The organism is Methanolobus zinderi (assembly GCF_013388255.1).
In the GTDB taxonomy this organism is placed as follows: domain Archaea; phylum Halobacteriota; class Methanosarcinia; order Methanosarcinales; family Methanosarcinaceae; genus Methanolobus; species Methanolobus zinderi.
This window is the reverse complement of record NZ_CP058215.1, coordinates 115,344-346,029: the sequence shown is the minus strand read 5'-3', so window position 1 is coordinate 346,029 and position 230,686 is coordinate 115,344. Positions and strand designations below refer to the sequence as shown.

The following is a 230,686-nucleotide window of genomic DNA, read 5'->3' as shown; positions in this document are numbered from 1 at the left end:
ACCTGATGCCAGCAAAACGCCAACTGAACCAAGTTCAAGAGCTGCTGCAAGGTCCTCACCTTTTGAGATACCCGCACCGCATAGAACCTGAACTGCGGGGTCGATCCTCTTGACCGCTTCTACTGAACCTGTGACGACCTCAGGGTCTGCTTTTGATACCGGGATGCCAGAGCCGATAAGCTCTGGTGGTTCGACTGCAACGTAATCCGGGCCGAGTGCTGCTGCTGCGGCTGAAGTTGCAACGTTGTTGGTGCAGACTATTGTTTTGAGTCCTGCATCCTTTGCTGTTGTGATGGATGCATCAATGTTTGCAAGTGTAAGACGGCATTCGGAGTGGTTAATGAGGGTTCCGACTGCGCCTGCATCTTTAATTGACTGGACGAATGCATGTCCTGTAAAGCTGCCTGCTCCTACGGGGTCAAGACTCTGCGAGTAAACCGGCAGGTCGACCTGTGATGCTACCCTGTAGATGTCGCAGAACTGGGGTGCAACACCGATCTCTATTCCGCAGTCATCTGCAACTTCCTTACATGCCTGTGCAACTTTTACGGCGCCTTCGCCTGTTCCTTCAAGATAAGTCTTAAGGTTCAGGACAATTAGTGTAGAACTCAATTAAATCTCTCCAGTACGAATTTAACAGTATTAAGGTGAGAAGAAGTATAAAGGTAACTGTGGAAACGAAAGATCAGGCTTCTCAATATTGTGCAAGTAATTCTGATTTCCGCACTTCTCTTTTTTTGTGTAGTGCCACCTGTAGAGTGATTATTCTGGACACCTTAACAGTTTAATATATTTAGAGCTATTTTTTATTTATTGTTGATGTACAAGCCTATAAATATTACTATTGTGTATGGATAATAACGACATTATCTTATCCATCCGAGGATGTTTCATGGGAAAATCGGACCTAAAACATATACAAGATATGATCATACAGGACAAGTTCATTGTTTCAGATCATGCAAGGACAAGGATGTTCCAGAGAAATGTCACAACAGATGAACTGATCAAAGCTGTGAACAATTCAAGCATCATTGAAGAATATCCCGATGATAGGCCATGTCCTTCTGTTCTTCTTCTGGGTTTTGTTAATAATGAGGCATTTCATGTGGTAGTAGCAGATTGTACTGATCATGCGAGAATAATAACCGTTTATTACCCGGCAAAAGATAAATGGATTGAAAACAAAATAAGGGTTGATGACAAATGATTCCTGATAAATGCAGTTTCTGTAAAGGCAGGTTAATTAAAGGTAAGCATGAATTTGTTGTAAAAATAGGTGGAACCGTGCTTTCAATCAGGGATGTTGATGCTTTTATCTGCGAAGAATGCGGAGAAGCATATTATACGCCTGAAACCTCAAGGCGAATAGACAAAGTTATGACTCGTTTTCATGATTCTACTCTGCGTGTTCATCCGCTTGCTGCAGGAGAAATTAGCCTTAGCGAGATCGAAGCTGAAAACTGCTAAAATCTAGCTACTTTTTTAATTTTGGTGATGGAAATTACATCTGCATCTTTAGATGAAATCGAAAATAATAATTAAAAAGAAGAAAAGAGTGTGGAAATTCCACACGCTTAGAAGTCGGTCATAACTCTGAACTGGTCGATCTCAGGGTTGTTAAGACCTTCAATGAATTTTTCTGCGACCTGCCTTACATCCTTTGCGTTGGTGATCGCTCTTCCGACTACAAGGACATCTGCACCTGCTTTAAGTGCCTGTGGCATTGTGTTGATACGGACACCGCCGGCCACTGCCACCAGGAGTTTTGGTGAGAGAGCCTTGATCTCGTCGATGTTGCCCCATGCGTGTTCTGTTTCCTCGATGTCGATTCCACGGTGGAGTTCTACAACATCCGGAAGTACGTCGAGCTGCTTGAGTACGGCCACAGGATCATCACAGTTGAGGGTGTCCATTATAGCATAGATTCCTGTCTTGTGTGCTTCCTCGATCGCCTTGTTAAGGGTTGCTACTGGTGCAAGTGCAGAAACCACAATTGCATCAGCGGTTGCATCTGCTACCATACGTGCCTCAAGGTTTCCTGTATCCAGGGTCTTAAGGTCAGCAACTATGAATGCGTCAGGACGAATCTCTCTGAGCTTTGTGACAACGTCAACACCATAGCGCTTGATAAGAGGTGTACCTGCTTCAAGGATAACGTGGTCGCTCTTTGGGATCTGGCTGACGATTTCCTGAATGACAGGAAGATTCGGATTGTCAAGTGCAACCTGCAGGTATGGCGGGTTCCAGAGTCTGGATACCTTGAATCCCATGATTGCGTGACCCATTCTGTCCTTCTCCTTGAGTACTGTGTCTACATCCGGGAAGCCGTCCACTGCGCGCTTTACTGCCAGTTTCGTAGCTCCGTAGTTGTACCTGTATATCCTGTTGTAGTCTTTTGCTTCAGGGTGGATGAAAACACTTGCAACAACCACAAGGTCCTCAACATCCATGTCACCGAATGCTCCCTCTTCAAGGGCATCTGCAACTGCCTTTGCCACAGCTGCCTGTGCAGGACCGAAAATCTGACCTGCCTGATCCATGTTCTTTACTGTGACCTTTGGCACGATAAGTGTTGCAGGTTTTGCAGGAAGGTTCGGACGGATAACTGAAAGCAGAGGTGTGTGGCCTGCTGAAAGTTGTGTCAGTCCGTTTGCGAATGCCTGACCCACAGGACCGTCTTTGTTTCCGATCATAAGGTCAACGTGTGCGAGTTCTGGGTTCTCGCCGATTAATGCTTCTCCGACTAATAACATGATTTTCACTCGTATATACTGATGAATATTAACTCGTCAATTCGATTTATAAGTTTATCAGGTAGTGATTTATCAGGATCTGCCTCTTAGTGATTCTGATCTGCAAATACGATCTACCTTTTCTCGTGCAAAACCAGTCCTTTTTATATTATAGTTACGGCATGGACACGAGATTTTGTGCTTTATATAATATATATCAATAAATAGTTTGTTGAAACTCTCATTTTTAGTTTCAAAATCAGGACATTATCTTCGGACAGATATCAGTTGTTGTGTCCATCACATTTTTTAACTCAAAATGCAGATTTTCTACGTGAAATTTAAAAGTATTATTGAGTTTAGCGACATTATCTGCCAAACAAATCATTTAGCTTATCCTGAACTTCTGATCGTTTAGAACTGTCGATTGATCCGATGACTTTACGAACATCCCCTGAATCCATTGTGAAGATCTTGTTGATCCTAATCCAGCTCGTATGGCGAATAGCACCGCTGGAAAGATCGGTATTTGTCAAACAGATTGCAAAGGAATCATTGGATTGCTTTGATGTTATCTGACACAGGACAATATCACTTCTTATCTGATCAGTGAGTGCAAGTGCAGGCCTTAGTTTGCTGGAACTACCGTTTGTAAACGGAAAATTGATTATTACAATATCTCCTTTCCGTGGCATATTCTTACTCTTCCAGTTCCTCATTCAGATATTCCCAGGCAGCGTCATCTTCCGGCGAGTCCCACGATTCAGCGAGAGCCTTCTGGGATGCTATTGCACAGCCAAGTTTTTCCTCAAGTGCAGACATAGGCCTTATCTCAATGTGGTCATGAAATACCAGAATTGCTGCTTTTTCATCTTCTTTCATGTTGAGTTCCCTAAATGCACTTGGAAGGGTTATCTGCCCCTTTTTGGAGACAGATATACTTTTGATCTCTAACAATGTCATGGAATTATCACTTACATATCTTACTTGTAAGATACCATATTTACCTTCTGATTGATGCATTTTGTATATCAGATCATCTTAGGGCAGATATCATCCATTATGCACTCGTCACATTTGGGACCCACAGGCCTGCAAACGTTCTGCCCGAACAGCACCATCAGACCGTTGATATTCTTCCACTCATCCCTGGGAACTACCTTCTCAAGCTCCTTTTCAGTCTCATCCGGGTCAGATGTATCCACCAGCCCCATCCTGTTGGATATCCTGTGAACATGGGTATCCACTGCTATGACGTCCTGCTCGAATCCGTACCCAAGCACGCAGTTTGCAGTCTTTCTTCCGACTCCCGGAAGCTTGAGCAACTCGTTCATTGTGTCCGGAACAATACCACCATAGTCCTGCAGGATGATCCGGGAAATGTCAATGATTCGCTGTGCTTTCACCCTGTAGAAGCCCACGTTCCTTATCAGCTCCTGTATCTCATCCACATCAGCTTCTGCCATTTCCTCAACCGTAGGAAATACGCTGAAAAGCTTCTGCGTTGTCGGGATTGTCACATCATCGCGTGTACGCTGGGACAGGACCGTGGATATCAGAAGATAGAACGGGTCCCGATTCACATGAAAATAGCCATTAGGATACAGTTCTTTGAGACGGGAGATCACTTCTTCCACATACATCTGAAAGTTGATAGAGTAGCAAGTTATAAACTGTTTTCCATGTGAGCATCGGATAGTGTACAATCCTCCGGAATGCATAACACCTGCCCACGATCAACAAAAACAGCTTCCTATCTTCCGGGTGAAGGAGAATAGGCCGGGAATCTAATATGCACTGTAGTCCCGAAACCTTCCTGACTCTCGATCCAGATCTCACCGGAATGGACCTCTGTGATCATTTTACTTACGTAGAGGCCAAGTCCGCTGCCACCGTATTTCCTTGCCATCGAGCTGTCGACCTGGTAAAATCGCTTGAAAACGTTTGAGAATTCGGTTTTCGGTATGCCTATACCACTATCTTTTATCGTGGCGTGCACGTGTCCGTCTTCCCGGAAAGCTGTAATAAGCACAGTGCCACCCTCGGGACTGAATTTTATGGCATTATCCACAAGGGACCTGAAAAGATACGGGAGGTACTCCACATCACCCATCACAAGTGGCAGATTATCCTCAAAGGAAGTGGAGATCGTTATCTGCTTTTCTCCGGCCTTGAAAGAAAAGTATTCAGCAATTCTTTTGAGACTGTCCTCGATCCTTACAGGATCGAACCTGTAGTTGACTTTTCCGGACTTGGCTATACTCATATAAATAAGCGAGTCCAGAAGGAAACTCAGATGATCGTATTTATCGAGTACGGTCTGCATGGCATTTTTCTGCTTATCATTTAACGGACCAAGCACCTCATCGTGCACAAGTTCACTGTAACCTTTGATGGATATCAGCGGAGTCTTTAGCTCATGGCTGAGATTGGACACGAACTCATCCTTCATCCGGTCCAGTGACTTTAAGGCCTGATTTGCCTTTGAGAGATCCTCTGTGTATTTACTGATAGCTTCCTCTGCTTTTTTGCGTTCGCTTATGTCACGTCCGTTGTTCAGGAAAGCCGGTATGCCACCGTAATCTATAAGGTTTACACTCATTTCCACAGGAACTCTGGAACCATCCTTTTTTACATAGAGGGCTTCGAATGTTGCCTGTCCATTTTCCAGAACTGAGGCGGTATTTTCCATGCATTTTCCCCGGTATTCGGGTGCAACCAGATCTTCCCTGGACATACCGAGAAGCGCTTCATGTTCATAGCCCAGCATACTGCAGGCTGCAGCATTTGCTTCCAGAACAGCGCCTTCCCGGGTAAATAGAATGATAGCATCCACCGAGTTTTCAAAAAGTGTCCTGAATTTCTGCTCGGAAGATACCAGTCTGTCATGCAGTTTTTTACTCTCCAGGAGATTTTTCGAGCGGGTGAGCAGTTCGACCCTGTCAATGGGCTTTGTGAGGAAATCATCTGCTCCTGCTTCTATACCTTCCAGCCTGTCATCTCTTGAAGACAGGGCTGTGACGATTATAACCGGAATAAAACTGGTTTCTTCAGATGATTTTATGCGCCTGCATACTTCATAACCGTTTATGCCAGGCATCATAACATCAAGAATGATAAGATCAGGTTTTTTCCTGCTTAGGATATCAAGTGCCTCTTCACCACTGAAAGCCTCAAAAATATCATATTTACTGACCAGTTGGGCTTCCATTAACTGGACATTGATAGGGTCATCGTCTACAATCAGGGTCCTGGGCCTGTACTGTTCAATCATTTAAAAGAACCAATTCCATTTTTATAAAGAAGCTTATTTACAAAAGCAATTGTTACTATATTCATAATAGTGAAATTATATAATAAATTTGCTTTTGACTGATCATTTGCTTTTACAATAATATGATAAAATAGGAATAGTGATTTTTTATATAAGTCTGTCCGTCAGCAATCCAGAATGCAAATATCTTAATATCCTTAAAATAATACCGGACTGATGCTGGATAACCTATTGATGAACCTGTCAGAATATGCATACCTGAGTCTTTTTGTGACAAGTTTTCTGGCGTCGACCGTTCTTCCCCTGGGATCTGAAACCCTTGTTGTTGTGCTTATCAGATCGGGATTTAATTTTTTTGCGGTTGTGATGGTTTCCACCATAGGAAACTATCTGGGCTCATGCACCACCTATTATATTGGCTTTAAGGGACGCAGCGATATTATTGAGAAATATTTTTCAATATCTGAAAAACAGCTAAGAAAAGCCGATAGCTGGTTTGATAAGTACGGCCCTTTCCTGCTACTGTTCACATGGCTTCCATTAGTAGGAGATGCCATAACAGCTTCAGGAGGAATGCTGAAGCTTGATTTCAGAATTTTTTCCATCTATGTGTTCATTGGAAAGTTTCTACGCTACTTTGCCGTTTCATATCTGGCCCTGAATTTATGAATGTATCCAAAAGTGCGATAAAGTGTAACTGATTTTGGATAAGTATATATATCTGCACACCAGTATTAATATAATTATATATAATCATAGTAAGAAATTTGGGCTGAATTCATAATGACATCACTCGACGTGGACCAGAAAACTCTGATCAAAAACTCAGTGCTGATACCAATCGCATTTGTAACAGGAACGCTCATTGCAGTCACTGCTTATAAATACTTACCACCAACAACTGCTCTGATATCAGTTTTTGGCAGTGCTATCATAGTTTCACTGCTGACATATGCACTGGTAAAATCAAGATCGAAGTAAGTCAGAAAACTATTTTGCGATACTTTTATAGCCTTGCATATGCATTTATTTCTGTATGCAGGCTCGTGGTCTAGCTGGTCATGACGTTGCCTTCACACGGCAGAGGTCGGGTGTTCGAATCTCCCCGGGCCCACCATTTTCATTATCTTCTGCTGATGTTGGGCTATGATGCATACTAACTGTTGAAATCAATAGCAATCCAGACTTCAAACGGCGCATGTCAGATGATTAATAATTACTCGCTGTAGTGCTCTTATTAGTTCAATTGTATCCTATGACAGGACCATTAGATTATACCTTCCATTTATGTAAATATGGATAAAATCTTAAAGCATTCCTGGAAATAGAGGCTCTATAAATGCCGCTAATAATGCTAAGAGTGTTCCCAGAAATAAAACTAATAGTCCCACTATATTGAAACTAGTTTTTTGGGCAGCTAATCCTAAACCAGTGATGAATATTCCTACTATTGAGATTGTAGTATAGATTAATAAAGACATTACAATAACCTCCCTTCATACATTATTTATCCGATTATTTATAATCGTGGCGTTTGCTGGTGCAATCACGTTGCTTGTTGCTGAAATATTCACACGGCAGAGGTCGGGCGTTCGAATCTCCCGGACCCATCATCCTGCTTTTACTCTGGAAGCTTTGATATTTTAGTCCCGAAATATGCAGTTCCCTGAAGTATACTATTAATCCAAAAAAGTACACCATATTTCTGAAAAAAGGACAGTACCGACCATAATGAAATCAGTGTAATAGTCGATAGTTCTAAAATAAAATCCGGTTTAAATTTTAACGGCGTTAAAACATTACTAGTGAACAAAAGATAGTAGCGTTACAGTATTATAATCCGTTTTGGTTATATGTAAATAGCACTAAGTATAGGTTGCAAGCACTGGGATGCTTGCTAATTCCAGGAGTGGAGTTAAAAGGGAGATATTGGGGGATATCCCAGACAAGCAAAGGAGAGGTACCTTAAATGGGCATAGGTACCTCTTCTTTCCTACTCAACCATAAACGGGTTGGGGAGTGGAGTTTATGAGATGTGGGGACATCTCGAACACGTAAGGAAAGAGGCACCTTAAAGCGTGGTGGTTTGTCGGGTACCTCATCCTATTATTCCTATAGTTCCAAAATTGTTCTTCTGCTATAAAAGTCGTTCCTATCATTGAATTTGGTTTTCCTTTTCAGGACATTTTGTTACACATTTCCACAGAAAATATCCCGGATGGATATGCCGGATTTAAACTTAGTAGTGATTTTTGATAGCATCTTTTAAAAAATCAGTATCCAGAAAAACTTTGCTTCCAAAATAATAAGAGCGCAAAAAATCTTTTTTAAAGCAACAATCAGGCCCTTCAGGGTAGGATTGTACATAGGGAGGTCTACATATTGAAAGTTAGACAAAGCATACTGGTATGTTTTGTAGTTGCTATGTTGTTAGCGGTAGCAAGCAACGCATCTGCGCAGATGGTTGAAGGAACCGAGACGCAGATAACTACAAACGAGTCCAGTCAGATATTCCCCGATACCCATGATGAAAAAGTAGTCTGGATGGACGAACGCAACGGGAACTGGGATATCTACATGTACAACGTTTCTCAGGATGAGAGAATACAAATTACCACAAATGAATCCGGACAACTTTATCCGGCTATCTACAACAATACCGTAGTCTGGGAAGACAACCGAACATCTAATCAGGACATCTTCATGTATAATCTGACATCTCAGAATGAGACTCAGATAACCATGAACATGTCAAACCAGACAAATCCTGAAATTTACAATAATACCGTAGTCTGGGAAGACGACAGGAACGGCAATTGGGATATTTTCATGTACAATCTGACATCTCAGAACGAGACGCAGATAACTATGAACATGTCAAACCAGACAAATCCCGACATCTACAACAATACCGTAGTCTGGGAGGACAACCGTACCGGCAACTGGGATATTTTCATGTACAATTTGACATCCCGGAACGAGACACAGATAAGTACGAACATATCAAACCAGACAAGTCCTGCAATTTACAAGGACACGGTAGTATGGCTCGATGATGCAAATAACAGCACCCAGGTTTATCTGTATAATATTTCCACGATGAGCGAATCCCGGATAACGATGAATGAATCCATGAAAGGATCACCTGCAATTTACGGTGATTATGTGGTATGGATGGACAACCGCAGTGATAACTGGGATATCTACCTCTATGATAATTCCTCACAGCAAGAATTCCAGGTCACAGAGAACGGATCCGACCAGATGAATTGCACGATCTATAAGAACATGATAGCATGGCAGGATGACCGCAATAATAACTGGGACATCTATATGCTGACATTGGGTGGCAATGGCAGCAACGGTGGTAATGGTGCTTCCGGTAACGGCCAGACAGACGGCACAGCGGCAATTGAAGTGAACAAGACATTTGTATCAAATGCGGATGAGGACGAATCGGCAGATGCGAGTGTCAATGATACGCTGACATACAATATAACTGCCACAAATACCGGCAATACGGACCTGACAAACGTGTTTGTGGAAGACAATCTTACAGGGCAGAACAAAAGCTGTGAGCTGCTGCAGCCGGGAAAGGAATGTGTGCTTACCACAGAGTACATCGTAAACGTTACTGATCTGGGAACGAACATAAGCAATATGGGTACAGCTAATAGCGATCAGACCAGGCAGGTGAATGATACCGAGAATGTAACCGTACCCATGCAGGAAATGATAATTGAGAAAATGTTAATATCGAACGCAGACGAGGACGGGTCAAATGATGTAAGTGTCAATGACACACTGACATACAACATAACTGCAACCAACAACGGTACTGCAAATCTGACGAATGTAACTGTTGAAGACGATCTGACAGGAGACAACAAAAGCTGTCCTTTCTTGCAACCCGGAGAGGAGTGCACACTGAGCACAGAGTATGTCGTCCGGTTGAGTGATATCGGAACAAACATAAGCAATACAGGAACAGCCTACAGTAACCAGACTCAGCCTGTGAACGACACAGAGGAAGTATACGTACCTGTACCGGAGATGAGTATAGACAAGCAACTTGTCTCTAATGCGGATGAAGATTCATCGGGCAATATAACGGCCAATGATACGCTGACATACAATATCACGGCTACAAATACAGGTACTACAAACCTGACAAACGTAGTTGTTGAGGATGATCTGACAGGAAACAGTACAAGCTGTCCACTGCTGCAACCGGGGGAAGAATGTCCATTGACGATATACTATGTCGTAAAGAGCAGCGATGTCGGAACGATCATCATCAACACAGGTTCAGCATACAGCAATCAGACCCGGCCAGTGTATGATACGGCTCAGACAGAGATGGTTAGTACTTCTGCTATCGTAACCGGTGGAAACGCTTCTAATGGCACAAATGTAACGGCAGAAAATGTTTCCGCGGAAAACGGTGTCGTGAGCAATGATACCACAGAAGATGAGCAGACCATTGATAATGCTTCGTCTGAAGTGGATTCTACAGAAACGAATGATATTCCTGCAGAAGATAACGCTGAGGATGAGAACGACGCCGAAGAGAATGGTGTCCCTGAAGAGGACAGTACCACAAACGAGAATGGCAGTAACGATGAGGAAAGTATTGCTGAAGAAGACAATACTAATGGAGAGGATACTACCGTAGAGGATAACAGTAATGAGGAGGAGGAGGAGAACGTCGAAATTGACAATACCACTGAAGAGACAAATTCATAAGCCAGAGAACACAGATTTTCAGGGAGATGGATTTCTGACATATCTCCCTGTATTTTTAATGTGCTGATGTGGCCACTAACTTTAGATTCTCATACAATTTTTAAAATCTAATTAACTATGAAAAAGGAGCAAGAAGAATAAAAAATCCTGATTCTTCGAAAAATTCAATTTAAATGATTAATCCACTCAAGTCGAAGACTTATTCCGTAGTTGTCCCGTCAAACTCGGCTTCGTTGGCTTCTGCTTCTTCCTTGGTGGCGCGTACGATCCCATCCTTATGATGTGCAGGTGAATAGATCGTATAGAGTTTCAGTTCCTCCGAGTCTGATGTATTGATTACATTGTGATCTGCACCTGCCGGTACTACCACTGCTACACCGTCACCGACCTCGTACTCGTTACCGTCGATTATACATTTTCCCTTTCCGCTTTCAAAACGGAAGAACTGGTCATTCTCCTCATGTACCTCCATTCCGATCTCTTCCCCGGGCTTGAGGCTCATAAGTACAAGCTGGCTGTGCTTTGAGGTATAGAGAACCTTACGGAAGTTACTATTCTCCAATGTGGCTTTTTCGATATCAGTAGAAAATCCTTTCATACAAAGAACTACAAATCGATTGTATAAATAATCACTAGAAACAATATTTGTGACATGCAGATAGATTTTCCAATTGAAAGAGAATCGATTTATTGAAAAAGAAAAAAGCATCATTCGCTTTGTTCGGCATACCTTGATTTTGCTTCTGTTAGTATACTGACAGCTTCTTCAAGGCCCTGCCAGCCGAAGATCTGCACTTGTTTGTTCTCCAGATTCTTGTAAGTTTCAAAAAAGTGGGTAATCTCCTTTAACAGATGAGGAGGGACCTGCTCAAGTGTTTCTATATAGTTCCATAAGGGATCCGTTTCCGGGACACAGAGTATCTTTTCATCCCTTCCCTTATCATCCTCCATATCGAACAATGCAACAGGATGCACATCTATAAGACATCCCGGAAAGGTAGGCTCCCAGGTCAGTACAAGAGCGTCAAGAGGATCTCCGTCGAGTGCAAGGGTGTCAGGGAAAAAACCATACTCACAGGGATACATCATTGAGGAAAAAAGCATCCTCTCAAATTTCACCATTTTCTTTTCCTTATCATACTCGTATTTGTTACGACTCCCCTTGGGAATCTCAATGATCACACTTTCAACCTGACGCTCCGGAACACCGGCCTCTTTGTATATAAACAGAGTAATTTGTAAACACCCCTCGAACCATAAAAATTGTCATGCAAGCTAATCCTGAATATATCATACTGTGGACTGCTTTAAGCTCCATTGTACAAAATCATGCAAAAGGTTTGAACTCCCGGATTCTCACTTCAGTTGTTTCAATGCATCGCGGCAGGCAGCCACTGCAGGTGCTCCCGAAGTTATGAAGATGACGTCCATGGTTTCCATGATCTCTTCCTTAGTGGCACCGTTCTTGAGCGCACTTTTCATCTGAACCACAGCACATCTCTCACACTGCTTGGATGCAACTACCGCAAGTGCCATCAGTATCTTTGTTTTAGCAGGCAGGGCACCATCTGAGAGCAACCTGTGATTGCAGAGATTGTATTTTTTCAAAAATGCGGAATCTAGCTCTCCCAGCGTTTCAAGTATCTGTGGAGTAAAACCCAATTTACCACTCATCTTATCCAGTAATTCTTCATGTTCAAGTTCTTCATGTTCGGACATTTAATACCCCCTTTGTCCACACTCATTCTATGCTGCTTTTTACATATGTATTTATTCCGCGTGAAAGCAGATACAGCATATTGGAGTTCCCATAACCCAAAAACCGAATACGCCTGTTTAAAAAATAGAAGAGCAGAAATTGTATCTGCCTATTCAAAAACGAAATTACATTTCATATCTTTTTGAGTCGGCTCCTCCTCCACCTCATAATCTTCTTTGTATCGCGGAAGGTCGGCACTCATATACCTTGGGAAAACGAAAGATACTTCCTTCTGGTATGTCTGTCCATCAGTGGTCACACGAAACAAAAGTTCAGGCCTGTTACCATATTTTACGAGATCTGTGCTTCTCATACATATCACTCCTTTAGCTAACCTATTTGCATGGTGAAGATAAGAGAACCATCCACGGTCATCCGGTAAGTAATGGAATCATCCCGGGATGCTAACTCCAAACCCACAGCATCATTACATAATACTCTAATGTATATAAGTTGTTTTGTTTACAATACTAAATGGCACACACATTAATGTAATTATAATGGCTAACAATACTAAAAATCAAGTCCATGTTACAAAAATATACCATCGTCCCACACGTCAAAAAAAGCGAACAATCCTCAGCCAAAATAAGAAAAATCAGAAAAATTACATGTGAAGGCGGCATAGAATGAGGGCGAATATAGTCTCATATCAGGTAGTTGTATCCCAGAACTGAGAAGGTCAAAGAAATTCCATACTTTACCGGGGACCTGGTTGCCGAAATAATATGAAATTTGATTGATAAAATAATGTTATATCATCCATATATTTTGAGTGCTTGGCTGAAATTAAATTGTAAGATAATATTAGCCTGCAAACAAAAGATAATCTTACTCTTTAGATTAAGAAAGGGTTAGGTTAAATAAAAAAATAACTAATTATTCATTGCGAGCAGGGGTCGCTCGCAAAGTGTTGGAGTGGAGTAAAGTTAAGTAAAGTGGGGGTTGAAGAGATGTGGGGACATCTCGGAACCATAAGGATGGAGGCATCTTAAAGCGTGGTGGTTAATCGGATGCCTCCACCTATAACACTAATATGGATACTTCAAAAGCAGACTTACTATAAAAAATAATCTCTTTTACGACTGAAATTCATAAAACTGATAAAATAAGACGATCTGACATATCCTGATGACAGACAGTTGTATAGATCAGAAATTGTTAAACAAATAATGATCCTGAATAACAGGATGGATTAAAAAAGAAAAAGTTTCAAAGTTCCATGAAACATACGGAACAACTATCTTTCGCCCTGCTCATCACTCGTGGTCACTCTTGTTTTCATTTACCTTCTTTTTAGAGAGGTTGTGCACGGCAGGGTTATGGACCACTTCTCCCTTGATATTGAACCTTGAACCGTGACACGGACAATCCCATGTCTTTTCCGCATTGTTCCAGGAAACGAAGCATCCCATGTGACTGCAGGCAGGGTCCAGTGTATGGAGATCACCGTTATCGTCACGATAGGCAGCAACCCTTTCACCCTCAACCTTTACAACTGCACCAGTACCTGGAGCCAGATTCGAAACATCCTCATGAAGTGGTAGTATCCTTGCACCCACAAGCCCCTTCGTGGATTCAACTGTCTGCAAGAAAATATCTTTTGCAGATTCCACCGGCTTGAAACGTGACGGACTGTATACCTTTGCCCAGGGATTCTCATTCCCGAGGATCATATCACTGATGATCATTGCCGCCACCGTGCCTGTGGTCATACCCCATTTCTGGAAACCGGTTGCCATATAGGAATGTTTGCTTCCCGATGTGATCCTTCCGATATAGGGTACGTGATCCACAGGCATGACATCCTGTGTGGACCAGTGATAATCGACGGATTTTACAGGGAAGATGGAGCGTGCCCATTCCTCCAGCCTTCTATAATGATCGAGCGAGTTTTTAGCCTCGCCTGTCCTGTGCTCCTCCCCGGCCACAAGTACCAGTTCACCAGCATCTGTCGGCTGCGAACGTAAAGAATGTGCAGGTTTTTCCGCATTGATGAACATACCTTCAGGGAAGGGTTCGCCTATGCGCACTCCCAGTACATAGGAACGGGACTGGTAGAGCCTTGAGAAGAATATGCCGGGTTTGTCAAATACAGGGAAATGTGTGGCCTGTATCACATCCTTTGCAGTTACCGTGATGCCTTCGTGGGTACTTACTTTTACAGGTCCGTCACCTTCCATTTCACGTACCTGCTGATTCTCAAAGATATGGCTTCCGTCTCCAGGGATCATGCGTGCCAGTGCACACAGGTATTTACGCGGATGGAACTGTGCCTGTCTATCGAAACGGACAGCTCCGTATGTGCCGAACGGAAGCGGAGGATTATCATCAAAGGATGCGGGAAGTCCCAGCTTTTTAGCTGCATCCACCTCTTTGTGAATCTTTTCCACCGAGCTCATGGAGCCTGCATAAACGTAAGCAGGCTTGTACATAAAATCGCAATCAATATTGTGTTCATTGATCAGTGAAGCCATTTTTTCTATGGCTGCCTGATTCGATTCTGCATACTTTCTGGCCTGATCTTCTCCGTAATGGGAGATCAGATGGTCATAGATCAGATGATGCTGAGAGGTGACCTTTGCAGTAGTCTGTCCACTCACTCCGTGCAGTATACGACCTGCCTCGATAAGGGCTACGGATAAACCTGCCTGTTTCAGCAGTAATGCAGAAGTAACACCGACTATCCCGCCACCGATTATCGCCACATCGACTTCGGCATTTTCCGAAGGAGACGGATAGTCGGACTCTGGTGTAGAGGATATCCAGTATGCTTCAGCTTTGCCCTGCGGAGTGTAATCAGTACTCCGGCCTGTGTTCATAAGGACCCGCCTTTTTATTCTACCTTCATTGCATAGGTATCCTGTGTGGGATCAACCAGGTTGCATAGTTCGAAAATAAGTCTTATTCTCCCGCCAATGCCCTCAAGATCGCTTTTGTAAACTTTACCGCCATCCATACCGGATGCTAATTTTGCGTTTATGACCTTATACATAGGAAGTTCCCCATTATACCCCTTCTAGGTTCGTATAGAACATCACCTGCAAAGCTTAAATACATTTTTAATCAGCTTAAAAAGCATATAAAAACAGTATTAAAAAAGCCACAGGACACTTTATTTTTTTAGATTGAAGATCATACTCTGCCGACTTTGCCGCAATAATAATATCTTATTGTTCAGAACTAAGCTAATCATGCTATCCAGAGACGAACTAAAGGACAGGATCAACAGTGAACCGCCACTTGTTGAGAATACTATAGACACCGAAACACAATTGCAGCCCAACAGCTTTGAGCTAACGCTCAAGGGCATCGAAGCATTAAAAGGCACCGGAGCAGTGGATTTTGACAATACCCAGAGACATATACCTGAAAGCGAAAGTATAGAATTCAATGCTGAAGGCTGGGCTTTCCTGAAACCGGGAACATATAAAATCACTTTCAATGAGGTGGTAAATATTCCCCTGGACCTGGCTGCCATTGCGAGACCAAGATCAAGTCTTCTCAGATGCGGAGTTACTGTGGAATCGGCAGTGTGGGATTCCGGCTACAGAGGAAGAAGCGAATCAATGCTGGTTGTACATAATCCCAATGGATTCAGGGTCAGGCAAAATGCAAGACTATTGCAGCTGGTATTCTACAATCTCCTCCGGGAGGTCAGTGAAGGATACTGCGGCAGATACCAGAATGAAAACCTGTAACCATGATCTGGTCTACGTAAAAATTATGTAGAATCAAGCCTATGAGAGATGCATGAGCGAAATTGGCAAATCTGTCAGGATCGAAAGAATATTCGATCGTAATACCGGTAATGCGATAATAATCCCAATGGACCATGGAGTCGGAGCAGGTCCTATCAAAGGTTTAATAGATATGCCTTCAACCGTGAACAAGGTTGCAGAGGGGGGAGCAAACGCCGTTCTGGGACATATGGGACTTCCCAAGTACGGACACAGAGGGTACGGAAGGGACGTCGGACTTATTATCCACCTTTCAGCCTCCACATCACTGGGACCGGATCCCAACCACAAGGTGCTTGCGACAACGGTGGAAGAAGCAATCAAGGTCGGAGCCGACGCTGTTTCCGTACACATAAACGTTGGTGCGGATGACGAGGCAAAGATGCTCCATGATCTTGGGCACATCGCAAGCAAATGTGACGAATGGGGAATGCCACTTCTTGCAATGATGTATCCAAGAGGTCCTAAAGTAACATCCGAGCACGATGTGGAATATGTCAAGCACGCTGCCAGGATCGGAGCGGAACTTGGTGCTGACATTGTCAAAACCAATTATACGGGCGATATTGACTCATTCAAAGAAGTCGTTCAGGGATGTCCTGTCCCTGTGGTCATAGCAGGTGGCCCGAGAATGGAAACCGAGAATGATCTGCTTGAGATGATCCATGATTCCCTGCAGGCAGGAGGAAAAGGAGTCGCTATCGGAAGAAATGTCTTCCAGTCAGATGACCCCATAAAGCTTGTATCCCGCATATCCATGATAGTCCATAAAGGGCTTACACCGGATGAAGCTATGGAATCTTAAGATTCCAGTATTTCTTTTTAACATAATTATCATATAAAATAGAAGAACAGTGAGCTGGTTTCTTTTTTCCACTGGAAGTAAGGGGCTCTTCCCGTACAATTGCGGTTCTTAATACGTTTTTACAGAAAAAGATCAGAGATAAATTAATTGCTCTAGCAGAAAAGATGATGAAATGAAAAGAAAAGCAAGGTCAAGTGTTGAAATGACCAATTGAATCATATAAAGTGGTGGTACGATATGAAATATGATTGCTTAGCTGACCTTGCTCAAAGTGAAGAAGATATGATCACCTATATAGGGATTATGCACAGCATGTACCAAAGTTTGTACATGAAAATTGAAAACACATACATGCATTGTCTGAAATAAGTCGCGTTACTATTAAATCCGATGGAAATGTCGATGTTCTATCAATCTAATTACAGACACATTATGACGAGGACATCTTATGGATAAATACGAACAGGTTATAGAACTGGCCAAACGCCGGGGCTTTTTATGGAACTCATTCGAACTCTACGGAGGAACAGCAGGGTTTTACGACTACGGACCTCTGGGAAGCACACTAAAACGCAGGATAGAGCAGATCTGGAGAGAGCTATTCGTTATCCAAGAAGGTTTCATGGAGATCGAGACCCCTACGGTAGGGATCGAGAACGTGTTCGTGGCATCCGGACATGTTGGCGGCTTCTCAGACCCTTTGTGTGAATGTAAGGCATGTGGCGAGGCTTTCAGGGCAGACCACCTGATAGACAAACTGGTTCCTGTTGCCGATGCACTCAGCAACGAGGAACTTGACAGGATCATCAGTGAGAACCAGGTGAAATGTCCCGAATGTGAAGGTGACCTTGGTGATACATACGAGTTCAACCTAATGTTCAAGACACAGATAGGACCAGGATCCGGCAGGCAGGGATACATGCGTCCCGAGACCGCACAGGGAATGTTCGTGGACTTTTTGAGACTGGCACGTTTCTACCGTGAAAAGCTGCCATTCGGTGCCACCCAGATAGGAAAGTCTTACCGTAACGAGATCTCCCCGAGACAGGGTGTCATCAGGCTCAGGGAGTTCACACAGGCAGAAGCTGAGATCTTCATCGATCCAGAGAACAAGAGCCATCCGAACATAGGAAGGTTTGCCGACACGGTCCTGAACCTGTATTCGGATGCTGCACAGGAAAAAGGGGAAATCGAGAAGATGACAATAGCCGAGGCACTGGAGAAGGGCATCATAGCCCATGAGTTCCTCGCATACCAGATCGGACTTACAAACCTCTTCCTGCAGCGTGTGGGTGTTGCTCCTGAGATGCTCAGATTCAGGCAGCACAAGAAGGACGAGATGGCACACTACGCCATGGACTGCTGGGATGCCGAGGTCAGCACCAGCAGGTTCGGCTGGGTGGAAGTTGTCGGAATTGCCGACAGGACGGACTATGATCTCCGCGCACATGCATCTGTCAGCAAGACCGAGCTCTCTATTTACCGAGAATACTCCGAACCGAAGATGGTCACTCAGTTTGTGGTCAAGCCCAACATGGGAAAACTTGGCCCGCTCTTCAAGGGCAAGGCAAAGATGGTCGCAGAAGCCCTTAAGGAACTATCAAGGGAGGAACTGGAAAAAGGAGAGATCAAGGTCAAGATCGATTCCGAGGAGGTCACTGTTCCAGAAGATGCTGTCCAGTTTGCAGAAGAGACGGTAAAGGTCAGCGGAGAGAACATCGTACCTCATGTGGTGGAGCCATCCTTTGGTATAGACAGGATATTCTACACTGTCCTGGAGCATGCATTTGATGAGGAAGCGGTACCTGCAAAGGAAGATGAGGAGGAAGAATCCAGAATAGTCATGAGATTCAGGAACGAGACCGCACCTGTCCAGGTTGCAGTGCTTCCTCTCCTGACCAGAAAAGAGCTCATCGAGCCTGCAAGAAATATAGAGAGCAAGATAAGGGAACAGGGACTTCTTGTCTCATATGATGATTCAGGCACCATAGGGCGCCGCTACAGAAGAAACGATGAGATCGGTACACCGTACTCCATTACTATCGACTATGATACACTGGAAGACAATACAGTGACCATACGTGAGCGTGACAGCATGAAACAGGTGCGCACGTCCGTAGATGGTATAGAGGAAGTGCTGTATGAGCTCATGTATAAGAACAGGGACTTTGAGAGTGCAGGAGTTGCACTCTAATACTTTCACCCTGCTTGCCACATATTTAAAAGCTTAAAGATTGTATAGACCGACAAACTTTAGGCTTGAAAACATGCCGGAATATATCAGACATCCACTGATCAAAGCTGACACTGTGGAGCAGAGGCTTTACCAGCTTGACCTGGCCGGTAAGGCCCTTGCAGCATCCACTTTAGTAGTTCTTCCCACAGGACTCGGGAAGACCATAGTAGCTCTTCTTGTCATTGCATCACGCCTGGAAAAAGCAGGCGGGAAAGTGCTGGTACTTTCGCCCACAAAACCACTCGTTGAGCAACACGCATCTTTTTTCCGCAAGGTACTGAACATACCCGAAGAGGAAGTACTCACCTTTACGGGCAGCATCAGCCCCTCACAAAGGGAAGATTTATGGAAAAGCGGACGGGTGATCGTTTCCACCCCCCAGGTAATCGAGAACGATGTCCTCACAAAACGCATCGATCTCAAAGATGTAACCCATATAACTTTTGATGAGGCACATCGTGCTACCGGGAACTACGCCTATACATATATCGCGGAGAAATATTTTGATATCTCAAAGGACCCACTCTGTCTGGGAATTACGGCAAGTCCCGGCAGCTCCGATGAAAAAGTAGCGGAGGTCTGTGAAGTACTCCGAATTGAATCTGTTGCCGTCAAGACTGAAACGGACAGGGACGTGGCGCCTTATATTCAGAAGAAAGACATCGAATGGAAGCGTATCGATCTTCCGGCAGAGATGAAGGAGATAAAGAGCCTGCTGGAGAAGGTGCTCGAGGACAGGTACAAGAGACTCACGGATGCAGGCTATCCCATTTACAATAAAAGATATGTTTCCAAGAAGGACCTGCTTATGCTGCAGCAGAGACTGCAGGGGGAGCTCAGAGGTATGCCGGAACCATCGGTATATACTGCCATATCCATTCTTGCCGAGATTCTCAAGCTAAGCCATGCTGTGGAGGTCACCGAGACCCAGGGACTTGGTGCCTTACGCATGTATATGGAGAGGCTAGACAATGAAGCAGGTAGCAAAAAAGGAAGCAAGGCATCAAAACGTCTGGCAGAGGATCTTTACATCAGGCAGGTTGTCCACCGCCTCAAAGACTGCGACTGCGAGCATCCGAAAATGGAGCGCGTAAAGCAGATAGTCCTTGAACAGCTCAACAATAAACCGGAATCAAGGGTAATTGTGTTTGCAAACTACCGTGATACCGCAGAGATGATAACAAACGCCCTGTCAGAGGTAGAAGGGATAAGACCCATACGTTTTGTAGGACAGGCATCCAAGTATAAGGATAAGGGTCTCACGCAGAAACAGCAGGTAGAGATCATTGATATGTTCAAGGCAGGGGAATACAACACCCTTGTGGCAACATCAGTTGCAGAGGAAGGACTGGACATCCCGTCAACCGACCTTGTGCTTTTCTATGAACCGGTTCCCTCTGAGATACGCAGCATCCAGAGAAAGGGCAGGACCGGAAGAAAGCATGAAGGGCGTGTGGTGGTACTTGTAACAAAGGGAACGAGGGACGAGGGATACTACTGGAGTAGTCTTGCCAAAGAGAAAAAAATGCAGAGCAATATGCAGGCACTCCAGAAGACCATGCCTGCCCGGGAAAGCGGAGAGTACCAGAGAACCCTTGATGATATCAATGACAAAGACCAGGTAAAGCTGGCAGATTTTGATGGAGATAAAACTAAGGTCATAGTGGACCAGAGGGAAGTGAAAAGCTCGGTTGCCAGATCGCTAGATAAGGCGGGTGTGGATATTACACTTCAGACACTGGAAGTAGGGGATTATATCCTGAGCGACCGGGTAGCTGTGGAAAGGAAGAGCACTGAGGACTTTACAGGCTCACTTGTCGAACATAAGCTCTTCGAACAGATAGCAAACCTGAGCAGGACATACGAAAAGCCGGTACTTATACTTGAGGGAGATAATCTGTTCACAAGCAGGAGGATAGACCCTTCCGCAATACACGGTGCACTGTCCTCCATAGCCCTTGATTTCGGAGTGGCTGTCCTGTATACAAGGGATGCGGAAGATACTGCCAGCCTGATAAAGCAGATAGCAAAAAGAGAGCAGACAGAAGAAAAAAGAGAGGTCAGCCTGCACGGTAAAAAAGCTGCTCCCATGTTGCCGGAACAACAGGAGTATATCATTTCATCAATTTCCGATATAGGCCCCGGTGCTGCAAAAAGTCTCCTGAAGCATTTCGGAAGCGTGGAGAATGTAATCAGGGCAGACTACGATGAACTCCTGAAAGTGAAGAACATCGGACCAAAGACTGCAAATAAAATTAGAGAGATCGTAAGCAGGGAGTACACGGGATAACAGGATTGTTATCCGCATACTTTTAACACCCTTCTTGCTTCAAAGAGTCTTTTTCATTTTGTCAATTATTGAGAGACATCTCTCGATCATATCCATCTGATCCGAGACTTTTCTTACATCATCCTCCGAATTCATGGAATTTGCAAGTGAAATCATCTTTTGCATTAGCAGAGACTCAAGTTCTGTTGCCGAAGGCGAAACTGATTTGCCGGCAGAATATTCGTCGGACTCTTTTTCTGTTATCTTTGGTTCTGTTCTCTGTGGTTGAACATTCGTTTTCACAGTATCTTCCATCGTAGCCTGAACCCTGATTCCATCCATCTCGGATCCTGCAGAAGAAACTTCTGCGGTTACAGGGGCGGCCTCATTAACAGGAATGGCTTCATTTTCCATCTTTTGCTGCATCTTTGCGCGCGGGTCGGCTACGCTATCACAGACAGGGCACATGATCTTACCCTGGTACCTGAACATCGGCGCTCCGCAAACATCACAATGCTGCGCAAGCATAGTGCCACCAATCTCCAGCATTCTGGAAATCTTTTTTACCATATCATCATTCGTATTTGTCATTGAGTTCCCTCCTGGGTACGCAAAATATATACCAATGAAAGTCTTTTTATAGAACGTAACTATTTAGGGATAACTGAGGTAACCCTTATTTTCGTTCTAAAATTATCAAGGTGATCATATGTCAGATTATGCGCAAGTCATTGAAGAATGCAGGCAGAAATTGGAGTACATAGCAAACGACAATTCTGTTCCAAGGAACATCAGACGTTCTGCAAACGAAGTTCTGGAAACATTAAGCAAAGAAGACGAACCACTGTTCCTGAGAACTTCATCCAGCATATCAGTGCTTGAAGATATAAGCAATGATCCGAACATTCCCGTTCACACCAGGACACTCATATGGGATGTAGCCAGCCAGCTTGAGACCATACCTGTTGATGAATAAGATAAATACTTCATACTTTTGAAACTGATATTTTTATGACATGCAGTCGTTTTAAGACTGCAAGAATCTTTTTTTCCCGAAAAGGGAGCAGGCTGCAAATGGTATTCTGCAGCTGTAATAACGTAAGGGGAAACATGATCATCGATATTTCAGACAGGATTCGGGCTAAACTAGAGGAAAAGGATGCTGCACGTGAGCAAAGCCTGACAACATCCCGTGAGGTTGTGCGCAACTGCAGAAAAGCAATGTCAAGCATCCATAAGGGAAAGTTTGACAGGGCAGCCTCACTCCTTGAAGAATCCAGCCACTCGCTTAAAAGACTGAATTCCCTGCTTCAGGGACACCCTGATGTATACAATTCAGGTTTTGTGGAACATGCCCAGCAGGAATTTGTGGAATGTTCCATTGTCTTGAAATTACTCAAAACGGGTCCCCGGACAGAAACAATTCCCGGACCAGAAGAACTTGAAGTAGAATATACTGCCTACCTTAGTGGTCTTGGAGATGTGAATGGAGAGCTCAGAAGACATATACTTGACCTTATAAGAAAGGAGCAAGCTTCCGAAGCTGAGGAATTTCTTGACATTATGGAAGATATTTACTCGGCACTTATGATGTTCGATTTCCCTGATGCCATGACGCGTGGCCTAAGACACAAGACCGATACCACACGTGCGATACTCGAACGTACACGCGGGGATGTGTCAACAGCCATCAGACAGCTTAAGCTGGAAAATGCCATGAGGGAGTTCGAGAGAAAAATAGATTAGTTTTCCGTATCATAGTTAGTTTACTTTAAGAGGACTGTTTATGAGATTCGATCCTGAGGAAATTAAGAAAAAAGCCAGTGAAGATTTTGACAGTACATGGAATGCGGGAAAAGAGTTCGTTAAAAAAACAGGACTGAACGAACAGTACCCTCACCTTTCCCTCAACTACGGAAAGCCACATCCCATATACGAGACGATCTCAAGGCTGCGCCAGGCCTATTTGCGCATGGGCTTTGAAGAGATGATGAATCCCCTCATAGTAGATGAGAGGGAAGTCCACAAGCAGTTCGGGCATGAGGCCCTTGCAGTCCTTGACAGGTGTTATTACCTTGCCGGCCTGCCGCGTCCTAATGTCGGTATCTCCGATGAGTGCATAAGTGATATAAAATGTATTCTCGGGGACGTCAGTGACGAGGATATCGAGGTCATCAGGAAGATACTGCACTCCTACAAGAAAGGGGATGTGGAAGGAGACGACCTTATCCCGGAAATCTCCTCTGCGATCAATGTATCCGACGCACTTGTGGTTGAAATGATCGACCAGGTATTCCCTGAATTCAAGGAACTGGTACCACAATCCACAAAAAGGACACTCAGAAGCCATATGACCTCGGGATGGTTCATCAGCCTCTCATCACTTCAGGAGCGTTCAAGACCTCCGTTCAACCTTTTCTCCATTGATCGCTGTTTCAGGAGAGAACAGGAAGAGGATGCTGCACGTCTGATGACATATTACTCCGCATCCTGTGTGATCATGGATGAGGATGTGACAGTGGATCATGGAAAGGCTGTGGCCCAGAGTTTATTATCACAGTTTGGTTTCGAGAAGTTCATGTTCAGGCCGGATGAGAAACGCAGCAAGTACTACGTGCCTGATACACAAATCGAGGTATTCGCATATCACCCGCAACTTGTGGGTTCCAAGACAAAGTACTCCGACGGCTGGGTGGAAATCGCGACCTTTGGAATATATTCACCCACAGCCCTTGCACAGTATGGCATATCCTGTCCCGTTATGAATCTCGGACTTGGAGTCGAGAGGCTTGCTATGATACTGTACAATGCAACTGATATCCGTTCACTGATATATCCACAGATCGCACAATATACCGAGTGGAATATGTCGGATGATGAGCTTGCAAAGATGATCTATGTGGAAGACGTGCCCGACACCGCAGCAGGTATGGACATAGCTGAAGCCATCGTTGCCACGTGTGAGGAGAACGGCTCCACACCAAGTCCCTGTGAGTTCACAGCCTGGGAAGGTAAGGTCGGGGAGAAAACAGTTAAGGTCAGTGTTATCGAACCCGAAGAGAACACCAAACTCTGCGGACCTGCAGTATTCAACGAAGTCGTTGTGTTCGAGAATGACATCCTTGGCGTACCCGATAACAAGAAATGGAAAAAGGCTATGGAGAACCACTCCGCCAGAACAGGTGTGCGTTTCCTTGATTCCTTTGCATCAAAGGCTGCCAGGGACATAGAGGAAGCTGTTGCAAACGGCGAGAGTGAGGTTGAGACAAGGGTGCGTATTGTCAAGGTCCCGTCCGAGATCAACATATGCCTGGAACCTCTTGCAAACCGTTACATCACCGGCAAGAAGAAGAAGATCGATATCCGTGGACCGGTCTTTACAACAGTGAGGGCAACGATTGAATAAGGACAGACTGCGTGAGTGGTTCGATCCGCAAAAACGAAGTCTGAAAGAACTAAGGGAAATACAACACGAAGCTGTCAAAAAGATAAAACTGGAAGACGGCTTTGATAAGATCGAGACTGTTGCAGGTATGGACTGTTCGTACCTTGACAACAGGATCATCTGTGCAATGATAGTTCTCGACTACGAAAGCATGGAAGTTATCGAAAAAAGACATGTTGTAAGGGAAGTCGGACTTCCCTACATACCCACATACCTGAACTTCAGGGAAGGTTGTGGTATTGTCTCTGCTTTTTTAAAGGCATCCAGACTTCCGGACATTACAATATTTGATTCCTGTGGCATCAACCACCCCATCAGAGCCGGCATGGCGGCTTATTTCGGTGCAGTTATGGATGTCCCGACTATCGGAGTTTCCAAAAAGATACTCTGCGGTCATGCTGAAATGCCCACGGTTCCGGGAGAGCATCATAAGCTTATGGAAGACGGGGAGCAGATCGGCTGGGTGCTGAAATCCAATAAGAGAAGCAATCCGATAATCATAGCTCCCGGGAACAAGGCATCCATGGACAGTAGTCTTGAAGTGGTACAACATTGCCTTAAAGGATACAAGCTTCCGGAGCCCACCAGGCTTGCACACAACCATGCGGGAGAGATCAGAGAGGAACTTAAACGAAAAACGGAGAATCCTGAATGAAAAAAACGCTTGAAATACCAAATATAGTGTCACTTATGGATGAGGGCGGACCGGTCTGCATTACCTTTGAAAATGAAAAGGGAGACTCTTCCGATCAACTGTACTGCGAGCTTGTACATAAGGCCAGATACGGAGAATCATTTCATATGAAAGACCAGCGATGCAGTGCAGGGGATTATGTACTTGGGAGAACGTCTAAAAGCCCTGCAGACTACTATTTGAGATCAGGAAGATACAGGGATCAGGAAACCGCAGGAAAGGCTGTGGAATCGCTTCCCAGTATCAGGAAGAACTACAGATCGATACGAATCGAGCCTTTGTCTTCAAGTGAAAGTATCCCTGATGTGCTTGTACTATACCTCAGACCTGAAAAAGCGATGCGAATCATACAGGCATATGCATACCATTTCGGGAGAGCACCTGATATCAGTAGCATCGGTGCAGCATCCATATGCGGGGATTGTACTACACGACCTCTGACCGAGGGACTTGGCTTATCCTTTGGCTGCAAAGGATCCAGAAAACACAGCCATTACAGAGATACGGAGATCCCACTTGGCATAAGTGGCAAAATAATAGAAAAAATAGAAGAGGGGCTTGAGAAAAGCCCTGAGACATTTGATTGATAGATCTACTTTACTGTGCATTGTACAGAGGAATTTCCTCGGCATCGACCTTTGAGACCGCGCCGATCTTATTGCTCAGCACCTTGCGTATACGTGCTATGCACCTGGGATCCAGTTGCAGCCTCAGAGTTGTCATCTCACGTTCCTCATAGTACATATCGCCGCTTTGCATGACCCTCTGGGTAACCACCTGATGTTTGAGCAACCTTGCCACTATACCGGTCGTACCGCCTGTGAGATCATCAGCACTGGTACGTGTGAGGAAGAGGAATTCACCCACCTTAAGATCCATTGCCGCAAAGAAATTATGCGGGCTTCGGATCTCAATGGTAAGCAATCGGTTCTGTTTGAGCTCTGCAATTACACGTTCAGATAAACCGGTTAATGCAACGTATTCCATTGTTATCACCCATACATCGGGAATTCCTTTCTCGGACCTGGTGGCTGCTGTTCGCTTGTCCTGATATCCTCGGCAAGCCTTTGCATCTCTATCTCGATCTTCTCAGCCTGCTCTATCAGACTTTCGGTATCTACATCAAGATCATAGAGAACATTTAACACATCTATCACGACTGCCGCGGCCCTTGGGTCAGGATTCTGGCTCCTGGTCGAACCAAGCAGACTTATGGCAGATATGTGACGCACAAGACATTCGGACATGATACTTCCGGATATACCGGATATTGTTCCCATCTTGAACAGTTCCACCTTATCCTTGATCTTCTCAAGCATCTCATCATTTGTCGCCGCACCGAAAACCTGGTGATCCTCACTCATGGTAGCGATTCCCGCAAGGGAAACTATCTCCTTGACGTTGATGGATTGAGCCCAGTCAAGGAAGGCCCTGCTGATATCATATGCCACTACCGGATTTACAGGAATGTCGGAAACCACCATAATGATGTTGTTCTCAACACTTTCATAGATCCTTACAGGCATATTGATAAGCCCTTCATAGAGAACGGCTATCGGAGGGAAATGTCGTGAGTCCATAGAACCTATGTACTCCATCTCCAGCTCGTCTATTATCTGCTGACTTGCGATATTACCAACCAGCCCAATCCCCGGAAAGCCTTCTATAATAACAGGGTTCTCAGACTTTATTTCACTTGTGATTATCTTTACATCGTTATCGTCATAATTTGTTTCTGACACAAAATCACCTTTCAAAAGTAACTAAGTCAACTCCCTGATACAGATATACATCTGCCACATAGATAAGAGCATCGTTTGTACTTACAAATAACTTATATCAGATAAACAAAGCAATCATATGTTCATAATTTAAGGTGATAAGATGGAGAAATCAATAACATATTTTGATGATGTAGGACCCGAGAACACAGAAGAGCTTCTAAAACTATCTGCAGAAAGAGCTGCTGAGCTTGGTATCAAATATGTGGTACTGGCCAGCACAAGCGGAGAGACAGCCTTAAAGGCTGCTGAAGCCTTCAGGGACCAGGATGTGAAGATCATTGCCATCACACACCAGTACGGCCTGAAAGAGAGCGGCAAGTGGGAAGTTGATGAGGAGAAACTTAAGAAGCTCAACGAGCTTGGAGTTGTAATGACAACCCAGTCACATATGTTCTCTGGTGTGGAGCGTGCCATATCAAAGCGCATTGGTGGTGCCAGTCGCATAGATGTGATCTCTGACACCCTGCGCGCCGTGTTTGGCAAAGGTTTCAAGGTTGCCATCGAAAGTGCTATAATGGCAGCGGACTCAGGACACATTCCGGTATCAAAGGACACAGAGATAATTGCAATAGGCGGAACACGCTGGGGAGCTGACGTTTCTGTGGTACTGAGACCCGCACACTCATTCGATTTCTTCGGCATTCAGGTCAGGGAGATCATTGCAATGCCAAGGGCAAAGGAAGAACCTAAATAAACAGATCATTTTCAATAATAGCGTTTTCAGTAGAGCTATGCATTGTTTGATGCAGGCTCACTGGAATCCTTTTAAACTATTTTCCTAGCTTCTGATGGGCTACTTAGAAGAAAAAGGATCATCCTCATCAGAGTTTTCTTGCTCAGATCGTGATTTGTTATTCACGGAATTCGTTCTTGATCGGGCCTCTCTGCCCATGAGAACAGCCATTTTAAGAGCATAGGCAGTCAATAGAACAAATACGGTAAAAACTACAACTGCAATTATCAGGACTGTTAATGCATCCATAAAAAAGTAAAGAAAAGTACCTGGTGGTACTTTACTGTGGCTTCTCGTAGAGGGTTGTCTTTGTCAGCAGCTTGCCCTTCTTGGAGTGTGGCTGCCTGAAGACACTGTCGTTTGCCTTCTCGATTTCCCTTGCCTCGATTGCCATCTGTGCTGCTGCGCGCATCATCTCGTGACCTGCTGCAGTTGTGAGTGCGACCTGCTCGATCTCCTTCATCATGAAGCATGCAGGGAAGTTGATCTTTGCGACCATGTCGGCCATGTGGAGTGCTGCAAGACCCTTTGCCTTTGCGTATGGGTTGTTGAATCCTGCTCTCTCGATGCACTTCTCTGGCTTTGCGAGGATGTGTGGAAGTTCAAGTTCCTTACCTTCGTCTGCCATTGCTGCGACCTTGTCGAGTTCTTCCTGAATGAGCCTTACAACACCGCAGGTTGAAAGGACCTTCATTGCATCTGAGTTGAATGATGCCATCTCTACTGGGTCGAGGAATTCTGTCTTTGCACCGATAAGCGGGTCAACGGTCATGATAATGTAACCGAATCCTGCTTCCTCAAGGGCTGCACGGTCGTCCTTCTTGGTAGGACCGTCTGAGATCACGATGCATGGAACGTCCTTGTAGAGTTCGCGTGCTGCGGTCGGGCCTGGTGCGCTTGAGTTCGGACTGATCATAACGTAGAAGTCAGCATCGAATTTTTTAAGCTCCTCTGTTGCAGCTGCCTCATCCTTGCCCATTTTTGGACCGGTTCCGAAAACACGAACAGTGATTCCTTCTCTTGCTGCGATTTCGTCCTGTACCAGATCAATAACCTGGCTCATACCAAGGTTACCTAATTTAATGAATCCAATCTTTGCCATGTAAAATCACAGTAGTGCAATGTTCGGAGTAGCATATATTACTTTTGGAATAATACAGGTCCCTGTATTCAGGATTAGCGGATACAGGACAAAGCAGGAAATTTTTCAATTAATTTGCCTGAGCTTTATCGAGCCTGACCCAGAAGGTGCTGCCCTCTTCAGGAAAATTACTATCCACACCGACACTGCCGTTGTGAAGAGTTACGATCTTATGAACAATTGCAAGACCAAGGCCTGTACCCTTGATACTTCCCTTTTTAGCTTTATCCAGCCTTGAAAAACGTGTAAAGATAAGTTCACGGTCCTCCTCGGGAATGCCACTTCCCTGGTCCTTTACACATGCCTTCCATTGATCATCTGAATCGGAAATGGAAATTCCCACATGGCTTCCCTCGGGGCTGTACTTGATCGCATTGGATACAAGATTTGCAAAGACCTGTTTTATCGTAGGGTGTACCAATACAGGATAGCTGCCTTCTGTTTCCAGAGATATGGTCATTTCTCTTTTTTCGAATTCCGGTATGAACTCATCTACAATATTAGTGAGGATCACTCCGAGATCATGCTCTGAAAAATCCAGTCCGGTCACTGAATCCAGTTTGGCGAATTCTGCTGCCTGTTCAATAATATTGATCAGGTTAATATTACTTTTTTCAATATTGGAAAGCAAGGACCTCTTCTTTTCATCGTCCTCCAGTTCAAGCAAAATGCCGACAAAGCCGTTGATCAGAGATGCAGGGTTTAACAGATCATGGCGTAGGATATCTGCAAACAGTTCTTTTAACTGGTTTGAGTGCTGCAGTTCCTCTGCATATACCATAAGTTCCTGCTTGCTCTTTTCCAGGTCCTCGATCCATTGCCTGAAGGCAAGTCCATATGCCATCATCACTTCTACCAGAGGTGTTGAAAGAAAACCTACTGACTCTATCATTCTTTTGGGAGCAAGTTCGGCGGTCAATCTTGAAACTGCGGTTTCATGCAACTCGATGATATCTTCCGGAGGAATGTTGAATTTTACCAGTTCATAACCCAGATCTTCAGATCTCATAAGATATATTTCTTCATGGGTCTCGACATAACCCTTTAAAATCTCATAATACCTGTCATTGAATTCCGTTTTTGTAATATCCATCACCCTGTCATATACACAAGTATAGTCGCATCATCTGTCATACGACCATGATCTCCGAGTATTGCTCTGGCCAGTTCCTGTTCATCCTGAAGCAGATACCTATCATATCCCGAAATTTTGAGACTTTCAGGTATACCATCTGTCCACATGAGAAGGAGATTATCAGGGGATAACTGTGTTCTTTCGATATGCAAATGCCTGAAACCGCCTCCCACGATACCCCAGCTTGAAGAAAAGTGAGATCCGTTTTCCCCGTAGATCATAGCACGAGTGTTCCCGATACCTCCGTACTCAAGGTTATACTCATTCAGGTCCACACGGACAATACCCATGGCAACACCTCTTGTTTGTTTTATAGCCCTGTCACATCCCGAGAAGAGAGTATCCAGAGATTCGCCGAGATGGGAGGACACATAACCCAGAGCCGCTTTTGCAGCTTCTTCTGCATGTTTTCCATGACCCAGTCCGTCGATCATACATAGGGTCAGAATATTATCTTCAAGCCACCAGTCACACTGGTCCCCACAATGTACGTCTCCATTGAACGAACGTGATTCCATTGCTATTCGCAAAAATACCACAACCTGCTTCTAATACATGTTTTGAAATCGTCTGTTACCAGAATTTCCAGTTCATCCATCAACCTTTCAACAGCAGGAAGACCAGATCCAAGGCCCGGTCCCGTTGAATAGCCATCCTGCAAAGCCATATTCACATCCTTTATCCCCGGACCCGAGTCGTCTGAAATGATCTCAATCCCGATGCATCCCTTTTTCCTGATCCCCCTGATACTTATGGTACCACCTGCTGTAGTGTGATACACAAGATTTGAGGCAAGTTCGGATGCTGAAATTGCCGCCCTGAATATGTACAGTTCAGGAAAACCAAGTATCCTTGTGATTGCCCGCACTTTGGTCTGAACATTTGCCACGTGAGCGATCCTTGTTACCTCCACTCTTGCCTCAAGATTTTCTCCGGCAGACCCGGAAGCAGGGATATCAGACATTGGGACGACTCATTTCCAGATTTATCTTTGTCAATCCGGGTTGCGACTCTATCTGAAAATCATTAACAAGCCTCTTTGCACCGGGAAGGCCTGCACCCAATCCGCCACCAGTTGTATAGCCATCTTCCATAGCCTTGTCCACATCAACAATGCCCGGCCCGTAATCCTCGATCTCTACTTTAATGTGTATCTCTGAAGAAGAAGCTCCCGTAACAATATGACATACACCTTCTCCCGCATATTTGATCACATTTCTTGTCAGCTCGGAGATCGCTGTGGCCATACGTGTCTGATCAGCAGAACCAAAGCCTATGTCAGCCATTTCTTTCCTTGCAGTCTGCCTGGCTATGAGGATGTCATCTTCATTCCGAAGATCAATACTAGTCTCACTTATCTCAATCAACCCCTTCGTTGATCATTTTTATCAGTTTGTCAAAACCTTTGTCAAGATTCAGTGCGGTATCCACACCGATCAGCTCACGCCCCATTTCAACCAGTGTCAGCGCAACCATTGGTTGCATGCCACAGAGGACGACCCTTGCACCCATAAGGCGTGCCATTCTTGCGGTCTCATTGATGACGCGGGCCATGAAAGAGTCCATGATATCCATTGCCGTGATGTCTATGATAAGGCCTTTAGCACCGCTTTTCTCCAGAGTTGACATGACATCGGACTGGTATTTCAGTGCGTCATCATCGTTCATATCACTCTGTATCGAGGTGAGAAGAATATTTTTCAATTTCAGTATTGGAATTTCCACATAATCACCTCTGCTTACACAAGTTTTCTTCCCACAAGCGTGAAGGCTTTTGATACACCATCTTTTAACGAGCCACAGGTGATAATATCGCTCAGGTCAACCCCGAGGGTTACAAGAGTCTGGGCAACATTGGGACTGAAACCGGTTATGATTATTTCAGCTCCAAGCATCTTGCCCGCACTGACAGTCTTGAGAATATGCTGTGCAACGCTTGTGTCGATCATCGGAACACCGGTCACATCGAGTATCGCCACGGTGGCTTCGTTCTCAACTATGGATGACAGGAGATTCTCAATGATCTGCTGGGCACGCATGGTGTCGATCACCCCTACAAGAGGAAGTATGACAATACCGTCCCAGAGTTTGATAACCGGAGTGGAAAGCTCCATGATAGTCCGGCTGTGTTCCTGAACTTCTTTCTCGATCTCCACCCTCTCGGAAATATCAATGACGTACTCGACTCCGCCCACAATATTACCGTCCTTGTCTTTCAGAGGTGCCGCAGTGTATTCGATCGGGAAGGTCTTACCACCGGTTGTGATCTCATTTCTCCATACATACTTCCTGTCATTATTCATTGCCTGCTTGATGCGACAGTTATCGGTTCTGCAATGGGCTGACTTCACCAGGTCATAACACTTCTTACCCTCGACATTTTCAAAATCGTCCCCCATCCATTCGCACCCGGTGTCGTTTAAGAACAGTATATTAAAATCAAGATCAACGGCCATTACCATACATGGAAGCTGATCGAGTACATCCTTTGCAATATCCACATTTTTCAGATTATCGGAACTTAGTTTTTCGTTAACCATCTAAAGCCTCCTAGTTAGAAACGTCATTGAACAGCACAATTCAAGATAATAATATTTCACAATATATAATAATTACAGATATAAAAACAAATCATAGACAATCTTTTTTAATAGGCGCTTAAAAAAAGGGCTTAGTTTGAAAGTATCTGTCCGAAAACCTTAAAAGCAATGTGACTTATTTCACATCAATCTCGGCACTTAAATACTGTTTCATGACGGGATTTAAAATCTAGGTTTGATCAAGTGAGTAATACTGACAATTCTGAAGCGAGGATCAAGTTAGTAGTTTTTGATATGGACAGCACTCTTATAGATGCTGAGACCATTGACGAACTTGCGGAAGCTGCAGGAGTAGGAGATAAGGTAGCCGCCATAACCGAGCAGGCTATGCATGGAAAACTCGACTATTCTGAGGCTCTTACCGAAAGAGTGCGTCTGCTTGAAGGTCTGACTATTGAAAAGGCACACGAAGCACTGGACAGGATGCCTTTTATGCCTGGCGCTAAGGAACTGATCAAATACTTAAAATCCCGTGGATACAGGACAGCCATGATATCCGGAGGTTTCACACTTGCGGCAGACCGTGTGGGTGAAGCACTTGGCATGGACCATGTGGTATCCAATGAACTTCTGATAAACAACGACCATATTACAGGGGAGGTCACGGGACCTCTGACAGGAGAAGGTTCTAAGGAACTCGTCCTGGAAGAGATATCCGGTGAATACGGAATAGAACCTGAAGAGTGTATCGTAATTGGTGACGGGGCAAATGATATCTGCATCTTCAAGAGAGCAAGATATGCCATAGCCTTTAATTCGAAACCTATATTACATGAGCACGCAGACGTTGTAATTACAGAAAAGAATCTTGAAGCAGTCATACCAGTGATCCAGTCACTGGACCCGTAAAGCCAGAATCGTGCATTAGGAATGCATGAAATGCCAGCTCTTTTGCTGGATCGGGAGGATAAAAAGGAAATGTTGAAAGAATTGAACGAAAAGAAGACTGAACTTAAAAAGCAGTCTGAAGAATACAAGACTAAGAGAAACGAACTCAACGCAGAAGCAAGCTCTCTGGCTGCAAAGCGTAACGAACTTAATAAGAAGACCAAAGACCTTATCAACGAAGCACAGGATTACAAGAAGCTCCGTGACGAGAACAACGATAAGGTACAGGAATACAAGACACTCCGTGATGAGGTCAACTCAAAGGCAAACGAGATCTTTGCACAGATAGACCAGATCCGCAATGTGAACAATCTTGGTGGCCCTTCTATCAAGGACATACGCAAAGAGATCGACAGACTGGAATTCACACAGCAGACCGAAGTTCTTACGACAAACAAGGAAAGAGAACTTGTCAACAAGATCACTGAACTTCAGAAACTCTATGTTGCAAAGAAAGAACAGCTTGAAAGCAATCAGGAACTCAAGGACCTTTTGAACGAAGCCCAGAAGGTAAGGGATGAGGCTTCAGAACATCACAAAGTACTTTCCGAGTATGCCCAGCAGGCACAGGAATATCACGATAAGATGATCACAACTTTCAAGGAAGCGGACAAAGTCCGTGCCGATTCCGACGCTGCCCACAAGGAATTTGTAAAATTCCAGGAAAGCGCCGACGAGCAGCACAAGCTTTTCATTTCAGCTCAGAAGGAGATCCGTGACATCGATAAGGAGATCCGCAAGATCAAGAAAGGCGATGTCGATGGCAGGAAAGAGGCTGCAAAAGCTGATGCTCGCAAGGATGCCGAGGACATTTTCGACAAGTTCAAGTCCGGTGGCAAACTTACAACAGAGAACCTTATGGCTCTCCAGAGATCAGGTTTCCTTAAATAATCAAAATAGATCGGGTGATTTATTCACCCTTTTTTCAACTGTTTTTTATTAATTACTATTTTACCGACTTTGTAGAAATACTTCGGATTTCAATTTTGAAGTCAGGATTTTTGATTACTGGATTTTTTCTGTTGTTCTTTCTGTCAGCTTGCATAGTCAGAAATTATGTATAACTTACATTATCCGGAGGATTCCGGCGAGGCCGACACAGCCCGAAAAGATGAAAGAAATCGCTGACAGCCTTTTAGAATATTTTTCCGCAGGACTTATGTAGAGGTCTCTTTGTAGAAACACTGCTTAGTAAAAATCTATCAACTGCAAAGTCAAGGTCGGCAGTTTATTATTGAAATCCTGCGATAGTCACTGGTACGGCAACGAGGGAATGTGCCGCCTGCGGCGGATGGTAGTGTTGTTCTTTAATATTCACAGCAAGGATCACTTTTCAAGTCCGAGATGGACCTTTCTGAACTCGCTGTCACGCATAAGACACGGACCTGAGTTGAAAACAGGATCCTTGTATATCTTCTTCCAGATGGATTCCAGAGTTTCACCATGGATGTTGCCATAGGGTTTTGGCATGCATGCACAGGGAAGGACATCTCCTTCGGGAGTCACATGGAGCCATTTGCGGCCTGCAAAGCATCCCATTTTCCTGATGATCTGGGGTATCGGGAACACACGCGGTCCCTCGGCACAGGATGTACGTTCCACGAAATCATCGAACTTTTTCAGGTCTTCAGCAAACAGGACTTCCTTTTCGTGACCCTGCCACCTGCCGGTGGGAACTATCTCGTAAAAGGACAGCTCATGTACGCCCAGGTCTTTTGCAAGTTCATAGAAATCATCCAGCTCATTGATATTGCGCGGAGAGAGGACAACGTAAATGCCAACCAGCAGTCCGGCATCAAGACCGTTCTTTATTGCGGCTGTGGCCTCATTGAACACGCCCGGCCTGCCGCGCATGAAATCATGACCCGCTTCGTTCGCACTGTCAAGGCTGATGCTGAGCATGGAAAGACCCGACGCTTTCAGGCTTGATGCACGCTCGGGCGTCAGACCCACACCTGATGTGAAAAGGCCGGGAATCGCCTTTGATTGGTCCACATAACTAATAAGATTCTCAAGACCATCATAGAGCAAGGGTTCACCGCCATCGAAGATAATTAGGGTCGTGCCCATATCCTGTGTCTGGTCTATGATGCTCTTTACAATATCGGGACTGAGCTTTGCCTTGTTCTTTGTGTCCGGGAGTGCGCAGTGAATGCACCTGTTGGGACACTCCTCGGTGATTGATATCGTGATCTGCTCCGGGATGTACTTGCCCCGCATTGCACTCATCTGGCTTGATACGAGCCTGTCAAAGGCCTTGCTTGGTATGGGAGGCATCCATGTAGAGTAGATCAGTTGGTCATTCTCGACTTTTGAAGGCTTTGTGCCTTCGAATATTTCCATCATATCGGAGACAAATGAGCCCATGACAGAAGATGCAATGCCTGATGTCTTCATTTTTACCAGGCCGTTCTCGATCTGGGCATATACTTTGAAAAACGGATTTTTGTAAAAGTAATATTTGTTCTTCATCTCACTTGTTCCTGAAGATAGCCCTGTAAGAGAGTATTGAAGAGGGATTATTTTTCAGTATCATCTTCGATATCTGCACTGCCTGGCTAAAAGGACTTCCGCCAAGCACCTTCAGGTCCTCGCCTTCAAAGACCTTCATCATCTCATTGATCTCATTATCGGACATCTTTCTTAGAGTCTCGAGGGCAAATCTTCCGAGATAGTACTCGGTCCTGTATTCATCATTCCAGCGTTTCCTGTATTCTGAGAGGAATCCCTTTGAGGTATCGCCTTTTGCGATTGCATCGGCTGCAACATCACCGCACATCTGTCCTGCATGCATGCCGTATCCGATACCTGACTGGGCAGCAGAACCACCCACGATCATGACACCATCGTCAACGATATCACCGGGAATTGCAGCTATGGGGTCGCCACCTGTGGACTTGCTGATGATCTTCACTTCATCAAGTCCCTTGAGTCTCTTGAACCTTTCAAGCCAGTCATCAAAGAAATCGGAAACATCCATGCCGTGCCTGCGGACGTACATCCCGAGGGTAGCCCTGTTGCCACCACACGGGGAATAGGTGGATTTCCAGCCGGGTGCGTGATTGCCCACATAGTATTCGAAATAATCAGGCTCACCGATGCTGTCTGCCTCGATCTCGGCTTCCAGGGACCAGGCGATATCGTCCGGGTACTTTATGGGCTTCATGCCGAGAAGGCCGCCAATCCTTGAGTTGATGCCGTCAGAGACTATCACCAGCTTGCATCTCATCTTACCCTTGGAGGTGCTTAGCAGAAAGCCGCCTTCGGACCTGAGAACGTTGAGGACCTCGATTCCGAAGCGAACGTCTGCGCCTGCATCTTCTGCCTGCTTGATGTAGAATTCATCGAATTTTCTGCGGTCGAGGAAATAGGCTTCTCCTTCGAAGAGAACGTTCCTGCCACCGGGCGCTATTATGTAGGCGCCCTTGAGGTTCTTGATGACATAGCTCTGGTCGACCTCCTCGCCTGTACGGTCGAACATTCCCTTGAAGAAGGTGTTCGCAGGGTGGGTTGGTACACCTGCAGCTTCCTTCCTGTCGAGGAGCATGACCTTGCAGCCTTTGCTCGAAGCATTCCTTGCTGCCATGACTCCCGCAGGGGAAGCCCCTATTACAATGATATCCGCGTCCATGTTGAGTCTCTTTGACTGGTTTCCTCTTTTAATTTAACCATTATCGCTATCGTTTACCAGAGTATGCCGGAATATGCCGGGACAAGTACCAGGAGTATTACGTCAAGTATGAGTGAACCGAACATGATACCTCTGTATCTTGAACCCTGGAGGAAGAGTTTTCCTCCGCGCTCAGGTAGCGGGTTCTTTATGAAATCAAATGATTGTGTGAGCATCCAGCCACCTGCGAGCAGTGCACCTGCAAAATATATGGGACCCAGCTCTGCTGTTAGTCCGATTGCAATGGAGGCGATGACTCCTACAACCCACATCAGGGTTACGAACTTCGAGGTTGCCTCAATTCCGAATGTTACCGGGAATGTTGGAGCACCGCGTGCACGGTCCCCTTCAACGTCCCTGGCAACGCCCGAGAGTGTGAATCCCCAGTCGGTGAAACACATCATCAGACCCAGGAAGACCGCAGGCAGAGGAAGTATGTCACCATAGTGAGGAACTACGCCGAAAAGTCCGGGTATGTTGAGCACTCCGGCAGAGTCGAATGCAAGCCAGATACCTATGGGAACAAGACCGTATGCAATACCCACGGGCACAAAGCTCAGGAATGTGGCTCTTTTGGCTATGGCCGAATAGATGCTGATCGTTCCGACAGCTATCAGGAGCACCACAAAGGACTCAGGGTTGAGTATAAGCGCAGCCGCACCGGCAACCACGAACAGGAAGAGCGCGTACTTGAGCGCCTGATCCCGCGTGAGCCGATTGGATACCAGCGGGCGGTTGGGAAGGTTGATCTTATCGATATCCATATCGCAGCAGTCGTTGTACACATAGGAACTCGTGATCGCTGCGTAACCGCCGATCACCGCGATTATGAAAGGTATCAACGGAGGGAAGCCTCCAGTGGCAAGATAGGCCGCCAGCAAAGCACTGGCAGCAGGAAGGGCAAGATCCATGTCGGCAATCTCCGGCCTGAGAAGCTCGACATAAGGATTCCTAGTTTTTGATTCAGAAGTGGAAACCACGTTATCACCAGTAAGTTCTAGCCTCCTAATTTTCAGTATCGTATATTTACTTTTGGAGAGAGGCGGGAAATTTTGGCGAGAGTTTGTGTACTTGTCATGCACTCATCTCTCCTGCATGTATGAGGATTGGTTATTTTTTATAATAAGTAAGTGGACGAATTGACAATGGCTCAAATCTTACCCTTCGCAAGTAAGTGTGGGGATATATACAACTAAAAAAAAAAAACAGAACTTCTAATAAAAAATTACTTTAATTTGATTAAAGCTAAATTAAAAAAAGGAATATAATTCTTTAGTAGTCTGGCCAATGTGACCTAATATACTCGTGAGCTTGTGACATTGTTTTTTCTACTGTCCTTCCTGCTTCTCTAACAAAAAATCTCTCTTTGAAATAACGAGGAATATCCGACTTTTTAATAATGATACCACAAACATCATGCTCATCAATTTTGCTGAACTCGATCTCAATAAATTTAATTACATTTTTGTCGATACAATTTGAAATAACATCACCTAACTTCAACTGAAATCCATCAGTATTTTTCTTATCTCGACCATAGGTTTGATACTCATCCTCAATTCCGATAATCTTTTTATCGTTAGTAATTCCAAGTAATAAAATTCCACCCTCGGCATTAAGAAAACCACATATTCCCTGCATAACTTTATCGATTTGTTTGGAGTCAGTCTTTTGTGTAAATGGGTTGTATTCTAAAAAAGATTTAAATTCAATTCTTTTCCCTTCACCTTTTTCAATTGCTTCTTTTATAGGAGATTCAATACGTTTCCATATTGCACCAGATGCATCAAATATAGGAACATGTTTTTCCTTAGTAAAAGGTTTCAAAGCATTTCGTGCACCACAATATACGCATTCTAAGCTCAGTACAACACGACCACAAGAATCTATCCAAAGACCACTAACAAACATTGGACCTTTGCCATCATCACGTTCGCTTTTTTTGCATTTTGGATGTGCAAATGCAAAATAATCAGTGCCACTAAACAAAAACTCTGGATTTTGGCTTTGCCATGTGCCGTGGTGTACGGGATAACCGGGCTTTAAAAGCCCTTTAATATCAAATTCATTATCTCTACGGTTAATACAAAAAGGACATACTAGACTTTTATCATATCCTAATGTGACATTGATTGGAGAATTACTAATTTTGTTTCCACAATCAGGACACTCTAAATATTCAACATCCATTTTGCATAGACCCAAATACATTATATAATCACAATCTGAAAAAGGAAAGTTGTATTTTGTTTCTTTAGGAAAAGGCCATTCGCCAAACGGATCAGCAGAAGTATTCGCTGTGGCTTTTAGATAATCTTCAAAATCGATTTCATTCAAAGACATAAATTCTTCTGAATAGTCATCAGTATCATAAGAATATTTTTCAAACACTACATCAATTTCTTCTTTTTTGAATTGACCATGGTCTACTAATTCCTGAGTTACAGTATGCCTACTAAAATCTGGATAATTGTAATTATCCTTCAAATCGTAAAGAGATTTAACAATAAATTCCAATATTTCTCCTCTACTTTGTTCAAAAGTGTCTGCAAACTCAGTTATAAAAAAATGTTCTTTTTGCTTAATCTTGTTTTTAATGTAATGTATACACTCATCACAGTCAACCAATATCTCGTTTTTGATTTTGTATGACATATTTGATTCCTGACTTATTTCAATTTTAATATTCTCTCCATATTTCTAATCTTTCTTGTACATGTGTATCCAGACTAAATGGTTTTTGTGCTTCAGCATTTTTCTTCGTGTAGTGTACCTTTAGAGAATACTATCTCCTTCCATTTTGTATAGCTGATGGCAAGAATCTTCTTTCTTAATCCTCCCCATCTCCCTCAACCCTCAAATTCCCCAACCTTCCCAGCTTCTCAACCAGCCTTTCCCCGAGCTCTCCTGTACAACAAAAGTAAACTCCACTTCAGGATTCAATTCCACGAGAGAGGATTAAAAGAAAATCATAGAAAACGGGGGATAACAACTTTTTTATATAGTCCATACAAGCATACATGATACAATATTACCTTAAAGGAAGAGAACTGCGTCAGACATGAATGAAATGGACATCTATACTTTTGGAAAGATTCTATCGGAGATCAAAATAGAAGACATTGAGCAATCCGAGCATTTCATTGAAAGAGATCGGGTTCGTCTACGCATGGGTCTTGAGAACATATATGTGTTCATAAACGGAAATACCCCGGTTGGAATTTTAAAGCAGTCTGCGGGAAAGTTTAAAGTCATGTACGAGTATAGTAAAGAATACGACCTTAGTATCATCTTTAGCCTGAGGCAGAAGAACCCAGTAAAACTTGTGTTGGTAACGTGTCTAAAAGAGTTTTCCAGAAATCGGATGAGATAAAATGAGTCTGAAAACCATATGTATAAAAGGCGATGCTACAGACTATGATATGGAAAACGATAGTTTCTTTGCATATTCCAGTAAAATGAAGTACAAGGCATCAATTGATTTAGATGGGATCATTCTGGATATCGCTGAAGATGATTCAATCATGGGTGTTGAAATTCTCGATATTTCCAGCAGACTCGGCGTCTCCAGGTACGACGTGAGAAACTACAAGTCACTGGACATGGTTGTTGATATTTCCGAAAATGTCATCGAGGTAGAGATTACATTCAGCATTTTAAAAAGAAATGCGCCAACACCACATGTAGTGGAAGCGTCTGCACTTAATTCCATGCATTTGCCTGTGGGGTCCGGGTCTCTGGCTGTAGTTGCATAGTCGCCGGTCTCAATTCAACATAAACAAAAATAAACCACACTTAAGAATTCAGTTCTACGAACCTGAAAGCATTAAGATATGCCTCTTCATGGAACCAGACATCAGAATAAAAAAATATCAATAACTTCTCATTTTGACTTATGCTTCAGCATCTCACGTTTTGCCATCATGTTGGAGCCGAACGTGTATACAAGGATGACAAAACCCAGCCAGATGAAATGCTCTCCGATTTCAGGCCTATCCAGATATTTCAGGGTCAGGCCTATACCGAAGACCAGCAGGTTCACCATGGTTATCTTTTTATTCCTTTTCACGGTTTCATCATAAAGTTGCTTATGTACCAGGTACTCTTTTTTCTCAGTTTTCACGTTTTCACAACCGTTGAAGGTAGGTATGGAACCGGTACTCAAAATCCTTTTGGCAACTTATGGAGTAACTGGCATCCCTGAAGGGTATTTTAATTATCTTTGTTCACCGTATATCCGGTAACAGAGCAATGTATCTAGTTCATTTCCCGCTCAGCAACCTCCCTGATCCTCCTGATGATCGAAGCCAGCCCATCAGCCCTTGCAGGCGAAAGATTGGACTTCAGGCCTATCTCGTCTATGAAATACAAATCAAGATCCAGGATCTCCTGGGGAGGGCGGTTGTTCACAACCTTGAGTAAAAGTGAGATGATGCCTTTTGTTATCATGGCCTCGCTATCGAGATCGATTATAAGCCTGCCGTTCTCCCTGTAAGTCCTGATCCAGACCTTGGACTGGCATCCGCTTATGGAGTTCTCCTCGGTCCTGAACTCTTTATCCATGGGCTCAAGCTCTTTTGCATATGAGATCAGCAGGCCGTATTTGTCAAGCCATTCGAGGCCGTCGAACTGTCCTATGATCTCATCCTGAACAGCATCTCTCATGCGTACATCATCCTTACTTTTTCTATGCCTTCTAGCAGCCTGTCGGCATCCTCTTTCGTGTTATACAACGCAAAACTGGCTCTCACCGTGCCTTCAGTTCCGAGGGTTCTCATCAACGGCTGGGCGCAGTGGTGTCCGGTCCTCACGGCAATTCCCATTTTGTCCAGTATCAGTCCCGTGTCGTAGTGATGGATTCCGTCAAGGTTGAACGAGATTGAACCGCACATCTCTTTGGTGTTCCCGTAAACCGTCACACCGTCGGTTTCCAGCAGCTTATTCCTTGCGTAGGAATACACCTCATGCTCGTGCTCTCTGATCTTATCCATGCCGATGTCCTGCATGTAATCGATTGCTGCAGCGATACTTATTGCCCCTGCAATGTGCGGCGTGCCTGCCTCGTACCTTAATGGAGGTTTCAGGTAGGTTGTCTCTTCAAGTGTCACCCTGTCGACCATGCCCCCACCGCCTCTTGCAGGCAGGATATCACCGAAGCGCTCGCTCGTGTAAAGCACGCCTACCCCGGTAGCTGCATACATCTTGTGACCCGAAGCTGCAAGGAAGTCACAGCCGATATCCTGCACATCTATCGGCATATGCTGGATGGACTGGGCCGCATCCACAAGGACAGGGATATCGTGTTCCTTTGCGATCTCGACTACCTCTTTGATCGGATTGACAGAGCCAAGAACATTCGATGCATGGGATATGGCTATCAGTTTGGTTTTATCCGTAATCTCTATGGAATCCGGCAACAGATTGCAACCTTCATCCATTGGGATCTCCCTGAGTGTTGCTCCTGCAAGCTGCCACGGCACGATATTCGAGTGATGCTCCACACCTGATACCAATACCTCGTTACCCTTCAAGATAGATTTAAGCGAGCATGCAACCTGGTTTATCGAATCGGTCGTCCCGGCGGTGAATGTCACCTCTCCCGGCTCACCGGCTCCGATGAAATTGCTTACCTCTTCCCTCGATTTCTCGTATTTTTCACTTGAAATTTCGCTCAGGTAATGAACTCCCCTGTGGATATTGCTGTTATCTGAGCTGTAATAGTCGGATATGGTATCTATCACAGAATTCGGTTTCTGGCTGGTTGCTGCGTTGTCGAGATATACCAGCCGTTTCCCGTAAACCTCCTTTTCAAGTATCGGGAAATCTTTCCTGAAATCACTCATCGTTTCACCATCTCCGCAAGAGAGAACCATTTCCTATCATCAGTATACACATTTTCCAGGGAAAGCCCTGCGGCGTTTGCCATCTTCCTGATATGGCCCACAGTATACTTATGAGAGTTTTCCGTGTGGATGGTCTCACCTTTCTTGAAGATGAATCTCTCATTCAGCAGGGGACTTCTAACTTCCAGATCCCTTTTTGCTCTCAGGTGCATCTCGATCCTGGACAGTTCCTTATTAAAAAACGCAACATGCTCGAAGTCATCAGGATCGAAATCCGTTCCTAGATGACTGTTTGTGACTCTCAGTATGTTCCTGTTGAACTCTGCGGTGATTCCCTGACTGTCGTTGTAGGCTTTCTCGATTACATCGACGTCTTTCACCATATCCATTCCAAGGAGAAGCCTGTCATTCTTATTCATGATCCTGTTCAGGTTTCTCATAAACTCCATGGCCTTATCTTCTGTCAGATTGCCTATTGTGCTTCCGAAAAAACAGAAAAATCTCTTCCTCTTTCCAGGAATCTTTTCAATATGCTCGAGAAAATCAGCATGAATCCCGTGGACATCCATCTCAGGATATCTTTTTTGGAGGATACCGGCAGATTTCTCTATAGCCTCGCGGGAAACATCAACAGGATAATAAACGACATTTCGGCGAGTTTCTTCCGGAACCTCATCCAAAAACACCGAGATCTTTGAACAGTCCCCGCTTCCAAGCTCTACAATATCACATTCATTAAGCTCTCCGTTCAATGTCCTTGCCGTTGATCTGAGCAGAGGGATTTCGATCTTCGGAGGATAATATTCCTCAAGTTGTGTTATCTTCTCAAACAACTCCGACCCTTTATGGTCGTAGAAGAACATACTGGGAAGGGTCTTTGGATTTGATTTCAGACAGGATACCAGTTTTTCTCTGATCGAAGTTTCTCCGACCTCCGGCATGAAATCTTCTATAATCATTCTTCCGGCTCACCCGTTTCAAATGGAAGATCATTATTGCTCCACTCAAACCATCCGCCATCAAATACTGCGGATCTATCCCAGCCCATAAGCCATGCGTTAAAGAAGGCTTCACTACCTCTCCAGCCGGTTCCGCAGTAGAACGCATTGCGCTTATCAGGTGTGATTCCGATCTTTTTCCAATTTTGCGCAACCTCCCCATACTCGCGCATGGTATGGTCCAGGCTCCTGTAGTTTTCCATGTGATAGGCATCCGAACCGCAGTCTCCGAAAAGCGCTCCGGGGATGCGGCCTTTTTTCTCGATATAATTGTAACCGCTCACCTCTCCTATGTACTCTCTCCAACTTCTGACGCAAACAAGGTTCTTGTCAGAGGCTTCGAGAATCTCCCTGGCCTCCTCCAGATCGACTGCAAGTTCCGGTTTTTGAGGAATGTGTATACCAAAGGATACTTTGCTTTTCTTCGCAGGCTCCTTTGATATCTCATAACCTGCATCGAGCCAGGACTGAAGACCTCCATTGAGTATACGCACATCATTTACACCAGCATAGAGCATGATGAACGCAGCTCTCATCGCACCCAGATGGCCTGCACTGCTTCCCGGGAAAGGGTCCTCGTTCTTAGGATACGAAAATCTTCCGTAGACAATAACCGTGGTGTCATGGGATATACCTGCATTCTCCAGTGCTTCCTTTAATTCTTCAGGAGAGCGACGGTTCCATGTTTCCGTGGATTCGAGGGAATTAGTATCAATGGGTATGGCTCCCGGAATATGCCCTTCATCATAATCAGAAGGGTTCCTGTAGTGCACATGGCAGATCACGAACTTATCGTTGTCATACTCAGGAGCCTTATTCTCACTGATAAGATCATTAAGCCAGTCAGCAGAGACCAGTTGCCTGTACCTTTCAAGCTGCTCCATGGGCAGATCCTCTTCCGCCCATTCGAAAAATGAATTGTAGACAGTTACATCAGGATATCCAGCTTTTTCAAATAGTTCTGCCACTTCCTCGATGTTATCCCTGTTATAACCATAGATCAGCAGGGAATCTTCCGGTATTATCCCCTTGTTTCTGACGATCTCTATCCAGTCAATATAGTGTGACCATTTGTATGGAAGTGATTTTGCACCCTTAATGTGTCCCCCGTTTGCTTCTCCACTCTCTTTCCATCCGTTGTAGGCGTCAACGGACCTGATATCTATTACCTTATATCTATGCAAGTTATCAGATAATTCATCAGTAGTAATTTCTTTCATACACTACTACTTTGGTCTATTGCTATATATGCTATTCAGTGTTTAATGACACTGAAATCATAATTAGAATAGTATATTTTCCTCGACACAACTGTTGGAAAGCATCCATTGAAAGTAGAAGCGGAATAAGAACTGAAAGATCAAGGCTGCACCTAATCGATTATGACGTATATGACTTGTAGCATCTGATTAAAAAAATAAGAATTGGAAATTAATTACTCACTTTCCAGACGAACCACTGTGAAGTTATCCATTTCCTCCAGTTCTTTTACAAGGGGATGTTCGAACCTCTCCTGCATAATAAAAGTAAACTCTGCTTCGGGATTCAGTTCGGCAAGTCTGATGGTGTTCATATAAGCCTGCTCAAGAGACTCATAGTCAGGTGTCCTTAGTACTTCAGCATTCAGAGGATAGATTTCCGCAAGTTCCTGCGGATAGGCACCGAAAGGTGGTTTGAACATCAGCACATTATCATACTGGTTATCAGTTTTACCGGAATTTGCCCTTATAAGAGCAGAGCCTTTTATTGTGAACCTGTCCAGCTGTTTTCCAAAACGCAGCAGTTCAGGACGTTTTGCAGACTCCGGACCACAGTAGAAGAAGGTGGACTTGGATGCCGGATCCACTTCCTCGAGCCAAGAGGAGTATTTGTAAAGTTGTTTTAGGGCTTCGAGCATACGCGGGTGGGAGCGGCAGCGCTGCTCCACAAGTTCCAGCAGATTGCCTTCCCAGATAGCCTGCCTGACCTCACGAACTTCCTCGAAAGTGACATAGAGATTATGCCTTGCCAGCAGTTCTGTACAGTTAGGGGCCTTTTTCAACTCATCTGCCGAATGGCTCATGCATACCGGACATGAACAGGGCAGGTACTTCAGACCGTCAACGTGATATGTGCCCCTTGAAGTGATGTAGCGCCTGTCCTTTGCATACAGTGCATATGCTGCCGAGTCAAATAGATCGCAACCCATAGCAACTGCCAGTGCGAACATCATGGGATGACCTGCGCCAAATAAGTGTACAGGGGCTGTAGGATCAAGTCCCTTCTTGGAAGCTGCTATTACATCTACCAGATCAGCGTAGCGATAGGATTCCATAAGAGGAACAACAGCTCCGAACGGATACACATCGAAGCCTATTTCTGAGAGGGTTCTTGCACTTCTTTCCCTGAGTTCAGCATACCGGGAGCCCTGCACCGGACCTGCAAGAAGCATGCCATCACCTTTCACCATCTCACGCGCTTCCTTGAGACGATCGATCGTAATCTCAAGCTCTTCTTCTGCACGCCTGAAATGTACATCAGGAGGTGTAGGAATATCAAGAGGAACGCCGATATCCGTACCTATCTTCTGCTGGAAGTCGATGATCATCTCATTCGTGACCTCGACCTCGCCGTAGACTGACAGCTGAAAAGAACCAGAATCGGTCATGATGGGACCGTCATAGTCCAGAAGGGCATGCAACCCGTCCTTGAGTGCTTTTTCACGCAGCTCGTCCTTACGATAGATGATGTATGAGTTAGTAATGAGTATCTCTGCTCCGAAATCCTTCATCTCTGACGGTTTTATGGTCTGGAGATTGGGATTGATGACAGGCATAACAGTGGGCGTTTCCACTACACCATGCGGTGTTTTCAGCCTGCCGATACGACCTGCGGCATCTTTATGAATAATATCGAATCGTGATGACATGTAGGGGGTAGATAATGGTGAAGATATATGTAACTTCCTTTAAACAAAAACAATTAAGCTCATATGAGAATGGAAAGAAACGATTATGAATCACTACTACATAAACTTAATACAAAGAAAAGCTTTAGGAATAAGGAAGGGCTAATCCCCGCCTTTTCAAAGGTGGGATACAGCCCGTCAACTTTGCATAGAAGCATTAAAATATATGCAACACATTTGAAAATTGGAGATAATTTTGAATAAAGTGTTTCGTTACCGTATCTATCCTACAAAAGCTCAGAAATCAACTCTTGCTGACACACTTGAGCTTTGCAGATGGGCATATAATGAAACGCTGGCACTACGGAAGAATGCATGGGAGTTCGAACAGGAGAACATCGGGTACTTTGAGTCCAAGAAGATGCTCCCTGGCTGGAAAGTGATCAAACCTGAACTCAGGAATGTACACTCTCAGGTCTTACAGGATGTAGTGCAGCGAGTGGACCTTGCTTTTCAGGCATTCTTCAGACGATGTAAGAACGGAGAGAACCCGGGTTATCCCAGGTTCAAGGGTAAGAACAGATATGACAGTATCACTTATACTCAGTCTGGTTTTGAACTGCAGGATAACAAACTATGGTTGTCAAAGATAGGCGAGATCAAGGTAAAACTGCATAGGCCTATTGTCGGAAGTATCAAGAGACTTACTATTCGAAAAAATTCTACAGGAAAATGGTTTGTATCTTTCCTTGTCGATATTGATAATCAAGAAACAATACCACTAACAGGACAATCTGTGGGAGTGGACGTAGGAATTAAAAGTTTTCTGACATTATCAAATGGTCAGGATATCCCAAATCCCAGATTCTTTGTAAGCGAAGAAAAGCACCTGGCAAAAGCACAACGAAGATTGTCAAAGGCCGTCAAAGGTTCACCTGAATGGAAGAAAGCACTCAAAATAGTCGGACATATTCATGAAAGGATTGCCAATAAACGACAGGATTTTGTTCAAAAAGTAAGTCTGGAACTTGTCAGAGCATATGACCTGATAGTTTTTGAAGATTTAAACGTCAAGGCAATGATCAAAAACCATTGCCTTGCAAAGCACATTGCAGATGTTTCATGGAATAAACTGATAAGTATCACTACTTACAAGGCAGAATGGGCCGGTAAGGATGTAGAGCTTGTCGAACCAAGCAACACTTCGCAAATGTGTTCTGGTTGTGGTCAGATAGTCCGAAAAAACCTTTCTGAAAGAACACACAGTTGTCCTTTCTGCAGTCTTGTTCTGAGCAGAGACCACAATGCTGCCATTAATATACACAGACTGGGGCTACAGTCTGTAGCACAAAAAGCTTAGATGCCCTCTACTTCAGTGGAGGGAGTAGTCACACAAGCATAACAGATTAAATAGCATACAAAGATAATTTTCTGTAAAACCCAAAACAAATAATATCTAATATTGTTGAGCATCATGGTTCAAATCACATGGATCTTCATTTTTTTATGTCTGGCGCAATCAGCTATCTTTTCAGGGCTGACCATCGGCCTTTTCGGTCTGAGTCCCCTGAGGCTTGAGATCGAATCGGAGTTGAAAAATCCCTATGCTTTGAAGGTCATGGGTCTTCGCAAGGATGCGAATTACCTGCTTGCCACACTGCTATGGGGAAATGTTGCGGTAAACACTTTACTTGCACTGCTGACCGACACTGTGATGACAGGTGTTGCAGCTTTCTTCTTTTCAACAGTGGGAATTGCAACATTCGGAGAGCTGTTGCCTCAGGCTTACTTCTCACGCAATGCACTGAAAATGGGAGCCTTTCTTTCACCCCTGGTAAGATTCTACGGAATAATACTTTATCCTGTAGCAAAGCCCTCGGCTATTGCTCTTGACCTTTTGCTGGGAAAAGAAAAGGTTGAGTACTTTAAGGAAAAGGCATTCCGTACGATGATATCAAAACACGTGGCAACATCCCTTTCGGACATTGACCGGTTTGAGGGTAGAGGAGCCCTGAATTTCCTTTCCATCGATGATCTTGCCATCAAGAAAGAAGGTTCACTGATCCATCCGCAGAGTATAATTCAATTGCCTTTTGAGAACAACCGCCCTGTATTCCCTGAAATCACAAGGGACCCCGGGGACGAGCTACTCAAAAATATCGCGGCATCCGGAAAGAAATGGATCATCGTAGTGAATGAGAATGATGAGCCAAAGACGGCCATTGACTCGGATGGCTTCCTGAGGGGTGCGCTCAGGATCGATAAGGGCTTTGATCCTTACAGATACTGCCACCATCCGATTGTCGTGTCAGATCCTAATGAGAAGATAGGTAGTGTCATCAATCGCCTCAAGGTCTATCCTATGGACCTGGAAGATGATGTTATTGACGAGGACCTGATACTCTACTGGAACAGGGACGATCCGGAAAAAAAGATCATTACCGGATCGGATATCCTCGGAAGATTGCTCAGAGGACTGGTCATAAGAGTTGAATGAAATGGGTTTGTGCTTAAATGAATCTTTGTTACATCAGTTCCCAGAAACATTCAACAGACCTGCAAGTTCAAGTCCTTCGCTGCCAATTTCAGATAGCTGCTTGAATGCATCCGCTTTAGAGATGTACTTCTCGGTTCTCGTATCATCAGGACGCTCAATTTTAATAGTGATCTCATCCTTATTGTATCCTTTAGCAATACATTCATCAACCAAAATGCCATAGTTTGCAGCGATCAATTTAAGACAATCTATCACCAGGTTCTCCGAGATGGCATCATTTCCATCTATGAACACATGTGTGAGAACGCGAGACTGAACAGCCACAGAAAAGTACTGTTCCATATTCCTTATTAGTGCTTTAACTGCTTCTTCATCAATTGATTTTACCAGATCCTCATCAGTAGTTACATCCTGGTCATTATAGAATATAATAAAAGTATTATCATCTGCAACGATCTTGAAAATATGTTCTGATTTACCATCCCTTAGAACCGCTTCAAGGTGTTCGTCCCCATCGTATTCAACTGATGTAATCAAATAATCGGAGAGACCCATATCCTTCACTTTATTCTCACGATGCAGCAAACCACTAGGTGTCCAAACAGGTAATGAGAAATCCTTATACAGATCATCTACTTTAAGCTCATTGATATTGAACTCAAGTTCAAACCAGTACTCCATTTTTCCAGCAAAAGAAATCTGTTTTCCACTTAACTTTTGATTATCCTGCGACATGGAATAGGTATCTCTTGAGCCATATATACTATCCTCAAAGAAGGGATTCATAATTGAGAGCATCCTGGAGTTCAATTCTCCTATGCGATAAGCAGCAGTTTTCAAGTTTTCTTCATGCTGCTTTTCCAATTCCATTTTCTTCTTCGAAGCTATCGACCCGATGGATGAGATTATTTCATCAACAATTCCTGTGGGACTTAAAGACTCATTGCTACTGGATACGTCCATTAAAAAGACATTCAGGTTTTTTTCTAATTCTTCTATTTCCTGGACCTGTCTTTCTAGCAATACTGTGTTCTTTTTATTAGTTTCATTGAGATCTTTTGCTTCTGCTTCAAGAAGGATTAGTTCTTTTGATATTTTTATGAACTCATGAAGATCATTTATGAAATCTCGCTGATATGGCAACTCCGTTGAATCCTGAAAAGTATACTTCATCACATGAACCCCCATTAATAGTGAGTCATTCTGGAATAAAATACTGTTGTATAAACTAAGAATGATGTCTTACAAAAAGAAGAAGTTCATTCAAGAACCAGAGTATCATCTCAATAGCAGAGATTAATCTCAGCATTGTAAAAGTCAGTAGAAAAAGTAGGTTTAAGTTAGAGTAAATGTAAGTGAGCCAGCAGCGATTCGTAGTTCCCAAAGACTCTCGTACTTCAGTACAGTACGAAACGCTGGCAGGCTTATCTTCTGTGTTCGGGATGGGTACAGGAGTTGCCCTGCCGCTATGGCCGCCAGACTCACTTACATATGATGAAGGTAAAGCCAAGGTCCGGATTCGAACCGGAATGAAATCGCTCTGCAGGCGATTGCGTAGCCGCTCCGCCACCTTGGCGTTAAGAGCGATAATTCATTGTAGCCAGTATCTTAAATACTTTACCTTTTAGATCAAGATAATCACATACACATATCAGATTTCGCCTGGACAAAGTAAGGTAGATAGGCACGGATGGTTAGTAGCCGCGGACTGAACACCTCGTTGCCTTGGTGCTTACATCCCGACCCTATCAAACCGATCTTCTATCGGAACCCTTAATGCAGTCTCTTTTCAGGTCAGATTTCGAGCTTAGATGCATTCAGCTCTTATTCCTTAGCGCGTAGCTGCTCGGCTATGCCTTGTCAGACAACCGATACACCAGTGGCGCCGCTACCCTGTTCCTCTCGTACTAAAGGTAGCTTACCCTCAGACCACGTACACCTCTAGTAGATAGTAACCGACCTGTCTCACGACGGTCTAAACCCAGCTCACGATCTCCTTTAATAGGCGAACAACCTCACCCTTGGCCGCTGCTGCACGGCCAGGATGGAAAGAACCGACATCGAAGTAGCAAGCTGCCGGGTCGATATGTGCTCTTGCCGGCAACAACTCAATTATCCCCGAGGTAACTTTTCTGTCATTTTTGGCCCGCACCAAGCGGGACACAAAAGTTCGCTAGAACCGACTTTCGTCTCGTCATCCACTGCTATGCTGAATAACGTCAGGCTGACTTATGCTCTTGCACTCTTCAGTAGGTTTCCGACCCACTTGAGTCAACCATTGTGCGCCCTTGATATCTTTTCAAGGGCGTCCCGCCCCAGGCAAACTGCCCACCTATCGGGGTCCTCCTCGCGGAGTTAGAATCGTAATCTCAGAAGGGTAGTGTCCCATTGGTGGCTCCATCGATGCTGGCGCACCGACTTCGACGCCTCCTACCTACACTGTACATCCGAGATCACAACCCAGCGACAGGCTGCAGTAAAGCTCTACGGGGTCTTCACTTCCCCCTAGAGGTCTCTAGACTGTGCACTAGAAAGTAAGCTTCACCGGACTCTGGCTAGGGACAGTAGAGCTCTCATTGATCCATTCATGCGAGTCGCCAATTAAGCGACAAGGTACTACGCTACCTTAAGAGGGTCATAGTTACCCCCGCTGTTTACAGGCCCTTCGTCCCATTGTACTGGGTGTTCAGGTACCTGCACTGAGCAGGATTCAGAGATCGTACTAGCCTTTTCAGGTTTGCGATCTCCTATGTTGGTATTAGACAGTTAGAGCTCTCTTGTCACTGCGACCTGCTGTCTACACAGCAGGCACTCCTTCTCCCGAAGTTACGGAGCTAATTTGCCGAATTCCCTTAGCCAAAATATTCCGACACGCCTAAGCCTTTTCAGCTAGGGGCACCTGTGTCAGTTCTCGGTACGGACATCTGACTCCCTTTTCACGGGTTCCCGGGTGCAGCCAACTTTCGCCATAACATATTCGTCTGCTTCTCGCCATTACGGCTCTCCACAGAGTTCGATGCTTAGACGGCGCGACAACGCCGCTTGGCCTGCCCAAAAACGTCAGTTTATTGCCAGATGGTACAGGAATATTAACCTGTTTCCCTTTTGATGTACTCGAATTACGGTACAACTTAGGACCGACTAACCCTCGGCTGACGATCATTGCCGAGGAAACCTAGCCCCTTCGGCGGATAGGATTCTCACCTATCTATGCTGTTACTATTACCAGGATTTTCGTTTCCGCACGGTCCACAGGACTTCACAGCCCTGCTTCTGCCCGAGCGCAACGCCTTCCTACAAGATCACCTTTACGGTGCTCCGTGGTATCGGTGGTCGACTTGAGCCCCGTCCATTTTCGGGGCCCTAAACCTCGACTGGTGGGCTGTTACGCACTCTTTAAAGGGTAGCTGCTTCTAAGCTAACCTTCCAGCTGTCTAGGGCTTAGGACACCCTTTAGTATTAACACTTAGTCGACACTTTGGGACCTTAACCACGGGCTGGGTTGTCTCCCTTACGGACTACAAGCTTACCCCAGTAGCCCGGACTCCGACCTTCTAAGACGACGGTGGTTTTGGAGTTTGGCAGGAGAGTGAGGGATTTCTCCCCCAGGATCTCCAATCAGTGCTCTACTCCACCGACTATCTCCAGTCAGGTCATGCTACGACATGTTTCGGAAGGAACCAGCTGATGCCGGGTTTGATTAGCCTTTCACTCCAAGACGCAGGTCACACGAATGATTTGCAGATCAATACCGCTTGCGGTCCTCCACGTAGCTTTCGCCACGCTTCAACCTGCCCACGCCTAGATCACCCGGCTTCGGGTCGTATCACAATGACTCCACGCACTTGTATACGTCGCTCCTCACCACAAGGGTTGCGAGCATGTTGCTTTCGCTTCGGCTTCCTAATTTAAAAGTTAGCCTTCGCCATTCTAATACACTCCCTGGCCCGTTCTTCAAAACGTAAGATATGACATCGGCAATGATACTCGTACAGCAGCCTCGCGACTGTTTCCTTCGTATCACAGATCCTTTCATGCCATATCGCTCCATCGCCTCCAGGTTTCAGGCACTTTTAACCTCCCTTTTTGGGGTACTTTTCAGTTTTCGGTCACCCTACTAGTTCGCTATCGGTCTCAAGATGTATTTAGTTTTGGAAGTTGGTGCCTCCCAAATTCGCGCGGGAATTCCGACCCACGCTACTCAGGACAAAATCCAGATCCTTTGATCAATACCTACGTGACTTTCACACTCTTTGGTTTCACGTTCCAGAGAAATTCGGTTATGATCAAGTGGGATCTTTAGAAAAAGCCTATAACACCACATCTCCCGTCCGTTACCGGCGGGATTCAGTTTGAACTATACCGTGTTCATTCGCCATTACTAGCGGCATCTCTTCGATTTCTTTTCCTGCCCCTACTAAGATGTTTCAGTTCGGGGCGTTCCCGATCATTGCTGATCGATGCGCAAAACGCATCAGGAAGACCCATTAGGAGATCCCAGGTTCATCGGTTCCATGCACCTACCCTGGGCATATCGCAGCTTGGCACGTCCCTCGTCAGCACTTGAGCCGAGCCATCCACCTGAAGGCATAATTACCAGAGTCCACCTCACTTTATCCAGTGAGCGTCTGATATATGCATGCTTATAATGATCTCATTGTGTTCGACATTGGGGATGTGAACACTTCATCCTTCCCTGGCAAAATTACTTGCCTGGTGCACTAATAATTAAATGGACTTGCTGGGATTCGAACCCAGGGCCTTCGCCTTGCAAAGGCGACGATCTTCCAACTGATCTACAAGCCCTTGAGCGTCCCGCTTGTGTATTGGATCTGGCAGTTTATCGATTTCTGACCGGTAAGTGGTGATCGGCTTTGTGCCGATCTGCTTAGGAGGTGATCCAGCCGCAGATTCCCCTACGGCTACCTTGTTACGACTTAACCCCCCTTGCGAAATTTAGGTTCGAACACGACACAAAGTTCGTGCCCTCACCCATACCTCACTCGGGTGGTTTGACGGGCGGTGTGTGCAAGGAGCAGGGACGTATTCACCGCGCTATATTGAAACGCGATTACTACGGATTCCAGCTTCACGAGGGCGAGTTGCAGCCCTCGATCCGAACTACGGCCGGGTTTATGAGATTACCAACCCCTTTCGGGGTAGGAGCCCATTGTCCCGGTCATTGTAGCCCGCGTGTAGCCCTGGAGATTCGGGGCATACTGACCTACCGTAGCCCGCACCTTCCTCTGGTTTAGCACCAGCGGTCCCCACAGAGTACCCATCATCCCGAAGGATATGCTGGCAACAGTGGGCACGGGTCTCGCTCGTTGCCTGACTTAACAGGATGCTTCACAGTACGAACTGACGACGGCCATGCACCTCCTCTCAGCGATTCAGGTAAGACCTTCAGCCTGACCTACATATTGCTGTCGCCCCAGGTGAGTTTTCCGGCGTTGAGTCCAATTAAACCGCAGGCTCCACCCGTTGTAGTGCTCCCCCGCCAATTCCTTTAAGTTTCAGCCTTGCGGCCGTACTTCCCAGGTGGCTCGCTTCACGGCTTCCCTGCGGCACCTGAAACGGTCGCACCATCCCAGACACCTAGCGAGCATCGTTTACGGCTGGGACTACCCGGGTATCTAATCCGGTTCGTGCCCCCAGCTTTCGTCCCTCACCGTCGGACCCGTTCTGGTAAGACGCCTTCGCCACTGGTGGTCCCACAGGGATTACAAGATTTCACTCCTACCCCTGTAGTACCTCTTACCTCTCCCGGTCCCAAGCCTGACAGTATCCCCCGGAAGCCTAACAGTTGAGCTGTCAGATTTCCCGGAAGACTGATCAAACCGGCTACGGACCCTTTAGACCCAATAATAGTGGCTACCACTCGGGCCGCCGGTGTTACCGCGGCGGCTGGCACCGGTCTTGCCCGGCCCTTGCTAACACCTGTGATTTATACAGGTGGACAGCCAACATAATATGCTGGCACTCAGTGTCCCCTTATCGCGGTTTCCCGCATTGTAAAGATTTCGCGCCTGCTGCGCCCCGTAGGGCCTGGATTCATGTCTCAGAATCCATCTCCGGGCTCTTGCTCTCACAACCCGTACCCGTCGTCGGCTAGTAGGTACTTTACACCCACTACTACCTGATAGGCCGCAGATCCATCCTAAGGCGCCGGAACTTTTAACCACAGAACATTCCAGTATCTATGGTTTATCCGGTATTATCCCCAGTTTCCCGGGGTTATGCCGGACCTTAGGGCAGGTTATCCACGTGTTACTGAGCAGTACGCCATGTTCACGAAGAACATTTAACTCGCATGGCTTAATCGAACACTGATAGCAGTAACCTCTGGCAGGATCAACCAGAATTGTTGATCACACACAAATTAATGGAAGTCATTTTAAGGAATCGATTGGAGAATTCTATTTTGAGAGAATTTCCTTTGCACATGTTTGGTTAATTCCTTATTTGTAGTATATTATACACTACCGGTCAGAATTAACCGAACTGCCAAATCCAACGTCAGACAGGAAATAGCTCCTGCCTCCACTTGTTATAAGGCGGTGATTGTAATTGATTCTCGCGCATTACGCGAGGACCCCTAAAAGACCTCGATCATATATAAACCTTCCGACCATCGTGGTCGAAGACTTTGACCGACTTCTTTTTTGAGTCATTTTCGCGCATGTAAGCGCCACATGGCTCAGATGGAAGCAGCCCTACAACAACACACTGATATATAAGACTTTGCATCGTCGATACTGGAGTCAGATCCACAGCAAAAGATACAACAATTTTCTATCAAAAATTATAACTATGTTAGCGGTGATTTTTTATATAATAACTCATAATCGGAACTGATCAATATGAATTCAACTGTCGAACTGAGGGATCGCTTTTTACAGCGATGAACCGCTAATAAACAAACGCAAGACTATTTTTGACACTACACTGCGCGACGGTGAACAAACACCTGGCGTATCTCTTACAAACGAGCAAAAACTCAAAATTGCACGGCAGCTTGATAAACTCGGCGTAGACGTTCTCGAAGCCGGTTTTCCCATATCTTCTCAGGGAGAGAAGCAGAATGTAAGAGCCATTGCCAGCGAAGGTCTCACCCTTGATGTCTGTGGTCTTGCCCGCGTCCTTCCAAAGGATCTGGACGCCTGCATAGATTGTGGAGTGGATATGGTACACACCTTTGTATCAACATCCGATATCCAGAGAATACACACCATCAAGAAGAGCAGAGAAGAAGTCGTCACAATGGCAGTAGACGCTGTTGAACGTATCAAGGAACATGGCGTAAAATGCATGTTCTCTGCAATGGATGCGACAAGAACGGACCTCGACTACCTGACAGAGATCTTCAGGGCCGTTGAAGGAGCAGGATGTGACATAATCAACGTACCCGACACCGTAGGGGTGATGTCACCGTCCAGAATGTACAACCTTGTCAATAGTATCTATAAGGAAGTGAACATCCCAATTGATGTACACTGCCACAACGACTTCGGAATTGCGGTTGCCAACAGCCTTATGGCCGTGGAGGCAGGTGCCAGTCAGGTACAATGTACTGTTAACGGCATAGGAGAGCGTGCAGGTAATGCAAACCTTGCCCAGGTGGTCATGAGCCTTCATTCCATCTACGGCGCAAAGACCAATATAAACACAGAATACCTGCTTGAAACCTCAAAGATGGTTGAGAACTTCACCGGCATACGCTCACCGCCAAACACTCCTATCGTAGGTGATAACGCATTTGCCCACGAATCAGGCATCCACACACACGGAGTTCTTGAACAATCGGACACCTTCGAACCGGGCATCATGACACCGGAGATGGTAGGCCACAAGCGCCGCATCGTCGTTGGCAAACACGCCGGAAAACATGCCGTTAAGAAATCACTTGATGACATGGGTATCGAAACCACAGAGGAACAACTCGATGAGATACTTGTCAGAATAAAGGACATTGCTAACAAAGGCAAGCGCATATGTGACGCCGACCTTCACGCAGTCGCATCAGCCGTGCTTGGCAGAAACCTTGGCCAGGAAACCATCATACTCAAGGAGTTCTCCGTAATGACAGGAAACCTCACAACACCAACAGCTGTTGTAAGAGCAACCGTGGGTGACGAGGAAGCAGTTGCCTCGAACTTCGGAGTAGGACCCATAGACGCTGCACTTAAAGCAGTGGAAGAGATGATGGGAGGATATACAAAGATAAAAGTACGTGATTTCAGCCTCGAAGCCATAACCGGCGGAAGTGACGCCCTTGCGGAAGTCACCATATCTGTAGAGGATGAGGACGGACGTGTTGTCAGTGCACAGTCAGCAAGTGCTGATATTGCCACGGCTTCCGTGGATGCGCTCATCACTGCCATCAATATACTTCTGGAAAAGAAAAAACTCTGGACCATGCAGTAAGAATCCAGATAATCAGGACCGCAAGCTGCGGCTCCTGGCCTTTTCCCATTAGCTTTTTTTTTTAAAATAAATTCCATGGACCCGAAATAAACAGGTTCATATCTATATAATAAGACATTAACTGACTACACATGACCTACGAAGTTATAGACTCCCATTGTCATCTGGATTTCCCGAAATTCAATAAGGACCGGGAAGAGACCATCGAGAGAGCAAGGGCACATGGCGTGGCAGAGATGATCAACTCCGGAATAGATTATAAAACGAATAAAAATTCCCTTGATCTTGCCAGAAAATATGATTTCATATATGCCACCCTCGGGCTCAGCCCCCAGATGGTACCCGATGCAAATAACGAAAGAATAGATCAGATCCTATCGCAGATAGAGCGCAATATAGGCAAAGCTGCTGGTATCGGGGAAGCTGGACTTGACTTTTACTACTGCAAGGACAATGCGGGAAGAAAAAAACAGGAAGAGGTATTCAGTCAGGTCATCGAGCTTGCGGACAGATACAACAAGACCCTGGTTATACATGGCAGGGACGGCGAGGAGCTGGCACTTGAAATGTGCAGGGACCTTGACAGGGTCGTCTTCCACTGCTATGGCGGCTCCCTTGAGACCATGCGGAAGATCGTTGATGCCGGGCATTATGTGTCAGTACCCACCCTTGTATGTTTCTCGGACCAGCATAGGGAAATAGCCCGGAACCTTCCCCTTGAGAACATGCTCATTGAGACGGACAGCCCGTACCTTTCACCAAGGAAAGGCAGGAACGAACCCCTATTCGTACGTGACTCCGTACCGGTCATAGCCCAATTAAAAGAAGCTGAAGAGACGGACATAGCAATGGCAACAGTACAAAATACCCGCAGGGCATTTGAGCTCTAAAATCATTTTTTACAGGAGAATCAACATGCATGTCAAACATATTATCACCGGACTCTACGATGCCAACTCATACCTGATCAACAAAAAAGTGCTCGTAGATACGGGAATGAACACAAAGGGACTGGTCGAAGAGATAAACAGAAATACGGATATGAAGGATCTTGAACTGATCATACTCACACACTGTCATTACGACCACACTGCATCGGCACAGGAAATAGCACAAATGAGCGGTGCGAAAGTGGCAATTCACAAAGATGATGCGCCCCTTCTTAAAAACGATAACATAAGTGCTGCCGCCATGTTCGGATACAGCGCACCGTCAATTGATGCGGACATGCTACTGGAAGAAGGCGACAGAATACCCGTGGGAGAAGATGAAGAGCTTGAGGTGATCCACACCCCGGGACACACACCCGGTGGCATCTGCCTGTATGAAGCAAGTACAAAGAGCCTCTTTTCAGGGGACACTGTTTTTCCCAACGGAAGCATAGGCCGCACGGATTTTCAGGGCGGCAGTCGCTCACAACTTACAGAATCCATTAACAAAATCATGAAGCTTGATGTCGAAACACTCTATCCCGGACACGGAGAAGTTACCTCGAACGATGTCAACAGGCAGATAGAATTCTCTCTGCGCATGTCAAAAAGCATACTATAAGGATGCATCATGAAAGATAAGAGAAAGAAAAAAAGTGATCAATCAAAGTTTCTTCCCATGAGCCCTGAGGAGGCAAAGGGATGGGATGAGCTAGATATTATTATCGTTACCGGAGATGCCTATGTAGACCACCCCGGCTTTGGGACAAGCATCATAGGAAGGGTACTGGAGGATGCAGGCTATCGGGTAGGAGTCATTGCACAGCCTAACTGGGAGGATGCAGGGGACTTCAAAAAGCTCGGGAAGCCACGCCTTTTCTTTGCAATCAGTGCAGGCAATACCGACTCCATGGTCAGCAACTATACACCATCAAAGAGACTACGCCACGAGGATGCATATTCACCCGGCAATAAAGCAGGACTCAGGCCTAACAGGGCAACTATTGTCTATTCAAACCGCCTGAAGGAAGCTTTTCCTGACGTACCGCAGGTGATAGGAGGTATCGAGGCATCCCTGCGCCGCTTTGCACAGTACGACTACTGGTCTGACAAGGTCCGCCAGTCCATACTTGCGGATGCTCCTGCGGATATACTGGTTTACGGCATGGGAGAGCTCCAGATACGAGAGATCGCGGAAAGGCTGGACAAAGGAACTCCCGTATCGGATATCACCGATATTGACGGGACTGTCTGGAAGATCGATATCAAGAGCTGGAAAGAAAAACATGATGATTACCTCAGGAATCGTGTAGAGATCGCACCATATACGGAAATCTCAAAGAACAAAGAACTCTATGCAGAAACTTTTAAAACCGTGTACCAGGAGCAGGACCACATCCGCGGTCATGATATTATACAGGTACATCCGAAAACCGTGATAGTCCAGAAAAAGCCCATGCGTCCCCTGACAACCGAAGAGATGGACCATGTCTATGAGCTTCCCTTCACACGTGAGGCCCACCCATCCTACAGGGAACCGGTTCCCGCCCTTGACATGGTGAAGTTCTCCATCAATACCCACAGGGGCTGCTTCGGAGCATGTTCATTCTGTGCCATCGCCCTGCACCAGGGACGGATGATACGCAGCCGCAGCATGGAATCCATAATCAGGGAAGCCGAAGGCTTCAGGGACATGAAAGGATTCAAGGGCATCATCAACGGACTTGGAGGGCCGTCTGCCAACATGTATGGCATGGACTGCAAGAACTGGGATGAGAAGGGAGTCTGCAAGGACAAGACATGCATCTATCCCAAGGCCTGTCCCTCACTTGATACCAGCCACAGGAAACTAATCGAACTTATGCGGAGGCTCAGGGAGATTCCCGGCATCTCAAAGGTCTTTGTTGGCTACGGTGTGCGCTATGACCTTGCCCTGCTGGATGAGGAATATATGGAAGAGCTCTGCGCCCACCATGTCAGCGGACAACTGAAGGTCGCACCGGAGCATTATTGCGACAGGGTGACCGATGTCATGAAAAAACCCGACAGGGAAGTGTTCGAGAGATTCGAGCAGAAGTATAAGGAAATAAACAAAAGACTCGGCAAGGACCAGTACCTTGTGGCTTTCCTCATGTCAGGACACCCGGGATGCACACTCGAAGACATGATCGAGACCGCGGAGTACATAAGAGACACAGGAAGATATACAAAACAGGTTCAGGACTTCACACCAACCCCCATGACATCTGCTACCTGTATGTTCCACACGGGGATTGACCCCTTCACGGGAAAGAAGATATACGTGGCCACTTCCCAGAAAGAGAAGAAGATACAGAGAGCCATGCTGCACTACAGGGAGCCCGGTAACTACAACATGGTCTACGAAGGATTGAAGCGCGCCAACAGGCTTGACCTTGTGGGAAACACATGGAACTGTCTGATAAGTCGCAAAAAGAGAAGAAAGAGCGGCTGGTAAGCAGCAATCAATCTATTTATTCTGATGAATGGAATTGAATTATATTATATTCCCCATCAGAATATTTTCCTGCAGGGAATAAAATCGTTAAGTTTTTAAGTACTAATAAGTACATTGTTAATGTACACTTAGTTACGTACATGTGGGAGGTACACATATGATATTTAAATTGGGGTTATTTAGCTTGCTTCTTATCCTTTTCCATGTCAGTTGCGCCATGGGAAGCCCTGTGCTCGAAGTAGATGAGAACATAAGCGAAGATGAGTTCTATTCGGACAATTATACGAATCCTGACAGTCTGGAAGCGCACAGAATTGCCACAACTGCCAGTGATAGTAATCTGTCACAGGTAAAGATCAACGACGAATTCAAACCAAGGGAAACTGTCAGCCCTGACGGTAACTTTTCAGTACATATGAAAGCAGTCTCCACAGGATCGGATATGGGAATTGAGGAATATGTTATAAACAATACCCAGACCGGCCGCGAGACAGTGATACACGGCGTTGCTACCATGGGATATTATGCAGTCGCCTTTTCTCCTGACAGCAAGATGTATGCGGCACCCAAGATAATTTCCTGTGATGATGGCAGGAACTGCCAGTATGTTATTGATATCTCCTCGGCAGAAACCAATGAACTGCTGCACAGGGAGCTGATTCCCTATTATAAGGAAGATACAAAGTATACACCAATGGAATGGGACCGCTCGTCTGTCTACGAGATATACTGGTCTGAGGACGGCTCATCCATTGTCTACGACATCCTCGGAGCTGACATCGATGGTGGCACTTACCCGACCACACTGGTCACAAACAGGCTCAATGTCAACTACACAGAACTCCGTGAGATGAACGGATACGTTGAGCCAACGGCTGAATTTGCTCAGGAGGCCAATAATTCGGAAGAGCCACCAATGTACTATGCACCGCAAGAACAGCAGGAAGAGGATACATCCGCTGATGAGAACGAGGCTGTTGCAGCACCTGGGTTTGGCATATTACCTGCATTTGTGGCCATGGCAATACTTATTGTCGGAAGAAGTTTGAGAAGAAGGTCCCGCTGATAACGGGACCCGATCTTCCAACCGATGGCCTAATAAATAAATTTGTCCTAAAGGATAAAAAGAATGTAGCTTGGTCTGGTAAATGGTACGGCTTCAGTAAAAGCTGTGGCGGAATAAACATTAATGTAAAGACCTTCCAGAATAAGGAAATTAAACTTCTGCCTGTAAAGTATATAACTGTGTTCAAGAATACTTTTAACCAGCTAGCAGGTCTTATTTGTTAGCTTGAACTGTGGGTGTTACCTGATGAAAAAGCAAATTACTGATGTATTGCTTGCATCTGAAAAAAGGAAAAACGTACTTTTATTGTTACAGGAAGGCTCGCAGGAAATGGAAACACTGCTCGAAGAGCTGGATACCAGCAGGACAGCACTGCTTCCCCAGCTCAAGATACTCAGGGAAAACCACCTGATAGCCAAATCAGATGACAGCTATGAATTAACAACCACAGGTAAGCTCATTACCGATGAAATGGAAAAGTTCCTGCGTACTGCAAATATATTCGGCGGAGACCATGCCTATCTTGGTACTCATTACATAGACTTCATACCTGAGGATCTTTTGAAGAAAATTCCCGGACTTGGGAGTTATCAAGTAGAGGACATATCCATAAACGAATTCTTTGATACTGATGAAGAATTTTTTGAAAAAGCAGTAAACTCTCACTATTGGTTCGAGATCACATCTACCCTGCATCCGACATTCCATGATTTCTATGTGGAGATGACGGACTACATAACAGAAGTTGAGATAGTTATTAACAGGGAAGTATATGAGAAACTTAAAAAAGACTATTATGAAGAATTCAAAGAATTGATTGATCTGAAACTTGTTTCATTTTATCTCTATCCTGAAGAACTTGGTTTTATTTCATTCACACTGAGCTCAGAATCAATTAAGTTCAAACTATTGACAAAAGAAGGTAAACCTGATAACCAAAAACTGATATTCTCCGGGCCAAACGTATTTGGATGGGGAAAAGAGCTTTTTGAACATTACAAAAAGAACTCCACACCCATAATAGAAATAGGATAAATGGCCAAAGAAGATTTTATTCCTGCTTGTGCCGTGAGTCGCGTTTCTTTATTTCCCTCTCTACTGTTATAACCGAATGGACCTTGCCTTTTTCATTGATCAACGGAGTTGCTGTCAACAATACATCCAGAGATCTTTCATCTTTCCTTAGTTTTTTCAGTTTATAGGATTCCAGGATATCATCTTTTGAAAGCTTCTTTAATATGGATAAGAATTCCCCATCCGAATTCTCAGGTATCATATCCATCACATTCATCCGGAGTGCTTCTTCTTCACTCCATCCGTACATGTTCTGTGCCATTGGGTTCCAGGAGAGGATATTTCCTTCCATATCCTGTACAACCAGTGCATCTCCCGATTCACGCATTACCTGTTGCATAAGTTCTACGATCTCTGTCTGTCTTTCCTTGAGCTTCTTTAGCGCGGTGATGTCAGTAAAAGTAATAACTGCCCCTTCAGTATTGCCTTCTATAGTGAGGTAAGGCCGAATATTTACTATGAACCATTCATCATCATCTGTTTTGATTTCAAAATCCTCAGCTGTTTCACTATTGAGTACTTTTTCTACATCTAGCAGGAGATCATCATAGTTAGAGAAGTTAGAAACAGTATGTTTGAGAGGTCTTCCCACATCCGAGGGTATCAGATTGATAAGCTTGGTAGCTGCGGGAGTGAAGCGCTGTATACGCAGGTCATTATCTACAAAAACAATACCCATTCCTGTATTATCCAGAATATTATTGATATCGTCATTTGCCTGGGATAGTTCGCTCACTTTAGCCTGCAGTTCGGCATTTACGGTCTCGAGTTCTTCATTGAGTGAATGTAATTCTTCCCTGGAGGTTTCCAGCTCCTCGTTGGTTGACTGGAGTTCTTCATTAATGGATTGCATCTCTTCATTGGAGGATTTGAGCTCTTCGTTCTTGACCTCAAGTTCCTGGTTTGATGCCTCAAGGTACTCTTCCTTGGTTCTGAGTTCCTCTTTAAGCACTTCAATACTCTCATTATCTTCATCTGCTGTACTTTCAGGAGACTCAAACTTGCTTCTTGGAGTGACTTCCCCTTCATGAGCATGTCTGTGAAGATAAAAAGTAACCAGGAATAATTTTCGATCAAATGAATCTTCCACCGGGCTGACCATAAGGTCTATAGTCCTGAAACCACCATTGACCTTTACTCTTATATCCGGGCGCGTTATTTCTGTTTTATGAACATTTGCTTTACGAAGAGCTGCAATCAATGGATTCTTTAATCCCTGCCTGGACATCTGAAGAATGTTATAGCCCGGTTCACCCGGAAGTACTTCAAGATAAAGATTTACACTTCCATGAAGGTAGAGAATATCACCATACTCATCAACGAGGGCTCCTGCAGGAGTATGCCGCTGAAGGAGTTTTCTCTCAGTCAGCTCACGCATATGCATTTTGTTTTCTTTCACAGCTTTTTCTGGTGCTTTTCGATCAATGTCCTTCTTTACATTGGGCGGCAGATATTTCCCTATAATTGTACCATATTCAGTGCTGATCGTCCTACTCTTATAGATCTTTGAGTGACGATCTATTGTATCGAAAAGATTGGAATAATCTTTGATACTTTCAGAGGAGCCCAGCAAAAGGTATCCACCGGATTTCAATGAATAGTGGAACAGATGGATAAGATGTTTTTGTATTTCCTTATCCATATAGATCAGCAGGTTCCTGCATGAAAGCAGATCTATTTTAGAGAAGGGAGGATCCCTGATGACGTCCTGTTCTGAAAAGATAATCATATCACGGATATTTTTATTGATCCGGTAAGTGTCATTTTCAGCGTTATAAGTGAAAAAGCGTTTCAGTCTTTCAGAAGAAATGTCGGTTGAAATGCTGGCAGGATAGACGCCCCTGCGAGCTTCTTCGATATTATACTTATCAATGTCCGTGGCAAATATCTGTACCTTGAAATTTTTTTCAGTTCCTGTATGTGTTCCTGAAGCAAGATCCCAAGGGAATATGCCTCCTCACCAGTAGAACATCCTATCACCCATACACGAATAGTGTCGTCCGGTGACCTGTGTCTGAACAATTTCGGAATTATCTTATTCTGAACCTGATCAAAGGTTTTAGGATTGCGGAAAAAGTTCGTGACACTGATCAGCAGATCACGGAAAAGAGCTTCTGCCTCATCATGATTCTGTTCCAGATAGGTTGCATACCCGTCAAGTGTCTTTAGCTGGTGAACCGCCATTCTGCGCTTTATACGGCGGTTAATCGTTGTCCGCTTATATAAAGAGAAATCATGGCCTGTCTGGTTCAGTAATTCGTCAAATATCTTCTCCATTGAATCTTCGTCTATTGCAGGAAGATCACCAATTTTCTTAAATAGATTGTCCACATAGTCCTTGAGATATTCCGGCATCTCGGAAGGTTCTATAGAATAGTCCACAAGACCTGTTTTAAGAGCACCCATGGGCATACCGGTGTATTCGCTGGTTCGGGGTTTTGCACCATCACAAGACCACCCTCACCTTTGATGGCCCTTACTCCCTGTTCACCATCACTTCCTGTACCTGAGAGCACGATGCCAATTGCCATTTCCTTCTGATCCGAAGCCAGAGACCGGAAGAAGATATCGATGGGTGAGCGATAACCACGTGGCTGGGCAGGCTCCATCAAATGCAATATGCCATTTGTGATGATCATATCTCTGTTTGGGGGTATGATGTACACATGATTTGACTCAACAGCCATCCCATCCTTGACCTGAGAAACTTCCATACTTGTATACCGCTCGATAATCTCAGAAAGCAGACTTTTATGATCAGGAGCCAGATGTTGCACTACCGCAAAAGCCATACCTATATCTGTATCGGTAGGAACAGCAGAAAAAAATTTTTCGAGGGCATCCAGTCCGCCAGCTGATGCACCTATACCAACAACAGGAAAACTACCATTTAATTTATTGTTATTATTTGGTAAACTATTAGAGGATTTATTTCTACCCGATACTTCCTGATTGCCATTAGTAGTATTTATACTGCTCCCATTTTCAGCCATATTTTTTCCTTCACAAAGAGATGGATATTAGAACATTTACCAGTGTGACCTGATATAACTATATTCAAGCAAGGTTCTATATTAACAATTCTCCTTTTTATTAGAGTGAACTAAGTAAAATCAAATTAAAGGTCAGCCTTTTGAAAATCCCCGATATTTTCTGATCAAAGCATATATTCAATATCCCCAAGGCAGTCCAGCAGAGGCAGGATTTTGTTTGTAAGAACCAGACCGATTGCAGTCAATTCATATGTGTGCAAATCACTTTTTATTAGATAATGGTCTTCCATTATTTGAAGGTGCGAAATAATTATACGTTTTTCTATATCGAGTTTCTCACCAAGAGTATGCAGACTTTTTCCTCCTTCATACAACAAAAGTAATATATTGACCCTGAATTCCGATCTGAACAGTACGTCGATCAAGCTTTTCTTTTCCAAATTATCCCCTTCTGAACACAGGCATTCTGGAAATTATCACCTGTACAGATTACTGCAATAAGATAGGAATATTTAGTCTGTTAGATAAAAATATCCGCGCATAATTTAGTATTGAATGTTTAATTTTAGCAGATAACTATTATCAAATGATATCTATGATTTTAAACCGTTAATGCATGATAGGATCAGTAAGCAATTAACCTGATAAATTCATCAGATCCAAAATGGAAATTCAAATCAAGTGTATTATGAATCACTATCGTTCACTTGGTATTGGTAATCTTTACATGGATAAGATTTTATATTACAGAATGCTTTGCATTATAGGTCGCGTTAAATAAAAAAGGTCAAACAAAAAGAGGATCTGATAGAAAATGAAAAGAGCTCTCCAGGATGTTGTCTTTGCATCTGAAAAAAGAAAAAATGTCCTGCTGCTACTGCAGGACGGTCCCAAAAAGATGGATACTCTACTGAATGCAGTGGATACGAACAGACAGTCTCTGCTTCCACAACTCCGGATACTTGAAGAGCACCACCTTATCGATCACTACGATGATACCTATGAGCTGACGACCATGGGTAAATTGGTTATTGATGAAACCGCCCCTTCAATAGAATTAATGGAATTCCTTGACACAAACATCGATTACTGGGGAACCCGTAACCTGGATTTCATTCCCTCCATACTTTTGAGTAGAATAAAAGAACTTGGCAACTGCAGGATAGTGAATCCCACTGTTACAGAACTGCATGAGATGGATAAGGAGTTCTCCAGAGCTGCAGAGCAGTCCGAATCCCTTTACGGTGTAACCAATTATTTTCATCCTAACTTCCCTGGCCTTTTCTCTAAAATGGCAGAAAAAGGTCTTAAAGTTCACTTTATCCTTTCTGAAGATCTGGCAGATAAATTACATAGTGAAAATTATGGTGATTTTAACAAACTCCTCAAAAACAACTTGTTCAGTTTTTCCGTCTATCCCGGAAAACTGAATGTTATGTCCTTCATGTTCCATGATAATCATCTGATGATGCATATGCTCGACAAAAAGGAAAAATTTGATAATAAATATATTCTTTGCGAAAACGAAGAAGCGATATATTGGGCAAACGAACTGTTCGAGTACTATGAACAGAAATCAAGACCTATATCAGAACATATCAAACCTGATCTGGCAAGTGAGCCCCTTAAGACTTAATTTCAGTTTAAACCAAAAAAGCTTGAATGACTATTCCATAGCCATCTCAAGCAGATCGATGATATCCAGTATCTCGACCTTCGGTTCCCCACGTTTGAGGTTCGTCCTGCACAAAGGACATGCGGTTATAAGATAATCCACATCTTCTGGCATCTCCTCAAGTCTTCTCTTTGAGAGCTCCAGGGACAGTTCGGGATAACCTTTGAGCACACCGCCGCCTGCACCGCAACATCTTGCTTTTTCACGGTTGCTCTCCATTTCCTCAAGATTGGATACCGCCTTAATAAGTTCTCTTGGTGCATCAAAGACACCGTTGCACCTTCCCAGATGACACGGGTCGTGATAGCTGACCTTCAGGTCAAGTTTCTTCAGGTCCATCTCGGCCAGACGCTCAGCCAGGAATTCGGTTACATGGACAACCTTGAGGTCTTCCGGATAATCGTTCCTAAGAGCTGTAAAACATCCTGCACAACCGGTGATTACCGTATGTGCACCCGTCTTTTTGATCTGATCCAGGTTCTTTGATATAAGCTCTGACGGATCAGACCCGGTTCTCAGAAGCGGGGAGCCACAGCATACCTCTTCCTTTAGTACTGTCACACCGAACTTCTTCAGTATATCGAAGGTCCTCTTTGTAAGTTCAGGATACCTGTATGAACCCAGACATCCCGCAAAGAAGACGTAGTCCGCCTTTTCCGTGACATCCTTTGCAGATTCACCAAGCCAGTCCATCCTTTCCTTTTCCTCACCCAGAGCATTGCCAAGCTCATTTGCCCTGCCTGCAATATCCCTCTGGGCATCGGTCATCTTACCGTGGAGTACGAGCTGATGTCGGGTATTCTCCACAACCTCGGGAGGTGCTGCACCGGAAGGACACAGTTGCTCACAGAGTCCGCAGGTAGTGCACATGTTCAGGCTGTCGAGCACATCCTTATCCGCCTCAAGACCCATGGAGACACCATGTGCCACAAGCATACGTCCCCTGGCACTGGCGGATTCCCAGCCCACAACATCAAAGACCGGACAGACCGAACGACACGTTCCACACCTGACACATTTCAGTATTGAACGCATATCATGATCCATGCTCAGACCCCCATCTTACCCGGATTGAGTATTCCCTTCGGGTCGAGAGCCTTCTTGATCGTCATCATTACATCCAGGGCATTCCCAAGTTCAAGTTCAAGGTACTCGCTTCTTGCACCACCGACACCGTGCTCGGCGGTCACAGTACCACCCATCCTGATGGCAGTATGGTGTATCTTATCGGCTGCACTGTTGAGTTTCTCCCAGTCACCATCTTCTAGCACATCGATACACATTCCTGTGTGCAGGTTCCCGTCACCGATGTGTCCGTATGTCATGATCGGCAGGTCGAACTCATCGGATATCTCACGTACCTTGTGCAGCATCTGTGGGATTTCCTTTATGGGTACGCCGATATCCTCGCCCACGTATACACGGGTACGCAGAGGATCAAGGCGTGAGACCGCTGCCCCCACAAGCCTTCTGGCAGCCCATATCTCATCACGCTCTTCCTTGTTGGCTGCCGTCTTGATATCTATGGCCAGGGACTTGCAGACTTGCTCTATCATCTCGATTCCTTCATGCACGGAGTTCTCGGTACCATCCACCTCAAAGAGCAGGATGGCTCCCACTTCGGGAATTCCTATATGGGGGTCATAGGCATTGATGGCCTGAATGATATTACTGTCAAGTATCTCACATGCAGAAGGGATTATTCCCGAGGACAGTACCTTTACAACTGCCTTTCCGGCAAGTTCCGGATCCTCAAAGGAAGCAAGCAATACCGAGCGCTCCTGTGGCAGTGCCCTCACCTTCAGTGTGGCCCTGGTTATTATCCCGAGTGTTCCTTCAGAACCCACGAAAAGATCTGTAAGAGAATAACCTGCCACGGATTTCATGGTTTTTGAGCCTGTGTTTATAATTGTCCCGTCAGCCAGTACAACTTCAAGGCCAAGCACATAGTTGCGGGTGGTACCATACTTCACAGAGCGCATTCCGCTTCCGTTATTGGCAATGAGTCCGCCCAGTGTGCACATGGCAGAGCTTCCGGGATCCGGCGGAAAGAAAAAACCATAGGGTTCAAGTTCTGCATTCAGCTTCTCCTGGACGATCCCCGGCTCGACCACAACCTGCAGGTTATCAAGGTCCATCTCGACCAGATGGTTCATAGCCGACATATCAAGCACAATGCCACCTTCCACGGGTACTGCTCCTCCGGCAAGTCCCGTACCGGCACCCCTGGCTGTTATGGAAATATCATTATCATATGCAAGTTTCACTATCTCTGATACCTGTTCGGTGGTATCCGGCCTGATCACAAAATCAGGCATTCCCCTTATCTGGGAAGCATCACAAGAATAACAATAAAGATCTGCAGTTGAGGTGGAAACCCTTTTTTTACCAGCGATCTCCTGCAACTTTTCAAGTAGAACGGTATTTTGCATGGAATCAGTTTTTAACTAAGAATATAACATTTATACTTGTTGGTGATGGCAAAGCTTTACATCTACCTGCAACATTTAGCCAGCGATGACACGATACTTTGAGGTACTGCAACGGGACGGAGCCGCCCGTATCGGTAAGCTGATTTTCGGTGAGACCGCGCAGACCCCTTATATAATAGATACCAGGACCTTAAGCTCAGAGGACAGCCTGATAACGGATGCAGGGTCAGTCTGGGGATCAGGGTCTTTCGAAGAGGCAGAAAGGAATTTTAAAAAAATACGTGAAGCTGTTAAAGATAACTCACTGGTGATTCTGCCTCACCAGTCATACCCTCCTGAGGTCCCTGAGGAAATAAAAGACTCTGCAACATGCCGGTATGATCCTGACAGCGAGGGCCCCACCGGAGAAATATACAGACCCGGCTGCAGCTCAGATGCCAGGGATATGTATATCCTGGAAGGTGCCGGCTGTTTTGAGAACAATGCAAGGCAGTTCTTCAATGAACTGATTGAGATGAAGAAAGGTATTGCAGCTGATACCGCGGTCTATACACCCAATATCTGCCTGCCCGAAAACCTTGCCATGCTGATATATCTGGGAGTAGATATCGTTGATAATACAAAGGCCCTTGTCGCAGCCCACAGTGACATATTCCTCACAACAGCGGGCAGATTCTATCTTGATTCACTTACCGAGCTGCCCTGCAGGTGTGAAGCATGCGCGGGAACAAGTGCAACCGAGCTCAGGGAAATGGAAAAGAGAGAGAGAGCGAAGGTCCTTGAAAAGCATAACCTCAATGCTCTGGAATCAGAACTTGTACTTGTAAGAGAAAAGATACGTGCCGGCATGCTACGCGAATATGTGGAGGGACAGTGCAGGACACGACCCTGGCTGACAGCACTTTTGAGGCTCGCAGACAGTGAATATGAGTATCTGGAAGAGAAAAGTCCCCTTGCCAGATCCAACGAGATGCTGGCAAACAGCAGTGAATCACTCAGCAGGGTTGAGGTCGTAAGATTTGCACAAAGGATTCAACAACGCTACACCCCTCCTGAAGCAGACGTACTGGTACTGCTGCCATGCTCCGCAAAAAAGCCATATTCCATATCCAACTCCCACTGGAAGTTCATCAAAGCCATAGGAGATAAGCGCCGTTTTGTGCATGAGATCATAATAACATCACCCATGGGGATAGTCCCCAGGGAACTGGAGCTTACCTACCCTGCAGCACACTATGATACCGCAGTGACTGGCTACTGGGATGCCGAAGAGCGTGAATGGGTCGCAGGCTGCCTGGAAAAATATCTCAGGAAAAATAAGTACGGTGTCATTGTTGCCCATGTGGAGGGTGCCTACAGACAGATATGCGAAACGGTTTCTGAAAGACTCGGGATAGAGATGCTATTCACAGCTTCAGGCAGTGTGACATCCCCTGATTCACTCAAAAGACTGAGGGAAGAGCTGTCAAAACACACCGAAGGTCGGGCACGTAACGTGGAAGAGCGTAAGAAGGACATGATGCGCTGCCTTGCAGATTACCAGTTTGGCAAAGGCTCTGCGGAGATACTTGTGCCTGAGAGTTCAATAGTAAAAGGACCATTCCCCAAGTATCAGATATTTGAGGGAAAAAAGCAACTTGTCACCCTGATACCCCAGTACGGCACGCTTGCTGTCACCATCGAGGGCGCCGAGCGTATGATAGAATCCGGAAAATACATTGTGGAAATTGACGATTTCGTACCCAGGGGATCCCTGCTTGCACCCGGAGTTATAAAAGCGGATCCGCAGATCAGACCCGGTGATGAAGTATTTGTAAGCGGAAAGAAAGCAATATGTGTTGGCAGGACCGCCATGAGCGGGACCGAGATGCAGGAGTCAGGCCGTGGCGTGGCAGTCGACCTGCGTCATGTTAAAAAGGTAAAATGACAGAGTAGTAATAGGTGATACCGAAGACATGAGAGTTCGATACTTCCGGCCGCAGGATTTTGAGAAGGTAATGGAAATCGAATCTGAGGCCTTTGAAGAGCACAACCCCTTCATCTACATGAACTTTTATGAGATGAACAATGAATATTTCCTTGTCGCTGACTACAATGGTTATGTGGTGGGATTTGTGGCCGGCTACCAGATGTCTGAAACCGAAGGAAGGATCTTTTCACTTGCAGTAAAACAGGATTACCGGGGCTATGGAATCGGCACCCGGCTTCTGGAAGCTATAATGAGGGTTTTCAGGCGAAAAGCACTCAGATACGCAAATCTGGAAGTTCGGCTCAGTAATGTCAGGGCACAGAGCTTATACCGGAAAATGGACTTTATCCCCTGCTGGATCGAGCATGGCTACTATTCCGATGGCGAAGACGGCATAATAATGAAAAAGGTCCTGTCTCCACATATAAGAACAGGAGTAAGAAGGGTCCTGGGCAAGCCAGCACATCAGAGAGAATGGCCTGCCTTAAAGATCAGGAATAAGATTTAAGAGCTTTTAACAAGCCGGGCACTTGCTTTATGAGCAAGTTCCTGCATTCTGGAAGAAGTACCACCAAAGTCCGATACGTTGTTATTTCTTGAAATAGCGGATGCCAGATCATTTCCAAGCACGAATATAGCATGTTTGTGTTCGGCCTTACTCCGGTGAACATGCAGCGGACTTATGGACAGCGAATTGTACTCGCTAAACTCATCTTCTATTCCCATATGCTCGAAATGCTTTTTAATCTGAGCCATCAGAGCATGCAACTGTATAAGTTCATCTTTATGCATACCAACCAACCTTATAATAAGCTATGATAAACCTGAACTATGTTTTTGGGCACAGTCCAAATTTTGTACCGAGTTTTAATTTTCTTATATCGAAATAAAGGTATTTCCCCCGGAAATGGGGCTTAAGTTTTGATATATAAGAGTTTCGAATATATCTCAATGATTAATCATTTAGAAATAGAGAAAAGTTTGCGCACATTATAAAAAATAACAGTCATATAAAATAAATCTTGTGGTGCCTGCGCGCAGGCACCTTACAGAAAAATCACAGTGCATCAGCGGTAAAGACCTTCACGGATGCAGGCCTTTTTGTAACACTTCCCACCTTTGCACCAATCAGGTTCTCAATTCCTTTGTCTGCTGCAATGTCAAGTATCCTTTGCGTGACAACTCCGTCAAAGACCACACTCTTCACTTCGCTGTCATAATCCTTGAGGGTGCTTACAAGATCCCTTACAGCAGTCTCATTGACAACCTTATCCTTTGAATCCAGGAAGCGGGCACTGAAAGTTCCAAGCAGGTCATTGGCATGTGTCTTGAACTTCTTTCCTGCAGGAGAGACTTTTACGCTTATATCTGCTTTCTTTGCTTCTACAGACTTTGGTTTTGACCTTTCACGTGAGTTTCTCTTGGGGCCTTTGCCCTCGGCTGAAGGAGGTATCTCCTTAACACCAACCTTCTTGACCTTCGGAGGGCCTACCCTCTTGATATCGGATCTTCTGTCCTTTCTCTTGGAGATACGTGATGTTTTTCCGGAATTATCTTCAGAATCCTTGATGCTGTACTTATCAATTACCTGTTCAACAGGAACTTTCTGCCTGAGGGATCTGATGATCTCTTTCTGCACAAGGTCTTCGACACTCTTGCCGTCAGGGGCACGGGCAATGTAGTCCACATTTGCTACCTGAACCATTTCCTTGACAATGAGTTCGCCTCCACGGTCACCATCTGTAAACACGGTCACAGTATCCTTCTTCTTGGTAAGGTCCGCAACCTCGGGAGGAACATTGGTGCCTCCGACACATACAGTGTTCTTTATACCGTAGCGGAGAAGGTTCAGGACATCGGCACGACCCTCGACAACGATGATAGCATCTGAATCAAACACCGCAGGTCCGCATGGAACCTTGTTCTTTCCGAAGAACTGCATCTCCTCGACCCTTACGGACTGGCGGACCTGGTCTGCTATCTCCTGTGATTCGGGCAGGTTCTCATCGAACATCCCGGTGAGAATGAATTTCGCCCTTTCTATTATCTGGTGCCTTTTGGTCGCCCTTACATCTTCCATCTGGGTGATCTCGATCTTCGCGCTGCATGGACCGACTCTGTCAATTGTTTCCAGAGAAGCTGCCAGAATTGAGGTTTCGACCCTGTCCAGGCTTGAAGGGATAAGGATAGTACCTCTTGTCTTGCCACCCTTGGCATTTACAACAACCTCGATCCTCCCGATCCTGCCGGTCTTCTGGAGGTCACGCAGGTCAAGATCTGACCCCAGCAATCCTTCGGTCTGGCCGAAAATAGCTCCTACTATATCAGGACGCTCAATTATCCCGTCAGCATTGATCTTGGAATGAATGATATATTTTGTAGTATCTGCATTTTGCATTTAGATTCTCCTTGAATTCTTATGTGAAGACATCTCAGGTCTTCGTTCAATGCAAAAATAGTAAAATCCGTTAACACTACATGTAGACATGTGAGACAGGCAGCACGAAGAATGTATTAACACCAGGAAAGGGATTTCCCATCTTTTAAAATATAAGTCAGGACTTATTAAATTGAAATATAAGACACCATTGCTAAACTACTTCTACTATATGCCCTTTTAAACCATTAGTTTAACATGTGCCGTGGTATCTAAGTTAACCACTCAAACATCCTGTACAGACATACTTAGCAGTTTTCCAAATCCCTCATCAAATCCCGATAGATATAACCTTACCTTGCACTTTGTATTTTCCTGCTCTCCCTGAGTTTATGATATGGTTTTACACGTAATGAATAATGATTATGATTAAACTATATTTGCATTATTTGGAAACACCCATAGCACGGGGCATTTCTGTGATCTTGATGTCGTATCAAGCATTGAATGTAACTAAACAAATGTTGTTACATAAGATACTATAATGCAAAGTCTTATAAACTTATGGGTGCGTAGCAAACGCACATTTAAAACATAGAACACAAGTTATCTTGACCTGTACGCGCTCTGAATACATCGGAGAGCAAAGAACAATCAATATAAGTGAAGTAGTTACAGATAAAGTTCAGACATGTACGAAAAAGAAACTGCAGACAGAAAAAAACTGATCATAGTGGGAGGAGGAGCTGCCGGCATGGCTGTGGCGACAAGTGTAAGACGCCATGGAAACTATGATATCACCGTATTCTCATCCGATTCCCATACAGCCTACAGCCAGTGTGGCATGCCCTTTGTACTTGCCAGGGAAATAGAGGATTTCAACTCACTTGTACTGAGGAAAAAGGAATTCTTTGAGGATATGGATATAGACCTGCGACTCAATACCACAGTGGATTCCATTGACCTGGAAGCCCGCACTGTTTCCACAGGCAAGAAAACATATACCTTTGACAAACTGCTCATTGCCACAGGCAGCAGGCCAGAAGTGCCCGGGAACCTGAGATCCGGAGCAGAACTGGATAACGTTTTCACTCTCAGGACACTCAGCGATGGAATGGAAATTGACCGGGCCATGGAAAAGGCAGAGAGCATCGTTGTTATAGGAGGCGGGGGGATAGGTGTCGAAATTGCCATTGCTGCTGCAAAGAGAGGCCTCAGAACGTTTCTGGTCAACCGCGGAACTTCCCTTCTATCACATAATATAGATCCGGATATGGCGGAGATCGTTCAGGAGCACATAGAGTCCCTGGGGGTAAGTGTCCTGACCGGAGAGACACCACAATCGATCAACGGCCAAAATAAAATAGAGTCTGTCACCATCGGAGGAGAGGATTTCCCTGCCGATATGGTAGTAATATCCACAGGCGTCTGGCCTGAGACAGAACTTGCATCTGATGCCGGGATAGAGATCGGCAGTACCGGAGGAATAATCGTGAACGATCATCTTCAGGTGAAAACAAAGCAAGGTTTTGACCCTGATGTCTATGCAGGTGGAGAATGTGTCCAGTTGTATGATTTCGTTACCGGTTCTCCAATGCTCAGCCAGCTTGCAAGCACAGCAAGAAGGATGGCCGGCACCATACGCGACAATCTTGTATCAAAACCCTCAGGTTTCGGATCCATTGTCAACCCCTGGGTAGCTGCTGTCGCAGAGCTGCAGGTTGGAACAGTGGGTATCAACACCAGGATAGCAAGGGAACATGGCATTGATATTGCGAGCGGGCTTGCCACAGGCAGCACCAGGGCAGGCTATTATCCCGGTTCAACAAGGATCTTTGTCAAATTACTGTTCAGTAACAGGGTACTGGTAGGTGCGCAGGTGATCGGTGGAGAGGGAGTAAAAGAGAGAATCGACGGGCTCTCCCTTGCCATAAAAAAGAAAACCACAGTTGATGAGCTCCTTGAACTCGAAACATGTTACACCCCACCACTTTCCACCCTGGAGGACCCAATGATATTTGCAGTCCGGGGAGCTCTTAAGAAGATACCCGGGAGTAAGAAGTGATAGAGATAGACGGATCCTTCGGAGAGGGAGGCGGCCAGATACTCAGAACCGCAGTATCCCTTGCAGCGGTGATCGGGAAAGACATAACTATTAAAAACATCCGTAAGAACCGCCCGAACCCCGGACTAAAGCCCCAGCATATGAAATCCATCGAGCTTGCTGCCCTTATATCCGGAGCAGGAGTCAGGGGACTTCATCCGGGTTCCACTGAGATCTGCTTCTCTCCAGTGGAAATAAAGGGGATTGATACGACAATAGACATCGGCACTGCCGGAAGCATCCCTCTGCTTTTACAATGTATTATGCCGGCAGCCTGTGCCTCTGACGGAAATATCAGCCTCAGGATACGGGGAGGGACAGATGTTGACTGGTCACCGTCCGTTGACTACCTGAAGCATGTAACCCTGAATGCACTGTCAGAAATGGGATACAGGGCCAGCATCAGGACCATTGCCAGAGGATATTATCCAAAGGGCGGAGGACTTGTTGAAGTAGTGATAGAGCCTGCAGGTCTTAAGGAATATCATTATTTCCGGGAAGAAGAGAACATTTCCGGCATATCCCATGCATCGAATCTGCCGGAACATGTAGCCCGAAGGCAGGCCGAATCCGCGAAAAGCCTTCTGAGAGAGCATGGATTTGAATGTGATATCCTTGTGGAGGACAACAACTACCTTTCCACAGGAAGCGGAGTGAACCTCTGGTCAGGTTTTATTGGTTCCGTGTCAACCGGAAAAAGGGGGTTACCTGCTGAAAAAGTAGGAAGCCGGGCTGCAAAGCAGATGGCTGCAAGCCTGCAATCGGGTGCTGCTGTTGACATTCATCTTGCCGATCAGCTCATACCATTTATGGGACTTGCGGGTGGCGGCTCGTTTACGACTACGGAGCTCAGCGGACATCTGAAAACCAATATATGGGTGACAGAACAGTTCCTTGATGTAAAATTCGAAGTAAAAGAAACAGACGGACTGATAGGTGTCCGTGTCAGATAAGTTTATTCAGGATTCCCTAATGCTGATATAATCAGCAGGTATGTTCTTTGCCAGAACGATATCGTCATTGACAACAACTATATCGATGCCATCTTCCTGGGCTGCTTCTGCATCTATCTCAAAGATCACCGGATTCTCGGTATGTATGGAAGCTGCCCTCATTGCCTTGTCAAATGACGTACTGAGATGTACGTAACACTGCCTGACAGGGATTATCCCGTTCTCAAGCAGCATATCTGCCTCTTCCTGGCTGACCCCGTAGTAAAGATAGGGAAGTTCATTCTCAGGATAGTCGGGTACAAGATCAACTTCAACGGAATGACCGTATCGGGCCCTGATAAAAGATCCGTCAATCTCATAGCGTCCTTTCCTGTCAGATTCCACAAGGGAGATCAGGCGTTCGGTGGTACCCCACTTGTAACGCTTTTTCATGATCTTGCAGAGGATATCCATATCCACCCAGCCCTGGGGATCAATTTCAAGACCAACGTCCTCAGGGAAGTGTCTCAATGCACCGGAAACGAACCTGCCAAGTCTTTCTTCCCTTTCATCATCCAGCACATAACGTCCTTCATTAGCACAGTCCGGGCATTGCTCGCCCCTGAAATACCCATGCTGTTCACATTTACGGATCATGATATCTTTCCAGATATATCTTATAATTAATATAAGTTGTCAAAAAGAGTCGGTCTCGTAATAAAAGTTTGATAAACTATTACCCTCTGTAAAGAACAAAGGTTTTAAAATGGATCGTACATCTTAGTCTCTCAGGTATTAATATGGACGAAGTTACTGAGATATACGATAAACTTGGAGACATCATAAGTCAGGAGGAGTTCCGCAAAAAGGTCGACGAGAAGGTTGACCAGATGAGCGGATTGTGTGATATGCGGACCGCAGCAATGCTGGTAGCACACGATCTGGGAGTCAATGAAACGGAAACCTCCGTACAGAAAATAGCCGACATCACACCTGAAAGCGGAAATGTAAGGCTCATCGCAAAGGTCATGTCAGTCTTTCCTGCAAAGGAATTCAACCGCAATGACGGCACCATCGGAAGGGTTGCAAACCTTATTGTTGCAGATGATACGGGATCCATACGCCTGACACTCTGGGATGACAAGGCGGACCTCGTCAAGACAGGTGATATTGAGATCGGGCAGAACTTCCAGATAAGCGGTTATGTAAAGGAAGGATACTCGGGAATCGAGGTCAACATAGGGAACAACGGAATACTCTGCGAGAGTGAAGAGAAGATAGAGGCCTGTGTCGACTGCACGAAGATCGAGGATGTCAAGAATGGCATGGGGGATCTGAACCTCAAGGGAAAGGTACTTGATATCTCCGAGGTCAGGACGTTCAACCGCAAGGACGGGTCCACAGGAAGGGTATCAAACATCACCATCGGTGACGATACCGGTAAAATAAGGGTTACCCTCTGGGATGAGAAGACCGAACTGGCAACCGGAATGAACACAGGCGAGTCCGTGGAGATAATCAATGCATATGCCAGGGAGAATAACTTCACCCAGCAGGTGGAAGTCCAGGTAGGAAGCCGTACTGTCCTGAAAGCGATTGACGAGGATGTGAACTACTCCGAGAACTTCACACCCATATCCGACATAATCCCAGGTGAGCCATACTCTGTCAAGGGATCTGTTTCAGGTCTTGGCGAACTCAGGGAATTTTCCCGTGACGACGGTACTGTGAACATGGTGTCCAACATCTATGTATCAGATGACACCGGCAGGATAAGGGTTGCACTATGGGGTGATCATGCATTACTTGTGGATGAGCTTGATATCGACACAGAGATTGAGATCATCGACGCATTCTCAAAATCAGGGTTCAACGACGAGATAGAACTCAGTGCCGGAAACAGGACAAGGATCGTCGTACTGTGAAAACAGATATTTCAGGAACATCCGTCTGAAAGGATGTTCAAACTTTATTTTTCTTATATTATAGTGTAGACCTTAATTCAATATCTCCTGTCTTACAACTATCAGACTTTTTCTTATATGACGTGTACTCAAATTTCCTTGCGCTGAGCTAAAGCAAGCTGAAGACACGTATTGTATACAAACATCTATAAATACCATTAAGGCAACATTTTAATTGTGGACTATTAGTGACCTGCTCCTTACTTTCGATCTTAGAGGATGTGGATGGTCTTGAATACTCAGAGGGATCTGGAAACCGACGTTTCGATAAGAGAGATACAAAACGAGATGACGGTTAAAGAGGCGATGACAAAGGAGATCTTTGTCATGAACGCCGATGCAAGTGTTCTTGAAGTTGCAAGGGAGATGGCCGACCATAATGCCAACAATATAATCGTTCTTGAAGACGGTGACAGTGTGGGCATTATCACGGAAAATGATATTGTTTCCAAAACAGTGGTCAGGAACATACTTCCCGCGGAGATGCTTGCCAGGGACATAATGTCGTCTCCTATCATATCCATAAAACCTTCTACCGGTATCATAGAAGCAGCCGAACTTATGATCAAGTCCGATATACGCAGGCTCGCTGTAATGGAAGGGAATGTAATACTGGGTATGATCACGGATAGAGATATATTATCCATATCTCCCGGACTGAATACCATTCTTGTGAACCTTATCGAAATGAATCGCGAAAGGGATTTCCTGCAGGAAACAGATGTTGAACGTGGGATCTGCCAGCGTTGTGGTGCTCTTACCGACAACCTGACAGAAGTTGACGGAGTACCCATGTGTGAGGACTGCAGAGAGGAAGAAGGTTACTACGACTAGTTATTGCTGGTCGGTTTAGATCAAAGGACACGTGAAAGCTGGTGAAACAGATGTCTGCCTCGATATATTATGAAAGATACAGTGTATCGGCCTATAAAGCAATCAAAACTATTTTTAGCGATCTTACAAAAAAAGCGGTGTTTACAAAAAACACATGCATTGGCGGCAGACACGATGGTTTATCTGTGTTTTGAAAGTCTTATCTGCTACATATCTTCCTGATAGAAAGACTTGAAGGACAACTAAAGGTCTGGATTTTTGAAGATATGTAGTGGAGTAGCTTACGCGATTTACGGATAAACCTCAACTCCCGAGGGGTTGGTGGTTACTTGAAAATACAAAGAAAAAAAAGCATTCCCGGTCAGGAAAAAAAGCTGATCAACCGGAAAATGAACATATTGAAAGGTAAGGTCAACCGGAAGGACCCGAAGATGATGAGCATTGCAGCAACCATGGATTTTGGTCCGGTTGACTTCATGGCCCATATATCCAGGCACAGAGGCGATATCATGATGGTTGCAACCGTGGAACCGGTAACTCTGCAGCCTACTGCTACTATCATCAATGCTGTCAGGTTAATGAGCGTTGCAGGCATCAGAAGAATACCCGTAACAAATGCGGGAACAAATCGTCTGGAAGGTATGATCACATCAATCGATATTATAGATTTTCTTGGAGGCGGAAGCAAGAAGCTGCTGATAGAGAAACATTATCAAGATAACTTCCTCATAGCAATGAACGCGGAAATCCGTTCGATCATGTGTGATGAAGTAATATATGTGAACAGAGAGGCAAAGATTGCAGACGTCATCAAGATCATGATAGAGAAAAACATCGGAGGAATTCCAGTTGTAAACGAAGCAAAAGTTGTATGCGGAATCTGTACTGACAGGGATTTTCTGGAACTGATCGCAGGGATTCCTGCAAACAAGTCCATAAGTCAGTATATGAGCAAAACAGTAGAGGAAACACCATCTGATTATACTATAGAGGATGCTGCCAGGATAATGGTGGAAAAAGGATATTCACAGATACCTGTCATGGAGGGCGGGATGCTGCTTGGTATTGTAACAGCATCTGACATACTTGAATATATAGCCACAGGCCATGCATTTGAAAAAATGGTCACGGGCAATTTCCATGAGGTCATGAAAGAAACTGTGGGTTCCCTGACAAAAAGAGAGACCATATTCGTTACCCCGGATGTTGATCTGGGAAGAGCGGCACAGATAATGATCAGTAGCGGAGTCAACTCCCTGCCGGTCATGGAGAATGGTGTTTTTTGTGGAATCGTTACCTCAAGGGATATCCTGAATGCGATATCCGAATGATTCGGGAAGATAATTAATTTTAGAAATGGAGGAACAACATGAATGTTGGAGACATTATGAGTTCACCGGTCTATACCATAGAACCGGAAGAAAATGTGGCACATGCAAGACGACTAATGCTGAAACACAAGATAAGCACTCTTGTGGTTATCAACGATGGAGAGATGGTCGGCATTGTGACCAAGACAGACCTGAGTAAAAGGCTTGCACAGGCCGAGCCCATGTGGCGCAGGAGGCCTATTGACAAGGTCCCGGTAAACATGGTGATGAACGATGCTCCGATATCGATCTATCCTGAAGCTTCGATCAGTCAGGCAAGCGACCTGATGCTTGAAAACGGAATTAATTCACTTGCAGTTGTAAAGGACAATGTTGTCGGAATAATCACAGGTACTGACATAATGAAGTACGTGTCTCAACAGGAGATGGATACAAAAGTTGAAGATGTAATGGGTGATGATCCCATATTCGTGCACCGTCACCATACAATTAACCATGTGATGCAGGAAATGGAAAAGAACGAGGTTAACAGGGTGATCGTGGTAGACAATGCCGAAGAGGCCGTGGGAATAATCACTACAAGCAATGTAGCCCTCAACGGCATAACCGATAATGAAGGAAAGCTCTCTTCAAAGAGCATAAAGATGGCAAGAAAATCTACCCCTGCAGGGGAGAAGACCTACAGATACGTCAAGGAAGTACCACTGGTGGCCGAAGACATAATGTCTGAGCTGCCATCAAGTGTCAATATTGATGATACGGTTGTGCAGGCTGCAAAGACCATGATAGAGGAACATGTGATCGGCCTTCCGGTAGTCAATAATGATAATCTGGTGGGAATGATCAGCAGAAGAGATATCCTCAAAGCCGTACAGTGAAGAGACAGAGAATGCACCAGTTGATTGAATTTGATTATAACACGGAGGGAAAACAATGGAAGTAAGAGAAGTAATGACAGAACCTATGTACATTGACAAGGCAGACACGCTTTCCCATGCACTTGACGTAATGGAAAAGAAGGGGACAAGAAGGCTTCTTGTCACTCATAACGATAAACTCCTTGGAGTCCTTACAATGAGGAATATCACAAAAGAGCTTGGAACCCGTAAGAAGGGGAACAAGCCGGCTTCATCCCTTCATGTGGCAACAGCGGTATCAGAGAACTATGTAAAGGTGCTTCCGGACACAAAGCTTGACGATGCTGTCACCCTCATGGTAAAGAACGGCGGGGTGATAGTTGTCTTTGAGAACGATGAGATACTCGGATGGGTCACTCCGACAGAACTTCTGCAGAACAACAATCTAGATGGCTATGTTGCGGAGGTCATGCATAAAAACCCCATTGTTGCCGGACCCGCAGATCGCGTCAGCCATGTCAGACACCTGATGCTTGACAATAATATCGGAAGGGTGCCTGTTGTGGAGGGTGATAAACTGGTAGGTATAGTCACGGAAAAGGACATCGCAAAGGCAATGCGTTCCTTCCGTGATGTGGTCGAAGGCAGCAAGCAGGATTCACGTATCAAGAACCTCATTGTCGAAGACATTATGAGAATAGGTGTCAAGACAGTTTACACCAACACTCCTACAAGCGATGTTGCCAAACTCATGCTTGACAACAATATCGGCGGAGTCCCGGTTGTAAACCTTGAGGACCAGATGGTGGGACTTGTCACACGGAGAAGTATTGTCAATGGCCTTGCCCAGTAAAGTGTAGTAAAACCATGACAGATAAAAATGGAATAGACATTGAAAAGGCGGCGGAGTTTCTTGATCTGCCGCCGTCAAGATTTTCCGGACTTCTCGAAAAAAGGACCATAATCCACAACTGGGACGAATATCAGAATCTTTTCAGGTTCGATAGTCATGTTTCCGGCATAGAGGAAGGCAGTGTGCTCATCGTAAAAGATGATGGCTTCGAGCTTATCAGGGGCTTTCCCAAGATAAAAAGGGCTATGACGCTTGTTCCTTCCATCGAGAGGAATTTCAGCGAGGCAGGGTCTGTAATTGTTGAAGAGAAGATGAATGGTTACAATGTACGTGTTACCGAGTACATGGGAGAGCTGATCGCCCTGACACGCAGCGGTCATGTCTGCCCGTATTCCACAGAACGCGCACGTCATCTGTTAAATCATGATTTCTTCGAGCAACACCCGGAACTTGTGATCTACGGGGAGATGGTGGGACCGGATAATCCATACGTTCCAAAGGATATCTATGGTCTGGAATCCCTTGATTTCTTTGTTTTTGACATAAGGCACAAAACAGATGGCAAACCGCTTCCTGTTATGAAGCGACGGGAACTTGCCGGGAATTACGGTTTCACCCAGGTGAAGCTTTTCGGAGAATTCGATATTCAGCAAGCATCTGCAGAGATCACTGAAATAATCAGGGAACTTGGTAAAACAGAGCATGAAGGAGTTGTTATCAAGGATCCCGAAATGGTATTGCAACCAATTAAATACACGTGTTCGGAAGGTAACAATGCTGACCTGAGACATGCATTTCGCTTCTATAACGACAGCGGAAGAGACTATATGTTCCCAAGGGTCGTAAGAGAGGGATTCCAGTCCTTTGAATGGAATGAGAGTGAGGAAGAACTTAAACAGCGTTGTCTCAGACTCGGGGAAAGTATACTCCGACCCATGATACAGTCCATCAGGGAAGTGGAAAACAATGAGCGTATTTCCGAGGATGTCCGCATACGTGTGAAAGACAGGGACACCATAGACAGGTTCAGGTCCTATCTTGAGAGACTTGGTGTTGATGTAGTCTTCAGCGAGCCTGAAAGAGTTGGTGATGAATACCTGGTAAGGATCAATAAAGTAAATCAAAGTACAACCGATAAAACAAAGAGTATACTCGAAGGTCAGCTATGGTCATGAAAAAGAAATATATCTAAAAAGACTTATCGTAAGACCATAATCGAGGAAGCTCACATGACAAAGATAACTATAATCGGTAGTGAAAAAAGCGGAAAGACCACCCTTGCGGGAAAACTTGGTAAAAAGGGCAGTGTCTCCGACATCACGATGTATGATTTTTCCAAGAACGAACAGGTGCTCACAACAATCGATGCAACCGGATACCCGACATCACCAAAGTCACTCGTCACCGCCCTGAACCTTTCTGATATCGCTCTTCTCTGTGTGCCCCCGGAAGGACTTGACCCCGTGGCAGCAGAATGTATTATCGCACTGGATCTGCTGGGATATAAACACGGAATAGTGGTCCTGACAAAATCAGACCTCTCCTACCCCCTGGCCCTTGAGGAACTAAAAGAGAAACTACAGAAGATTACAATAGGGACCGCCCTTGAGAGCTGGGATTACCATACAATCTCCACCACTTCCTTTGAAGGCATGGAAGAGCTCAAAGAGAAGATATACGATGTCGATGAGAAGGTCACGGCTGAGCAGGAGCAGAAGAACGATCTTCCTCCCCGTGTGATCATCGACCAGTCTTTTAATGTTACAGGTATAGGATGTGTTGTTCTCGGTGTAGTGGATCAGGGAACCATCAACGCAAAGGATAAGATGGTCGCATATCCGGCAAAGAAGAATCTCGAGATCCGCTCCATACAGATGCACGATGAAGACGTAAAGAGCGCCCCGACAGGTGCGAGGGTCGGATTGGCGTTAAAAAGCGTGCAGTCCAAGGACATAGAAAGAGGGTTTGTGATCTCAAACGATGAGATCGTGACAACAGATTTTGCACTTGAGTGTACACTTTCACAGCTAGCCAGGGAATTCGAGGCAGGGGACATGCTACATCTTTATGTCGGGCTGCAGTCCTCTCCTGTAAAAGTGACGGATATTCTTGAAAACGGAGAGAGCGTGGAAAAAGCAGTACCTGGAAAAACATATAACCTGAAGCTTGAAGGCTCAAAGGAAATAGCCTACAGTAAGGATGACAGGTTCTTACTTGCAAACCTTGATGAGAAACAGAGGTTTGTCGCTTCCGGGTACAGCCAGTAAATTATTTCTTTTTGGGAAGCAGGTGTTTTGAACCCTCAAGTATTGAGGGTCTCTCAACTGCTTTTGTAAGCTGCACATTTTCAGGCAGGTCCGTGAGGGTTGGCTGCTGTATTGCAGTTGAGGAGCTTTCAATCGATGTTCTCTCAACTGTAAAGCCGGAGTCACTCTTTGTGAAGGACGCTTTAGCAGTGCTCTCCGGAGTAAAACCGGAAGCTTTGTCGGGTTCTGCTGTGCTTTCTTTACCTGCACCCCTGAAAAGACCTGATTTTGTGTCCCTTTCCTTTGCCTTGGCACCTTCATCTTTACCGTGTATGTAATTCTCGCGGGCAAAGTCCCGAAGGTCATACTCCTCGGCAAATCCGTAGAGCTTATTTAATTGCTCCTGAACCCAGCCTATTTCCGAGTGCCTGTGGTAACCTACCTCGTATCCGAGCTTATAGGAAACTTCTGCAAGATGATCCTTGTCTTCTTCAGATATCTTCTTGCTTTCTTTATCTCGCTTGAATAGTCCTACCATTGCTAACTACCATTATTCCAGATATCCTTCGACCTTGAGCCCGTTTTCCGAAAAGCTTACCGAACGCATATTACAGTCATGCCTTGTGCCGCGCATCTTGATAAGCTGGATGGCACGTGTCATTGTCTTGTCATACAGGAAGTTGTGCATGAATATAACACCATGTGCGGCAAACTGTTCGGTGGAATAGGCTGTGGGATCGGTCATTTCAGACAGGAGGACTGTGGTACAGCCCAGTTTTTTAAGGTTTCTGACAAACCTGCTCATCTCTTTTTCCTGGAGAGAGAAGTCGTTTGTGGTGAATCTGATAGCTGAAACCGAGTCAATTACAAGGCGCTTAACATCATATTCGGAAACATATGCTGCAATTTCCTTGAATACCATTGAAGGAGACGGTGCCTCACTTTCAATGGATGTCCTGCCTACATTATAATCAGGAGTGATGAACTCGTTCACCTCATCCATGTATCCGTACTCCATCCTCGGACCAAGGTCTGCAAAGAGAAGTTTCTGAGCCTTTATGAGTGCAGGGATATTCATTGAAAAATTGGACATATCATCGATGATGTTCTGCGGACACTCAAGCAGGGTGCAATACAGGCCTACCTCACCCTCTGCTGCCCCGCTTGCAAGGAACTGAACACCAAATGTCGTTTTCCCGCTGCCCGGAGGACCGCTTAACACATAGACCCTCTCTGAAAGAAGGCCTCCCTGTACCAGCTCATCAAATCCCTCAATTCCTGTAGGTATCCTCATAATACTTCCTCGTGAATAACTAGACTAATATAGTTTTATGTGTATTATAATGTTGCTATATATTTTAATGTATCGGATATTTTTTATAAAATATAGTATAAATAAACACCTATACAAATGTCAGAATCCACAACAAGATTTCAGATAAATAAAAAAGACCTACTCTGGTCTGCAAAGACCTTTGCTGCATCGCTGATGATAGCACTTGTGTTCAGCATGATCCTGTACTCTTTCACAATGACATTATCAGAGCCAGCACCTGTTAATGATGCCATCACTTCCACGGCCTCTGCTGCAACTGCCAAGGTAGTGGTCACTGCCGAGTATATCAGTCCCATGTGGGCTATCTTCATCTTCAACAGCCTGGCCGTGTTCAGCGCTTCGGTTGGAGCAGGTCTGTTCCTGCTGATACATCCGTTACTTGTCAGGGATATAGAAATGAGGAAAGGTAGCAAAGTATACACATTTATTTCCATAAGTTTCGAAAGACTGCTGATGCCGCTAAACAGACTACTGCAAAAGGTCGTATCATCCAGGGACCCTGATTTTGCTTCCATGCATAAAACAGGCCAAAAAGAAGAGGGAACTATATGGCAGTACTGCGGTTACGGAAAGGATGACTATCGCATGCTGGCCTATATGCTCCCGTACATCGTCCCTGTAATGATACTTGTTGTGAACGGTTTTCTCATGGGTATACTGCTTGCCTTCTTTGTTTTCAACGGAGCACTGACAGGTTTCCAGTTATTCGGAGAGGAGGGAATCATAGTCGGAATGCTGTACAATGTCGCATATTTTGTGATCTCCATCATACCACACGGAGTTATAGAGATTCCCGCCATCCTGCTTGCCGCGGCAGTTGGGCGCAGGTTCGCATATATCCAGTCTCATGAGATCATGAACAAAGGACTCTTTCTAGGAGACAGCATCGAAAGCCTGAAAAAAGACGTATCAAGGGTGATTGGAACAGTCAGGGAATATTTGAATTCCCGATACCTGTGGAAGATGTTTGGGCTAATGGTAGTTATGCTGTTGATTGCGGCATATATCGAGACCTATGTAACCCTTGAGATCATTGAAAGGGTTATGTCAGTGCTTGATGATTTTGTGGAAAAGGTGTTCCTCTGATATCACACTTACTTTTTTACTTATTTTCCCTGAAATCTGCCATTGCAGATGCAACATTTTTCAGCAGCTGTGCAGCCATATCCTGGGATGGCCATGAACCAAGACCACAATCCGGACCCGCATATTTGATCCTGTCATCAAACATCGAATATGCCTTTTCAAGTCTTTGTTTTATGACCTGAGAAGTTTCCATCTCTGTTACGATCTCTTCCATATGGGTCCGGTCCTTCCAGACATTGGTATTGTACTTCTCGTTGAGTACCGCAACAAGATTGAAGACATCGGTCCTTGCAATACCGACCCTCATGTAGGAATCACTGTCTTCGAGTTCTTTTTTGTCTATCAGATCAAGATATGAGGGAGTTGCTGCTGATTCCACGCCTATGACATTGATATTGTCAGCCTGGCATGCAAGTTTGTAATGCAGGGGAGAGTGCAGATGAACCTCAACATCACAACCTGCCTTTTTCGCAGAGCTGCATGCGGTGTCCATGCCTTTTATAAGGTCGCTGTCCGAAAACATTACCTGCGGGTTTATGCCTATGCTCGGCTCATCAATGGAAACGGTTTTTATATTGAAATTCTTTGCACTGGAGAGTGAATTCTTCACAAAACGGTCAACACTTTCCGCAAGCAGGTTAAGTATATCAGCATACTCCGTGCCTCCGAAATCCTTGAGATAGAGTTCAAGGGGACCGGTTACGCAGACACGTACATCAAGCTTTTCTCCATGTTCTTCCTTGTATGCTTTAGCAACGAACTCGATTGCTTCGAGCTCGATGATACGGGCATCGTTAAGTTTTACCTTGAAAGGTTCTTCGCTGCAATCGGGATCTCTGATGATGGACAGGAATTGCTCGTTCATATCCTGGTATTGAGGATATGTTGGCACTTCCACACCGGCCTCTACTTTCTTCATGAAAGCATCGTTTATTGTACTGAACAGCTCTTCATCATTTTTGTTTTGAGAGAACTTACCTGCCATCCAGTCTTTGGTTCTGCCTTCAGGAAGAGGAAAACTGCCTATATCATCAAAGATTATCTCTGTCATGCCAGCATAGTTATACTGTATTTCACTTATAAGTTTTGAGTTATGAGAAAACTCGTCCTTCTATTCGTGACTACGAGCATCATTGGATTTCCGTGAATATCTCGTGTATGTTCCCGTCAGGGTCCGAGAACAGGGCCGTTCTCTGATTCCATGGCATGTCTCTGGGTTTTTGGACAGGAGTTCCTCCGTTTGAAATTATATGCTCGTAGGACCTGTTCAGATCACTTGCATCCTTACACCTGAACGCCAGTTCAAAGGACTGAGCTGTACTTTGTTTTTTGTATTCATTGCTATATTCATACATGACTTCCCTGGTGCAAATAGCGAACCTTGTTCCCTCATTTTTGAATTCCACATATCTTCCCAGATCGTTTTCTAGCTTAAATCCCAGGACTCTATTGTAGAACTCCTTCATCGGTTCCATATCATCGGTCCATATTGTTATCAGATCTACCCTTGCTTCCATTTAACCACATGTAAAACTACACATCTATTAGCAAATATATGTTCTCAAAAACCAGATAAAATAAAAAGAGCAGAAATGTATCAATAAAAAGAAAAGATATCGGGCAAGTGCCCGAGTAAAAATATTTCAGGCTTCTTCAGGTGTTGGCAGGGTCAGGAGAACACCAATATTCTCAAGAGCCTGTGAGACCTGTTTGAAGGCACTGAAGAACTCCTTGACATGTGTTTCTACATCCTCTGCCATTGGCTCGGAGGCAAACCATATCTCCTTTTCAGTATTTCCACGGCTCAGGGAAACACAGGCAAGCATGTCACCCTTGGTCAGCCTGTAAACCGAGTTGACACCCGTTGGTGTTACCCAGGAAGGATGCAGTGTCTTGAGTTCGTCCACAAACCTGTCCCAGTTAACGGTTGCAGATGCTTCAAGGTTCAGCTTGAAGATCGCACGGTCACCGGTAACTTCCCGTTCCAGACTGCCTATAAGCTTCCTGTACTGTGGGTCGGATTCTTCGATGGTGAATTCTTCCTCTGCAAGCTTCTCAGCCTCATCGTTAAAGAACGGTGCCAGGTGGACCGTGTCAGATGGCTGGGTTGCAAGGGAAACTCCGAAGAAGGCAATTCCGCTCAAAAACATTCCGATGATGACACCGTGGTTTGCAAGCAGCGGACTGATTGCTGAAAGTGAGCCCATTGCCAGCAGGGGTGTGCTGGAGTAGTCGATCACGGTGAAGGATATCTGTGCCAGTGCACCCACAACAAGTCCTGCAAGAGCGCCTTCCTTTGTCGCACGCTTCCAGTACAGGCCTCCCATCAGAGGGAAGAAGTATGATGCACTTGCAATGAAGGTCGCGATGTGTATTGCCTCGATGATACCCTGGATGTAGAATGACAGGACAGTTGCAGCGGCGATGATTATCAGTACGCTGATCCTGTTGACTGCCATCATTTCCTTCATGGTTGCATCGGGTTTTATGTACCTCTGGTAGATGTCACGTGAAAGACATGAACCACCTGATGTTGCAAATGTGTCAGCAGATGACATTGCAGCAGCGGCCAGACCCACACCTGCAAGACCGATTCCAAGAGGTGTCAGGGTCTCTGCTATGAAGACCAGCAGTGCCGGTTCTGCCTGCGCCATGGCTCCCATACCGATCTCAGCCATGGAAGCGGGAATTTCAGGGTAGATGTGATTCAGGGAAACGGCAATTACCGTACATACCACACCGAATATCAGGAAGATAAAGAAAGAACCAAGTACCATACCAATTCTTGCGGATTTCTGGTCCTTTGCCGCCCATACCCTCTGCCAGGGATCCTGTTCGGTGACCCATCCAGGTATTATGGCGATCAGGAAGACTATTGCAGCAAATATTCCGAATATTGCAGGGTCACCTGCAGGCAGACCGAAGTTGAATACATCCCACCAGTCAGCCGGGACACTGCCAAAGAGCTCGGATGTGCTTATGGCGGCTGTATCTCCAACGCCTGATGTAGCTGCGTTCACAACTACCACAGCGGTTATGATAGAGAATGTGGCCAGCAGTAAAAACTGTACCATATCGGTCCAGATTACAGCGGAAAAACCTCCAAGGGTGACATACAGGGAAATAGCGATAGCAACTATGGCTGCGGCATATATCGGATCGAGACCGAAGAATATGCTGAGCACAAGTGAGAAACCTGTGATATCGGCCACTGCAAAAAGAACCATGACAATAGCGATGATGATTGCAACAGGTGCGCGAATGGCGCTGCTGTATCGCTGTTCAAGCAATTCCGGCTGTGTGATGGCCGGCAGGTGTTTGATCTTACCCACGAGCACGGCAATGAGTAATAAAGCCAGGATGTTCGGGGCAACGAACTCCCAGACAGAGCCCATACCAAGCAACATGTACAGACCGATGACCGCAAGGATACCTCCCGCCGTCATCCACGATGATGCTGCTGAGAAACCAATGGCCAGCGAACTTACCTTACGTCCTGCAAGCCAGAAGTCGGTCACAGACTTTTGTTTCTTTGAAAAATACACTCCTATGGCTATCAGTCCAAGCAAATAGACTGCCATCAGTATTATAAAGATCATATAATTTTCCATAACTACAACCTCTCTTATTTTTGTCAACCCGTTTTTTGTGTAAAGCGGGCCGAAGCTTTGGATATTATTGATATATTCCTTATATAGGGAACTATATAAGGGTTTTCAGAAAAAGAAGTTTAAAGCCGGACAAGTTTATTTGAGCTCCTTCCCGGAAGAGTGGCTATAGGATAATCTGTCTTTGAACTATGTTGCCAAAATTAAGTTGATTATGATTTTTTAGAAGTAGATTTATATATACAATGTGAAATATTATTGGCTATTGTTTGTCAAATGGTTTTAAGAGCTCATAAGAAGTTTATTTTTGACCTTGAAAGCAAAACGATATTAGCATAAAACAACTTTCCCTGATACATGACCCTTGAACCGGTTCACATAAAAGAGATACACGATCTTGTGACACGCATCGATTCATGCCTCAGCAAGGATGACCCTGAGAACGATGACACGGACAGTGTAGCCGATATCCTGAAACTGCTAAGAGAACTAAAACATGAGGGAAAGACCGTTCTCAAAGCCATCGGAAAGGTGAAACGCGGCAAGGTGAGCATTGAAAGAATGCTCGGATCGAGTGACCCATTTAGTATCAGTTATGCATGTGACAGCGGAAGCACTACAGCAAGGACATTCGATAATGGACTTTATGTTGATTTCTGCCATTGTGCCCTGGCATCCAGTCCCACGGACCTGGAGATTCACAATATGCGCACGATCGTTGCTGCCACCTATACCGCAAGCAGAAGGGTGACCATAGATACAAGCAGCCACTGGGAGTTCTTTGACGAAGGTGCCGGACGCAAGCGTATAATACGCATCCAGCCGGGTATCCTGAATAAGAAGACAAATGATATGCTACATGATATAGCACTCTATCTCTGTGAATCTGAGCACCTTCTGTGGATGCTTGAGAGGATGCAGGACAAGAGTTTCCTTATCATGGATGGTCCGATCTATCCCAAACGCCTGATGTACTGGATGGTGGTGGCTTCCGAGGATATCCGCATACGTACCGATTCTCATAGTGAGAAGGTGCTCCAGAACTATATCGATATCATGGACCACCATATAAACAAGCAGAAGCCTCTGGTGGGTTTTGTGAAGAATCCCGAGGATATGCAGATAATGCAGGCCCTGAAAAAGCAGGAAAAGGAAATGGACCTGCCTTGGATACTGGATGCCCAGTTCTTCAAGAATGCCCTGTCTCCCGAGAAGGCAGGCATCAGGGGGAAGACTGCCAGAAAATACATTACATATACAAACTGGTTCCTGCAGCCAAACCAGTTCTATGAGAAGATGATCAGCACCACATCACCCCTGGTCAGGGACAGGCTCACGCACGAATTTCCGGCCGAGGATTATGCACTTGCCTTTTTCATGGTATTCGTGCCTTCCATGAACACAATTTTCAAAATAGAATCACCTTATGGCCTCGTAAAAAATGAGGATATGCGAAACCTGATCACAAGAAAAGTGCTCTATGACATTGCACTAAGCGGCATACCAAAGACACTGGCAAAGGCTGACTCTGTTGCAAAGATCCAGCTTTCCGAAAGGCGCCAGATAATTGACAGGTTCAGGAATTCAAGGATAGACACCAGCTATAACGATATCAGATGGGGCGAAATGGATGAGAGATGAGGACATACTTGCTTTTGTTCCGAAAAATGAGGAAAACGGATCAAAAGGCAGCAAAAAGGAAAAAGAAAGACACCTTTCCCTGAAGGATGAATCCGCACAGGAATACCAGCAGGAAGAAAGCGACTTCGAGGACTATGAGCCGGAAATGGAGATTGATGCTCCGGTAATAGAGAACGGATTTGAGAACGCTTTCGGGATAATCACGACAGGTATCGATCCGCTGGAGATCACCGAGGCCGGGGCAAGGATCACAGGATACATAAGCACATCCCGGCGCAGTGATATTCGCCTGGGTACTTATGTGATAGTTCCATACGGGGATGAAGACCTGTTTGCGAGGATATGGAAACTGCAATACCTTCAGGAGTACGCCGTGGATGATGCAACTGAGATCCACTCCCGCAGGATGCTGCGCTTCAATCACACCGACGAGGTGGACTACAAGTTCCTGGCATACCTTGACCCTATCTGCATCCTCTATGAACAGAACACATCCGATGGCAGCTTCCTTGCCAGAAGGATGGGGGACAGGATACCCCGCCCGAACACACCCATTCTCCCTGTTACCGAGAAACTGAAGATACAGACAGGACTCAACATACCTGAAGAGGGCATCTTCCTGGGACACCTGAGTGTCGGCGGAGAGCTTGTAAAAACACATGCTGTACCTCCCACAGTTCCCTATTACCTGAGAAATGACTACTCAATGGGTGATCCCCTGATCTTCAGGCACATGTTGGTCTGCGGAAGTACGGGTACCGGAAAGACCTTCCTGACCAAGAATATCCTGCGCCAGTTCATGAGTGAGGATAACAGGTACAACCTGCGCGGCTCACCGGAAAAGAAGAATCCCTGCCTTGTGATAATGGATCCGCAGGATGAATACTCCCAGCTATATGAGGACAATCCAGATCTCACATCCGATGATGATTTCATATTCGGGGCCGAGCAGGTCAATTTCGGAGCATGCAAAAACACAAAGACCTTTGTTGCAAAGGTGAACGGAGAAACCTATAATGGAAGATCAAGGGCCGAACAGGTAGAATTTACCATACCTTTCGAGATGGTGCGTAACAATTCCTGGCTGATCGCCCCTGTTGGCATGACCGAGCTGCAGTATGTGGGCGTGGACCTGCTGCTTGATGATTATTTCAAGAGGAGCGGACAGCATACATACAGTGGTTTTGTTGATTTCATCGACGACGATGCCGCAAGGGACCACTATGTGGAGAGCGGCAAGATACACGAATCATCCTACGACGGTATCGTACGCAGAGTAAAGAACCGTGCCCTTGCAAGGGTGTTCGACCAACCTGCAAGACCAATCACCGAGATCCTCGGACAGATATTCAAATCCGGGCAGGTCAGTGTCTTCCCCACGGAGTACATCACAAGTTCCCGCATACGGGACCTGATAACCCTCACTCTGATGAGCATGATCGTGGACAACAAACTCAGCACATCCGGAGAGGCGGCTGTAAAGGAAACACCTATAATCCTGGGTCTGGACGAAGCCCACCGCTATCTTGCAAAGGCCGGAGGGGAGCACTCAAGGATGCTCATTTCCAAATTCGCAGATGCCGCGCGCCAGGGCAGAAAAGAAGGGCTGGGGCTTTTCCTTATAACCCAGGACCCCCAGGATATTGATGAGACAGTGTTCAAGCAGATCAATACACGAGTAATCCTCAATCTCAGCAACGATGCGGCCATCAGTGCCATGAAGGTCAAAAAGGAGTTCGAGAAGCGTATTCCATACCTGAAGAAGGGACAGATGATAATCCAGAGCCCGGATAACAGTGATATGGTGGAGATAATCGGGTTGTCAAAATGTGTGGTGAAACATATCTGAATACCCTTTCAGATACTTTTTACCGAAATGTATATATGAAGCAATTACGTATGGGAGTCTCGCTCAGTTAATTACTCAACGCGGGCCGGTAGCTTAGCCAGGAAGAGCGACGGACTCTTAATCCGTAGGCCAGGGGTTCAAATCCCTTCCGGCTCGCATAAACTTTAATCACTGTTTTGACCCTAGTTTTAGTTTCAAAGTTCAGGCCATTAGTTTTATCTATACTTTAGTTAATCCACCTAAACCACATTAGCAGGTGAGACCATGCCAAAAGTGAGTGTTGATATACCACAGGAACTCCTCAACGATCTTAACGAGCACGTCGGAGACAATAAGAAATTCGTAACACAGGCCGATGCCATAAGAACAGCTATCCGCAAGCTGCTGGACCAGATGGATAGCATAGACCGCAGGCATGGGCGGATTGAAGAGTAAAACAGGGGTTCTATCAAATACATCTTTCACAGGCTCTGTCAAAGATCTTGGCAAGATCGATCGGTACACAAAGAACAGCGCTACCACCCGCCGCAGGCGGCGCAATCCGTCGCAATTGTACCGAAAAATATTGAATTTATTTTGATATTCAGACTGTAGAACTTAAAGTTTCAATTAGTGAGGGCTTTATATAGCAACTTATACAGAAGTCATGCGAAAAATATTGTAAAAGGGTATTTGCGAATCATTTTCGTTCTTATTGACGAGAAACGCCGGCTTTGCCGGACCCTTCGGGATGGTTTTAGTTATTCATGAATCCGGTAGATCAATCGGCAAACTACTAACTACCTGACAGGATCGGACTACAGACTTTAAAATTGGAATTAAAAGGATTTCTACAGACGAAAACAAGATCACTTTTTTGCGCATCAAAGGCTCTTCAGATACTCAATACACTGCCTGCCTTCCTCAAGGTTACCCATCTCAGTGACCATGAGCCCCTTGTAGCCTGAAAGATTGTCCATGAGTTTTTTCCAGTCGATATTGCCCTGTCCCAGAGGCAGGTGCTCGTCGTACTTGCCATGGTTGTCATGGATATGCATGTGTGAGAGTTTGTCTTTGCACTTCTCCACAAACTCATCCACCAGACCCATGGTGTTTGCATGTCCCACATCAAAGGTCATACCTGCATTCTTCCTGTCAACCTGATCGAGCATGTCAAGCATCTCATCAGGACGCTGACCGAATATCTTGGGGAAATTCGGCATGTTCTCAATCGCTATGGTGATACCCAGATCCTCTGCGAAATCACATAATGTCTGAGCCGAGGTCACGCTTGTTTCCCAGGATCTCTCCGGCAGTTTCGCACCGTAGGGGGACAGATAACCCGGATGCAGTACCGCCACATCCGCAAGACCTGAGGCCATTTGCAAGTAATATTTCATCTGGCGCATGACCTCGTTATGTATGCCTTCATTAAGGCCTGCCAGATTCATGTCAGAAAAGGGAAGGTGAATACTCAGCTTGAGGTTTGTGGTCTCCTTTATCTCCTGCACCTTCGGGAGATTTTTCTCGGTCAGGCACTGGGAACCTTCCTGTACGATCTCCCATCCTGAATATCCCATATCCTCAAGTTCATATGCCCACTCGAAAGATGCCTCTATTACCTCACGTGACGAAAAACTCAGGTTTCTGATCCTCATAAATAAAGCTCCTTAAACGCTATCGATATTGATCTCAAAATCGGGGATACCGTTTTCCGTGGGTGGGGTAAGCCAGTCAAACAGTCGTTGCATCTCTCTTCCGGAATCTGCGAAGATCTCTATGTTTATCGAACCCAGAGCCTCTTCCTGTGCAGGGTAGTTCAGATGCCCGACGGTGGCTACCTGTTTGCTGATAATAAATGAAGTGTATGTGTCATCCTCTGACAGTCCTATTCTCAGTGCGGTGCGGGCTGTATCGATGATCTCTTCTTCCCTGATCAGATAATGCATCTGTGTGAGTGAGAATTTATCGCCTTCTCCTGAGAATCTTGAGCTGTTCTCCGACAGCTTCTCTTCCTCAAGTTCGATATTCGGGAAGATATTATTAATTGCCCCGGAAACCTTAACCCCTTCTTCCGTGGGGTTTACTTTCGCAGAAACTATAACCCTGATCATTTCAACTATTCCACAAGTGCTCTTATCTTTTTACTGAACTCTTCAAGGCTTGAATTGTTGGTGATCACTATATCTGCCTTGTCCATAGCCTCGCCCATGCCCCAGCCAAGTTCTCTTTCATCCCTGACCTTAAGGGCATCGATGTCCTGCATATCATCGCTTCTTTTACGGGCCATCACCCGTGCAAAGCGGACCTCGAGGGGGGAGTCAATGGATACGAGAGTAAAATCGTCTCCGAATGCCTCCTTGAAGCATTCTACCTCAGGCACACTCCTGACACCATCTATTCCTATAAAATCCGAGTCCGCCTCTTTGATCTTGGGAACACAACGACGGGCTACGGCATCCCTGCCTTCTGTCTCACGCAGCTCTGTACCGACACCGCCTGTGTTTGCGTCAGTGGGTTCCAGCCCTCTGCGGACAACTTCCTCCCTGATGACGTCTCCCATATTTATCACTGCGATTCCCTTGCGGCGCAGGACCGCAGAGGCCTCTGACTTGCCCGAGGCCGGCATACCTACAAAAGCTAATATTCTGGTCATTGCTTAACCTGTCGTGATTTGTAAAATGATGTTACTATAGGTCTTTTTCCATACATTCTACTTATATATTAGTATCCCCATCGATACGCCAGGTAAATGAGAATAGGCAACGTAAAAATTCCCGGAAACATCCTGCTGGCCCCCATGTCCAACGTCACAAACCTGCCTTTTCGCCTGATGTGCAAAAAGTACGGGGCCTCCATGACATATACGGAGATGATAAGCTCCGATGCTGTCATCTATGAGAACACAAAAACCTTCAATCGCGGAAAGAGCTCTGAAGCCGAAAGACCCTTCGGAATACAGGTATTCGGTAACGATCCGCAGGTAATATCCAGAGCAGCACACACCATCGAGGAGAATTATCATCCTGACATCATAGATCTCAATTGCGGATGCCCGGCAAAGCTGCTTACAAAAGATGGTTTTGGCTCGGCACTGCTAAGATCACCCGAACTCATACATTCGATAATCAGAGAACTTTCCGGGACCGTATCAGCACCTGTCACCGCAAAAATACGTATACTTGAAGATATGGAAAAGACCCTTGAGATCGCACGCCTGATAGAGGATGCAGGCGCATCTGCCCTTACAGTTCACGGGAGAACACGCCAGCAGCAATATTCAGGGATGGCTGATATGGAATATGCAAAAAGGATCAGGGAAGAGCTGTCAATACCAGTGATCGTTAACGGGGATATCGTTGACGAAAAATCAGCCGAGCATGCACTGGAATACACATGCTGTGACGGAATAATGATAGGCAGGGCTGCAATGGGAAATCCTTTCCTTTTCAAAAGGATCTCTCACTATCTGGATACCGGGGAGATGCTCGAGTATGATGAATGCATGCAGCGGGTGAAAGATATACGTGAGTACTTCAGGCTTCTGGAAGAGTGCGGACTCATGGAAACAATAAATGTGAGAGCTCATGCACAGTGGTTTACCCGCGGAATCCGCAATGGAAGACATATCCGAAACAGGATTGCAGAGGCGCATGATGTGGATGAAATAATTCTGCAGGTTGAGAAAATGTGTGGTGGTCAGTGAATTTCTTCTTTAGATTTTTATTTAGTTCATAATTTCATAAATTTATTTTTAATTTAATTAACAGCGTAAATTACCGAAAGACTAAATAGTAATCAGCCGATTCTACACAATTAAACATTGCATTTTACGGCAGATGACGAAAAATTCATGTGCCTCCGGCAACATGAACACCTTAGACCTGATTCTGCTGTGATGTAATACTAAAAATTGTTAAAAAAATACTTTGTTGAATTGATCTATTGTTATTTCACATGGTTTATGGAGAATTTTAGATGAAAGAAATAAGAATACACGGCCGGGGCGGTCAGGGTTCGGTTACCGCTGCCGAACTTCTGGCTGTTGCTGCTTTTGCAGACAACAAGTTCAGCCAGGCCTTCCCCGCTTTTGGAGTGGAAAGAAGGGGGGCACCAGTCCAGGCCTTCACCAGGATAGGCGATGTCCCGATCAGACTCAGAAGCCAGGTATACGAGCCGGACTATGTGATCGTCCAGGACCCGACACTGTTAGAGGTTGTCGAAGTCGCTAACGGCCTCAAGGATGACGGTATCCTCATTATAAACAGTGATTTCGATCCTGAGACATTCAAAATTGATACCAAGGCCAGGATCATGACCGTAAACGCTACCAAGATCGCACTGGACATTATCGGAAGACCGATAGTCAACACTGTTCTGCTCGGTGCTTTTGCCGGTGCAACCGGTGAGGTAAGGCCCGAGTCCATCATGGAAGCGGTCAAGGAAAGATTCCCCGGCAAGGTCGGAGAAAGAAACGCAGAAGCCGTTATGGAAGCATACAAGATGATGAGGGATCAGAAATGAAGATAGTACCCGGAGCTGTTTGTGAAGCAGGTACAAGCCGTGCCAACAAGACAGGCGGATGGAGAACCTTCAAGCCTGTTTATGATTATGATAAATGCATAAAATGCAAGTTATGCGAACTGCTCTGCCCTGACAGTGCAGTCAAACCCAGAGAGGACGGGTACTTCGAGTTTGATTATGACTTCTGCAAAGGATGCGGGATCTGTGCAAACGAATGCCCGAAAGATGCGATAACAATGGAACTGGAGGAGAAATAATGCCACGTGAGACGACTATGGATAAAAGCAAAATGGTGGTTGTGGAAGGTTCCTATGCCGTTGCACACTCTGTAAAGGTATGCAGACCAAATGTAATCTCAGCTTATCCAATTACTCCGCAGACCCATATTGTGGAAGACCTTTCTCAGTTCATGGCTGACGGTGAGATTCCAAAATGTGAATACATCAACGTAGAATCAGAATTCTCAGCACTCTCAGCACTGGTCGGATCCTCGGCAGTGGGAGCAAGATCCTACTCGGCCACAACATCCCAGGGTCTTGAGCTCATGCATGAGGTACTGTTCAACGTTTCAGGAATGAGACTGCCTATTGTGATGACCGTTGCCAACAGGGCTGTAAGTGCTCCGATCAGCATCTGGAACGACCAGCAGGATTCCATCGCGCAGAGGGACACAGGCTGGATACAGCTCTATGCAGAGAACATACAGGAAGCCTCTGACATGACAGCCCAGCTCTTCAAGATATCAGAGGACAAGGATATAATGATGCCTTCAATGGCATGTATGGACGGTTTTATCCTTTCACATGTCTACGAGCCTGTTGTACTTCTCGAGCAGGACATCACAGACGAGTTCCTGCCATCATTCGATCCGGAGCGTACACTTGACCCGAGCAACCCTCTGACATTCGGTGCATTCGCAGATCCTAATTATTACACAGAGTTCAGGTACCTGCAGGAGCAGGCAATGCAGACTGCCCTGAAGAAGATAGAGACCGTTGCAGACGAGTTCTCTGACATGTACGGCAGATACTTTGGCGGACTCATAGACGAGTACCAGACCGAGGATGCGGATATCATAATAATGGCTATGGGTTCCATTGTCGGTACCATCAAGGACGTCATCGACCGCCTCAGGGAGAACAATGTCAAGGTAGGACTCCTGAAGGTCAGGGCGTTCAGACCATTCCCTGCAGAAGCTATCAAGAATGTTATCAAGGATGCCAAGGTCGTTGTTGTCCTTGACAAGAACATATCACTCGGTATAAATGCAGGTGCACTTTTCATTGAGACAAAGTCCGTCCTGTACAACACCGATATCGATGTACCTGTTACAGGTTACATGATCGGTCACGGAGGACGTGACATACCAACAAGCACCATCGACAAGATCATCGATGATGCAAAGGAAATTATGAAATCAGGTATTAAGACAGAGAGTCAGTTTACCGATCTGAAGGAGGAACTGGTATGAATCAGATATCACTTTTAGCACCGGGACACAGCGGATGTGCAGGCTGCTGTGACGCAATGGCTGCTAAGTTCACCCTCATGGGTGCCGGGGACAACTGTATAGTTGTAAGTCCTACCGGTTGCCTTGAGGTTATGACAACACCATATCCTGAGACATCCTGGGACGTACCCTGGATACACTCACTTTTCGAGAATGCAGGTGCTGTAGCTTCAGGAATCGAAGCAGGACTTAAGGCACTGGGCAAGAAAGAAAAAACAAAGGTAATCGCAATGGGTGGAGACGGTGCTACCCTGGATATCGGCCTGCAGGCAATATCCGGTGCCTTTGAAAGAGGACACGATTTCACATATGTATGTATCGACAACGAGGCATACATGAACACCGGTGTGCAGAGAAGTGGTGCTACACCTTACAATGCATCCACTACCACAAGTCCGGCAGGTAAGGTCTCATTCGGTAACCCAAGACCGAAGAAGAACATGCCTGCAATCATCGCAGCACACGGCTCACCATACGTTGCCACAACATCCCTTGCATATCCGAAAGACATGATCGCAAAGGTGAAGAAGGCCACAGAGATCGAGGGGCCGACCTACATCCACTGCCATGCACCATGTACCACAGGATGGGGATTCGACACCTCCAAGACCGTGGAAGTTGCCAAGATGGCTGTAAAGACAGGTCTCTGGCCACTCTATGAGATGGAGAACGGTGTGGTCACCAAGGTAAGGAAATTAGGCAAGGTAAAGGCACCTGTTGAGGACTATCTCAAGATGCAGCGCCGTTTCAAGCACCTTTTCACTATGGAAGGCGGCGAGGAAGAGATAGCCAAGATCCAGGATATTGCCAACATGAACATTGAAGAGTACGGATTGTAAAATCCTCTCTTTATTATTCTATTTTTATTTTAATGTGCAGTGGAAATAACCGGGTTTCTGAATATTAGTTACAACCATTCTTCACTAATTATACTCAACATGGCAAAAGAAGTCCCTGCCGTAGCTGACAACACGGCCAATTTCGAGCGTATATTCGAACTTCTGAAACAGGAATACCCTAATGCCGCACCAGCCCTGCATTTTAAGAATGAACTGGAACTGCTGGTGGCAACTATATTATCGGCACAGTCCACGGACCGTCAGGTAAATCAGGTCACAAAAACCCTGTTCAAAAAGTACCGCACAGTCGAGGACTACGCAAACGCGGATATCACGGAATTCGGAAAGGATATTTACTCCACAGGTTTCTACCGCCAGAAAACAAAACACATAATCGGGAGTGCACAGCTCATGCTCACCGACTTCGGCGGCCAGGTACCCGACACCATGGAAGGCCTGCTGCAACTTCCAGGAGTTGGCCGCAAGACTGCAAATATAGTGCTATCAAGGGCCTTCGGAAAGATAGAAGGCATAGCAGTGGACACACATGTTAAGCGTCTGTCCCGGCGTCTGGGCTTTACACAGGAAACAGACCCTGAAAAAATAGAGCAGGACCTTATGTCCATCGCAGAAAGAGAGGAACTGGAAACCCTCTCCATGACACTGATCCTTCACGGTCGCAACGTCTGTATCGCACGAAAACCAAAATGTGAAATATGCGTGGTCAATAAACTGTGTCCATCAAGCAGGGTGTAAAATAAAGATCACAGCATCCTAAAATAAAACTGATTTATCATTTTTCCATAGCCTTAGACCTCAGATCCTTTGGCATTTTCTCGATGGAATACCTCAATGCAGTACGTGGCATGACCTTCTTGTTCTTCATGACATAGTTGAAAATCTCCTGCTGATGCTGTTTACTGGCTTCCTTGAGCATCCAGCCGTATCCCTTCTGCACAAGGTCATCCTCATCCATCAATAACATGTCAGCAATCTCCAGCACGTCGTCAAGGAAATCTCCCCTGCGAGCCGCTAAAACGAGTGTTACAGCAGCAGCACGCCTGTACCAGCGGTTATCAGAAGCCGTCCATTTCTTGAGTGATCCGATATACTCTGGATACATGTCGATAAATGTCCCTATGGTGTGATTGCAAAGGGTATCGCATTTTGCCCAGTTGTTCACATAATCACCGACCCATCTCTCAAAAACAAGAAAATCCTCGGGATCGTATTGCTTTTTCAGATAGTATGACCATTCGAATGCGATAAACGATTCTTCCATGTAATCAGAGCTGAGAAGGTCCTCGCAGAGTGTGAATATTTCAGGCTTGCTTTTGTCGGATATGGACTTGAAGTAATTCTTTGCCATCTTCTTGACAACTGCTGTTTTTACGCCGTAAGATTTGACTTTTTCTTTGAAGAAACGAGTTGAGCTTGCTTTTGTTTTTTCGTCGGCGTTTTGTTCGAGTTCTTGTCTGATATCGGAGATTATGTCATTCATAATTATGTCCTAAGTTAAATATGGATAATAATTTGTGCTCAGGAAAAACTAAAGCTCCACCATCATCCCGCAACCATACTCACCAGTCGGCCGCCTGAAAAAGCCAAACTTCTCGTAGAAGCTTTCCATACCCTTTGCACACATCAGGGTTATGTAGGAATATTCCTGCACATTGTCTTTAAGATATGACATTGTCCTCTCCATAAGTGCTGTGCCGATGCCCTGTTTCTGGTATTCTGGCAGGACAATCACATCGGTTATGAAGAAGATGAAACTATCGTCTCCCACTATTCGGGACATACCGATGACCTTCCCGTTCTCAACAGCGCAAACGCAGTAGTTGGAATTGTTCAGGCTCTTTTCAATTGCTGCTTTATTGGGGTAGGGCCAGTTTACGGATTTTCGCAGGTGAATGTATTCTTCAATTGAGGGGAGTTTTTCTTTGAGGATGTAATTTGTCATACTTTTTTGAAAATTGAATATTGAAGTAAATAAACATGACTGCTGATAATCGGAGGTCTCAATCACAGAAAGGATGCATAAAATAAGAAGCTCTGTAGAAATTCCCGAATTTATGAGATTTAAGATTAGAAATGTGTGCAGTAAACAATACCGAAGATTTCAGTGTACCCACAGGTATTGGTTTTTTCAAGATATTCTACAGAGCCGAGTTGTCATATTAGCTTATATATCAAAAGAATAAAACATTTTCCTTCCTTAATTTTAAAATGGCTTTTTAATTTTAATATATCATAACTGGCAGAAATTTTTGTTTCAATGAATGGAAGCTCTGGAGTTCTAGTCTGGAAAAAGCGCTATTCACTCCCTATTTCAGTACAGAGTAACACTTAAGGCTCCACCTTTTTTGAACTATTATGTGCAAAATAAAGAGGAAGTATTTCTTACAAAGTAAAAGCTATTTAAACAAATCTTATCAATTGTCGTATCCAAACCAGCACCTGTTCGAGTTCTGCATATACACACATTCATGTCCTATTTTGGGACAAAAGTTTGAGGGAGTTCCGTCATTTATTTTCTGTTCCGGTAAGACGATTTCAGCACATTCACATGTTTTACGTGCTTTATTTTGTATCTTATTAATTTTTTCACGTTCTGCTGGATTTATAGCTCTTTGTTCTTGCTCTTTTACCTGTTCCATAGTTATTTGACTTTCTTGACCTTCTTTGAAAACATTCAATACAGCAAAGACTAAGCTACTAAAAAATCCCATTTAAACCACCAATTCTTTAATCATCCCTAACTTTAAACTAGACAGATTCTCTTCATTTTAATTTTCAATTCTTATCATTATATTCGATATTCTCAATATCCGCAAGTACATCTGTAAGTTATGGAGAATTTAGCAAATAATGCTAAATTGACGCAGCCAATGTATCATTTAATATCAAAATGAAAACAAGCATTGAAGATATGATGTGATATGGCCTCTTTCCCACAAGACCCATATATTATTGAACCAACACCCATTCCCACAAGTGAAGACTTAACATGGACTGCATCGCAGTTATTCGAATAGTATGTTTCCGATTCCCGTGAACACCAGCCAATCGGAATTCCCCCTAATATAACTTGCAGATGCGCTTTTTCTTGGACTTTTCGTAAATAAATTATTGAAGAACTGTAATATAACACTTTCTTCTTTTAATTTTAAAATGCCCTTAAATTATTAAAGAGCCATTTAAAAATGAGATTAATGCAGAAGTTGCATGAATAGATAATTATCCTAAATCAAAAAAACAGCATCTTGCATGGTATAAATAAAAACATGAATAGTTAAATTTCAGTTATCAGCTTTGCATCTTTCAGGTAATGATCATAAAGTTCTTTAGCCCACTGACGTCCTTCCGGCCTGTAACATAAAACCTGTTTATTACTGAATTCATTGTTCTTCAAAAACAGCCTCAGCAGGAAACCGTTATCACTAACTGTGACTGATGAGATTTTCGGCTCTTTTTGATATATATAGATATTAACATTTTCAAGAGCTATAGCAGATTTACATGCATCATACATTTCATCGATTATTTTCTGAGCAAGTTCTTTCGAGAAAATAATTGAAACTTCAACGCCTCTAGCAACCAGCTGATCCAGAACGGATTTAGCTCCCGGATGCATGAATGTATATACAAAATAAACCGCTCTGGAATCTAGGCAATCGGGAAGATGATCTGTATTCAACTCAATTGAATTTACATGATCAGGTTCTACAAGATTAAAACCCCTTATCTCATTTATTCGCTTCAGAAGATGTTCGGGAATACCATCTACATTATGCTGTGCAAAATAGTGACTGCTGCTATCAAGAGTTTCAACAGTATCTATGAAAGGTTTCATTGAGTTAGCTATCAATTTTCCAGTGTTTGTCAAGCCATATGAATCATCCGATTGAAAAATAAGATCACGTTCTTTCAGTATCTTCATCTGCGGAAGCAATGCCTGCCTTGAAGTATCAAGATTATCGAGCAAGAAATTCATTTCCTGAGGACCATCTTTCAGCAGCAACATAACATTCTTCCTTTTTTCAGAAGCAAACAGAATATCAAGTATTGACTTCTTCAAAATACCACCCGTTTTATTTACACAAAGTACTCTACCAACCAACGTAGAATTATTGCATTAAAAATAAATTCAATTATAGTATTTAACTAATTTTTCTTTAAAATTTTAAAAAATATTAACTGAAATAATTTTAAACTTCACAGTTTTCCCACTTGCCAAAGCTCCTTTTAAGCACAAATAATGCCATCGGGATCAGAACCACAGAAGCAAGCACAAAGTAGAAGTTCAACTGTGCAAGAAAGATGATTCCCAGTGCCACAGGACCGATGGCAAGTACATAGCTTGCGAATGTGCCGGCACTGTAGAGTGAAAATGTAGTGTTGAGACCTGTCAGGTAGACTGTCACCGAGACAACATACAGGGATACTGCAACAAAGAGCAGGACAATGTGGACAATATCATAGAGCCTGCCAGCATAGATTGTAGCTATCAGGACCACTATAAGTGGAACAATGTTCAACACTGAATAACTGTTGAGCTTGCTTCTTAACACATCCGGAACAGTGAGCGGAAGAAAGGCATAGGAGCTGAACATATCATACTCCACCAGCCAGTTGTACATGGACGAGGCCATCATTCCCACAACTACCGCAAAGACCACAAGGATGTCAAGTCCCGGAACCACTTTCAATAACTGGGGCAGGAAAAGCCATACGAGGATCACAGGCACGAGGAATGAGAAAACTATTTTTCCGGCTCCACCCTCGCTGCGGCTGAAATCCAGATAGTCCTTGACCATGAAATGAGAGTATCCATAGAAGTCCAGACGCTCAACCGCCTCTTTGAACCGGTTTCTATAGTGTTTTTGCGATTGCGGATAATCCACTTTAAGGAATATCAGGGATATGACGGAAGGCACAATTACAAGAGCAAGAGCGATAATGAATATCTCTGCTGAAGGGTTCATGTAAAGAACAAGTGGTGGAAGCACATACAGGCTTTCAAGTCCTATGCCCTGGAAGAAAACCATGAACACTACAGGAATAAGGAGAAGCAGGAAAAGTCCCTTCTTTCCCATATTGGCATATATCGTCGACAAGAGGAACACAAAGGACAGGCCGGTACAGAATGCCAGGAACAATGTAGTAAGAAGTGGGATGAACGGGTAATGAAGGTCGATAAGAACTGCACCGGTCACAAATCCTGCAGTGAACGGCAGCACGTACAGGAAAAAGTAATAGATGACATCCTTAATTACGAAATTGGTGAAAATAACCCTTTCAGAAATTGGAAGTGTCCTTGATGAATAAGCCAGCAGGCTTGCCTGCCCGAAACGCCTGTTCATGACCTCCCTTCCCAGCAGGCCGAATCCTCCCACCATTGAACCCATGAAGAATAACAAGTAGTGAAGTCCCAGCAACACTTGCGCCTGGCTGATGATTCTTCCGAAAATGATCATGGAAAGTGAGAGCAGCATGGAAATAGCAGCTATTACTATCGGGAAAAGTGCAAATCCCCTATTCCCGAAGAATGAGGAGTGCATACGCCACTCTTCCTTCATCATGCTGTTGAAGAGTTCGAACATTCAAGACACCTCAGTTCACCAGTTCCAGGAAGAAATCTTCCAGTGGCCTCTCACCAATGGCAGGGTCGTCCATGATTCCCGAGAAGACCAGATTACCCTTGTAAATGATACCCATGCAGCTACATATTTCCCTGGCAATCTCCAGAATATGGGTGGATATGAAAACAGTTCCTCCTTTGCCCACGTAATCCTTAAGAAAATCCTTGACCTTGCGCTGCATGAGCGGGTCAAGATTGATTAGGGGTTCATCTATGATCACAAGTTCGGGCTCATGTAGAAAAGCCTGTGCCAGCATCAGTTTCTGTCTTGTTCCCCTGGAGAGGTCCTTGCAAAGCACATCCCGCTGTCCTGCGAAGTCAAGATATGAGAACCACCATTCACATTTTTCCTCAAAATCCTCCAGTTTCCTGATCTTCGCAACAAAGTACAGGTATTCTTCAGCCGTCAAAAAACTAGGTGGAGTTTCCTGCTCCGGTATTATTCCAACAAGCTCTTTCACTCTCAGGGGCTCTTCGAGGACATTGATACCATGTATGATTATCTCACCTGCCGTGGGTCTGATCTGGCCTGTGAGCATCTTGATCATTGTGGTCTTGCCGGATCCGTTGGGTCCCAGCAGGCCGAACAGCTCGCCTTTTCTTACTTCAAGATTAACAGTATCCACGGCTTTATTATCGCCGAAGTGTTTTGAGAGATCCTTAACGGTTATCAAAATATTCACCTGGAATTGAGTTTATTATACAGGAGAATATATTGTTGAAAATATAAAAAAGAGAGGAATGGTCAGGTTTGACCTGTTAATTAACAGCTATCATCTGAGAACAACTGTTTTGCAAACTCCATTCTTTCTCCCAGACCCGGACCTTCGAAGGTCTCCGAAACCTTTTCAAGTAGTTCTGGTACCGGCAGGTTCTGCGGACATGCATCAACACACTGTCCACACTCTGTACACTGGGATGCAAAATTTGTCTCAGATCCTCTGAGAATACCGCCAAGCTTTGCTGCGTACATCATCATGAGCCTGTCCTCGTCATCGAACATGTGCAGGTTGTTATACATCTCAAAGCAGGCCGGGATATCAACACCCTCGGGACAGGGCATACAGTACCTGCATCCGGTACATCCGACTTCCATCAAGTCCTGGTACTTGTTCGCTACCCTTTCCACAAGACGTAATTCTTTTTCTGTCAGTGAATCCGGAAGAGCCTCATTAGCAATCCTCAGATTTTCTTCAACATGAGCAGGTTCACTCATTCCGGAAAGCACTACGGTAACTTCGGGACGGTTCCAGACCCAGCGAAGTGCCCACTCCACCGGACTGCGCCTGGCATCTGCCTCGTTCCAGATATCCATAACCTCATCAGGAACCGGGTCTGCTAGGTTCCCGCCTCTCAGGGGCTCCATTATCACAACCCCAAGACCTTTCGATGCAGCATATTCAAGTCCCTTGGTCCCTGCCTGCACATCCTCATCAAGGAAATTATACTGTATCTGGCAGAAATCCCAGTCGTAGGCATCAATTATCGGTTCAAAATCCTCAGGGGCACCATGATAGGAAAAACCTGCATTGACTATGCGACCGTCAGCTTTAGCTTTATCCAGGAATTCCATGACCCCAAGATCCCTGATATTTTCCCAGCTGCTTTTGACCAGGCTGTGTATCAGGTAGTAATCGATCTGATCGGTGTTCAGTTTCTCAAGCTGGGCATTGAGGAACCTGTCCATATCCTCATAATTTTTTACCATCCACTGCGGCTGTTTTGTGGCAAGTTTTACTTTCTCCCTGTATCCATCGGCAAGCGCACGTGCAAGGAAAGGCTCACTTTCTCCCATATGATAAGGCCATGCGGTATCCACATAGTTCACACCATTATCGATTGAGTAGCGAACCATATCGGTAGCTATCTTTTCGTCAATGCTGCCATCCTCTTTTGTTGGCAGGCGCATGGCACCAAAACCAAGTACTGAAAGCTCATCCCCGTTTTTTGGCATTTTCCTGTATAACATTGAATTCCTCCCTCATTTTGAATTGTTTTACAAATCCTGATTGACTACTTATTTTACTATTAATCAATCTGTTAACCTTTATGCCTGATCAAGAAACAAATAAAAGTAACTGAATCGCCGGAATCATCTGTTTTTATTTAACTCAGACCACTCCGGAATTTCTCGACTGCGATCTTGCCTATGTCTACACTTTCCTGATCTGTATCGTACCTGACATGTTTTTTATATGCTCGCCCCCTGATACGACGTTTCCTAATTCATACAGTCCGCTTGCAGAGCCGAAGCTATCATAAAACATCACCACGTCTCCCCATGGAGCATAATATGCAAGCGTTCCAGATTTTGCATTTGCCACAGGTGTATTAGTTGTATCGAGTTTTTTGGGCGGATAAAATATCTTTTCATCATTACTGAAATCTTCAACATCGACTGTTAAAGGCAATTGTTCATAGAACTCTTTTGCAGCTTTCCCATCATTGAGCTCAAAGATCGTTGTATCTTCATTTGCCTGAACACTGATTTGCATTTTCATTTCCTCCTCTTTCTGGCTGGTTTCAACCTGTTCATTTTCTGATTGATTACTGATGGTTATTTCATCTATGTTATTTTCTTCAGCACATCCAATCGCTAAAAATACCAGTAAAAATACTCCTAAACAAATTAGCATCCTTTTTATTCCATCATTGTATTCAGGAATAATTCTCATTGACAATGCCTCACTTTTAATCATCAAAAAAGCAAGGACCTGGTCAGGTCCTATTATAAGGTTGACATGTCAATTACATATCGATAGCGAGCTTCCTTATTTACGACCTTTTCCCATATCTCATTGGTCATTTCAGGTTCGATCATCTGGATTTCCGGATAGATCTTATTTTCCGCACAATAATCAACTACTTCCTGGGTTTCCGGGATCCCTCCAATAAGTGATCCGTTGAAGTTCACTCTGTTGAAGATCATATTGAAGTTGTTAATTGTGAGTTCTCCTCCAATTGGCTGTCCTACCTGAGTGAAGTATCCGTATGGTTTTACGCAATCAATGTATGAGGACATTTCGTATGCGTATGGAACTGTGGATATCATGTAATCCAGTTTTCCTCTCAATGGCTGCAGGTCTTCCGGTGAGTTAACAACAACGACTTCTTTTGCTCCGAATTCAAGGCAATCCTCTCTTTTGCTTTCGCTGGTTGTAAAGGCATAAACTTCGGCACCTTTTGATACTGCCAATTTAATAGCTACGTGTCCCAGTCCCCCAATTCCTGCGACTCCTACCTTGTCCCCTTTTTTGATATTAGCTTTCATTAAAGGTGAATAAGTAGTAATACCGGCACACAGTAATGGAGCTGCTTCTTCAAGTTTAATGGAATCAGGTATCTTTATTGCAAAATGCTCGGTGACAACGATGTTATTGGAATATCCTCCCTGACTTATACCTGTAGGTGATGATTCTTCCAGATAACCATATGTCATTATAGTTTCACCCTTGTCGCAATGATGCTCTTCACCACCGTTGCAGCTTTCGCAGTCCATACAACTGTCAACCATACACCCGACTCCTGCACGGTCACCTACTTTGAAATTTGTTACATTCTTTCCAACAGCAGCGACAATACCTACAATTTCATGTCCAGGCACCTGTGGATATTGTTGTGGTCCCCAGTGTCCTTTGATCTGGTGAATGTCGGAATGACAAACTCCACAGTATTTGATGTCAATTAGAATGTCATTGTCGCCTACAGGTCTCCTTTCAAAAGACCAGGGAGATAACTTTCCTGAATCATCTTTTCCAGCATAAGCTTTTGATTGAATATTTTCTGCCATATTTATGCACCTCTTATTTAGTTTAATATTTTAACTTCAATTCGAATTCTTTATCTTCTAAACCAGACTCATTTCAGTTTTTTGTACTCTTCATCAGCTACAGGTTCCAGCCATTCTGCCGGACCTGCATCGGCATTTGTCTCAACGGAAAGGTGTACGAACCAGCTGTTATGTGCTGCTCCATGCCAGTGCTTTGTATCCGGAGCTATTTTCACCACATCACCTGCTTTAAGTTCCCGTGCAGGCTTTCCCTCTTCCTGATAGTAACCGCGTCCGCCTGTTACCAGCAGGATCTGCCCGCCAGGATGCTTATGCCAGTTATTTATGCATCCGGGTTCGAATGTTACATTGCCAATGGGACAATTAAATTCATTATCCCTGTCAACAAGCATGCTAACCCACACTTTACCTGTAAAATACTTGCTTAAAAATTCCGGAAGTTCTTCTCCTTTAGGGAAGATCGTGCTTTCACTTAGATCAGTTGAATTACTCATATAAAACCCTCAATTTTCTTTGTCTGAAAAGCCATATATGCTCGATATCGCCATGATTGAGTAATCAGTCATCGGCTCAACCACGTTGTCTTTTCTGGTAGCGAATACTTACGAGTGACTAATCAGTCACATCCATGATAGTTAATACAGATATATAAAGATAAGCATTACACAAAAAATTGAATGGAAATAGTTGATCGAAAGATCTCAGTTAAATTTTAGACTCAGGTCAGATATCCCACCATGCAGTAAGAGGCATTTGCAGTTTTGAATCTAACATGACTGTCTCACCAATCATTGGAGCAATTATGTCCACTTCTTTTTCATCTGCCTCTTCCAGCGCTCTTTCTATTGGCTCATTCCAGGCATGATTAGCTAACGTGAATGCTCCCCAATGCATTAACATCATGGTCTCACCATTCACATCCAGATTAGCCTGGACTGATTGTTCCGGCACCATATGAATCTCCGGCCATCTTCGGTCATATTGGGCACCCTCTATCAATGTGATATCAAAAGGTCCGTACTGGTTCCCTATCTCCTTAAAATGCGGACCGTATCCGCCATCCCCACTGGTATACACTCGGGTTTTATTTCCCAGGATTACCCAACCACCCCAGAGTGTGGTATCGATACTGAATGGATCTCTGCCTGAACCATGTCTTGACGGTGTCAGGGCAACTGTCAGGCCCTCATATTCTGTCTCTTCCCACCAGTTGAGCTCTGTAATTTTTTCTTCCGGAATGCCCCATCTGGTGAGATGAGCACCACATCCAAGAGGAACAAAGAAATGCGATACTTTACTGTTCAGTTTTATAATAGACTGGTAATCCAGGTGGTCGTAGTGGTCATGTGTAATGAGAACTGCATCAATTGGCGGCATTTCATCAATTATATCCAGCATTATATCTTCACTATAGTCATATCTATTAATTCCCACAAACGAAACCGGTGAAGCCACAGGACTCAGGATGGGATCTATCAACAACTTTTTATTATCAATACTAAGCAGAAAAGCAGAATGTCCTAACCATGTCAGGCTATCGTTCTCGCTATTTATCTGCTTCCGGTCAATAGCAGAAACAGGGATCGGAGCTGCAGGATCACGGTCTTTGACTCCAGAAGCAGAAGCGTTACTCGTTGATGAAGTATCAGGTGGATTTGAGAATACACTTGTAGGAATTTCATTTATAAAATGCCCATCAACATAATTATCTAATTGCTGATAGGTTTCTTTTTGTTCTGTCGTCGGAGCCCCCCCGAAAGCCGGGTGTATATTCATAAATAATATGACTCCTGCACAAAACAGAAGCAAAAATAAGAATGAATGCAATACAATTCTCTTTATTTTTACCATCCTCAACCTCTATAATTCTAATTTAAGCTGCAACCTAGATGTCTCTTTCTGCCGAATCTTAATTTCCTGCAGGTTGCCTGTTTATATCGAAAAAGAGTATAGTGCTTAAATGTGAGTGATAGGTCACTCACTGAGCTAATGAAAAAAATATTATTTTTTGGCCAATCCTTCCCAGACAACCTGAAATCCATCTGCAATAAGCTTATCTTTATCCTGTGGTTCTGAATCAAGAATCAAGTTCACCACCGCCCTGCTGGACTGATAGAACATTGATGTGACCAGTTCTACAGAATAGTCCTTTATATAGCCATTTGTTATTCCCTCTTTCACAAGATCATGAAGGAATACATACTCTTTCGCCACTTCTTCACATGTATAGCTTGTAATATAAGGAGAGGAACAGAATTGACCAACAAAAAGAAAATCTTCCGGATTATTGATTCCCCATTCGATCATATTATACCAGATTTTTTTAAGTTTGTCATGAAAGGTACTCTGTGTCTGGAGATCTTCTTCCATGCTGCGGCTTAATTTTCCCTTAACATCAAAATACAGGCCATTGATGAGATCTTCTTTAGTAGGGAAGTAATTGAATAAAGTGCCTGTGGCTACACCTGCTTCTTTTGATATCTGGGCAGTGGATGTGCCATGGAAACCTCTCTCAGTAAAGAGCTTCAGGGCCGCTTCCAAGAGGGCTGTTTTTTTGTCTTCAATTTGCTTTTTCATGGATTATCTCTGGGTTGACTGATTAGTCATTTATATACTAAAATAGAGTTTCACATAAATACTTTATGCCATCTTTGCAAAGGAAATATAAAGCAGCAAATAATTCAACTTTCTACATGCCTTCTACAAGCCCCTCAGAAAACAAAACACCTCACATGCCAGAGGATTATGATACAAAGATTTCCTCTGTTCTTCCATATTATTCATCATTCCATCAGGAAACAATCAATCTCGTTAAATCACTGCCATCACCCCCAAAAGTCTGGATGGATACGGGATGTGGCACAGGCTCACTTGTAAGCAAGGCTATTGAGCAGTTTCCCGACACTAAATTCCTTATGCTTGACCCGTCAGATGGAATGCTGGAGCAGGCGAAGGAAAAGTTGTCCTCATTTTCCCGTGAGAGACTTGAATTCCTGAAAGCCTCACCAACACAGGAGTTCTCACAGGAACTTGAACAAAAACCGGATGTCATCACCGCTATCCAGTGTCATCACTATCTGGATAGGAAGAACAGGGCAAGGGCTGTAAGGAAATGCCATGAACTGCTGAAAGATGGTGGAATTTTCATCACCTTCGAGAATATCAGCCCGCTTACTGAAGAAGGGATTTCTGTAGGGAAAAGTTACTGGGGAGATTTCCAGTCGAAACAGGGCAGGACTGATGATGAAATAGAGCAGCACCTGAAGCGGTTTGGAACTGAATATTTCCCCATAAACATTGAAGAACACCTGAAATTACTACGTAAAACAGGATTCAGAACAGTTGAACTGTTCTGGTACTCCTACATGCAGGCTGGTTTTTACTGTATCAAGTAGTTACGTTCCGAAATCTTAAATCCCATGCCTGATAAGTTTTAATGGGAGCAGGGGAAAATTATCGGACATCAGGCTTGTAGGATATTTTGAGTTAAACTGCTACACAGAGGCCCTCCCATCAGATTCATATGATAAATGAGGAGGAAACAATTTGGGGAAAGAAGGAAAATTTCCACCGGGATTTGAAGACGTACTGAATTTCAGATTATCGGATGCACTTTTTGGCAGAAGATCACGCCGTTTTTTCATGGGAGCTTCAATTCCTGACGGCTACTTCAAATATACATCAGAACATAGGCCTCTGCCGCTCTCAGAACTAGAGCAGATAACGGTCTTAACCGCAATGGGAGCAAATAACGGCTGGCAAAATCTCATAATGCGCGGGGAACCTTATGTGCCGTACCTGTCAAACTATGCCTGTACCGCCGGAGGCAGGACTTTTCCGTCCGCAGCCGGATTTCATACAAGTGAACTCTTCTTTACGGATGATGAGGGTACGTATATGCTCAGTACAAGGGATGCGCCCGCCCTCACCAGACGCAAGGGTGACGGTACATTCTATCCTGGGGAGTTGTTGGAAGCACACCGTAGCCGCATACATAAATTATACGACGGTCGGCTGATATTGCCACCTGAAACCCCTCATGTGGAGGCTCACAACACCTGGGTTGTCAATCATCCGGGCACCACACTGATGATTCCGGTAGGCGATCTTGCCCAGCATGTACTGGCAGGTCTGTTCTACTATACACAGAACGGTATCTGTTTTTATGATGACGTGAACGGAAATCAGATAGAAGGAATCGGGAAATTCTCGGATATAGTGAATACAGAAGAACCATTCCCGATAACCTTCCTGGAGATGTGGTCACTCTCAGAACTGACGGCAGAGCTTTCAACTTCATGCTATGCAGGTATGCTCATGATGCAGGCAATGGGTCTCGGAGGATGGATGTTCAACGGCATAGACCCATTTTCTGTGCTAGGAGCAAGCGGGGATCCTGATGTTAGAGGACTTGGATTCAGGTACGATACAGATGATAGATGGCCTCTGCCTAATCCCACTGGAATAGAAGGTGTCTTTGAAGGCTTTACACCACCACATTATCCTGATATGCGTCATGCAGTGGATGCTCTTATGGAAAGAAAATTCGGTCCCGGTGGACCATTCAATCCCGAAACCCCGGGTTACTATAAGGATACACCAGGAGTCCGCAGCAGTGCACAGGTGCCAGATGAGCATTTCAGGGAATGTGTTGCACTGCAGGCACAGTATATCTATGACACATTCGGCAAGTTTCCGGGAACGGTTCCCAGCATCTTTGTCATGCCCTACCTGCAGGCACAACACATAGACCTGGACTTCTATGACAGATTCTATGAAAAGGGAGCATACCTGAAGACACACGCAGAGCATATGAAGAAATGGCATCCTGAAGAATGAATAAAAGGTGATAGAGTGGAAGAAGAGGTATGTGAAGCAGATCAAAATGAAGACGAAGATATCATAGATGTTCCTGTGATCGTGGCCGACGAGCCCGGAAAACTCGAACTTGATAAGGCCGGATACTTTGTGATCTTACCTGACCCGGAAAGAATGTTGATACTGGCAAAACACTATTCCTATGAGAAGGAATTGCAGAGGATTATTGAGGGTCCGGATGCAAGGTCGATCTACCGGATAATCATCAAATACGGTTGGGCAAGTACACTCAACCACGCAGCCTATCTGGGTCAGGAACTGGCACGTGCCGAGATAGCAATGAAGGCAGGTTTTGATTACGTTCAGGGTTGAAAACTGAGGCCAACTTCAGTACCTGAGCAATGCACCTACAACATAATCCTGATCAGGAAAGTCATCTTCTTCCACAAACTCCACATCCGCACCCGTACGTTGTGCAAGTTCATAGAACTCTTCCAGTATGTTCACCTTTGATGTAGGTCCTCCGCATCGATCACATTCCACGGGAGGAGTGGCATTTGCCTGCAGGTTCTGGCATCTCTCACATATCCAGCCGGGAACCGATGAAGCTCTCCGCATCAAAAGGACATTTACCCGTGCCTGTTCAAGAGCTTGCCCGACATTTTTCACACCTGCAACTGCAAGACCACCCTTTAGTATCTCGCTCTTGAACTTTTTTGCCCATCTGTTTGATTCCGCAAGTTCTTCTTCCTGTAATACGGAGTTCCCTGACTCAATTAACTCATCTTTTGGAATATCCATAGGCACGTCAATTACGTCAAGTATGCTATTGCGAACCTCTTCCGGAAGCATTTCCTGAAGCTGTTGCTTGGCATTTCCAGGTCCTGCAAGAACCAGTCCCTTTGTTTTCAGTTTTCCGCAGGTATCCTCAACATTCCCGGCAACTTCCGTAAAGAAGGATTTCATTGCTTCTTTTCTCTGGCGGTTGAAACGCATCTGGCTCCACCCTCCCTTTTTGTGTTTGTTCATGAGGTCTGTGGACAGGTGTTCCCTCTCCTCCGCAAGGTCCGAACGTATACAAACAAACCTGGCTTCCTGTGAATCCACAAGAAGCATCCCGTAGTCCTCATAGTCTGCACGCAGTCTTGCCAGAGGTAGCAGATAAGGCGAGGTGTCAAGTACAAGGGATCTTTCCGGCTCCACTGCAAGCCTGTAGACCTGCAGAAAAGACTCCGGTGAAGATGCAAATATTATCCTGCCCTTCTCGCCTGAGATCGCAGGCTCGAAAATGTATTCCTCCGCCATCTCCAGAGTTTTTTCAAAATCAGATAGCAGTTCTCCTGTCACAACTTCCTTTATTGCCTTTAGCCTGGAATCCAGGAAAATTTTATTCGGATGCTCGTTTTCCCTGCCTCCAACGGGAAGATAGACTGAAAGATAAACATTCTTTTCAGCATATATCTCAGCCAGTGGTCTGATATCGATATCAGTTACGGGAACAGGAGCTTCGGTTAGTATTTTCCGGAAAGGTTCTTCAGGATTCATATAAAAAAGTGATGTTCTCTTATACTTAAATCTAAGGATTGTCAAAGTGCTTAAATGCCATCGGAAATATAGCCTTTATGGGAGCATTGACAATTTCCACTTCAAAAGATCAGGAACTTCCGGTCTTCTTCTAGTGGAACTGACACAGTAATGAGAAACATAGTAAATAGACATTAATTGTTAACATCGTTAACATTTAATAAGTCGGAATTTATCTATTAAATAAAAGCCGACCTGGAAACGGGTCTGAAAATAAAGCTGGGCAATAATATGAGTGGTGAAACAGAAACGGAAATGAGAAAATGCACAATCCTCAGTTCCATGATCGATAACAGGTACCGTGCAGAGATTCCAGAGATCGTTGATCTGGTCGCATCCAGTTGTTCTGACAGGAACTGTTTTGATCACCTGGATGCTGCAGTGATACCTTCAAGGGAAGCTATGATCGAGATCATAGATCTGCTCAGAGACGTGCTTTTTCCCGGTTATTTCGGGGACCAGACAGTTGACAGGAGTGTTCTGCCATACCATATCGGTAATGAGATAACAATACTCTTTGAAAAGCTGTCAAAACAGATCTCCAACAGCATCATCCATGATTGCGACAGATATGAGGAGAATTGCACCGAATGTCTCGAACAGGGTCAGGAAGAGACGATCATATTCCTGAAAAAGATCCCTGAGATCCGTTCCCTGCTTGCATCAGACATTATAGCCGCATACGAAGGAGACCCCGCAGCTAAAAGTCATGATGAGATCATCTTCAGCTATCCCGGCATTTTTGCCATGACGGTCTACAGGTCAGCCCACGAGCTGCACAAACAGGGAATCTCCATAATCCCGCGCATAATGACAGAACATGCCCACAGTGTCGTAGGAATCGATATCCATCCCGGGGCCAGGATCGGGAAGGGATTTTTTATCGATCACGGCACAGGTGTGGTTATCGGGGAAACCTGCGAGATCGGTGATAACGTACGCGTCTACCAGGGAGTTACGCTGGGATCACTGAGTTTCCCAAAGGATGAGACCGGACAGATCATCCGTGGTCAAAAGAGACATCCTACCATAGAGGATGACGTTATCATCTATTCCAATGCTACCATACTCGGAGGGGATACAACCATCGGTGCACGCTCGGTAATCGGTGGTAACGTATGGCTTACAAAATCGGTTCCACCTGACACCAAGGTCATCATAGCGGAACCGGATCTGATATTCAAAGAAAAGCACTAGAAGGAGAGACTAAGATAATGAGCAAGATCTACGAAGATATAACAAAAACAGTTGGTAACACGCCTTTAGTTAAGTTGAACAGGATTACCGAAGGATGCCATGCAACTGTACTTGCAAAGGTCGAATCCTTCAACCCATTAAGCTCGGTAAAGGACCGTATTGCCCTAAATATGATAGAAACGGCCGAAAAAGAAGGATACGTAAAAGCCGATACAGTTGTCATAGAACCCACATCCGGAAACACAGGTATCGGCCTGGCATTCGTCTGTGCCGCAAAGGGGTACCGCCTGATCCTTACCATGCCTGAGACAATGAGTGTGGAAAGGAGGAAGATCATGAAGATGCTGGGTGCAGAGATCGTTCTCACACCCGGCCCGGGAGGAATGCCCGGAGCTATTGAAGAAGCTGAGAAGATGGGAAAGGAAATACCAAACTCTTTCGTACCCCATCAGTTCATGAATCCTGCAAATCCCGAGATACACCGCAAGACGACTGCCGAAGAGATATGGAACGATACCGACGGTGCCGTGGATATACTCGTGGCCGGAGTCGGTACCGGAGGAACCATAACCGGAGTAGCCGAAGTAATAAAGTCCCGCAAGCCGGAGTTCAGGGCAGTTGCAGTGGAACCGGAGGAGTCACCTATACTTTCAGGAGGAAAACCCGGACCACATAAGATACAGGGGATAGGTGCCGGTTTTGTGCCTGATGTCCTGAATACAGATATTATCGATGAGGTCATTAAGGTAAACAGCGACGATGCTTTTAAGACAGGACAGGAGCTCGCCAGAAAGGAAGGTATCCTTGCGGGCATCTCATGCGGTGCAGCCCTTCATGCTGCACTGGAACTTGCCAGAAGGAAGGAGAATGAAGGAAAGGTCATTGTAGTGGTCCTGCCTGACACAGGTGAGAGATATCTGAGCACAGCTCTTGCAGATACCGGGACAGAGAAAAAGGCCTGATTAACAAAATGGCATAAAATAAAAAGAGTTAATCATAAAAACCCTCCGCCCTAAATAGAAGCAATGGAACGTGTGATCATCCATGTTGACATGGACTACTTCTATGCAGCCATAGAGGAAAGGGAGGACCCCTCACTTAAGGGTAAGGCGGTGGTCGTATGCATGTATTCCAACCGAGGTGAGGAGGGCGGAGCAGTAAGTACATGCAATTACGTGGCAAGAGATGCAGGTATCCGTTCTGCCATGCCATGCAGGCAGGCAAAGTCCCTGGATCCCGATGCCGTATTCCTGCCAGTGCGCAAGCCTTTTTATGAAGAAGTCTCAGCCAGTGTGATGGAGATCCTGCGTTCAAATGCCGATAGCGAGGAAAGCTTTGAGAAGATAAGTATAGATGAAGCCTTTCTCGAAATTACAAAATCTTCAGGTTCGGATTTTGACACGGCCAGAGAGATCGGGATGAGAATCAAGGAAGAGGTCAGGGAAAGAGAGAGAATCACCTGTTCCGTGGGAATCGGTCCCAATAAACTCATAGCCAAGATGGCATCCTCTTTTAAGAAACCAGACGGTATCACCGTTATAAGACCAGAAGAAATGAAGGATTTCCTGAGACCCATGCCCGTGAAAAAGCTCTGGGGTATCGGCGGTGTCACCGAAGAGAAACTAGCTGAGATGGGGATAAAGACCATCGGTGAACTTGAAGGGCATGACATACTGGAACTAATTGCTGTTTTCGGTAAGAATAAGGGAACATGGCTCAAGCAGGCCGCATCCGGTGTGGATGAAACACCTGTGAAAGAGAGGACAGCAAGTGACCAGATAGGAAGGATGGCCTCACTAAAACATGATACCAGGGATGAAAGCATGATCTTCTCTTTGCTGGATGAACTTGCAGATGATGTCCTGTCCAGGATCAGGTCACGGAAAGTAGGTTTTCGCTCAGTGACCGTAACTGTTATTTTATCGAATTTCAAAACATCTACCAAAAGCCGGACTTTCAACCACCCGGTCTCCGATGTGGAATCCCTTAAGGAGAATGCAGAACAGATGATGCAGCAGTTTCTTGAGGAAAGCACTTTGAACTTCAGGCGTATCGGAGTAAGGGTGGGAAATCTCAACGAAACGGCAGGACAGAAGAGTCTTTTCGATTTCTGAGGATATTAAGATGCCTGAAACAAATAACGCTTACAGGGGTAACAGACCGGGTGAAAGTAAGTGGAGAGGCGAGCTATATGATATTATCTTCGAGGCCGAAACACCTGCCGGAAAATATTTCGATCTCCTGCTGATCGTAAGTATTATCCTGAGTGTTATTGTGGTAATGCTGGACAGTATCGGTTCAGTAAGAAACAGTCATGGACAGGTGCTTCACGATCTTGAGTGGTTCTTTACTATCATTTTTACAATAGAGTACTTTCTCCGCCTTTTATGTGTCCGGAACAGGATAAAATACGCTGCCAGTCCGCTTGGTATTGTCGACCTCATAGCGATAATACCCACATATATGAGCCTCTTCCTCCCCGGAAGCCAGTTCCTGCTTGTGATAAGGGTACTGAGGGTATTGAGGATATTCCGTGTTCTCAAACTGGTGCACTATGTCAGTGAGGCGGAGATGCTTGCAAGAGCCCTGCGTGCAAGCAGACAGAAGATTACCGTCTTCCTGTTCACGGTGCTGACCCTTGTGATAATACTCGGCTCCCTGATGTACCTGATAGAGGGTGAAGAGAACGGTTTTACAAGCATACCCACAAGCATATTCTGGGCGATCGTTACCCTTACTACCGTGGGTTTTGGTGACATTGTCCCCCAGACACCCCTTGGAAGGACACTGGCATCTGTAATAATGATCCTTGGTTACAGCATAATAGCGGTCCCGACAGGTATTGTCACCTCAGAGATCAGCTTTGCCTCCATGGAAGAGAGGAGAAGAACAAGACCTCAGAGAATATGCCCGGAGTGCGGGAACCCTGAGCATGACAATGATGCCCTTTTCTGCAAGCATTGCGGAACAGGGATTCTGTAGATATTCAGGACTCCGCTATATCTGAATCATCATTATCATCATTCCTTTTTATACGGATATATATAAATAAGAGAACAGGACAACTTTTTTCCATCAAGAACTGACTCTATAAATATAGAGTGTCGTTTATAAATTAAATGAAAACACGTTGTCAAAAAGAGGGATTCATATATCAAGCTATGAAATGAAAAACGAAGAGGACAAGAATTTTCAGCTTGATCTGCTCAGAAAAACACTCGGGTCCATACAGGATCTTGTTGTGGTTATAGACAGGGATCTCAGAATAGTTACAAGCAACTGGAAAAACTGCGATTCAATACCCTCCAGGGAAAAGCAGGGTCATCCTTACTGTTATAGCTGCCTCATGAAACGCAGCACCCCCTGTGAACCATGTCATCTGCTCGAGGTATTTACCACAGGAAGATGTAAGAAGTTCGAGATCGAGGATCCTCTTGACAGAAAGACAAAGGCAATTGAGCTGTCTCCCATCTTTGATGAGAATAACCGTGTCACCATGGTCGTACGCCATTCAAAGGACATCACCGAACGCAAGAATGTGGAAAAGATCCTGAAGATGAGAGAGCGCCAGCATGCTGCAGTGGCAAAATTAGGACAGCAGGGACTGTCCGGAACGGATCTTGACCTGCTCATGAAAGAAGCCGTGAAACTTGTTTCCCGGACACTGGATGTTGAATACTGCAGGATAATGAAGCAGGAGAATGATGGAGACTTTGTGATGCTGGCCGGTGTGGGCTGGGAAGAAGATCGGGATGAAGATATCTCTCAGGAAGAAAGTAATAACGGACAGAATATACTCTGCTACACACTCTACAACGGGGAAACATCCGTCGTTGATCACAGCGAAACAAAGGACAAATTCAGTGGTTATTCATTGCTCAGGGACCACGGGCAGGTCAGCGGAATGGATGTACTCATAGGCAGCAGAGAAAGGCCATTTGGAACCATGAACGTTCACACAGCCCGGAAGAGGATGTTCACAGAAGACGATATACATTTTGTACAGTCCGTGGCAAACGTACTTGCGGAATCCATCAATCGCAGGGAAAACGAACAGAGGCTGGAAAAATACACAAAGGAACTCGAGGATACCACCGAGCTTAAGGTATTGTTTGCGGATATTCTCACCCACGATCTTCTCAACCCTGCAAACATCATCCGCGGATTCACAGAAGAGCTCATCATTCTTGAGGACGATGAGAGTAAGAAAAAATTGCTTGACAAGGTTCACACAAACAATGAGAAACTCATCGAGATGATGGAATCCGCTGCAAAGTTCATCAAACTCGAATCTGTCAACGACATCAGTTTCGAGGAGCAGGATGTTGTACCCCTGCTTGAAAAAGCCATCAGGAATTTCAGGGACAATATTGATAAAAAGAATATCGATCTTGTTTTCAATCCGGCATGCAAGTGTAAAATTATGGCAAGTCCCCTTATCGAAGAGGTCTTTGTCAATCTGCTCAGCAATGCTATAAAATACAGTCCTGATGAAGGGAAAATCGTTGTCAGCTCCACAGAACTTGGGGACAGATGCAGGATACAGGTTACGGATTTTGGTCCCGGTATCAGTAATGAAGACAAACCAAGGATATTTGATAGATTTAGACAGGCTGACAAGGGCAGTGTCAAAGGCAGCGGACTTGGCCTTGCAATAGTAAAAAGGGTCGTTGACCTGCACAGGGGAGAGGTAGGGGTCGATGATAATCCTCTTGGAAGCGGTAGCATCTTCTGGGTAAACCTGAAAAAAGCTTAGATGCCTTTTTATTCTAAAACTGCTCCCAAAGGCTTTTTATTCCACGCTATCCCACCTATATATGAGTTTATCAGATAGTGATTTAAAATCGATTTTTAAATCGGGGGCTTTGAAGTGGAAGATGAAAGAATATCATATCACGATTCAGTTCGTACAGTATATAAACGTATAAAAGAAGATGGCATGACAAATGTCTGGGACCGCTACGTAGCACAGGGAATGGGAGGCGATCCCGACAGAAGATGCGCATTCTGCCAGGCCGGTGTGCGTTGCGACCTGTGCTCCAACGGACCATGCCGTGGCAGCGCAGCAAAGGACAAGCGCGGAGTCTGCGGTATCACGGCAGACGGAATGGCAATGCGCATGATGCTTCTGCGTAATGTGATGGGAGCATCCACTTACCACTACCATACAACACAGACCATAAAGACACTCAGGGCTACCGCAAGAGGTGAAACACCATTTGAGATCCGGGAAGAAGGAAAACTGCGCAGCTTTGCGGACAGACTTGGTGTGGACAGTAGCGGTGAGGTGAAAGATATGGCCCTGCGACTCTGTGATTTTGTTGATGAGGATTTTGACAGAGAGTACGATAAGCCAAGCAGGATAGTCGAACTACTTGCCCCATCAGAGCGTCAGGAACTATGGAAAGAGATTGGCATCTTCCCCGGAGGTATCAATTCCGAGATGATGCGGGCCACAAGCTCCTCCCTGACAAACGTTGACGGGGATTATGTGAGCCTGGCTCTCAAAGCAATGAAACTGGGGATAGCAATGGCCTATCAGAGCCAGATAGTCAATGAATACTGTCAGGATATGATGTATGGCATCCCGAGACCGCACAATATGCGCGTGGACCTCGGAGTGCTGGACCCTGATTATGTGAACATTTTACCCAACGGGCATGAACCTTTCCTGGGATTTGCCATGGTACAGCTTGCCAGAGAACAGGAGTGGCAGGACAAAGCAAAGGAAGTCGGAGCAAAAGGACTCAGAATTATCGCCAACATCGAGACGGGACAGGAAATGATCCAGAGATGGGAGATGGATGATGTATTCTATGGTTTCACAGGAAACTGGATCATGCAGGAAGCGGTGCTTGCAAGCGGCGCTGTGGACGTGTTCGTATCAGACATGAACTGTTCCATGCCCATCGATCCACTTTACGCCGAGAAATACAAGTTCAGACTTATACCTGTGAGTGACCTGATCTCCTTTGAGGGAGTTACTGAAAGGTTGAACTATGTTCCCGAGCAGGCCCGTGAACAGGCTGCTCAGCTTCTTCAAATGGGAATCGATAATTTCAAGGAGCGCAGGGAATCCGTTAAGCCCGTTACCGGACTGCCGATGAGGGAAGCTGTTGTGGGTTTTTCCACCGAGAGCATACTTGATGCGCTGGGAGGAAACCTTGATCCGCTACTGGATGCTGTCAAAGACGGGACCCTGAGAGGAATAGCTGGTATGGTCTCCTGTACAACCCTCAGGGATTTCGGACATGATAACCATACCGTGGATGTGGTAAAGGAACTCATAAAACGCGACGTACTCGTGCTTTCCATGGGCTGCGGTAACGGCGCCGTACAGGTTGCAGGCCTGTGCAGTCCCGAAGCAAAGGAGCAGGCAGGCCCGGGTCTGAAAAGCGTTTGTGAGGCGCTCGGGATCCCGCCTGTACTGAGCTATGGTACATGTACCGATACCGGCAGGCTTGGAGATCTGCTTGGCGCAGTATCCGGAGCACTTGGAGATGTTCCGTTACCTGATCTGCCGGTCGTTGCAACGGCTCCGGAATACATGGAACAGAAGGCAACCATCGACGCGGTATTCGCACTTGCACTGGGACTCTATACACACGTGAACCCGGTGCCGACGGTGACCGGGGCTCCTGACCTCGTGAAACTGCTCACCGAAGACTGCAAAGATGTTACCGGCGGATTGCTCAACGTGGAAACAGATACCGTAAAAGCGGTGGACTCCATGATGGAGCATATTGAGAGTAATCGTAAGAAACTGGGAATCTGAAAATTCCCTTTTTTATCTTTATGAAATATTCGGATCAAAGACTTCAGAAAAACAAATTTCAATATTTATATAAATAACGATGACATTTATATCTCCATGGAGATCCTCATAACTGATATCGTTGATGCTGCCCTGATAACCGGTGTCACTGCAGTTTTTCTTTTTGCTGACATCATTGCAAAGAACCATCTGAAAATCAGCCTCAAGGATATCGGTGCGGATCTGGCTCTGGGCGCGTTCGTGGTTCAGCTTGCTTTTCTTACAAATCTGCTGACGAACCAGCAGATGAGCTCTTTTAATGAGAACGTTCTTTTTGCGATCGGTTTTGCCATTATCTGGATACTATGTCTCTGGCTTCCAAGCAAAAGGGACATACTCGCCGATATGTTCTCATACACCCTTGGAATATTCGCACTTGCGGGAGCCATCATGCATTCCCTGGGAGCTCCGAATCCCACCGGAATTCTGATAGTGGCAGTTGCCTCATTCATCCTTTCGGTTATAGGTTTCCTTTTCGCAGATCATCTTAAAAGTGAATCAACTACCCAGAGATTCCGCAGCATTACTAAAAAGATGAATGTCTATGAGATGAACGAGAACTACAGAAAGATAGATGCAGGAAAATCTGGTACCGACCCCCTTCAACCTGTTATAGACATTATCAGAGGTGCCATCAGGGATGATGATACCCTGACAGCCACACGCGGAATACGCGAACTTGCGGATTTTGGTTCGGAACTTGTTCAATACAACGATAATACTTCCCTGGTTATCAGGCATCTGAACGCACAGCTTTACGGTCTCGGGATGCTGGCAGAAGAAGAGCGAAACAGAGATTTGATTGTCGAGGTCATTGATGCCTTCAAAACAATAGCATGTAGCTGTATTCAAAAAGGTATGGAAAAAAGTACGTTACAGGCGACCGAATATCTTAACAACTTCTTCAGATGGCATATGGACAAAAGTTTCTTCCCGACCCTTGGCAGGATAGAGCTGATCAAAAGAGCTGAAACTACCACCGATCTCTATAATGTGCTCAAAAAGAATACCATTACCTCACCAAGACACAAGTTTGCCACTGCCAGTGGAAAGATAGGTGAGAACGCTGCCAGGTTCAGGATGATAGAAGCAGCAGAGAGGTCTGTTGAACTTCTGAAGATAATTGCCCTGGATGCAGCATCCAAAAAAGACATCGATACACTTGAATATGTGCGAAGCGCACTCGTTGAAGTCGCAGCTACGGTCAAGGAAAACAAGATCGAGCATCTTGAAAAGCAGATAATTACAACCCTCAGGGATATCTGTATCAAAGCCGTGCAGGAATCATCTGACAGGAAGAAGAACGATTCGCTTCCAAAAGCCGTTGCAGCACTCAGAGATGTCGGAGAGATATTCGGGGAGAGATCCTATCCTGATGTGACAGGCTCCCTGAAGGATATAGGTATAGTGGCTGCCAGGAGGTACTCCGATTCCAAGGTCTCCCATGTGATACCCCATATTGAGCACTTCTGTCTGCTTGCTTCGGAAAAACAAATGGATGACCATGCATCAAGTTCTGTGGTTGCCATCATGGAGGTATGCAGGGCTTCTATAAGAGAACAGATGGTGGAATCCACAGCCAGATCATCAAAAACCCTTGCCAGCCTTTCAAACAGGGAAGACCTTACGATCTTTGTGAACGAAGCAGTTTTCGAACTTGGGAAATACAGGGAAATGGACAGGGAGATGTTCGCACTGTTCGAGAAAACCTACAACAACTCTGGTGGGAAGTAAAACCGGCTTTTCGAAGATTATATGTACTGTCATTGTATTCTAATATTGCTGAGTGGTCACGTTAGAGTTTAGCGGACCTCAAATTTGAATTTACTTAAATTTAAAAATAAAAGGCTAAGGCAGGTCCAGACCTGGAACTCAAAGCCTGTAAGAAGGGATTATTATGGAAATCAACGGAGTAGAAATTGAAGATACTTTCGCAGAAGCGTTTCCGATCAAGATTGCAAGGGTTCTCATCACCGCAGCAACAAAACGCTGGGCAGAGATAGCCGCCCTGGAAGCAACAGGATTTGGTACATCTGTTATCATGTGCCCTGCAGAAGCAGGTATCGAGAAGTTCGTAGGCCCTGATGAGACACCTGACGGAAGACCTGGTGTTTACGTCCAGTTCTGCACCTTCGGATACGAATCACTTGAACACCAGTTACTCGAGCGCCTCGGCCAGTGTGTGCTTACAGCACCAACAACAGCAGTCTTTAACGGCCTTCCGGATGCTGAGAAACAGTTCAACGTAGGTTTCAAGCTCAAGTTCTTCGGTGACGGAATGGAATCCGAGACCGAGATCGACGGCCGCAAGATGTACAGCATCCCGATCATGGAAGGAGATTTCCTCGTTGAAGAGAACATCGGCGCTGTAGCAGGTATCGCAGGCGGTAACTTCTTCATCTTCGGTGACAGCCAGATGACAGCACTCACTGCAGCAGAAGTCGCTGTAGATGCCATCAAGGACCTTGAAGGCACCATCACCCCGTTCCCGGGCGGAATTGTTGCAAGTGGTTCCAAGGCTGGTTTTAACAACTACAAGTTCATGAAGGCAACCGCAAACGAGAAGTTCTGCCCGTCCATCAGGGACAAGGTAGAAGGCACAGAAATCCCCGAAGGCGTAAAGGCAGTGTACGAGCTTGTCATCAATGGTCTTGACGAAGATGCGATCCAGAAGGCAATGAAGGCAGGAATTGAGGCAGCCATCGCAGTTCCAGGTGTGTCAAAGATCACCGCAGGAAACTACGGCGGAAAGCTCGGAAAGTACCAGTTCCACCTGAAAGACATCTGCTGAGGGTCTTTCCTTTTTTTCTTTTCAATCCATAATTCTTAGATGGTCATATTTTTAATTTCGAATATTTCAGCCCACAGGCACAACTTTTTTTTAAGAACTGGATTAACTGAAAGTAATTATGACAGCAATGCAGGATTATCTGAAACCCACATCCATCGTCGATTTTGAACACCCGACTGTAATGGAAAAAGCAAAGAAACTTGCAGTGGAAACAGAGGACCCAATAAAGATAGCAAGACTTTGCTTCGAGTTTGTCAGAGACGAGATAAAACACAGTCATGATTACCGCATGAATCCTGTTACCCTGAAAGCATCCGAGGTCCTGGAACATGGTACAGGCTATTGCTATGCCAAAAGCCATCTTCTGGCAGCACTGCTCAGAGCTAACTCCATACCTGCAGGTATCTGTTACCAGCGCCTGAGCAGGGATGATAAGGGAGCACCATTTTGTCTGCATGCCTTGAATGCTGTTTATCTGGAAGATATTGGATGGTACCGAATGGATGCAAGGGGAAACAAGGAAGATGTGAATGCTCAGTTCAACCCTCCCCATGAACAGCTTGCATATGAGATCAGAATTGAAGGAGAAGCTGACCTGCCTGAAATATGGACAGATCCGATTCCACCTGTTGTGGAAGTTCTGAGCAAGTACACAGACTACGCTGAAGTCTATGACAATTTACCTGATGTTCCATTGATAGCGAATAACTGTGACGAATAAACACAGGCGAAAAACGTATATCAAACTAATTACGCTCTCTTAATCGGGGGTAGAAAATGAGCGTAAAAATAGACAGAATATTGATAGCTACCGATGGTTCTGAAAATGTGAAGAATGCAGTAGACTGGGGTATCGAACTTGCAAAGAGACACGATGCAAAAGTCAATGCCCTTTATGTGGTGCCGCCTTCAGGTATCTCTCTGGCCATGCGCGGTGAGATGTGGGCCAGGGGACTGCATGAGCACCTGAAAGAAGAGGGTGGCAAAGCTGTTGAACATGTCAGCAACCTGGGTAAGAAAGAAGGAGTGGAAGTAGAATCCGAGATAATCGAGGACAGGGATCCTGCGGATGCAATTGTGGACTTTGCTTATGAAAATAATATCGACCTGATAGTTATGGGAACGCTGGGTAGAACAGGACTTGACCATATACTGCTCGGAAGTGTCGCTGAAAACGTTGTTCGTCACTCAAAGAAACAGGTACTTGTGGTACCGGTAAAATAAAAGTCTATAAAAGTTTTATCGGACAAAAAAGAAGAAAAAGGGTAAATTAACTTATTACCCCATACCGATAGCCGTAAGCCCCGCATTTATACCGCTCTGGATTATCTCCTGCGGATTGATGCCTGTTACCTCGAGCATGACATAGACTCCAAGGAAAGTCCCGATCATACTTCCAAGGTTTGCAAGCGCTGCCACCATTATGACCCTGAAGAGGTTGTTCTTCATCATATCCTCTGTGGACTCGATGTCAACCATTCCCTTGAAGTCATCTGTGGTTGGATTGCGGTATTTTGCCTCGGTAAGACCTGCAAACCAGCCTGCAGCCATCATTGGATTCAGGGAAGTGAGCCATGCAACTGAAAAGGCAGTTATTACAGAGTAAGGATGACCCCTTGCAAGGATGGCCCCTGCAGCACTGAGTACCCCGTTGATCACAAACCACCAGGCAAAGGCCAGCATCATGGTTTCGAGGGGAACTCCTGACAGGATCAGCAGTGCAAAAGTAGCAAGGGCAATTCCCACGATCACAAATCCAAAGACTTTCATTATACTGAAGCGCTTTTTAGGAGCTTCGGTGGCATATTCAATCTTTGGAAGGGTATCGGGATTCTCAATATATTTCTGGATACCTGCCCTGTGTCCTGCACCCACAACGGCGACGATTTTTTTCCCGCCTCCTGATGCGGCCCTGAGAAGATTCCTTGCCATATAGGCATCCCTTTCATCGATCAGGACCTTGACTGCGTTTGGAGAAGTCTCCCTGAACTCTTCAACAAGCATGGAAACGATGTCCTGATTTGTTATGGTATCCATATCGATATCCTTGGTACCGCCGATGCCAAGCACCGCAGCGATCAGGCCGCCAAGCATCTTCAGCTTTTCAACAAAGCCCATCTTACTCCAGAAACGCTGCAGTGTTACCTGCACATTCCTGTCTATAAGAAGGATCCTGGCTCCGTTCTCCTCAGCCGCATCCATGGCACTGATCATCTCGGCACCCGGCTGGATGCCCATCTCGTCAGCGAATTTCTTCTGTACATGGGCAAGCAGCATGTGTACTATATAGAAATACACCTTGCCTTCCCTGAGCAGGTCTTTCACAGGAATGTCCGTATTCTCGACATTACCCTTTAGCGAATCGTATCTTGCCTTGCACAGTTCCACGGCTACGATATCCGGTTTTTCCCGCTCTATTGTACTGATAACTTCCCTGACACTTTTCTCAGAAACGTGAGCAGTTCCCACTATAATTATCTGGGAAGGTATGTTTTCCCGATTTTCGGTTTCCTGACCTGCTGTAGATGAGATAATATCCTTTACAATGTCAACTTCTGTCTGTTCATTCGTCGACGACATGGAAGCGACACTCTCCGCAGGGTGAAGGTCTCCCGAATCATTCAGCTCGTATTCACTGAATGTGCCCTGCGAATCATCAAAATTACTAGATTTTTTCAATTCTTATCCTCTTAAAATATTTTGAACTTATTCGTTCAGTAACGTCATTGTACGCATGAGATCCGATCTTGAGAGTATCCCGACCAGCTCTCCGTCGCTGACAACCAGCAGGCGTCCGACATTATTCACTGTCATCACCTTAAACGCCTCTGATGCCGTATCTTCCGGACTCACCGAGATTATATCCCTTGTCATTACATCCGAAACAAGGGTTGCAAAACGGTCGGTCGGAATGATGTTACGTATATCTGTAAATGTCACAATCCCTTTTAAAGAGTTACCCTGCATGACAGGATATCCGAGATGTTTGTTCTCAAACATAAATTTTGAGAGTTCTTCCACAGTAATATCAGGAGATACTGTCCGCACGTCTTCTGACATGATATCACTGACATTGTATTTTTCCAGGAGCACGGAAATAGTGGTTGATTTGTCCTCCTCGGATGCGCCAATATATACAAAAAATGCTATCAATATAAGCCAGGGGTTGAAGAACAGACCCAGAAGCCCCATGAGAAAAGCAAACATCTTCCCAAAGCCTGCTGCATAATGAGTGGCCTTGACATAGCTCATCCTTTTGGCATACCATGCCCTGAGCAGCCTTCCGCCGTCCATTGGAAACGCAGGTAGCAGGTTGAAGAGTCCCAGCACTATGTTAATAGAACCCAGGATGTAGAACATCAGCCAGATTGAAGTCCCACCGTAACCCGAAGCGGTGGAAGCTAAAATATAGTTTGCACCCAGGAGAATAAAACCGATGATAAAACTTACCAGCGGACCTGCAAAGGCCATCCTCAGCTCCTGGGAAGGTTCCCTGGGAATCTCCTCCATGGAAGATACGCCACCAAACAAAAGCAATGTAATATCCTTGATCTCAACACCGTAGCTCTTTGCAATATAAGAATGCCCGAGCTCATGTAATAGTATGCAGGCAAAAAGCAGGATAGTTGTCAAAAGAGACAGCGCATAGTTAAGGATGACCGGAGTCGTGCCCGCAAAACCAAGCGGATACTCGTTGATCGAAAAGACCAGAGCAAAGACAGGAAGGATAAGCAAAAACGTTATGTGGAGTTTTACAGGTATCCCCATTATACTCCCGATCTTAAGTGATGACTTCATGCTTTGTTGTTAGATGAGCTTCGTATTTAATTTTATCCGGGGATCGGAAAAAACTCAGACAGAACTTTTTGATCCGGAATCTGCCTGTGTAATTTAATGGGGAACTTACTCAAAACTGATTACTTTCACCCTGCTTGGATCATAAGTATATATTATACATACAGATTTCCACTCAAGCACGGGTCTGATGAACACACGTCCTACAAGTTTCAGGGCATGGTGTCATCAGCCTCATCCCCTCAACTGTTTCTCTCTTCACTATTCTTTTTTAGATCTCTCAAGACCGAAGTGCTTTTTCAAGATCGTTAATGAACATATCAATTGTTCCGATATCAAGATGAGGCATGATCACAAGCCTTAATGCCTTCGGATCCTGAGTGATGGAAACATGCCAGTCATATTCGCTGGAAAGTTTTGTTCTCAGAGTCGTAGGATGTGGAACCTCCAGTGCCACAACGTTCATCACGGGATCGATCACAGGCCTGATACCAAGTCCCTTTACCCTCTCAACCAGATGACCTGTAAGGTCCATGCATCTTTCAACCACCTTTGAGTATCCTTCTACCCCCAGGAACTTCATCACAGCATAGGTCGCTGCAACCGCTGCACCACTTCTGGTCCCTGTGAGCGTGTATTGGGTATCCACTGTGAGATAGGGAGCATGTACCCTCAGATGATTAATGTACTCGAAATCCCTGAAAAGCAACACACCTGAAGGAATGGTACTAAGACCCATCTTGTGAGGATCAACTGCCATGGAAGTTACCCCCGGAAGGGAAAAATCGAATTTGTGATTAGCTGAAATGAACGGCAGTACAAAACCACCAAACGCCGCATCTATATGCAGCGGAAGAGAATGAGACAGTGCAATTTGCGATATCTCTTCTATCGGATCCACCTGCCCGAATTCCGTGGAGCCTGCAATAGCAACCAATCCAACAGTGTTCTCATCTATAAGAGACTGCATTGAATCCACGGATACTTTCATCTCATGATCAAGATCAGCCTTTTTGACCTCCATATCAAGGATATCGGCAATCTTGTCGAATGAAAAATGAGCAGATGCTGGAACCACTATATTTGGTCTCACCTCAGAACTGTCATAGTTTCCCCGATCCCGTGAGAAATTACGCATTGCGCGAACTGCCTGAATATTGGATTCCGTTCCACCGGTTGTAAGATAGCCTTCAACAGAACCGCAATGATATATATCGCCAAGCATCAGGATAATTTGCTTTTCCAGATCATGGGTACCCCTGAAAAGACCAAAATCACCCATGTTGGACTCGATGAACTGCATATGTGCCCTGACGGCAACCTCATGGGGATAGGTACACATTGAACTGAGAACCCGCTGATAGCTGAAGTCCCTTTTTTTCGCATCACTAAGAAGATAGAAGATTTCTTCTTCGCTAACTCCGGTTTGCTTCATTTAACACATGAATACTACCGGATGTTTAAAACTATTGTGTTTGAAGATTTGCCTGGTTCTTTTAATTTGAAGATTGATCATTTTGCTGATTTTAGCATACTGATTTTGTTGATTTTGGTTATTGCTACATCATTTTTTCGGATTTTAGTTTAATAGATTGCAAAATAGGTCACAACAGATGAAGATAGATGAGAAAAAATTTAAGTATTTGCTATATCGACAGAATTTTGATTGTTACGGATTTCTGGAATCCTGTTTTTGTCCTCTGGATAACTCCGGGAAGATTTTTTGGCTAGAGAGCTACCCCATTATTTCTACTGGAAGCCTATCTTTTTGTTCAGTGTGTTTAATGAAAAGTAATCTTTATATATCAGAATATCCATACTTACACTACCAGGTTTTTTTTGAAATTTTAAAAAAAGATGTTTTCATCTTTTTTTGTGCATTCCAGTTGAAATCATAGGGTCACTGTGGTTTATATAGCTTCCAGTTGAAACAAAGGGGTTAAGTTCCATAGGAAGCTCTGAAGGTTATAACCATCCTGTTCAGGATAAACAAACTCTTCTTAAAAAAGCTCTCTTTTGTCGGTTTTTATCTTTCAAGTTTAAAAAGATCTTTAGTTGCATTTGAAACAGGGGGGTCTTCACCATAAGCATTAATAAGCTACTCTTCCTATGTATCCTTTGGAACGGAGAGATAGATGAAAAACGCTCTATTATCTTTACGCTTCTAATCCCCTCAGAATAATGTTTAACTTGTGCTACTGAATGGACAGGGTGACAAAAATGCAAAATAAATCGTTGGATGGTTTGTTTCAGGAGTTATTGGAGAGCGAACCAATTTTCAAGAACAAGGAGGTCTTAAGACACTCTTATACTCCTGATTCTTTGGTTCACAGGGATGATCAGATCAACAGTCTGGCTTCCATCCTGGTTTCCGCTTTACGAGGAGATACCCCCTCAAATATCCTCATTTACGGAAAAACCGGTACCGGAAAAACAGCTGTTACCCGTCATGTGGGTATTGAGCTGGAAAGAAAAGGTGAATCCCTTGGTACGTCCTGTAAGGTTGTGTATCTCAACTGTGAGGTCATAGATACTCAGTACCGTTTGCTTGCCAACCTTTCAAGGCAGTTCGGTGAGGATGTCCCGATGACAGGATGGCCCACGGATCAGGTCTTTGCGAAATTCAAGGAAGCAATCGATTCTGAAAAACAGGTCATTATTATTATTCTTGATGAAATTGATAAGCTGATCAAAAAAGGCGATGATGTTCTTTATAATCTTTCTCGAATAAATACTGATCTTAAAAAGGCGAAGGTAAGCATGATAGGTGTTTCCAACGACCTGAAGTTCACTGAATTCCTTGATCCAAGGGTCAAGAGTTCCCTTGGAGAGGAAGAGATAATCTTCCCTCCCTACGATGCGGACCAGATCAGTGATATCCTCCATGAAAGGGCTGAGATCGCATACAAGCCGGATGCGCTTGATGAAATGGTAATTCCCTTATGTGCTGCGTTTGCCGCCCAGGAACATGGTGATGCAAGACGCGCACTGGATCTTCTCAGAGTTGCAGGTGAGATTGCCGAACGTGAGAACAAATCACAGGTCGAAGAGCAACATGTCAGGAATGCTCAGGAAAAGATCGAGATCGACCGCGTGGTGGAAGTTGTACGCACTCTTCCCACCCAGTCCAAACTCGCCCTCTATAGTGTCATGCTCCTGAGGAACAACGGCTACAGGAATGTGACAACAGGCGAGGTCTACAATGTCTACCGCCAGCTCTGCATTCATGTTGACATGGATATCCTGACCCAGCGCAGGGTGACCGATCTTATGTCCGAGCTGGACATGCTGGGAATCGTCAATGCGGTCGTAGTAAGTAAAGGCAGGTACGGCAGGACAAAGGAAATCGTGTTGAGCGTACCCATCACAAGTACAAAAAAAGTGTTGTTCGAGGATTACAGGTTAAAACCACTGGATGGTTTCAAACCCGTAATGACGACGCAGTTGCATCTGTGATCAGAAGCTTGGGAGCATGAGTCTCAGATATCCCAGATAGGGAATCTTGAACTGCGCCACACCAATCACCCATTCCTCTTTCACGGGCATGAGGTAACTTACCTGACCCTGCTGGTCATAATATCTGTTTGTTACTTCGTTGTCACCTTTTGTGATATAACCGGAATGAGGTGCTTCCGGACCTCCCTCCCACATGGGCTCTCCCTCTTCGACATAATACATGGCCCGGTGGATGATGGGTGTTACGCCTTCCTGTCCGTAGGGTTTGTACAGTATCACATCTCCGTAACTATCAAATGAGGTATAATCATCTGTTCCCTGGGCATAGGTCACGATTTGCGTTCGGTCGATGTCTTTGATGAATATAATGTCACCAACGTTCATATGCGGTTCCATGCTGCCGGATTCCACGGCGACCATGGGAGTCCACATTCCAAATACTATCTGTGAAAAAGAGGCAAATATCAAAACGGCTAAGAATACCGATAGAATATCACGGGCAAGTGATACGTAAAAGTTATCACTTTCTTTGAAGGCCTTATACTTATCCTTTAAGGTCATTTTATTCCTGCCTGAGGTTTAGAATATAAAAGAATATTTCAGGATTATGAATATACTTGCAGCCAATAAAATCTTAACGTATGGATCAATAATTGCAATTTTATACGTTGACATTCTTACTTTAAAAAAACACCCGGTCAATCATGAATGAAGTTGATGTCCTGACGGTTTTTATCGAAGAAGGTTACCAGATCAGCCCTGAGGCAGTGGAACTCATATGCTCCCACTGCTCACCCGAGAGGCTGATACAGCAGGTCCTGGGAAATATTGACACTTCCGTGCTGGTGATCGGTGTGGAGCATATCGACATAGATTCTGCTGCTGCTGATCCTGCTAATGAGTCAACCGACGGTCCTGTCACCACTTTTGTTGAAAATTCTGCCGACACACTCAGGATCCAGACAGAGCAGCCGCTGGCTTCAGTAATCACCAGTAGCGGATCGCCTGATTTCTTACTGTCCGATAATCCGGTATCTATTATTTCGGATATCTCCGATAATTCCACCTGTGTGGGAGAATACATGGAATTTGTGCAGTTCTTCAGGAACCGCTACAGCAGGCTCAGTGAGATCATACGCTCCAGGGTCAATGCAAGACCCATTGAGAGTCTGAATAAGAACCGGTCCCCAGGACTGCGTGGGGGCAAGGATTTTGGTGACGTATCTATAATCGGTATGATATCCGATATAAAAAGTACCAGTAACGGCCATAAGATCCTGGAGGTGGAAGACCCTACGGGTTCTTTTTCGGTGCTAGTGCGCATGGCGGACAAGGAACTCTATGAGCAGGCCACACATCTTGTACTGGATGAGGTCGTGGGTTTTTCCGGTGCGCTCACAAATGACGGAAAGCTCATGATAGCTCAGAAGATCATTATTCCCGACCTTCCCAACACAATGGCAAAAAAGGGTGGCAGCTTTGGCAAGGCAGTACTCACATCCGATGTGCATGTGGGTAGTACCACTTTTATGGAAGAACCATGGGAGCGCTTTGTTGATTTTCTGAGAGGTGATACCGATAACGAAGCTCTTGCAGCTATCTCAAAGGAAGTGCGCTACCTTGTGGTTGCAGGTGATCTTGTGGACGGGGTGGGAATCTATCCCGGACAGGAACATGAGCTCAACATCCCGGATGTGTATGATCAGTACAGAAAGGCCGCCGAATATTTTGATGAGATACCAAAGAACATAAGGGTGATAATTTCTCCCGGAAATCACGACGCAGTAAGACAGGCCGAACCTCAGCCCAAACTTCCTGAGTGCATCAGGGCCGATTTCCCGTCCAATGTGACCTTTGTGGGAAACCCGGCAATGGTGAATCTGGACGGAACGAAGATCCTGATATACCACGGTCGTTCAATAGACGATCTTGTGGCAGCCGTGCCCGGCGTCTCATATACCGAACCCACCAGGGGTATGGTGGAAATGATGAAGTTCAGGCACCTGTCTCCCATGTACGGAAGCCGCGTTTCCATTGCACCCGAGAAAAATGATCATTTCGTGCTTGGCCAGGTTCCCGACATTTTGCACTGCGGTCACGTACATACCGTGGGTGTTGAATGGTACAAGAACGTGCTGCTGGTAAACTCCGGTACATGGCAGGACCAGACCGAGTTCCAGAAAAGGATGAATGTCGTCCCGACACCGTGCCAGGTTCCGGTTGTGGATCTTGCGACCTACAGGACGAGCATTCTCAGGTTCGATGAATAAATTCTTTCATAATCTGAAAAATGGCCAGCCCGAAGGTTCAGCGCTTTATTTTCAGGAAATGCTTTATTTTCAATTTCGAATGGTCCATTGTCTGCTCGGGACAGATGGCAACACAACGCCTGCAGCTCGTACCAAGGCAGTGCTGACTGTCTATATTCGCAAACCTCTTGCCCTGCTCTTCAGTTATAACTACAGCGTCTTCAGGACATTCTTTTTCACATTTATGGCACAGAATACATTTTTCCACGGGTCCTTCAAGGATAGTACCTATATCCTTTACAATATCAAGGCCTTTTTTACCCACATCATCGATGTCCCTTGAAACACGTCTTTCGATATTCACCTTTTCGAGTTTGGGAGGGAAGGGCTTGATATTATACATTTTGATCATCTCATCATAGATCTCTTGGGGCATTCCCTGCTGCCAGTAGGAAAGTTCGCAGATATATATATCCTTGAATGTCTCGCTTGTGGCCATCATGAGGTGATCGGCATGTATTTTTCTTGCTATTTGCATAACATCGCATAGCCTGATAGGATCTACGGCAAGCTTTCTCGCAAGGCCGATGGAAGTGTTGCCAAACTGGACGATGTTCTCGACAAAACCCGGAACAGAACCTATATGCCTTGCTTTTTCAGCATCTACATATGTACCACTGGCTCCGGACATATAGACGTATTTCAGGTCGGAGTAATCAATACCGGCTTCTATCATCAGGGTCATATGGGCTGCCAGTATGGCACCTATTGCCTTGCCCACTTCTTCCACATCTTTATCTGTGATTATGATGCTGTCTCCGAGGATGATCCTCCCTTCGGGAAGATGGGGCAACTTCTCTGTGAGTCCTTCCTTGATTGCCAGGGCGATGGTGGAAATTACTCCCGTACCTGTAATACCCCTGGCCTGAGTATCAGAGGACTCTATGGTTTTGCCGGAAACCGGATCTACAAGGTCTCCCTTTACTGCTTCCATCTTCTCATTGAGTACTATAAGTCGCCAGTAATCACCCTCAGTATTAACATCGCTTATGGCTCCGGGACCTGCCAGCATACCGCAGTTGATACCCTGACCTTCAATGGCCGGACCGGCAGCGGCACTTGCAGTGATTATCTTTTCCCCGACCTTCAGTGCCATTTCCGCATTTGTTCCGTAATCCGTTACCAGGCATGGTCCGTCCTGTTCAAGAAAATCGGTTTCCATCATCATGGCAAGAGCATCAGCCCCGATCTCGTGTTTTATTGCAGGAGGAACTACTATCTCGCAGTTATTCATAGGATAGGTTTTTTTGAATATCTCGTTGGCAGGAAAGATGCGGGCATCCCTTTTCACATTATATACACCAAGATTTTTCTGCTTTGACTCTCCTGCATATGCAAGGTCCCGAATCTCTGTATTCTGGAAAAGGGATAATTGTATAGGGTTCCCGCAAACAGCTATTCTCTGTATGCCCGAAGGATCAACGTCAAATCTTTCCAGCACCTTTTTCACAGCTTCTACCATCAGTCCGTGGGCTACATCCCTGCCTGTGTTAATGGCAAAATCCAGATGGTCCATCACATTCCCACCGGGAAGAGGATGACCCATGGTAATCACTGTTTTGATCGTCTCCTGCTTTTCAAGGTCTATTAGCTGTGATCTGAAACCACTTGTCCCAATGTCCAGTGCAATTACGTACATGAGTTTTTCCTTCACAAAACATTTTGAATTATTAACCTTCAGCTTTTGATTTGAGGGCACTGAAATATATATTTTGTGCCTAAAATCCGGGTATACAAAAACATAGCCCTATAAAATCAAAAACATTTTCATAAAATGTACTATTTATATTTTACTATACAATAGTCTCTATTGTTCTATGAATATTTCGGCAGAGCTAAAAATTGATTAATACTTTGACTAACAAACAATATAACAGGAAATGTTTAGCTTAAGGGGGAGTTATATGGGAGCTGACATATCAGACAAAAATGATCCGGAGGTCTGTGAAAATACTCTGGATGAGGTTCTTGAAAGGGAAAAAGTACTTGAAAAAATAATAAACAATGGTCCTGTTATTGCTTTTCTCTGGAAGGCGGACGACACTCCGGAGGAAAAATGGCCTGTGGAATATGTTTCAGATAATGTAAGCCTTCTGGGTTATACAGTGGAGGATTTCACTTCAGGCGGCCTACTTTATGCTGACATAGTCCATCCTGATGATCTTCCTGAGGTAGAGACAGAACTTTCGGAGATTCGTGACGAGGGAGGTACTGTTTTTGTCAAGGAGTACAGGATAAGGACCAAGTCAGGAGAGGACAGATGGGTGAAAGAGCAGACCTTCATTCAGCGTAACGATGAAGGTGATGTAACACACTATCAGGGTACAATTTTTGACATAACAGAGCAGAAGAACAAGGAAATGGCATTAGAGGAAGCACTGAACAAACAGATGTCTCTGGAGAATGCCATAAACAATAGTTCTACCATGGTATTCCTGTGGAGGGCAGAAGAGTTTCTGCCTGCGGATTATGCTTCTGAGAATGTCTCAAGGCTTGGTTATTCAGCTGAGGACTTTATTCTTGGTCGTGTTAATTACAGTGACCTGGTCCATCCTGATGACTACGCGAAGGTCAGTAATAAACTTGCGGAGAAATGTGAGGATGGAAGTAACAGCTATACTCAGGAATATCGTTTAAAATCCAGAGACGGAAAGATATTGTGGGTAAGTCAGGGAACTTTTATCCAGAGAGGCAGGGCCGGGAATATAGATTATTTCCAGGGAGTTGTTCAGGACATCACGGAGCTGAAGGAAAGGGAGATCGAACTCAGGGAATCATTTGAAAGGCAGGCTGAACTGCTGGAAAGAAAACAGGCACTTGAAACGATTGTCAATCACAGCCCGGTGGTTGCTTTCCTATGGAAAGCGGGGTCGGACGATGAGATGGAACTCTGGCCTGTTGAATTTGTTTCAGACAATATAACCATGTTCGGCTATTCGGCTGATGAGTTTCTTTCAGGAGACATTCTTTATGGTGATATAATCCATCCTGATGATCTACCTGAGGTACAGGCGGAACTTTCGGACATCTGTGATGAAGGTGGTACCGTCTTTGTCAAGGAATACAGGATAAGAACCAAATCCAAAGAACAGAGATGGGTGGAAGAGAAGACCTTCATCCAGCGTAACGATGACGGAGTTGTCACCCATTATCAGGGTATTATTCAGGATATCACGGAACTAAAGCAAAAGGGATGATAAAGGAGTAAATTCTCCTTTATCAGATAACAGAATACAGCATGGAGGCAAACCCGATCACCAGGGGTCCATTACAAGGTCGACACGGTACCTGCTTCCGACCTCCGGAGGCAGGCCGCAGGGTATCCCTGGAGTGGAGACCAGACATCTTTCCTCGATCATGCCCTCGGATATTGTATCCGCATTGGGTGTGGCCTCAAATACCATGGAAAATTTTTTCCTGTCGTCGCTGCAGTAAGGTTTAATTCCCAGCTCATCCACAGCCTTCTGCAAAAATTCCCTGTTTGGGTCGCAGGCATAGACATTGAAACCCTTGTTCACAAGGTGGCATGCTCCGGCATAACCCACTTTCCCAAGACCGATGACAAGGATATCCTTTGAATTTGTCTCATTGAACCTTGAAGCAATATCTGCATATATCACCCCAGTGGCCACGTGGTTACTCACGATCTTCCCGTTGCGAAGGTTGTGCGCAATAAAAATATGGTCGTCTGCCATGAGTATGATGTCGGCGCCCTCTGAGACGGCTTCATAGTAACCTGTAATGTCCGGATGTTCGGTAATAAAACCCTCAAGGCCGAAATACTGCACGATAAAAAGCAGTGACGAAGTAAAGGTGCTGATTATCCCCTCACCTGCTGTTATTGGGATTATTCCTACTTTCGGAGAGTCGAGTTTTGTTCCGTACAGCTCCTCGCATATTCCTTTGATATTGAGGCCGGTGACCCTTTTGATTATCTCATCGTTCTCCTCAAGCTGTGCGGACAGGTTCTCAAGATCCTGTGGTGTTAAAAGTGCCATTTTATTCCTCCCGATTTTAATTCAGGTTTTCGATTCCAAGATGTTCCCTGACAATACCAAACCCTCTCTGTCTGTTATTTTCTGCTTCTTCCTTTCCCGGACCCCAGCTCATAAGAGTAAAGACCCGGATATCACCGATGCATTCAAAGATATCGAGCCCGTGAGAAGCGTGAAAAACATGATAATCCGTGCCCTGTGAGATCACATGCTCACCGACAGGCACAAGCCCACCTTCTTTCAGGGCAAGGTGCTCGAAAGTACAATAATTACCGTTAGAAACTATTCTTGAATTATCTGTATTACCAATACCACCGGAAAAAGCCTGCACAAGCATCTCAACAAGATTTATCCCTGAGGAATGGTAAACCACAGATGGTGTCTGGCTGGGAAACCTTGCATCGATCTCCAGCACTTTCAGCCCCCTTGGACTGTCTATTGCCTCAATGTCCATGATTCCCCGGAGTCTGAGATTCCTGGCAAGTTTGAGGGAGATATCCCTTAACTCCTGGTGATGGTCTATGGGTGTTACCATATGGCAGTCATAGGTCTCGTCCACATGCACCTTTGTTTCCTTTGCAACAGCGAAGTTCTCACCGTCACCCACAAGCTCAAGGGAGATGACATCTCCTTCCACGTACTCTTCCACAAGCATGTCAGGATCAAGACCATCCAGTTCTCTGTTGTTGTAAATGATAGAAGTACCCACACTGCTGCTCTCACACGGAGGCTTGACGAAATACGGAGGGGATGTAGGATTGTCAGCAGGTGTGGGTACGTCAATTGAATAGAAAAAATCCTTGGACCGTTTTTTGTCCATACTGATATGGTAGGCGTCAAAGTCAAAAAGCAGGGGACAGGCCAGCCTGTCTTTTATTTTTTTCAAAGATTCGATTGTCTCTATATTCTCATTAACAGGAATTATCGCGTCCACATTCTCTGAGATCGCGACCAGTCTATCAGGTTCCCTGATAACATCGAAGCAATGGAAAAAATCAACGGCACTGAGTATCAGGGGCTTTTCCCTGCGGTCCACAAGCAGAACTTTCATACCTGCCTTGTGTGCAAGGTATGCGACCTCGAACCCCTGCAGTTTACCACCTATGATGCATATGGTTCTCACAGGGCCACCGCCAGAGTTTCAGTTTTCCTTTTTTTTGCTTTTTCCAGTATCCTGTTAAAATCGTCCTGTCCTGCGGGCTTCATGCCCATATTTTCAAGTGCTTTAATAACGCTTTTCGGGTCCCGGTGTCTCTCAAGACCCCTATCATAGTTGACGACACCTTCGAGGGTCGAGTCAGAAGGTATTATGGATGTGACAACATTTGCACCTGCGTTCAGTCTGTGCACCATTCCCGGGATACCTTCAAGGTCAAGGGATGCCGGTATGAGCCTGTCAGGAAACATAAGTCTCAGAATAGCTATTATCTTGAGCTCTTCCATACTGGACTCAGGTGTTTTTTTCCAGAGAGGGGTCCCTTCCTGTGGAACAAAGGTCATGACCCTCACCATGTCAGGATTTCCCTTCTGCATACCCCTGAGTGATTTTATGGTGGATTCGATATCATTTCCAACGCCTGTGAGTATTCCGTCCTCGACACAGTATCCGATATTCCTTGCAAATTCCCTGGCATGCCGTCTTTCATCAAAAGATTGTCCGACCCTCAGTTTTCGGTAGAGCTGCCTGTCATGTGTTTCCTGGTAGAGTGCAAGAAAATCGGCACCGCTTTCGTAAAGCCTGTTAAGCGTCCTGTCATTCATCACACCCGGGGAGATCATGATCGGAAGGTCTGTTTCCTCTTTAACTATCTTCACAATATCCACAAACCTTTCCGGGTTGCTGTGGAAATAGGGGTCTTCACCCATGGTCAGGTCGACCATGTGAATGTTTTCTCCTTTGAGTGACCGGCATATGCCTCTTACTTCATCGGCATCAAGTCTGTATCTGTTTATATGATTTGATTCCCGGTAGTAACAGAAGGCGCATTTGTTCCTGCAGTGAGTGGAAAAGTAGACGAAGCTGTACAGAAAGACATTGTTCCCGAAGTAGTGATCCCTTATCTTCCTTGAAACATAGTAGAGCTTTTCGAGATCGTCTTTTTCAGTGATACTCAGAAGACCCCTGAGATGGCTGTCTGTGAGCTGAAAGCCGTTTAAGATATTTCCTGCAAGGCTGTCCAGTTCATCCTGTGTCATATTCTCTAACATTTTTCCCACCTCACAGGGTCGTGCAGATTCCGTTGTAGTACGACTCTGACCTTGCAGCACGCTTTATGTTCTTGAAATCATGTTTGACCTTCAGCAATCTCTCAAGGCCGAAACCGGCTCCTATCCAGGGTTTATCGACACCCCAGTCCATATCCATGGGTATTGGTCCCACAACAGCGGAAGAGAGTTCCAGGTTCTTGTGCATGACATCCATGGTCTCGCCGTAGACCATACAGCTGTCAGCCACGATCTCGTAGTCTATATCCAGGAAGTTCAGGAATTCATCGATAATAAATTCAAGTTCCTCTCGTGTACATCTGGATCCCATCTGACAGAAATTGAGCATGGTGAACTCCTCGAGGTGGCTGCTGCCGTCTGATTCCTTACGGTAGCAGGGTCCTATTTCAAATATCCTCACGGGGTCCGGTAATACGTTGTCGAATTTGCGCAGGTGGTTGTACAGACCCGGTGCAAGCATGGGGCGCAGGCACATGTTATCTCCTACCCTGAATATCTGCTCGGATAGTTTCTTATCCTCACCGACCCCCATCCTTTCCATGTATTCGAAGGGAATGAGTATCGGAGATTTAACCTCAAGGAAACCCATGTCCACGAAGAATTCTGTAATTGTCCTCTCAAGTTTTCCAAGCAGGTTCTCACGGCTGTCTTCGTACATCTGTCTGATATCTTTCTTTCTTTCTGTGCTAAGTACGGATTCAAGTTCGGCAAAGGAGCGTTTCTCCTTTGAGAATGATATCATCTCCCCGGGTCCGAGCAAAGAAAGTATCCTGTTCTTCTGGCTCTGGGTGAATTGCGGCTTTGAAGCTTTGGCAGGTTTCTGGAAAGAGTGATTTCCGGATTTCTTTACCTTGGGTTTTTTTGTGCGTGGCTGCGGTACGAATGTTTTTGCAGCAGCAGTTTTTGTCTGTTTTTGGGTCTGTTTTGCAGAAACAGCAGGTGTAGATGCCTGAACTGGTTTTACCGGTTCATGTAGTGTATTCTCGGACGGCAACGCCATATCAGGTATTTTATTTTCGTATGAATTGAATTGAGAAGAAGGTACGGTCCTGACCGATACTTTGACCTCGTTCTTTGAGATCTTCCTTGAGAATTCTTTTATTTTTTCTTCCGGGACGCGGCATCTTTTGCAGGGTTTCTGGAATTTGCGGTTTCGCAGAGACCTTGCAGCCCTGCTAGATCGGGAATTTCTCACCTTTACTACTTCTCCGCAATCCATTGTTATACGCAGGTTCTTATGTGATGCCTCACAGCTTTTTATCCCGTGGAGACGTCCGTTTCTGGACACCCAGAGGCCGTTTTTGGATATTAATGAGTCTAATGGCTTTCTCTCCATGCTTTCAGCTCCTTGGATAAGACCTTTTCTTTATCATTTCCTAGAATCCCAGAAATTCGAGTATCCAGCTGCTTCCGTTGCTTTTCTTGATTGACATATGATTTCCTTCCTTTGAATCTGTTACATGTTGTTGATAGCTTGATTTTTGAATTAGCAGGTCTTAAATATACAACCTGATTAATTGGTTTCCTGAAAGCTCGGTATCTAATTCACATAAGAATCTGCTAATCGGCATATATATATATTTCCGCAATGTTGGATATTTATAGTTTTTGCAAAATGCCTTTTTTATCTGGTATAAATACTTATCTGTCTGCAATCTAAATCATACACATAACAGAGATATCTAAGCAACCACCGGCTCTGTTAATAAATGTGAATGGAGTTCTGTGTTTAGTTGCGATATATGTATTTTTATTTCTCCTTACCAAACACCCTTTAATTATTGAGTACTACCTACTGGACAGGGGAACCATTTTTAAATCCATGATATTTTCTTGATGCTATCAGGTGTTATACATGGTTAAAGAAGAAATATTCAAAGATATCTCAAATGCTGTTGTATCATGTAAAAAGGATTCTGTTAAATCAACTGTGGAAAAAGCATTTCATGAGGGCATCCCTCCCGAGGTGATAATCGAAAAAGGTATTATCCGTGGGATGGATGAAGTGGGAGTCCTGTTCGAAAGTGGTAAGCTGTTCCTGCCGCACCTGGTACTTGCAAGCGATGCCATGGAAGCCGGTATTAGTGTGCTTGAGAAAGAGCTGCAGGAAGTAGAGAATGAAAAACTTGGTATCATTGTCATAGGTACTGTCGAAGGTGACGTGCATGACATCGGTAAAATTATTGTTTCCTCTATGTTGCGAATATCCGGATTCGAGGTATATGACCTTGGAAGGGATGTTCCTCTTCAGGACTTCATTGACAAGGTAAAGGAAACTCATGCAGATATGCTTTGCATTTCAGCCCTTACCACCATTTCACTGTCCCGTCAGAAAGAACTTATCGAGATGCTCATGGAACAGGACCTGCGTGATAGTGTAAAGGTCATGATAGGCGGTGCTGCTGCAAGCATGGAGTGGGCTGAAAAAATAGGTGCAGACTGTTATGCAAAAAATGCTGTTGAAGCCGTTGCAAAGATAAAGTCTCTTTTCCTGCAGAAGTAAAGATCATAAAATACCATATCGTATCGGGATATTTTGGCCCTTTGGATGCATTTGCTGGCAGATCCTAGATCACGATCTAAATTTCTGGTCAATACCAGCGAAACATTACAACGTCGTTATAATGATAAAAGAGCCTCGAAACATTTATTTCTCATTGATAAATTCAAGAGCAGTAGACACATTGCTTTGAGTTTATGATATATACTTTTCTCTCAGTGCTTATTGTAACTGACTGTATTCCGGTCTTAAGTGTTGTTTACCGGAGGACAAAGGTGACGAGGTGTTAGTAATGAGCAATGAAGAAATGTTTAAAGAACTCTCTGATGCCATTGTTTCCTGCAAAAAGGATGCTGTTATAGCAACCGTAGAAAAGGCAAGGGACGAAGGTATTCCGCCTGCTGAGATCATAGAGAAAGGTCTTGCAGCCGGAATGAATGAAGTGGGTGTTCTCTTTGAGAGGGGCAAGTTATTCCTGCCACATGTGATGATGGCAGCAGGTGCAATGGAAGCCGGTGTGGCTTTACTGGAAAAAGACATGCCAAAGGATGCTGCAAGTAAGAAGCTGGGTATTATCGTAAACGGTACTGTCGAGGGTGATGTACACGATATCGGTAAGTCCATCGTTTCCACAATGCTGCAATCTTCAGGATTTGAGGTTCACGATATCGGCAGAGATGTGCCCTTGCAGGATTTCATTGACAAGGCAAAGGAAACCAGTGCAAATATGATCGGCATGTCTGCACTCATGACAACCACACTGCCGGGCCAGAAGGATGTCATTGAAATGCTCAAGGAACAGGGCATGAGAGACGGTGTAAAGGTCATGGTTGGCGGTGCTCCTGCAACAGAAGCCTGGGCAAACAAGATCGGTGCTGACTGCTACGCAGAGAATGCCAGTGAAGCTGTCACAAAGGCAAAGGAACTGCTTCTTTAAATGAGGTGAAAGTTGTGGCAACAGAATATAAGTTAAGAATGGGAGACGGAAAGCGTCTCTTCATGACAAAGGAGCAGATCGTAGCTGACCTGAAAGAAGGTATGGCAGATGCTGCAGACCTTGGTGACATTCCTGATCTCAGTGAAGATGAGATCGACAAGCTCGTGGAAATTATCACCATGCCTTCCAGGATGGTAGGTGTAGAGCAGGGTATGGAAGTTCCCGTAACCCACGACATCGGAACCATCAGGATCGATGGTGACCAGGGTAACAGCGGTGTCGGTATCCCGGCAAGCAGGCTTGTTGGTGCAATGATGCACGAGCGTGCATTCGGTGCTGACACAATGGAACTCGGTCACATCGACTACAGTTACAAGCCTGCAAAACCTGTGATCGCACAGGAAATGCAGACAATGGAAGTCTGCCAGCAGAACATGATCGTTCCTCTGCTCTACGGTGCAATGCCAAACATGGGTCTCTACTATACACCAGACGGACCATTTGAGAACCCCGGTGACCTTATGAAGGCATTCAAGATCGATGAGGCAAGAGAGTCCATGGAGCACTCTGCAAAGCATCTTACAAGGGACATTGTATGGATCATGCAGAGGATGATGGCATCCGGTTCCGATGGTGTCAACTTCGATACGATCGGTGCTGCAGGTGACGGTGACATGTATGCCTCCCTGCATGCGATCGAATCACTGAGAAAGCAGTTCCCTGATATCTATATCGAAGCAGGTATGGCAGGAGAACTTCTGCTTGGAATGCACGGTGAGCTTGAATACGACGGTACAGTGCTTGCAGGTCTCTGGCCACACCAGCAGGCTGCACTTGTTGCAAAGGCAGGAGCCAATGTTTTCGGACCTGTTGTAAACACCAACACCAGCAAATCTTCAGCATGGAACCTTGGAAGAGCTGTTACCTTCATCAAACAGGCTGTTAAGGATTCAACAATCCCGTGCCATGTGAACATGGGTATGGGTGTAGGCGGTATCCCGATGCTCGAGACCCCGACGGTTGATGCTGTATCAAGAGCCAGCAAGGCGATGGTCGAAATTGCTGGCGTGGACGGCATATAGATAGGGGTCGGCGACCCGATGGGTATGCCGATCTCCCACATAATGACCTCCGGAATGAGCGGAATAAGAGCAGCAGGTGACCTTGTTGCAAGAATGGAACTGGCAAAGAGCATGCGCGTCGGTGACGCAAAGGATTACGTTGCAAAGAAGCTCGGTGTTTCCACACTTGATCTAAGTGATGAATATGTGATGAGGGAATTGAGAGAGGATCTTGGTATTGGTGTAATCACTTCAGTTGCAGGAGCTCCCAAGGGAATTGCTGCAAAGATGAACATCGAGAAGCTTCTGGATATAAAGATCAACTCATGTGAGAAGTTCAGAGGTCAGGTGAGCAAATAAGCGTTAATTGCCGTCATGCAGGCTGTGTCTGTACGGCGGCTGTATGATACCTGCAACTTCCCGCAGATGATGAAAACATAACCTCCAATTTATGAAACTCATTAACGCTCTTTCGGAAGGTCTGCAGGTATCAGTAATTATTATCAAACGAAGGTGAAAATATATGAATTCGAATGAAGAGACAGGGATTGACTGGCAGCATGCCGAGCAATGCTCAAAAGTGGTATGTGAGTCCGGTGAATCTGGTGGACTTGAGCGTTCGATCGACTGGAAACAGGGTCTTGCCATCGCTGTGGGTGTGCCTCTGCTGATCCTGCCGTCGATAGGATATTTTGCAGGCTGGCTATGGTCGGCTGCTATTATTGTGTGGGGTCTTTCCGTATTCCAGGGTTTCATGCAGAATCTGGCTTACGGTGAACTTGCAACAACTTTCCCGAAGGCATCCGGTCTTCCCGGATTTGCACAGAATGTATTCAAAACACCTGACTACGCAGGAAAGTATGACAGAGGTAAGCTTATAGGCGGATTCAGTGCATGGAGCTACTGGTTTGCATGGAATCCCGTACTTGCTATCTTTGCAATCCTTGTGGGTTTCTACCTGCACAGTCTCTTCCCCTCACTTGCAAATACATTCACTGAATATCAGCTATCGCTTGCTGCAGGAATCGTGATATTCGGAGGTCTCATACTTGTCAACTACCGTGGTGTATCAAGTGGTGCACTGGTAGGTTATATCCTTGCAGCACTTGCATTTGTACCATTGATCATAATTGCCCTGGCACCATATGCCACAGGGGATTTCGTACTTTCGAACATCACCAGCACCTGGCTGCCAACAGACTGGGTATGGGACCTTAACAGTGTCCTGATCCTGCTGGGTATATTCGCAATGGCTCAATGGAGTGCATGTGCATGGGAAACAGCAGCTATATACGGTCCCGAGTACAGGAATCCGGGTACGGATGTGCCAAAGGCACTGTTCTCCTGCGGTGCGATCTGTTTCTTTGCATATGTAATCGTGCAGACAACAGTTACCGGTGTGCTAGGTATAGAGGGTATCGCCAACGCACCGATCGATCCTATGCTTCCGGTTGCACAGGCATCCCTTGGTGATATAGGTTCAACCATCGCTATTGTAATGCTCATTGCTGCAATGGTGCTCATCATACAGACTGCATACCTGGGATCTTCAAGGGCAATGCACTCAATGGCAGTTGAAGGAAACCTGCCAAAGGTTTTCGGTAAAGTAAACAGCCATGGAACTCCCGTATTCGCCATGGTAATTATTGGCCTGTTCAACCTGGTACTCATATCAATGGGTACTCCAACAGCTATCCTTGCAGCATCCGCCATAGGATATGTTTGTGCCAATGGTATCAGTCTCTTTGCATATGTAAAGGCAAAGATGAACCCGCACCTTGTAGGTCTCGAGAGACCTTTCAAGGCACCAAAGGGCTGGAAGAACGTCGCACTTATGTTCGGTCTGTTCAACATTCCTCTCTGTCTGATCGGTATAATCTATCTAAACAGTATAGAAGGGAGCTGGTTCTCCACAGGTGTAGGAATAGTCGTACTGGCTCTGTACATACCCATGTGGTATTATTCACAGCATGAGAGCCATGTGGCAAGATCGGAACCACAGACAGCATAAGAAAGGAGACCTGGACAGCAAGCATTAAAAATCTGCTTGCTGTACGATTTTTTTATTTTATATTACAGTTTAAATCACAGATATTTTCTGACTTATCCTTGTAGTAGCTGAACAATTCCCGGCTCCACTCGAGAGCCCTGGAATCGAAGCTCATTATAATCCGGTGATCGTATTGTCCCTGTTTGTCAAAGAAACAGAGAAACAGGAAACGATCGGTTGTAACAAGTGTAGCAAGACCTGATACTTCATTTGAGACAGAAAAATCAGTGCTTTCACAATCCAGAAATTTTTGCATATCTTCTTTATAATCGTTCTGCATTCTCTTGTGTACCGAACTGCTCAGGACAAGCGAGAACTCAATACCTTTTTCGGCAAGTTTTGAGTAAAGGGCAGGGTATTCCGGATGGAAGTACGCATTAAAGGCCATAATGTAGCCGGACTTATCGATGTTTTCAGTAAATTCTTCCGGAAATTCAAAAAGATAGTTCAGGTCAGGCTCTATAACCAGATAATTCCCCAATTCCCCCAGTCTTTTCAGAAGATGTCCTGGTATACCGCTCAGGTCGCGGTTCAGCCAGTAACTGCTGTTATCCTCGAAGACTTCCACCGCCTGCAAAAGAGGCAGCATGTTCTCAACCATTACCCTCCCCATATCGGTCAGGATATAATAATCATTGTTCTGGATAACAAGTCCATGCTCTTTTAGTTTTTTAATCTGGGGAATAAGGGCCGTGGAGGTCACATTGAGACTTGTTTTAATCTCTTCACGGCTTTTCTGACCCTCTACCAGAAGTAACAGGACATTCTTTCGTTTTTCTGAATTGAAGATTATATCGATCAACGACTTGTTCATTGGAATTACCTGCCACTCCTGTTTATTTTATAAGTTCTGTTATCTTCTTGCTGTTTGAAATCCTATGAACCTGTAAGCTCTTTTCTTCCCCCGTCATCCATTTTATGTCTGTAAAGTGCGATTTCAATATTGCTATGCAGATCATTGATCTTAAATGGTTTGACAATGTAGCCATAAGGTCTGGTAACCTTGGCCCTTTCCAGTACCTCGTCATCGGAGAATGCTGTCAGGTAGATTACGGGAATATCATATTTCTTGTGTATCTCTTCCACAGCCTGGACCCCATCCATCTCCCCTTTCAGCATCACATCCATGAGGATCAGATCCGGAAAAGTGATCTCTGTCATCTTTATGGCTTCTTCGCCTGTTGAAGCGATTGCCGGAACTGCATAACCCAGGCTTTTTAGTTTCTTTTTGATATTAAGAGCGATGATATTTTCATCCTCAACTACCAGTATCTTTGTTTCTTCCATATGTTCACCTGTGATCTTCATCGATTTAATATTATAACGAAATTTGTACCCTCTGTATTTTCAAGTTCAATGCTACCTTCTATCTGGCTTGTCAGTGTGGTTACCAGTTGCAGGCCAAGTGAATCCGTCTCCCTGAAATCTATATCTTCAGGGAAGCCGACTCCGTTATCTCCCACTTCGAGCGTCAGTTTATCATCAACTGAATGCAGATTTACGTATATTTCTCCATCCTGGCCCGGTTCGAACGCATGTTTGAATGAGTTGGAGACAAGTTCATTCACTATCATCCCAAGTGGAATGGCGGTGTCCATATCAAGGAAAACATTATCAATATCCGTTTTAACCTGGATCTTGTCTTTGTCCATGATATAGGAGTAAGATAGCTCGTTAACAAGCTTCATGATATAATCCGAGAAATCAATACTTTCCATGTCCTGTGATCTGTATAGTTCCTCATGAACCAGCGCCATTGATACTACTCTGTTCTGGCTTTCTCTGAAGGCTTCGACAACATTCTCGTTTTCAAATTTCTCAGATTCAAGATCAAGGAGGCTTGAGATCACCTGCAGATTATTTTTTATACGGTGGTGTATCTCTTTTTTCCGTATCTCTTCCACTTTTTTCCGTTCGTCCATCATCCTGGAGAGGGTTTCTCTTGTTTTTTCAATTCCCTCGGTCAGGATGCGGAAATCCCCTTCTCCGTATACTTCTACTTTTCTTGAGAAATCATTGTTCTGGACCGCTGTCAATACTTCGTTGGAGTCCCTGATAATGGTGTCAAGGGAAGCTGCAAAGTTGTCCAGGGTATCCGCAAGTTGTTTGAATTCTCCCTTTACATCCAGATCGGAACGTTCGTTTAACTTTCCGTTTGCAAGTTCATTGGTCAGTCGGATCGTATCTCTGATAGGTGCTATCACCGTCTCAAGTATCTCGTTCAGACCCATGGGTATTTCCCTGAAATCAACTTCTACGTCCGTGTTTGCCCTAGAGTCTAGTTTTCCTCTGATAGCATCGTTTGAGATGCTTTTAAAATCCTGTACTATATTTTTGATCGGCCGGCTAAAGGACATTCCAATAAGATAGGAAACTCCAGCCATGAAAATAACAGATACAAGGGATATCTGTAGAAGCCTGTCGCTAAGTGCAGTCACACCGGCAAATATCTCATCTCTGGGAACCACCAGTATAAAAGAGAAATTCCCTGTTCTGATAGGCTCATAGAACATGACCACCTCTTCTCCGGTGCTTGGATCTATTGTTTCCACATGACCGCTTTTACCCTCTCTTATATCGTCTGCAGCCTTTGATATTTCCGGGATGTCGAAATCATAAAGTGTTTTCTCACCTATCCAGTCCTTGTTAAAAGGATGTGAGACAAGTATACCGGTGTTTCCTGTCATAAAAGCATAGCCAGTATCGAATGCTTTTACATTGCTTATTTCATCGTCAAGGTAGTTCAGTGAGACATCCACCCCTCCGATCCCTTCAAATTCCTCGCCATTCAGGATAGGATATACATAACTTACGATGAACACACCCTCATAGTAGTAAGGTTCTGTGAGTGTCTCATTTTTGGTTAACTTCGGAACCTGATAGTAGTCAAGGTTTTCATAATCCAGCAGAGGCTCAAGCTCTATATCACCGTCTATCTTGTTCCAGTAGGGGATGAACCTTCCTGTGGAATCATGACCAGCAGCGTTTATATAGATTTCATCCTGGCCGTCAAAGGCATTTGGTTCATAGGCAACATATGTGCCAAGAAGGTGAGGATGTTCCTCCAGAAGATTATAGAGCATCGCATTTGCTTCTTGTCTGCTCATGGAGTCATAACTGCTCATGCTTACTGCAATGGTTTCAGCAATTGCCTGATTCTTTTCCATATCCCCGTTGAAATCGTTGGCATAGCTTCTGGCTATTTCTGTTGCCTGTTTGTATGCAAGTTCTTCTTCCTGGCTTGTCACGGTTGAAATTGTCATTGCAGTACTGGCCACAAGTACAAGCAGTGTACCCACGACTATATACAGTATTAACTTAGCCTTCAAAGGCATATCTTTAAGTTTCATTGCAATGGCCTTTTTTCAGATATCGAATTCTGCAGGATTAATTGGTATATGAATCTCTATTTGATTTTCCTGCTTTAAAATAAACGTGTGATTGGATTACAATGACGTTGTAATGTTTCACTATGATTATAATTGCAAATTCCGAGAAATAAAAAGTTTTAAATATTAGGAAGTAGGTTCAAGATTACCGTATGCCTGTAACTAGTGAAGGACCCAAGTCATAGATTTGAAAAACATCTAAAAACGTCATTCATCGTCTTGACACTAGCAAAGGACCGTTAAGGAGACAAAAATATGTCAAAGCAGGAAATTTTAGACAAACTCAAGGACACCATTGTAAATCAGAACATCAATGGTTGTGCCGAAGCTACCCAGGAAGCCCTGGATGCAGGACTCACTCCTGTTGAGATCATCAACGACGGTCTTTCACCGGGAATGAAGGTAATCGGAGACAAATTCGAAGCAGCAGAGATCTATCTTCCACAGATCATGATGTCCGCAAAGGCAATGAACGCCGCAATGGAGATCCTTCTGCCTATCATGGAAGCAGAAAAGGGAGAAGCTGACGAGGGCGCAGGTCTTGCAATTACCTACGTACAGGAAGGAGACATTCACGATATCGGCCACCGCCTTGTGACAACCATGCTTGGTGCAAACGGTTTCAAGATCGTTGACATGGGAGTTGACGTTCCAAACGAGAAGGTCACAGAAGAAGTGGCTAACAATAAGGGTAAGAAAATCCTGCTCGTAGGTTCAGCACTCATGACAACATCAATGCTCGGACAGAAGGACACAGTCGAAATGCTTTCCGAAGAGGGTCTGAGGGACTCCGTGAAGATAATGTTCGGTGGAGCACCAGTATCCGATAAATGGATCGAGGAGATCGGGGCAGACGCAACAGCAGAGAATGCAGCTGATGCAGCCCGTGTGGCACTTGACCTTATGAAATAAGGAGGCATGTAAGATGACATTTTCAAGATCACTTGATGTTTACGAATTCTATGAAAGGGCAAAGAAGGGAGAGAAGACAACCCAGGATGACTGGGACCTTATGACCATTCCGATGAAGGCAATGGAACTCAAGCAGAAGTACAACCTCGACTTCAAGGGAGAGTTTGTTCCAACCGACAAGGACATGATGGAAAACCTGTTCAAGGCAGGTTTTGAGATGCTGCTCGAGTGCGGTATCTACTGTACCGACACCAACCGTGTGGTAAAGTACACAGAAGATGAGATCTGGGACGCTATCAACAACGTCCAGAAGGAATTCACACTTGGTACCGGCAGAGAGGCTATCAGGGTCCACAAGAGAAGTGTCGGTGACAAGAGAAAGCCAGTGGTCCAGGGAGGTCCAACAGGTTCACCAATTTCCGAGGACATGTTCATGCCTGTCCACATGAGCTACGCTCTTGAGAAGGAAGTCGATACGATTGTCAACGGTGTCATGATGACAGTCCGTGGCAAGCCACCAATTCCAAAGAGCCCTTACGAGGTACTTGCAGCCAAGACAGAAACAAGACTCATTAAAAATGCATGTGCAATGGCCGGCAGGCCTGGTATGGCCATATAGGGACCAGAGACTTCCCTGTCCGCTCAGGGAAATATATCTGCTGACTGTGCCGGTGGCATGGCCTGCAGTGACAGCCATGAAGTTTCACAACTAAATGAGCTGAAAATTGATCTTGATGCACTGAGTGTTATTGCACACTACAATGCAAACAGTGACATCATCATGGATGAGCAGATGCCTATCTTTGGTGGCTATGCCGGTGGCATAGAGGAAACCACGATAGTTAACATCGCAACCCATATCAATGCATTTGTAATGAGCAATGCAAGCTGGCACCTTGACGGTCCGGTCCACATCCGCTGGGGATCCACAAACACTCGTGAGACCCTTATGATTGCTGGCTGGGCGTGTGCAACAATCTCAGAGTTTACCGACATGCTCTCAGGTAACCAGTACTATCCATGCGCAGGTCCGTGTACCGAGATGTGCCTGCTCGAAGCATCCGCACAGTCCATCACCGACACAGCTTCAGGCCGTGAGATCCTCTCCGGTGTGGCAGCTGCAAAGGGTGTTGTACAGGATAAGACCACAGGTATGGAAGCCAGGATGATGGGAGAAGCAGCGAGAGCAACAGCAGGAATGGATATCGAGGATGTCAACAAGGTCCTTGATCTCCTTGTAAGTTCCTACGAGGGCAATTATGCAAATGCACCACAGGGTAAGACCTTCCAGGAATGTTACGACATCGCTACCGTAACGCCAACAGACGAATACGTCAAGGTCTACGACGGCGCACGCAAAAAGCTCGAAGAATTCGGACTTACATTCTAAGTCCGCAAATCACTGTGATAACATAGTTTATCACTTCCCTAACGAGCCGGCGCCTAATCACCGCTGGCTCAACTTTCACACATTTGTATTGATAAGACTGAAAATGATCTCCAAGATATGAATGGCTGGTTTCCAATTGCCAACCATCTCTTCTTCAGGAGCTTAAAATTATGGCAGAATATACCCCCAAAGAGAGATTAGCACGTGCACTTACAGGACAGCCTGTTGACAGGATGCCAGCGATCTCCGTCACACAGACAGGTACCGTTGATCAGATGGAGGCTTCCGGAGCTTTCTGGCCTGAGGCCAACGAGGATGCTGAAAAGATGGCAGCACTTGCAGAAGCAGGTCACACCGTAGTAGGTTTTGAGGCAGTACGTGTACCTTTTGACATTACCGCAGAGGCTGAGTTTTTCGGCTGTGAGATCAAACCCGGTACAATGGAACAGCAACCCTCTGTTATCGGTCATGTGATAAGTAACACAGAGGATATCGAGAAGTTCAAAGGCTACAGCCTTGATCACGGAAGGATCGGTGTTGTCTGTGACGCTATCAGGATACTGGCAGACAAGTACGGTGACGAACTTCCTGTCATGGGCAGTATGATCGGTCCTTTCTCCCTTGCACAGCACCTCAATGGTGATGACTGGTTCATGGCCATATTCACAGACGAGGCCTTCGGTCTGGCACTTATGGAGTTCACAACCGATTTCTGTGTTGCATATGCAAAGAAGATGGTCGAGAACGGTGCCGACACAATGGTCATCATTGATCCTACAGCAAGTGCCCAGCTCATTGGTGCAGAGTTCTATGAGAAGTTCGTCGTGCCATACCACGCAAAGATAGTTGATGCAATGCACGAGGTCAACGTACCTGTAGTGTTGCACATCTGTGGTGATACCACCAAGGGACTTGCACTCATGGAATCCTCAGGTGTGGATGCCATCAGTGTTGACCAGAATGTTGACGTTGCAACCGCTGTTGGAAACGTGGACAAGGCAGTGATCGTCGGTAACCTTGATCCTGTGAACGTCCTCTGGAACCAGACCCCGGAAGTCGTAAAGGAAGAATCACAGAAGGTACTGGACGCAGGAGTAGGCCTGCTGGCACCAGGCTGTGGTATTGTCAGTAAGACACCGACCGAGAACCTGCAGGCAATGGTCGAGATGGCAAAGAGCCACAAATATTAGTGTAGTGCAAAATCTAGAAAAAAGCTCCTGCAATTCGTTTTCTTTTGATAAAATTTTTAATTAACTCCTTAAAAGTCCCTCTTCTAATCTGGTATTTATACTTTTCTCTTAAAGGAAAAAGTATAGCACTATATATAATTTTTGGAATTATTTTCTGTATATACGATTACTGAAATGTAGGACAAACGCAATCAGTAGTCATATACGATATGCTGAAATGTCATTTTTTGAGACAAGCTAATGTTGCCTTGCAGGAAAAATATAAATAGTAGGGACGTATAGCATTAATTGAGGTTAAAGTAGTCTTCATTATTTGTTAAAAGGTCTATATCCATCTAAGGCTACACGAAAATCTCTGCAGTAATTCAGCTCCACAACTCCTTTGTTTCATAACAAAGGAGTAGAATTTCTGCAAAATATCATCATCACTAACTGTCTTTTGAACTGCCGCATATGGCATTGCTCACAAAGATCAGGTACCTGTTAAGCTTGAGAGAAGGGAATGATGTACAATGCGGTACAGTCTGGGAATAGATGCCGGTGGAACTTACACTGACGCAGTGGTAATAAGAGATGGCGATGGGGAGGTCGTCGATCTCAATAAGTCTCTTACAACTTATCCTGAGCTGCTCACAGGTATCAGGAGCTGTCTTGACGGCATTGATCCGGATATTCTCCAAAAGGTTTCTTTTGCTTCTGTTTCGACCACCCTTGCAACCAACAGTGTACTTGAGGATACGGGATATCCTGTAGGTCTGATACTCGTAAATGAAACCGAGATACACAACAGGTCCGGTATAGAGAATTTTATCTCTGTGAAGGGCGGTCATGACAGCTCAGGCAATGAAGTGTGCCCTCTGGACATCGAATCAGTAAAAGCTTTTGTGAACAGGCTCATGGATAAAGTATCAGCGTTTGCAGTCTCTTCCTATTTCAGCGTGAGAAATCCTGATCATGAACTTACAATCAAGGACCTTATAACCGAGCTTACAGGCCTGCCTGTGGTATGCGGCCATGAACTCTCCCAGGACCTTGGTGCATACGAGCGCGGTGTGACAGCTTATCTGAACGCACGCCTAATACCTGTTACAAGGGATTTTATGGATGCTGTACAGGGCGAACTTCACCGCAGAAATCCAGACATGAATATCATGATGCTCAAATGTGACGGTTCCATGGTGGGCATCGGTGAAGCTCTTAAAAAGCCCATTGAGTCTGTTTTTTCAGGTCCGGCGGCAAGCCTTGTGGGCGCATCTTTCCTTTCAGGAAGTGATACCTGTGCGGTTATAGATGTAGGAGGGACCAGCACCGATGTTTCCCTTATGTATGAGGGTCTTCCTAAACTTTCGGATTCAGGGGCTATTGTAGGGGGATGGCACACAAAAGTCAGGGCTATTCATATGGAGACCTCGGCCATGGGTGGAGACAGTCATGTATGGGTCAAGAACCATGTAACGAACATAGGCCCGAAAAAGGTAATACCACTGTGCCTGGCGGCAGACATCTATCCGGAGATCATTGAAAAAGTAAAAAAAGGCCAGACGATCCAGAGAAACCAGTATGGTGAGAACATACAGCTTACCAAGTTCTTTGTCAGGACCGGCAAAGCCCCTTTGGAACTCAGCTCTGCTGAAAAAGAACTGCTTGAGAGAATTAAAGACAGGCCTCTTGCGGTTACTGAAATATACTGGGACAGGAACCATCTCCCAAGTCCGGGGGCGCTTGATACTCTTATCAGAAAAAGGCTGATCAAAGCAATCGGTTTCACGCCCACTGACGCCCTGCATGTGCTGGGAGATTATGATCAGTGGAACTCCGAAGCATCAAAAACAGCCGCTTCAACACTGGCTGCCCTGGCAGGTACCGATGAGCTGGAGTTTTGCAGACAGGTTAAAAAAAGAGTTGCCAGGAACATGGCATTGAATCTTGTATCCTTCCTTCTTGAAAAAGTTGACAGGAACGAGATCTATAAGGTTCTGGAAAGTGAGAGCTTTGCAAGGTTCAGGATCGATGTCCCGGTTGTGCTCTTAGGAGGACCGGTTCCTGCATATCTCGATGAGCTGAACAGAATAATCGATGCCGAGATAATAGTTCCTGAGAATGCAAGTGTCGGGAATGCCGTGGGAGCTGTGGCGGGTAAAGGTGTCAGCAGACTGGAGATCCTGATAAGATCAAACTTCAGTGAATCCAAGTATAATCTGCGTGCAAAGTCATTCATTGTTTTTTATCCAGGTGGAAGAAAGGAATTTTCTGATTATCATGAAGCCCTCATTTTCGGAGAAAGGACAGGAACAGAGTTGATACTGGGATACATGGCCGACTCCGGGCTTGATGAAAACGAAGTGAAGATAGATATCAACAAAAAGGACATTCTTGTACATGATGTGGGCATTCCCGTGGAAACAAGGCTTGTCTTTCTGGGAATAGGAGAAGCAAGGTAACTTAAATCAAAGGTGTGGACAGAGATGCAATACAGTCTGGGAATAGATGCAGGTGGAACGTATACCGATGCGGTAATAGTCCGGAGTTCGGACAGGAAGATAATTGATGCCAATAAGGCCCTGACAACATATCCTGATCTTTTGCAGGGTATTGAGAATGCAATAGACGGTCTTGATGGAAAATATCTCAGGGAAGTGGAACTTGTCTCTGTTTCCACGACCCTTGCAACCAATACCATACTCGAGCAAACGGGATATCCTGTGGGATTGATCCTTGTGGGAAAACACACCTTGCATGCAAGCACTCCTATCAGGGAGTTTGTAGTCGTTGAGGGTGGTCACAATCTCGATGGAACTGAGGATGAAAGGCTCGACACTGAAGCTGTAAAGGATTATATTCTGAAGGTCAAAGACAGGGTATCTGCCTTTGCAGTCTCTTCCTATTTCAGTGTCAGAAATCCGGCTCATGAGATTAAAGTGAAGGAGCTCATAAGCGAGCTTACAGGTCTGCCTGTGGTCTGCGGACATGAGCTCTCCCAGGACCTGGGTGCGTATGAACGTGGAGTTACCGCCTATCTGAATGCCCAGCTACTCCCAATAGCAAGTCACTTTATTGATTCTATCCGCTCCGATATCAGTAAAAGAGGCATCGATGCAAAGCTTATGATGCTAAAATGTGATGGTTCTGTGATCGGTATAGAGGAGGCCATGGCAAAACCAATAGAGTCCATATTTTCCGGGCCGGCTGCAAGTCTTATGGGTGCTTCTTTCCTGGCAGGAGATGATACCTGCAGTGTCATTGATGTCGGAGGAACAAGTACCGATGTGTCACTGATCGATTCTGGTTTTCCGGAACTGGTAGATACAGGTGCCGTGGTCGGGGGCTGGCATACAAAGGTCAAGGCCATACGTATGGAAACTTCGGCCATGGGTGGGGACAGTCATGTCTGGATCAAGAACCGGGAGGTTAATATCGGTCCCAGGAGGGTAATCCCTCTCTGTCTTGCGGCTGTGAGATACCCGGGCTTTATTGATTTGCTCAGGTCTGGCAGGACTCCTTCCAGGGTTCAGCTCGGTGAGAACATCCAGCCTACAAAATTCTTTGTCAGGACTGGCAAACAGAGTGCAGGTCTTAGTGGATATGATAAGGACATCTTCGAGATAATAGGTAATGAGCCGGTATCAGTCAATGATATTTTCTGGAAACTCGGAAAGCCTGTATCTCCCGATCGTATTGACAGTCTGATACAGAAAAGACTTGTTCAGGCCATAGGTTTCACCCCTACGGACGCACTTCATGTGCTTGGTGAATATACCGGCTGGGATGTTGAGGCTTCCATGGTCGGAGCAAAACTGCTTGCAAGACTGACACCAATGGACGAGTATGAACTCTGCAGGGAGATCAAAAAGGAAGTTGCGATCAATATGGCTCTGAGTCTTATGGGTTTCATGTTCCATGGTGTGGAAAAGGCAGAGATCGAGAAGATTCTCAGGGGCGATTATTTCTCCCAGTTCAAGGTGAACGTGCCGGTTGTTTTGCTTGGAGGTCCGGTCAAGGCTTACGTTGAAGAGCTCGGGGAGCTGATCGATGCAGAGATTATTGTTCCCGAATATTCCGCAGTCGGAAATGCCGTGGGAGCACTTGTGGGTAAGGGTGTCAAGAGATTTGAAATACTGATAAGGTCCTTTTATGAAAAATCCCAGCGATCGATTCTGGTGTTTTCCCAGGATGGCAGAAAGAAATTCGGAAACCATCAGGAAGCTATGAAATATGCAATGGAGCTGGGCAACAAACTGGTCCTCGACTATATGGTGGACTCAGGGCTGGAATATGATGATATCGAGATCGATGTTAAAAGAGAGGATATAACCATGGATGAGGATGCCGGGGTTCCTGTAGAGACAAAGCTGACCTTCATGGGTGTGGGTGTACCTAAAGCCTGAATCCTTCCGGTATCTCACATGTTTTGAATCAGATATCAACAGGGAAAATTATAAATATCATTTTTTCATACTTTATTTTGACGAATACTCTATGTGGAAATCAGATCATGTTGATCGAATGGACTCTAAATCCGTTCAGCCGGGTTAAATTCCCGGGGTTTCCGCCATTTTAGCCGTGTATCATTGTGTGCCTGGCACATGATGATAAAACCTTCTTTTATGTTTTTAGCATCCAACACTTATATAAGCTCCACAGTCAATTTGCATGAACTGAGTTCAAGTAAATTACTTTACATTAAATGTAATATAATGTACCGGACACAAAATATATGTATCATGTATGTCTGGCAACATTTTTAAACTCTATAAGGCATTATCGTAGAACTAACCACAACTCCCTCTGAATGCTCTGAAATAAAGTCTCTGGTAAGAATTATGTCCGACCCGTTATCTATAGAGAAAAAACTTGAAGCTGTTTATAATAGTAGCCCTGTGATCTCATTTTTATGGAGAGCAGAAGGCGAATGGCCTGTTGAGTCCGTTTCAGGAAGTATTTCTCAGCTCGGATATTCACCCGATGACTTCCTTTCAGGCAGGTTACTCTACGGGGATATTGTTCATCCGGACGATCTTGACCGTATACATATGGAAGTTGATAAGCACTCCGGAAAGAAGAACTCGACATTTTTCACGCTCAACTACAGGGTGCTGACAAAAGCCGGTGAGGTCAGATGGGTCACTGAGAGATCTTTCATAAAACGCGATGAAAAAGGCGATATAACTCATTTCCAGGGTATCATAATAGATAACACAGAGCTTGAGAAGACCGAAAGGGCTCTGCTTGAAACCGGAAAGAAATATCAGACAATATTTGAAAAATCGCCTGTGGGTTTACTCTACTTTGATGAGAACAGTGTGATCACACACTGCAACGAGAGCTGTGCAAAGCTACTCAAAGCCCCTGTAAACAAGATAATCGGTTTCAATATCCTCGCATCACTTTCGGAAGGAAAACTCAGGGATTCGGTGGAACAGGTTTTCCTTGGAAATCCCGGACATTATGAAGGCGAGCATCTGTCTGTTATCAGCGGAAAACCGGTTTCTGCCAAGGCGAGCTTTACTCCGATAATGGATGAGGAAGGTACACTAATCGGTGGCATAGGCATCATTGAGGATATGGCTGAGCGCAAGAATGCGGAAAAGCTTATCCGCCTTAATGAAATGCGTCTGGAGGCCCTGCTAGAACTGTATCAGATGCAGAATGCACCCATGTATGAGATAGCCGAATACACGATACAAAAGGCTGTTGAGCTTACAGGCAGCCAGATAGGTTATCTTGAATTCCTCAATGAAGAAGATAATGTACTCGAGATGTACCAGTGGGCTCTTGATGATCTTAAGGTCTCTACTGATACTGACGAGCCTTTCGTTCATCCGATACGCTCCAATGGTTTCTGGGGCGAGGCTATAAGAGAGCGTAAGCCGGTTATTGTCAACAAACATTATGCCTCTGATTTTGATGATGATATCTCTTCCAGATATGATCTGGTCCTGACCCGTCATGCAACTATCCCCGTCTTTGAAAAGGAACAGGTGGTTGCGGTTGTCAGTGTTGCTAACAAGGAAACGGATTATGACGAATCCGATATAAGGCAGATCACCCTGCTCATGGAGGGCATGTGGAAGCTTATACAGTACAAGCATACAAACGATGTACTTGTGGAAGCTCTGAAGATGCGCCGTGTACTTGAATCGGTAATGACCTCCAGTCCTGCGGTAGTTTTCCTGTGGAGACCTGAAAAGGACTGGCCTGTGGAATTCGTATCCGAGAATATCTCTCAGTTCGGTTACGAGGTGGATGATTTCATTTCAGGGAAGCTTATCTACGGTGATATAATCCATCCTTCTGACCTTGAAAGAGTCCGCCAGGGAATGAACCGTGTTGCCCGGGATGGTTTCTCGGATTTCAGTCAGGAATACAGGATACTTACAAAATCGGGTCAGGTCAGATGGGTCGATGAAAGGACACTTGTGCATTACAACTCAAAGGGCGAAATGGATTACCTGCAGGGTATAATTGTGGACATAACTGAACGTAAGCAGGCAAACAGTTTCATGCACATCGAATGTGATCTTGATAATGTTCTTGGTACCACAAATGATCTGGACGAAACATTTGAAAAGCTGCTTGATTTCACGCTTGAAACAAAGACCATAGATTCTGGAATGATCTACCTGGTGGATGAAAAAAGCGGTGAGTTCAATCTGGTGGCATCACGTGGTCTCTCCGGAGATTTTGTTGAAAAGCTGTCCAGTTTTTCATCCAATACGCTCCTGGCCCGGCTGTTCATGACAGGTTATCCGATCTACAAATATTTCTCGGAAATAAAACCCATGCTCCCCGGAGCTGACCCGGGTTCTGATGATCTTCAGGCCATGGGCTTTATACCAGTCAGGTTCAATGACGAGATGGTTGCGGCTATGGTACTTGGTTCTCATAAAAAACTGGAGATACCTGCTAATTCAAGGAACCTCATTGAGACGATTGCAAACCAGATCGGAATAATAATCTCCCGTGCTAAAAAGGATTCAGGTATTCTCAAAAGCAAGAATCATCTCCGCTCGCTCCTTGATGCACTTGATGAATTTGTCTTCATAGTGGACCTGGAGGGTAAGATCCTGCACACCAACGAGTCTCTCCGTAAGCATCTCAACTACAGTAGCAGTGACCTCTACATGAAGGATTTCCTGATTCTGTATCCAGGGGGCTGGGAAGACGATGTACTCTCAAATCTCGATGAAATAATGGAAGGAAAAGCCCGCTCCTGTGAAATACCTCTGGTAAGCAAGGAAGGAATATTCGTGCCTGTGAAGACCAAATTCACAATTGGTGACTGGGGAGGACAGGAAGTTCTGATCGCTACGGCTTCTCTTATACGGGATCCGGGATTTGAGGATCAGGATAATAATGTAGAGGAAAGAGTAGACGGCTATCCTCTAAGTTCATGATTTTGTGTTTATTCACTTCGATTTGTTCATTTAATTGGACAGATATTATCTACTATTTATATTTTTCCATAACTTATTATATTTAAACGTTGTTTTTATTTTCTGTTTTACTTTTTTTGTTTAAAATAGCGTTAATTTGTTATTTTCAATCAAAATATTATCACAGACATTTTTCGAAATCTATATCGTAATATCAGTATAGATTAATCTGTACAGGGAATACTATTTTCTACCATACTGCATATACTTACTACTGTATCTGTAGTTGTTCATTTTGAAAATTCATATTGGCTTTGTCCGCAACTTTTAAATATATGTAGAGTTCGCCCGGATGGCAGCAAATTATATATATCAGTTTACTACTCTATTAATAATAGTGTCTTTCTAAGTTATATTATTGGCAAATAACGCCATGCTGCGCCATATAAATTTGTACAATAATTGAGTACTAGATAGGTTTATATAGTAAAACAATACCATCCCCAATGGCAAAATATATATACCAGATATTCCAGCAATATTTATATAGGGGTAATATCCTCCTCTTTTCTAAGGAGAAAAAATGCTGCAAAGCATATCTGACTCTCCCGATATTGTCGCAATGTTTAGATGAATTTAAACTTGCAAAATTGGAGGTTAAGAAATGGTAAAACAATATTATCCAGGTAGAATGCCATTGGATGGCGTCAAGCTGGAGCTTTTCTCTGAAGATGATCTCAGAGCGCTTCACTACGCTACAATGGATGTTTTTGTGAAAACTGGTATTCAGGTCTCAGACGCTGAAGCAAGAGCCATCTTCAAAGAGGGCGGTTGTTTAGTTGACGAGAAGACACACGTGGTCAGAATCCCTGAATATGTTGTAAACAGAGCTCTCAGGGACTGCCCTTCAAAGTTCGTACTTTGGGGCCGTGACAAGAGCAAGAATGTCAAACAGGAACACAAAGGAAAGGTACACTGGACCTGCTTCGGTACCGGTGTGAAGATGTGCAACTATGAGGGACCAGGAAAATTCACAACTGTTGACTCAACAGAGAAGGACCTCGCAGACACAGCAAAGATCTGTGACTGGGCTGACAACATCAACTATTACTCACTTGCAGTTTCCGCAAGGGACTGGGCAGGTAAGGGTGCACAGGATGTCCACGAGACACTGACACCATTGATGAACACAACAAAGCACTTCCACCACATCGACCCTGTAGGCGAGAACGTAGGATATTATCAGGATCTCGCTGTAGCATACTTCGGTGGCGATGATGAGGAAGCACGCAAGAAGCCTATTTTCTCAACACTGCTCTGTCCTACAAGCCCGCTCGAGCTTGGTGACAACGCATGTCAGGTTATTATAAAGGGTGCAAGATTCGGAACTCCGGTCAACGTACTCAGTATGGCAATGGCCGGCGGATCATCACCGGTTCATCTTGCAGGTACACTTGTTACACACAATGCAGAGGTTCTTGCAGGTATCGTACTCGCACAGCTGGTACAGCCAGGTGCACCGGTATGGTACGGAAGCTCAACCACAACATTCGACCTGAAGAAGGGTACAGCACCAGTAGGTTCCCCTGAACTCGGTCTTATCAGTGCCGCCGTAGCAAAGCTCGGGCAGTACTACGGTTTGCCAACATTTGTGGCTGGTTCGTAGGCAGATGCCAAGATACCTGATGGCCAGGCTGGTCATGAGAAGACAATGACAACAATTCTTCCCGCCTTCGCAGGTGCAAACACCCTGTACGGTGCAGGTATGCTTGAGCTCGGTATGACATTCTCACTCGAACAGCTCGTCTTTGACAATGATATGATCTCAATGACAAAGAAGGCAATGCAGGGAATTCCGGTAAGTGAAGAGACTATGGCAGTTGACGCGATAGACCAGGTAGGTATCGGAAAGAACTTCCTTGCACACAAGACAACCAGAGAGAACATTGATCTGCCTTCAAGCCCGGCAATCATTGACCGTATGATGTACGGAGACTGGGAAATGGCAGGTTCAAAGGACCTTGCAACTGTTGCCCACGAGAAAGTGGTTGACATCATGAAGAACCACGAAGTAGAGCCAATAGATGCTGACCTTCTTAAGGATATGAAGGCAGTCGTGGAGAAGGCCGACAAGGCATTCAAGGGCGCATAAGGAGGTAGAAAAATGGCAACAAAAGAAGAAATTATCGCAAAAGCAAAGCAGGCTATTTTAGATTTTGATGAGGACGCAGCAGCAGAAGTGGCTCAGGAAGCCCTGGATGCCGATGTAAGTCCTGCAGAACTGATACAGGACGGTTACACCGCAGGTATGAACGAGATCGGTGACCAGTTCGAGGCAGGTACACTTTTCCTTCCTCACGTAATTGCAGCATCCGAGGCAATGAACGCCGGAGTAGAGATTCTTACCCCTGCACTTGAAGCAATGGGAGGTCAGGCCGAAGGTAAGGGTAAGATCGTCATCGGAACCATTGAGGGTGACATCCACTCTATCGGAAAGGACATTGTCGCAACAATGCTCAAGATCGAAGGTTACCAGGTCTTTGACCTTGGAAGGGACGTAGCGATCAAGAACTACGTAGAGAAGGCAAAGGAAGTTAAAGCAGATGTAGTTGCATCATCAGCTCTGATGACCACAACAATGGTCAACCAGATGCAGATCGAAGAGCAGCTCAAAGAAGCTGGCATCCGTGACTCTCTCAAGACCATGGTCGGCGGTGCACCTGTAACCAAGGACTGGGCAGACAAGATCGGCGCAGACCTCTATGGTGAAAATGCCACAGACGTGGTAAACAAACTCAACGCAATCTTCTAAGATCAGAAGATTTTGTGAAGTAGCAGAGGTGTGGTTACATGCACCTTGCTACTTTTCATTGAGTATGCAAAACATGTCTTCATCGTGCGGGGTGCTTTTGGGAATGTGCAGGATTGGAATAGAATGTGAATCACTGATCTGTAAAGGTCGGTTGTTGTTTTGTCCCTTAATATTTATCTGCGCCTCAGAGAGGAGATTGTGAATTATCTAGATGTCGTCAAGTAAATATCCGGACCTCCTGTAGGCCCTCATAACGAAAAACCGTTATTGGATCATTATGCGCGTATCTCCTGTCTAAAAGGGCATGTTCTCTTGCATATAAATTCAGTCAAAAACAAAAAAATCAATAGTTGGAGGTAGTTAATTTGGATTTGCAAGCTTTAAAAAAGCAAGAACATTCGAGGCGAATTAAATATGGTTACATGTGGGCCCTTTTCTGTGCGGTTCTCTGGGGTCTCTGGTATCTCCCCGGTACTGCAGTATGGGTACTTAATCCTTTCGACCAGATGTATGGTGAAGTAGCCGCTACAAGTGGTGACGGAGTCGCTCTGGTAATCGTGGCGGTATTGATAACTGCATTCAATGCAGCAACGGTTATACTTGCACTTGGTGTATGGAACGGTGTCCTGGGTAAGTTCGGAGAGATGAGCAGGACATTGAAGGAATTCCATCCATGTTCCAAGTGGTTCTTCCTTGCGTCTATTTTCGGTGGTCCAATGGCCATATTGGGATCATTTATCGCAATGGGTTTCGTAGGAGGTGCCTTTGCAGCGGTTGCAGCTCTTATGTATCCTGTGGTCGGTTCGATACTGGCTTCCAAATGGTATGGTGAAAAGATTACCAAGCGTGCTTTCATAGGGATCGTTGTCATCATTCTCGGAGGTATTACCATATTCGGTGGCGGTGTCCTGACCGAGATTGGCAGTGGCAATGTTCTGTGGATAGGTTATCTTGGAGGACTCATGGCTGCAACAGGCTGGGGTATTGAAGGTGCAATTGCAGGTAAAGGTCTTGATATTGCTGAACCGGATGTCGGTCTTACTATAAGGTTCATCGGTGAAGGTATCATCTGGTGGATAATCGCTGTACCTCTGCTGGCAATCATCGGATTCCCGATGTTCAAGTACGCACTCCTTGCATTCGAACCACTCACTCTTCTGGTTCTGATCTTTGCAGGTATAACCTTTGGTTTCTGCTATGTTTCCTGGTACAAGTCTTTCCCGCTTATCGGCGTTGGAAGGGGGCAGGGTATCGGAAACCTCTATGGTCTGATGGCAGTTATATTCATCTTCCTCTTCTTCGGAGATGTTCCTTCATGGACCATCCTGGTAGGAGGTGCACTGTGTCTTGCCGGTAGTACGATAATGTTCTCCGAGAGCACGGAAGAAATGGAATCTCTGAGAGGTGACTGAAATGGCAGGAAATCGTCCGATAAAGTTCAGGATACTTGAAATTTGCAGCCAGAATGAAGGTAAATGGAACTACGAGATAGTAGAACAGATTCAGAAAGAATACGGTCTCAAGGGAAATTTCCAGAGGGATTCCATCAATTTCGATATAATTGAACTTGCATCCGGTGGAATGCTTCAGGATGTTGAAGTAAAGGTCGATGAAGATGGAATCTACAAAAAAGGATTCCTGCTGCATAAGTATGTCCTGACCGACTTTGGCAAGGTAAGAGCTACAGACGCATGTTTGGCATATGTATAAGGAGTGATTTGAATGGTTCAGACACAAGCTGCAATGGAAGCATACAACGCATACTGGGCAAATTCACCTTTGCCTGCTGCTGATGTATTGTGGATGGTTGTCATCCTCATAATAGCATTACTTGCACTCTGGCAGGCCAGAACTTTCGTTTCCCAGTTCTGAATGGAGACAAAGAAAGAATAGAGTAGATCAGTCACAGTTGCATTTGCCGGAGGGTTATACTATCCGACCGGCAACTGCTCTGTATTATTTCCAATTTATAGCTCTGTAAAGCAGATAGGGATTTGAATATATATGGGAAAAATATTTATAGTAGATTCGGGCCTAATAGCTAGGAAAAGTTTATATACTAGCCATAAACGATACATATAAATATTTGCCTGCTTACTAGCCCCTTGATCAAACTGCAAACAGGGTTTCAATAAAATTTGATAAATTTGTAAAGAATGTACGAGGTATAAACAATGAGCAACGAAGAAATGTTCAAACAACTTTCTGACGCCATCGTTTCCTGCAAGAAGGATGCTGTTTTAGCAGCCGTAGAAAAGGCAAGGGACGAAGGTATTCCGCCTGCTGAGATCATAGAGAAAGGTCTTGCAGCCGGAATGAACGAAGTGGGTGTCCTCTTTGAGAGGGGTAAGTTATTCCTGCCACATGTAATGATGGCAGCAGGTGCAATGGAAGCCGGTGTGGCACTTCTGGAAAAAGACATGCCAAAGGATGCTGCAAGTAAGAAACTTGGTATTATCGTAAATGGTACCGTTGAAGGTGACGTCCATGACATCGGTAAGTCTATCGTTTCCACAATGCTGCAATCTGCAGGATTTGAGGTTCATGACATCGGAAGGGATGTCCCTCTCCAGGACTTCATTGACAAGGTAAAGGAAACAAACGCAGACATGGTCGGTCTTTCAGCACTCATGACAACGACCCTCCAGGGACAGAAGGACGTCATTGAGATGCTCAAGGAACAGGGAATGAGAGACGGTGTAAAGGTCATGGTTGGCGGTGCTCCCGCAACAGAAGCCTGGGCAAACAAGATCGGTGCTGACTGCTACGCAGAGAATGCCAGTGAAGCTGTCACAAAGGCAAAGGAACTGCTTCTTTAAATGAGGTGAAAGTTGTGGCAACAGAATATAAGTTAAGAATGGGAGACGGAAAGCGTCTCTTCATGACAAAGGAGCAGATCGTAGCTGACCTGAAAGAAGGTATGGCAGATGCTGCAGACCTTGGTGACATTCCTGATCTCAGTGAAGATGAGATCGACAAGCTCGTGGAAATTATCACCATGCCTTCCAGGATGGTAGGTGTAGAGCAGGGTATGGAAGTTCCCGTAACCCACGACATCGGAACCATCAGGATCGATGGTGACCAGGGTAACAGCGGTGTAGGTATTCCGGCAAGCAGGCTTGTTGGTGCAATGATGCACGAGCGTGCTTTTGGTGCTGACACAATGGAACTCGGTCATATCGACTACAGTTACAAGCCTGCAAAACCTGTGATCGCACAGGAAATGCAGACAATGGAAGTCTGCCAGCAGAACATGATTGTTCCTCTTCTCTACGGTGCAATGCCAAACATGGGTCTCTACTACACACCTGATGGTCCTTTCGAGAACCCTGGTGACCTTATGAAGGCATTCAAGATCGATGAGGCAAGAGAGTCCATGGAGCACTCTGCAAAGCATCTTACAAGAGATATTGTATGGATCATGCAGAGGATGATGGCATCAGGTTCCGATGGTGTCAACTTCGATACAATCGGTGCTGCAGGTGACGGTGACATGTATGCGTCACTTCATGCAATCGAATCACTGAGAAAGCAGTTCCCTGACATCTATATCGAAGCAGGTATGGCAGGAGAACTTTTACTTGGTATGCACGGTGAGCTCGAATACGACGGCACTGTGCTTGCAGGTCTCTGGCCACACCAGCAGGCTGCACTTGTAGCAAAGGCAGGAGCCAATGTATTCGGACCTGTCGTAAACACTAACACCAGCAAATCTTCAGCATGGAACCTTGGAAGAGCTGTTACCTTCATCAAACAGGCTGTTAAGGATTCAACAATTCCGTGCCATGTGAACATGGGTATGGGTGTAGGCGGTATTCCAATGCTCGAGACCCCGACAGTTGATGCTGTATCAAGAGCCAGCAAGGCGATGGTCGAAATTGCTGGCGTGGACGGCATATAGATAGGGGTCGGCGACCCGATGGGTATGCCGATCTCCCACATAATGACCTCCGGAATGAGCGGAATAAGAGCAGCCGGTGATCTTGTTGCAAGAATGGAATTCTCAAAGGGCATGAGAATCGGAGAAGCAAAGGATTACGTTGCAAAGAAGCTGGACGTAACCGCAGATGACCTCAGTGACGAGTATGTAATGAGAGAATTGAGAGAAGAGCTGGGTATTGGTGTCATCACATCCGTTGCAGGTGCTCCCAAGGGAATTGCTGCTAAGTCAAATATCGAGAAACTTCTTGACATAAAGATCAACTCATGTGAGAAGTTCAGAGGACAGTTGAGGTAAACATCTATTGGTATTGTCAGCGGGTTTCGCCAGATGAAGCCTGTTGACTTTCTTTTTTACTACCAATCATCAATAACAATAAAGAGGTTAAATATGTCAAACCAGGAAATTTTAGACAAACTCAAGGACACCATTGTAAATCAGAACATCAATGGTTGCGCCGAAGCTACCCAGGAAGCCCTGGATGCCGGACTCACTCCTGTTGAGATCATCAACGACGGTCTTTCGCCAGGAATGAAGGTAATCGGAGACAAATTCGAGGCAGCAGAAATCTACCTTCCACAGATCATGATGTCCGCAAAGGCAATGAACGCCGCAATGGAAATCCTTCTGCCTATCATGGAAGCAGAGAAGGGAGAAGCTGACGAGGGTGCAGGTCTTGCAATCACATACGTGCAGGAAGGAGATATCCACGATATCGGCCACCGCCTTGTGACAACCATGCTCGGTGCAAACGGTTTCAAGATCGTGGATCTTGGAGTCGATGTGCCAAACGACACACTTGTTGAGGAAGTTGCAAAGAACAAGGGCAAGAAAATGCTGCTTGTGGGCTCAGCACTCATGACAACATCCATGCTCGGCCAGAAGGACACAGTTGAGATGCTTTCCGAAGAGGGCTTGAGGGAATCCGTGAAGATCATGTTCGGCGGAGCACCAGTATCCGATAAATGGATCGAGGAGATCGGAGCAGATGCAACAGCAGAGAATGCAGCAGACGCAGCCCGTGTGGCACTCAACCTTATGAAATAAGGAGGCTTTGTAATGACATTTTCAAGATCACTTGATTGCTTTGAGTTCTTTGACCGTGCAAAGAAAGGCCAGAAGATGACCCAGGATGACTGGGACCTTATGACCATTCCGATGAAAGCAATGGAACTCAAGCAGAAGTACAACCTTGACTTCAAGAACGAGTTCGTTCCAACCGACAAGGACATGATGGAAAACCTGTTCAAGGCAGGTTTTGAGATGCTGCTCGAGTGCGGTATTTTCTGTACCGACACAAGCCGTGTGGTAAAATACACTGAAGATGAGATCTGGGACGCTATAAACAACGTCCAGAAGGAATTCGTTCTCGGAACCGGCAGGGATGCCGTAAACGTCAGGAAGAGAAGCGTAGGCGACAAGAAAAAGCCTATCGTACAGGGTGGTCCTACCGGTTCCCCGATCTCCGAGGACATGTTCATGCCTGTTCACATGAGCTATGCACTTGAGAAGGAAGTCGATACCATTGTCAACGGTGTCATGATGACAGTCCGTGGCAAGCCACCAATTCCAAAGAGTCCGTACGAGGTACTTGCAGCCAAGACCGAAACAAGGCTGATCAAGACCGCAGCATCAATGGCCGGAAGGCCTGGCATGGGCATATAGGGACCAGAGACTTCCCTGTCCGCTCAGGGAAATATCGCTTCTGACTGTGCCGGTGGCCAGATCAGCAGCGACAGCCACGAGGTCTCCCAGCTCAACGAGCTTAAGATCGACCTTGACGCAATTTCAGTAATGGCCCACTATCAGGGTAACAGTGACATCATCATGGATGAGCAGATGCCTATCTTTGGTGGCTATGCCGGTGGCGTAGAAGAGACTGCTATCGTTGATATCGCAACCCACATCAATGCATTTGTAATGAGCAATGCAAGCTGGCACCTTGATGGTCCGGTCCACATCCGCTGGGGATCCACCAACACCCGTGAGACCCTCATGATCGCAGGATGGACATGTGCAACCATCTCAGAGTTCACTGACATGCTCTCAGGTAACCAGTATTACCCATGTGCAGGTCCATGTACCGAGATGTGCCTGCTCGAAGCATCCGCACAGTCCATGACCGACACAGCTTCAGGCCGTGAGATACTCTCCGGTGTGGCAGCTGCAAAGGGTGTTGTCCAGGACAAGACCACAGGTATGGAAGCAAGAATGATGGGTGAGGTCGCAAGAGCAACCGCAGGAATGGACATCGCAGATGTCAACAAGATCCTTGACGCTCTTGTCAGTTCTTACGAAGGCAACTATGCAAATGCGCCAGAGGGTAAGACCTTCCAGGAATGTTACGATATTGCTACCGTAACACCAACCGATGAATACGTCAAGGTCTACGACGGTGCACGCAAGAAGCTCGAAGAGCTCGGACTTTCATTCTGAGATCAGAAATTCCCTGTGATAACATAGTTTATCACTTCCCAGCAAGCCAGCGACTAATCACCGCTGGCTAACCTTTCTTTTTTTATTTTTAAACTTGTTTTGAGTTTAGTAATTTTAATTCACCGGAATCTACTTTGTTCTGAATTTACTGTGATCAAAACAATGCAGCAGAAACCAAATAAACAAAATTCCGATATTAGTTACTTTTAAAAAAGTATGAGATGAATAAATAAATGAGCATTGTGGAAAATGAGGAAAATAAGAACTTAAAATAAAATCAAAGTCCTGAAAGAATGCATGCATCTACTTTTAATCTTCACACCGGCTCCCCCGGGAAATCCCCCAATATCTCATATGAAACCTTCCTGTAGAGGGAGTTATATTCATCGGTTGGCTCGAGATCGTATTCTGATTTTATCCTGTAGCACTTGTCAAAGGGCTTACCCTTGGGTGGATTTGTGAGTTTGTCCCTGTATTTTGAATAGATCTTTGCCACGAGCCTGTTTGCCTCCTCCAGTGAGAGGTGGGTTGCCATCTGTGCCATCTCTCCCATGAATCTTGATTCCAGGCCTGACGAGTGATCAGCAACTCCTCCACGGGATCCCACGGGTCCCAGCAGGATGTCCCTTCCGCAGACCGTATCTCCGATTGCCTGTGCTGCGGTCTCGTAGAACATCATCTCGGTGCAAATTCCTGCTGTGTTCCAGTAATATCTTGCAGTATAATAGTTCATGTTACGGGAGATCGCAAGGGATGAGAGATTGGAAGCCCACATTATCTCCTTTGCGGAGGATGAACCGGAATCTACATGCACCGCCCCTGAGGCGTGTATGCTTGAGTGTGCCAGCACCTTTGACTGCAGGGTCTCTGCCACATCGATGATGGCAAGGCCTTCAGGTGAGCCGATACACGGTCCTCCGAAAACAGGTACCTGTCCTGAAAGGTAGTGGTTTCCGTGTTCCTGGTGGTAGATACACTTGGAAAGGGTCTCATAATCAACTTTTAGATCGTCCATGTAGACTTCCTGCGGATCGTTACACGAGTACAGTTCCTCCGACGATACGAGCAGGTATGATGTCGGCAGCGTCGGCGTACTTGGGCCCATAAGTGCCAGCCCTTCGCGCCCTCCAATTTTTGTGGCAAGCCTTTCCTGTCTTGCTGCCTTCAGAACTGCTAACATCTCAAGTGGACTTTTCGGTTTGATGTACTCCCCACAGAACTGCTTCATTGCACCACTGTAGATTCCCTGGACTACATTTTCCATTACCGAGCTTAAATTGATAAAAATGAAGTTCTCCTCGGAAACGCTTCCACCCATTGGTCCGCCTATTATCACCGGCGGGATTGACACAAGTGGATACCGATGAGGTATAGCTACTTTTTCCTTAAGTCTGCCAATCTCAAGTGGATTAATAACATTCAGTGATTTCAGGATATCTTCTTCATCTATATGAATGATCCTTTCTGTACTCCTGCAGTAGACTCCCACTGTATGAAGTAGTTCTATGCCCGCTTCAAAGGTTGCATCAGCCATCTCAAGATCAGTGGGTACAAAGGATTTATTATCATACTCGATGTCGTATTTTACAGCAAGTTCCTCTGATTTCTTAAATACATCAAGATCATGTTGTTTTTCGGTTTTTGTTTCACCTTCTATTGCACTTTTTAGATACTTGTACATATTTTGCATTGTTACACCTGAAGGTCAAAGCAATTTTATACCCGTCTGCAAAAATCTGTCTATGCTTTCTCCCGATATAATGTTGCTTTCGCTTACATATATATAATTTCCTATGATGTTCAAGTATATCTGCCTTGCCAGTTTATAGAAATTTAGTTCTGAAACTCTTTTTTGAATACGGACTTTTGTGCATGCTGATTATTGAGCCTCGTAAAATACATATATCTCGATAAAAAGCATTTTTATTTAATATGATTGTCTTATCCTGATATTTTTTTATGGAAGGACTTTTATCATTGTTCTTTTATGATGCTTCTAAAACGGGCACGTGATCTGCTACTTATATTTTTCTATTGTCTTTACTGATTTTCAAATCATATTCTGATTGATTGAATTCTGGTTATTATTGCATATAATTAAGTTTTATTTATACTGTTTAATCTGATCTCTTTAAGAAAAAAGCTATCATAGGGCTTATTTGTTGGTGATTACTTCTTATATGGATTAGCATATTATTGTGCAATTATTCTCTTACTTAACATTTGCGGCTAAATTTCTCATGCACTTTATATTTAAACTTAATCAGAGGGCTATAGAAAAATATATATTTTAGTAATCGAGATTTCCCCTTACTATACATATCAGGAGCTTAAAATTATGGCAGAATACACCCCTAAAGAAAGATTAGCACGTGCACTTACAGGGCAACCTGTTGACAGGATGCCTGCAATATCAGTTACACAGACAGGTACCGTTGACCAGATGGAAGCTTCAGGAGCTTTCTGGCCCGAGGCCAACGAGGATGCTGAGAAGATGGCAGCACTCGCAGAAGCGGGTCACACCGTAGTAGGTTTTGAGGCTGTACGTGTACCCTTTGACATCACCGCAGAGGCCGAGTTCTTCGGCTGTGAGATCAAACCCGGTACGATGGAGCAGCAACCCTCTGTTATCGGTCATGTGATAAGTAACACAGAAGATATCGAGAAATTCAAGGGCTACAATCTTGACCACGGAAGGATCGGTGTTGTCTGTGATGCTATCAGGATCCTTGCAGACAAGTACGGTGATGAACTTCCTGTCATGGGCAGTATGATCGGTCCTTTCTCCCTTGCACAGCATCTCAATGGTGACGACTGGTTCATGGCCATATTCACAGACGAGGCTTTCGGTCTTGCACTTATGGAATTCACAACAGACTTCTGTGTTGCATATGCAAAGAAGATGGTTGAGAACGGTGCTGACACAATGGTGATCATCGATCCTACAGCAAGTGCCCAGCTTATTGGTGCAGAGTTCTATGAGAAGTTCGTTGTACCATACCACGCAAAGATAGTTGATGCAATGCACGAGGCCAACGTACCTGTAGTATTGCACATCTGTGGTGACACCACCAAGGGACTTGCACTCATGGAATCATCAGGTGTGGATGCCATAAGTGTTGACCAGAATGTGGATGTTGCAACAGCTGTTGGAAATGTGGACAAGGCAGTGATCGTCGGTAACCTCGATCCTGTGAATGTCCTCTGGAACCAGACTCCTGAGGTCGTAAAGGAAGAATCACAGAAGGTCCTGGATGCAGGAGTAGGTCTGCTGGCACCTGGATGTGGTATTGTCAGCAAGACACCCACCGAGAACCTGCAGGCAATGGTCGAGATGGCAAAGAGCCACAAGTATTGAAACAACTATAGGATCCATTCACTTCTCCGGGCTTGAATCTTATAATGAATCCCTTCTCTCCCGGAGAATCTTTTTCTTTTTTTCACTTAATCTTGCAGCAATAAGTATACCTAGGATCTATTATCTACTATGGTGACAAAGACAAAAGAAAAGATTCTGTCATCATGTGGTTTATATGGAATATATAAGTGATTTTTTTGAATTTATTAAAAAAGCGACAGCACCGGTTCAGACAGTGGATGCCATAAAAGAGCGTTTTGATGCTGAAGGTTTCACAGAATTGAATATGGATAAGCCATGGAAGTTAAAAGCTTCAGGGAAATACTATCTATCCCCCTATCCTTCCATGCTTGTGGGCTTTACTGTAGGGAGCGATCAATATCTCCAAAAAGGAGTAAAGATGATCGCTGCGCATACGGATAATCCCGGATTCAGAATAAAACCCGATCCCGAGGTTGACCGTGAAGGGATGCTGACGCTGAATGTGGAGAAATATGGCGGTCCTATTCTGAGTGCATGGTTCGATCGTCCTCTGTCCATAGCCGGAAGGATAGCAGTGAAGTCCGATGAGGTGCTCAGGCCTAAATTGATCCACCTGGATTTCCAAAGACCGATACTTACCATCCCAAATCTTGCAATCCATATGAATCGTGATATCAATAAAGGTATGGAGATCAAGGTTCAGAAAGAAATGCAGCCTCTCATGACCCTGTTGATGGAAGAGGAGATCAAGGATGATTATCTGCTGAATCTGGTTGCAAAGGAAGCCGGCGTCAGTCCTGAAGATATCCTGGACATGGACCTGAATGTCTATTGTCGCGAAGAGGGCATCCTGGTGGGCTCAAAAGAAGAATTTGTTTCCTGTCCGAGAATAGATGATCTGTCCATGGTTTATGCTGCTATGAAGGCTCTTACAGGATCGGAACATAAGGACGGGATCAACATGGTGGCTTTCATGGATAATGAGGAGATAGGTTCCATGACCAGACAGGGTGCTGACTCCATGATGCTGAGCACTGTTCTGGAAAGAGTGCATGCGGGCATAAAGGGAGCTGAACAGGTATCCACCCCTAAGTCAATGGACATCTTTGTAATATCGGCTGATGGTGCCCATGGCTTCCATCCCAATTACAGTGAAAAAAGCGATATCACCAGCAAGCCTGTAATGAACAAAGGTGTGGCGATCAAGATCAGCGGAAATCGTTCATATGCCTCGGAAGTTGAGACCATTGCGGCTTTTCAGCAATTGTGTGACAGGGCCGGTGTTGAATACCAGAAATTCGTGAACCATTCCGATGAACCTGGAGGAAAGACCCTGGGTCCCTTGCTCAGCAAATACCTGCCTGTTCATGTGGTGGATGTGGGTGTTCCGATGCTGGCAATGCATTCTACCAGGGAGCTTATGGGTAAACAGGACTTTCTGGATTCCATCGAGATTTTCAGGACATTTTTCCGGTTAGAAGAATGACACATATCTTGTGAAATTAAATTTCCAGGACACATTTTGTTCGACCCATACTTTATATACACTGAAAATTTAACTACAGCCAGATGTCCAGAAGAAGACAAAAGGTACGGGAAATTACGGACTTTAAATCCCTCCTGAAAAAGCAGGGATATAGTCTTGCAGGCAAGCATTCTGCTGTGAAGACCTGCCTCTGGCTTGGCAGGGCTATCAAAGGCGAGGGCGAGTGCTACAAATCTCATTTTTACGGCATTCAGTCACACCGCTGTCTCCAGATGACGCCGACGCTTATGTGTAATCAGAAGTGTCTGCATTGCTGGAGACCTACTGAGATCGACGTCCCTATGCCCGATGGCTGGGACTCTCCAGTGGAAATAGTGGGGTCATGTATCGATTCTCAGCGGAAGTTAATTTCCGGTTTTGGCGGCTCTGCTCCAAGGGAGCTCTGGATGGAGGGCAATGAGCCCGGACACGTGGCAATATCCCTGTCAGGAGAACCCACACTCTTTCCTCATCTTCCAGAACTAATTGAGGAATTCAAAAGTAAGGGCCTTACAACCTTTGTTGTAAGCAACGGCACCGTACCTGCGATGATGGAAAAGATCAACCCTTCCCAGCTTTACATGAGTCTTGACGCACCTGACAGGCAGACCTACGAAAAGGTCTGTGTCCCGAATTCTCCCGGTCTCTGGGAAAGGATAAACGAGTCACTCGATATTCTTCGGAACAAGGATACAAGGACCGTCATACGTATAACCCTGATCAAGGGTGTCAATATGTTCAACCCTGAGGCTTATGCTGAACTTATAAGCAAGGCAGATCCGGATTATATAGAGGTTAAAGCTTACATGCACCTGGGTTTCTCCAGAAAGAGGCTTCCGCGTGAAGCAATGCCATCCCATGAAGAGGTACTTGAATTCTCGGCTGAGGTTGCAGAGTATCTGGGATACCAGGTTGCCGATGATGTGGAGATAAGCAGGGTGGTCCTTCTCTCAAAGGACGGCTCGGTCTCACACCTTATTTGACGGGCAGGATGCGGGTCTGTCCGGGTCCGTGTCACAATCTATATTTATATGTTAGATGTACATATGCACCACAATCGAAGATATGAAATAATCATAGTTCACTTCAATTCGGAGTATTTTCAATATGTCAGAACAATCTGCTCATTCTAAATATGAATTTAAGAAACATCTGGAGGAACTGCGCTCAAAGAAGGGTCGCGGTACCGAACTGATATCACTTTATATCCCTACTACAAAGCAACTATCCGATGTTACCTCTCAGCTCAAGACAGAGCACGGCCAGGCCTCGAACATCAAATCCAAGGTCACAAAAGATAATGTACAGGGTGCGCTTGATTCCCTGCTTTCGAGACTGAGGTACGTTGAGGAAGTACCCGAGAACGGTATTGTGTTCTTCACCGGTGCGGTTGACATAGGGGCAAATAAAACAAACATGGAAACCACCATAATAGAACCTCCTCAGCCCATTGTTACCTATAGGTATCACTGTGATTCCTCGTTCTTCCTTGAACCGCTTGAGGAAATGCTGAGGGACGTTAAGACATTCGGTCTGCTTGTACTCGACAGGAGAGAGGCCACGGTGGGTCTGCTGGTGGGAAAACATATAGAATCATACAGGCATCTCACATCCGCAGTACCCGGCAAACAGAGGAAGGGTGGTCAGAGTGCTCACAGGTTCCAGCAGCTAAGGCTTATCGCCATCCATGATTTCTACAAACGTATTGGTGATGCTGCAAGTGACGTATTCCTGACAGTGGATCATAAGGACTTTGAAGGTGTTCTCATAGGCGGTCCCTCGCCTACAAAGGAAGAGTTCGAATCAGGAGAATTCCTGCACCACGAGCTGCAGAGAAAGATCCTGGGGCTTTTCGATACTGCCTATACTGATGAATCAGGGCTCTCAGAGCTTGTGAACGCTGCCAGTGACAGGCTCGCCGATATCGATCTCATGGTCGAGAAAAAACTGATGCAGCGTTTCATGGAAGAACTTGTGTCTGATTCCGGTAAAGCTGCCTATGGTGAAGCACAGGTAAGACAGAACCTGAGTATCGGAGCTGTTGAGATATTGCTCATATCCGAGGATCTCAGAGCCGAGCGCCTGACTTTCCAGTGTTCCAATGGCGATTATGAAAATAAGATAAGCAGGAATTTCAGACCCGGCGAAGAACCTGACTTCTCGGAGCAGTGTCCTGAATGTGGCACCAACCTTGAGATAGTCGAAAGGGTTGACGTGGTGGATGAGCTGTCAGAACTTGCGGACCAGATGGGAACTGAGGTGGAATTCATATCCACGGACTTTGACGAGGGTTCCCAGTTGCTCAACGCTTTTGGTGGAATTGTTGCTGTACTGAGGTTCAATACTGGTGTCTGATAGGATTTTGAGGTGTTATCTTGTTCCTTGAATTTAAAAAACAGGTAAGTTCGGCCCTGGAAGATGCAATTGCATCACTGGGCTTTCAGACGGATGACCTTGGGCTGGAAGCGTCCCAGCATGCAGACATTGCTTCAAAGCTTGCATTCCGTCTTGCAGCGCAGGCAAAACAGAATCCCAAAGAGCTTGCGGAAAGAATAGCTGAAGCAATATTCCTGCCGGATGATTCACTTATCGGTGAGATCACCACAGTGGGTCCGTACATCAACATAAACGCAAACAGAAGCTATATCGATGAAACCGTTTTCAGGATAAGGAAAGAGGAGGACGGCTTCGGGGGAGGTTTCTGTGAGGGAAGGATACTGCTGGAGCACACATCCGCAAATCCGAACGGTCCCCTGCATGTAGGACATATCCGCAATTCCATTATTGGTGATACCCTCAAACGTATACTCATGCGTGCGGGCTATGATGTTGAAACCCAGTACTATGTCAATGATATGGGACGCCAGATAGCTATCGTCTCCTGGGCGCTTACACAGTTCGATTTTGATAAGTCAAGAAAGCCCGATCATGCGATTGCTGATGTTTACATTAAGGCCAATGCAGAGCTCAATGATAATCCTGAAAAGGTTTCAGAGATCGACAGCCGTATGCAGCTTGTAGAAAAGGGTGACGAGGCCACGATCAAGAGTTTCGATGAGGCAGTTGCCCTGGCGGTTGAAGGTATCAGGGAAACCCTGCTGCGCATGAACGTGGAACACGACAGTTTCCCGCATGAATCCGGTTTTATCCGCTCGGGTGCTGTCAACCGGATAGTTGAGGAGGTCAAGGCCACCGGAAGAACGGAAGTTGATGACGGAGCCCTTGTTGTGGATCTCTCTGATTACGGTTTTGAAAAGACACTTGTTATCCAGCGATCCGACGGCACATCACTTTACACGACGCGTGATCTTGCCTACCATGAATGGAAAGGTGAGAGAGCCGACAGGATGATCGATGTCCTGGGAGCAGACCACAAACTCATATCAGGACAGCTCAAGGCAACCCTGAACGCAATAGGCAAGAAAGAACCGGAGATCGTGATATTCGAGTTCGTTTCCCTGCCTGAAGGTTCCATGAGCACCCGCAGAGGTAAGTTCATCCCGGCGGACGACCTGCTTGATAAGATAGAGGACCAGGCCTATGTGGAAGTTGAGAAACGCCGTCCTGAGATGCCGGATGAGTTTAAAAGGCAAGTTGCAAGGAATGTGGGTATCGGTGCTGTCAGGTATGATATCGTGAAAGTATCCCCTGAAAAGTCAACGGTATTCGACTGGAAGGAAGCCCTTGATTTTGAGAAGCAAGGCGGGCCCTTTATCCAGTACTCACATGCACGTGCCTGTAGTATTCTCAAAAAGGCTCAGGAGGATGGTCTCTGGGATCCTGCAAGACCAATTGATCCGTCACTGCTGATCGAGGATACGGAAGTTGACCTGATAAAGAAAATGGCAGCCTTTGATAGTGTCATAGAAACATCCGCAAGGGAACTCAAACCTCACTCGGTTGCCATCTATGCAAGGGATCTTGCCGATTCTTTCAACCAGTTCTACAGATTCGTGCCTGTAATAAGTGCAGAGGATGAGGAGGTCAGATCTGTCAGGCTTGCACTTGTGGACTGTGCAAGGATAGTACTTGCAAATGCACTTGACACACTTGGAATAGCTGCCCCTGAATCGATGTGATAAAGGGTAGCTTTTCCATTCCTTACTCTTTTATTTTTGCATAAGTTTTATTAGCGAGCCGGTTGGCGGTTATATCTACTGATTTTTTTGCAGTACTTTACAGTATGTGAAACCTGCACAAAACTTAAATATGACCCTGGTCATTTATGACCGCGGTCATATTTATTGCTAATGGCCTTTAAAGTTAATATTAAGGATCAGATATGTCCCTGCGTGAGAAAAAGAAACTCGAGACCAAGAACAGGATCTTCGAGGTATCGGGAAGGCTGTTCAAGGAAAAAGGTTTTGAAAACACCACCATAGATGCTATAACAAAGGAAGTGGGAATAGCAAAAGGCACATTCTTCAACTATTTCCCTACCAAGGAATCCTTGCTTCTTTATTTCAGAGAACAGAAACACGAACTGGTCAATGATCTGCTTGAAGCTGAAAGGTCAAAGAACGCTCCAAGCAGGGAAAAGATAAAGAGTTTTCTGGTCCGTCTGGCGGAAAGCTATGAGAAGGACAAAGAACTCTCAAAACTCTTCATACTGGAATACAAAAGGTATGTGGTGCACTCCGGATTAAAACCGGATGATGAAAAAAGCATGCATAACCGGTTCAACAGGATTCTTTATGGTTTGCTTGAGGAGGGTGTGGGGAACGGAGAGATCAGGAGTAGCACCGATCTGAAAAAAGCAGCTGAGATGCTGAATGTCATCTATCTCCACACGCTTATCGTATGGCTGAGATCCGATAACGATTTTTCCTTCTCCGGGGACATATCCGCAAAAATAGATATGTTATTCGAAGGTATCGGGGATTAATCAAATGTTTGCAATAGAGGTTGAGAACCTCACAAAGGAATTCGACGGATTCGTTGCTGTTGACAGTATTTCCTTCAGCATAGGCAAGGGTGAGATCTTTGGTTTGCTTGGCCCCAACGGTGCAGGAAAGACCACAACTATGTCTATGCTTTCAACCACACTTAAACCGACATCCGGAAAGGCTTATGTTAATGGTTTCGATATCCTGAAAAATGAGGATGATGTAAGAAAGTCCATAGGGATAGTGTTTCAGGACCAGAGTCTCGATGAAGAGCTGACAGCCTATGAGAACATGGATTTTCACGGAAGGCTCTATCGTGTGCCAAAAGAAGAGAGGCAGAAAAAGATAGCAGAACTTCTGAAACTGGTTGAGCTAGAAGATAAAAAGGACAATCTCGTAAAAACCTATTCCGGTGGGATGCGAAGGCGTCTTGAGATAGCAAGAGGATTACTTCACGAGCCGGATGTACTTTTCCTGGATGAACCCACTCTGGGTCTTGACCCACAGACAAGGAATCACCTCTGGGATTATATCGAGAAGCTCAACGGGGAAAAAGGGATTACGCTAATTCTCACCACTCATTATATGGACGAAGCGGACAAGCTCTGCAACAGGGTGGCAATAATTGACCGGGGTAAGATCATCGCAAGTGACACTCCGGAAAAGCTCAAGGATTCCATAGGGGGAGATGTAATAACAATCCATTCTCCGCAAAGGGATGATCTCTATGAAATAATCAAAGATCAGACATGGGTCAAGCATCTGGACCTTCATGACAGCTCGCTCACTATAAGTCTTCAGAATGCGGGACAGCATGTTGCAGAGATCGTGAATCTCTCTTCTGAAAAGGGGATAAGCATTGATGATATCTCTATCCACAAACCCACTCTTGAGGATGTTTTCCTGCATTATACCGGCAGGACGATACGGGAAGAGGAAGCCAACACCAAAGACCGCATGCGAATGATGCAAAGGGTGAGGAGGTAATAATATGGATATTGTCTATACCATATGGCTGAGGAACGTAAAGCGTTATCTGCGCTCCAGAAGCAGGATCGTCGGAAGTCTGGGTATGCCTCTTTTCTTTTTGCTTGTGCTGGGGTTCGGACTTAATTCTGTTGTCACGCTTCCGGGTATGGAACATGGCTATACCGGATTCATCATTCCTGGAATCATATCCATGAGTGTGTTGTTCACTTCGGTATTCTCGGGAATTCAGATAATATGGGATAAGCAATTCGGTTTCCTGAAAGAGACCCTCGTGGCTCCGGTATCAAGACTTGAGATAATGCTGGGACAGACTATAGGCGGAGCTACAGCCTCAGTGATCCAGGGTCTTATAATCCTTGTTCTGTCACTTCTGATAGGACTCAATATCACCAGCATCCCCGGATTTCTGATCGCAATAGTATTCATGGTGCTCATAGGGCTATCTTTTACAGCCTTTGGTATTGCCATTGCATCGAGGATGGAGGATATGCATGGTTTCCAGCTTATAATCAACTTTGTCGTGTTCCCCATCTTCGGACTCTCAGGGGCGCTGTTTCCCATTGACAGTCTGCCATCATGGCTGAGATCCCTTACGCTGCTTGACCCGCTGACTTACGGTGTCGAAGGTATCAGGTACGGCTTGCTTGGAAGCTCCCAGGTGAATCCGCTACTCAGCTTTGTGGTGCTTACGGGATTTACGGTTTTCATGGTGGTCTTTGGTGCCTACCTGTTCAGAAAAATAAGCATCTGATACCACAGACAGTTAGAAGCACAAATAAAAGGAGCTGCTAACTGCTCTTTTTCTTATTTTTACGTTTGGAGCCGCTTTTTAAGATCAAATACCCATCTGCTGATTCCGGGTGCTACATTACCGCATCTGCGATGGAATTTTACATCAAAACCCATATTCTCATATCTTGTGATAAGTCCGGGAATATCTTCTCTGGGTTTGAAGGTATAGAAGTGAACATCGCCTCTTGGTCTGACCATGGATGAAATTTTCTCCAGAAAATGGTCCATGCCATAGGGTGTGGGTATGATGGCTCTGTCAAATTCAGATTTTATCATTTTCGGTATGTGAGATGCATCGGCGTTAATGATATGGATTTTTTCTTCCAATTTGTTCAGCTTGCAATTCTCTTTGAGTGACAGGCACGCGAAGGGGTTCATTTCCACTGCAACTACATCGGCTCCTGTGGCTGCTGCAGGGATTACAAAGGGGCCGACACCTGAAAAAGGAATGAGCACGCTCTCATTCGGTTTCACCTGAGATGCTATCCTTTTTCTCTCAAATCCCAGTCTCGGGTTAAAAAAGGATCTTTTAACGTCTATCCTGTATACAAATCCGAATTCCCTGTGAGTGGTCCCGGTGCTCTCACCTGCCAGTATCTCAAAATCGGCAACTCTGTGGTCACTTTCAAGCTTTGAGGTCTTGTTGAGCACTGTCCGGATATTGCCCATGCGCTGCATTATTGCAGAGGCAATCTCTGGTTTGTATTTTCCCAGCTCTTCGGGAATCACTACTATGGCAATATCTCCGATAATGTCAAAACGGTTTGGGAGCTTTTCCAGCTCCTTTTCAGGAATTTTTCCATGCAGGTCGGTTTTGAGGCTCATCCTTTGTTCGGGTCTGCTATATGTCACAGATATTTAAAAACGCTTACAATCCCTTTTATCCTTCAAGGTATCGGGTTGTCACTTTCCTTTCAACTAGGTTGTATGAAGAATCAATGAACAGTCGTATAGGTTTTTAAGTCCCAAGCACAATATATGAATGATTTAAATTAATTTAGGGATCTTTAAGAAAATCGACCAAAAGGGTACACAATGGAAAAAGCTACGTTTGCAGGAGGCTGCTTCTGGGGGGCTGAAGATACTTTCAGGAAGATAAAAGGTGTTACAGGAACGCGGGTCGGATATACAGGTGGTTCGAAGGAGAATCCCGATCATATCGAGGTCCTAAGCGGTAAGACAGGCCATGTAGAGGCTGTGGAGGTCACTTTTGATCCTGCTGTAGTAAGTTTTGGTGAATTGCTTGCAGCGTTCTGGAAAATGCATGACCCTACACTGACAAGGAAGGAACTGCTCAGAGATATCTGGGATATAAATGATGATTCCGTACTTGAAAGCTCACCTGAGTACGCGGGCAGTCATTACAGGTCAGCAATATTTTACCATAATGAGGAACAAAGACAGGAAGCCATCAAATCCTTCGATGAACTTCAGGAATCAATCGGTCGGGACAAAGAGGTACTTACTGAAATAGTCCCTGCGACCGTATTCTATCAGGCAGAAGATGAACATCAGCAGTATCTTGAAAGGAGTGAAGGCAGTAAAGAATCCTGTGGATGTAAAACAGGGACCTGCTCGATAGAATAAGATCCTTGCTCTTTTTATAGCAATTAAACAATTCCGGCTAATACTAAATATGGATCCTGGGTCTGTCCGTTTTATATCTCGCAGAAATTATTCTTCAGCTTCTCGGTCAGCTTTATATTCTCAGAGTAATCAACTTCAACATCCAGTATCCAGACACCACCTGAATCCAATGCTTCTCTGAGCCTGGGCTGCAGTTCTTCGGCACTTTCGATCTTCATACCCTTTGCCCCGAAGCTCTCAGCAAGTTTCACAAAATCAGGATTTGTAAAGCTGGTGCCTATGCTCTGCTCAAACTGTTTCTTTTCATGCCATTCGATGAGACCGTATTTTGAGTCGTTGAAAATGACAACCACAAAATTACACCCGAGTCTTACGGCGGTCTCAAGATCCTGCAGGTTCATAAGGAATCCGCCATCACCTGCAACTGCCACTACTTTACGCTCAGGCATGAGAAAGCTGGCTGTTATGGCTGCAGGAAGTCCAAATCCCATGGATGCAAGGCCATTTGAGATGAAGACCGTATTTGGCTCATAGGCCGGGAAAAGCCTTCCCACCCATAGCTTATGGGCTCCCACATCACTTACCAGTATATCGTTCCTTGAAAGACATTCCCTTATATCATAGATTATCTTCTGGGGCTTTACCGGGAAGGACAGATCGTCTTTATAATCCTCAAGCTCTGCTCTCATCCTTGAGCGTACAGTTTTGAACCTTTCCGATATCTCTCTTTTGAAATCGCACTGCTGTTCAAGTTTGAACAGAGTCTGTTTTATGTCTCCAGGCAGCATCAGATCGGGTATATAACTCTCATCGGTTTCAGGATGGTCGGAATGGATGTGAATGATCTTTTTTGAACCATCAGGATTCCAGGACCTGGGACTGTACTCAACATAGTCGTATCCCACTGTTATCACCAAATCAGCCATCTCAAGACCGCACATTATGTGGTCCCGGTCCTTGATACCCATCGAACCGAGGTAGTGTTCGTCATCAGCAGGAACCGCTCCCTTTCCCATGAATGTTGTAACTACGGGCAGACCATAGGATCTAACAAAACGTCTCAACTCATTGGCAGCATCTCCACGGAAAACACCATTACCTGCCAGTATCACAGGCATTGAGCTTTCTTTGATCATCCCTGCAGCCTTCTTCAGATCCCGTTCATCATGCATGACCATATGAGGCGGATTCTTTTTGAAAAGCGGCTTCTTAGGGCTTTCTTCCTTTGCAACATCCTCGGGTAGTTCGATGTGAACTGCTCCTGGCCTGTCGACGGATATATCGAAAGCCTTTCTGATAATCTCGGGAATAAAATCAGATCTGTTGACCCTGGAGTTCCAGCTTGTGACCTGTTTGAACATTGTCACTATGTCAATATACTGGTGTGACTCCTTGTGTGTCTTTTCAAGTGCGGACTGGCCGGTGATTGCTACCAGGGGTGCCTTGTCAAGGTGTGCATCCGCTACTCCGGTAATAAGATTTGTAGCACCGGGTCCCAGCGTTGCAAGACACACTCCTGGTTTGTGGGTGATCCTTCCGTAAACATCTGCCATGAAAGCTGCACTCTGCTCATGCCTGGCGACAATGAATCTGATCTTTGACCTTGAGAGTGAATCAGTCAGGTCTATGGTTTCCTCACCTGGCACTCCGAAAATATATTCCACACCTTCATTCTCAAGACATTTTACGAAAAGGTCACTACCTTTCATTTTTCAATACACCTTCAATGATTTTATCTGCATGAATTCCTGCATTCCAACCCTGTAGAGCTCTCTGCCAAGGCCGCTGCTCCTGTAGCCGCCAAATGGAAGACGCGGGTCGGATGCTACTTTATTGTTTATGGCAACTACACCTGCCTGAATATCCCTGATAAGTGTCATAGCCCTGTCTCTGTCCTCGGTCCAGACACTGGCACCAAGACCAAACCTTGTACTGTTGGCCAGCTCCAGTGCTTCGCTCTCATCTTTGAAAGTGATTATAGGTGCCACAGGTCCGAATGTCTCCTCTTTAAGGACAGGAGCACTTCCTGTAATATTATTGAGTACAACTGGCTTATAATAGAAACCGTCTCCTTCCATGGGTCCGCCTTCAAGGAGGATGTCGGCACCCATTGCAAGTGTTTCATCGACCTGTCTCTGCAGTTTTTCAACCTGCTTTGAATTCACAAGTGGCCCGAGATCTGTACTCTCATCCATGGGGTCACCGATCTTCAGGTTATCGATTTTGCTCAGGAATATATCTGTAAAATCCTCGGCTATATTTTCGGCTATAATAAAACGCTTGGAAGCTATACAGCTCTGACCCGAATTCTGGAACCTTGCACTGACAGCTTCCTCTGCAGTTCTTTGGATATCCGCATCCTCCAGGACGATAAAGGGATCACTTCCCCCTAGCTCCAGCACGTACTTCTTCATGTGATTCCCTGCCTGAGCTGCCACCTTCTGTCCTGCATCAGTACTTCCGGTGAAGGATACTCCACTGATCTCATCCCTGGCAATCAGTTCTGAGGCCTCCTTGCCTCTGATGAGCATGCTCTGGAAAACTCCGGAAGGCAGTCCGGCTGCACAGAATATTTTCTCAATTTCCAGTGAACACATGGGTACGTCACTGGAATGTTTGAGCAGGATAACGTTCCCGGCTGCAATTGCGGGAATTGCGGCTCTCATTGCCTGCCAGAAAGGGAAATTCCAGGGCATTATGTTGAGGATAGTACCCATAGGTTCATACAGGAAACCGGATGTTTCGGCATCTGTATCTACAAACTCAGCTGCAAGGAATGTCTCCACATTCTGAGCAAAATATTCACTCAACCAGGCACACTTTTCAATCTCGTCCCGGGACTGTTTTATGGGTTTGCCCATCTCCCTCGTGATCATTTCTGCCAGTTCCTGCTTTCTTTCCCTGAGCAGTCCTGCTATGTTTTCAAGGTACATGGACCTGTCAACAGGCATTGTTCCTTTCCAGTCCCTGAAGTCTTTCCCGGATAGCTTGATCTTGTTTTCAACTATGTATCTCGTATCCAGTTCAAAATCACCGATCATCTCTCCTGTTGCAGGATTGACAGATTTTATACTTTCCATAATCAATATTCCCCGATAAAATGCATGCTGGAGGAAATAACCTCATGCAATTGGCTCCGACTACTCCCCCAATTTTTACTTGTGTTTGATTACATATAAAACTGGTTGCAGGTATGAACTCTATTTTGTCCTCTTTTCTCTTACCAGCTCAAGAAGACAAATGTTAAATAGTTCCGCTTTGACACTAGCATGAGTGACCGATAAGGACTATTTTTATGGAATCCGGAAATGAGGCTTTGCTGATAGCTCCGTGTGGAATGAATTGCGGCATTTGTGTTGCATATCTGCGGGACAGGAACAGATGTCCGGGCTGCAGGGGACCCGATGACAATAAATCGGTCACCCGCCGTGAGTGCAGGATAAAGAACTGTGGTGTTTTTCATAAAGATGATGCTTATTTTTGTTTTACGTGCGGGGATTTTCCCTGTGACAGGCTGAAACACCTGGACAAAAGATACAGGACAAAATACCACATGAGTATGATCGAGAATCTTGAGAATATAAGGAAGTCCGGTATTGTGGAATTTATGCAAAATGAAAAGATAAGGTGGACATGTGACAGATGTGGAGGCACTATTTGTGTCCACAGGAGATGTTGTTATGATTGCGGTGAAAAAATATCCTGAAGAGCATCAGGTGACTTTCCAGTATCCCTTCCGGATATGCTTAAAGCTATCACATCATCTTTAAAGACTTTATATTCATGAACTCATAGAAGCCATGACTTGAGAGCTCCCGGCCCATTCCGCTTTTCTTCACTCCTCCAAAAGGCAGGCAGGCCTGGGGTGTACAGAAGGAATTGATACCAACCATTCCTGTTTCAAGCTCTGAAGCCACTCTCATGGCCCGGTTCCTGTCCTGACTCCACACGCTTGCACCCAGCCCGAACTCGGAATCATTTGCCATCTCAATAGCTTCTTTTTCATCCTTTGCAATGATGATCGGTGCCACAGGTCCGAAAGTTTCCTCATGCATGACCTTCATGTCCCGGGTCACATTAGTGAGGACAGTGGGTGAATACATGTAACCCGTGCCTGCCATTCTTCCTCCGGGAACAAGTGCCTCTGCACCCTTTGATATGGCATCATTGACCTGGTCTTCCAGTATCAGTATCTGGTCATCCCTGACCATGGGACCGATGTCCGTATCAGGATCCATGGGGTCACCGATATTCAGATCGAGTGTATGCTCCACGAATCTTTCCGTGAACTCATCGGCCACGTCTTCCACCACGATGAAGCGCTTTGCAGCTATGCATGTCTGTCCCGTATTGATAAAGCGGCTCGGGACACCGACCTTTGCAGCCATTTCCACATTCGCATCATCAAGGACGATGAAAGGATCACTGCCACCAAGTTCCAGCACGAACTTCTTCATGTTACGGGCAGCGATTTCAGCAACCTTCTGCCCGGCATCAAACCCACCGGTAAAGGACACGGCTTTAACCTCGTCTTTGGTTATAAGTGAGGATGCCGTCTTCCCGTCTATCATCAGTGTCTGGAAAACCCCTTCAGGAAATCCGGCTTCTTTGAATATATTTTCAATTTCAAGTGCACACATGGGCACATAGCTGGAATGCTTGAGAAGCATCACATTTCCGCCTGCAAGCACATGTGCCGCTGCACTGAGCACCTGCCAGAACGGGAAGTTCCAGGGCTTGATGGCAAGCACTGTCCCCATGGGTTCGTAATGCACCATAAGGCCGCAGGAACTTTCCCCGGCGGTTTCGGGTTCAATAAAACTCTCCGCATTGTCCGCAAAATAATCGAACATCTCAGCACATTTGCTGACCTCGGGAATGGACTGCTTGATCACTTTTCCCATTTCGGCGCTAATAAGCTTCCCGTACTGCTCTTTGTTCTCACGCAGCAGGTCCGCGACCTTGTGAAGTAACTTGTTACGCTCTGAAACATCAGTCCTTTTCCACTCTTCAAAGGCCTCAGCAGATTTTTTTAGGATCTGGTTCACCTGCTCGTCAGAGTGCATATCGACTTCGCCGATTACTGTACCTGTTGCCGGATTGATGGATCGTATCGTGCTCATGGTATTACCTGTAGGATGATATGGATATTATCTATAATGTGGTGTCATATATTTGCTATTATTGATTCCAGTTCTCTGCCGGATATTCATGCCATAGCAATCTGCACGGCGGTGGGATACTTTTTCATGATCGAATATGCAATTGATCTGCCAATCCATAGTTTACCTTTTTGCATACGGCGCATTTTACTGAAATCGCCCAGCTCCTGCAGTGCATGGAACGCACTCTCATCATTGAGATAACAGCTATCGGGCACGTTCATACTGTAGAAGAAAAGGATGGGTAGCCGAAGTCTGGTGTGCAGTTCACGGGGCAGGTTATTCTTTAAAAAAAGCAGCGTCTCTTTGTCGAAAAGGTGTTCATCACCAGATTTTGTCCTTGCGACGGGTCTTTCCTGTATAAGGAGCTGAGCAAGACTTTTACGCTCGGTGACTATGCCATCGTTGATCTTGCTGACCTCCATCCTCATCCAGCGCATGAGAACATCGTCTGTTGAGCTTCTTCTTTCAGGCATAGTTCTTCCCGATTCAAGTTTATTATTTTAACTTTATACCGGTATTGGTTAAGATTATACTTTAGATGGAAAAAAGGGTTAACGATTTAAACTTTGTAAACGAGTAATTATTATGGATGTCCTTAGACTTTTAAGGGAAAACGAGGATCATATAATCGAGAGTTTCGGTGTTAAAAGAATAGGTCTTTTTGGTTCATTTGCAAGAGGCGAAGGACGCATAGATAGTGATATAGATGTCCTGGTTGAGTTCAGGGAAGGGCAGAAGACGTTTGACAATTACATGGAACTGAAATTCTATCTGGAAGATCTGTTTAAAAGAGACGTGGATCTTGTGCTTGAGACATCCATTAAACCACGGCTCAAAGATTACATCTTGAAGGAAGCTGTTTATGCCTAGAGATTATCTTGTTTTTTTTGAAGATATGCTAATTGCCATCAACAAAATCAAAAGATATTCTGCCAACTTATCTTTTGAAGAATTCTCTAAGGATGAAATGAGAATAGATGCTGTTGTCCGTAATCTTGAGATCGTAGGTGAAGCAGCAGGTAATATTCCTTCTGATATCAGAGAAAAATATCCTAGTGTTCAATGGAAGAAAATAGTAGGACTGCGGAATATTCTTATACATGAATACTTTGGGATTGATATGGATATTTTATGGGGTATTATTCAGAATAACCTTGATGAACTAAAAGATAATATCGAAATAGCTTTACAAGAAAATAGAACTCATTAGCATTTCTTCTTTCAGGCATTTAGTCTTCCCTGATTCAAGTTTAATATCGCAACTTTATACCCGTATTGGTTAAAATTATCTTTTAGATGGAAAAAGGGTTAACGATTTAAACTTTGTAAACGAGTAATTATTATTTGTATCCATAAAGCTATAATTACTTTTGAAGAGCTACAGAGGAAAGTGTTTATGCCTGAAAATTCTTCGATATTTGAAAACTCACTTAGGCAGTTAAAAGAAACTGTGATTGAAACGTTTTCCGATGAAGATGTTTATGTGATACTTTTTGGTTCCAGAGCAAGGGGTGATTTCAGTCACACCTCCGATATTGATGTTGGTATTTTGCCTCGACGACCCTATAATAGAAAAAAGTTGACCTTGCTTCGGGAAAAAATAGATGATCTGAATATTCCCTACTCAGTGGATGTGGTCGATATTTCAAATGTTTCCGATGCTTTTAGAGAGAAAGTAATGGAAGAAGGGATAGTATGGAAAAACTGGAGATGATATTAGGTGATGCAAGAAGGGCTCTGGCAACTCTGGAAGAAGTGCTAGATGAACCCTTTTCTCTTATAGTCAGAGATGCATCGATCCAGAGGTTTGAATATACATTCGAAGTAACTTGGAAACTTATCAGACAGTATCTCAAGGACAGGGAAGGAATAGTCTGCAACTCGCCAAAATCATGTTTCAGGGAGGCTTTCAAAGTGGATTTAGTTACTGAAGAGGAAACTGTCAAAGCCTTGCAAATGACCGATGACAGGAATATGACCACCCATACCTATCGTGAAGAAGTTGCGGATGAGATATACGGTAACCTGCCGGGTTACTATGATCTGATGTATAATATCACTACAGGTATAAGTGAAAGAATGAATTGACTTTTCTGAGACCAAGCTTTGGAATCACAGGCCAGATATAAATTCTTTAAGTCCAAGTTATAGTCATGGACGATCTACAGATTATAGCTGACAAGATACGGACAATGGAGATCCGTGGTGCGGGAAGGATAGCCGTTGCAGCTTCAGCTGCACTCAGGGATTATGCGAAAACGCTTCGATCACTGAACATCGAGGAGTTCAACAGGAATATCGATGAGGCTGCAAAAACACTGGTTGACACCCGTCCGACAGCAGTTTCCCTCCCAAATGCCGTTGCTCTGACCAAAAGACACAGTTCAACTAATGTCTATGATGCAATCGATGAGATAGTCAGTAATTCAGATGAGTTCATAAAGAATGCTGAGGAAGCACTTGGAAAGATCGGCAGGATAGGTGCCGAGAGAATCCATGACGGTGATGTCATCATGACCCATTGCAATTCCCATGCAGCCATCTCGATCATCAAGACCGCCTTTGACCAGGGTAAGAATATATCGGTAATCGCCACAGAATCCCGCCCCAGGAGGCAGGGCTTTATCACGATCAGGGAGCTGAACGACTATGGCATTCCCACGACCCTTATCGTGGACTCGGCTGTCAGGCTGACCATGAAGGAAGTGGACCTTGTGGTGGTGGGTGCGGATTCGATCTCGGTTAACGGTGCACTCATAAACAAGATCGGGACCTCCCAGCTTGCCATGGCCGCACAGGAAGCCCGCAGGAATCTGATCGTGGCTGCGGAGACCTATAAGTTCAGTCCGAGGACCCTGCTTGGTGAAATGGTGGAGATCGAGGATCGTGGAAGTGAGGAAGTGATCGACCCTGAGATACTGGAAGAACTTCCCAATGTAAAGGTCAGAAATCCTGCGTTCGATGTCACTCCCGCAGAGTATATCGATCTGATCATCACAGAGGTAGGAGCCTTACCACCGGCTATGGCCTATACGATAATAAAGGATCATCTCGGACTTGAGATGCTACCCTGAACCTGCAGGATTATTCTTCTGATTCCAATTTTTAGATTTTTCAGAGCTTTAGTAATCAGGTAATCTTCCCAACAGTCGCAATGTAGATCGTGAATTCCTTTTCACCGTCGATTTGCAGTAAAATATTAATATTATCGTCAAGAAAAGCTGCGATGGCACAGACTCCGCAACTAACGGACTGTGCAGCTAGGTAGAGGTTCTGACAGACGTGACCTGCATCCAGATGAAGATACCTGTATCCTCTTTCACCGTATCGCCATTGCATCCTGTAAGGTACCGCCGTCCAGATGAACGTGACCGCGCTGTTCAGTACAAAAGGCTGGTCAAGACAGGCGGTTTTGATATCTTCGGCGATATGCTCCCCGGTCTGTATCCGGACAAGCTTGTGCTCGATGGGAAGGAAATGATAAAGACCCTTTTCCAGTCCTTCCACATTGTTTACCAGCACATAGGTCTCAAGTGCATGCCTGGCGCCAGCAGAGGGTACCGTCCTGAATGTCACCGAACTTTTGACCTGCTTGACACCCTGGGTGCACCAGAGCAGGTAGGATAGTTCTTCAGGGGAAATTGCTTCCATTCTGTAACTGCGTGTACTTGTCCTGTTCTCTATGGCTTCTCTGATGTCTATACTGTCGACCTTTATACTCTCTGGTTCGGGAAGATCGAAAACCTTCCCCTCATCCTCTGACCCCGATTGCAGAGGAGGCTGAGGATAACCCAATGCCTGGTCTGATCTTTCAGCATACTGGAACTTCGTTTTTTCCATGAACTCTTTACCGATTCCTCTCATCCTATTGCCCCACGTTGATTAAAGAAAAGATTGGCTACCAGTCTTTTATATTTGTTGCCTTTACAACGACAAAGGAACCGCTGTCAAACCCTTCAATCGGCTTTTCGGCTATTTTTATCTCATTTAAAGGCTTGAAAAGGGTCTGCCTGAAAATAAATCCACCAAAACCATGATTCTCCAAACTGTCTGTGAGTTCCTTCGCTGATAAGAAGCTGGCAGCTTTGAAAAAACTACTCTTTGCTGCTCTTTTTTCATATTCCTGTCCCAGGGGGCTGTTACGTTCGATAAATGCAATTATGAGCTCGTTCCTTGGTGCAAGTACCCGATGTATCTCTCTGAGTGTGCGTTCTTTATCGGTAAAACAAAGGGCTGTGGCCATCAATATGAGTTCAGTTGACGAACTTTTCAGGGGCAGTTCTTCCGCAATCCCCCGGATAGGTCTGATGCCACGTTTTACTGCAATCTCAAGCATTTTTTGCGAGGGATCTATTCCGTAACTGATTCCAAGAACGGATGCGAATCTTGCCGTACCGACTCCTATTTCAAGGCTTCTTCCGGGTATGATATCCAGAAGCAGCTCTCTAATGGCCTGAAGTTCTGATTCGTAAACAGCATGGTGTTTTTCATACCACTTATCATACTCTTCCACATGGATGCCGAAGTAATTCTCTTTCATGGTGAATGCTTGTTTTTTGTTTCTGTTTCCTGTGTTGAGGTTTGGAATCAGAAAATATAAAACATTTTATTCCTCTTTTGAAAACATGAAAATACGTTGTGAATGGGCCGAAATGAATGAAAATGAAAGGGAGTACCACGATAGCGAATGGGGAGTGCCTGAGCATGATGACAGGAAACTGTTCGAGTTCCTGATACTTGAAGGAGCGCAGGCAGGGCTTAGCTGGGACACCATTCTCAAAAGAAGGGAGAACTACAGAAAGGCCTTTGATGATTTTGACTACAATAAGGTTGCTGCCTACGATGAATCAAAGATCGAGGAACTCCTGCAGGATTCAGGAATTATCAGGAATCGGAGAAAAGTACTTTCAGCGGTTAATAATGCAAAAGCCTTCATCGAAGTAAGGAAGGAGTTTGGTTCATTCGATAATTATCTCATGAAATTTCTGCCGGAAGGTAAACCCATACAGAACTCATGGAAATCCATGTCAGAGATACCTGCAAGGACCGACCTGTCCGAAAAGATAAGCAAGGATATGAAAAAGCGGGGATTCAGCTTCGTAGGTCCGACCATAGTCTATGCCTACATGCAGGCCATGGGGATGGTCAACGACCATGTGGTGGACTGCTTCAGGCATGAGGAATGTGGAAATATGAAATAAGACTCAGGAAAATTCTGCTTCCATCTTATTTTCAGAGTCTGGCGAGCACCAATCTCTTTTCAGGTACCTGTGAAAGTAAATCCCCAATGCAGGTATGAAGGAAAGTATACAAAGTAGATATATTGTTCCTGATAAGGCCATTCCGGAAAAAGGGTTTGTCTCAAGAGGCCATAAAGGCTTGATATCCATGTAAAGAAAAGAGTCAAGCAGCACATGGCTAAAGGTTCCGATTAGTGTCCCTGTGGCTATAGAAATAAAAGAATATGTCTGCTCTATCCTCAGCTTATCTGTAATTTTCTGTAACCATTCTTTCTGTGAAAACAAGAAAATGGATAACAACAATGCAATCACTGTTGCGTTTAGAAAGGTGTGAAATGGTCCGTGAAGAGGTCTGCAACCGCTAAACAGACAGTATGTTGCTCTCACATCAATGATTATGCTTCCAAGAAGTATGGAAATAAGATTTATCCGTTTCTCGAACATCTCTCCCAGCAAAAAAGCTGGTCCGAGATGAAATGGTGTAAAAGGCATTACACCTCAGACTATCTTTCCATACGGACTTTCCTCATAGAAGCTCAGGAACTGTTCGATTGCTGCCGATGTATTGGATTCAGAGCCAAAGAGCAGGCTTGAGAGTGTCGGCCTGTTCATGTAAACAATGGTCGGCTCACCTTCGATTCCTCCGAGTTCCGCTGCCCTGTCAAGGGCATAATAGAAGTTACCCATCTCATCAACCAGTCCGAGCTCCATTGCCGTCTCACCGGTGTATATTCTGCCGTCTGCAAGGTCCCTTACCTCACCTTCGCTCATGTCCCTGCCTTCGGCCACATCTTCCACAAAGGTTGAGTATACCTGGGCAACGACGAGGTTTGCATACTCCTTTTCATCTTCCGTGAGACCTCTCCATGAACCTCCCATGTCCTTGAACTCACCGGATTTGGCAATGTAGTAATCTATACCTTCCTGATCATAGTAGCCCGAAAGGTTCTCGAACATCCATATGGTGCCGATGCTTCCTGTCATTGTGGATGGATTGGCAACTATAAGGTCTGCAGGTGCTGATACATGATAGGCTGCACTTGCTGCCACATCTCCCATGGATACGACTACGGGTACACCGCTTTCACTTGCCCTTCTTACCTCGGTGTATATCTCTTCACCTGCGGTGGAAGAGCCTCCGGGACTGTTGATACGCAGCACTATGGCCTTCACATTCTCATCGGCGGTTGCATCCCTTATGCTTTCAGCCACGTCTTCCGATGTTGCATATCCAAGGCCACCGGGCACACTGCTTGTAAGAAGGGTACCCTGTACGTAGATTACTGCAACTTTATCTGTCGGTGCATACAGGCCTCCGCCAAAGGCCTGGAAGATTATCACAAAACTTGATCCGATAACCAGGAGAAGAACGGCTACTATTGCCAGATACTGCCATTTGCGGCTCTTTTTTTCGGGTCCTGGGGGGCCGGAATAAGTATTATTTGAGGTATTGGCTCTTTCATTTTTACTTTCATCCGCACCCCGGTATTTCTCAGTTTCCGGCGTCTGCTCTCTGCCCGTTATACCGGTTGATGCTGTTTCTTCCGGCATTTCTGAAGGTGAATTGTTCTGGATCGTATCATCCTTTTTTGATTCTGAGTAAGAATATGGATATGTATGATATTCAGTGTCATCCGAAGATCCTTCACTGCTATCGGGATATTTTCCGCTCATCACTAAATTACCATCCTCATCATAAAATGAGCCTGAATGTTGAAAAAGCTTGTGTGCTTTGCAAGCGAAATATATTTTATAATTGCAGGCAATCAACATCAGATATACTGATCATATCTTTACGGAGAAAATACATGCCAAATATCCCCTTTGATAAAGCCGTACTTGTAACATGCGGCCTTCCGTATGCCAACGGGAAAGCTCATGTGGGTCATCTCAGGACATACATTCCTGCGGATATCTATGTGAGATCCCTGAAAAAGAACTCACAGGAAGTTACGTTTGTCTGTGGTTCCGATACCCATGGTACCCCTATTGTTGTAAATGCCGAGGAGCTCGGGATCACACCAAAAGAACTCGTTCAGAAATATCATGTCCATTTTGACGAAATTTTCAAGAAAATGGACGTCAGGTTCGATGCCTTCGGAACAACAGACGATGAAACAAATCACAATCGTACACTGGATATTGTCGAGAAGCTCATTGACAGAGGTTACGTTTATCCAAAGATCATAGAGATAGCTTATTGTCCGCAATGTGATCGTTTCTTGCCTGACAGGTATGTTTCGGGAACCTGCCCTCACTGCGAGGAAAAGGCACGTGGTGACGAGTGTGACCAGGGATGTGGCAAGCACTTAGAACCGGGTGAGCTAAGGGACCCTGTCTGTACCATCTGTCAGGGACCTGCGGAATATAAGGAACAGGAACATTTCTTCTTCAAGCTTTCCGAGTTCAGGGATTTCCTCCTTGAGCATCTGGAAAACCTTGGTGGTACCCTGAATGCACGCAACTATGCACTGGGATGGGTCAAGCAGGAGCTGACGGACTGGTGTATCACAAGGAACCTTGAATGGGGAGTAAAATTCCCGGGCCACGATGATCTTGTTGTTTACGTATGGGTGGATGCACCTATCGGTTATATGGCATTCACGGAAGAATGGGCAGAGGCCACCGGCGGTGACTGGGAGAAGTTCTGGAAAGGCGACTCTCCGATAGTACACTTCATTGGCGGTGACATCATCTACCACCACTGTATCTTCTGGCCTGCAATGCTTAAGGGAGCAGGCTACAGCCAGCCATCTGCGGTTGTTGCATCCGGCATGCTGAAGATAGAGGACAAGACCTTCTCAAAGAGTCGCGGTTATGTGGTATGGGTTGAGGAAGACTACCTTGACCACGGTTTCCACCCGGACCTTCTCAGGTATTACCTTGCAAGCTACACCTCACACACGAAAGAGGTCAATTTCTCGTGGAAGATCTTCCAGGATAAGATAAACACCGAGCTTGTGGGTGTACTGGGTAATTTCCTGTACAGGAACCTGTTGTTTGCGTACAAGAACTTCGGAGAGATTCCCGAGGGTGATATGGATCCCGAGGTGATTGATAAGATCGTGTCCACAACCGAAGATGTCATTCAGGCAAATGCGGATTACGAATTCAAGAAGGCGGCCGACATTGCGATGTCTCTTGCTTCATACGGAAATTCATATTTCCAGTCAAACGAGCCCTGGAAGCTCATTAAGGAAGATAAGGAAGCCTGTGGCAAGGTTATCAAGAACTGCATACAGCTTGCAAAGGCATTGATACTGCTCTTCGAGCCGATGACCCCGGGCAGCATGGAGACCGCCTGGAAGCAGATCGGCATGGATTCCGATGTGCATGAGGAAACCTACGAACAGGCAACCGTTGCAGTGATAAGCGGCACAAAGCTCGAAAAGCCAAAGATCCTGTTCACAAAGCTTGAGGATGACAAGATACAGGAAATGGAAGACATCTCCTCAAAGCGCGTGAAGGCAGCCATGGCAAAGGAAGCGGGTAAGGCGGAAATTGAGATCGAGGAATACAAGGACGAAATAGAATACGATGACTTTGCAAAGCTTGACATCAGGGTAGGTAAGATCATCACCGCCGAGAAGATCAAGAAATCAAAGAAACTCCTGCGCCTGGAGGTCGATATCGGCGACGAGAAACCAAGACAGGTTGTCGCAGGACTGGCAGAATACTACAAGCCCGAGGAGATGGTCGGCAAGACTGTTAACGTGCTTGTCAACCTCAAGCCTGTGAAACTCTGCGGTGTCGAGTCTCAGGGAATGCTGTTGGCAGCGGATGCAGGTGAGCGCGTATCTTTGCTGACAACCGATAAGGACATGGGTCCGGGTTCCTGTATCAGATGAACCCGGATTCTTGTTTTCTCTTTTTTTTGGATGGGCTGTGATCTGTCCTTTTTTTAATTTTTTGGGATTTGTTTTACTATTCTTTAAATTTAATAAAACCCTCACTTCCCAGAGCCTTAATGATCTCATGTGCTGACAGGACGGGAAGCTTTGTCATAGGAAACCTCAAAAGTGGTGGTCAAAAAAGTAGTTTCCTTTGGTATTGAAACATCTTCGTCTTCAAGGTATAACTCTACAGCTTCTCGCAAATTCACAAGGGCTTCTTCTACTGTTTTTCCCTGACTTGCTACATCCAGCTCAGGGCACCATGATACGTACCAGTCTTCTTCTTTGTGAATTGTTGCAGAGAATTTGTATTTCATACATGCAATTTAAAAATGAATTGTATTTAAGGTTTTTCAATATGCAGTACATAATAGAATGAAGCTTCAAAATAAATTAATAGATCACATCATGGTGATCGTAATCAAGGATTCTGATTGTTTTGTTATCCTCATCTATATCATAGATAAGTACAAAAGAGGAGTCAATATGTACTCTTCTTGCACCGTGCAGATCACCGCGTAATGGTTTGTAACGATAGGGATTTTGGATAATCTGTTGCACCTTCTTGCCGATGATTCCCATCTGTTTGGGATTCTTCTTAGCAAGCTTCATAAATTTCCTGTCGGCAATTTCAGATACAACAACGTTATATCCCATAGTTTCTATCCGTAGCGTTCAGAAAAATCAGAAACATGGACAAATTTCCCTTTTCTTATATTGCCGAGCTTTTCCAGATATTCCTTACTTGCTTCCGGGTCCTCGGATATCACGCTTTCCATGAACATTTGTATTTGTTTACTCATGCTCATTCCATGAGACTTACACAAAGCGGAGAACTCTTTGTATGTGTCTTCATCCACATTAAAAGTCTTTAATACCATTGATATCACTGTAATTAAACAATGTTAAATAACGTTATTTAACATTATCTAATGAAATCCTACTCTTCCGAACACTTCTCCAGCACCATCTCAAGATAAGAGGTCCTGATGGAATCCTTTTCATCGATTCCGAATTTCTTCAGGAAAGCAAATATGCGCTCGTTGTGGAATTCGATCTCCGATTCGGCGGTTACTTCCACTTCTATGAACTCACCGATGTCTTTTACCTTATCAAGACAGATAGTGAGGCCCTTGAACCTGAAGACCTCCCTTGTCTTCTTGACCACGCCGGACTCGTGGAATCCAAGGGCAAGCAGAATGCTGCGTGCGCTTGAGCCGTCAACTTCGGTCTCGATCTCCCTGCGTGTTTTTGTTGTGGTGTCCAGTTTCTTTCCTTTATAGGTCAATACGGATCTGCCGTCGACGGAGCGTATCCTCAGTGCCTCATCCGTGTTTGCAAAATCCCTGTGCGGGGCATTAAAATAGGTGTCGTAGTGATGCTGGACACCTATATAATCCGCGCCCATGCCTGTGAGCACTGCTTTTGCCTGCTCGTGATCGGCACGGGCTTTGACCTCAATTTCTATCATTTATGCCGGAACGAATTTTGTGCCATAGTATATCATACCGCGTTCTCCGCTCTGTCCGAGCTTCCTGAACACAGGCTTTACTTTCATACCTATACTCATATCCTCTACATCGCCCACTATCTGGGTTGTAAGCCTGGGTCCTTCCTCAAGTTGCACAATGGCAAGGACATAGGGTGTCTGTCCCTCAAAGCCTTCTGCTGCCGTGTGGATTACGGTGTAGGTAACAAGCTCTCCTTTTCCGCTGAACTTGAAATCCACGATCTCTCCTTCACGCCTGCATGCAGGGCAGACATTACGTGGCGGGTAGAAATATTCTCCGCATTGTTTGCAGTGCGTACCTACCAGATTATACCTGGCGATCTGCTTTCTCCAAAATCTTGGTACTGACATCGTGATCACCTGTTCCTCGAGAATATATGTACAACAGCAGTTGCACCTGATCCACCAACATTGTGGGTCATTCCTACCTCTGCGCCTTCAACCTGGCGTTGACCTGCCTCTCCACGGAGCTGCTCGACTATCTCAATTGCCTGCTTGACACCGGTTGCACCCACAGGATGTCCGCATGCCTTCAGTCCTCCGGAGGTGTTCACAGGTATTCTGCCTCCGATTGCGGTCTCGCCGTCAATGGTCACTTTTCCGCCCTCGCCCTTCTTTGCAAAGCCAAGGTCCTCGATTGCGCATATCTCTGCAATGGTGAAACAGTCGTGGACCTCTACAAGGTCGATGTCCTCGGGTTTCATCTTTGCCATCTCGTATGCTCGCTTACCTGCCACTACAGATGCATCCAGGGTTGTGATATCCCTTCTGTCGTGAAGTGCGATGGTATCGCTTGCCTGTGCGGTGGCCTTGACATATATTGGTGTGTCAGTGTACTCATGGGCAACATCCGCAGGTGCCAGTACAACGGCTGATGCACCGTCTGTGATCGGTGAGCAGTCGAAGATGTGCAGTGGATCTGCCACCATAATGGATTTTAACACTGATTCGATGGTGATCTTGTTCTTATATTGTGCTATGGGATTGAACTGGCCGTTGTGGTGGTTCTTAACAGCGGCTGCTGCAAGCTGCTCACTGGTTGTGCCGTACTTGTGCATGTGCATCCTTGCTATCATGGCGTACAGCCCCGGGAAGGTTGCTCCCATGATACCTTCCCATTCCCTGTCCGCTGCTGCAGCAAGTGCTGTAGAAGCTTTTGGTGAAGGTACATCTGTCATCTTTTCCACACCGGCAGCAATGACGATATCATCCATACCGGATGCGACCGAATAAATACCCTGTCTCAATGCCAATCCGCCTGATGCACAGGCAGCTTCCACACGAGTGGAGGGTACGTGCAGGTTCTTTGCAAGACCTGAATAATCTGCAATAAGAGCACCGATGTGCTCCTGTTCCACGAACTGTCCGCCGCTCATGTTACCGACGAACATGGAATCTATCTTTTCGCCGGTGACCCCGGCATCTCCAACGGCACCGACACCGGCCTCAACTACGAGGTCCCTGATGGAGCGGTCCCACTGTTCTCCGAAAACGGTGTTCTTTACACCGATGATTGCAACATCTCTCATTATCTCACCTCATGCAAGCCTGATCTTACCCTTATGCCTGGCATATGTTGCATAGTCGACATATGTAGGGTTGGCAAGCAGTTCTTCAACTTTAGGTGCGCTGTCGCGTATCTCTTCTATCCTGTCTGTGACTGTGATGCTGAAAGCATCGGAACCTGCACCGGAACCAAAGGCCGTTGCAAAGATCCTGTCACCTGGTTTTGCCTGGTCAAGGGTTGCCGCGATTCCCATCATGCAGGACCCTGAATATGTATTTCCGAGCCGTGTGACCACCATTCCCGGTTGTATCTGTTCCTTGCTGAATCCGAGCATGGAAGCTGCACGTGCCGGGAACTTTCCGTTTGGCTGGTGGAAAACCGCATAATCGTAATCTTCTGGCTTTGTTCCTATCTTCTGCATGAGTCCTTTTGCAGCATGTGTCACATGCTTGAAGTATCCGGGCTCACCTGTGAAACGTCCTCCGTGTTCCGGATATGGCATTCCCTCACGCCTCCAGAAGTCGGGGGTATCTGTTGTAAAAGAATATGTATCTTCAATAATAGCTGTAAGCTCAGATTCTTTGTTACCGATAACATATGCGACACCGCCCGCCGCGGCGGTATATTCCAGTGCGTCCCCGGGTGCTCCCTGGGCCACATCGGAACCGATGGCAAGTCCCAGGTCTATCATACCTGAGGATACCAGTCCCATACATGTCTGGATTGCGGCTGTTCCGGCCTTACATGCGAACTCATAGTCCGCAGCGGTCAGTACAGGTGTTGCACCTACTGCTTCGGCAACTATCGTACTTGTGGGTTTAACTGCATACGGGTGACTTTCCGATCCTGTGTACACAGCACCCACTCTCTGTGAATCGATTCCGCTCCTGCTTACTGCTGATCTGGCAGCTTCCACAGCTATTGTGGCTGCATCCTCGTCAACATCAGGAACTGACTTTTCGTTAACTCTTAGTCCCGCTTTCAAAATCTCAGCGTCGTCTCCCCATACGCGGGCAATATCTTCTATTTTTATCCTATATCTGGGAATATAGGCACCGTATGAGACTATCCCTACACTCATATTAACACCGTTCTGATTTATTTTGGTTTTAGAATTATTCCATTATGTGGTATTCGCTGTATTTTTTCAGCGCTTCCACCATTTTGTCGATGTCCATCGTTGTTGCAAGAAGAGGGATCCTGTCTATTTCCGCCATTTTTTTAGCCATAAGATGCACTTCGCTTCCACGCAGACCGTGCATTACGACGGCCCCGGGCTTCAGGTTTGTGACCCTGATTGCTACCATCGGTGATTTTCCGGTGGTCACTTTTGTAAATATCAGTGCTCTCTCTGTGCTCCATCCGTAGAGTTTCTGGAACTCATGGGATGAAAGCTCGAGAATAGCTTTTTTACTGTCGACAACCGTGAACCCGTACAGTGGTTTTTCAATGCCCTTATGAACGACATCGGCTTCTATAAGGCTTGCAAGCTTTGCCATCTGCATGGGAAACGTGTATTCGTATGTAGCGTAAATGGCCTTTGATGTTTTCTCTGTGAAAAGCATCCCCTCATAAGCATGAATTTTCTGACCTCCTCGCTGTGCGTCTATTTCAAGGAGGGCCTCAACGATCCTGCTGACAATAAGCGTACCGGGAGATTTCCTCCTGCCGCTTTCATAGTCGCTGATCACTGAAGGCGACACACTCAGATATCCTGAGAGGTCTGTCTGAGCGATCTCGAAGTTCAACCGCCATTTCTTTAATGCCTCACCAGGTTTTTCTGACAGGGTAATCTCGCCTGCCATCTTTTCTGCAAGACGCTGGCGAACCATACTATGCGATTCGTCTTCCTTCATGCTTTATTTTCCTAAGGCTAGATTCACATATATATTTAACGAATACTAGTTCGTTGATTGCCGATTTGGTTTTGACGGCCTCGATACAAATCATCCAATTATATATAGTATGTCCTGTATCCACTATAAAAATATGTTTCTCAAAAGGCATAAAATAGGGGTAAATGTTTCTGAAATCGCACTGTATCTGACATGTCCCAGGAAGGTCTATTACTCCTGTCACGGGCATGAGATCGTCCCCTATGCCACAGTTTCTTACATCAGGCACCTGCTGCTTAAAGAGATGGGTCTGAAAATTCCCGATCTGTTGAAAACATATTCGTCAAAAGACGATGGTATTATGGATGATCTGGAATTCATGCTCTCAGAAGTAAAAGATGAATTATCTTTTATATATCCCGAAGAGCTTGCAGATCTGAGTTCGGATATGCTGGAAGAAGCTATCTCAGAAGCAAGGTCATATCTTCCTGAAATGGAACAAAACCTTACTCTTTTCATTGAAGATGAGAACGCAGGCAAACTATATGAGCAACTGCTCTCTGCGGAGCCGGGAAACCTGTTCCATTCGGAAAAACTCAATCTTAGCGGAATCCCCGGATTTGTTGCCAAAACTGATGACACTCTGTCTCCTGTGATAGTCAAAACCGGGAACTGCCCTGAATTGGGAGTATGGAGCAAGGATCGTCTTCATATCACTTCCCTTGCAATTCTCATGGAAGAGAGTGCCGGTACTCCTGTTAGATCCGGTATCGTGATCTATTCCAGACAAGGTAGTATCAGATATGTAAATATCCGCTCAAACGATCGAAGGCAGGTACTTCAGATTCTGGGCAGGTTGAGGAAGATAAAAGATGGCTCTCTTCCGGACAGGAAGGAAAGTCCGTTATGTGAGGATTGTGCCCATCTGGAAATGTGCAAAGTTAAGTCTTCCCTGGCATCGAAATTCTTTTGATCTGCAGCTTTTCATCACCAAAAGGTATTTAATCATTGACCCTTGAGGACGTACAATGTCAAAACCTCTGTATCTTGGTGAATTACTCCTTTACTGGTGTCCTTCCTGCAATGTTCCCGTACTCGGAAAAGAATGTTCCTGCGGAGAAAGCACAAAGCATGTAACCATAACTCCTCCGGGGGATATACGTCCGGCCTTTCAGTATGAGATCGACCTGATAAACTCGGTTGCGAGAAAGCAGTTCAATTCTCCTCTCATAAATGACGACAGGGTTGTGGTCCTGAACAAATCCCCATATGATGACCGTATGGATGAGATAATCGTTGACGGTGAGGTTCTCGGTAATATTCGTTTTGAGATCGAGCGCCTGCGCTGGACACTTCTGCTCAGGATAAACGGTGCCCGGAGGATTTTTGATGGCAATGACAGGAATACGCTGAAAAGCTGGGTTGTCATTGATCCGGGTGCGGAAAAATTCATCCTTGGCGGTGCAAGTGTGCTGGCGCCGGGAGTGAGCGATGCTGATCCTGATATTGCGGAATGGGACGAGGTAGTCGTTCTGAACGATGACGGAGAGGTACTGGCCGCAGGCCGTGCACGAATGGACGGCTCCCGTATGCTTGAAAGGGGCAAGGGTGTTGCCGTAAAAGTGAGATTCAAGGAAATTCCGGCCGACATCATGGTTCCCGAAGGTGGCCAGACATGGGATATGGCAGTAGAGGCCAACGAAAAGTACATCCGGGACTTTGTAGAGCGCTCTCATAAATTCATAAATAATGTTTCTTCCTCGATCGACCGCCCTGTTACGGTATCATATTCGGGTGGTAAGGATAGTCTGGCTGTGCTTCACCTTGTAAGCGAATGTCTTGACGACTACGAGCTTCTGTTCGCGGACACTGGCATCGAGTTCCCGGAAACCGTACAGAACGCACTTGATGTTGCCGAATATTATGACAAACCCCTGAGGTCTATCAGTGCAGGGGAAGCCTTCTGGAATTCCGTAGACAATTTCGGTCCTCCAAGTGTAGAGGTACGCTGGTGCTGCAAGGTATGTAAACTGGGACCAATAACTCAGATAATTGATGATAACTATGAGAACGGCTGCCTTACATTCATAGGCCAGAGAAAGTACGAGTCAGACACACGTGCAAAAAGTGAGAGTGTCTGGAAGAATCCCTGGGTGGGCAATCAGGTGGCTGCAGCACCTATCCAGAACTGGACGGCAATGCACGTATGGCTTTATATTTTCAAACATGACCTGCCCTACAATCCCTTGTACGAGGAGGGCTTCGATCGTATAGGCTGCTGGCTGTGTCCCTCATCTTCGTTGGCCGATCTGGTGAGGCTCAAGGAAACACACCCTGAGATGGAAAAGAGGCTGAACGACTGCCTGCTTTCCTATGCTGAACGTATGGGGCTGTCCGAGGAATGGGTCCGGCATGGTTTCTGGCGCTGGAAAAAGCTTCCTCCACAACTTCGTGAGATAGCTAAAAAGAAGGGAATAAACCTTGTTCCAAAAAGCAGCGATTCAGGAAAACTGAACTTCAGTGTAACATCGGGCTATCGTCCCTGTAAACAGGGCGGTATTTCCGCCGAAGGCAGCTTTGATACTGCCATTGATCTGGAAAAGCTGGAGAACACGGGTATGCTCAAAGCTGTGGGAAAACCCGCATATATGGAGGGTGTGATCTCCCTGCTTCAGGGTGAGGAGAACCGTGCCCAGGTGTTTGCTTCCGGGACGGTCACTGCCCGCAGCGATACCGATAAGAAGGCAAGGTCCCTGATGCGCAAAGTAGAATTCTCGATCCGCAGGGCACTGCTTTGCAGCGGTTGTGGTGTATGTATCGGAAAATGCTCCGATAACGGGATCCGCCTGAAAAAAGGAGTTGCCGTTATTGGTAATAAGTGTACACACTGTGGCAGGTGTATCGAGGTCTGTCCGGTGATCAAGTTCAACTCATGATATGGGAAGGGAAATACTTACTCCTCTGCCGATATTTTTTTATTTTAGCAAATATGCAACCAGAAACCTTATACATTATTGTCCCCATTCTATCTCGGTGATTTTTTGGTAAAAAGAGCACTGCTCAGCGTTTCTGATAAGACCGGCATCGTGGATTTCGCACGTGGACTCGAAAAACTTGACATACAGATCATCTCAACCGGTGGTACTGCACGCATACTTCGTGATGCAGGTGTAGAGGTTACAGATGTCTCAGAAGTCACCGGTTTTCCGGAAATGATGGGTGGTAGGGTAAAGACTCTTCATCCTATGATACACGGTGGCATTCTCAGTGTTCGTGACGACCACGACCATATGGGAGAGGCTGAGAAACTGAATGTCGAACTTATCGACCTTGTAGCCGTGAACCTGTACCCATTTGAAATAACAGTATCAAAAGAAGGCGTTCTCCTCGAGGAAGCCATAGAGAATATAGATATCGGCGGACCGACCATGCTGCGTTCGGCCGCAAAGAACTTTAAATACGTAACAGTTGTCTGCGATCCCGGAGACTACGGTTCCATTCTGAAGGAGCTGCGCTCAAGTGGAATAGTTTCTCAGGAAACACGGGAAGCTCTTGCTGTCAAGGCGTTCAGGCATACTGCTGATTATGACGCTACAATTGATACATACCTGAGCAAGGCATTGCTGGATGAGGAAGTCCTGCGTATGAACTTCAATGATGGCGTTACTCTCAGATATGGTGAGAACTGGCGCCAGGAGGCTAAATTCTATACAGAAGCAGGCGCATCCGGTCCAATTCTTGCAAATGCAAAACAGCTTCACGGAAAGGAGCTGTCCTATAATAATTATATAGACGCTGACAATGCTCTGCAGACCGTCAAGGAACTGGGGCAGGAAAAAGCTGCAATTGCCATTGTAAAGCACAACAACCCATGTGGCCTTGCAACCGGCAACACACTTTATCAGGCACTTGGCTCTGCATGGGACGGCGACCCCATATCGGCATATGGCAGTATTATCTGCAGCAACACGGTTTTTGACCTTGAATCCGCAGAGTTTTTGAACGGAAAGTTCATCGAGATCATCCTTGCTCCGGGCTTTGAGCCGGATGCCCTTGAATACCTGAAGAACAAGAGTGCAAACCTGAGACTGCTTGAGCTTCCTGAGCTGAATGAGGAATTCGAGGTTCAGGAAACATACAAATATGTGCTTGGCGGAATGCTGAAACAGACCCGTAACATAGGTATCTATGAAAAATGGGAAACGGTAACCGAAAAACCATATCCTGATGAGCTGCGGTCTCTGTCCGAGTTCTGTCTTCACGCATGTAAATGTGTAAAATCCAACGCGGTAACCCTTGCATACGAGTATGATGAGGGCTGCTATATGATGCTCTCAATGGGAGCCGGACAGCCCAACAGGGTGGATTCCATCAGGAAACTTGCAGCCACCAAAGCAAAAGAGAATCTTAAGGTAATATACGATCGTGAAAAACCGGACGTATCCTTTGATGATTATTGTGAGGATATCCTCTCAAAGTGTGTCATGGCTTCGGATGCTTTCTTCCCCTTTGATGACAGCATCGTGCATGCGGCTGAGAATAACATTCAGTACATACTCTCGCCAGGCGGTTCCATCAGGGATGAAGAAGTGATAGCCACTGCCAACCGTCTTGGTGTTTCCATGATATTTACCGGAATGAGACACTTCTTACACTGAACGGCTTCCCTTGCGGAATATTACCGTTTCAGTTTATTTTTTTATCATGGGGTCAGGTTTATATGAATATTAGTTTAAAATCCACACTTGAAAAGGGTTTTACTGCCGGTTTCAGTTTTTAGCATTGATTAAATATATAAACTATCAGAACTTCCATTCTACGGAAGTATATTTTACATGATTGTTTATTGATTTAAGGTCGGCTGGTGTGATACAGTGAGATCAAAAGGGTTACTCAGTACACTGACTTTTTCGGAAAAACGCAAGGATATTCTTTTTTTGCTTGAAGAAGAACCAAAAACCCTTTCGGATATAAAGGATTATTTCAATGTATCCTCGCCTGAGATATTTCCAAGACTCAAAGAGATGGAAAGTTCTAATCTGATCTCCAAGGATGACAAGGTCTACTCCATTACGCCCATAGGCAGGGCGATAATAAAACATTTCAGACCTTTCCTGGATATTCTGGGTACAATAGAGAAGAACGAGGAATTCTGGAAAGAACATATCCTGGATGATATTCCGCAGTCCTCACTTGAGAAACTCTCAGAGCTTAAAGGCTGTGAAGTGATGGCCGATAGTATCGAGAATATATACGAATCTCATAAAGTATTCCAGGAAAACATTGCCAGATCAAGCACATTAAAGGGCATATCATCTATTTTCATACCAAGCCATCCGGATTTCTTTATTGAGCTTGTAAGCAACAATGTTCCCACCTCCCTTATACTAACCGAGAATATTTTTGTCAAGGTGATAATGGAGCACAGGGATAAAATTGAGACTTTCCTTTCCTCTCCTGAATCGGAACTCTATGTTATTGATGATGTGAAACTTGCCTTTGTTGTGACAGATTGCTTCTTTTCAATGTCACTTTTCTTTTCCAATGGTTCCTATGACCCCCGCCATGATCTTGTGGGCCATGATGAATCGGCAATTAAATGGGGAAATGACCTTTTCGAGCATTACAGGAAAAAGGCCCGAAAGATCACTTCCATATGATATATGTTCAGAGTACCAGGCCTGTTATTGTTCTCAAACCTACAATTGAACTTGATTCTCCGTCTACCAGAAATAACCTCTTTGTCTGTTCAGACGCACTTTCTACTTCTGCCTGATGTGTGAAGTTCCTGATAGTGATCATGCCGGCCAGCAGGCTGTATATTAATACGATCGGCTCGAATCCGATAACTCCGTTTAGCAGGAAGAACAACAATGCTGCATGGGAAACCACGTGCATACAAAAGAGTAGTCTTCTTGTGTTCTGCTCTCCGAGAGCTACAGGCAGTGTTCTGATACCTGCGAGGAAATCACCTTTTATGTCCCTGAAATCGTAAACAGTGGAGTTTATGAAAAGTTTTGTACCGAAGAAGAGGAAGACCAGTACGGTAGGGAGTAGATTTGCTGAGTAAGCACCGGCAATTCCTGCAATGAAAGCTCCCCAGGAAAGGCCGACAACAGTGTTCTTAACTCCCATACTACCCTTGAGTCTTAATTTGAATCTACCTATTTTCAGACCCTTGGTGTAGAGGTATCCTGTAACAAGAGGTAAGAATGCAATTGCAAGAAGTCCGCCGGTGGCAAGGACGAGTGCTCCGATTATAAAACATATCAGCGATATGAAAAGAGCTGTTCTGGCGGATGCACCTTTTAGCTCTGTTCTGTTAACCGCATCTTCTTCAACACCCATCGCCCTGTCAAGCGTATAGACCGAGTATATGATCAGTCCTCCTGCAATACAGTGAAGGGCAATATATTCTGCCTGGATAAGTAAAAAAGCTATATATATCCTGAGAGCCCCTGAAATTGACACAAGCAGGGAACTTTTCAACAGGTGAAGGGTGGCTATCAGTTTCTTGTCTGCAAATAAGCTGTTCTGTACGTGTTTATTGAGTAAAACGTCCGGTAGGGTTATTAAGCCATTTGAACTCATACTAGCAAATGGCGTAAGACCAGGTAATATTATTTATTCAGTATAATATTATACCATTAAACTAGTATTATTGCATAGATATAACTAGCCACGTCAAAAAAAGAGTATTACTCTTTTTGCCGGGTAATTGCAGACAGTGTTATTGTTGCTTTTTCTGCCTGATTTACTTTAATAAACGGACTATAATTTTATTGTATATATAATTTTGGTAGCATTATATTGCATCTGTAAATTATATTATACGATTAAACTAATCTTATCTTAAGATTAATATATATATCTCAAAGACCAATGGTCAAATAAAATAACTATCAGTAGACATTATAATGTTGAATGATATTATATTTATTTATAAAAAATGTAAGATGTGTGAAAAATGGCTTTTGTTCATACCACTCCGAAAAAAGCAGCTTCTTTTGCTTCTAAAAAGGATTTTCTGCATAAGAAGAGGTCAAATTCCGCGGTGACTCTGGCTTTTGACCAGAACTGCCTGGATCAGGATTATGTCTACCTTAAAGGGGAGGGAGGTTCATATTACTGGATGGACTCAAAAGGCCTGAAGATCCATCTATGTGATATTGCTGGTCCTGAAGATATTTCTCCGGACGATATAAATTCTATAATTACTGCTGTGCTTTCATCGGTATCCTCTTTCGACCGGAGCTATGTTTACGCTTTTTCTGAGGAAATAACCTTAACGATAAGAAAGGCCTTCATTGAGAATATATCGGAAAGCGCTGTTGATGTTATGATGGGATGGAAGTCTATTGCCATGCTTATTCTTGCACCGGCATACCCTGTAAAGGGTGGTATCGGGGTAAAAATAGGACATGAAGAGTATAAGATCTTCTCCTGAACTTAAGATTGGTTTATCTTTTTTGCATTTGTCTTTTTACCCATATGAAGCAATAAATATCCGCTGCACGCAAAGAATATCGGGGCAATTGGTATGGTTTTAAAAGTGCTGTTCCACACGGCTACGGAGCTGACCAATGTCAGGAATGCACCTATAAGCAGTAATATCCCGGTAGTTTGCATACTCAGTTTTATTTCTATATTTTCTCTGAAAAGCTCATAGAAAACAACAATTATACACAAAAGAGCTGCCATTGACCAGGTAACGGTTCTTAACGATGGCAGAAAACCTCCGTATGAGAGCAGTGTTAATTGCTTCATGATATCGACAAAGAGCGTTCCGTACTGGGCATCAAAGTTAGCATAGAAGATGGAAAACTTGATACCCCATCCTGTTGAGTAATCGCTGGTATAGAAATAGAATTCCCAGGGTACTGCAAGACAGATAAAAGGTAGTAGTTTTCTTAAGAGAAAAATATCCTTTGGGCTGATTTTTATATGGTCCATAAAATATAATATTTGCTTTTATTATATATTGTTCTCCCCATCAAAAGAACACCTATATATAGGACAAGGTGTTCTATATATTCTCAAAATAACGATTGAAAAAAAGAGGGATTAAAATAGAAACAAGAAAGGTTCAGCAAACAGGTGGTTCTACATATATAATTTCTCTTCCGAAACCCTGGGCGGACAAAGTAGGTATAAAAACAGGAAGCAGGATCACATTACACCCTCAACCGGACGGGAAACTTGTTATTGATCCCATTCATGATTCTCCTCCTATCAAGAAATGCAGTATAGATGTAAGCGGCAGGATAGGGGATGTCCTGAAAAGGGATCTTATTGCAGCATATCTTGTGGGCTCCGATATAATAGAGATCAAGGCCGACAGGATACTTGCGGATCAGAAAAATACTATCAGGGAAATGTGTTATAAACTGATAGGTCCGGAGATCATTGAGGAAACAGCTAAAAAGGTTGTTATCCAGGATCTGCTCAATCCGGATGAGATATCAATAAAGAAGAGTGTTCGTCGCATGTTCCTGATCTCGAACTCCATGCATATGGATGCCATAAGAGCAATCAAGACACTTGATAACGATCTTGCACTTGATATCGATCACCGTGACGATGATGTCGATCGCTTATTCCTTTTAATAGCAAAACAGTACAGGGCGGTTCTCAGGGGTGCCAAGCTGCCGGATGCGGCGGAAACCTCCATAGATGAATACCATGACCTGAGAATGGCAGCAGGTCCCATTGAGCGTATAGCGGACCATGCCCGCAAGATCGCCAAGGTCACGTTCTCTCTCAAGGAACCGATACCTGATGATATCATGTCCATGGTGGAGAAGACCAGTGATCTGTCCCGCAAAATTGTGGAGGATGCTATTGATTCTCTGTATAATTCCGATGTCGATCTTGCCAACCAGGTGATCGAAAGCGTTGAAAAGATGTCCCCGTTGATCAAAAAACTCAACGAGGCCAGCCTGAAACTTAGTTCTAGCGAGGCTATAGTTGCCATGGGAACTGTTATTGACAGTATTGACAGGACAGGGGACTACGGCTCGAATATAGCTGAAATAGCAATAAATTCTGCAATGGTGAATCAGAAAATGTAATTATGGCCATTCGGGAAAATGGTCTTTCAGAATACAGATCGTTTCGTAATACTATTATTGATGCAGTCATATATAAGAAGAAATATATGTCAATGATTGTTTATACTAGGAAAAAGGATTCAAAAATCCTAACATCCGATGCACGGAGGGAATGAATGGGTGTAATAAAAAAATTCAAAAAGAATTTCGCAAACTTTTTTAATAAACTGTTTAAAAAGCAAAATGCGCGTATTGGAATATATGGTCCGCCAAACGCCGGAAAAACCACTCTTGCCAACAGGATACTCAGGGACTGGACAGGCGATGCCATGGGCTCTGTCTCACATGTGGCCCATGAGACCAGAAGGGCAAGAAGAAGGGAAGGCGTAACGATAAAGGCCAACGGCAATTCACTTACCCTTGATATTATCGATACTCCGGGACTGGCTACCAAGATCGATTTCCATGAGTTTATGGAGCAGGGTATGGATGAGACCGAATCAAAAAGAAGAGCAAAGGAAGCCACAGAAGGTGTGATCGAGGCTGTTAAATGGCTTGAGAACCTGGATGGTGTAATCCTTGTGATGGATGCTACCGAGGACCCTTTCACTCAGGTAAATGTGACTGTGATCGGAAACATGGAAGCACGTACTCTTCCTCTCCTGATTGTTGCCAACAAGGTGGACCTGCCCGAATCATCCCCTTCGACCATCAGGGATGCTTTCCCGCAACATCCAATGGTTGCTATATCAGCCTTGGAGGGAAAGAACATAGATACTCTGTATGAAGAAATTGCAAAGAGGTTTGGGTGATCGACCATGGTGCAGGGTTTCCAGATGGATCTGATATCAGAGCACAGGCTTTCCGAGATGACTCCGGTCGAGAAGGTCAGATTCATTATTGATGAGGTTAAAGAAGGTAAGATACTTGTCCTTGAGAAGGGCCTGAGTCCGGAGGAAGAGGCAAGTCTTATCGAGATGACAATGACATTTATAGAACCTGACGGTTTTTCAGGTATTGAGATGGAGAGCTATCCTTCAGAGGTTGATACTTCCTTTTTGGGTAAGATCCTGAAAAAGAATTCCACAAAGTCCAGGCTGACGGTTATCGGGCCTGCGGACCAGTTGAAGACCTTGAAGAAGGACCGCAACATGATAAGTGCTCTTGTCTCCAACCAAAAATGATTGCGTGAACCTTAAATGAGGACTAAAGAAAACAATGAGAGTCTGATATCTCCTCACCTCTCCCTCTCTTCCTTTGAGATGGGAAGAGATGACGTGAATGTAGTTTGCACATACGGAAAAATATCCATCTGGTTCGGACGTCAGGTGCCTGATGTGGTCATCGGTCAGATCTTCCTTGGTATTGCCAAGATAGATCAGGCTGCAGTCCATGAACTGGATATTATCTGTGATTTCGATGAGATCACGGAGTTTGAAAGTAACGGGTATGTGCTGGTATCCTATGCCAGATCGAAGGAAGGTTACAGAACTACATTCCATGTTCCTTTTTCCAGTAAGAAAGCTCTTTTTAATCTTGCAGGTTCTGTAACCAGAGAACTTAAGAATGAGAACACAGTTGTGGATTGCTACTGGACAGGCGATGATTCCGATATCATGCGTCTGTATGAAGAACTCAGTAATATCGAAGACTGGAAGATCAAGAACATTCACTATAAAGAAGATCTGAAAGATAAGAGTAATGAATAGTGTTATCCCATTTTTATTTATGTGAGGTTATCAGATTATGAAAGAAATAGATATGACCGAATGTGAACATCTAAAATCCTCTATCCTGCTCATGGCAGTACACCTCGAAAAACTGGCAGGTGAGATCGATAATGATTCTATCAAGGAGATGTTGACAGAGGTTCTGGAAGCCAGACGCATTTTCGTCCTGGGAGCCGGTAGGTCAGGTCTTGTGGGCAGAGCTTTTGCCATGAGACTTATGCACCTCGGACTCTCGTCCCATGTTGTGGGAGAAACAACAACACCTGCCGTAAGCAATGAAGACGTTATTATCGCCATATCCGGTTCGGGCCAGACGCGCTCGGTTGCCGACCTCGGAAAGGTAGCAAAGGATATCGGTGCCAAGGTCGTGGCCATCACTTCCAACAAGGAGTCCAAACTCGGAGACCTTGCGGATGTTGTCGTAGAGCTGCCCGGAAGGGCCAAGGAAGATATCGGCGGCTACCTTGAACGTCACATGCGCGGTGAATATACTTACCTGACACCACTGGGTACTTCTTTTGAAACTTCAGCAAGCGTTTTCCTTGATGCTGTTATCGCAGAGCTGATCTATATCACGGGCGCATCCGAAGCAGACCTTAAATCCAGGCACACCAATATCGAGTAAGGTGATAATGATGGGCGCTCAGAAGTTTGCACAAAGGGTACTGGATATAGATATCTCCGGAATAAGGAAGATGTTCGAAGCCGCAGGCTCGGATGCTATCAATCTTGGTCTGGGGCAGCCCGATTTTGACACTCCGGAACATATAAAACAGGCTGCTATTGATGCCATAAACGATGGCTTTACAGCTTATACCTATGGAGCAGGTATCCAGGAACTTCGTGAGGCCATCAGTTCCAAGTTCGAGCGGGAGAATGATCTCAGCGTATCTCCCGATGAGGTCATTGTTACATCAGGCGCATCAGAGGCGCTTGAAATAGCCATTGCTTCGATTGTAGGTCCCGGGGATGAGGTGATGATAGCAAACCCTGGCTTTGTCTCATACAATGCCCTTGTGGGCATCATGGGCGGAAAAGTCTCCTCACTTCCACTTGGGGACGACCTGACCATCAGGCCCGAAGATGTTATGGAGCGTATCACCTCGAAGACAAAGGCGTTCATTATCAACTCTCCTTCAAACCCAACAGGTGCGGTGCAGAGCAAGAGTGATATGAAGGCCTTTGCAGAGATTGCCGATGATCACGATATCACACTTATCTCGGATGAAGTCTACGAGCATTTCATCTACGAGGGAGAGCATGTCAGTCCCGCTCGCTTCTCTGATAATGTGGTCACGGTCAATGCCGTATCCAAGACATATTCCATGACAGGCTGGAGGCTTGGCTATGTGGCTGCCAGGCGAGAGTACACGGAACAGATGCTAAAGGTTCACCAGTATGTACAGGCATGTGCCAATTCCATTGCACAGAAGGCAGCAGTTGCCGCCCTCAACGGTCCACTTGATCCTGTGATTAGGATGCGCGATGAGTTCAGGCAGCGCAGGGACATCCTTGTAGAGGGACTTAATTCCCTTGGCTTGAAATGTGATCTTCCAAAAGGTGCTTTTTATGCATTCCCGCAGGTCGAGAACTCAACAGAGGTCGCAACCAAGCTGATATCAAACGGTGTAGTAGTGGTTCCGGGAACAGCTTTCGGTGATGGCGGAGAAGGCTATATACGTCTCTCATATGCATCTTCCCAGGAGAACATAAAGAAAGCCCTGCAAATAATGGAAGATGTTCTTTGAGCATCAAATTCTCAATTTATACCATTTTAAAAATAAGCAAAATATATTCAAGAGTTTTCTAACTCTTTTTCTTGGATCATCCCAATCAGCCTGTCAAGGACTTCATGTACTCCTTCTCCTGTGGCCGTGGACATCTGCATGTCCGCAATATCAAGTTCCCTGAACTGGGGAAGGTCCGACTTGTTCGCAACAACAAGCAGGGGAAGTGGAAACTGCTCTTTTACCTCTTCAAGCATGTGCATCTGCTCATGGATCTCATAGCCACATGTTTCCGAGGCATCTATTATGAAGAGTACCACTGCATTGAGATGCTTGAGTGCTGTTATGGCCTGGAGTTCTATCTCGTTCCTTTCAGACATAGGCCTGTCCAGGAGTCCTGGAGTATCCATTACCTGGTGTCTGTCGTTTCCCACCATGAAATGTCCGATGGACACGCCTTTTGTGGTAAAGGGATAGGAAGCGATCTCAGGTCTTGCCCCGGTTGCCATGGAAACAAAACTGGATTTTCCGATATTCGGATAGCCTGCAACCACAATGGTCGGCTCGTTATGGACGTCAGGGAGTTTCCTGAGTCTGTTACGTGCATCATTGAGGAACCTGAGTTCCTTATCGATCGATTTCATGATGGATCCGATACGTCCGAAACACTGTTTTCTGATGGCCACCGGATCCTTTGTGCGGCGCATCATGCCCACGTGTTCCCTGGCTACTTCATGTATCTTGGAGCTGGCCCAGTCTATTCTGGCAAGGGCTTTTCTCAGTTCATCAACACCCACCAGTATGTCGGCCATCTCGTAGTAAAAGGGTGGAAGATCCTCAAAGGTGGGAAAGCGGCGGACAATATTTGCCAGATTGTCCGTGAGTATGTTCGCAGAGGTCAGCACCATGGACTCATTAGCCTTAAGACGTGTGTCTCTGCCTGTGATCTTCTTCCCGGCCATGGCCCTGGTTGCCCTTCTGAATGCCTTGTCCACCAGTTCGTCTGATGTGGGGACAGTATGGATCTTTTCAAATATCATATTCTCTTTACCTGCCGGGCTCAATCACCTGAAGGTATAAATTTGTATTCCCTGCAATGAACTATATTATTTAAATATCTTGTACTTGAAATACTACAAATATATATATCTCTTTTGAGTATTGTATAAGAGATTCAGGGAACGGTGATTCGATGGAGCTGGCTCCTATCCAAAAAGACATTCTCATAGCATTGATCAATCTTCAGAGAGAAAAAGACCGTGCTGTAAAAGGCGAGGAAATTGCTGAACTTATTAATCGCAATCCAGGTACTGTTAGAAACCAGATGCAATCCCTTAAAGTGCTCGGGCTCGTCGAAGGAGTTCCCGGTCCTAAAGGTGGCTACAAGGCCACAGGAGAGGCATACGAGGCGCTCAGCATCACGGCAATGGAACATGAGGCGCAGGTACCTATTTTCCGCAACGATGAAGTTGTGGACGGCGCAACCGTGGCAGAGATAAGTTTCACAACTGTCAGGCATCCTGACCTGTGTCATGGTATTATCAAGGTACTGGGCAGCATAAAGAGTTTTGAACAGGGCGACCTGGTCCAGATGGGCCCCACCCCTGTCAACAAACTGGTTGTACGTGGTGAAGTGGTCGGTCGTGACGACACCCACAATACCCTTGTATTCTCGATCAATGAGATGATCTCGTTGCCAAAGAAACCAGTAAAGGACTATGCGCGTATGAACATCATTTCCGTTGATGTGAACGCATCGATCCAGGAAACTGCAAGGGTGCTTGTGGAGAATAACATTCACGGCGCACCTGTGAAGGACAATGAGGAGATAATAGGCATAGTGACCTTCACCGACATCGGAGATGCGGTGGCGAGTGGAAAGATGACCGCAAGGGTCAAGGATATAATGACAAAGGAACTGATCACAGTGGATTCAGAAACTTCACTGTATGATGCCGTAAAGGTATTCGATAAGCATAATATCGGCTTTTTGCTTGTGGCCTTTGAGGGAGTACCAAAGGGTATTCTGTCCAAGAAGGATATTTTCCACGAGCTGACTGTTTACTGAGATACTTAAAAAGTATCTTTTTTATTTTCTTCTTTTCCTGAGCTCTTCCGCTATTTCATCAAGGGTGATGCCCTCTGCCACAAACATGACCAGAAGATGGAAAAGCAGGTCTGAGGACTCATAGATGATCTCTTCTTTTTTGTTTCCCTTTACTGCAAGTATCGTCTCGATGGATTCCTCTCCCACTTTTTCGAGTATCTTGTCGATACCCTTCCTGTGGTCCAGCAGAGAGCATACATAGGAACTCTCAACTGGGTTGTTCTTACGGTCGAGAATTACGTCAAATAGCTCATTAAGTATAGAAAGGTCTGTGTCAGACATCATTATTCTCCTGCGACCAGATACGGACATATCTCATTTATGCTTATCTGTGGTCTGGTATTATCGAAAAATAGTATGGTGACGTTGGCTGTAATCCTACACAATATGACGGGACTGTGTTGGTAATCCAACGTCTAAAAGTATCATATTAATTTTATCATATAATTGTTTTGGTCCCCTTTCAAAGAAAGATGAAGCAGAAGAGGCTTATATCTTTCTCGGGTCTGTGATCTCGCCGGTAAGTGCTGAAGCTGCTGCTGTTGCAGGTGAGCTCAGATACACAAAGGACTGCGGACTTCCTTCCCGTCCCTTGAAGTTACGGTTGGATGTTGCAAGTCCCACTTCTCCGTCACCGAGAAGTCCGAAGGATCCGCCCATACATGGACCACAGCATGGTGATTCGACGATCGCACCGGCTTCCATGAACTGCTCGATATATCCTGCCTTCAGTACCTTCATGTACTCCGTCCTGGAGGCGGGTATGATCAGAAGTCTCACGTCCTTTGCAACAGGTTCGTCACCCATCATCTTTGCAACGACCTCGATATCCTCGAACCTGCCGTTGGTACAGGAACCCACGAATATCTGGTCCACCTTGGTACCTTCCACCTCTCCGACGGGCTTCACATTGTCCACATTGTGCGGGCAGGCCACCTGTGGTTCGAGTTTGCTGACGTCGTACTCCCTTACCTCGGAGTAGACAGCACCCTCATCGGATTTCCAGTGCGGGTCGAGTTTAAAGTCAGGGATGCGTTCCTGCAGGTACTTCTCTGTTACCTCGTCTGCCTCGATGATTCCTGCCTTGCCTCCCATCTCGATTGCCATGTTGGAAACTGTCATACGTTCGGAGATAGGCATTGTCCTGACGGTCGAGCCTGCATATTCGGCTGCCTGGTATCTTGCTCCCTCGGCACCCACATCTCCTATGAGGTGGAGGATTACGTCCTTGGAGTACACATTCTTCTGGAGCTTTCCGTTGACCTCAAACCTGATGGTCTCGGGTACCTTGAACCAGAGCTTTCCGGATGCAAACACCGCAGCCATATCAGTTGAACCGATGCCTGTTGAGAATGCACCGAGTGAACCGTAGGCGCAGGTGTGTGAATCAGAACCCACTACCAGGTCTCCTGGTTTGACATGACCCTTTTCAGGCATTACCTGGTGACAGACTCCCTCATACACGTCATAATTGATGATGCCCTGCTCCTTTGCAAATTTTCTGAGCATGGTGTGGTTTGCAGCGGCATTCAGTGAGTCGGCGGGAACCTGATGGTCAAAGAGGATAACTATCTTGCTGGGGTCCCATACCTTCTTCTCTTCCTTGTCCCTCATGATCTCGTAGAAACCTTCGACCGCAAGAGGTCCTGTGATATCATGGGTCATTGCCCTGTCTATGTTGGCCAGTACGAATTCTCCGGCTTTTACGGTCTTTCCGGAAGCCTTCGAAAATATCTTCTCGGAGATTGTCATTGCTTGGTCAGTGGTGGACATGGTAATCACTTTACAAATTTAGTCTGTATAATTATATCAATCGATGATCTTTTCCTGTCTGATGGCAGTCCTGTGACTTCCTCTGCTATCATGTACTATATAGTTAATAATACCTTCCAGTATATTCTCAAATGCCTTATTAAGATTTTCAGGTCCTGTGCGGAATCCTTCGTATCTTTCGTAGAGTAGTAGAGTCTCCTCTATCTCTGAGATATATCTTAAGAGTACTTCTTCCGCAAGTTTGCGGCTCTTACTGACTGAAATGGGATTTCCTATCCCTGCACATTCCGATATTCTCAGTTCTCCCTCCTGCATGTAGAACGGGTATGTGCTGCACAGCATTGGCCGCACTTTGTATATACTACAGCGGTTATCTCCTCTTTCCCGGATGAAGCTGCAGTCTCCGTTTTCCTTCTGGCATATCTTCCATCCGAATGTATGGAAATTGCCTTCTGCATCAATAAGTTCCCTGTTGTCTTCGAGATATTTTCTGTCAGGAAGGGCTCCCTGGTAATCTGTAAGTGGCACTGCGACTTTTTCCTGTTCAAAACCTGTGTGTTCAGATATGAGTTCTATCTCTGCAGGATTCACAATTACGGTATTATCTCCGTCTTCTCTCCTGCAGCATTTGCCACACATATTACAGGAAAATCCAATATCGCATATCTGTGATGCAATCTCCTCCGGATCTATACTTTTTGCAGCCTCAAGTTCTCCCTGAAGGCTTTTTATGAGGAGTTCTTTCAGTCTGGTATTCATTTCACTGCTCTTAAGTGAAATTGGTATAAGGACTTATTGCCGGTATTCTGCAGCAGGTAATCGGGGATGAACGTGTTTGTTATCTGTAAAATAAGGCAGGGGAAAATTTGTTCCGGATCGAATATTATTTATCAAATTCATTCAATTATGATTATTTTTAAATATATTCTATTTTGTATATTATCGGTTTAATCAGTATGCATGACCGGGACTGTGTTATTATTTAAGCTTCAATTTTAGTATCATCGAGCAGTACAAAGATTGCCTTATGATTTTTTTCATTAATATGTCTGTGTGGAATTGTCTGTACTGTGTCTAAAGTCACTGCTTTTGCAGAATATGATCTCCCTGGAAGCTTGAATCTGTTTTGTATTTCTAATTGGATTTTTTCTCCGATCTGAAAAGTACTTCCTATTATTCTGAGTATGATTTGTATGCTCCTTTAATACGGGTTGCAGGCATTGGTTTTATTGTATGGCTGATTCTTATTTTACCTCTCTGATGCAGCATTCATACTTTTATTCTTCCGGGGGTTTCAGTTCTATGTATTGGTCATATGTCTCATACATAGGCGACATATTTCTTATGAAACTGCTTACTTTATTCTGATCACAGTCGATGCGTTTATGTTTGTACATGAATCTGTATGATTTATGTCTCTGTGATGTATTATCCAATCATAAAAATGCATAATATTGCAGGATGTTGCTGTTTTTGAATCTGTGGTTCATTTATGTGCGATTCAGCAATTCCTGTAGCCGGGAAAGATATCCAGGTTTCAGGGTGTAATCCTATTACTAAAAGATCCTGCCACCTTTATTTACCTTTATTTAAATACTGGTTACTGCAGGAATATGATAAAATCATTAGGTTTTGCTTTTGCAAGCTCTCCTGTGATGCCGTTTTGAAATATGCTCTTTGCTGACCTGGGTCCTCAAATAGCTATTCTATGTAGTATATTATCAATTAGATATTATCTTATGTACATTATGTACTGTATCTGCGCTGCTTGCTGAAAATAGAAAAAAGAATTAAAAAAGATTGCTGGAAGAGCCTACTCGTCGTTCTCTTCCACGCCTACTGCACCCAGGAATCGCTTCACTACAGCTTCGTTGACAAGTCTCAACAGGGTTTGCCTGTCCTTTGCCGAGCTGAAAAGCCCGAGGTCGATCTGTGCGGCAGCCGCATTGGCATGTCCTCCTCCGGCATCTTCTCCGAAGGCACGTTTTATAACATCTCCCAGGTTTACACGGATATCGTTGCTTCTGCCGGAAATGAATATCTTGTCATCGCTCACTCCGAAGACCAGTGTAGTTGAGATCCCCTCGAGGTTCAGCAGGTAATCTGCAGCCTGTGGCAGAGTATCCCTGTCACGGATACTTCCCACGTTGGAAAGCAGATAACTTCCGGTCACCTGCCTGTTATTGATAGCTTCTCCCAGTACATCCAGTGTCTCGATCGACATAGAAGGCCGTTCGAGCTGGTCCAGTACGTCATGGTCTGAGAGCGGGTAGAGGTATGATGCAGCCGAAAGGTCGGCAGAATCGGTATTCCTCTTAAAGTCCAGGGTATCGGTCCTGATACCATAGAGTAGGGCCGTTGCGAGGCTGCTGTCAATATCAATGTCCAGCTCCTGCAGGTATTTGGTGACAATAGTTGAGGATGCACCTACATGCGGACGTATGTCGAGGAACTCCGCATCAATTTCAGCATCTGTGATAGGGTGATGATCAATAATAATACCTATACTGGTATTCTGAGGTAGCGGATTGTTAGCTCCCGGGACCGCACAGTCTATAAGGGCTATCTTTTCATAGCTTTCCAGTTCGACGTCTTCTATCCTGTACAGGTCGATGTCCAGCAGATTCACAAAAGCCTTGTTCTCCTGGTGCCCGATCTCTCCGTGATATATTATGTCAGCTATAACATCATAGGCATGAGCTATTGCCATAAGACCCAGTGCACCAGCTATGGCATCAGGGTCCGGATTATCATGGACAACAATGGCAAGCTTTTTGCCTCTCATGCCCTCGAACCACTGTGTGAGCTTGTTACCGCGTCTAAGTCCTTCTGCACGCTCGAGCGACCTTGAAAGGGATTTGGCAACCATTCTCGGCGGCATGATCACAAGGTCCGCACCCATTGTCTCCATCTCCTGCATGTTGATTACATCAGGAGCTCTTGCAACACAATAAACGTCCCTGGGGACCTTCTTTCTTATATTCTCGAGAGCCGCCTTGTTAGCTTCGGGATCGGAACTCAGGATCAGTATGCCGGCAAGGTTCTTCGTGTTTATTCTGTCGATAAGTGTCGGGTCGCTTACGTCACCAACAATTGCTTCATAGGCTTCGTCACGTAGTGTTTCCACTTTTTGTGAATCCTTATCGACGATGATCAGGTCCTTATCAAGTTCCCTGAGCTCTTTAGCCAGCGCAAAACCGAAACTCCCACTTCCAAGTATGAGATATGTGGGTTTTATCTTTACTCTATCTGTTGCACTGACCTCTTTTGCAACGGCGTTAATAAGATTACCTCCATTTGTCTAGAATCCGTTTTATATATTTAAAGAATTGCGGTAAAAGAAAACGGCATTTGCTCGATAAATAGGATGATGCTTATCAAGGGATAAATAGTTATCTTACAGGCTTATGTCCGGCAATTCAGGTGCCTGATACATTATAAACTAGCTTTAGCTCATGTTCTCATCAAGGATTGCTATTTTTTTAAGGCGACTGAAATTTCAATAATGGTCTAATAATGAGCCCTGGCTGAACTTAGTTTTGTGCAGTCTTTTACCTTTACATTCAATTTTATGCAAGGTTCAGGTTAAATAAAAAAAGTGTATATCAAACCCCGCGAATCATGGGTATGAACAACACTAAATCAAAATATGGGAACCTGCAAATGTCTGATTTGTAAATTGCTCACTTCAAAGATCTGGCATCAATATATTAATCTGTAATTAAATATTCTAAATAATAAGCTTGTAATTATCAGTGAGCTCTTATATCAGGTAGCGGATTTAGATCATTTATTTTAAACAGGATGGAATTTAGGTGAAAAAGAAACTGCTTGATGTTATATTTGCTTCGGATAAGAGGAAGAATCTGCTTATTTTGCTAAAAGATGGTCCTCAGGAGATGGAATCCATCCTCACTTCCCTTAATACGACAAGGCAGGCCCTGCTTCCACAGATGCGTATACTGGAAGAGCACAACCTTATCGATCACCACGCTGATACCTATGAGCTGACAGTTATTGGAAAACTGCTGGTCACCGAGATAATTCCATTGCTTGATCTTGTGGACACCCTGAGCGATAATATTGATTACTGGGGCACCCATGATCTGGGTTTTATACCATCACATCTGATGGGAAGACTGGATGAACTTAAATGCTCCATAGTCTTTGAACCTGATATTTCTCAGATCTACGAGATCAACAGAGATTTTATGGAAAAGACCATGGAGTCAGAATCTGTGACTTCGTTCACTACTTTCCTGTTTCCCAATTATTCATCCTTTATTACCGAGTGGAAGGACTGCGGAGTGGATATCTCACTCATTATCACCAGAGCACTTTTCGAGAAGCTAAGAGCAGACAATTATAATTATCTGCATACATTTGTGACTGAAAGACATGGTGGCTTATTCGTGTATGATGGGGATATAAATGTGCTCTCCTTCTCACAGAACGATCACTGTTTTTTACTCCGATTATTTACTAAAGACGGAGATTTTGATAACAAGGTACTTGTGCTTCACGGAGAGGAGGCTCTTGGATGGGGCCGTGACCTGTTTGAGTACTATAAACAGAAGTCTGTGCCCGTAACTGAGGTTTGAATTGAGATCTGGTTTTGTTGTGAATTCAGATCATACAGGATTTAGGATACTGGCTAAAACTTTATGTGTTTTCAATCTTATAGTTTAACTGGATTAAAACAAAGCAAGGCAGCACTAATGTCAGGTCGAAACTCAGTTTTCGGAGATCTTCAGGTAAAGATATTGTGAGTTCCCGGCGTATTGGCTGCGGATAGGGCAGATCACCATGGATGCTATCACATTTTCCCGTATGAAAGCCATCGATATCAATTGTGCATATCTGGGACTCAGTCCCATGCAGCTGATGGAGAATGCAGGTGCAGGAATTGCACGTGAGATCAGCTCAAGACTGGATTCAGGGACCGTGCTTTTTCTTGCAGGCAGGGGTAATAACGGTGGAGATGCCTTTGTGGCTGCAAGACACCTGGCAATTAAAAAAAACTACAATGTGAAAGTTCTTCTCCTGGGACGCCCGTCCCGGATCAGGACCGAAGAGTCACAAAGCAATTTCTCATTGCTCCGTCACAGTGGCATCAGTGAGATCATGGAAATTACCGACTCTTCGGAATTGAAATCATATGATGGCTGGGATGAAGCTGATATCATAGTTGATGCGGTGCTCGGTTCGGGTATCCGGGGTTCTGTGCGGGAGCCGGAAGCAACGGCAATCGACCTGATAAACAATTCCGGGAAATTTGTTATCTCCGTGGATATCCCTTCTGGCCTTAACCCCGATGCTGAGGTACCGGGTAAGTGCGTGAGCGCTGAACTTACTCTCACTTTCCATCGCATGAAAAAAGAATTCCTCTCGTCCGATCTCAGGCGATTCACAGGTGAAGTAAAAGTGATAGATATAGGGGTTTGCAGGGATGCGGAGGATTTTGTCGGAAAAGGAGACCTTATCAGTCTTCGAAGAAGAAGTCCGACTTCCCACAAAGGAGATTCGGGAAGAGTGCTTGTAATAGGAGGAGGCCCCTATTTCGGGGCACCGGTATTCACAGCCATGGCAGCCCTGAGGACCGGTGCTGATATCGTGACAATTGCAGTCCCCGAGAGCGTTGCAGACACCGTATCGTCATATTCTCCCAATTTCATAGTATCCCGCATGCCCGGGGATTTCTTAAGACCCTACCATCTCTCGAAGATACGTGAGCTCATGGAATCCCATGATGTTGTGGTGATCGGTCCGGGCCTGGGCAGGGAGAAGGAAACCCTGGAAGCGGTAGCCAGTATCCTTGCCGAATCCAGAAAAGCGGTGGTGGATGCCGACGGGCTCTACAGGCTCGAACTACCTGTGCAGGGTGGTGGAGAGATTATAATCACGCCGCATGCAGCCGAGTACTCCAGACTTGCAGAAGACAGCCTTCCTGATACAACTGAGAAAAGAAAGGATGCAGTGAATGCATTCTCCGGACAGAAAGGGGTCGTTACACTTCTTAAGGGAAGTACCGATATAGTATCCGATGGGGAAAATGTAAGGCTGAACAGTACCGGAAATGCCGGCATGACCGTTGGCGGGACCGGGGATATACTCGCAGGGATCGTCGGGGCACTGTTTGCGGTAAACGATGCAATGGATGCTGCTTGTGGTGGATGCTTTATTAACGGACTGGCAGGCGATCTTGCCTTTGAACAAAAGGGCTGGGGTCTGCTTGCAAGTGATATCATTGAAAAGATAACCGAAGTAATGAAGGGGTTGTAAATATGGAAAAGGAAGAACGCAAGATAGTTGTGGATATAGAAAGAAAACGTGTACGTATAACCATCAGCCATGGTGAAGATGAAGAGATACTGAAATTGAGCCTTGATGAAGCAAGGGATCTGGAAGAAAAATTAAATAGCACTATTGAGGATTACTCCCAGCGGCAGAATCTCAGGATTGACTGATAGAACGGTGATCTGTTGAAAAAGGAATTCACACATATCCAGGACGACCGGGCGGTCATGGTCGATATCGGTAACAAGGACATAGTTACCAGAAAGGCTCTTGCATCCGGTGAGATCATCCTTGGCAAGGATACAATTGAGATGATCAGGACAGGCTCGGTTGAAAAGGGAAACGTGCTTTCCACAGCAAGGGTCGCTGCCATACTGGCCGTCAAGAGAACGCCGGAAATGATACCCATGTGTCACCAGATCCCCATCACAAGTGTTGATGTGGATTTTGATATCGGTGACGAACGTGTATCAACTGTTGTAGAGGTTCGTTCAATGGGCAGGACTGGAGTTGAGATGGAAGCACTCACCGGT

The 230,686-nt window shown here is 45.1% G+C and carries 215 protein-coding genes, 4 tRNA genes, 3 rRNA genes and 5 pseudogenes (2 of these 227 only partly in view); 120 read left to right on the top strand and 107 right to left on the bottom strand.

The window, feature by feature from the left end; all coding sequences use genetic code 11:
* A protein-coding gene (gene tpiA / locus HWN40_RS01680) for a triose-phosphate isomerase (RefSeq protein ID WP_176964129.1) crosses the window boundary here: on the bottom strand, positions 1–612 show its 5' portion. 57 nt of this gene lie to the left of the window's left edge; 612 of the gene's 669 nt are visible here — the first part of the coding sequence; its start codon is at positions 610–612; its stop codon lies beyond the left edge, outside the window.
* Positions 613–892: 280 nt separating this feature from the next.
* Here tpiA and HWN40_RS01675 point away from each other — a divergent pair, with 280 nt between their 5' ends.
* The gene (locus HWN40_RS01675; RefSeq protein WP_176964128.1) at positions 893–1,210 is read left to right on the top strand and encodes a DUF4258 domain-containing protein; all 318 of its coding nucleotides are present in this window, start codon (positions 893–895) and stop codon (positions 1,208–1,210) included.
* Positions 1,207–1,470 carry a type II toxin-antitoxin system MqsA family antitoxin gene (locus HWN40_RS01670; RefSeq protein WP_176964127.1) on the top strand — a complete coding sequence of 88 codons (264 nt, stop codon included), beginning with the start codon at positions 1,207–1,209 and terminating at the stop codon, positions 1,468–1,470. The genes HWN40_RS01675 and HWN40_RS01670 overlap by 4 nt, the downstream gene beginning before the upstream one ends.
* Before the next feature lie 107 nt (positions 1,471–1,577).
* On the opposite strand, the gene HWN40_RS01665 is transcribed toward HWN40_RS01670, so the two are convergent.
* The 5 genes from HWN40_RS01665 to HWN40_RS01645 form a co-directional block, all read right to left on the bottom strand.
* Complete coding sequence (locus tag HWN40_RS01665; RefSeq protein ID WP_176964126.1) at positions 1,578–2,756, bottom strand: bifunctional 5,6,7,8-tetrahydromethanopterin hydro-lyase/3-hexulose-6-phosphate synthase; 1,179 nt, start codon at positions 2,754–2,756, stop codon at positions 1,578–1,580.
* A 347-nt stretch (positions 2,757–3,103) separates the two neighbouring features.
* Positions 3,104–3,430: a type II toxin-antitoxin system PemK/MazF family toxin gene (locus HWN40_RS01660; RefSeq protein ID WP_176964125.1), complete on the bottom strand. Its 327-nt coding sequence runs from the start codon at positions 3,428–3,430 to the stop codon at positions 3,104–3,106.
* Between the two features lie 4 nt (positions 3,431–3,434).
* A complete protein-coding gene (locus HWN40_RS01655) occupies positions 3,435–3,758 on the bottom strand; it encodes an AbrB/MazE/SpoVT family DNA-binding domain-containing protein (RefSeq protein ID WP_246275950.1) in 324 nt (107 codons plus the stop codon).
* 8 nt (positions 3,759–3,766) lie between these two features.
* Positions 3,767–4,378 carry an endonuclease III gene (nth, locus tag HWN40_RS01650; protein ID WP_176964124.1) on the bottom strand — a complete coding sequence of 204 codons (612 nt, stop codon included), beginning with the start codon at positions 4,376–4,378 and terminating at the stop codon, positions 3,767–3,769.
* Positions 4,379–4,488: 110 nt separating this feature from the next.
* Positions 4,489–6,009, bottom strand: coding sequence for a response regulator (locus HWN40_RS01645; RefSeq protein WP_176964123.1), 1,521 nt, complete (start codon positions 6,007–6,009; stop codon positions 4,489–4,491).
* Positions 6,010–6,225: 216 nt separating this feature from the next.
* On the opposite strand from HWN40_RS01645, the gene HWN40_RS01640 reads away from it, so the two are divergent.
* The 3 genes from HWN40_RS01640 (at position 6,226) to HWN40_RS01630 (ending at position 7,126) form a co-directional block, all read left to right on the top strand.
* Positions 6,226–6,678 (top strand): YqaA family protein, encoded by a 453-nt coding sequence (locus tag HWN40_RS01640; RefSeq protein ID WP_176964122.1) that lies wholly within the window; start codon positions 6,226–6,228, stop codon positions 6,676–6,678.
* A gap of 114 nt (positions 6,679–6,792) precedes the next feature.
* The gene (locus tag HWN40_RS01635; RefSeq protein ID WP_176964121.1) at positions 6,793–6,990 is read left to right on the top strand and encodes a hypothetical protein; all 198 of its coding nucleotides are present in this window, start codon (positions 6,793–6,795) and stop codon (positions 6,988–6,990) included.
* Positions 6,991–7,049: 59 nt separating this feature from the next.
* Positions 7,050–7,126: transfer RNA gene (locus tag HWN40_RS01630), tRNA-Val, on the top strand.
* A gap of 190 nt (positions 7,127–7,316) precedes the next feature.
* Here HWN40_RS01630 and HWN40_RS01625 read toward each other — a convergent pair.
* Positions 7,317–7,490, bottom strand: coding sequence for a hypothetical protein (locus HWN40_RS01625; protein WP_176964120.1), 174 nt, complete (start codon positions 7,488–7,490; stop codon positions 7,317–7,319).
* 901 nt (positions 7,491–8,391) lie between these two features.
* On the opposite strand from HWN40_RS01625, the gene HWN40_RS01620 reads away from it, so the two are divergent.
* Positions 8,392–10,755, top strand: a complete 2,364-nt coding sequence (locus tag HWN40_RS01620) for a DUF7507 domain-containing protein (RefSeq protein WP_176964119.1) — start codon at positions 8,392–8,394, stop codon at positions 10,753–10,755.
* Between the two features lie 199 nt (positions 10,756–10,954).
* On the opposite strand, the gene HWN40_RS01615 is transcribed toward HWN40_RS01620, so the two are convergent.
* From HWN40_RS01615 to HWN40_RS01590, 6 genes are all read right to left on the bottom strand, one after another.
* Entirely contained in the window at positions 10,955–11,353 is a 399-nt protein-coding gene (locus HWN40_RS01615; protein WP_176964118.1) for a cupin domain-containing protein, read from the bottom strand.
* Positions 11,354–11,463: 110 nt separating this feature from the next.
* Complete coding sequence (locus tag HWN40_RS01610) at positions 11,464–11,937, bottom strand: inorganic diphosphatase (RefSeq protein WP_246275949.1); 474 nt, start codon at positions 11,935–11,937, stop codon at positions 11,464–11,466.
* A gap of 174 nt (positions 11,938–12,111) precedes the next feature.
* Positions 12,112–12,474: a carboxymuconolactone decarboxylase family protein gene (locus tag HWN40_RS01605; RefSeq protein ID WP_176964117.1), complete on the bottom strand. Its 363-nt coding sequence runs from the start codon at positions 12,472–12,474 to the stop codon at positions 12,112–12,114.
* Between the two features lie 149 nt (positions 12,475–12,623).
* A complete protein-coding gene (locus tag HWN40_RS01600) occupies positions 12,624–12,827 on the bottom strand; it encodes a hypothetical protein (RefSeq protein ID WP_176964116.1) in 204 nt (67 codons plus the stop codon).
* Between the two features lie 946 nt (positions 12,828–13,773).
* On the bottom strand, positions 13,774–15,336 hold the full coding sequence (locus HWN40_RS01595) for an FAD-dependent oxidoreductase (RefSeq protein WP_176964115.1): 1,563 nt from the start codon (positions 15,334–15,336) through the stop codon (positions 13,774–13,776).
* A 14-nt stretch (positions 15,337–15,350) separates the two neighbouring features.
* Positions 15,351–15,509, bottom strand: coding sequence for a hypothetical protein (locus HWN40_RS01590; protein WP_176964114.1), 159 nt, complete (start codon positions 15,507–15,509; stop codon positions 15,351–15,353).
* Between the two features lie 199 nt (positions 15,510–15,708).
* On the opposite strand from HWN40_RS01590, the gene HWN40_RS01585 reads away from it, so the two are divergent.
* From HWN40_RS01585 to HWN40_RS01570, 4 genes are all read left to right on the top strand, one after another.
* Complete coding sequence (locus HWN40_RS01585) at positions 15,709–16,215, top strand: deoxyuridine 5'-triphosphate nucleotidohydrolase (protein ID WP_176964113.1); 507 nt, start codon at positions 15,709–15,711, stop codon at positions 16,213–16,215.
* Positions 16,216–16,267: 52 nt separating this feature from the next.
* Positions 16,268–17,059, top strand: coding sequence for a 2-amino-3,7-dideoxy-D-threo-hept-6-ulosonate synthase (locus tag HWN40_RS01580; protein ID WP_176964112.1), 792 nt, complete (start codon positions 16,268–16,270; stop codon positions 17,057–17,059).
* Positions 17,060–17,507: 448 nt separating this feature from the next.
* Positions 17,508–19,253: a glycine--tRNA ligase gene (glyS, locus tag HWN40_RS01575; RefSeq protein WP_176964111.1), complete on the top strand. Its 1,746-nt coding sequence runs from the start codon at positions 17,508–17,510 to the stop codon at positions 19,251–19,253.
* 73 nt (positions 19,254–19,326) lie between these two features.
* Positions 19,327–21,585, top strand: a complete 2,259-nt coding sequence (locus tag HWN40_RS01570) for a DEAD/DEAH box helicase (protein WP_176964110.1) — start codon at positions 19,327–19,329, stop codon at positions 21,583–21,585.
* A 39-nt stretch (positions 21,586–21,624) separates the two neighbouring features.
* Here the strand turns inward: HWN40_RS01570 and HWN40_RS01565 are convergent, their stop codons facing one another.
* Entirely contained in the window at positions 21,625–22,155 is a 531-nt protein-coding gene (locus HWN40_RS01565) for an Sjogren's syndrome/scleroderma autoantigen 1 family protein (RefSeq protein ID WP_218165479.1), read from the bottom strand.
* A 118-nt stretch (positions 22,156–22,273) separates the two neighbouring features.
* Between HWN40_RS01565 and HWN40_RS01560 the strand changes: the two genes are divergently transcribed.
* From HWN40_RS01560 to HWN40_RS01540, 5 genes are all read left to right on the top strand, one after another.
* The gene (locus HWN40_RS01560) at positions 22,274–22,540 is read left to right on the top strand and encodes a stationary phase-response protein (RefSeq protein ID WP_176964109.1); all 267 of its coding nucleotides are present in this window, start codon (positions 22,274–22,276) and stop codon (positions 22,538–22,540) included.
* Between the two features lie 134 nt (positions 22,541–22,674).
* Positions 22,675–23,310: a translin family protein gene (locus HWN40_RS01555; RefSeq protein ID WP_176964108.1), complete on the top strand. Its 636-nt coding sequence runs from the start codon at positions 22,675–22,677 to the stop codon at positions 23,308–23,310.
* 40 nt (positions 23,311–23,350) lie between these two features.
* A complete protein-coding gene (gene sepS, locus HWN40_RS01550) occupies positions 23,351–24,970 on the top strand; it encodes an O-phosphoserine--tRNA ligase (RefSeq protein WP_176964107.1) in 1,620 nt (539 codons plus the stop codon).
* Entirely contained in the window at positions 24,963–25,664 is a 702-nt protein-coding gene (locus HWN40_RS01545; protein ID WP_176964106.1) for an endonuclease V, read from the top strand. The genes sepS and HWN40_RS01545 overlap by 8 nt, the downstream gene beginning before the upstream one ends.
* Entirely contained in the window at positions 25,661–26,290 is a 630-nt protein-coding gene (locus HWN40_RS01540; RefSeq protein ID WP_246275948.1) for a DUF169 domain-containing protein, read from the top strand. Before HWN40_RS01545 ends, HWN40_RS01540 begins: the two co-directional genes overlap by 4 nt.
* Positions 26,291–26,300: 10 nt before the next feature.
* On the opposite strand, the gene HWN40_RS01535 is transcribed toward HWN40_RS01540, so the two are convergent.
* Positions 26,301–26,690, bottom strand: coding sequence for a DUF473 domain-containing protein (locus HWN40_RS01535; protein ID WP_176964105.1), 390 nt, complete (start codon positions 26,688–26,690; stop codon positions 26,301–26,303).
* Between the two features lie 5 nt (positions 26,691–26,695).
* Complete coding sequence (locus tag HWN40_RS01530) at positions 26,696–27,445, bottom strand: proteasome assembly chaperone family protein (RefSeq protein ID WP_176964104.1); 750 nt, start codon at positions 27,443–27,445, stop codon at positions 26,696–26,698.
* Between the two features lie 142 nt (positions 27,446–27,587).
* Between HWN40_RS01530 and HWN40_RS01525 the strand changes: the two genes are divergently transcribed.
* A complete protein-coding gene (locus HWN40_RS01525) occupies positions 27,588–28,181 on the top strand; it encodes a pyruvate kinase alpha/beta domain-containing protein (protein WP_176964103.1) in 594 nt (197 codons plus the stop codon).
* Between the two features lie 99 nt (positions 28,182–28,280).
* On the opposite strand, the gene HWN40_RS13465 is transcribed toward HWN40_RS01525, so the two are convergent.
* The 8 genes from HWN40_RS13465 to HWN40_RS01490 all read right to left on the bottom strand — a co-directional run bounded on the left by HWN40_RS13465 (position 28,281) and on the right by HWN40_RS01490 (position 33,036).
* On the bottom strand, positions 28,281–28,469 hold the full coding sequence (locus tag HWN40_RS13465) for a hypothetical protein (protein ID WP_218165478.1): 189 nt from the start codon (positions 28,467–28,469) through the stop codon (positions 28,281–28,283).
* A gap of 31 nt (positions 28,470–28,500) precedes the next feature.
* Positions 28,501–29,322: a F420-dependent methylenetetrahydromethanopterin dehydrogenase gene (locus HWN40_RS01520; protein ID WP_176964102.1), complete on the bottom strand. Its 822-nt coding sequence runs from the start codon at positions 29,320–29,322 to the stop codon at positions 28,501–28,503.
* 109 nt (positions 29,323–29,431) lie between these two features.
* Positions 29,432–30,454, bottom strand: coding sequence for an ATP-binding protein (locus HWN40_RS01515; RefSeq protein WP_176964101.1), 1,023 nt, complete (start codon positions 30,452–30,454; stop codon positions 29,432–29,434).
* Positions 30,454–31,026, bottom strand: a complete 573-nt coding sequence (locus tag HWN40_RS01510; RefSeq protein WP_176964100.1) for a SpoIIE family protein phosphatase — start codon at positions 31,024–31,026, stop codon at positions 30,454–30,456. Before HWN40_RS01510 ends, HWN40_RS01515 begins: the two co-directional genes overlap by 1 nt.
* Positions 31,017–31,460, bottom strand: coding sequence for an ATP-binding protein (locus tag HWN40_RS01505; RefSeq protein ID WP_176964099.1), 444 nt, complete (start codon positions 31,458–31,460; stop codon positions 31,017–31,019). Before HWN40_RS01505 ends, HWN40_RS01510 begins: the two co-directional genes overlap by 10 nt.
* Positions 31,453–31,863: an ATP-binding protein gene (locus HWN40_RS01500; protein ID WP_218165477.1), complete on the bottom strand. Its 411-nt coding sequence runs from the start codon at positions 31,861–31,863 to the stop codon at positions 31,453–31,455. Before HWN40_RS01500 ends, HWN40_RS01505 begins: the two co-directional genes overlap by 8 nt.
* Positions 31,856–32,221, bottom strand: coding sequence for an STAS domain-containing protein (locus tag HWN40_RS01495; RefSeq protein ID WP_176964098.1), 366 nt, complete (start codon positions 32,219–32,221; stop codon positions 31,856–31,858). The genes HWN40_RS01500 and HWN40_RS01495 overlap by 8 nt, the downstream gene beginning before the upstream one ends.
* 14 nt (positions 32,222–32,235) lie before the next feature.
* Positions 32,236–33,036 carry a PAS domain-containing protein gene (locus HWN40_RS01490; protein ID WP_176964097.1) on the bottom strand — a complete coding sequence of 267 codons (801 nt, stop codon included), beginning with the start codon at positions 33,034–33,036 and terminating at the stop codon, positions 32,236–32,238.
* 243 nt (positions 33,037–33,279) lie between these two features.
* On the opposite strand from HWN40_RS01490, the gene serB reads away from it, so the two are divergent.
* Together serB and HWN40_RS01480 are read left to right on the top strand one after the other, a co-directional pair.
* Positions 33,280–33,945 carry a phosphoserine phosphatase SerB gene (gene serB, locus HWN40_RS01485; protein WP_176964096.1) on the top strand — a complete coding sequence of 222 codons (666 nt, stop codon included), beginning with the start codon at positions 33,280–33,282 and terminating at the stop codon, positions 33,943–33,945.
* Positions 33,946–34,014: 69 nt separating this feature from the next.
* On the top strand, positions 34,015–34,875 hold the full coding sequence (locus HWN40_RS01480; protein WP_176966226.1) for a coiled-coil protein: 861 nt from the start codon (positions 34,015–34,017) through the stop codon (positions 34,873–34,875).
* A 435-nt stretch (positions 34,876–35,310) separates the two neighbouring features.
* On the opposite strand, the gene HWN40_RS01475 is transcribed toward HWN40_RS01480, so the two are convergent.
* From HWN40_RS01475 to HWN40_RS01460, 4 genes are all read right to left on the bottom strand, one after another.
* Entirely contained in the window at positions 35,311–36,456 is a 1,146-nt protein-coding gene (locus HWN40_RS01475; RefSeq protein ID WP_176964095.1) for a radical SAM/SPASM domain-containing protein, read from the bottom strand.
* 1 nt (position 36,457) lies between these two features.
* Positions 36,458–37,615 (bottom strand): NAD(P)/FAD-dependent oxidoreductase, encoded by a 1,158-nt coding sequence (locus HWN40_RS01470; RefSeq protein WP_176964094.1) that lies wholly within the window; start codon positions 37,613–37,615, stop codon positions 36,458–36,460.
* A gap of 53 nt (positions 37,616–37,668) precedes the next feature.
* Positions 37,669–38,634: a UbiA prenyltransferase family protein gene (locus HWN40_RS01465; protein WP_176964093.1), complete on the bottom strand. Its 966-nt coding sequence runs from the start codon at positions 38,632–38,634 to the stop codon at positions 37,669–37,671.
* A gap of 292 nt (positions 38,635–38,926) precedes the next feature.
* Complete coding sequence (locus HWN40_RS01460) at positions 38,927–40,309, bottom strand: AlbA family DNA-binding domain-containing protein (RefSeq protein ID WP_176964092.1); 1,383 nt, start codon at positions 40,307–40,309, stop codon at positions 38,927–38,929.
* A gap of 406 nt (positions 40,310–40,715) precedes the next feature.
* Between HWN40_RS01460 and HWN40_RS01455 the strand changes: the two genes are divergently transcribed.
* Both HWN40_RS01455 and HWN40_RS01450 read left to right on the top strand, forming a co-directional pair.
* The gene (locus tag HWN40_RS01455; protein ID WP_176964091.1) at positions 40,716–41,027 is read left to right on the top strand and encodes a hypothetical protein; all 312 of its coding nucleotides are present in this window, start codon (positions 40,716–40,718) and stop codon (positions 41,025–41,027) included.
* Position 41,028: 1 nt separating this feature from the next.
* Complete coding sequence (locus HWN40_RS01450) at positions 41,029–41,409, top strand: DUF2283 domain-containing protein (protein WP_176964090.1); 381 nt, start codon at positions 41,029–41,031, stop codon at positions 41,407–41,409.
* A 128-nt stretch (positions 41,410–41,537) separates the two neighbouring features.
* On the opposite strand, the gene HWN40_RS01445 is transcribed toward HWN40_RS01450, so the two are convergent.
* The 6 genes from HWN40_RS01445 to tgtA all read right to left on the bottom strand — a co-directional run bounded on the left by HWN40_RS01445 (position 41,538) and on the right by tgtA (position 47,403).
* On the bottom strand, positions 41,538–41,777 hold the full coding sequence (locus HWN40_RS01445; protein ID WP_176964089.1) for a hypothetical protein: 240 nt from the start codon (positions 41,775–41,777) through the stop codon (positions 41,538–41,540).
* A 134-nt stretch (positions 41,778–41,911) separates the two neighbouring features.
* The gene (locus HWN40_RS01440; protein ID WP_176964088.1) at positions 41,912–42,319 is read right to left on the bottom strand and encodes a SufE family protein; all 408 of its coding nucleotides are present in this window, start codon (positions 42,317–42,319) and stop codon (positions 41,912–41,914) included.
* The gene (locus HWN40_RS01435; RefSeq protein WP_176964087.1) at positions 42,316–43,497 is read right to left on the bottom strand and encodes an aminotransferase class V-fold PLP-dependent enzyme; all 1,182 of its coding nucleotides are present in this window, start codon (positions 43,495–43,497) and stop codon (positions 42,316–42,318) included. The genes HWN40_RS01440 and HWN40_RS01435 overlap by 4 nt, the downstream gene beginning before the upstream one ends.
* Positions 43,494–44,456 (bottom strand): L-histidine N(alpha)-methyltransferase, encoded by a 963-nt coding sequence (gene egtD / locus HWN40_RS01430; protein ID WP_176964086.1) that lies wholly within the window; start codon positions 44,454–44,456, stop codon positions 43,494–43,496. Before egtD ends, HWN40_RS01435 begins: the two co-directional genes overlap by 4 nt.
* The gene (locus tag HWN40_RS01425) at positions 44,453–45,715 is read right to left on the bottom strand and encodes a rhodanese-like domain-containing protein (RefSeq protein ID WP_176964085.1); all 1,263 of its coding nucleotides are present in this window, start codon (positions 45,713–45,715) and stop codon (positions 44,453–44,455) included. Before HWN40_RS01425 ends, egtD begins: the two co-directional genes overlap by 4 nt.
* A gap of 215 nt (positions 45,716–45,930) precedes the next feature.
* On the bottom strand, positions 45,931–47,403 hold the full coding sequence (gene tgtA / locus HWN40_RS01420; RefSeq protein ID WP_176964084.1) for a tRNA guanosine(15) transglycosylase TgtA: 1,473 nt from the start codon (positions 47,401–47,403) through the stop codon (positions 45,931–45,933).
* Between the two features lie 69 nt (positions 47,404–47,472).
* On the opposite strand from tgtA, the gene HWN40_RS01415 reads away from it, so the two are divergent.
* The 3 genes from HWN40_RS01415 (at position 47,473) to HWN40_RS01405 (ending at position 49,879) form a co-directional block, all read left to right on the top strand.
* Positions 47,473–47,646, top strand: coding sequence for a hypothetical protein (locus HWN40_RS01415; RefSeq protein WP_176964083.1), 174 nt, complete (start codon positions 47,473–47,475; stop codon positions 47,644–47,646).
* Position 47,647: 1 nt separating this feature from the next.
* Entirely contained in the window at positions 47,648–48,742 is a 1,095-nt protein-coding gene (locus HWN40_RS01410; RefSeq protein ID WP_246276009.1) for an RNA-guided endonuclease InsQ/TnpB family protein, read from the top strand.
* 114 nt (positions 48,743–48,856) lie between these two features.
* Entirely contained in the window at positions 48,857–49,879 is a 1,023-nt protein-coding gene (locus tag HWN40_RS01405; protein WP_176964081.1) for a DUF21 domain-containing protein, read from the top strand.
* Positions 49,880–49,912: 33 nt separating this feature from the next.
* On the opposite strand, the gene HWN40_RS01400 is transcribed toward HWN40_RS01405, so the two are convergent.
* The 6 genes from HWN40_RS01400 to HWN40_RS01375 all read right to left on the bottom strand — a co-directional run bounded on the left by HWN40_RS01400 (position 49,913) and on the right by HWN40_RS01375 (position 56,244).
* A complete protein-coding gene (locus tag HWN40_RS01400) occupies positions 49,913–51,052 on the bottom strand; it encodes a hypothetical protein (RefSeq protein ID WP_176964080.1) in 1,140 nt (379 codons plus the stop codon).
* Positions 51,053–51,237: 185 nt separating this feature from the next.
* Positions 51,238–51,359: ribosomal RNA gene (gene rrf, locus HWN40_RS01395) — 5S ribosomal RNA — on the bottom strand.
* Positions 51,360–51,383: 24 nt separating this feature from the next.
* Positions 51,384–51,455 (bottom strand) — tRNA-Cys (locus tag HWN40_RS01390).
* 98 nt (positions 51,456–51,553) lie between these two features.
* Positions 51,554–54,482, bottom strand: a 23S ribosomal RNA gene (locus HWN40_RS01385).
* A gap of 130 nt (positions 54,483–54,612) precedes the next feature.
* Positions 54,613–54,685 (bottom strand) — tRNA-Ala (locus HWN40_RS01380).
* A gap of 84 nt (positions 54,686–54,769) precedes the next feature.
* Positions 54,770–56,244 (bottom strand): 16S ribosomal RNA (locus tag HWN40_RS01375).
* The 16S, 23S and 5S rRNA genes sit together here with 2 tRNA genes alongside, the layout of an rRNA operon.
* 523 nt (positions 56,245–56,767) lie before the next feature.
* Between HWN40_RS01375 and HWN40_RS01370 the strand changes: the two genes are divergently transcribed.
* The 6 genes from HWN40_RS01370 (at position 56,768) to HWN40_RS01345 (ending at position 63,812) form a co-directional block, all read left to right on the top strand.
* Positions 56,768–58,306: a 2-isopropylmalate synthase gene (locus HWN40_RS01370; RefSeq protein WP_425487369.1), complete on the top strand. Its 1,539-nt coding sequence runs from the start codon at positions 56,768–56,770 to the stop codon at positions 58,304–58,306.
* Positions 58,307–58,437: 131 nt separating this feature from the next.
* Positions 58,438–59,196: a TatD family hydrolase gene (locus HWN40_RS01365; RefSeq protein WP_176964079.1), complete on the top strand. Its 759-nt coding sequence runs from the start codon at positions 58,438–58,440 to the stop codon at positions 59,194–59,196.
* Between the two features lie 25 nt (positions 59,197–59,221).
* Entirely contained in the window at positions 59,222–59,857 is a 636-nt protein-coding gene (locus tag HWN40_RS01360) for an MBL fold metallo-hydrolase (RefSeq protein WP_176964078.1), read from the top strand.
* A gap of 9 nt (positions 59,858–59,866) precedes the next feature.
* Positions 59,867–61,711, top strand: coding sequence for a YgiQ family radical SAM protein (locus HWN40_RS01355; protein ID WP_176964077.1), 1,845 nt, complete (start codon positions 59,867–59,869; stop codon positions 61,709–61,711).
* A 184-nt stretch (positions 61,712–61,895) separates the two neighbouring features.
* Positions 61,896–62,777 carry a WD40 repeat domain-containing protein gene (locus tag HWN40_RS01350; protein ID WP_176964076.1) on the top strand — a complete coding sequence of 294 codons (882 nt, stop codon included), beginning with the start codon at positions 61,896–61,898 and terminating at the stop codon, positions 62,775–62,777.
* A 246-nt stretch (positions 62,778–63,023) separates the two neighbouring features.
* Positions 63,024–63,812 (top strand): helix-turn-helix transcriptional regulator, encoded by a 789-nt coding sequence (locus tag HWN40_RS01345; protein ID WP_176964075.1) that lies wholly within the window; start codon positions 63,024–63,026, stop codon positions 63,810–63,812.
* Between the two features lie 16 nt (positions 63,813–63,828).
* Here the strand turns inward: HWN40_RS01345 and HWN40_RS13605 are convergent, their stop codons facing one another.
* From HWN40_RS13605 to HWN40_RS01335, 4 genes are all read right to left on the bottom strand, one after another.
* Positions 63,829–65,709, bottom strand: coding sequence for a PAS domain-containing protein (locus tag HWN40_RS13605; protein WP_281361441.1), 1,881 nt, complete (start codon positions 65,707–65,709; stop codon positions 63,829–63,831).
* Positions 65,643–66,257, bottom strand: a complete 615-nt coding sequence (locus tag HWN40_RS13500) for a CheR family methyltransferase (RefSeq protein ID WP_281361367.1) — start codon at positions 66,255–66,257, stop codon at positions 65,643–65,645. Before HWN40_RS13500 ends, HWN40_RS13605 begins: the two co-directional genes overlap by 67 nt.
* Positions 66,218–66,844 carry a chemotaxis protein CheB gene (locus HWN40_RS13495; RefSeq protein ID WP_246275947.1) on the bottom strand — a complete coding sequence of 209 codons (627 nt, stop codon included), beginning with the start codon at positions 66,842–66,844 and terminating at the stop codon, positions 66,218–66,220. Before HWN40_RS13495 ends, HWN40_RS13500 begins: the two co-directional genes overlap by 40 nt.
* Positions 66,845–67,008: 164 nt before the next feature.
* On the bottom strand, positions 67,009–67,284 hold the full coding sequence (locus HWN40_RS01335) for a hypothetical protein (RefSeq protein ID WP_176964074.1): 276 nt from the start codon (positions 67,282–67,284) through the stop codon (positions 67,009–67,011).
* Positions 67,285–67,658: 374 nt separating this feature from the next.
* Here HWN40_RS01335 and HWN40_RS01330 point away from each other — a divergent pair, with 374 nt between their 5' ends.
* Entirely contained in the window at positions 67,659–68,480 is an 822-nt protein-coding gene (locus HWN40_RS01330) for a helix-turn-helix transcriptional regulator (protein WP_176964073.1), read from the top strand.
* Between the two features lie 30 nt (positions 68,481–68,510).
* On the opposite strand, the gene HWN40_RS01325 is transcribed toward HWN40_RS01330, so the two are convergent.
* Together HWN40_RS01325 and HWN40_RS01320 are read right to left on the bottom strand one after the other, a co-directional pair.
* Positions 68,511–69,566: a (Fe-S)-binding protein gene (locus HWN40_RS01325; RefSeq protein WP_176964072.1), complete on the bottom strand. Its 1,056-nt coding sequence runs from the start codon at positions 69,564–69,566 to the stop codon at positions 68,511–68,513.
* Positions 69,567–69,568: 2 nt separating this feature from the next.
* Positions 69,569–70,951, bottom strand: a complete 1,383-nt coding sequence (locus HWN40_RS01320; protein ID WP_176964071.1) for an FAD-binding oxidoreductase — start codon at positions 70,949–70,951, stop codon at positions 69,569–69,571.
* 85 nt (positions 70,952–71,036) lie between these two features.
* Between HWN40_RS01320 and arcS the strand changes: the two genes are divergently transcribed.
* Together arcS and rimI are read left to right on the top strand one after the other, a co-directional pair.
* Positions 71,037–72,878 (top strand): archaeosine synthase subunit alpha, encoded by a 1,842-nt coding sequence (arcS, locus tag HWN40_RS01315; RefSeq protein WP_176964070.1) that lies wholly within the window; start codon positions 71,037–71,039, stop codon positions 72,876–72,878.
* Between the two features lie 28 nt (positions 72,879–72,906).
* Entirely contained in the window at positions 72,907–73,428 is a 522-nt protein-coding gene (rimI, locus tag HWN40_RS01310) for a ribosomal protein S18-alanine N-acetyltransferase (RefSeq protein ID WP_176964069.1), read from the top strand.
* Here the strand turns inward: rimI and HWN40_RS01305 are convergent.
* Together HWN40_RS01305 and dnaG are read right to left on the bottom strand one after the other, a co-directional pair.
* Positions 73,425–73,712, bottom strand: coding sequence for a UPF0058 family protein (locus HWN40_RS01305; protein ID WP_176964068.1), 288 nt, complete (start codon positions 73,710–73,712; stop codon positions 73,425–73,427). The two genes, rimI and HWN40_RS01305, sit on opposite strands and share 4 nt — an antisense overlap.
* Before the next feature lie 265 nt (positions 73,713–73,977).
* Entirely contained in the window at positions 73,978–75,318 is a 1,341-nt protein-coding gene (gene dnaG, locus HWN40_RS01300) for a DNA primase DnaG (protein WP_176964067.1), read from the bottom strand.
* A 670-nt stretch (positions 75,319–75,988) separates the two neighbouring features.
* On the opposite strand from dnaG, the gene HWN40_RS01295 reads away from it, so the two are divergent.
* Positions 75,989–77,362 (top strand): FAD-dependent oxidoreductase, encoded by a 1,374-nt coding sequence (locus HWN40_RS01295; protein ID WP_176964066.1) that lies wholly within the window; start codon positions 75,989–75,991, stop codon positions 77,360–77,362.
* Positions 77,359–78,354 (top strand): RNA 3'-terminal phosphate cyclase, encoded by a 996-nt coding sequence (rtcA, locus tag HWN40_RS01290; protein ID WP_176964065.1) that lies wholly within the window; start codon positions 77,359–77,361, stop codon positions 78,352–78,354. Before HWN40_RS01295 ends, rtcA begins: the two co-directional genes overlap by 4 nt.
* Before the next feature lie 6 nt (positions 78,355–78,360).
* Here rtcA and HWN40_RS01285 read toward each other — a convergent pair whose 3' ends face one another.
* Positions 78,361–78,990 carry an RNA 2'-phosphotransferase gene (locus HWN40_RS01285; RefSeq protein WP_176964064.1) on the bottom strand — a complete coding sequence of 210 codons (630 nt, stop codon included), beginning with the start codon at positions 78,988–78,990 and terminating at the stop codon, positions 78,361–78,363.
* A gap of 143 nt (positions 78,991–79,133) precedes the next feature.
* Here HWN40_RS01285 and HWN40_RS01280 point away from each other — a divergent pair, with 143 nt between their 5' ends.
* The 7 genes from HWN40_RS01280 to HWN40_RS01250 all read left to right on the top strand — a co-directional run bounded on the left by HWN40_RS01280 (position 79,134) and on the right by HWN40_RS01250 (position 86,439).
* The gene (locus tag HWN40_RS01280; RefSeq protein ID WP_176964063.1) at positions 79,134–80,258 is read left to right on the top strand and encodes an OB-fold nucleic acid binding domain-containing protein; all 1,125 of its coding nucleotides are present in this window, start codon (positions 79,134–79,136) and stop codon (positions 80,256–80,258) included.
* Positions 80,259–80,522: 264 nt separating this feature from the next.
* On the top strand, positions 80,523–81,131 hold the full coding sequence (locus HWN40_RS01275; protein ID WP_246275946.1) for a CBS domain-containing protein: 609 nt from the start codon (positions 80,523–80,525) through the stop codon (positions 81,129–81,131).
* A 329-nt stretch (positions 81,132–81,460) separates the two neighbouring features.
* Positions 81,461–82,462: a CBS domain-containing protein gene (locus HWN40_RS01270; protein WP_176964062.1), complete on the top strand. Its 1,002-nt coding sequence runs from the start codon at positions 81,461–81,463 to the stop codon at positions 82,460–82,462.
* Between the two features lie 38 nt (positions 82,463–82,500).
* Positions 82,501–83,340, top strand: a complete 840-nt coding sequence (locus HWN40_RS01265) for a CBS domain-containing protein (RefSeq protein WP_176964061.1) — start codon at positions 82,501–82,503, stop codon at positions 83,338–83,340.
* A 55-nt stretch (positions 83,341–83,395) separates the two neighbouring features.
* On the top strand, positions 83,396–84,172 hold the full coding sequence (locus HWN40_RS01260) for a CBS domain-containing protein (RefSeq protein WP_176964060.1): 777 nt from the start codon (positions 83,396–83,398) through the stop codon (positions 84,170–84,172).
* Positions 84,173–84,186: 14 nt separating this feature from the next.
* On the top strand, positions 84,187–85,347 hold the full coding sequence (locus tag HWN40_RS01255) for an RNA ligase (protein WP_176964059.1): 1,161 nt from the start codon (positions 84,187–84,189) through the stop codon (positions 85,345–85,347).
* 54 nt (positions 85,348–85,401) lie between these two features.
* Entirely contained in the window at positions 85,402–86,439 is a 1,038-nt protein-coding gene (locus tag HWN40_RS01250) for an EF-Tu/IF-2/RF-3 family GTPase (RefSeq protein ID WP_176964058.1), read from the top strand.
* 1 nt (position 86,440) lies between these two features.
* Here the strand turns inward: HWN40_RS01250 and HWN40_RS01245 are convergent, their stop codons facing one another.
* Both HWN40_RS01245 and HWN40_RS01240 read right to left on the bottom strand, forming a co-directional pair.
* Positions 86,441–86,956, bottom strand: a complete 516-nt coding sequence (locus HWN40_RS01245; protein WP_176964057.1) for a hypothetical protein — start codon at positions 86,954–86,956, stop codon at positions 86,441–86,443.
* A 12-nt stretch (positions 86,957–86,968) separates the two neighbouring features.
* Positions 86,969–87,712 carry an RAD55 family ATPase gene (locus HWN40_RS01240; protein ID WP_176964056.1) on the bottom strand — a complete coding sequence of 248 codons (744 nt, stop codon included), beginning with the start codon at positions 87,710–87,712 and terminating at the stop codon, positions 86,969–86,971.
* A 117-nt stretch (positions 87,713–87,829) separates the two neighbouring features.
* Here HWN40_RS01240 and HWN40_RS01235 point away from each other — a divergent pair, with 117 nt between their 5' ends.
* On the top strand, positions 87,830–88,840 hold the full coding sequence (locus tag HWN40_RS01235; RefSeq protein ID WP_176964055.1) for a stage II sporulation protein M: 1,011 nt from the start codon (positions 87,830–87,832) through the stop codon (positions 88,838–88,840).
* A 16-nt stretch (positions 88,841–88,856) separates the two neighbouring features.
* Here HWN40_RS01235 and HWN40_RS01230 read toward each other — a convergent pair whose 3' ends face one another.
* The 3 genes from HWN40_RS01230 to HWN40_RS01220 form a co-directional block, all read right to left on the bottom strand.
* Positions 88,857–89,891 (bottom strand): methionine synthase, encoded by a 1,035-nt coding sequence (locus HWN40_RS01230; protein WP_176964054.1) that lies wholly within the window; start codon positions 89,889–89,891, stop codon positions 88,857–88,859.
* A 79-nt stretch (positions 89,892–89,970) separates the two neighbouring features.
* Positions 89,971–90,357, bottom strand: coding sequence for a VOC family protein (locus HWN40_RS01225; protein ID WP_176964053.1), 387 nt, complete (start codon positions 90,355–90,357; stop codon positions 89,971–89,973).
* A gap of 126 nt (positions 90,358–90,483) precedes the next feature.
* On the bottom strand, positions 90,484–92,451 hold the full coding sequence (locus HWN40_RS01220) for a sodium:solute symporter family protein (protein ID WP_176964052.1): 1,968 nt from the start codon (positions 92,449–92,451) through the stop codon (positions 90,484–90,486).
* Positions 92,452–92,805: 354 nt separating this feature from the next.
* On the opposite strand from HWN40_RS01220, the gene HWN40_RS01215 reads away from it, so the two are divergent.
* From HWN40_RS01215 to HWN40_RS01200, 4 genes are all read left to right on the top strand, one after another.
* Positions 92,806–94,089 carry a DNA double-strand break repair nuclease NurA gene (locus HWN40_RS01215; protein WP_176964051.1) on the top strand — a complete coding sequence of 428 codons (1,284 nt, stop codon included), beginning with the start codon at positions 92,806–92,808 and terminating at the stop codon, positions 94,087–94,089.
* Positions 94,079–95,938 (top strand): ATP-binding protein, encoded by a 1,860-nt coding sequence (locus HWN40_RS01210; protein ID WP_176964050.1) that lies wholly within the window; start codon positions 94,079–94,081, stop codon positions 95,936–95,938. The genes HWN40_RS01215 and HWN40_RS01210 overlap by 11 nt, the downstream gene beginning before the upstream one ends.
* A gap of 82 nt (positions 95,939–96,020) precedes the next feature.
* Positions 96,021–96,094 (top strand) — tRNA-Lys (locus HWN40_RS01205).
* A 108-nt stretch (positions 96,095–96,202) separates the two neighbouring features.
* A complete protein-coding gene (locus HWN40_RS01200; protein ID WP_176964049.1) occupies positions 96,203–96,373 on the top strand; it encodes a ribbon-helix-helix domain-containing protein in 171 nt (56 codons plus the stop codon).
* Between the two features lie 428 nt (positions 96,374–96,801).
* Here HWN40_RS01200 and HWN40_RS01195 read toward each other — a convergent pair whose 3' ends face one another.
* Genes HWN40_RS01195 through HWN40_RS01185 form a run of 3 tightly spaced genes read right to left on the bottom strand, consistent with a single transcriptional unit; the run spans position 96,802 to position 98,573 of the window.
* Entirely contained in the window at positions 96,802–97,575 is a 774-nt protein-coding gene (locus HWN40_RS01195; RefSeq protein WP_176964048.1) for a sugar phosphate isomerase/epimerase family protein, read from the bottom strand.
* Positions 97,576–97,587: 12 nt separating this feature from the next.
* On the bottom strand, positions 97,588–98,031 hold the full coding sequence (locus HWN40_RS01190; protein ID WP_176964047.1) for an RNA-binding domain-containing protein: 444 nt from the start codon (positions 98,029–98,031) through the stop codon (positions 97,588–97,590).
* Between the two features lie 5 nt (positions 98,032–98,036).
* The gene (locus HWN40_RS01185; RefSeq protein WP_176964046.1) at positions 98,037–98,573 is read right to left on the bottom strand and encodes an AAA family ATPase; all 537 of its coding nucleotides are present in this window, start codon (positions 98,571–98,573) and stop codon (positions 98,037–98,039) included.
* Between the two features lie 96 nt (positions 98,574–98,669).
* Here HWN40_RS01185 and dusB point away from each other — a divergent pair, with 96 nt between their 5' ends.
* The 6 genes from dusB to nth (HWN40_RS01155) all read left to right on the top strand — a co-directional run bounded on the left by dusB (position 98,670) and on the right by nth (HWN40_RS01155) (position 103,546).
* Positions 98,670–99,623 (top strand): tRNA dihydrouridine synthase DusB, encoded by a 954-nt coding sequence (gene dusB / locus HWN40_RS01180; RefSeq protein WP_176964045.1) that lies wholly within the window; start codon positions 98,670–98,672, stop codon positions 99,621–99,623.
* 272 nt (positions 99,624–99,895) lie between these two features.
* Complete coding sequence (locus tag HWN40_RS01175; protein WP_176964044.1) at positions 99,896–100,441, top strand: pyruvate ferredoxin oxidoreductase subunit gamma; 546 nt, start codon at positions 99,896–99,898, stop codon at positions 100,439–100,441.
* A complete protein-coding gene (porD, locus tag HWN40_RS01170; protein ID WP_176964043.1) occupies positions 100,438–100,698 on the top strand; it encodes a pyruvate synthase subunit PorD in 261 nt (86 codons plus the stop codon). Before HWN40_RS01175 ends, porD begins: the two co-directional genes overlap by 4 nt.
* A complete protein-coding gene (gene porA, locus HWN40_RS01165) occupies positions 100,698–101,912 on the top strand; it encodes a pyruvate synthase subunit PorA (protein WP_176964042.1) in 1,215 nt (404 codons plus the stop codon). Before porD ends, porA begins: the two co-directional genes overlap by 1 nt.
* Positions 101,909–102,790 carry a pyruvate synthase subunit PorB gene (gene porB, locus HWN40_RS01160; protein ID WP_176964041.1) on the top strand — a complete coding sequence of 294 codons (882 nt, stop codon included), beginning with the start codon at positions 101,909–101,911 and terminating at the stop codon, positions 102,788–102,790. The genes porA and porB overlap by 4 nt, the downstream gene beginning before the upstream one ends.
* A 99-nt stretch (positions 102,791–102,889) precedes the next feature.
* Positions 102,890–103,546, top strand: coding sequence for an endonuclease III (nth, locus tag HWN40_RS01155; protein WP_176964040.1), 657 nt, complete (start codon positions 102,890–102,892; stop codon positions 103,544–103,546).
* A gap of 37 nt (positions 103,547–103,583) precedes the next feature.
* Here the strand turns inward: nth (HWN40_RS01155) and HWN40_RS01150 are convergent, their stop codons facing one another.
* The 12 genes from HWN40_RS01150 to HWN40_RS01095 all read right to left on the bottom strand — a co-directional run bounded on the left by HWN40_RS01150 (position 103,584) and on the right by HWN40_RS01095 (position 114,801).
* Complete coding sequence (locus HWN40_RS01150) at positions 103,584–104,291, bottom strand: DNA alkylation repair protein (RefSeq protein WP_176964039.1); 708 nt, start codon at positions 104,289–104,291, stop codon at positions 103,584–103,586.
* A 48-nt stretch (positions 104,292–104,339) separates the two neighbouring features.
* Positions 104,340–104,753, bottom strand: a complete 414-nt coding sequence (locus HWN40_RS01145; RefSeq protein ID WP_176964038.1) for a GNAT family N-acetyltransferase — start codon at positions 104,751–104,753, stop codon at positions 104,340–104,342.
* 472 nt (positions 104,754–105,225) lie between these two features.
* Positions 105,226–105,450 (bottom strand): hypothetical protein, encoded by a 225-nt coding sequence (locus HWN40_RS01140; protein ID WP_218165476.1) that lies wholly within the window; start codon positions 105,448–105,450, stop codon positions 105,226–105,228.
* Positions 105,451–106,085: 635 nt separating this feature from the next.
* Entirely contained in the window at positions 106,086–106,913 is an 828-nt protein-coding gene (locus HWN40_RS01135; RefSeq protein WP_176964036.1) for a helix-turn-helix transcriptional regulator, read from the bottom strand.
* A gap of 88 nt (positions 106,914–107,001) precedes the next feature.
* Complete coding sequence (locus tag HWN40_RS01130; RefSeq protein ID WP_176964035.1) at positions 107,002–108,396, bottom strand: hypothetical protein; 1,395 nt, start codon at positions 108,394–108,396, stop codon at positions 107,002–107,004.
* A 10-nt stretch (positions 108,397–108,406) separates the two neighbouring features.
* Entirely contained in the window at positions 108,407–109,108 is a 702-nt protein-coding gene (locus HWN40_RS01125) for an ABC transporter ATP-binding protein (protein WP_176964034.1), read from the bottom strand.
* A gap of 89 nt (positions 109,109–109,197) precedes the next feature.
* Positions 109,198–110,403 (bottom strand): aldo/keto reductase, encoded by a 1,206-nt coding sequence (locus HWN40_RS01120; protein WP_176964033.1) that lies wholly within the window; start codon positions 110,401–110,403, stop codon positions 109,198–109,200.
* Between the two features lie 184 nt (positions 110,404–110,587).
* Entirely contained in the window at positions 110,588–111,133 is a 546-nt protein-coding gene (locus HWN40_RS01115) for a cyclophilin-like fold protein (protein ID WP_246276033.1), read from the bottom strand.
* A gap of 29 nt (positions 111,134–111,162) precedes the next feature.
* Positions 111,163–112,224, bottom strand: a complete 1,062-nt coding sequence (locus HWN40_RS01110; RefSeq protein WP_176964031.1) for an NAD(P)-dependent alcohol dehydrogenase — start codon at positions 112,222–112,224, stop codon at positions 111,163–111,165.
* A gap of 68 nt (positions 112,225–112,292) precedes the next feature.
* A complete protein-coding gene (locus HWN40_RS01105) occupies positions 112,293–112,718 on the bottom strand; it encodes a cupin domain-containing protein (RefSeq protein WP_176964030.1) in 426 nt (141 codons plus the stop codon).
* Between the two features lie 229 nt (positions 112,719–112,947).
* Positions 112,948–114,000 (bottom strand): MBL fold metallo-hydrolase, encoded by a 1,053-nt coding sequence (locus HWN40_RS01100; protein WP_246275945.1) that lies wholly within the window; start codon positions 113,998–114,000, stop codon positions 112,948–112,950.
* Between the two features lie 225 nt (positions 114,001–114,225).
* Complete coding sequence (locus HWN40_RS01095) at positions 114,226–114,801, bottom strand: TetR/AcrR family transcriptional regulator (RefSeq protein WP_176964028.1); 576 nt, start codon at positions 114,799–114,801, stop codon at positions 114,226–114,228.
* A 116-nt stretch (positions 114,802–114,917) separates the two neighbouring features.
* Here HWN40_RS01095 and HWN40_RS01090 point away from each other — a divergent pair, with 116 nt between their 5' ends.
* The 3 genes from HWN40_RS01090 (at position 114,918) to HWN40_RS01080 (ending at position 117,414) form a co-directional block, all read left to right on the top strand.
* On the top strand, positions 114,918–115,619 hold the full coding sequence (locus tag HWN40_RS01090) for a class I SAM-dependent methyltransferase (RefSeq protein WP_176964027.1): 702 nt from the start codon (positions 114,918–114,920) through the stop codon (positions 115,617–115,619).
* Positions 115,620–115,770: 151 nt separating this feature from the next.
* Positions 115,771–117,063, top strand: a complete 1,293-nt coding sequence (locus HWN40_RS01085; protein ID WP_176964026.1) for a hypothetical protein — start codon at positions 115,771–115,773, stop codon at positions 117,061–117,063.
* Positions 117,064–117,078: 15 nt separating this feature from the next.
* Entirely contained in the window at positions 117,079–117,414 is a 336-nt protein-coding gene (locus tag HWN40_RS01080) for a DUF4346 domain-containing protein (RefSeq protein WP_176964025.1), read from the top strand.
* 15 nt (positions 117,415–117,429) lie between these two features.
* Here HWN40_RS01080 and HWN40_RS01075 read toward each other — a convergent pair whose 3' ends face one another.
* Positions 117,430–118,587, bottom strand: coding sequence for a baeRF10 domain-containing protein (locus HWN40_RS01075; RefSeq protein WP_176964024.1), 1,158 nt, complete (start codon positions 118,585–118,587; stop codon positions 117,430–117,432).
* Between the two features lie 270 nt (positions 118,588–118,857).
* Between HWN40_RS01075 and epsC the strand changes: the two genes are divergently transcribed.
* From epsC to HWN40_RS01025, 10 genes are all read left to right on the top strand, one after another.
* Entirely contained in the window at positions 118,858–119,823 is a 966-nt protein-coding gene (gene epsC / locus HWN40_RS01070; RefSeq protein WP_176964023.1) for a serine O-acetyltransferase EpsC, read from the top strand.
* A gap of 17 nt (positions 119,824–119,840) precedes the next feature.
* Positions 119,841–120,785: a cysteine synthase A gene (gene cysK / locus HWN40_RS01065; protein WP_176964022.1), complete on the top strand. Its 945-nt coding sequence runs from the start codon at positions 119,841–119,843 to the stop codon at positions 120,783–120,785.
* Positions 120,786–120,848: 63 nt separating this feature from the next.
* The gene (gene dinB / locus HWN40_RS01060) at positions 120,849–121,937 is read left to right on the top strand and encodes a DNA polymerase IV (RefSeq protein ID WP_176964021.1); all 1,089 of its coding nucleotides are present in this window, start codon (positions 120,849–120,851) and stop codon (positions 121,935–121,937) included.
* A gap of 10 nt (positions 121,938–121,947) precedes the next feature.
* On the top strand, positions 121,948–122,805 hold the full coding sequence (locus HWN40_RS01055; RefSeq protein ID WP_176964020.1) for an ion transporter: 858 nt from the start codon (positions 121,948–121,950) through the stop codon (positions 122,803–122,805).
* A 184-nt stretch (positions 122,806–122,989) separates the two neighbouring features.
* The gene (locus HWN40_RS01050; protein WP_176964019.1) at positions 122,990–124,579 is read left to right on the top strand and encodes an ATP-binding protein; all 1,590 of its coding nucleotides are present in this window, start codon (positions 122,990–122,992) and stop codon (positions 124,577–124,579) included.
* A 114-nt stretch (positions 124,580–124,693) separates the two neighbouring features.
* Positions 124,694–126,598 carry an anaerobic carbon-monoxide dehydrogenase catalytic subunit gene (gene cooS / locus HWN40_RS01045; RefSeq protein WP_176964018.1) on the top strand — a complete coding sequence of 635 codons (1,905 nt, stop codon included), beginning with the start codon at positions 124,694–124,696 and terminating at the stop codon, positions 126,596–126,598.
* A gap of 96 nt (positions 126,599–126,694) precedes the next feature.
* Positions 126,695–128,371, top strand: coding sequence for a hypothetical protein (locus HWN40_RS01040; protein ID WP_176964017.1), 1,677 nt, complete (start codon positions 126,695–126,697; stop codon positions 128,369–128,371).
* Between the two features lie 163 nt (positions 128,372–128,534).
* Positions 128,535–129,428, top strand: a complete 894-nt coding sequence (gene fhcD / locus HWN40_RS01035) for a formylmethanofuran--tetrahydromethanopterin N-formyltransferase (protein WP_176964016.1) — start codon at positions 128,535–128,537, stop codon at positions 129,426–129,428.
* Positions 129,429–129,546: 118 nt separating this feature from the next.
* Entirely contained in the window at positions 129,547–130,149 is a 603-nt protein-coding gene (locus HWN40_RS01030; protein WP_218165475.1) for a transglutaminase-like domain-containing protein, read from the top strand.
* Positions 130,150–130,205: 56 nt separating this feature from the next.
* On the top strand, positions 130,206–130,652 hold the full coding sequence (locus HWN40_RS01025) for a universal stress protein (RefSeq protein ID WP_176964015.1): 447 nt from the start codon (positions 130,206–130,208) through the stop codon (positions 130,650–130,652).
* Positions 130,653–130,706: 54 nt separating this feature from the next.
* Here HWN40_RS01025 and HWN40_RS01020 read toward each other — a convergent pair whose 3' ends face one another.
* From HWN40_RS01020 to mfnA, 3 genes are all read right to left on the bottom strand, one after another.
* Positions 130,707–132,107, bottom strand: a complete 1,401-nt coding sequence (locus tag HWN40_RS01020) for a TraB/GumN family protein (RefSeq protein WP_343044091.1) — start codon at positions 132,105–132,107, stop codon at positions 130,707–130,709.
* Between the two features lie 27 nt (positions 132,108–132,134).
* A complete protein-coding gene (locus tag HWN40_RS01015) occupies positions 132,135–133,226 on the bottom strand; it encodes a CBS domain-containing protein (protein WP_176964014.1) in 1,092 nt (363 codons plus the stop codon).
* A gap of 277 nt (positions 133,227–133,503) precedes the next feature.
* Positions 133,504–134,658, bottom strand: a complete 1,155-nt coding sequence (gene mfnA, locus HWN40_RS01010; protein WP_176964013.1) for a tyrosine decarboxylase MfnA — start codon at positions 134,656–134,658, stop codon at positions 133,504–133,506.
* A gap of 785 nt (positions 134,659–135,443) precedes the next feature.
* On the opposite strand from mfnA, the gene HWN40_RS01005 reads away from it, so the two are divergent.
* Positions 135,444–136,679, top strand: a complete 1,236-nt coding sequence (locus HWN40_RS01005; protein WP_176964012.1) for an ORC1-type DNA replication protein — start codon at positions 135,444–135,446, stop codon at positions 136,677–136,679.
* On the opposite strand, the gene HWN40_RS01000 is transcribed toward HWN40_RS01005, so the two are convergent.
* Complete coding sequence (locus tag HWN40_RS01000; RefSeq protein ID WP_176964011.1) at positions 136,680–137,240, bottom strand: signal peptidase I; 561 nt, start codon at positions 137,238–137,240, stop codon at positions 136,680–136,682. It lies immediately after the preceding gene.
* Between the two features lie 143 nt (positions 137,241–137,383).
* On the opposite strand from HWN40_RS01000, the gene HWN40_RS00995 reads away from it, so the two are divergent.
* Positions 137,384–138,949 carry a DNA-directed DNA polymerase II small subunit gene (locus HWN40_RS00995; protein ID WP_176964010.1) on the top strand — a complete coding sequence of 522 codons (1,566 nt, stop codon included), beginning with the start codon at positions 137,384–137,386 and terminating at the stop codon, positions 138,947–138,949.
* A gap of 37 nt (positions 138,950–138,986) precedes the next feature.
* Here HWN40_RS00995 and HWN40_RS00990 read toward each other — a convergent pair whose 3' ends face one another.
* On the bottom strand, positions 138,987–140,627 hold the full coding sequence (locus HWN40_RS00990; RefSeq protein ID WP_176964009.1) for a methylamine methyltransferase corrinoid protein reductive activase: 1,641 nt from the start codon (positions 140,625–140,627) through the stop codon (positions 138,987–138,989).
* Between the two features lie 265 nt (positions 140,628–140,892).
* Between HWN40_RS00990 and HWN40_RS00985 the strand changes: the two genes are divergently transcribed.
* A complete protein-coding gene (locus HWN40_RS00985; RefSeq protein WP_176964008.1) occupies positions 140,893–142,185 on the top strand; it encodes a PAS domain-containing protein in 1,293 nt (430 codons plus the stop codon).
* A 57-nt stretch (positions 142,186–142,242) separates the two neighbouring features.
* On the opposite strand, the gene pylD is transcribed toward HWN40_RS00985, so the two are convergent.
* From pylD to pylS, 4 genes are read right to left on the bottom strand one after another with little or no spacing between them, the layout of a single operon-like run.
* The gene (pylD, locus tag HWN40_RS00980) at positions 142,243–142,986 is read right to left on the bottom strand and encodes a 3-methylornithyl-N6-L-lysine dehydrogenase PylD (protein WP_343044090.1); all 744 of its coding nucleotides are present in this window, start codon (positions 142,984–142,986) and stop codon (positions 142,243–142,245) included.
* A 16-nt stretch (positions 142,987–143,002) separates the two neighbouring features.
* On the bottom strand, positions 143,003–144,106 hold the full coding sequence (gene pylC, locus HWN40_RS00975; protein ID WP_176964007.1) for a 3-methylornithine--L-lysine ligase PylC: 1,104 nt from the start codon (positions 144,104–144,106) through the stop codon (positions 143,003–143,005).
* Positions 144,103–145,191, bottom strand: coding sequence for a methylornithine synthase PylB (gene pylB, locus HWN40_RS00970; protein ID WP_176964006.1), 1,089 nt, complete (start codon positions 145,189–145,191; stop codon positions 144,103–144,105). Before pylB ends, pylC begins: the two co-directional genes overlap by 4 nt.
* Positions 145,192–145,201: 10 nt before the next feature.
* Positions 145,202–146,545: a pyrrolysine--tRNA(Pyl) ligase gene (pylS, locus tag HWN40_RS00965; protein ID WP_176964005.1), complete on the bottom strand. Its 1,344-nt coding sequence runs from the start codon at positions 146,543–146,545 to the stop codon at positions 145,202–145,204.
* A 519-nt stretch (positions 146,546–147,064) separates the two neighbouring features.
* On the opposite strand from pylS, the gene HWN40_RS00960 reads away from it, so the two are divergent.
* The 4 genes and pseudogenes from HWN40_RS00960 to HWN40_RS00945 all read left to right on the top strand — a co-directional run bounded on the left by HWN40_RS00960 (position 147,065) and on the right by HWN40_RS00945 (position 151,718).
* Positions 147,065–147,712: a cobalamin B12-binding domain-containing protein gene (locus HWN40_RS00960; RefSeq protein WP_176964004.1), complete on the top strand. Its 648-nt coding sequence runs from the start codon at positions 147,065–147,067 to the stop codon at positions 147,710–147,712.
* Positions 147,713–148,001: 289 nt separating this feature from the next.
* Positions 148,002–148,646, top strand: a complete 645-nt coding sequence (gene mtbC / locus HWN40_RS00955) for a dimethylamine corrinoid protein MtbC (protein ID WP_176964003.1) — start codon at positions 148,002–148,004, stop codon at positions 148,644–148,646.
* A gap of 5 nt (positions 148,647–148,651) precedes the next feature.
* A pseudogene (gene mtbB / locus HWN40_RS00950) lies at positions 148,652–150,067 on the top strand ([dimethylamine--corrinoid protein] Co-methyltransferase).
* A gap of 163 nt (positions 150,068–150,230) precedes the next feature.
* Positions 150,231–151,718 carry an APC family permease gene (locus HWN40_RS00945; RefSeq protein ID WP_176964002.1) on the top strand — a complete coding sequence of 496 codons (1,488 nt, stop codon included), beginning with the start codon at positions 150,231–150,233 and terminating at the stop codon, positions 151,716–151,718.
* 52 nt (positions 151,719–151,770) lie between these two features.
* Here the strand turns inward: HWN40_RS00945 and HWN40_RS00940 are convergent, their stop codons facing one another.
* The 3 genes from HWN40_RS00940 to HWN40_RS00930 form a co-directional block, all read right to left on the bottom strand.
* Entirely contained in the window at positions 151,771–152,571 is an 801-nt protein-coding gene (locus tag HWN40_RS00940; protein WP_176964001.1) for a helix-turn-helix transcriptional regulator, read from the bottom strand.
* Between the two features lie 62 nt (positions 152,572–152,633).
* Positions 152,634–153,044 (bottom strand): response regulator, encoded by a 411-nt coding sequence (locus tag HWN40_RS00935; RefSeq protein ID WP_176964000.1) that lies wholly within the window; start codon positions 153,042–153,044, stop codon positions 152,634–152,636.
* Positions 153,045–153,061: 17 nt separating this feature from the next.
* Complete coding sequence (locus tag HWN40_RS00930) at positions 153,062–155,107, bottom strand: histidine kinase dimerization/phosphoacceptor domain -containing protein (RefSeq protein WP_176963999.1); 2,046 nt, start codon at positions 155,105–155,107, stop codon at positions 153,062–153,064.
* A gap of 294 nt (positions 155,108–155,401) precedes the next feature.
* On the opposite strand from HWN40_RS00930, the gene HWN40_RS00925 reads away from it, so the two are divergent.
* The 15 genes and pseudogenes from HWN40_RS00925 to HWN40_RS00855 all read left to right on the top strand — a co-directional run bounded on the left by HWN40_RS00925 (position 155,402) and on the right by HWN40_RS00855 (position 175,199).
* Complete coding sequence (locus HWN40_RS00925; protein WP_176963998.1) at positions 155,402–156,058, top strand: methyltransferase cognate corrinoid protein; 657 nt, start codon at positions 155,402–155,404, stop codon at positions 156,056–156,058.
* Positions 156,059–156,071: 13 nt separating this feature from the next.
* Positions 156,072–157,448, top strand: a pseudogene (locus HWN40_RS00920) (monomethylamine:corrinoid methyltransferase).
* 170 nt (positions 157,449–157,618) lie between these two features.
* Complete coding sequence (gene mtbA / locus HWN40_RS00915) at positions 157,619–158,638, top strand: methylcobamide:CoM methyltransferase MtbA (protein ID WP_176963997.1); 1,020 nt, start codon at positions 157,619–157,621, stop codon at positions 158,636–158,638.
* Between the two features lie 512 nt (positions 158,639–159,150).
* Positions 159,151–161,079: a hydantoinase/oxoprolinase N-terminal domain-containing protein gene (locus tag HWN40_RS00910; RefSeq protein ID WP_176963996.1), complete on the top strand. Its 1,929-nt coding sequence runs from the start codon at positions 159,151–159,153 to the stop codon at positions 161,077–161,079.
* Positions 161,080–161,103: 24 nt separating this feature from the next.
* Positions 161,104–163,023 carry a hydantoinase/oxoprolinase family protein gene (locus HWN40_RS00905; protein WP_176963995.1) on the top strand — a complete coding sequence of 640 codons (1,920 nt, stop codon included), beginning with the start codon at positions 161,104–161,106 and terminating at the stop codon, positions 163,021–163,023.
* Positions 163,024–163,458: 435 nt separating this feature from the next.
* Entirely contained in the window at positions 163,459–166,032 is a 2,574-nt protein-coding gene (locus HWN40_RS00900; RefSeq protein ID WP_176963994.1) for a PAS domain-containing protein, read from the top strand.
* 643 nt (positions 166,033–166,675) lie between these two features.
* Positions 166,676–168,163, top strand: a pseudogene (gene mttB / locus HWN40_RS00895) ([trimethylamine--corrinoid protein] Co-methyltransferase).
* Between the two features lie 12 nt (positions 168,164–168,175).
* The gene (locus tag HWN40_RS00890; RefSeq protein WP_176963993.1) at positions 168,176–168,823 is read left to right on the top strand and encodes a cobalamin B12-binding domain-containing protein; all 648 of its coding nucleotides are present in this window, start codon (positions 168,176–168,178) and stop codon (positions 168,821–168,823) included.
* 365 nt (positions 168,824–169,188) lie between these two features.
* Positions 169,189–170,235, top strand: a complete 1,047-nt coding sequence (locus HWN40_RS00885; RefSeq protein ID WP_176963992.1) for a DMT family transporter — start codon at positions 169,189–169,191, stop codon at positions 170,233–170,235.
* A 1-nt stretch (position 170,236) separates the two neighbouring features.
* Positions 170,237–170,533, top strand: a complete 297-nt coding sequence (locus tag HWN40_RS00880) for a hypothetical protein (protein WP_176963991.1) — start codon at positions 170,237–170,239, stop codon at positions 170,531–170,533.
* Positions 170,534–170,545: 12 nt separating this feature from the next.
* Entirely contained in the window at positions 170,546–170,695 is a 150-nt protein-coding gene (locus tag HWN40_RS00875) for a hypothetical protein (RefSeq protein WP_176963990.1), read from the top strand.
* Positions 170,696–170,997: 302 nt separating this feature from the next.
* Entirely contained in the window at positions 170,998–171,642 is a 645-nt protein-coding gene (gene mtbC, locus HWN40_RS00870; RefSeq protein ID WP_176963989.1) for a dimethylamine corrinoid protein MtbC, read from the top strand.
* A gap of 5 nt (positions 171,643–171,647) precedes the next feature.
* Positions 171,648–173,060 (top strand): annotated as a pseudogene (mtbB, locus tag HWN40_RS00865) ([dimethylamine--corrinoid protein] Co-methyltransferase).
* A 93-nt stretch (positions 173,061–173,153) separates the two neighbouring features.
* On the top strand, positions 173,154–173,810 hold the full coding sequence (locus HWN40_RS00860; RefSeq protein ID WP_176963988.1) for a methyltransferase cognate corrinoid protein: 657 nt from the start codon (positions 173,154–173,156) through the stop codon (positions 173,808–173,810).
* 12 nt (positions 173,811–173,822) lie between these two features.
* Positions 173,823–175,199 (top strand): annotated as a pseudogene (locus tag HWN40_RS00855) (monomethylamine:corrinoid methyltransferase).
* Positions 175,200–175,515: 316 nt separating this feature from the next.
* Here HWN40_RS00855 and HWN40_RS00850 read toward each other — a convergent pair.
* Entirely contained in the window at positions 175,516–176,889 is a 1,374-nt protein-coding gene (locus tag HWN40_RS00850; protein WP_176963987.1) for a monomethylamine:corrinoid methyltransferase, read from the bottom strand.
* A gap of 648 nt (positions 176,890–177,537) precedes the next feature.
* Here HWN40_RS00850 and mtbA (HWN40_RS00845) point away from each other — a divergent pair.
* The 8 genes from mtbA (HWN40_RS00845) to HWN40_RS00810 all read left to right on the top strand — a co-directional run bounded on the left by mtbA (HWN40_RS00845) (position 177,538) and on the right by HWN40_RS00810 (position 186,691).
* On the top strand, positions 177,538–178,557 hold the full coding sequence (gene mtbA / locus HWN40_RS00845) for a methylcobamide:CoM methyltransferase MtbA (protein WP_176963986.1): 1,020 nt from the start codon (positions 177,538–177,540) through the stop codon (positions 178,555–178,557).
* 175 nt (positions 178,558–178,732) lie between these two features.
* Positions 178,733–180,025 carry a M18 family aminopeptidase gene (locus HWN40_RS00840; protein WP_176963985.1) on the top strand — a complete coding sequence of 431 codons (1,293 nt, stop codon included), beginning with the start codon at positions 178,733–178,735 and terminating at the stop codon, positions 180,023–180,025.
* 83 nt (positions 180,026–180,108) lie between these two features.
* On the top strand, positions 180,109–181,047 hold the full coding sequence (twy1, locus tag HWN40_RS00835; protein WP_176963984.1) for a 4-demethylwyosine synthase TYW1: 939 nt from the start codon (positions 180,109–180,111) through the stop codon (positions 181,045–181,047).
* A gap of 124 nt (positions 181,048–181,171) precedes the next feature.
* Positions 181,172–182,419 carry a peptide chain release factor aRF-1 gene (gene prf1, locus HWN40_RS00830; RefSeq protein ID WP_176963983.1) on the top strand — a complete coding sequence of 416 codons (1,248 nt, stop codon included), beginning with the start codon at positions 181,172–181,174 and terminating at the stop codon, positions 182,417–182,419.
* Positions 182,420–182,439: 20 nt separating this feature from the next.
* A complete protein-coding gene (gene argS / locus HWN40_RS00825) occupies positions 182,440–184,143 on the top strand; it encodes an arginine--tRNA ligase (RefSeq protein WP_176963982.1) in 1,704 nt (567 codons plus the stop codon).
* A gap of 203 nt (positions 184,144–184,346) precedes the next feature.
* Complete coding sequence (locus HWN40_RS00820; RefSeq protein ID WP_176963981.1) at positions 184,347–184,949, top strand: TetR/AcrR family transcriptional regulator; 603 nt, start codon at positions 184,347–184,349, stop codon at positions 184,947–184,949.
* Between the two features lie 4 nt (positions 184,950–184,953).
* Complete coding sequence (locus tag HWN40_RS00815) at positions 184,954–185,937, top strand: ATP-binding cassette domain-containing protein (RefSeq protein WP_176963980.1); 984 nt, start codon at positions 184,954–184,956, stop codon at positions 185,935–185,937.
* 4 nt (positions 185,938–185,941) lie between these two features.
* A complete protein-coding gene (locus HWN40_RS00810; RefSeq protein WP_176963979.1) occupies positions 185,942–186,691 on the top strand; it encodes an ABC transporter permease in 750 nt (249 codons plus the stop codon).
* Positions 186,692–186,750: 59 nt separating this feature from the next.
* Here HWN40_RS00810 and HWN40_RS00805 read toward each other — a convergent pair whose 3' ends face one another.
* Positions 186,751–187,584 carry a class I SAM-dependent methyltransferase gene (locus tag HWN40_RS00805; RefSeq protein ID WP_246275944.1) on the bottom strand — a complete coding sequence of 278 codons (834 nt, stop codon included), beginning with the start codon at positions 187,582–187,584 and terminating at the stop codon, positions 186,751–186,753.
* Positions 187,585–187,767: 183 nt separating this feature from the next.
* On the opposite strand from HWN40_RS00805, the gene HWN40_RS00800 reads away from it, so the two are divergent.
* Positions 187,768–188,319 (top strand): peptide-methionine (S)-S-oxide reductase MsrA, encoded by a 552-nt coding sequence (locus tag HWN40_RS00800; RefSeq protein WP_176963978.1) that lies wholly within the window; start codon positions 187,768–187,770, stop codon positions 188,317–188,319.
* Positions 188,320–188,390: 71 nt separating this feature from the next.
* On the opposite strand, the gene HWN40_RS00795 is transcribed toward HWN40_RS00800, so the two are convergent.
* Positions 188,391–190,028 (bottom strand): acetolactate synthase large subunit, encoded by a 1,638-nt coding sequence (locus HWN40_RS00795; RefSeq protein ID WP_176963977.1) that lies wholly within the window; start codon positions 190,026–190,028, stop codon positions 188,391–188,393.
* Between the two features lie 3 nt (positions 190,029–190,031).
* A complete protein-coding gene (locus HWN40_RS00790; RefSeq protein ID WP_176963976.1) occupies positions 190,032–191,399 on the bottom strand; it encodes an NAD-dependent succinate-semialdehyde dehydrogenase in 1,368 nt (455 codons plus the stop codon).
* 215 nt (positions 191,400–191,614) lie between these two features.
* Here HWN40_RS00790 and HWN40_RS00785 point away from each other — a divergent pair, with 215 nt between their 5' ends.
* Complete coding sequence (locus HWN40_RS00785; protein ID WP_176963975.1) at positions 191,615–192,025, top strand: DUF3795 domain-containing protein; 411 nt, start codon at positions 191,615–191,617, stop codon at positions 192,023–192,025.
* A gap of 49 nt (positions 192,026–192,074) precedes the next feature.
* On the opposite strand, the gene HWN40_RS00780 is transcribed toward HWN40_RS00785, so the two are convergent.
* Together HWN40_RS00780 and HWN40_RS00775 are read right to left on the bottom strand one after the other, a co-directional pair.
* Positions 192,075–193,442 carry an NAD-dependent succinate-semialdehyde dehydrogenase gene (locus HWN40_RS00780; RefSeq protein WP_176963974.1) on the bottom strand — a complete coding sequence of 456 codons (1,368 nt, stop codon included), beginning with the start codon at positions 193,440–193,442 and terminating at the stop codon, positions 192,075–192,077.
* Positions 193,443–193,528: 86 nt separating this feature from the next.
* Entirely contained in the window at positions 193,529–193,957 is a 429-nt protein-coding gene (locus tag HWN40_RS00775) for a DUF61 family protein (protein ID WP_176963973.1), read from the bottom strand.
* Positions 193,958–194,069: 112 nt separating this feature from the next.
* Here HWN40_RS00775 and HWN40_RS00770 point away from each other — a divergent pair, with 112 nt between their 5' ends.
* The 5 genes from HWN40_RS00770 to HWN40_RS00750 all read left to right on the top strand — a co-directional run bounded on the left by HWN40_RS00770 (position 194,070) and on the right by HWN40_RS00750 (position 196,558).
* Positions 194,070–194,354: a nucleotidyltransferase family protein gene (locus HWN40_RS00770; RefSeq protein ID WP_176963972.1), complete on the top strand. Its 285-nt coding sequence runs from the start codon at positions 194,070–194,072 to the stop codon at positions 194,352–194,354.
* On the top strand, positions 194,347–194,694 hold the full coding sequence (locus tag HWN40_RS00765) for a HepT-like ribonuclease domain-containing protein (protein ID WP_176963971.1): 348 nt from the start codon (positions 194,347–194,349) through the stop codon (positions 194,692–194,694). The genes HWN40_RS00770 and HWN40_RS00765 overlap by 8 nt, the downstream gene beginning before the upstream one ends.
* Positions 194,695–194,880: 186 nt before the next feature.
* Positions 194,881–195,198, top strand: coding sequence for a nucleotidyltransferase family protein (locus tag HWN40_RS00760; protein WP_176963970.1), 318 nt, complete (start codon positions 194,881–194,883; stop codon positions 195,196–195,198).
* Positions 195,180–195,572, top strand: coding sequence for an HI0074 family nucleotidyltransferase substrate-binding subunit (locus HWN40_RS00755; protein WP_176963969.1), 393 nt, complete (start codon positions 195,180–195,182; stop codon positions 195,570–195,572). Before HWN40_RS00760 ends, HWN40_RS00755 begins: the two co-directional genes overlap by 19 nt.
* A 65-nt stretch (positions 195,573–195,637) precedes the next feature.
* Positions 195,638–196,558, top strand: a complete 921-nt coding sequence (locus HWN40_RS00750) for a ribose 1,5-bisphosphate isomerase (RefSeq protein ID WP_176963968.1) — start codon at positions 195,638–195,640, stop codon at positions 196,556–196,558.
* A gap of 55 nt (positions 196,559–196,613) precedes the next feature.
* Here HWN40_RS00750 and HWN40_RS00745 read toward each other — a convergent pair whose 3' ends face one another.
* The gene (locus HWN40_RS00745; protein ID WP_176963967.1) at positions 196,614–197,348 is read right to left on the bottom strand and encodes a SagB/ThcOx family dehydrogenase; all 735 of its coding nucleotides are present in this window, start codon (positions 197,346–197,348) and stop codon (positions 196,614–196,616) included.
* Between the two features lie 34 nt (positions 197,349–197,382).
* Positions 197,383–198,024 (bottom strand): class I SAM-dependent methyltransferase, encoded by a 642-nt coding sequence (locus tag HWN40_RS00740; protein WP_176963966.1) that lies wholly within the window; start codon positions 198,022–198,024, stop codon positions 197,383–197,385.
* Positions 198,025–198,109: 85 nt separating this feature from the next.
* On the opposite strand from HWN40_RS00740, the gene HWN40_RS00735 reads away from it, so the two are divergent.
* On the top strand, positions 198,110–198,685 hold the full coding sequence (locus HWN40_RS00735) for a DNA-3-methyladenine glycosylase I (RefSeq protein WP_176963965.1): 576 nt from the start codon (positions 198,110–198,112) through the stop codon (positions 198,683–198,685).
* Between the two features lie 3 nt (positions 198,686–198,688).
* Here the strand turns inward: HWN40_RS00735 and HWN40_RS00730 are convergent, their stop codons facing one another.
* On the bottom strand, positions 198,689–199,216 hold the full coding sequence (locus HWN40_RS00730) for a metal-dependent hydrolase (protein ID WP_176963964.1): 528 nt from the start codon (positions 199,214–199,216) through the stop codon (positions 198,689–198,691).
* A gap of 6 nt (positions 199,217–199,222) precedes the next feature.
* A complete protein-coding gene (sppA, locus tag HWN40_RS00725) occupies positions 199,223–200,398 on the bottom strand; it encodes a signal peptide peptidase SppA (protein ID WP_176963963.1) in 1,176 nt (391 codons plus the stop codon).
* 134 nt (positions 200,399–200,532) lie between these two features.
* Between sppA and metG the strand changes: the two genes are divergently transcribed.
* Positions 200,533–202,572 (top strand): methionine--tRNA ligase, encoded by a 2,040-nt coding sequence (metG, locus tag HWN40_RS00720; RefSeq protein ID WP_176963962.1) that lies wholly within the window; start codon positions 200,533–200,535, stop codon positions 202,570–202,572.
* Positions 202,573–202,697: 125 nt separating this feature from the next.
* On the opposite strand, the gene HWN40_RS00715 is transcribed toward metG, so the two are convergent.
* From HWN40_RS00715 to HWN40_RS00680, 8 genes are all read right to left on the bottom strand, one after another.
* Positions 202,698–202,934 (bottom strand): type II toxin-antitoxin system HicB family antitoxin, encoded by a 237-nt coding sequence (locus tag HWN40_RS00715; protein WP_176963961.1) that lies wholly within the window; start codon positions 202,932–202,934, stop codon positions 202,698–202,700.
* A gap of 76 nt (positions 202,935–203,010) precedes the next feature.
* Entirely contained in the window at positions 203,011–203,274 is a 264-nt protein-coding gene (locus tag HWN40_RS00710; RefSeq protein WP_176963960.1) for a type II toxin-antitoxin system mRNA interferase toxin, RelE/StbE family, read from the bottom strand.
* Between the two features lie 5 nt (positions 203,275–203,279).
* Positions 203,280–203,420: a hypothetical protein gene (locus tag HWN40_RS13490; RefSeq protein ID WP_246275943.1), complete on the bottom strand. Its 141-nt coding sequence runs from the start codon at positions 203,418–203,420 to the stop codon at positions 203,280–203,282.
* Positions 203,421–203,557: 137 nt separating this feature from the next.
* On the bottom strand, positions 203,558–204,088 hold the full coding sequence (cyaB, locus tag HWN40_RS00700) for a class IV adenylate cyclase (RefSeq protein ID WP_176963958.1): 531 nt from the start codon (positions 204,086–204,088) through the stop codon (positions 203,558–203,560).
* Positions 204,089–204,478 (bottom strand): Zn-ribbon domain-containing OB-fold protein, encoded by a 390-nt coding sequence (locus HWN40_RS00695; RefSeq protein ID WP_176963957.1) that lies wholly within the window; start codon positions 204,476–204,478, stop codon positions 204,089–204,091.
* A gap of 5 nt (positions 204,479–204,483) precedes the next feature.
* On the bottom strand, positions 204,484–205,656 hold the full coding sequence (locus HWN40_RS00690) for an acetyl-CoA acetyltransferase (protein ID WP_176963956.1): 1,173 nt from the start codon (positions 205,654–205,656) through the stop codon (positions 204,484–204,486).
* A gap of 9 nt (positions 205,657–205,665) precedes the next feature.
* Positions 205,666–206,715, bottom strand: coding sequence for a hydroxymethylglutaryl-CoA synthase (locus tag HWN40_RS00685; RefSeq protein ID WP_176963955.1), 1,050 nt, complete (start codon positions 206,713–206,715; stop codon positions 205,666–205,668).
* A 34-nt stretch (positions 206,716–206,749) separates the two neighbouring features.
* The gene (locus HWN40_RS00680) at positions 206,750–207,490 is read right to left on the bottom strand and encodes a helix-turn-helix domain-containing protein (RefSeq protein ID WP_176963954.1); all 741 of its coding nucleotides are present in this window, start codon (positions 207,488–207,490) and stop codon (positions 206,750–206,752) included.
* A gap of 133 nt (positions 207,491–207,623) precedes the next feature.
* Here HWN40_RS00680 and HWN40_RS00675 point away from each other — a divergent pair, with 133 nt between their 5' ends.
* The 4 genes from HWN40_RS00675 (at position 207,624) to HWN40_RS00660 (ending at position 213,129) form a co-directional block, all read left to right on the top strand.
* Positions 207,624–208,442 carry a CRISPR-associated protein Cas4 gene (locus HWN40_RS00675; protein ID WP_176963953.1) on the top strand — a complete coding sequence of 273 codons (819 nt, stop codon included), beginning with the start codon at positions 207,624–207,626 and terminating at the stop codon, positions 208,440–208,442.
* A gap of 55 nt (positions 208,443–208,497) precedes the next feature.
* Positions 208,498–210,405: a phosphoadenosine phosphosulfate reductase domain-containing protein gene (locus tag HWN40_RS00670; protein WP_176963952.1), complete on the top strand. Its 1,908-nt coding sequence runs from the start codon at positions 208,498–208,500 to the stop codon at positions 210,403–210,405.
* 105 nt (positions 210,406–210,510) lie between these two features.
* The gene (gene purH, locus HWN40_RS00665) at positions 210,511–212,127 is read left to right on the top strand and encodes a bifunctional phosphoribosylaminoimidazolecarboxamide formyltransferase/IMP cyclohydrolase (protein WP_176963951.1); all 1,617 of its coding nucleotides are present in this window, start codon (positions 210,511–210,513) and stop codon (positions 212,125–212,127) included.
* 216 nt (positions 212,128–212,343) lie between these two features.
* Positions 212,344–213,129 carry a helix-turn-helix transcriptional regulator gene (locus HWN40_RS00660; protein ID WP_176963950.1) on the top strand — a complete coding sequence of 262 codons (786 nt, stop codon included), beginning with the start codon at positions 212,344–212,346 and terminating at the stop codon, positions 213,127–213,129.
* Positions 213,130–213,136: 7 nt separating this feature from the next.
* Here the strand turns inward: HWN40_RS00660 and HWN40_RS00655 are convergent, their stop codons facing one another.
* Positions 213,137–214,060 (bottom strand): UbiA family prenyltransferase, encoded by a 924-nt coding sequence (locus HWN40_RS00655; protein ID WP_176963949.1) that lies wholly within the window; start codon positions 214,058–214,060, stop codon positions 213,137–213,139.
* A gap of 376 nt (positions 214,061–214,436) precedes the next feature.
* Between HWN40_RS00655 and HWN40_RS00650 the strand changes: the two genes are divergently transcribed.
* Positions 214,437–214,916: a hypothetical protein gene (locus HWN40_RS00650; protein WP_176963948.1), complete on the top strand. Its 480-nt coding sequence runs from the start codon at positions 214,437–214,439 to the stop codon at positions 214,914–214,916.
* 2 nt (positions 214,917–214,918) lie between these two features.
* Here HWN40_RS00650 and HWN40_RS00645 read toward each other — a convergent pair whose 3' ends face one another.
* Entirely contained in the window at positions 214,919–215,422 is a 504-nt protein-coding gene (locus tag HWN40_RS00645; protein WP_176963947.1) for a hypothetical protein, read from the bottom strand.
* A 95-nt stretch (positions 215,423–215,517) separates the two neighbouring features.
* Here HWN40_RS00645 and HWN40_RS00640 point away from each other — a divergent pair, with 95 nt between their 5' ends.
* From HWN40_RS00640 to HWN40_RS00615, 6 genes are all read left to right on the top strand, one after another.
* Positions 215,518–216,540 carry a phosphate uptake regulator PhoU gene (locus HWN40_RS00640; RefSeq protein WP_246275942.1) on the top strand — a complete coding sequence of 341 codons (1,023 nt, stop codon included), beginning with the start codon at positions 215,518–215,520 and terminating at the stop codon, positions 216,538–216,540.
* A gap of 155 nt (positions 216,541–216,695) precedes the next feature.
* Positions 216,696–217,331, top strand: coding sequence for an Era-like GTP-binding protein (locus tag HWN40_RS00635; RefSeq protein ID WP_176963946.1), 636 nt, complete (start codon positions 216,696–216,698; stop codon positions 217,329–217,331).
* Between the two features lie 24 nt (positions 217,332–217,355).
* A complete protein-coding gene (locus tag HWN40_RS00630; protein WP_176966219.1) occupies positions 217,356–217,703 on the top strand; it encodes a DUF2073 domain-containing protein in 348 nt (115 codons plus the stop codon).
* Positions 217,704–217,718: 15 nt separating this feature from the next.
* On the top strand, positions 217,719–218,228 hold the full coding sequence (locus HWN40_RS00625; RefSeq protein WP_176963945.1) for a hypothetical protein: 510 nt from the start codon (positions 217,719–217,721) through the stop codon (positions 218,226–218,228).
* A gap of 37 nt (positions 218,229–218,265) precedes the next feature.
* Positions 218,266–218,874, top strand: a complete 609-nt coding sequence (gene hxlB, locus HWN40_RS00620) for a 6-phospho-3-hexuloisomerase (RefSeq protein WP_176963944.1) — start codon at positions 218,266–218,268, stop codon at positions 218,872–218,874.
* A 10-nt stretch (positions 218,875–218,884) separates the two neighbouring features.
* Complete coding sequence (locus HWN40_RS00615; RefSeq protein ID WP_176966218.1) at positions 218,885–219,997, top strand: pyridoxal phosphate-dependent aminotransferase; 1,113 nt, start codon at positions 218,885–218,887, stop codon at positions 219,995–219,997.
* 47 nt (positions 219,998–220,044) lie between these two features.
* On the opposite strand, the gene HWN40_RS00610 is transcribed toward HWN40_RS00615, so the two are convergent.
* Complete coding sequence (locus tag HWN40_RS00610) at positions 220,045–221,016, bottom strand: NOG1 family protein (RefSeq protein WP_176963943.1); 972 nt, start codon at positions 221,014–221,016, stop codon at positions 220,045–220,047.
* 152 nt (positions 221,017–221,168) lie between these two features.
* Between HWN40_RS00610 and HWN40_RS00605 the strand changes: the two genes are divergently transcribed.
* Positions 221,169–222,044, top strand: a complete 876-nt coding sequence (locus tag HWN40_RS00605) for a CBS domain-containing protein (RefSeq protein WP_176963942.1) — start codon at positions 221,169–221,171, stop codon at positions 222,042–222,044.
* Between the two features lie 21 nt (positions 222,045–222,065).
* Here the strand turns inward: HWN40_RS00605 and hisE are convergent, their stop codons facing one another.
* The 4 genes from hisE to HWN40_RS00585 form a co-directional block, all read right to left on the bottom strand.
* Positions 222,066–222,365: a phosphoribosyl-ATP diphosphatase gene (hisE, locus tag HWN40_RS00600; RefSeq protein ID WP_176966217.1), complete on the bottom strand. Its 300-nt coding sequence runs from the start codon at positions 222,363–222,365 to the stop codon at positions 222,066–222,068.
* A gap of 207 nt (positions 222,366–222,572) precedes the next feature.
* The gene (locus HWN40_RS00595; RefSeq protein WP_246275941.1) at positions 222,573–223,856 is read right to left on the bottom strand and encodes a 3-isopropylmalate dehydratase large subunit; all 1,284 of its coding nucleotides are present in this window, start codon (positions 223,854–223,856) and stop codon (positions 222,573–222,575) included.
* A gap of 36 nt (positions 223,857–223,892) precedes the next feature.
* A complete protein-coding gene (locus tag HWN40_RS00590) occupies positions 223,893–224,615 on the bottom strand; it encodes a YkgJ family cysteine cluster protein (protein WP_176963941.1) in 723 nt (240 codons plus the stop codon).
* Between the two features lie 1,054 nt (positions 224,616–225,669).
* Positions 225,670–227,139: a DHH family phosphoesterase gene (locus HWN40_RS00585; protein WP_176966215.1), complete on the bottom strand. Its 1,470-nt coding sequence runs from the start codon at positions 227,137–227,139 to the stop codon at positions 225,670–225,672.
* Between the two features lie 532 nt (positions 227,140–227,671).
* Here HWN40_RS00585 and HWN40_RS00580 point away from each other — a divergent pair.
* From HWN40_RS00580 to moaC, 4 genes are all read left to right on the top strand, one after another.
* Positions 227,672–228,457, top strand: coding sequence for a helix-turn-helix transcriptional regulator (locus HWN40_RS00580; protein WP_176963940.1), 786 nt, complete (start codon positions 227,672–227,674; stop codon positions 228,455–228,457).
* Between the two features lie 205 nt (positions 228,458–228,662).
* A complete protein-coding gene (locus HWN40_RS00575) occupies positions 228,663–230,138 on the top strand; it encodes an NAD(P)H-hydrate dehydratase (RefSeq protein WP_176963939.1) in 1,476 nt (491 codons plus the stop codon).
* Between the two features lie 2 nt (positions 230,139–230,140).
* Positions 230,141–230,323, top strand: a complete 183-nt coding sequence (locus HWN40_RS00570) for a hypothetical protein (RefSeq protein WP_176963938.1) — start codon at positions 230,141–230,143, stop codon at positions 230,321–230,323.
* Between the two features lie 15 nt (positions 230,324–230,338).
* On the top strand, positions 230,339–230,686 hold the 5' portion of the coding sequence (gene moaC, locus HWN40_RS00565) for a cyclic pyranopterin monophosphate synthase MoaC (protein ID WP_176963937.1). It continues 129 nt past the right edge of the window; the window shows 348 of its 477 coding nt (coding positions 1–348); its start codon is at positions 230,339–230,341; its stop codon lies beyond the right edge, outside the window.

Excerpts from the sequence above, each read along its gene's own strand:
- HWN40_RS01115 (WP_246276033.1), bottom strand. The coding sequence starts at position 111,133 with ATGATTAAAAGTGAGGCATTGTCAATGAGAATTATTCCTGAATACAAT.
- HWN40_RS00780 (WP_176963974.1), bottom strand. The coding sequence starts at position 193,442 with ATGAGCACGATACGATCCATCAATCCGGCAACAGGTACAGTAATCGGC.
- HWN40_RS01595 (WP_176964115.1), bottom strand. The coding sequence starts at position 15,336 with ATGAACACAGGCCGGAGTACTGATTACACTCCGCAGGGCAAAGCTGAA.
- HWN40_RS00710 (WP_176963960.1), bottom strand. The coding sequence starts at position 203,274 with ATGGGATATAACGTTGTTGTATCTGAAATTGCCGACAGGAAATTTATG.
- HWN40_RS01230 (WP_176964054.1), bottom strand. The coding sequence starts at position 89,891 with ATGACAGAGATAATCTTTGATGATATAGGCAGTTTTCCTCTTCCTGAA.
- dinB (WP_176964021.1), top strand. The coding sequence starts at position 120,849 with ATGGAACGTGTGATCATCCATGTTGACATGGACTACTTCTATGCAGCC.
- HWN40_RS00785 (WP_176963975.1), top strand. The coding sequence starts at position 191,615 with ATGGAATCCGGAAATGAGGCTTTGCTGATAGCTCCGTGTGGAATGAAT.
- HWN40_RS00890 (WP_176963993.1), top strand. The coding sequence starts at position 168,176 with ATGGCAACAAAAGAAGAAATTATCGCAAAAGCAAAGCAGGCTATTTTA.
- HWN40_RS00815 (WP_176963980.1), top strand. The coding sequence starts at position 184,954 with ATGTTTGCAATAGAGGTTGAGAACCTCACAAAGGAATTCGACGGATTC.
- HWN40_RS00770 (WP_176963972.1), top strand. The coding sequence starts at position 194,070 with ATGGATGTCCTTAGACTTTTAAGGGAAAACGAGGATCATATAATCGAG.
- HWN40_RS01665 (WP_176964126.1), bottom strand. The coding sequence starts at position 2,756 with ATGTTATTAGTCGGAGAAGCATTAATCGGCGAGAACCCAGAACTCGCA.
- HWN40_RS01325 (WP_176964072.1), bottom strand. The coding sequence starts at position 69,566 with ATGGATCATGATATGCGTTCAATACTGAAATGTGTCAGGTGTGGAACG.
- mtbC (WP_176964003.1), top strand. The coding sequence starts at position 148,002 with ATGAGCAATGAAGAAATGTTTAAAGAACTCTCTGATGCCATTGTTTCC.
- HWN40_RS01450 (WP_176964090.1), top strand. The coding sequence starts at position 41,029 with ATGAGTCTGAAAACCATATGTATAAAAGGCGATGCTACAGACTATGAT.
- nth (WP_176964040.1), top strand. The coding sequence starts at position 102,890 with ATGGCAAAAGAAGTCCCTGCCGTAGCTGACAACACGGCCAATTTCGAG.
- HWN40_RS01090 (WP_176964027.1), top strand. The coding sequence starts at position 114,918 with ATGCCTTCTACAAGCCCCTCAGAAAACAAAACACCTCACATGCCAGAG.
- HWN40_RS01560 (WP_176964109.1), top strand. The coding sequence starts at position 22,274 with ATGTCAGATTATGCGCAAGTCATTGAAGAATGCAGGCAGAAATTGGAG.
- HWN40_RS01260 (WP_176964060.1), top strand. The coding sequence starts at position 83,396 with ATGGAAGTAAGAGAAGTAATGACAGAACCTATGTACATTGACAAGGCA.
- HWN40_RS00875 (WP_176963990.1), top strand. The coding sequence starts at position 170,546 with ATGGTTCAGACACAAGCTGCAATGGAAGCATACAACGCATACTGGGCA.
- HWN40_RS01505 (WP_176964099.1), bottom strand. The coding sequence starts at position 31,460 with ATGTCTGATATCCCTGCTTCCGGGTCTGCCGGAGAAAATCTTGAGGCA.
- tgtA (WP_176964084.1), bottom strand. The coding sequence starts at position 47,403 with ATGTCATCACGATTCGATATTATTCATAAAGATGCCGCAGGTCGTATC.
- HWN40_RS00740 (WP_176963966.1), bottom strand. The coding sequence starts at position 198,024 with ATGAAAGAGAATTACTTCGGCATCCATGTGGAAGAGTATGATAAGTGG.
- arcS (WP_176964070.1), top strand. The coding sequence starts at position 71,037 with ATGACACGATACTTTGAGGTACTGCAACGGGACGGAGCCGCCCGTATC.
- HWN40_RS00760 (WP_176963970.1), top strand. The coding sequence starts at position 194,881 with ATGCCTGAAAATTCTTCGATATTTGAAAACTCACTTAGGCAGTTAAAA.
- HWN40_RS00755 (WP_176963969.1), top strand. The coding sequence starts at position 195,180 with ATGGAAAAACTGGAGATGATATTAGGTGATGCAAGAAGGGCTCTGGCA.
- HWN40_RS01150 (WP_176964039.1), bottom strand. The coding sequence starts at position 104,291 with ATGAATGACATAATCTCCGATATCAGACAAGAACTCGAACAAAACGCC.
- dnaG (WP_176964067.1), bottom strand. The coding sequence starts at position 75,318 with ATGCAAAATGCAGATACTACAAAATATATCATTCATTCCAAGATCAAT.
- HWN40_RS01580 (WP_176964112.1), top strand. The coding sequence starts at position 16,268 with ATGAGCGAAATTGGCAAATCTGTCAGGATCGAAAGAATATTCGATCGT.
- HWN40_RS01660 (WP_176964125.1), bottom strand. The coding sequence starts at position 3,430 with ATGCCACGGAAAGGAGATATTGTAATAATCAATTTTCCGTTTACAAAC.
- HWN40_RS01365 (WP_176964079.1), top strand. The coding sequence starts at position 58,438 with ATGACCTACGAAGTTATAGACTCCCATTGTCATCTGGATTTCCCGAAA.
- cyaB (WP_176963958.1), bottom strand. The coding sequence starts at position 204,088 with ATGATAGAAATTGAGGTCAAAGCCCGTGCCGATCACGAGCAGGCAAAA.
- pylS (WP_176964005.1), bottom strand. The coding sequence starts at position 146,545 with ATGGAGAGAAAGCCATTAGACTCATTAATATCCAAAAACGGCCTCTGG.
- HWN40_RS00695 (WP_176963957.1), bottom strand. The coding sequence starts at position 204,478 with ATGTCAGTACCAAGATTTTGGAGAAAGCAGATCGCCAGGTATAATCTG.
- epsC (WP_176964023.1), top strand. The coding sequence starts at position 118,858 with ATGAGTGGTGAAACAGAAACGGAAATGAGAAAATGCACAATCCTCAGT.
- HWN40_RS01520 (WP_176964102.1), bottom strand. The coding sequence starts at position 29,322 with ATGGCAAAGATTGGATTCATTAAATTAGGTAACCTTGGTATGAGCCAG.
- HWN40_RS00775 (WP_176963973.1), bottom strand. The coding sequence starts at position 193,957 with ATGCCTGAAAGAAGAAGCTCAACAGACGATGTTCTCATGCGCTGGATG.
- egtD (WP_176964086.1), bottom strand. The coding sequence starts at position 44,456 with ATGATTATAGAAGATTTCATGCCGGAGGTCGGAGAAACTTCGATCAGA.
- HWN40_RS00630 (WP_176966219.1), top strand. The coding sequence starts at position 217,356 with ATGGATCTGATATCAGAGCACAGGCTTTCCGAGATGACTCCGGTCGAG.
- HWN40_RS01565 (WP_218165479.1), bottom strand. The coding sequence starts at position 22,155 with ATGACAAATACGAATGATGATATGGTAAAAAAGATTTCCAGAATGCTG.
- porA (WP_176964042.1), top strand. The coding sequence starts at position 100,698 with ATGCCACGTGAGACGACTATGGATAAAAGCAAAATGGTGGTTGTGGAA.
- HWN40_RS01435 (WP_176964087.1), bottom strand. The coding sequence starts at position 43,497 with ATGAGTGATTTCAGGAAAGATTTCCCGATACTTGAAAAGGAGGTTTAC.
- HWN40_RS01480 (WP_176966226.1), top strand. The coding sequence starts at position 34,015 with ATGTTGAAAGAATTGAACGAAAAGAAGACTGAACTTAAAAAGCAGTCT.
- HWN40_RS01535 (WP_176964105.1), bottom strand. The coding sequence starts at position 26,690 with ATGGAATACGTTGCATTAACCGGTTTATCTGAACGTGTAATTGCAGAG.
- HWN40_RS00645 (WP_176963947.1), bottom strand. The coding sequence starts at position 215,422 with ATGGACCATATAAAAATCAGCCCAAAGGATATTTTTCTCTTAAGAAAA.
- HWN40_RS01040 (WP_176964017.1), top strand. The coding sequence starts at position 126,695 with ATGGAGATCCTCATAACTGATATCGTTGATGCTGCCCTGATAACCGGT.
- HWN40_RS00795 (WP_176963977.1), bottom strand. The coding sequence starts at position 190,028 with ATGAAAGGTAGTGACCTTTTCGTAAAATGTCTTGAGAATGAAGGTGTG.
- HWN40_RS01455 (WP_176964091.1), top strand. The coding sequence starts at position 40,716 with ATGAATGAAATGGACATCTATACTTTTGGAAAGATTCTATCGGAGATC.
- HWN40_RS13495 (WP_246275947.1), bottom strand. The coding sequence starts at position 66,844 with ATGGCTGAAAATGGGAGCAGTATAAATACTACTAATGGCAATCAGGAA.
- HWN40_RS00625 (WP_176963945.1), top strand. The coding sequence starts at position 217,719 with ATGAGGACTAAAGAAAACAATGAGAGTCTGATATCTCCTCACCTCTCC.
- HWN40_RS00675 (WP_176963953.1), top strand. The coding sequence starts at position 207,624 with ATGTTTCTCAAAAGGCATAAAATAGGGGTAAATGTTTCTGAAATCGCA.
- HWN40_RS00765 (WP_176963971.1), top strand. The coding sequence starts at position 194,347 with ATGCCTAGAGATTATCTTGTTTTTTTTGAAGATATGCTAATTGCCATC.
- HWN40_RS00690 (WP_176963956.1), bottom strand. The coding sequence starts at position 205,656 with ATGAGAGATGTTGCAATCATCGGTGTAAAGAACACCGTTTTCGGAGAA.
- HWN40_RS00810 (WP_176963979.1), top strand. The coding sequence starts at position 185,942 with ATGGATATTGTCTATACCATATGGCTGAGGAACGTAAAGCGTTATCTG.
- HWN40_RS01120 (WP_176964033.1), bottom strand. The coding sequence starts at position 110,403 with ATGTTATACAGGAAAATGCCAAAAAACGGGGATGAGCTTTCAGTACTT.
- HWN40_RS01425 (WP_176964085.1), bottom strand. The coding sequence starts at position 45,715 with ATGAAAGAAATTACTACTGATGAATTATCTGATAACTTGCATAGATAT.
- HWN40_RS00615 (WP_176966218.1), top strand. The coding sequence starts at position 218,885 with ATGGGCGCTCAGAAGTTTGCACAAAGGGTACTGGATATAGATATCTCC.
- HWN40_RS01055 (WP_176964020.1), top strand. The coding sequence starts at position 121,948 with ATGCCTGAAACAAATAACGCTTACAGGGGTAACAGACCGGGTGAAAGT.
- HWN40_RS01330 (WP_176964073.1), top strand. The coding sequence starts at position 67,659 with ATGAAAAGAGCTCTCCAGGATGTTGTCTTTGCATCTGAAAAAAGAAAA.
- HWN40_RS00900 (WP_176963994.1), top strand. The coding sequence starts at position 163,459 with ATGTCCGACCCGTTATCTATAGAGAAAAAACTTGAAGCTGTTTATAAT.
- HWN40_RS01245 (WP_176964057.1), bottom strand. The coding sequence starts at position 86,956 with ATGGTAGGACTATTCAAGCGAGATAAAGAAAGCAAGAAGATATCTGAA.
- HWN40_RS13500 (WP_281361367.1), bottom strand. The coding sequence starts at position 66,257 with ATGGGTGCTCTTAAAACAGGTCTTGTGGACTATTCTATAGAACCTTCC.
- HWN40_RS01320 (WP_176964071.1), bottom strand. The coding sequence starts at position 70,951 with ATGCAAAATACCGTTCTACTTGAAAAGTTGCAGGAGATCGCTGGTAAA.
- HWN40_RS00655 (WP_176963949.1), bottom strand. The coding sequence starts at position 214,060 with ATGAGTTCAAATGGCTTAATAACCCTACCGGACGTTTTACTCAATAAA.
- HWN40_RS01470 (WP_176964094.1), bottom strand. The coding sequence starts at position 37,615 with ATGGACGCGGATATCATTGTAATAGGGGCTTCCCCTGCGGGAGTCATG.
- HWN40_RS01220 (WP_176964052.1), bottom strand. The coding sequence starts at position 92,451 with ATGGAAAATTATATGATCTTTATAATACTGATGGCAGTCTATTTGCTT.
- HWN40_RS01570 (WP_176964110.1), top strand. The coding sequence starts at position 19,327 with ATGCCGGAATATATCAGACATCCACTGATCAAAGCTGACACTGTGGAG.
- HWN40_RS00800 (WP_176963978.1), top strand. The coding sequence starts at position 187,768 with ATGGAAAAAGCTACGTTTGCAGGAGGCTGCTTCTGGGGGGCTGAAGAT.
- HWN40_RS01025 (WP_176964015.1), top strand. The coding sequence starts at position 130,206 with ATGAGCGTAAAAATAGACAGAATATTGATAGCTACCGATGGTTCTGAA.
- sepS (WP_176964107.1), top strand. The coding sequence starts at position 23,351 with ATGAGATTCGATCCTGAGGAAATTAAGAAAAAAGCCAGTGAAGATTTT.
- HWN40_RS00840 (WP_176963985.1), top strand. The coding sequence starts at position 178,733 with ATGGAATATATAAGTGATTTTTTTGAATTTATTAAAAAAGCGACAGCA.
- HWN40_RS00860 (WP_176963988.1), top strand. The coding sequence starts at position 173,154 with ATGTCAAACCAGGAAATTTTAGACAAACTCAAGGACACCATTGTAAAT.
- HWN40_RS01675 (WP_176964128.1), top strand. The coding sequence starts at position 893 with ATGGGAAAATCGGACCTAAAACATATACAAGATATGATCATACAGGAC.
- HWN40_RS01190 (WP_176964047.1), bottom strand. The coding sequence starts at position 98,031 with ATGATCAGGGTTATAGTTTCTGCGAAAGTAAACCCCACGGAAGAAGGG.
- HWN40_RS01275 (WP_246275946.1), top strand. The coding sequence starts at position 80,523 with ATGGTCTTGAATACTCAGAGGGATCTGGAAACCGACGTTTCGATAAGA.
- HWN40_RS00850 (WP_176963987.1), bottom strand. The coding sequence starts at position 176,889 with ATGCAAAATATGTACAAGTATCTAAAAAGTGCAATAGAAGGTGAAACA.
- HWN40_RS01600 (WP_176964116.1), bottom strand. The coding sequence starts at position 12,827 with ATGAGAAGCACAGATCTCGTAAAATATGGTAACAGGCCTGAACTTTTG.
- HWN40_RS01000 (WP_176964011.1), bottom strand. The coding sequence starts at position 137,240 with ATGACCTTAAAGGATAAGTATAAGGCCTTCAAAGAAAGTGATAACTTT.
- HWN40_RS01200 (WP_176964049.1), top strand. The coding sequence starts at position 96,203 with ATGCCAAAAGTGAGTGTTGATATACCACAGGAACTCCTCAACGATCTT.
- HWN40_RS01555 (WP_176964108.1), top strand. The coding sequence starts at position 22,675 with ATGATCATCGATATTTCAGACAGGATTCGGGCTAAACTAGAGGAAAAG.
- HWN40_RS01105 (WP_176964030.1), bottom strand. The coding sequence starts at position 112,718 with ATGAGTAATTCAACTGATCTAAGTGAAAGCACGATCTTCCCTAAAGGA.
- HWN40_RS01110 (WP_176964031.1), bottom strand. The coding sequence starts at position 112,224 with ATGGCAGAAAATATTCAATCAAAAGCTTATGCTGGAAAAGATGATTCA.
- sppA (WP_176963963.1), bottom strand. The coding sequence starts at position 200,398 with ATGAGCGGAAAATATCCCGATAGCAGTGAAGGATCTTCGGATGACACT.
- HWN40_RS00905 (WP_176963995.1), top strand. The coding sequence starts at position 161,104 with ATGCAATACAGTCTGGGAATAGATGCAGGTGGAACGTATACCGATGCG.
- HWN40_RS01240 (WP_176964056.1), bottom strand. The coding sequence starts at position 87,712 with ATGAGGATACCTACAGGAATTGAGGGATTTGATGAGCTGGTACAGGGA.
- dusB (WP_176964045.1), top strand. The coding sequence starts at position 98,670 with ATGAGAATAGGCAACGTAAAAATTCCCGGAAACATCCTGCTGGCCCCC.
- HWN40_RS01400 (WP_176964080.1), bottom strand. The coding sequence starts at position 51,052 with ATGAAGTATACTTTTCAGGATTCAACGGAGTTGCCATATCAGCGAGAT.
- HWN40_RS00650 (WP_176963948.1), top strand. The coding sequence starts at position 214,437 with ATGGCTTTTGTTCATACCACTCCGAAAAAAGCAGCTTCTTTTGCTTCT.
- HWN40_RS00935 (WP_176964000.1), bottom strand. The coding sequence starts at position 153,044 with ATGGAAGAAACAAAGATACTGGTAGTTGAGGATGAAAATATCATCGCT.
- HWN40_RS00985 (WP_176964008.1), top strand. The coding sequence starts at position 140,893 with ATGGGAGCTGACATATCAGACAAAAATGATCCGGAGGTCTGTGAAAAT.
- HWN40_RS01285 (WP_176964064.1), bottom strand. The coding sequence starts at position 78,990 with ATGATCCGTAAATGTGAACAGCATGGGTATTTCAGGGGCGAGCAATGC.
- HWN40_RS00570 (WP_176963938.1), top strand. The coding sequence starts at position 230,141 with ATGGAAAAGGAAGAACGCAAGATAGTTGTGGATATAGAAAGAAAACGT.
- HWN40_RS00735 (WP_176963965.1), top strand. The coding sequence starts at position 198,110 with ATGAAAATACGTTGTGAATGGGCCGAAATGAATGAAAATGAAAGGGAG.
- HWN40_RS00910 (WP_176963996.1), top strand. The coding sequence starts at position 159,151 with ATGCGGTACAGTCTGGGAATAGATGCCGGTGGAACTTACACTGACGCA.
- HWN40_RS01460 (WP_176964092.1), bottom strand. The coding sequence starts at position 40,309 with ATGTCATACAAAATCAAAAACGAGATATTGGTTGACTGTGATGAGTGT.
- HWN40_RS01670 (WP_176964127.1), top strand. The coding sequence starts at position 1,207 with ATGATTCCTGATAAATGCAGTTTCTGTAAAGGCAGGTTAATTAAAGGT.
- HWN40_RS01130 (WP_176964035.1), bottom strand. The coding sequence starts at position 108,396 with ATGTTCGAACTCTTCAACAGCATGATGAAGGAAGAGTGGCGTATGCAC.
- HWN40_RS01280 (WP_176964063.1), top strand. The coding sequence starts at position 79,134 with ATGGACGAAGTTACTGAGATATACGATAAACTTGGAGACATCATAAGT.
- rimI (WP_176964069.1), top strand. The coding sequence starts at position 72,907 with ATGAGAGTTCGATACTTCCGGCCGCAGGATTTTGAGAAGGTAATGGAA.
- HWN40_RS01215 (WP_176964051.1), top strand. The coding sequence starts at position 92,806 with ATGACCCTTGAACCGGTTCACATAAAAGAGATACACGATCTTGTGACA.
- HWN40_RS01295 (WP_176964066.1), top strand. The coding sequence starts at position 75,989 with ATGTACGAAAAAGAAACTGCAGACAGAAAAAAACTGATCATAGTGGGA.
- HWN40_RS01590 (WP_176964114.1), bottom strand. The coding sequence starts at position 15,509 with ATGTATAAGGTCATAAACGCAAAATTAGCATCCGGTATGGATGGCGGT.
- HWN40_RS00745 (WP_176963967.1), bottom strand. The coding sequence starts at position 197,348 with ATGAGAGGAATCGGTAAAGAGTTCATGGAAAAAACGAAGTTCCAGTAT.
- mfnA (WP_176964013.1), bottom strand. The coding sequence starts at position 134,658 with ATGAAGCAAACCGGAGTTAGCGAAGAAGAAATCTTCTATCTTCTTAGT.
- HWN40_RS01305 (WP_176964068.1), bottom strand. The coding sequence starts at position 73,712 with ATGCATAAAGATGAACTTATACAGTTGCATGCTCTGATGGCTCAGATT.
- HWN40_RS01015 (WP_176964014.1), bottom strand. The coding sequence starts at position 133,226 with ATGAAGTCATCACTTAAGATCGGGAGTATAATGGGGATACCTGTAAAA.
- HWN40_RS01655 (WP_246275950.1), bottom strand. The coding sequence starts at position 3,758 with ATGCATCAATCAGAAGGTAAATATGGTATCTTACAAGTAAGATATGTA.
- pylB (WP_176964006.1), bottom strand. The coding sequence starts at position 145,191 with ATGTTAGAGAATATGACACAGGATGAACTGGACAGCCTTGCAGGAAAT.
- HWN40_RS00575 (WP_176963939.1), top strand. The coding sequence starts at position 228,663 with ATGGATGCTATCACATTTTCCCGTATGAAAGCCATCGATATCAATTGT.
- HWN40_RS01250 (WP_176964058.1), top strand. The coding sequence starts at position 85,402 with ATGACAAAGATAACTATAATCGGTAGTGAAAAAAGCGGAAAGACCACC.
- HWN40_RS00595 (WP_246275941.1), bottom strand. The coding sequence starts at position 223,856 with ATGTCCACCACTGACCAAGCAATGACAATCTCCGAGAAGATATTTTCG.
- metG (WP_176963962.1), top strand. The coding sequence starts at position 200,533 with ATGCCAAATATCCCCTTTGATAAAGCCGTACTTGTAACATGCGGCCTT.
- mtbA (WP_176963986.1), top strand. The coding sequence starts at position 177,538 with ATGGCAGAATACACCCCTAAAGAAAGATTAGCACGTGCACTTACAGGG.
- prf1 (WP_176963983.1), top strand. The coding sequence starts at position 181,172 with ATGTCAGAACAATCTGCTCATTCTAAATATGAATTTAAGAAACATCTG.
- HWN40_RS01235 (WP_176964055.1), top strand. The coding sequence starts at position 87,830 with ATGTCAGAATCCACAACAAGATTTCAGATAAATAAAAAAGACCTACTC.
- HWN40_RS00925 (WP_176963998.1), top strand. The coding sequence starts at position 155,402 with ATGTCAAAGCAGGAAATTTTAGACAAACTCAAGGACACCATTGTAAAT.
- HWN40_RS01075 (WP_176964024.1), bottom strand. The coding sequence starts at position 118,587 with ATGAATCCTGAAGAACCTTTCCGGAAAATACTAACCGAAGCTCCTGTT.
- mtbC (WP_176963989.1), top strand. The coding sequence starts at position 170,998 with ATGAGCAACGAAGAAATGTTCAAACAACTTTCTGACGCCATCGTTTCC.
- glyS (WP_176964111.1), top strand. The coding sequence starts at position 17,508 with ATGGATAAATACGAACAGGTTATAGAACTGGCCAAACGCCGGGGCTTT.
- HWN40_RS01475 (WP_176964095.1), bottom strand. The coding sequence starts at position 36,456 with ATGAAGAACAAATATTACTTTTACAAAAATCCGTTTTTCAAAGTATAT.
- HWN40_RS00685 (WP_176963955.1), bottom strand. The coding sequence starts at position 206,715 with ATGAGTGTAGGGATAGTCTCATACGGTGCCTATATTCCCAGATATAGG.
- HWN40_RS00880 (WP_176963991.1), top strand. The coding sequence starts at position 170,237 with ATGGCAGGAAATCGTCCGATAAAGTTCAGGATACTTGAAATTTGCAGC.
- HWN40_RS00715 (WP_176963961.1), bottom strand. The coding sequence starts at position 202,934 with ATGAAATACAAATTCTCTGCAACAATTCACAAAGAAGAAGACTGGTAC.
- HWN40_RS00940 (WP_176964001.1), bottom strand. The coding sequence starts at position 152,571 with ATGAACAAGTCGTTGATCGATATAATCTTCAATTCAGAAAAACGAAAG.
- HWN40_RS00635 (WP_176963946.1), top strand. The coding sequence starts at position 216,696 with ATGGGTGTAATAAAAAAATTCAAAAAGAATTTCGCAAACTTTTTTAAT.
- HWN40_RS01440 (WP_176964088.1), bottom strand. The coding sequence starts at position 42,319 with ATGAGAGATGCTGTTCAGGATGAGATCATAGGACAGTTCGACGGCCTC.
- HWN40_RS01640 (WP_176964122.1), top strand. The coding sequence starts at position 6,226 with ATGCTGGATAACCTATTGATGAACCTGTCAGAATATGCATACCTGAGT.
- HWN40_RS01175 (WP_176964044.1), top strand. The coding sequence starts at position 99,896 with ATGAAAGAAATAAGAATACACGGCCGGGGCGGTCAGGGTTCGGTTACC.
- HWN40_RS00945 (WP_176964002.1), top strand. The coding sequence starts at position 150,231 with ATGAATTCGAATGAAGAGACAGGGATTGACTGGCAGCATGCCGAGCAA.
- HWN40_RS00610 (WP_176963943.1), bottom strand. The coding sequence starts at position 221,016 with ATGATATTTGAAAAGATCCATACTGTCCCCACATCAGACGAACTGGTG.
- HWN40_RS01140 (WP_218165476.1), bottom strand. The coding sequence starts at position 105,450 with ATGGAACAGGTAAAAGAGCAAGAACAAAGAGCTATAAATCCAGCAGAA.
- HWN40_RS01585 (WP_176964113.1), top strand. The coding sequence starts at position 15,709 with ATGCTATCCAGAGACGAACTAAAGGACAGGATCAACAGTGAACCGCCA.
- HWN40_RS01345 (WP_176964075.1), top strand. The coding sequence starts at position 63,024 with ATGAAAAAGCAAATTACTGATGTATTGCTTGCATCTGAAAAAAGGAAA.
- HWN40_RS00995 (WP_176964010.1), top strand. The coding sequence starts at position 137,384 with ATGAATGAAGTTGATGTCCTGACGGTTTTTATCGAAGAAGGTTACCAG.
- HWN40_RS00930 (WP_176963999.1), bottom strand. The coding sequence starts at position 155,107 with ATGAAACTTAAAGATATGCCTTTGAAGGCTAAGTTAATACTGTATATA.
- porB (WP_176964041.1), top strand. The coding sequence starts at position 101,909 with ATGAATCAGATATCACTTTTAGCACCGGGACACAGCGGATGTGCAGGC.
- HWN40_RS00680 (WP_176963954.1), bottom strand. The coding sequence starts at position 207,490 with ATGAAGGAAGACGAATCGCATAGTATGGTTCGCCAGCGTCTTGCAGAA.
- HWN40_RS01210 (WP_176964050.1), top strand. The coding sequence starts at position 94,079 with ATGAGAGATGAGGACATACTTGCTTTTGTTCCGAAAAATGAGGAAAAC.
- HWN40_RS01525 (WP_176964103.1), top strand. The coding sequence starts at position 27,588 with ATGGAGAAATCAATAACATATTTTGATGATGTAGGACCCGAGAACACA.
- HWN40_RS01360 (WP_176964078.1), top strand. The coding sequence starts at position 59,222 with ATGCATGTCAAACATATTATCACCGGACTCTACGATGCCAACTCATAC.
- HWN40_RS01185 (WP_176964046.1), bottom strand. The coding sequence starts at position 98,573 with ATGACCAGAATATTAGCTTTTGTAGGTATGCCGGCCTCGGGCAAGTCA.
- HWN40_RS00790 (WP_176963976.1), bottom strand. The coding sequence starts at position 191,399 with ATGGAAAGTATAAAATCTGTCAATCCTGCAACAGGAGAGATGATCGGT.
- HWN40_RS01145 (WP_176964038.1), bottom strand. The coding sequence starts at position 104,753 with ATGACAAATTACATCCTCAAAGAAAAACTCCCCTCAATTGAAGAATAC.
- HWN40_RS01635 (WP_176964121.1), top strand. The coding sequence starts at position 6,793 with ATGACATCACTCGACGTGGACCAGAAAACTCTGATCAAAAACTCAGTG.
- HWN40_RS01540 (WP_246275948.1), top strand. The coding sequence starts at position 25,661 with ATGAAAAAAACGCTTGAAATACCAAATATAGTGTCACTTATGGATGAG.
- HWN40_RS01615 (WP_176964118.1), bottom strand. The coding sequence starts at position 11,353 with ATGAAAGGATTTTCTACTGATATCGAAAAAGCCACATTGGAGAATAGT.
- hxlB (WP_176963944.1), top strand. The coding sequence starts at position 218,266 with ATGAAAGAAATAGATATGACCGAATGTGAACATCTAAAATCCTCTATC.
- HWN40_RS00750 (WP_176963968.1), top strand. The coding sequence starts at position 195,638 with ATGGACGATCTACAGATTATAGCTGACAAGATACGGACAATGGAGATC.
- HWN40_RS01095 (WP_176964028.1), bottom strand. The coding sequence starts at position 114,801 with ATGAAAAAGCAAATTGAAGACAAAAAAACAGCCCTCTTGGAAGCGGCC.
- pylD (WP_343044090.1), bottom strand. The coding sequence starts at position 142,986 with ATGGCACTTTTAACACCACAGGATCTTGAGAACCTGTCCGCACAGCTT.
- HWN40_RS00960 (WP_176964004.1), top strand. The coding sequence starts at position 147,065 with ATGGTTAAAGAAGAAATATTCAAAGATATCTCAAATGCTGTTGTATCA.
- cysK (WP_176964022.1), top strand. The coding sequence starts at position 119,841 with ATGAGCAAGATCTACGAAGATATAACAAAAACAGTTGGTAACACGCCT.
- HWN40_RS01255 (WP_176964059.1), top strand. The coding sequence starts at position 84,187 with ATGACAGATAAAAATGGAATAGACATTGAAAAGGCGGCGGAGTTTCTT.
- HWN40_RS01605 (WP_176964117.1), bottom strand. The coding sequence starts at position 12,474 with ATGTCCGAACATGAAGAACTTGAACATGAAGAATTACTGGATAAGATG.
- HWN40_RS00820 (WP_176963981.1), top strand. The coding sequence starts at position 184,347 with ATGTCCCTGCGTGAGAAAAAGAAACTCGAGACCAAGAACAGGATCTTC.
- mtbA (WP_176963997.1), top strand. The coding sequence starts at position 157,619 with ATGGCAGAATATACCCCCAAAGAGAGATTAGCACGTGCACTTACAGGA.
- HWN40_RS01645 (WP_176964123.1), bottom strand. The coding sequence starts at position 6,009 with ATGATTGAACAGTACAGGCCCAGGACCCTGATTGTAGACGATGACCCT.
- HWN40_RS01415 (WP_176964083.1), top strand. The coding sequence starts at position 47,473 with ATGGAAAGAAACGATTATGAATCACTACTACATAAACTTAATACAAAG.
- HWN40_RS01625 (WP_176964120.1), bottom strand. The coding sequence starts at position 7,490 with ATGTCTTTATTAATCTATACTACAATCTCAATAGTAGGAATATTCATC.
- HWN40_RS01225 (WP_176964053.1), bottom strand. The coding sequence starts at position 90,357 with ATGGAAGCAAGGGTAGATCTGATAACAATATGGACCGATGATATGGAA.
- HWN40_RS01195 (WP_176964048.1), bottom strand. The coding sequence starts at position 97,575 with ATGAGGATCAGAAACCTGAGTTTTTCGTCACGTGAGGTAATAGAGGCA.
- HWN40_RS01030 (WP_218165475.1), top strand. The coding sequence starts at position 129,547 with ATGACAGCAATGCAGGATTATCTGAAACCCACATCCATCGTCGATTTT.
- HWN40_RS01515 (WP_176964101.1), bottom strand. The coding sequence starts at position 30,454 with ATGGATATTACAAAAACGGAATTCAATGACAGGTATTATGAGATTTTA.
- HWN40_RS01490 (WP_176964097.1), bottom strand. The coding sequence starts at position 33,036 with ATGGTTAACGAAAAACTAAGTTCCGATAATCTGAAAAATGTGGATATT.
- hisE (WP_176966217.1), bottom strand. The coding sequence starts at position 222,365 with ATGTCTGACACAGACCTTTCTATACTTAATGAGCTATTTGACGTAATT.
- HWN40_RS01265 (WP_176964061.1), top strand. The coding sequence starts at position 82,501 with ATGAATGTTGGAGACATTATGAGTTCACCGGTCTATACCATAGAACCG.
- HWN40_RS00605 (WP_176963942.1), top strand. The coding sequence starts at position 221,169 with ATGGAGCTGGCTCCTATCCAAAAAGACATTCTCATAGCATTGATCAAT.
- HWN40_RS13490 (WP_246275943.1), bottom strand. The coding sequence starts at position 203,420 with ATGAGTAAACAAATACAAATGTTCATGGAAAGCGTGATATCCGAGGAC.
- HWN40_RS00990 (WP_176964009.1), bottom strand. The coding sequence starts at position 140,627 with ATGTACGTAATTGCACTGGACATTGGGACAAGTGGTTTCAGATCACAG.
- HWN40_RS01050 (WP_176964019.1), top strand. The coding sequence starts at position 122,990 with ATGAAAAACGAAGAGGACAAGAATTTTCAGCTTGATCTGCTCAGAAAA.
- HWN40_RS13465 (WP_218165478.1), bottom strand. The coding sequence starts at position 28,469 with ATGGATGCATTAACAGTCCTGATAATTGCAGTTGTAGTTTTTACCGTA.
- HWN40_RS01005 (WP_176964012.1), top strand. The coding sequence starts at position 135,444 with ATGCAAAATAAATCGTTGGATGGTTTGTTTCAGGAGTTATTGGAGAGC.
- HWN40_RS01100 (WP_246275945.1), bottom strand. The coding sequence starts at position 114,000 with ATGAATATACACCCGGCTTTCGGGGGGGCTCCGACGACAGAACAAAAA.
- fhcD (WP_176964016.1), top strand. The coding sequence starts at position 128,535 with ATGGAAATCAACGGAGTAGAAATTGAAGATACTTTCGCAGAAGCGTTT.
- HWN40_RS01405 (WP_176964081.1), top strand. The coding sequence starts at position 48,857 with ATGGTTCAAATCACATGGATCTTCATTTTTTTATGTCTGGCGCAATCA.
- HWN40_RS00590 (WP_176963941.1), bottom strand. The coding sequence starts at position 224,615 with ATGAATACCAGACTGAAAGAACTCCTCATAAAAAGCCTTCAGGGAGAA.
- twy1 (WP_176963984.1), top strand. The coding sequence starts at position 180,109 with ATGTCCAGAAGAAGACAAAAGGTACGGGAAATTACGGACTTTAAATCC.
- HWN40_RS00670 (WP_176963952.1), top strand. The coding sequence starts at position 208,498 with ATGTCAAAACCTCTGTATCTTGGTGAATTACTCCTTTACTGGTGTCCT.
- nth (WP_176964124.1), bottom strand. The coding sequence starts at position 4,378 with ATGTATGTGGAAGAAGTGATCTCCCGTCTCAAAGAACTGTATCCTAAT.
- porD (WP_176964043.1), top strand. The coding sequence starts at position 100,438 with ATGAAGATAGTACCCGGAGCTGTTTGTGAAGCAGGTACAAGCCGTGCC.
- HWN40_RS01355 (WP_176964077.1), top strand. The coding sequence starts at position 59,867 with ATGAAAGATAAGAGAAAGAAAAAAAGTGATCAATCAAAGTTTCTTCCC.
- HWN40_RS00730 (WP_176963964.1), bottom strand. The coding sequence starts at position 199,216 with ATGCCTTTTACACCATTTCATCTCGGACCAGCTTTTTTGCTGGGAGAG.